Source organism: Paenibacillus sp. sgz302148 (genome assembly GCF_056120465.1).
On the sequence record NZ_JBVYOJ010000006.1, the window covers coordinates 115,344 to 329,085 of the forward strand.

Sequence of the window (213,742 nt, forward strand, 5' to 3'; positions counted from 1 at the left end):
TGGCTTGTTTGACCGATTCGCTCGCGAAATTCGCATAAATCAAATCTTCCGGAGGCAGCTCCGAGACGTAAACCCAATCCACCTGCCAGCCGGCTGCGGCTAATTGCTCCGCCGCCAGCTGAACATATCCGTTCAGCCTCGATTTTCGCGACGGCGTTCCAACAAGAATAACGATTTTCCCCATCATGCATCCACCTTTCCTCTTCCATAAAAATAGAGACGCTGCCAGCTCCGTCGACGAGCGTGCAGCGTCTTCGGTGATCCGATCGACACTTCAGGTACATGTTAAATCCGATTAAGTTAGTATGAATTAAATAAAGGTTACCATCGATTTCCACTGGTGTCAACCCATGCTCTCATCTATGGATTTCGGCATAGCTCGCTCCTCCTCTTTTCTGGAACATGTAGGGAATTGCATATTTCTTATCGCTTCGATCAACAAGCCAGTATATGATATAACTGGAGACAAGGTTAAACGGCCGGCGCCGCCCTCGGCGCATTGGACTCTAATTGCAAGAAATGCAATCTGGCTGGGCAAACTGATACGTATATTCGTAACGCTGGAAAGGGATGGTTGTATGCGTCAGACCGAAAATCGGCTCGTTGGCGGCAAAAATTTCATTCTACGTCTCGAGATGGAGACGGACAAAATTAAATTCGGAGAGGTCGTCAATGCGATCGTCGACGCGGGCGGCGATATGATTGCGATCGACGTCATTCAGACAAGCCGGGACAAGACGGTGCGCGACTTGACTGTAGCCGTTGCGGAAGTCAACCAGATGGACCTCATCATAAACAATGTGAAAGCGCTAAACGGCGTACGCTTGGTGAACGTTTCCGACCGTACCTTCCTGCTGCACCTTGGCGGAAAAATCGCCGTAACTCCGAAAACCCCGATCCAGAACCGGGACGACTTGTCGAGGGTGTATACGCCGGATGTCGCGCGCGTTTGTATGGCGATTCATGACGCACCGAACAAAGCGTTCACGCTGACGATCAAGCGGAACACGGTCGCCGTCATCTCGGACGGAACCGCCGTGCTCGGCCTTGGCGATATCGGCCCGCATGCGGCGATGCCCGTCATGGAAGGCAAAGCGATGCTGTTCAAGCAGTTCGCGGACGTGGACGCCTTCCCGATCTGCCTCGACACCCAAGACACGGAAGAAATCATTCGTACGATCAAAGCGATCGCTCCGGGATTCGGAGGCATCAACCTGGAGGATATTTCATCGCCTCGCTGCTTCGAAATCGAAGAGCGGCTGCGCCAGGAGCTCGACATCCCGGTATTCCATGACGACCAGCATGGTACTGCGGTCGTTCTCTATGCGGGGCTCATCAGCGCGTTGAAGGTGGTCGGTAAACGGATCCAAGACGCTAAAGTGGTCGTATGCGGCATCGGCGCCGCGGGCGTTGCCTGCAGCAAAATTTTGCTGGCTGCCGGCGTGAAGGAATTGATCGGGGTCGACCGCGAAGGTGCGCTCACGGCGGATAAGGAATATGCGAACCCGATGTGGCAATGGTATGCGCAGAACACGAATACGGGCCGCGTCAGCGGTGGGCTCAGTGACGTGATCAAAAGCGCGGATGTCTTTATCGGCCTGTCCGCCGGGGGCATTCTGAAGCGGGAAATGGTAGAATCGATGAGCCCGGATCCGATCGTGTTCGCGATGGCGAATCCGACGCCGGAAATTATGCCGGAGCAGATCGAGGACATTGTCGGCGTCGTTGCGACGGGTCGATCGGATTATCCGAACCAGATCAACAACGTCTTGTGCTTCCCGGGCATGTTCCGAGGCGCACTGGATTGCCGCGCTTCGACCATCAACGAGGAGATGAAGCTGGCGGCGGCCGAAGCGATCGCCTCCGTTATTTCCGACGAGGAGCGGAACAAGTTCTACATCATCCCGAGCGTCTTCAACCAGCAAGTCGTTGAAGAAATTCGCAAGCGCGTCGTCGAAGCGGCGATCCGCACCGGCGTAGCTCGCCGCATGCCGCGGGAATACCGCTAGGCGGCAGGCAAGCCGAAGTACAGAGCCCTCTATCCGCAATCCGTCGGAATGGAGGGCTTTGTGCGTTGCTTTTTTAGAAATGGAAAAGTCTTAAAAATAATAGATGAAATATGACACCTACAACTCCTAAGTTCCTTGCTTGAATACCTATTGCCCCAAGCATGTTCGCCTGCAGGCTCCGCGAACAAAACGTTGGCTATCTCGCCTAGACATGTTACGATCATAAAAAAAGAGCTAAGAGACCAAAGGATGATGGAGGTCGAAACGCCATGCAAACGATCCGAAACTTGTTCGCGCATATGGATTGGGCGAACCGCCGGCTGCTTGAGGCGCTGCAATCGGCACTGGTTGGTGAAACCAGCAAGGCAGCGACGCTGTTCCTGCACGTGCTCCAAGCGGAGCGAATCTGGCTGACCCGGCTTCGCGGCGAAAGCAGCGAGTCTCTCGCAATATGGGGGGATCATGCGGATCTAACCGCCTGCGCCGAGCTGATCGAGGCGAACGGAAGCGGCTTTCAGGCTTGGCTCGCCGCCCTGTCCGAAGATAGGCTAGACAGGCCGATCGCATATCGCAATCAGGCCGGAGCGCCATTCGAGACGTCCGCTCGGGACATCCTGACGCATGTCGCCCTGCACGGCCAATATCACCGCGGACAAATCAATGCCGAGCTCCGTGCAGGAGGCTTCGAGCCGGCCCCTCTGGACTACATCCTATACGCGCGACTCAGCGGAAACGCTTGATCCGTCGCTATTTGAAAAATCAGCCGCAGTTCGGGCAAAAAGGTAACCCGGAATGCGGTTGGCCATCTAAGGAACACTTTACTGTCTCGTGATACGTTCAAGATCCTGCCAAGTTACGCTTCTGTATTTCCTTTTCTTGAGTACCGACAGCGTTCCGTTCAGCTCAAGTACCGCCAACTCGACCTGCTCGAGTTCGAAAATTCCCTTCCCTCTCAATCCTTGCCTTAACGCTTCCATCGAGTATTTGTACTTCTTCATCTCCTCCTGCAACAGTTCGCCGTCCTTAATAATCACGATCGGCTCTCCAGAAATAACGGTGTCTGCATTCTTACTGTACAGCGATATTCTTATCAGCGCATACCCGATTACACTGATGACGAACAAGGACAAGATGAAATTCAACAAACTGATCTTGATATTGAATGCCATATTACCGCCGATCGTCCCGATCAACATCGTAAGCACGAACAAGTGGTACGAGCTCTGCGCTATCAGGCGCATACCGATCAATTTCGTGTACAACCATAGCCATAAATAGGCAAGGATCGTTCTTATAATAATCTCTAGAGATTCGTCCAAGTTGTGACCAGGCCCCATTCGTTCTTCGAGTTGAGAGTTGAAGATTCACGAAAAATCCACGTTTTACCACTATTATTGCTATGGAGATGTTGCTTTATCCATAAGCTGCTCCGCTCTGTTCCCGGTTAGCGCAGAAGAGTTTAGGTTTTATTCTTTTTTGATCGAGGAAGATGTCACCCAAGATGATTCATACCGCTCTTTGTAGCACAAAAGATTTCCAAAAACAAAAAGTCCGCCATCAAAGCGGACCGTGATCATTTATTTCGGAAGGCTTACATACTCGTTAGCCGTAACTTGCAGGTACCGCGTCCGTGAGGATGAGGAATGAGGAAAATGTTTTACAAAGCAGTGCTAGGTAGCCTATGATTTTAATATGCGCTAATTAGGGGAATTACATCGGATTCCAGTCTAGGTCTATTGGGGCCGAATACGTCGGCAATGAAATCAAGTGAAGGAGATGAATAAAAATGAAGAATAGATTCGAGTTTACTGCGATCGTCTTAATAGGCAATGGTGAGTTAACAGACGACTTTACCATCGATCTTGCCAAAATGGTTGACCGTTTGACCGTACAGATGGAGATCGCCAAGAAAGCGCTGCAAACCATTGCGGATAGTTCAGCGCAAGTTAACGGGCCTTCCAAGACCATTGCCGCAGAAGCTCTAGAAGCGATTAATCTTGATTAGCCAATAGCGCAGAAATCAGCCGTATTCTGGCCGACTGCCTTCGTGTCTTTTTTGAACTAACGTGCCAATTAGTTGAATCATGGAATCAAATGACCATCCAACTAATAAATTTGGAACCTCACCGTTTCGGAGATGGAAAAATGTTCCGCACTTTTTTTCTAGTGGCTACCCGTTCATGTTATGGGTTGGTTGAATTGTTGGCTTCGATTTCTGCAGCGGTGAATATAATAGGGGCAACTACTGATGCATCAGCTGAAGTAATTGATTGAGATATTGTGAGTCTGTACTCAACGAGTTGTGTGCCTTGTGTAAGAATGGGAGTTTCATCTACAAAATTGAAGCTAGTGGTTATAAAGTGTATTTCTTCATTCCCCATATCTAAAGTTCTAAAAATCACCTCTTCCATCCCCCTGGTCGTGTTCGAGTAATAACTAATTGAACAAGAGGTGTACCGTTTACTACCACCCAACCCACAGTGCCGGTCATCATACTCTATCGGATATATCGTCAACAATTATTCTTATTATTGAAATTTGAAGACCGTGTTCAGGGGGTGTACGATTTCCACTGGCAATTCGTCTGTTTTAAGTGAAATAAAGTAGATAGACTGGATCTGCTGATCCAGCACGGATCATTGTGGTTAGAAATCGTCTGGTTCAAAAAACAAGTGTTAGACTGGCTTGAATATAGAAACTACGGCAGCATTGGACCGAAAATATAGTCCTAGACTGCCGCTGTTTTATTGAACTAACGTCCCCGTTAGCGTAACGAATGGTTAGAGATCAGCTTTGTTGGAAGAAAAGCTATCTATAACTTCAGTCTTGATTACGTTCGAAGCTCCTTTACCACATCCGCTAAAATCTCAAAAGATTGAAGGCGAGCACGATGATCGTAAATATGATTGGTAACGATGAATTCATCCGCCTTCGTCGCGTTATAAATGGCGGGCAGCTTCTCTCGAATCGTGTTCTGATCGCCAATTATGCCGAAATCCAGTTGCTTGGAAATGAGCGCTTTCTCTTGCGGACTTCACTCATGCATTCATATTTTCGACCGGAGGTTGTAGTTTGTCGGGAAGCGTTTCCGGACTGAACGGTCAATAACTATTTTTAATCTTTTTTCCTGCTTCCTCTTCCGCGCTCCCCTTGACTTCGAGCAAGCTCTAGCTTTTATAATGAATTCGATAAGGAGAAGTGAGCCCATGAGCTTGTCGATCGGTCAATTGTCTTCCCTAACGAATTTATCGATTCACACTTTGCGATTTTATGAAAAAGAAGGCATCGTCCCCTTTGTCAAACGAACCGAGAGCGGGCTCCGTGTCTATGAAGAGGATCATGTGGATTGGTTTAAGTTCTTGTGCTGCATGCGTGAGACGGGAATGTCGCTTGCCCAGCTGAAAGAGTTCGCGGACCTGGCCATTCAAGGAGATGGCACCATCGATCTACGCTTGGCCATGCTGGCTGAGCAGAAGCACAGAATCGAGGAGCAAGTCGCAACCATGAACTCCTTCATCGACATGATCGGCTTCAAGATGGAGATGCTGAATCGCGAGAAAGAGGAAGGAGAGCCTCATGGAGACCCTCGCATCCCTTAAATGCCGCTTTATCTGCGTTTTCTTCTCTCCGCCGGATAACGGTCTCCAATGAACGTTGCGGGATCCCATACGGGGAATTCTCTTCTCAATGCGCTCACCTTGTCCAGAATGGACAACTCTTCATCCGTCAGGCTAATATCGGACGCGCCGAGATTCTCCTTCAGTTGCTCCGGTCTCTTCGCTCCGACAATGACGCTGGTGACCGCGGGCTGGTGCAGCAGCCAAGCGAGCGCGATGGTTGGAATCGTCGTTCCTCTGGTTTCGGCGATCTCTCTTAGAGCATCAACGATTTCGTATCCCTTTTCTTTGTCCACCGGCGGGAAGTCGAACTTGGTGCGGCGATCGTTCGGCTCGCCTTGGGAGTCGCGGGAATACTTACCCGACAAGAAGCCTCCGGCTAGCGGACTCCATACGATAAGCCCCATGTTCTGGTCCTGGACCGTAGGAATCACTTCCCTCTCAATATCCCGTCCGGCTAGCGAATAATACGATTGATCCGCGTGGAAGGCTTGCAAGCCAAGCTGGAGGGACACTCCGTTCGCCTTCATGATCTGCCATCCTTGCAGGTTGGAGCAGCCAATATACCGGACTTTGCCGCTGCGTATGAGATCGTCCAACGCCCGCATCGTCTCCTCCCAATCCGTCAGCGGGTCCGGCCCATGAATCTGGAACAGATCGATGTAATCGGTCCCCAATCGCCGGAGGCTCTCGTCGACTTGCTCCAGGATATGCCAACGGGATAGCCCGACCTGGTTGGCACCCGGCCCCATCCGGAATCGAACCTTCGTCGCGATAATCGCGTCGCGACGTTTCCCCTTCAGAGCCTCCCCAAGAAACTCCTCGGACTCTCCAAGTCCGTATTGGTTCGCTGAATCAAAGAAATTAATCCCCTGATTCAATGCTTCATCGACCAACCTTGCGGAATCTTGTTTATTCAGTGCTCCCATCGCCGCGCTCATCGGGAAGTTCTTACCCCCGAAGGTCATCGTTCCCAGCGCAAATTCCGACACGAGCAAACCCGTGCCTCCTAGTCTCTTGTATTTCATTATTCAACACTCCATTCCCAGTGGATTATTGTCTTTCTGGAAATGATAATAAGACCTAGAGTAAACTCTAGGTCAATAGAGATAATAAAATTTTTACTCGTTGGGGTAGAACTGCATTAATCTAAACTGCCCTTTAGTTTAACAAAAAGTGGAGCAGCTGCCGCGGCATACTGCTCCACTCTCGTACCCGTTTGTTCAATGCCTACTCCAATGGTTTTGATGCCGCGAGTAATTCATTTTCAGACTCTAAGTACCTAAGAGTCCGTTCAATATCTTCTTTACGAAAACTTCGGACAACTATCATGTGTGCGATGAATAAGCCAGGAGGATCAATGTTAACCCGCGAAAGATTATTTTTCAATCTGTCTGGCGTATACAAGGCACTCCAACGCTTGCTCCCGTCGTTAAATGACATAGTTATTTCAACCCAATTCCACTCTTCAGAGGATCTTCCTTGGGGATCATCATCGAACTGCCAGCTCAACAATTTCATTTGTAACCTCCAGCCTCAAAACTCTTGTTCTCCGATAGCTTAATCGATTGTCAACCAAGGTTTAGTCCTCCAGATAGACTTCCTGGCAACAAAAATTGTGTTTGCATTAATGTTATTCCACTATTCTGCCCGTTACTTCAATGAACTGGGGCAGGTGCCGCGGCGCCTGCCCCAATCATAATTATATTTCACTATCGAACGCACTAGCTTAACCATGAGTAACCATTTTCGGTTTATTTTAAACTTAATAGCTCATCACGGAGTTCGAAATAAGAATCATCCCATCCCATCTTTGCATAAAAGCGTAATCCATTCAGTCCGTTATAATATTTAGCCCCAATTAATCTTTCTTTAAAATTTGGAATGGTAATACCCATTTCTTGCTGATAATTTTGGTATCTTTGGACCACATCGAGCCTCAAGTGTGTCTTCATGTGCCAGTCTAAAACTGCAAGGTCGATCAGAAAATCTCCATATCCGCCATTACTATCAATGACTCCAGTTATTCGTTGTCCATCTGATAGAATGTTGTACTGGTGGAAATCACCGTGAATAAAATAACGATATGGTTCATTGTACGTAGAGTAAGCTAACAATCTGTTATAACATTCATCAAACACATCTTTCTCTAGACAAGATGTTTTGAATAAGCTGTGCCACCCCTCCCAGAAGCTATCCGCTTGTTCTTCAGTATAGGTAGCAATAATATGTTCCTTCCAAGAATTATAAGTACCATCACCACTCGAATTTATCATCTGAAATCAAATAGTTCAATGATTTAAAATTACCTAAGCTCCATACAGAGAGGAAACGGAATTCCCTGGGAAGATAAGAGGGTAGAAATGAACTTTTCAGTTTCAAAACTCCCTGCTAAATCGCAGAATTTAATTACGTATTCCTTGTCAAAAAAGCCGCGTTTTACGCGGACTCGAATTATCGGCGGGCAAGCTATACGCTACTACACGATGATACGCGTTATTTTTTTCGGCTCATTCCTCCACGATTGCGACCGGTCGGGCCCAACCGGCACTCGCCATTTCTACTTTGATCGGAAAGCAGCAGACCTTGAAGCCAAACGGCTTTGGAATTTTCTCCAAATTGGCCAGCTTTTCGATCTGGCAATATTCCCGGTCCTTGCCGACATAATGCGCTGCCCATAGAACGCCATCTCTCGGCTGCTTTTTATACGCTTCGGCCTGTAGGTTGAGCGGAATATCCCAGCCCCAGCCGTCAGTACCGACTACCTTAATGCCTTGGTCCAGAAGCCACCGCGTAGCATCGGCAGATACCCCCGCATGAAGGAACGCATAATGTTCGTGGTACAGCCGTTTGTCCGCATCGCTGCGGATGAGAACGATATCGAACGGTTTCAGCGTATAAGCGATCCGTTTCAGCTCGGCGACCAGGTCGTCCGTCGTAATCTCGTAACCCGGTGGCTTCGCGCTGAAATCGAGCACCACGCCGTCGGAATAAAACCATTCGAGCGGTAGTTCGTCAATTGTTCTCGCTTGCTTCTCTTCCGAAGTCGGCCAGTAATGCCACGGCGCGTCGATATGAGTACCCGAATGCGTATTCAGCGTCACCATTTCCGTTGCCCATGCCTTACCTTCTGGAAAATCCTCCTGCTTTAGGCCAAGTGCCGCCGCCGCTTGCAGCGCCCCGTCTTCATGGGTCGCATATTCGATCTTCGCCGGTAGCGGCTCGCGGATGCGCGGACTAATCGGAACGCTCAAATCAATAAGCTTCATCATGTATTCCCCTTCCCTCGTTTCACGATTCTTCCACATTATACTAAATTGTCCCAACTGCCGATAGACCAACGTCCTTAATCAAAACATATAAATAAAAAATCCCACCCCCAAGACATTAGTCTCAGGGACGAGATTTGATCTAAAGCACTATGATTTTTGGTGAATTTGGGTTTTCAAGATCAAGCCGAATTAGCTCCCCATTGTTGGTAATGCCCAGATTGGTGTTCACCTTGACGATCCCGCGGAATCCGTCGATTCGCTTCAATTCCTTGCCCGTATCGTAATCGTAGGCGATTACGGTTCCATCGTCCGCCACCGCCCATAATGCCGAGGAAGAGCCGCCGTCGATCGATATAATGGAATGACCCTCGCCAAGCTTCGGCCGTACGTTCACGACGGGATGACGATCCTCGTCCCAGATCGAAATCGTGCCGTCTTCGTGCAAAGCCGCTTGGTAGGATTGGCTGCTCGTAATCGCGACCGACTTGGGGAGGTTGTTGGGTACGATTTCCGGCATATATCCCCAAGCAACGATCGTACCGTCGGATTTTAATGCCAAGTTCGGTCCCCGATATCCTGCCGAAATGGCTACGACATCCTTCAACCCATCCGGAATTTGCGTTCTTCCGAACTTGCTCCTCCCCCAAGCGATGACGGTGCCATCCTTCTTGAGCGCAAGCGAATACTCAACGCCCGCTTCGACAGCCACGACGTCGCGCAAATCCGAAGGTACCGTCGCTTCGCCGTATTCGTTGCGTCCCCACGCGAGAACCGTGCCTGCTTTCGTCAAAGCTAATCCGTGAAAGGAGAGGGACACTGCGGCAATTCCGTCGTCCGTTTTCGGAATATCCTTTAATCCGGTAATGCCAAGATCCCCGCTAACGAACACCGATCCATCCGCTCTAACGGCGACGTAGTCCGAATAATAATCCGGAACGTCAACCGAAGCGATAGAAGTCAGCGCCGCGCCGTCTAGCGGCTTGGAAAACGATTGCGTCCACTTGATATAACGTCCGTCGTCCGTCAGGCCAATCAGCTCGTCATCGCCGGAAGAAGCGATCGCCTTCAACTTTGGCAAGGAGACGGGGGTCACGGCTTTGCCTTCCTGCCAGCTAACGAGAGAACCGTTGGACCGCAGCAGAAACACTTGGGAGAAGCCGGCGGCAATGCCGACAACATCCCGATACGGAATGTTCATCTTCGACGCGTCGCTTAACCCTTGGCCCCAAGCGACAGCCGTCCCATCGCTCCGGAGCGCGGCAGACACCGTCGATCCCGCCGCGATCGCGACGACGTTCGATAACCCCTTCGGTACGCGCGTGTTGCCCATGTAATCTTTGCCCCAAGCAACGACCGTTCCGTCCGATTTCAATGCAAGGGCGTGCACCGCGCCTGCGGATACGTCTTTTATTCCGGACAGCCCTTTCGGAATATTCATGATCGGGTGGCCACCGTCGTCAATGTAATGATAAAACGATACTTTGCCCGTACGATGTACGGTCAAAAGCGTTCCTCCGCTCGCCGAAATGGCGATCGCATCTTTTGTTCCGGAGGGATTAACGCCCTCGTATTTGGGAGGAAGTTTTTTTCCGGTGCCCCATTGCGCGATCGAGCCGTCTTTCTTCAAGGCAAACGACTTGGCGCGGGACGAAGCCACGGCGACGATATTTTTCAGCTTACCCGGCGTCTCAGGCTCGCCCGTCTGCCGCTTGCCCCAAACGGATACGCTCCCATTCCCAATAACCGCAGCATAATGCCCGTCCATTGATGATAGCTTTTTATGCGCCGCCAACGTTTGATTCAAAGTCAAAGATTTCGTTTCGACAGCGGCGCGAGCGGATTGTTCGAATGAAATCGTGCCTATTAACAATGTTAACGATAAAAGTACCGCCCACGCCATCTTCATCTTTTTTGCAGTCAGTGTCTTCAAGCGTTAAGCCCCCATTGAGTAGTCGGAATGATCCATCCTTCTATCATTGCATGCTTAACACAAAATGACAATATATAGATGATTAGAGTTTTTAAAAAATTGTAGGCACCATGCCCCCGTCCATACGGATGGGAGAACCTTTAAATGCGGATGCATATGGACTGCATACGAATACAGCCAGCCTGCCTATTTCGAAAGGCTTGATAAACCGCTGAATTTCGGATTGGGGCAGGTTTGCAGCCATAAATTTTTTCTCTTTTTCCGAAAATGCCATATCATCAGGAAACAAACTTTGAATGATTTGATATACATTTTCGGAAAGCGTTGGCCCTGGCATGATCGTATTGGATGTGACTTCCGTTCCTATCGTTAATTTAGATAAGCTTTTTGACAGCGATAATAACATGGATTTGGTCATACAATACTGAGGCATTTGCCCTGAAGGCATAATCGCTTCTTCGCTTGCAATAAAGATTACTCGTCCAAAATTATTATTCAACATTTTAGGTAAATAATATTTAGATAATCCATTAGCGGCGAGGACATTCGTTCGGAAATATTTTTCCCACACTTCATCATCAACGTCCTCATATGACATGATTTCGTAAATACCCATATTGTTAACTAGGATATCGACATGAGGATATTTCTCATACAAAGCTTCTCTTTGCTGTCTATCCACTATATCGGCTGTAGCATTCTGAGGAGAGATAGACGGGAATTCCGATTTCAATTCATTTACGATTTGTTCTACCTCTTCATTATTCCGTCCATTAACGAGGACATTGACGCCTTCTCTGGCAAGTTCAATGGCAATTGCTTTCCCTATACCTTTCGTCGATCCGGTTACTAAAGCTGTTTTGTTCCTTAATCCCATATCCATAAAATATGTCTCCCTTAGAAGTTATTTTTGGAACAACCTTGTGCTCCGGATAGAGATTATATTACTTTGTCTGGATCGTTCGGTAACTAGCGTACAACGCCAAATTTCTTGTTTAACACGCCAAATACTGAAACACGGTAAATACTAGTCCTGCGTAGAACGGGGGGAGGTCGGGGATTTTATGACGGGGGGTGTGTCCTTAAATATTCAGAACGCCAATTCGAAGGAGTTTCGCCTTCCCAAAGGCGGAAGGCGCGGTAAAACGAGTTCTGGTCTTCGTATCCAATTAAGAAAGCCACTTCTTTGATATCGAGCTTCGGGTCAGCCAAGTATTCTCGTGCCTGTTCATGCCGAGCTTGTGTCAACAGCTGCTTGAAAGTTATCCCTTCGTCAGTAAGACGGCGCTGCAGGGTACGATCGCTCATGCCCAACTCACTCGCCACAGCCCGAATGTCAAGGCGACCTCCGGTTAGGCTGCGCTTTAAGATCCACTTGACCATTTCGGTGATTGAACGGCTGCGCTGTTCGTCCAATGATCGATCCAATACGGGAGTCAAGATCTCCAGCAACTCTTTGTTATATGAAATAAAGGGGCGGTCTAAATCTTTTCGATGCAGCGTCAATCGGTTATCGGTTGCGCCAATCCGGATAGGGCACCCGAAGTAAGCTTCAAGAGCCTTTACATCGCCCATCGAGTGAGAAAATTCCACGGACCGTGCAGTTATAGGCTGGCCCGTCCCCCGTCGCCCAAGCTCTAGAAGAAAGGCCAGCGTGGTTCCAACCAACACTGGCGGCACGGGTTGCTCGCTACTCATCCATTCCAATTCAATTGTACAGCGCTCGCCCTCTTCGGTTATACGCAAGCTTTCCGGAGGGCACAGTTGTTTGTACCGGGCCATTCGGTTAAGGGCGTCGCGATAGTCACGAGCATGGTAGGTCGCTAAGACGGTCGGTGGGTATTGTGTCGTCTCGAAGATGGTTACAAGCTTGATGATTCCGATGCCAGTGTCACCAATAAGATCGGAGTATGCCTGCCAGATTCTGAAATATTGGGCGGCGGTGACTGCAGTTGGTTCTGTAATAATGGTAAGCGGCAGCCGAACTTTACGAGCTACGTCGTGTGGGGAAATCCCCAATTGTTGCAATCCAGCCCAAAATCCAGGCGGAATTTTTATGCGGTCAGATTTCATTACGTATGAATCTCCTTTAATTGCTTGCCTATTCGTTCCGGTTTCACAAAATTTAGGGTTGCCTTCAAGTGCACTTTTATCCTTCTTTTATTGTTTCATTCAACATTTGTCCCTTTCATCCCCGGGTCGTCCAACGTATTAATGATTACAAATGACAGTAAGGAGTGAGGACTTTTTATGGCATTGGTTCACAATCACACTGTTTCCAATCGGATATTACTGGCAACATTCAATAAAAATTGGAAAAGGAAAAGAGTGTCGGATGGGCATGTAGTTTACATTTCGACTGCGAACAAAGCGGTTATTGAGCTGCTTGTCAGCGGAATGAAAAATACAGTAAAAAGACAGTTCACGAAAGGTGAAAGGATATTTGTCGTAGGTGGGACATTCCACTTTCCACCCCATATACGACTGTAAAAAACGGCTTAAGGTGCAAGCACCGCATGTGGACGATGATCTGTATAATCTACTTTTCGTATAGAAACAATATATAAAAGACGCCTCCGATAGCTGGTTTTTGAGGCGTCTTTTGTATGTGGGCGGACATAGTTAAATCCAAGACCACCTGAACCTTTCGCGGCAGCATCGTGTTGTTCCTTTATTTAACTCTCGACCCAAGAGCAGCTGCCATACGCTGCTCCATTCCCGTTCCCGTTAACTCAATATCAATTCTCCATCGCCTTAACTCCCGTGATTCCTTAGATAATCTCCGCAAGCCTCTTTACGCCCTCTTCGATCAGTGAGCTTTCTACGTTTGCAAAACCGAGCAATATCCCTTTTCGGTGACATTTGAAACAGTACGGGCTCAATGGAAATACACCGACACCTTTCTCCAAAGCTTTATATACAACAGCAAATTCATCAAAAGATTGATCTGCCTCGAGCAACACATGCAAGCCTGTTTCTGTCCCGCTGAAAGTGAATAAACTTCCCAGGTTATACGCGGCTAACGACTTTATTAATTTCCGATGCCTTTTGTAATACAAGCTTCGTACTCTTCTAATATGCTTCATAAAATCTCCGCTTACAATAAACTGTTCGAGTGTATGTTGTTCCATGATCGAGAGATGGCGATTGAGGAGATCTTGCAATTTTGCTAGGCGTTCGATCGCACTTTCGGGACCCACGATGGCCGATATGCGAACGCCTGCCGCCAATGTTTTGGAAAAGCTAAGTAAATACAGCACGTTCGTATTATTCTGCGATAATAATGTCGGCAATGGGCCTCCTCGATAACGAAATTCTCCGTCATAATCATCTTCGATAATCCAGGCCCGGTTCCGCAAGGCGACATCCAGTAGCTCACTTCGCCTCTGGGCGCTTAGCAGAACTCCGGTCGCACATTGATGAGAAGGCGTAACGAAAATAAGCTTCGACAAGGAGGAAATCTGATTGACAACGATTCCCTGGTCGTCGACAGGAATACATTCGACATTCATTTTACGAAAAACCATCGACGCCCATGCAGCCGGAAAACCCGGGTCTTCTACAGAAACAAGCTCCCCTTCCTTTAATAGACCTTGAGTGATAAGGTCCATGCTCTGGCGAGCACCCGAAGTGAGCAAAATTTGCTCGGTTTTGACGTGGATTCCTCTTTCAAACGCCAAGTAATTCCTTATTTCGTCGCGTAAGGTGTAGAGGCCATACGGGGGGGCTGTTCCCCAATCGACAGGCTTCATCAGTTTTGAAGCTCGGTTGAACGCTCGGTGCCATGATTGTTGAAACGTGGAGTCGATAAATGTATCATGAAGCCGAAAATCGATTTCAATCTGTTGATTTGGGTGTGAGGGAAGCCAATTATTTACGCGCTCCGAAGCTTCTTGCAGCAGCGAATACTGCGGCATAACGGGTTGAGAATCCCTCTCCGGCCGAGAATCGAAGGCCTCATACATAGAACTGATCCGCGTTCCACCGCGGCGGAACGTTGTCACATAGCCGCGAGCTTGCAGTTCTTCATATGCGATCTGTACGCTCGAACGTGAAACGCCAATCTGATGAGCCAATTCCCTGCTAGGTGGGAGTCGCTCCCCAGGGTGCAATTTGCCGCTCGCGGAAAGTTCAATCACCTGGTCTACAATCTGTATCCAGATCGGTCGACGATCATTTTTATTCACAGTTATATACATCGTACTTCTCTCCAATTTAAATATGGATTGCTCAAATCGTGTCATTATGGATATAGTATACCATCAAAAATAAGATAGTATAAAAGCACGAAGACGACATGGAATGAGAGGAGGAAGGACGGAAAGGCGATATGCGAACACTATTTTCAAAGTCACCGACTGATGAATGATTTTTGGATTGCGTATTATTCTATTGGAAAGAGAAAGGAAGCGGAGCAATATGAGACCCATGATTCATGCACAAAGAAACTGCGAGGATCAGGAAAAGATAGACCTTTTCTTGACAGAAACCCGAACCGGCTTATTGGGCTTGGCAGATGGACTTCAACCATACGTCGTGCCGTTGAATTACGTCTGGTTGAATAAATGCATTTACTTTCACGGGTTAAGCAGTGGTAGAAAGATTTCCGCCATACAGCAAAATAATCTCGCATGCTTTACAGTATTCGAAGAGTACGGCACCGTGACCGATCCCGTCCCAGCCAAAACGGATACTGCTTATATGAGTGTAATGCTGTTCGGAAGCGTAGAGAAAGTTGATCAATTGGATGTTTCAGCAGAGGTTCTTCAACAATTCTTGAACAAATATGTACCGGGCTTTTACGACCGGCCGTTATCGAAAGTGCATGTCGAGAAATATCGTTCCTCCCTTGACCACCAGGCAGTATCTGTATATCGCCTGCAACCGCATAAGATAACAGCGAAAGAGAATCCTGTAGACAAACAAAACATGTTTTACTCCGGTCGATCGGTTTCCGATACCTAAAAAACTACAGATACCTTTTCTTATCTCCGGCAATTTTCTTTAGCGCAACAAAGTGCAGGGTTTCCTCTCAGAAAGAAGGGCCCTGCACTTTGTTATTCTGCTCTTTCATGCATGATAGCTGTCCGACCCTTCCCTTTTGCCTTAACCCCAGTTTCAGAAACAACATCTGCGTCGAGAATCATTTGTCATTCTGTTGTTAGTGGTTTGTTTGTAATTGAACGAACCCATGGTATTGCACGCAACATTACCCAATTTATTAGAGGATTCTTGATGTTGAATCGCTTCAACATCACCTTTGATGCTTCAACCTCACGAAATGCATACTTGCTCATCTCTTCTTGATAGGAGCTAACCGCCTTCTCAAGAGCTTCGCTTTGGATCACAGCTGCTTCAAGCTTCTCCGCAAGAAGTGCCGCATCACGCAAAGCTGTGTTACCTCCATGTGCTCCAGTAGGGGGCATGACGTGTACCGCATCTCCCATAAATGTTACTCTGGAGACCGGCCAACGAGATGGTTTTCTTGCTGCTCTTAATTTTACTGCCATAGTGTAATCAATGTCGGCTCGTTCCACAAAACGTTGTAGCACGGGGTGAAAGTCTCGGGTAATCTCCTGCGCAAATCGTTGTAACATTTCTTTACTAAGTTTTCCTTGGTGCTCTGGAGATTGCTCCTTTGGCAAGACAATTCCCCACATCACATAATCGTCAGTGCTTGGTGGTATTTGATCCATTCCGAAACGGGCAAAAGCTGTTTGTGGAGCCTCGCTGAACCTCATCGTAGTAAAGAAGAACCCTCGACTAGATGGACCCATAGCGAATACTCCACTTGTTTTCAGTGAACTAGGAACCAGCGAGCCTCCATTTTGAACGAGGGGCGTGCGACCAAAAATCCCCCAACTGTTCGTATCTTCCGGCTCACAGTCAGGTAAAAGTTGCTTACGTAGAGCGGAGTTCACGCCATCAGCACCTACTATGATCGAAGCATGGGTACAACTACCATCTGAAAAATGAAGGGTTGCTCCATCAGATGCTGACTCGGCACGTACCGCCTCTTTACCATAATGGACAATATCCTGAAGCCCTTCAAGCATAATGGTACGAAGTGTTTGGCGATCTACTTGCCGCGGTGTATGCAAGTCCATACCGCTCGGATCGCTTTTAAAAGTAAGTCTGAATACCTCGCCGAGCTTCTGGTTCGTTACCCGAAAGTAACCCGTCTCGTCAGTAGGCGAAGTGGTGGCAAGAAACAGCTTAAATAAATGAGGCGGCAGGCATCGCTGAAGCGCAGCAATGCCGTACTCGTCAACAGTGATCCGATATCCCTGGCGACGGACATGCGGCGCTGGATCACGTTCATAAACTTGCACAGCAAACCCGGTACGAATTAATGAATGGGCCAAGCATAGGCCGCTTAACCCAGCGCCGGCGATGGCCACTGAAATCTTAGGCATTTTTGATACATCTCCTTTTTAGAGCTTTAATTTTTTTTCAATTATTGATAAAATGTTATTTGATCTAAATTAATTTATCTCACGAGATAAGATAATCATAAACGGAGGTTATACAGATGTCAAGGGATCAAATCATAAACAATCTTTCGGAAGAATTACGAAATAACAGTACAGCAACGATCATGTTTCACCAAGCAATTGGTACGAAGTTAGGATTAAATCCTACGGATCACAAATGCCTTGATGTACTATTGAAGAATCAACCCATTACTGCTGGTCAACTTTCAGAATTAACTGGTTTAACAACGGGTGCTATTACAGGCGTATTAGACAGGCTGGAAAAAGTGGGATACGTCTTCCGGATGAAAGATCCGCAAGACCAAAGACGTGTCATTATTCACCTAGATCAAGAAAAGGCGGAAAAGGATATTATGCCTCTCTTTCGTCTATTTGGTAATGAAATAAATCAAATGTTATCGAGTTATGATGACGAGGAACTAAAAAAAATTGTTGATTTTATTAAACAATGTAATTTCTTATTAAAGGATTTTACAGAAAAAATGATTAAATGATACATGTGGTCAAGCCTAAACATGCACTGAAGGTCGTCGAAATACTCGGCGGCCTAGATGTATGTCATTCAATAACACACCACTTTGTATCGTTAGCTCGACGAATGGTCGAATAAAAGAGAATTTTCTATATAGTCTGCCCGACAAGGGATATACTCTTCTTGCCGAGAATAAGAATAGTAGATCTTAGTAAACGAGTAGGGTGGTGCAAATATGGCAATACGTAAAGAACAGACTATGCTTCATAGAATGAGCTGGATATTCCTTTTAATTACTGGAGTTGCGATCCTGGTCTTTGGAATATTAGTTGCTGTATATCCACGGACTGCAGGTCTTTATGATTTGGGATTGATACGAGCGCTTGGCATTGCAACGACAGGAATGGGGTTTTTCGGTACCGTAGTCACTCTCATACCGTACAGAAGAAAAGAAAGATGGGCATGGATTATTCTCTGGTACTACCCCGTTTTCTGGATATTACATTTGGCGGGCGGACTACCACCAGGAAATGATCATATCCATCAAGTTGTTTTTATTGTCATATCTCTCCTGGGATTGATGATTCCTTATAGACAATTCTTCCCGCGGAATTCCGTCGAATCTTGACAGAAGCGCCAAAAGATGACGTATCCCGGTGGGAAAGCGTCCGCCAATTATATTACGATCCAGTTTTTCCTCTTCCTCGTCTTCACCTTCAAATAAGATAAGCCAGATTGCAACTCCAATTAATAATACTCCTCCTATAAGCGATGCCCAATGTCCGATTAGCTGCCAAACCTGAACCTGATTTACTAGGAAAAAAACTTTATACTCCATTATTCAAAAGGGTGATCACTGTGGGAGAAACTAAAACAATTAATTCCATTGAGGACGAGATCATTAATGACCTCAGAGACAAGTTCGGATGGCATATTCAATCGGTAGAAGCAAATAATTTGGGGTACGGTAACATGAAATGGATCATGAAGACCGACAGCGAATCCTACTTCGTGAAGAAATATTGTAAAGTTAGGTACCGAAGAGGACTTGAGGATGTTCATGAAGCATTGCGATATCAAGATTTGATGTATCACGACGGTATACCTTGTCAGCCTGTATACTCGTACAACGATCGGTATATTCATCGTTTACAATCCGAAGAAGACTATATGATTACCGGTGTCAGTAAGGGAGAGCTTATCCAGGCAGGGACTGCTAATCTGCAACAAATGTATAGTCTTGGGGAAGCTACTGGAAGAATGCACGAATGGATGAGTACTCATATGCCTCGACGTACAGTTCTACATTGGGAGTTACCGAGCAAGCAGACTATGATTAGCAGACTAGAGAAAAATTTGCTTGAGACAAAGGAAGCTCATCACGAAAAATACGTGCAGGCCATTCAAAAACAAATGGAGATACTTAGTAGCCTAGACCTGGATATATTCAATACATGCCCTAAGGGTTGGGCCCATTGGGATATGCATGTTGATAATCTATTGTTTCACAATGATGGAGTAGCTGATATCGTCGACTTTGACCGAGTACAGTTTGTGTATCCTGATTTTGATATCTCTCGTGCGTTATTATCGTGTGCTCTTAAAGATTCCCAAATGCGAATGAATGCTATAGAGGCTTATGTAGAAGGATACAGGATACATAAGAGCTTATCCAACGAACAACTCGTTAAATCCATCAAGCTTACTTGGTATAAAGAATTTAAGTGGGTACATGCGATGTATAGCAGCGAAAAGACAATGGGACGCTTTATTGATGAGATGATTTGGATCGGGGACAACTGGAACGAACTGAATGAAATATTTATGTGAAAATTTTTTAATATCAACGTCAGGTTTAGTCGCCATCCGGCATCATTATTGAATGAAATAGAATCATGTCATAAACCTAGGAGGAAATCAAATGAATGAAATGACGGAACAAGTAGAAGAGAAAGTCTCAAAGACTAGAAGAGGGAGTTTTGATTTAACGTTCCCGGTACGTCTAGTATCTGATGTTAAAAAGTCTCAAGAATGGTTTCGCAATGTGTTGAAATGTAACGATATAAGCGGGTGGGGACATGCAACTAGGGAAGGAATGGGACTTATTTTATTGCAGGCAGCTTCACCGGAGGATATTCGTCCCAACGCTGTGCCGAAGAAGCGCTCCGATTATCCGACGGAATGGGAAGGCCCGGACTATGGTTGGGATTCTTTGATTTACGTCGAATGGGATAACCTTGATTACATCGTAGAGGAAGTACGCGGTAACGGCGGCAACATTGCGGTCGAGCCTTTTGAATACTCACACGGAGGCCATTCTTACAAGAAAGCTCATATTTCCGACCTGGACGGATACAACATGGTTTTAAGCGCAAGGCGCTCGCTAACAGACGAACCAAATAATCAAGATCAAGAAAATAAATTAAAAAAGACATTTCAAGTACGCCTTGTCTCCAACTTGAAGAAGTCGTTGGAATGGTACAGCAATGTATTAGGATGCGATGAGGTGAACAACTGGGGGTACGCACGGCGCGGAGAAATGGAAGTGATTTTACAGCAGGCGGCATCGCCACAAGATGTACGACCCAATGCTCAGTCCGGAAAAATTTTGGGCATCCCCTATACGTGGGAAGGTCCCAATGAACCCTGGGATACTTTCGTTCATACGCCATGGGAAGATGTGGCTCTTATCGTGGATGAGGTGCGAGGAAAAGGCGGTACGATTGGTATGGGACCAACTGAAAGTTCGGAAGATGGCTGGGACTTTGTGAATGCACAAATTTTGGATCCAGATGGGTATAGCATTATTCTCGGAGGAATGAGAAGAAGCAGTAACTCCTAAGTAAATATTCACATTATTCCGGAGCAGCTGCCGCGGCATACTGCTCCATTCATATTCCCGCTAATTTAGCGATTGTATTCAGACACTGCCTGACATTGAACAATCGTGCTTCCTATTGCTTTTCCTCAATTCGATACCATAACTCGCAATACTCATAACCGTCTTTGTTTGTACCATACATTTCGAAATTGCCGCCATCCAAAATATGAAAGTTCGAAGTTTGCAGCCATTCCGAAAATATCCGATGTTTTAATGAGCGCAAATCATAGTTGCCGCTGCCATTCCCGTCGTCTAATGTTGAGAATACCGCCCAAGTCGATGCCGGGACATCAACAACCGTATATCCATCGACCCTGCTGTTCTCCGATTTGTAACATCCGATCAGGTACGGGAAAGTGGTGTTGCTGGTAAACTTGTAGGAATCGTATGCAAAAACTGCTCCAAGTTCCTTGCTGAAATTGCCTTCGCTCCACCAATCCCCAATGACCGAGCGCTGTAATCTGTCGAACTCGCCATTCTTGCATATGTTTTGCCAAACCTCCGGGATCGAAACTCCTTGTTCGTTGGCAATATTGTCGATATTGTATACATCCTCTAACCCAAAAACTTGAAAAGCATCCCGTTTCTCAATTCGATAATTCATCCCGACAACTCCTTTTAAAATAATTTGAAAGGAGATGCGAGGATAAGCTTTTAACTGACTTCCTGCATTGCGCGCTGATGTGGGAGTCAATCCATGCAGATTTTGAAATGCTCGCGAAAATGATTCCGGTGTTTCATATCCATATTTCAAGGCTATATCAGTTACTTTATTGTTTCTGTTTTTTAATTCAAAGGCGGCGAGCGTAAGCCTTCTGCGCCTGATATATTCCGATAAAGGGATTTCGAGCACAAATGAAAACATGCGTTGAAATTGATAAACCGAACATAACGCAATTCTGGCGATCTCTTCATAATCAATATCATTTTCTAAGTTATCTTCAATATAGTCAATCGCATGGTTCATACGTTGAAGCCAATCCACGGCGATCCCTCCTTTCAATAGGAGCATATCATTGCGGCGGATCAAGCCGCCTGATTTTTCGTGCAGCAAAATATCAGATGATGAAAGTTTCTACAGTTTCTACTTTGAAATCATTCCTTACCGGTCAACTCCCCGATGCCATACATCCGGCTCACTCCGGCTTATCGAAGGAGACCAGCCCGAGCTCTTGTGCGAATCTGCGCTCCATGAGCGCGGTAAGTCTGCGAACTTCCGACGTATTGCCCTTCTCCCTTAGCAGGCGAAGCAGACGAGCATAATGCAGCTCGTTGTACGGGTCGAGTTCGATCAACTTGCGCAGCAGCTCTTCTTGATCGTATCCCTTATCATCCTCCAACAACTTCTCAAGCCAGCGTATATATTTCGTACGCAGCTCATGCCGCTTGTCCTCCGCCCATCCGTAATGCTCCGTCTCCAAATAATCCCCGCGGTACTTCGACATGAGCTCCCTTTCTTCACCCGGAACAAGCCGAACTTGTGCGATCAACGCTTCCAGCTGCTCTTTGTCGCTGACGACATGCTCCACTCGCATCCAATACCGCTCGTCGCCGAACATGATCATCTCGGGAAATCCAGCTTGCTTAAGCGTCGTTCGCAAATGATACATCGTCGTATGCAGCAAGGCTTGCGCACGGTCGGCCGTCGCCTCCGGCCACAAATCGTCCAAAATGCGGTTCCGATACACCGGCTCCCCGGCATGGTGCCACAAGTAAGAGAACATTTCCTTCGTTTTTTTCGTTCGCCAGGTAATTAACCCGCGATCCGGCCCGTACAGCTCCATGCTCCCGAGCACATGCAGAACCAGATGCGGCCGACGCCCGGTTTGCTCGCGGCCTTCGGCAGGAGCTGATCTGTCTATCGGATCGGCCGCGCCGGCCGCTTGCTCCAGCCGGGTCTTATCTCCGGCAAACCGCTCCAGCGTGCGCAGCAGCCGCTGCTTGGACACCGGCTTCAGCAAATAGCCGAACGCCCCCGTATCAAAAGCGTCGACGGCATACTGCTGATATGCCGTGACGAAAATAACGCGCGCCCCCGCACAAGCCGCATTAAGCTTCTCTGCCGCGGCTAGCCCGTTCATGCCCGGCATCTCGATGTCGAGGAATATCAAATCCGGCTGCAAGCCGGCGACAGCAGATAATGCTTCACCGGCATTAAGGTATTTGCCGACTACCTCAACCCCACCGGCTTCGTTCAGGACGATTTCCAATACATCAAGAGCGAGGGCTTCATCATCGATCAGAATCGCTTTTAACATACGTCCCCGCCCCTTCCGGTATGATGAATTTGATCGTCGTTCCCCGCCCCGGCTCGCTGCTCATATGCAGCTGCCGGCCATACAGCATGTACAGGCGACGGTTGACATTGCCGATGCCGATGCCACCGGCGCGATCGCTTCGCAGCTCGTCCAGCTTCCCGCCGTCCATGCCGGTGCCGTCGTCCGCGACCGAATATTCGATACCGCCGCTGCACCGGGCAACGGCTATTTCGATCTTGCCGCCCTCAGGCTTCGGACCGATGCCGTGGCGGACGGCATTTTCGACGAGCGGCTGGAGCGTAAGCGGAGGAAGCAGGCCGTACAGGTCCGGCTCGATCCGGAAGCTCACCCGGAGCCGATCCCCGAAGCGCAGCTGCTCGATTGCCAAATACGCCCGGACCAGCTCCAGCTCGAGCTCGATCGGCACAAGCCGCTCCTCGAACGTAAACGTAAACTTGGCACGCAAATAGGTCGTTAAATGATGAATCATTTCCCGAAGCTTATCGGTGTCCATATAGCTGAGACCAACAAGCGCGTTTAAGCTGTTGTACAGGAAGTGCGGCGTAATTTGCGCTTGCAGAAACTCGATCTCTCTGCGCACCGCTTGCTCCGATGACCGTTTCATCAAGTGCAAGGAATGCATGCGGGCTTTCAGTTCGGCCAGTTCGAACGGTTTATGCAATATATCGTTGGCTCCTGCCGCAAATGCGGCGATCATATCCCCGAGCTGACCCGATGCGGTCAGCATTAGAACCGGCAGCTCCGCATGGCTGTGCAGCTTGCGGATTTCCCGGCAGACGTCGAGGCCGGATATGCCCGGCATCATCAAGTCGACAAGCGCCAGATCCGGCTTCACGGAACCTTGGAGCCGCTCGATCGCCTCTTGGCCGCTCTGCACCGCGACGTATGCGACATTCATCGTAGCGGCGGCATCCATGATGATCTTCAGATTGGACGGCTCGTCGTCGACGATCAGAACGGTGAAATCCGGCGGTTCTTCCTCCCGCTTGATCTTGGACATCGGCGAAACGCCGGCGCTTTCGCCGACTGCTCCGGAATCTTCAGCGGCGGCCGCCGCTTCACCCCATGCATCCAGGATCGGCAGGGCGAAGCTGAATCGCGACCCGTTCCCGGCCTTCGACTCGACCGCAAGCGAGCTACCATGAAGCTGTACAAGCTGCTGCGTAATATTAAGGCCGAGGCCGAGGCCGCCGGGCGAGTGCGCGCCGCCTTCGCCGTGCTGGACGAAAGGCTGGAACATCGTGCTCCGGAATTCTTCCGGAATGCCGCGGCCTGTATCCGTCACGGAGACGACTAGCCGATCCTGCTCGATGACGGCGGAAATCGCCACCGTCCCTTGATCCGTAAATTTCAGTCCGTTCTCCAGCAGGTTATGCAATATTTGCCGCAGCCGGTTTTCATCGGCGAAAACAAGCGGAAGCTGGGCCGGCAGCTCATTTACCAGCTTCACTCGAGGATTCATCGGCGAAATCGACAGCGTCTCGATTACGAACCGCGCCGTTACGCCAAGGTCCACGGCCGTCTTGCGAATGCGCAGCTCGCCGTGCTTCATGAGCGACATGTCCATAATATCGTGTACGAGTCCGGCCAAGCGCCGGCCGACGAGGTGAATCAGCCGGATATTTTCCCGATGCCGCGGCTCAAGCGGAGCCGCGGCATCCTCGAGCAGCGATTGCGACAAATTGATGATGCCGTGCAGCGGCGTTCGCAGCTCATGAGACGTTTTGGCCAGAAATTCATCCTTTTGCCGGTCGTACGCAAGCAGCCGCTCCGTCAAGCTCTGGCTCGTCCGGAAAGCTTGCTGCAGCCTGTCCGACATGAGAAAAGCTTGCGAGAATACGAGCAGCAGCGGCGTAACGATCATCGCATACGGGTTGTCGAGCGCAAGCTCATACCGGAATTGTGCGATGATCCACGTCATCGTCAGGAAAAATACGCCTAGAGCAAGATAAGCCGTCCCATGTACATTCCGCTTTCGGCTGCGGAACAACGCGTAGAAGATGTTGCCCATCGTCGCCGTTTGCAGCACAATGTTGAACGGCATCGTATCGATGAAATATTCGTTCGGCAATACGACCAGAACGACAAAATAGACGTATACGACGCGGCGCAGCCAGCGGAAGAACATATGGTCCGGCTCGTTCAAATACCGGTAGACGTAGAAGCAGTAAGTCAAAAAGGTCAGAAACGAAGACAGAAACAATACTTTTTGCAAGAAAGGAAAAGGAATCGCAGGGTACAGAACAGTCGCCAATATTTCATTGTCGACGCAGAAGAATATCCCCGTCGACAAGCAGAACAAACAGAAATACATCAAATACGGCTCTTTGCGCCATTGCTTGAACATCCCGGCATAATACAGGCCGAACAGCAACATAGTCGTAATAAGCGCCATGTCGGCCAGACGGGAATTGTCGCGGCGCTCCATCAGCACGGGATTCGTGGCGAATTCCGGCGCCTGCACCAGACCGCCCACGAGCAGCTTATAGCTCGCCACCTGAATAACAATTTCGACCGTGCCGTCCTTCGCCTCCGCCGAACCGTAGAAGGGCAGATTGCTCGACGCGAATCCCGTCTCTCCGACGGACGGCTTCCCGTTGCCTCCTAGATCGTTGCCGTTCATATAGATATGGCTGGACATGCGAATTTTTTTAGCGCGCAGGCTATATATGTCCGGCTTCGGCAACCGGACCGTCAGTCGATACGTTCCCGCACCGTAACCGTCGCCGTGCGTCGCTACGATGCCCTGCCAGCCGCCCGGCACGTCTATGAGCTGACGCTTTGCTGGTGCGGAGTCACGGGCGAAATCCGAAGGCTGCAGAAGCTCGTCTTCGTAGAACTCCCACTCTCCTCGCAGCTGTACGGCGCCTTGCCCGGAGAAATCCCAATTTCGCAAATCCAGCACGCCGTCGTATGCCTGCGGGTAACCTTTCGCCGGGGACAACCAGCCGATCATCCATACGGCCAGGGCAGCGGCGAATACGACGAACATGCTTACAAAAACGGTAAATGATTTCGTCATAAGAACAGCCTCTTCGATCCTGATATATGTCCTATCATTAACAGCCTTAACAGTTCATATCATAGCATGATTCGCTGTAGATTTGCCCATCCTTGTTCTTAATTCCACGATATTTGGGAAACAAAAACAGCCTTGAACCCTTTATGCGGTATTCAAGGCATTGCTTCTTTAAGCTTCTTCTATTTCAAGCTGAAAATAAGGTCGTCGATCTTGCGCGCAGCCGCCGACGCGCCGTCCGTCGTATTGCTGATAACGTGCGCCCGCAGAGACGGCTTCGGATAAACCGAGGATTCCAAACCGACGCCTGGATCGCACCCCATCACGAAATATTTGAATATTTCACCCTCGATGACCGTGATCCAGACGCCATAACCGTATCTCGTATGCGAGCCCGCCTTTATATGAGGCGTCAGCATCCTCCGGGTAGCTACTTCGCCAAGTAACCGATAATTTAGCAGGGCGGACCAGAACTTGTCCATATCTTCCGTTGTCGTATATGCGCCGCCGTCCGGCTGACCGATGACAGGGATGGAGTAGATGTGAGTCCGCCAGCCTTGCCCGTCCGGATCGTCAATATACCCGAGTGCGGTCCGGCTCGGCAGCCGATCCAGCCGGAAGTATCCTGAATCCGACATGCCGCAAACGTCGAAGACGTGCTGCTGGATATAAGTGCGGAAGCTCACGCCCGTTACGCTTTCAATGATCAGTCCGAGGAGGATGAACCCCGCATTGTTGTAAGCAAACTGCGTGCCGGGACGGAACTTCATCGGCTGCTTCCGGAACATCGGCAGGAAATGCTCCGGCGATTCCATCGCATACATCGGATGCGCAGCCCACAGCGCGCCGTAATCGGTCATCGTCGCCTCGTCGAAGTAGTCCGGGATCCCGGCGCTGTGCGTCAGCAAATGATGGACCGTAACGTCGCGGCTGAACGAGGTGTCCGATAGATCGATGTAGTTTGCGATCGAAGCATCGTACGATAGCAACCCCTGCTCCGCCAAGCGGCAAATAGCGACCGCCGTAAATATTTTGCTGCCCGAAGCGGTCGCGAACCGCGTATCCGCCGCATTCGGCGTACGATCGCTGCGATTGGCAAGCCCGTACCCAACATGAAGGTGGGGGCGGTCATCCCCTCGCAGCATAACGGTGCCCGAAAATTCGGGCAGCGTCTCCATCAATTGTCGAACTTCATGGCTTAGTTCCACGATCGTCATTCTCCTTGTACTCTTCGCTTTCTTCTACGTTAACAAAAGATAGAAGAATCGAATAGACCATGGTTGAGTTAAATCGATTTTTCCTGCCGGCATAAACGAGGTTACTCAACTTTATCGCTGACGCTTCGTAAATACTTGAAAAGTAACGCCGAATTTGTCCGTCACCATCCCATAGGCGGGGCTAAAAAATGTTTCCCCCAGCGGGATATCCGCTTGACCGTCTTGACACAGCGCATCGTACAGCCGCCGGGATTGTTCCGCATCGCTGGATATGATACAGATGTTCAATCGGTTTCCGGCTTGAGGCGCCTGACCGATAAGCGTATCCGATACCATGAGCTCCGCTTCGCCGATTTTCAGAACGGAATGCGCAATCCGATCTTTCTCTTCCTCTGACGCGGGCTGCGGCCCTTCGCCAAACGTTTGCTTGAAGACTACTTTCGCGCCTAAAGACGATTCATAAAAATCGATCGCTTCCTTTGCGTTTCCGTCCAGCATAATAAAGGGAACCAACTGCTCAATCATGTTATAACAGCTCCTTGGATTCATTTATTTATTTAGAACAGCTGCACCGGATTGCCATGATCATTCGCTGTTCTTGGTTTTTATTGTAGTTTATAATAGTGACAGAGTTTGTCATAAACTAAAAAATAATCAAGGAGTATAGATATGTCGAAATCAAAACGGTTGTTGGAATTGATGATGACGGTCAACCGGAAGCGCAGGTTTAAAGTTCAGGAGCTAGCCGACGAGTTCGGCGTGTCGGCAAGGACGATACTGCGGGACCTGCAGGAGCTAAGCGAAATCGGCGTTCCGCTTTATTCGGAAGTCGGCCCGCACGGCGGCTATCAAGTGTTAAACGAGCGAATCCTGCCTCCGATCGCCTTTACCGAGGAAGAGGCCGTTGCGATCTTTTTTGCATGCCATGCCCTGCGCCACTATGCCTTCTTGCCCTTCGAAACGGAATCTTCTTCGGCTTTGAGCAAGTTCTATAACTACATGCCCGGAGACGTCAAGGATCGTATCGATCAAATGAAAAACCGGGTCGACTTTGTCACCCCGACGCGGCAATCGGCTTTTCCTTATTTATCGATTCTGCTGAACGCCGCGATCGAGCAAAAAGTCGTTCGCATCGAATACGAATCGCGGGAAGGGACATCCGGCAGGCTAATCCAGCCGGTCGGCATTTATGCGAGTAATGGCATATGGTATTGCCCGGCCTATTGTTTTCTTCGTTGCGAGTTCCGCTTGTTCCGCTGCGACCGAATGCATTCGGCGGATGATGACGACTCGGATACGAAGCCGCTGGATCTTCGGCAAGTTCACTTGGGCAACCGGAAGTCGCTTATCAAATCGGAGCAGGAGGATGTGTTGCTGGATGTGGAGCTGAGCCGGGAAGGAGTTCAGCGGTGCGAGGCGGAGTTATGGCTGGCGCCGAATCTGCATATCCGCGAAGACGGTACAGGGCAGCTGCAGGTCAACGTTCCGAAGAGCGACATTCCGTTCTTCGCGAAGTTTTTTATCGGCTTGGGCTATGAAGCGACGGTGCAGCAGCCACCCGAACTGCTTGATACGATCAGGCGGATCCTCTCCGATTTGATGGCTAAGTATAGCTAAGAACGGTTCCAACATCACAGGTTACATTTTGATACGTCTTAGCACGTATTGTTACATTTAATCCTATACAATTTATCCAATATGAAATATAATGTGATCAACATCGAAAATGGAGGTGCTTCTATTGGCTGATTTATACACCGTGGATCAGTTGGCCCAAATGCTCGAAATGCACCCCAGGACCATCCGGCGTTACATTCGGGAGCAGCAGCTGAGAGCGTCCAAGGTTGGCGGAGAATGGAGAATTCGGAAGGAGGATGCCGAAATGTTCATCGGTGGTCGGCTCAAGGAATTTAAGGCGGATGCAGCGGACGACGTGCAAGCTTTCATCCAAGGGACGGGAAGCGAAGCGGAAGGCAAACTTCAAGTATGCTCCGTTATGGATTGTTACGTCAGCACGACGGAAGCCGTGCGCATATCCGAGGTATTCATGAGACACATGAACGAACCCGATCCAAACCGGGGAAAAGCGAAATTTCAATACTTTTATGTCGATGAGGAGAAGAAAGGGCGCTTTATCGTTTGGGGTACTCCCGCATTCGTCGGAAAAGTGCTGGCCGCCGTCGGCGAAGCCGTACATTGATCTCAGTTTTACTCCTGCATGCATGAAAATAAACGAAGGCGCGAACCCCTCACCAAGAGGAGCTCTCGCCTGTTTTTTGGATGATGGCCGCCAACCTAACGTTTAATTGGCCTTCACCGTTTTTACCTCGTACATGTTCACCGTCGAGCTGATCACGTATTCCGGAGGCGTCTGCCCTTTGTTGTTGCGGTGGCCTGCAATGTGCTCGGGGCTTTTCTCCCAGTTTTTCCACGCTTCTTCGTATTCCCAGCGGATCATCACGACGACCTCTTCATGCTCCTTCGTCCGCTTGTTGACCATGACAGTAATATCAATCAATCCTTCTCTGCCATCAAGCGGCCCCTTGGTGCTGAAGCGTTCCACCACTTTGTCCGCATTGCCTGGCTGCACGGTGATCGTTCTTGTTTGAATCATCATCGTTTTTAACCTCCATTCGAATCGATAGATCCTTCTTTATTCGACTATTGGACGGCTTGTGCCGCTTCCTTGACCATCTCGCCGTTCGAGAGAAGCCCGCCGCCTGACAGGTACCAATAACCCGGATCCAGGTATACGATTTTGCCGTTTTTGAACGCATTCGTATTTTTCACAAGATCGTTTTCGATAACTTCCTTCGCCGGCTTGGCGCCTTCTCCGCCCGCTACGGCGTCGCGGTCGATGACGAACAGGACGTCCGGATTTTTCTCGGCGATGTATTCGTTCGAGATGCTTTGGCCGTGATTGGATGCTTCGATTTTGTCATCCGCCGGAGCAAAGCCGAATACGTCGTGGATAACGCCGAAGCGCGAGCCCGGACCGTATGCGCTAATTTTGCCGCCGGTTGTCAGAATGACCAGCGCTTTGCCCGCATTCGCCGCTTTGCTTTTCAGCTCCTGCGCCGCATTGTTGAACGCCGTGACCTCGTTTGCCGCTTCCGTTTCTTTGGAGAATAGCTGGGCGATTTTGTTCACGTTATCCGCAAAGGATTCGCTGAATTTCGAATAATCCAGCGTTATTTGGATTGTTGGAGCGATCTTCTTCAACTCCGCGTAAGCTTCTCCCGTTCTACCTCCAATGAAGATGACGTCCGGCTTCATTTTGTTTAGCTTCTCGAAGTCCGGCTCAAACAGCGTGCCTGCATCCTCGTACTTGTCGGCTTTGTACTTCGCGAGATATTCCGGCAAGCTCGATTTCGGAACAGCCGCAACCTCGACGCCAAGCTTATCCAGCGTATCCAGCGTGCCGTATTCGAATACGACGACCTTCGCCGGATTTTTCTTTAATGTTTCGGAACCAAGCGGGTGCTTGATCGTAATTTCGTCGGATGCGCTTGAAGAGGAGCTTTCGCCCGCGGATCCTTTCGATGTATCGCCTGCGCTTGCATTGCTGCTTTCGTTCGTCGAAGCGGGCTTGTCGGCCGATGCCCCGGAATCGCCGTCTTTTTTGGCGCCGCATGCGGACATGACGACCGCAAAAATCAAAGTCAGAATAAGCAGAGAACATGTTTTTTTCACAGAGAACCACTCCTTATTTTTTATAAGAAAAGCTTCTATCCGAAGCCCTTTCCACGACGAATGACCCTGCGTAAGAGGAAGCTTTTCTTGCCAAATAGAATTTAATACACTGCGTTATCTGTGGAAAACTTATAAATTCTATTCTGGTAAAAAATAAACGCAAATTTTGTTGCCATCCACCGTATGTACGGGAATATCCATATCGTAAATTTCTTTCAGAACGGCCGGTTCGATCATCTCGTCCGTCGTGCCTTCCTTCACGATAGTTCCGTCTTTCATCGCGACGATGCGGTCGGAATAACACGAGGCGAAATTGATGTCGTGCAGGACGAGCACCACCGTTTTACCCAGCTCATCCGTCAAGCGCCGCAGCACCTTCATAATTTGAACGGAATGCTTCATGTCCAAATTGTTGAGCGGTTCGTCAAGCAGCACGTATTCGGTGTCCTGTGCGAGTACCATCGCGATAAAAGCTCTTTGCCGCTGGCCTCCGCTAAGCTGATCGAGGAATTTGTCCTGAAGCGACGCAAGCTCCATATAGCGGATGGCCTCATCCACATGCCGTTTGTCTTCGTCGGTCAGTCTCCCTTTGGAATGAGGAAACCTGCCGAATTCGACCAGGTCGCGGATCGTGAGCCTGACGGTCAAATGGTTGGATTGCTTCAATATCGAAATTTTGCGGGCGAGCTTGTCGCTGTCCGTGCGCTTGATATCCATCCCGTCGATCAGCACCTCGCCTGCGTCCATCGGCAGCAGCCGGCTGATGGCGGAGAGCAGCGTGCTTTTGCCGGCGCCGTTCGGTCCGATGAAAGATGTGATCCGCCCTTTGGCAATGCGGACCGAGATGTCGTGAATGCCGTGTTTGTCCCCGTAACGCTTCGTTACATTTCTAGCTTCAATCACTTTTTGTTCTCCTTGAGCAGTAAATATAAGAAATAGATGCCTCCCGCAAAATTAATGATGACACTGAGCGACGTCGAAAATGTGAACACTCGCTCGACGATCAGCTGTCCGCCGACCAGCGCGATGAAGCTGACCAGCATCGTTCCCGGAATGACGACCGCATGGCGAAACGTTGCAAACAACCGGTACGTCACGTTGGCGACGAGCAGCCCGAGGAACGTAATCGGCCCGACAAGCGCCGTCGAGATCGAGATCAGAATCGCCACCGCAGCGAACAACCGCTTGACGGTTCGATCATAGGGAACCCCAAGGTTCACCGCATGCTCCTTGCCGAGCGCCAGCACATCCAAGTACTTGTACTCCCGGTAGAAGAACAGCATCGCCATTACGCTTAGCACCGCCGCAATAATCAGAATATCGGTGTTCACATTGTTGAAGCTGGCGAACATTTTATCCTGCACGACCGAGAACTCGTTCGGATCAAGCAGCATTTGCAGAAACGACGATATGCTGGAGAAAAACGTGCCGCAGATAATGCCGACGAGCAGCAAGAAATACAGATGGTTGCCTTCCCTGCGAAACAGCAGCTTGAACAGCAGGCCGGCAAACGCCGTCATGCCTGCAATGGCGAGCAGGAACTGGATGTTTTTGCCCATCAAGGTAAGCGTCGTTGAACCAAAAACAAAAACGACGGCGGTATGCAGCAGCAAGTATAACGAATCCAATCCGATCAAGCTCGGCGTCAGAATGCGGTTGTTCGTCATCGTCTGGAACACGACGGTCGAATACGATATGGCTGCCCCTGTCAGCAGTACTGCCGCTATTTTTTTGCCCCTGCGCGGGAGGACGTAGTCCCAGTTGCCGCTCGCATCGATCGTCATGAATGCAATCATGAGTCCGACCGCAAGGACTCCGAGCGCAAGAAGCTTCCAGTTGTCACGCATAAGATTGTCTCCTCAGAAGCAGATAAAGGAATATCCCGCTGCCAAGCACGCCAACGACGAGGCCGATCGAAACCTCATACGGGAAAATGATCACCCGGCCGAAAATATCGCATGCCAATACGAAAATCGCTCCGAGCAACGCGGTATGAGACAAGCTGCTCCTAATATTGTCGCCCCGATACATGGAGACGATATTCGGGATAATCAAGCCGAGAAACGGCAGCGAGCCGACCGTCAGCTGAATAACCGCCGATACGAGCGCGACGATGCCGAGCCCGATGTTGACGACCTGCTTGTATTTCAAACCGAGGTTCACCGCAAAATCCTCGCCCATCCCGGCGATCGTGAACCGATTGGCGAACGCATAGGCCAATACGATCAATGGCACGCTGACGTACAGCATTTCGTAACGGCCTTGCAGGATTACGGAGAAATCCCCGTGCAGCCAGCTGGACACGCTTTGCATCAAATCGTATTTCAGCGCCAGAAACGTAGTCGCCGCTCCGACGATACTGCCGAACATGAGCCCGACGAGGGCGATCAGAATCGGATCGCGAAACTTCACTTTATTCAAGATCCGCATAAAGACCATCGTACCGAGCAGCGCAAAGGCAAAGGCGATGATCACCTTCAGGTAAGGCGGCGCATTCGGCATGAGCAGCATCGCAACAAGCACGCCCAGGCTGGCGGAATCCGTCGTGCCGGCCGTCGTCGGCGATACGAACTTGTTCCTTGCCAGCTGCTGCATAATAAGTCCGATCACGCTCATCCCGACACCCGCGATCAATATGCTGACCAATCGCGGAATCCGGCTGATCTGCATCACCTGCATCTGCTGCTCGGTCATGCGGAACAGATCCAGCGGGCTTACATCCGAGACCCCGACGAATAAAGAAACAAACGATAGCAGGATTAACAACAGCCAAAGGTATAAAAGCTTCATCGCCCTTTCATGATGATGGTCATCGGCCCTCCACGTTAACATTTGACGTTGATAATGATTATCATTACCTCTTTCAAGATCACATCATACAGCAAAAAAAAAGAAACCGGAATGGATTTTCCGATTTCGTCATGGACTTTTCTTTTTGAGCCGATGATCCGGGTGAACGAGGCTTACAATTTGGTCGACCAGCCTCTCATGCATCGCGGCGTTGTACAGGAACGGTTCTTCCATCCGGATGAACAAGATGGCCTTCTTGTGGCGATTTTTCTTGAGCCGCTTCCATTCCTGCTCCACTTGCTCGCAATATCGATCCGATGCAGGCAGTTCAACCAGGAAAATCGCGTTGTCGCAATCGAGCGCGGCTGCTTCGCGAAGCGTGGGGCAATCCACGAAGCCGACCGCATCGGCGGCCGGAGGAGCCATGAACCTCAGCTCATCGTAGAACAAATCGGTCAGCTTCCGTTTTTGCGTGCCGTACAGCCGGATATTATGCTCGCGAATGCCGACTAGAAGGAACGGCGTATCCGGATAAGCGCTTCGCACATGCTGGCGGGCGTTGTCGGTTTTCCGCTCGAAATCCGCAAGCCACCGCTCCGCGACGCTCGTCAGATCCAGCAGCCGCGCGAAATCGAGCAGTCGTTTCTTCCAGGAATACCGGTGCCAGTAGAACATCGATACCGGGGCGATACGGGACATTTGCTTGCGTAGGTCGTCCGAGATCGGTCCCGTTAAGATCAGGTCCGGCCGAGCTTGCTCGACTTCCCGAATGTACCGCTCCCTGCTCCCGGCATCTAGGTCCCAATCCCTTGGCAGCGTAACGCACGGCGTTATGCCGAGCACGGCCAAGTCCCCTGCGAAGACGGGACATAACACGGCTACGGAAATTTGAGCCTTTGCGGCATATTCCGTCGGGGCAAGGCCCATATATTTTTTGAACAGCCGGCTGAAATAATATTCGTCCGAATACCCGACCGAATGAGCGGCTTCCGCTACGGATACCTCCGGGTCGGCCAGCAGACGGAGCGACGCCCCGAGCCGGGTCGAGATAAGAAACTTGAGCGGGCTTAATCCGGTACGCTCGCGAAAAGCCCGGTAAAATTGACTGGGCCCCGCCCCGGAGCTTCGGGCCATTTGCTCCATATCGAGCGCCAAGTCGTAATTTTCGAGCATCGTTTGCTTCGCTTGCTCGATGAATCCGCCGATTTCGCCTTTATTCAAATGCGGCTTTGGCAGCGATTTCAGATAAGCGCCGGCGATGGCGTACAGCCGGGATTGCAGCTGCCAATCGTCGGATAAACTCCCCGCCCGATCGTCCGCCGCGAAATCGGAGTACCAGTTTTTCATCTGCGGCATCTTGAATATCGCGGGCGCGTGATCGGCCTCAGCGAAGCTTGACGGCCGGCCGGATTCATCCAGGCATCGGAACGAGACGACGAGTACCCGGGCATTCGAAGAGGAGCGATTGCACAAGGTAAACGCCCTGCCGGCAGAGACATAAAACATCTCGCCGGATGTGATCTCGGCGCGCCGGTCTTTGGCGGGTTCATGCGCTGCGGCAAGGTCCGCATCAAGGCAAATTCCGAAGCGGTGCAGTTCATTGACCTCGAATCGATGAACTTCTCCGCCGCCCAGCTTCGTCTCACGCGCTTCGATATACTGTAGGAATAGCTTGACTCTCTCTGCAGCTCTGTTCATTCGAGCGACTCTCTCCTCTCCACTCCACTCCGTCCACATGTATATAGCTTTTACGATTTTAATTGATAATGATTATTGTCGTCAACGAAAAAAGAGGCTGTCCGCAGCCAGCATGTGGCGTTTAGGACAACCTCATTCGTTTGTGCGTCGGACTTTATCTTTTGCCGAAATCCCCTTCGCTCAGGTAAGTCTGTATCTCATTGCGTTTGCGGAGCAGCCCTCTTTCGCCGAAATCCCACTCGCTCAGGACGTACCTTGAGTAAAGTTTTATTTGCAAAAAGACCGGTTCGAGACATTAAGACGCCTTACAAACGGTTAATATCGCTGCGGATCGAAGGCGGCGTTTCCGGGGCCCCCGCTCCCCTTTCGACCACGCCGTACAGGAAGATTTCAAATACCTTGCCCGTGAATTCCCTCATGCTCATATGCTCCGGCGTATGCGGGTTTTGCGAGAATCCCCGGCGAATCATCTGTATAAAAATGAACAGCACTTCCGTATCGATATCCATGCGCACGATTCCGTCGATTTTGGCCATCCGAACGAGCTCCCGGAATATCGGCAGCACCTTGCTTAACCAATTATCCGTGAGCTTCTGCACCAGATCGGGATAATCCTGAAGCAGCTCACGCGTGAACTCGGACTGAAAGAAACGGTCGTATACGTTCACGTCGAATATTTGCAGAAACGCTTGCTGAGTCATCCGACTTTGCTTGCCTTGCTCCACAAGCTTGGCGAGATTACCGGATTCGACTTCGACGAGCCGCAGCAGCACCGGTTCCAGAATATCTTTTTTGTCGGCAAAATATTTATAAAACGTCCGTTTACTCACTTGAGAGTGGCTGACGATTTCTTCAACCGTAACGGCACGTATTCCTTTTTTCAAAAACAATTCCTCGGCGGCATGCACCATATCTTCCCGCTTCCGCGAATGCTTCTGCGTTTGTTCCTGCGGCATGATTGTACCCCCTGCTTCTCGGCAAGACGTTAACTGCTGTAATAGTTAGGTTCATTATAACAGGAATGGACATGAAATGCCGAAAGAAGCGCGGGAGCATAGCATAGCGAATTTCACACCGAACGCTGCTCGCAGCTCGGCATGGCACGGATCGACGGCGGTCACCCCGTATGGCCTCGGCCCTGCTGAGCTTTGCGGTTTTATCGCTCACGGCGTTTGCCGGATTGCCGTCCTCTACGCTGCTCGCCTCCCGTGACTGGGAAGGGTACCGCCATGCGGGCAGACAGATTCCCGATGTCAATGCCCCATCATCATTGCTTTGCCGGCTTCATCCGTAGTTTGCGCCGATGCGTCTTCCGGCTGCTGCTTCGGCCTGCGCAGGACGATGCCGAGAACCGCGCCCAATGCCGCGAGCCCCGCGGCCAGCAGGAACGTATCACCGAAGGCCGATACCGAAGCGGCTAACGGATTATCCGCGCCGGCGAGGCGGTCGGTCATGCGCGTGTTAAGGAAGCCGGTCAGCCCTGCGACGGCGAACGAAGCGACCACCTGCTGCACGGCCGTCGTCATCGGCGTCACGCGACTCACCAAATGGCGCGGCGCCGCCTGCAGCACGTGCGTGTTGATCGCCATCATCGCGAGCCCCATGCCTGCGCCGATCAGCGTAAGCGCCGTGATGACGTACGCCGTGCCGGTGTCCGGCGCAACCTGCGACAGCATGACCAGCGCCCCGGTAATGATCGTCATGCCGACGATCGCAAGCGGGCGCGCGCCGAGCTTGTCGAACAGCTTGCCGCCGATCGGCATCGTGAGTCCGGAGGCCAGCGCCTGCGGCAGCAGAATCAGTCCCGTGTCGAGCGCGCCGTAGCCTTTGAAGCTTTGCAAATAGACCGGGATCAGCACGATCGCGCCGATCAGCGAAATTTGCGCAATCCAGGAGATGACGATGCCGCGGGAAAAGTCGGAGGAGCCAAACGCCCGCAGCTCCAGCAGCGGCTGCTTGTGACGAAGCTCGACGATCATGAACAGCAGCAGCGTTACCCCGCCTACGATCAACGCGGTGATCGTCTCGGCCGACGCCCAGTCATGCCCGCCCTCGCTTACGCCATACGCGAGCGAAGCAAAGGCGATCGGCGCTAGGATCATGCCGAGAATGTCAAGTGAAGGCACCGCCTTGCGTTCCACCTTCGGCAAATGCCGCATGCCGATCAGAATGGCGATAACGCCGATCGGCAGGTTGATCAGGAAGATCCAATGCCACGAGGCATATTCGATCAGCCAGCCGGCGAGCACCGGACCAAGCGCGGGCGCAAGCAGCATCGGCACGCCAAGCATGCCCATGACGGAGCCTATTTTGCCCGGAGGCGCGATCCGGAAAATCATCGCCATCCCGATCGGCGCCACCATGCCGCCGCCAAGCCCTTGGAGGATGCGATACAGGATCAATTGCTCGGCGGTTTGCGCAACGGAGCATAGAACCGAGCCGAGCGTAAATAAAGTAATCGTGACGAGAAAAATTCGTTTGGCGCCGAATCGGTCCGTCATCCAACCGGCCAGAGGAATAACGGCCGATAAAGCCAGCGTATAGCCGGTAATCGTCCATTGCATCGTCAGAACGGTCGTTTTGAACTCATCGATAAAGCCCGGCAAAGCGACGTTCACGACCGTACTGTCGAGGATAACCATAATCATCCCGACAATGACGGCGAGCAGCGGGCCCAGCAGCGATTTGATGGATACCGTCTCCTCGGTGCTTCCTTGCTCCGTAACTGGTGTAGAAGCCATGTTTTCTCCACTCTCCTTTTTGGTATACAACATTATATTATTTCGTTTACCTTATAGAACAAATGAGGTTCTGTTGTTTGCTAGAGTTTCTCGATATAGGATTACCTCTTCCCTCCTTATCGGAGTTAGATTCACATATTCATTCAATATAATGTATACGATTATAAATTATTTCGTTTACTTTTTCTATAGATTTTGAAAAATAAAACACTCCAATCGAGTGTTGGTCGCTTAGTACACATTAAATAACTTTTCGTGCGTAACAATTTCCTTCATTTCGACGTCTCTAGAAAAGAAGGGGGGACTACGCATGCGCAAGCTGATAATCATGATCGTTTTTTGTCTTGTTCTATCCTCATGCGATACAAAATCCAGTTCCGATTCGGAAATCGCCACATCTGCTGTGGTAAGTGCCGATGTTGATAAATTATCAAACATTACAGGCAATCCGGACGTGGTAAAACCCTCCGCCATGCTCCCACAAGAGCGTGCCTTAAGTGCCGCTAACGATTATAGACCCAGGACAGGCAAATGGTTCGAGGACGTGAATGGATTTAGCCTTATTACTTCCATCACTTCTGGAGAAACGGCAGCCGGCGACGAGGCAAGCGTTTCATTAGGCAAAATTCCTGAAGGTCGCACCGTTCACTTTCAAGTCACGAGCCGGGATTCAGCAGGTAAACGAATCGAACTCTTGAAGGAACATGTGGCTGATATTAACAATATGGTGAACGGAAACGTTATTTTCACTTTTAAAATGCCCGAATCTCCTAGCACAAATTACTTACTCAGCATCGAGATTCTTTCCTCTAAGGACGTTGTTGAGGATACGTTGATCTCGCCTCTTTTTGTGCCATCTCACGAACTCAACGCTCGTCTTAAAGTCGATGCTCCCGAGAAGGATTCCGACCGGACGACATTAACCCTTTTTAATGCCGGTCCCACCGATCTATATTTGGGTTACGGGTACGAGGTTTATCGCAATGAGCCCAAGGGATGGAAGCTTGTACCTTTAAACGATGGGGAAATTGAATCGATAGCATTGCACGTAAAGCCTGGTCAATCGTTCCATGAAAATGTTCTGTTCTCGAAGAAGCTTGAACCGGGGCAGTACCGTCTCGTGAAGCAAATCGAAGGATACAAAACCGATCTTTCGGCTAGATTGGCTGCGGATTTTGAAATTCGTTAGCAGCAGTTTATTGTTGACTAGTCCAACGAAAACACTCCGCCCCACCGCTCGCCTGACATGGCAAACGGATGAAACGGAGTGTTTATTCTTACTGACGCGATTGTCTCGCTATACCTTGATCCCGCTGACCGCGGCACGCATCTCCTGCGTCGTGTCGCTAAGCGCTGCGGCCGATTCGGCAATGCTGCGAACCGCGGCCAATTGCTCCTGAATGAGGCCGCTAATGTCCGCGGTGCTCGCCGATACCGAGCGGGCGATGTCGGCGATGCCGCCTGCGGATGCGGCCACTTCCTCGGACCCCGCCGACATTTGCTCCGCCGCCGAAGAAACTTCGTGAATCTGCTCCGTAATGCTCCGGAACATCTCCACGATGTTCGCGAAGGACGCCTCCGCCTGCACGGAGAGTCGTTGCCCTGCACCCACCTCGCGAATGCCGCCGTCCATCGCGCTTGCGATTCCGCTCGTCTCGTTCTGGATGCCGAGCAGCAGGTCGGCAATCCGGCCCGTTGAGCCGGAGGCGTCTTCCGCCAGCTTGCGCACTTGCGCCGCGACGACGGCAAAGCCTGCGCCGTGCTCACCCGCCCGCGCCGCTTCGATCGACGCGTTCAAGGCGAGCAGCTTCGTCTGATCCGCGATCTCGCGGATCGCGCGCAATGCGTCTTCGATCTGCTCCGAGTAGCTCCGCAGCGCGGTGACACGCGCGGCCGCTTCCTGCGTCGACTCGGCGATCGCGCCGATCTGGCCGCTCATCTGCCGAACGACGGCTTTGCCGGATTCGGCGTTATGCAGCGCGTTATCCGATGCATCGTACAACGCCAGCGACGCCGAGGAGACGCGCTGAACGGCAGCGGACATCTCCTCCATGCCGGTCGCACACTCTTGCGTGCTTGTTTGCTGCACGCCCATGCCTGCGGCCACCTCACGGACCGAAGCGTCGATGCGCGTGTTCATGTTGAGCAGCTGGCGCGTTTCCACGGCGAAGCGTTCCGTCGTTGACGCCACCTGCTCGGTCGTCTTCGACACCGCGCGGACGAGCTCGCCGATGATTTCGTTCATCCGGCTCGACATGTTCACCATCGCCCGGTACACCGCGCCGACCTCATCCGCGGATCGTACCGGATGCTGGGCCAGCATGACGCCGGCTCCTTGCAAATCGCCCGAAGCGATACGCTCCGCCGCCGTCGCCATATGCCGCAGCGGACGGAGCGCCCGCGCCAGCAGGAACACGATAAGAGCCACGCCAAGCGCCATCAGCGCGAGCATCCATCCGTACAAAGGCGCGCTGCTCCGGATCACTTCGCCCGCCAGCGTGCTTACGACCTCGGCATCGGTATCGATGCCGAGAATAGCCAGAACGGTGCCGTCCGCCCGTTTTATCGGCGCATACGTGGAAATATATTTGCCGTACGTCGGATTGTCGATGAGCGGCGAGCTGGCCGTCTCCCCTTTCAGCAGCGACTCCACCGCGTCCGCGGGAACGTCGGTCACTTCCCCGATCGGCGAAGCGCTGTCCGACCCTTTCGGCTGCCCGTCGATCATGATGAGCGGCTGCCCTTTGTCGTCGATACGGACGAGATATACATACCGGGCGCCGATCCGGCTCCGGTATTGATCCATCTCGCCGCGAATCGACCAGTACAGGTCGCTCTCCGTTTCATTTTGCATAAATTGCTCGATACGGCTTGTGTCCATCTGCCCTGCATAACTGGACGCCATCCGCATCCCGTAGCGGGCGATCGTTTCCTCAACCGCCTTCTGCGCGTCCTGCACCTGAATAAAAATAGACTGGGCCGCCAGCAGAATGAATACGACGAGCACAGCCGCCACCATTTTGACCATAAACCGCTTACGCAACCATCCAACCCAACGCAGCATGATGTGTTAACCCCTCTGTCGAAAACGATAGTATATTTTTCACCTTTATTCGACAATTCGCTTCGACATATCCATTTTCCTCCTGGATGGCGCGAAAATTTGTTTCTATAGGACTAGAGCATGCAATCCAACAGAAACTTTCGAACCAAATAACCCGGATCTCTCACGACAACACTCGTAGTGGCCTGCATTTCGGCGATGCCGATATCGGAATTGGCTGTCAGAACGATCGTTGTCCGGTAACTCGGAATCACATACACGTATTGCCCCCCGTAGCCCGAAGCAAACGAGTACGAAATCCCTTCGCAGGAAGATACCCACCACAACAAGCCATACGCGGCATAATCCCCCCAACCTTCCGACTGAAGGGAAGCAGATTCACTGCACCATTTTTCCGGCAACAGCCGTTGACCCTGCCATATGCCATCGGCTAGGTAAAGTTGACCGAATCGGGCAAGCATTCGGGGCGTAAGAAACATGTTAGTCCCTCCCCAATTCACGCCTTGAGGGTCATGCTCCCAATATATCGGACTACGAATTCCTATCGGCCGAAAAAGCTCTCGACTCGCGTATTGCGCAGCCGATTCGCCTGAAATAACCGACAATACGGCAGACAGCAAATGTGTCGTACACGTACAATAATGGAACGATTATTCCCGGCTTTCTTGCGAGCGGCACATCCAGAATCGATTTTACCCAATTCGGGCTTCTCCAGATCTCCAGCATCTCCGGACTATTCTCGCCGATCCCGATTCCGTGCGTCATGACCAGCAGGTGGCGCAAAGTTACGCCCTCCAGGTTGCGAAGCATGTCCGGCGGAACGTCTTGAGCAAAATCCGTTACATACTGATCAATGGAGCGAATCCGTCCGCGTTGAATGGAGATCCCAACCAAGGCGTTCATGATGCTTTTTGTAATCGACTTGATGCTATAGGCGTGATTCGACTTAGCCCCGCCAAGATACTTCTCAAATACAAGCCGGTCATCTCTCACAAGAAGCAGACTATATAGTGTCGGAAAAGTTTCCGCTAGTTCATGATAAGCCTCATTCAACTTGACAAAGCTTAAACCCGCTTCCTCCGCTTGCGTCACCCGAAACGGAACATCTTCATCCATGATTCGCATGGGCCGTCCTCCTTAGGTCTGGCTCTCGCTTCAAGAACTTTTCGACACGAAATTTACAAATCCTTCAAGTGATTCAGTTGCCGCATGTTGATAAAAAAATACACAGTGACATTCCATGAAATGGTACACTCTTTGCAGGAGGTGGTTTTCTTGGGCCACAATTTACGGCATTTCAACAAACCTGATCGCCATGATCAAATACCGAATAATCCTGACGGCTATCGTCCCAACAACGTACCTGTCGCCTTGAAGCTTGTTCAGGGCCATTACAAGGAGGTTAACGATATGGACCAATCGCCGGCGCAGCAATCAAGTCTGCATTTCGACGGCAAAATCACCCTTTGGCAATATGTAAAAAACCTCGATGCTGCCGTAGCCTGGTATACGGAGAAACTGGGCTTGAAGTACGCACACGATATCGGACTTGCCTATTTTTTGACAATTAATGAGTATACGGAGCTTGCCATTAGCGATCTCTATATGGGGGAATCGACCGAGCACGCATGTCCAAGAAGCGTCATGCTGGACCTGCATAGCCAGAACATTCGAGAAACACACCGACTGTTGACGGAACGCGGCGTGAAGGTCGAAGCTCTGGAAAACCCCGCGCCGACATATTATGAATTCTATTTCTGGGATTTGGAAGAGAACAAGATTCGAGTTTCAGGGTTTTTCCGGTAAGCTCTCCCGACTGTACCGTATCCAAATTGCAATGAAAGGCCCGAATAGCGGTCCGGAAGTGGCTTCCCGTTCACCTTCCTTTCCGTTATGTTAGAACCATCATGGAAATGAGGTGGTCTTTTGGCTCTAACAGCCCTGAAATTCACGAATGATATCCTAGTTAACAAAAGAATATCCTTGCAATATCTCCTTCATATTCCTCGAGATTACAAGGAGGACGGAGCAAAATGGCCGGTTATAGTTTTTCTGCACGGTCGCGATCAGCGAGCGACTCCGTTGAGAGGAACTGCGATAAATTACTATTTACGCACAAAAAAACGCCACTCGTAGGCGATATTGGAGATTTACTCAGCGGTTTACCTTTTGTTCGAAATACCGAGATGGTGGCGAGAATCCCTAGTCTATAGAATGGACGCACCCGGACCTTCGCGCTTCAGGCTCGTCGGCTGTGCCGCCCCGGGCATTCACGTTTGGGCGCTGAGCGCGTATCCTATCTGGAAAGGATTTTGATTCGCGGAGGCATCAACGGTGGGATATTACGTAACAGTAGAGCCGGGGGTAAAGCTCTACGTGGAGGACATCAACCCGGCAGGAAGCAAGACGATTGTGTTTCTTCATGGCTGGCCGCTCAGCCATGACCAGTTCGAATATCAGTTCGACGTGCTGCCGGGCACGGGCTACCGTTGCATCGGCATAGACTGGCGTGGCTTCGGCAAGTCGGACCGGCCCTACGGCGGCTATAATTTAGAGCGGCTTGCGGACGATATACGCGCCGTCGTTGACGCGCTGCAGTTGAAAGATTTCGTGCTCGCCGGACATTCGACCGGAGGCGCGATCGCGATCAAATACGTCGTGCGGTACAATGGCGGCGGCGTATCCAAGCTCGTGCTGATCGACGCGGCTGCGCCGCGCGGCTTCACCAAGGAGACGGCCGCGCAGTTGCTGAAGCAGACGTTGAACGACCGGGCGAACATGATGAACGGCGTGACGGACATTTTCTTCTTCCGGTACATCACCAAGCCATTCTCGGACTGGTTCAATCGGATGGGTATGCAGGCTGCCGGCTGGTCGACGGCCGCGATCATCGTCATGCTACGGGACTTCGATTTGAATGCCGACCTGTCTCGCATCCAGGTGCCGACGCTGATCGTGCATGGCATTCACGACCAGGTCATTCCGTTCAGCCAGGCGGAGGAGATGCATCGGAAAATTCCCCATTCGCGGCTCGTGCCGTTCATGTACAGCGGCCACGGCTCGTTCTACGACGAACGCGACAAGTTCAATCAGCTGATGCAGGAGTTCGTCGGGACTGCGCAGCGATAAACGCCTGGCCGCCGCATAGCATGACCGCGCTACTTCCCGGGCCAATGGCTGCGCCTTCGCGGGATCCGTCGGTCACCTGCGCCAATGGAATCGATGTTAATTCCTCCTTTAAGTTCTCGTATCCGTTAGCTTAATGATCTGGTCGCCGTATACAAGTCAAAAAATCCAGGTTTGGTTACATTGTTCATTTCGAAATGTCCATAGAGCAGCTCAGGGGCACGTAATGACGTTTCAAAAAAACGATCCATGGCTTGATAACCTAGGCGTTCATCTGCAACGGGTATATCAGAGACAAATCCGTATTCGCTGGCTGGAATGATTATTTTGGTAAACCATTCAGGCACCAAATCATCATTCTCAATTTCTATCGATACGATAACGGAAAATGTGCCGGGTATTTGTTTTTCGCCTGCCGGAAGCACTGCATAAATCATGTCCCTGTTAATCCAACCTGGAAAATGCTCGGCTGCGGTTAAGAGGCTATGTTTAGTCACATTAAAAAGACTAACTCCCTTATCCGCATAGGGCTTTCCCCCAACAAACGGAATACCGACTAACTTAATTTCATTCCTTTTTACACGTTCTGCCTCAAATTTTCTCACATCATTCATGAGAAAAATCCCCCTTCTTACCCGTTTCTTTGGTACTTTTCTATAAAACATTCGACATTGCAGTTTCTAATCCTTCCATTTCGTTCCACTATCCTGCCCAATAGCTTAATAAGGCTACAGGCCGGTTCCGCGGTAGCCTCATGGTGCAATGATTTGAGCTCTTGTATCCGTTAGAGCTCAGTGTTCTTTTTTATTTGTTGGGATTTTGCCCAAAAGCAAGCAGATTGCCGTACTTATCTCTAACCGTATCTCTAATCTCAAGCATTCTGCTTTCATCAACTAGATTCCCGCATGCGATCTTTCTTTGCTTCGTACCGGAGTCGTCTACGGTGCTATTTAATAAAAAACAAGAACCCGCACTTAAATGCGGGTTTCAATCGGCTTATGCACTTGTCGTCCGACACGCTCAGGGAGGGCTTATCTTATTCTTCCTTCTCTATCACTTGTCCTTATTAAGACTCATCCACATTACACCATTGATAAGGGAAGTGGGTATGGATGTGCTTATCATCGTAATATTCCAATATGTAATAGCTGTTTGCTTTGGAAAGGCACAGATCCATCCATTTGCTTCTATGGGTGTGGTTTTCCCTGAACTGCTCATTGGAAGCGTCATAGTGAAAAATGCTATATTCTTGGCTCGGGATTGCTATGTACTCTATTCCATCAGGAAGTGGATCCGAAGGTGCTTCCGATACGGCAACACAAGCATAGATAGCATCAACCTGTTGCGAATAGCTGGATGCGGTGAACGCATCGCCTTCTATTGTCATACCAAACTGTCGACATTTGGCGTTCAGTTCGTCGGCTGCTGTCCGAAAGTCACTTTGTCCAGCAATCTTTTTAGCGATTACATGCATTTCTTCTTTCGACTCCAGACGGCACAGAATGTACGGCATATAATTGTCTGGCAGTGAATATTCAAGCATTTCCAATCCAAAAACACCCGGCATGACTACAATCTTGTTGCCATCAGGATCGTTAAGCTGAAAGTATGTACGGTTTTCATCCTCAGGAAACTCAAACGCGATTTGTGCTTGAACAAGCCGATCTTGAATATCTCCAATACGACCCGATTTCAACCCCAGATAACCGTTTGGATTTATACCCCGATCCATAAAAAGTATCCGTCCTGGTGCAATTTGCAAGGTTGCAAAATCGGAACCAATCGATAAGAGTTGAAACCCAAATGCCTGATAATACCATTTGACTGCTTTTTGCATGTCACTGACGTAGATCGTGCTGTAAGTCGAGTCTACATACGATTGAAGCAAAATAATCATCTCCTAAAATGTGAGTTGTAAAGCCTAACTCCACACCACCTTTCTTACATTTATTATCGATGCCACTTTGCGACGAAACCTGAAAATCACCTTATTTACATTTCAATATCTTTTTTCGAAGGTTATAGACTCCTGCTAATTATGATCGGCAAGTCGTCCGGCTCTCGGACAACGATACCACCTAATACATCTTCAGACTCGTCTGAAAACCGCCATGATCTTAGTTCCTACGTTTACCCTTTTACACGTTCCTCCCCGTTACTTCAACATATAAAAGGTTGCTGTTCTTGACAGTCGACACACTCACACCCAACACTGTGTTAATCTGCCCATTCGTATTATGAAGCTACCGGCCGGTTCCGCAGCAGCCTCATGGTGCAACTATTTGAGCTCTTGTTCTCCGTTAGTTCAATATTTTGTCATCCGACATTACTTTCTCATTTTTTCGGATCCTCGATCGCCCAGAAACGGTTACCGCTAGGGTCATGAAACATCATATCCCAGCCGCCTCCGCCGCCCCTCACTATTTCTCCTACCATAGCACCGTTTGCGATCAATTCCTCACGCAATCTCCGGATGTCAGATGTGACAAACTGAATGCAGAAATGGGGATGTACCTTATAGTCCCCAGCGAACCAAATGCTGTTTTCCTCTGCATCTGGCTCATATATGAGGAGCTTTTGCCCCGAGGGGAGTTTCACTTGCGCGATACCCATTTTAAATACGAGCTCACAGCCCAAAACGTTGACATACCAGTCAGCCGCCTGGTCGTAGTTCACAACAGGAATACCGATTACAGCTTCACTAGCACGCACAAAATCTATCAATGTCATTTCCCCTATCTAGAATTTGATTTGTGACTTACAGTTATTTTGATGCCCCATGATGTCGCAAACCTGACTTACTGAAGAAAATAAATCTCTATAATAATTTCATTCCCACAATCACACTATCCTGCCCGTTACTTCAACGCTGCCGCGTGAGTGTAACACTTTATTTTCACGGTCTACATCTTTGTTTTCCTAGTCTAAAACTTTATTTTCTTGGACATCTTTGACACCCAAGTCGCAAGCCCTCCGAACAACCGGACAAATTTCGCCATAAATCGAGCCTGGTTCTAGGCAAAAAGAATCGTTTTCCCGGGAAGACCGACGGAACCGCTGCCGGCCGAGCGTAGTTTATAGGACAACCATATAACCACTACGACAAACGGAGGGAAATGCGATGAAACTATCGAAGGCGATGATGACAGCGGTTCTATTGGGAGGCGTCTGCTTGATGGGCATCGGCTGTACGGATCAGAAACCGGGCACGGCGGCAGGAACCGATCCGAAAACGGAAGCGGGTACAGGGGTAACGTTCGGAAAATCCGAGCTGCCCGGCGGCGGAATCCGCATTCCGCACAATGAGCGGCTGCATCTGTCCACAGACCAGCAGTGGATCGAGAAGGAAGGGCATTTGTCCGACCTGATCCGGCTGCAATGGACGGCAGAGCGGGCCAAGCCGGCGATCGTTTGGGCCGACGAAAGCGGCAAGGACAAAACGGCGATCATTTCGCACGACAAAGCGAACAATCCGGAGCAGCACGACCATAAGCATATTTCATTCGAGACGACGATGTCGCCGACCGGGCAATACGCGAACCAGTTGTTCACCCGGTTTGAAATCCCCTACGACACCGACGTGAGCGAGATCCGCACCCATTCGTCCAATTTCAATGTGATGAGCGGCATTTTGCGAGTAGCGGGGGAAACCGGGACGAACCGGGACATCCAGTTCAGCGTAGCCGGCAAAGAGAACGAGACGACGCCGAGATGGACTATCCGGGCAGACAGCTCGAAGGAAGCAGGCAACAACTCGGGAGCCGACCTACAGTTCATCCGTTCCGGCGATGACGGAAAAGCGGCCGATTCCGCGCTCACCCTGCAGCGCAGCGGCGGCAACATCGGGATCGGTACAAACGAGCCCGACACCAAGCTCGACGTGAACGGGGACAAGCTGCGCATCCGCAACAAGTATACGCCGGCTTCGTCCAGTGCGGCCTGCAGTCAGGGACAGATGGCTTGGGACGACCACTATGTATATGTGTGCGTTTCCCAGAACAGCTGGAAAAGGACGGAGCTATCGTCCTGGTAACCTTTCCTTTCGATCTATTTTAAAAAATATTCCCGCACTTCCAGCCAGTTGTTCACTCTCACGTAACCGGTCTCGTTGCAGTTATGCGGCGACGAGAACAAAATGCCTTGTCCCGCGAAGTTTTTGAAATGCTTCACGTTGTCGTCGATCAAGTAATCGGCGCGGATAATGCTCTTGTCGCCGCAGAACACAAAATTCATCTCGTTGAGGAATCCGAAATGCTCCTTGAGCCACTCGTACTTTGCCGTAAACGAAGCAGGCACCTCCATCGCGGCCGTCGTAATAAAAATCTCGTAGCGCTCGCTTAGCTCTCGGATGACCTCCTGGCTGTCCTTCATGACGCCCAAGTCGCGGAAAAAACCGGGATCTGCCAAATATCGCCTCAAAGCGTCCATCCGATCCGGCCGCAAATCTCGAAGACGCGTCCCCATTAAATCATCAAACGTAAGATTTTCATTAAATTCGCGGTTAAACAACCGCAAATGCTTCGTATTAAAGTCAGCCATGACTTCGTCCATGTCGATCGCGATTCTTTGCATTGATGTCTGCACTCCTTCGGTCAAAAAAAATTTGAAAACAAGTTCGTAAAGTATGACAAACTGCTGTCATACTTTTTTGTTTACACTGTGTCCATAGAACAATTTTACCGTAGGAGGATTTACAATGGCAAAGCAAAAACAAAACTTGGGCATCATTCTCGCCGGACTGTTGCTCGGCATTATGATGGCTTCGATGGACAACACCATCGTGACGACGGCCATGGGGACAATCGTCGGCAAACTCGGCGGGCTGGACAAATTCGTCTGGGTCACATCCGCTTACATGATCGCCGAGATGGCGGGAATGCCGATTTTCGGCAAGCTGTCCGATATGTATGGACGGAAGAAATTTTTTATTTTCGGCATCGCCGTGTTCATGATCGGATCCATCCTATGCGGAACCGCAACGTCGATCGTCGAGCTCAGCATCTATCGCGCGATTCAAGGCATCGGAGGCGGAGCACTCGTGCCGGTAGCGTTCACCATTATGTTCGACGCCGTCCCGGCGGAAAGCCGCGGCAAGCTGGTCGGCCTGTTCGGCGCCGTATTCGGCATGTCCAGCATTTTCGGTCCGCTGCTCGGTTCTTACTTCACGGACTACGTCAACTGGCAATGGATTTTCTGGATCAACCTTCCGCTTGGCGTCGTCGCCTTGATCTTCATCGCGTTCTTCTATCAAGAATCGCACGTGCATTCGAAGCAACGAATCGATTGGTGGGGCGCGATCACGCTTGTCGGCGCCGTCGTTTGTCTTGCCTTTGCCTTGGAGCTTGGCGGCAAAGAGTTCGCTTGGGATTCCTCCGTCATTCTCGGCTTATTCGCGGGTTTTGTCGTTCTTACCGCACTCTTCGTGCTTGCCGAACGACGCGCCGCCGAACCGATCATTGCCTTCGGCATGTTCAAGAAACGGCTATATTCGACGAGCAACGCCATCGCCGTATTCAGCAGCGCCGCGTTCATCACCGCATCGGTTTACATCCCGATTTACATTCAAGGCGTCATGGGAGGTACGGCGACGAACTCCGGCCTTGTCCTGCTGCCGATGATGGTCGGCTCGGTCATTACCGCCACGGTCGGCGGCTTTGTGATGAGCAAGTTCAGCTACAGGTCGATCATGATTATCGCTTCGTTCATTTTCCTAGCGGGCGTCATCATGCTGAGCTTCTTGTCCGCCGAATCGTCGCGCTTCACGGTTACCCTCTGCATGATTATCGTAGGCCTTGGCATTGGCGCATCCTTCTCCGTGCTAAGCAATGCGGCGATGCATTCCTTCGACGAACGGCAGCGCGGCTCGGTCAGCTCGACGCTGAACTTCCTGCGCTCGCTCGGGATGACGATCGGCATTACCGTGTTCGGCATCATTCAGAAGCATTCCTTCACGAGCGAAATGCCGGTTTCAGCCGGTCAAGGCGCGATGCCTGAAGGCATGCAATCCGGCGATCCGCATGCCATGCTGGATGTCGCTCAGCGGGTGAACATCCCGAAACCGATCCTGGACACGATTACGGAGGCGTTGTCCTCCTCGATCGTCCAAACCTTCACATGGGCCGTATTGCCCGCGGTCATCGCGCTTCTATGCGCCTTTGCCATGAGCCGCGAGAAAATGAGCGCCATGCCCGATCTTCGCAATTCCGCCGTTTCGCATTAAACAATCAAGCCCGGCTATCCATCAGCTTCAACATCGCCTGATGATTATAAGCAACGATGTCGCCCGCCAGTTTCCGATCCGGATACCCGCGATGGAGCAGCTTTAGACCGCCGGCCGTGCACGAAACATGATGATACATTTTGTAAAATAACATCCGGGCCGGATCAAGCGAATCGCCCCGCAAGTAGCGGTAATGCTCGCCGAATCGAAACTCCAGGAAGCTGTGCTCATGTTCAATATCGAAGAAATGCGCTCCTTCGATATCGATCAAGCATGGTTCTAATTTATCATTGACGAATACATGATCCGGTCCCAGCTCGCCATGAATAAATCCGTAGCGCTGCCGTGGTGCGATAGCGGCTTCCAGCTTCTGAATCGTACCGGCGAGCTTGCTCCGATGTGTCGCAATGTCGGGAATATGCTGGGATGCATAAATCAAGTCTTCAAGCGCGCAGTGCAACAACGACCGATGACACGGATCGGTTCCCGCTTTCTCCGCTGCCAGCTTCCCATAAACGGGCCTAACTTCGCTGTGCATACGCGCCAGCATATCGCTTAATCGTTGAAATACGGTATGTTGAACTCGGGGAGGCTCGTCAAAATACTGATCCGACCGCTTTCCGTCCACGTATTCAACCAGCGCATAGTCGAAAGGGTACTCATCTTGATCCGAATTCAAATGATACAAAGCGGGCGTTCTTATCCCTAGCTGCTTTAGGAAAGCGTTGTTGCTTGCAAACAGTCGGCCGCCGAACGAGCGCTCTTCGGGTTGTTCAAGCTCGATCTCCTCTTGAAAATAATTATTCGTTACATCCCAAACGTAAAGCACGCAAATGAATCCGTTGCCGCATTCGATTTGATACACCGATTTTTGAGCGCCGCCTCGCATTTTTTGTACATTCCCGATCCGATACCCTCCGCCCATGACCTGCTTAACATACGCTTGAAGATCGTCCAATTCCAGGTGACAGCTATATTCCATAACCTAAGTCGCTCCGTTTCATCGATTATTGCCGGCATCGTTACTATAAGAAATTTTCCGATAAAAATATAGACTGTTTCTTCGCCTTTTGTTATGATGTTGAATAAGGTCTTGCTAAAAATCGCGAGCCAAGTATCGAGTGAAACACATACTTTCTTGTATATAAAAAGTCTTTGGAGCATGCTCCAAAGACTTTTTTGATCCTTATCTCGCGCCCCCCATAAGCAAGCCTTCCCTCCCGCAACGCTAACGAGCAGACTCCCGCCCTTTCTCCGAACGCATGCCGCCCTCCGTTAAGCTGAACAAAACCACGTAAACCATGAGCAAGAACACGCCGAACAGCAGCGAGAAATAGAACGGATATCGCTGAGTCGCAATCGCCCCCAGCTCCTTTACCAACCGATGCGGAGCAACGATCACGTCCCAGCTGTTCAGGCGCAGGAATCTTCCGATAAAGACGCCGAAGCTGCTCAGTGCAATGACCGCAAGCGCCAGCATATTCCCGGCCGCTTGCCCATAAGCTCCCACTACCCATTTCCGCATCGTATACAGCGACACGAAGCCAAGCAGCACACCTGTCCAAACGCAGCACAAAAGAAGAATAATATCAAACCAGCGTGAACTATCACCGTTGTAGATCCAATTGATATGGACGACATCGGTGGCGATGTAAGGAGCATTCGGGTAAAAAATCAGCCAAACAAACGCTGCGGCCCAGAATAGGACCGGCTTGTCGCGCCGACGATCGTGCATACGGTACAAGTAAGTTGACACCCACAGCGGAATCCAAGCCAGGAAGACATTCCATAATAGAAAAAAATTGCTGAAAGCGTCTGTATACCAACGGAACAAGGAAAGCAAGGCGCATAACGCGGTAAAAACGTACAGCATCATATGCGCATTCCATAGCGGCGTCGCTGGCAGTGTGCTTTCCCTGCTGCGGTTCAACGTACCCTGATTGAAATTTTGTTCCATAGATTCGCTCCTATACTTGTTGTTGACGACAAAAAACCGGGGCGCTTCGTCTGTCGAATGTCCCGGTTGCTTGTCTTGCGCTTGGCAGACGCTAGTGGCCGCGATGCTTGGCTTTCGCTTTGCGTACGGCTATTTCGCGCTTTCTAGCTTTATCGGCTTCGGCCTGCGCTTTGGAGACGACCTTTCGCTCCAGCTTGCGGTGCTCGAGCTCCTTCGCAAGCGCCTGCTGCGCTAACGTGCCGGCGCCGCGCTGCGCCATCTCGGCGGCGGCTTCGCGGGCGAGCCGCTTCGGATTCGCCTTGCGGACGAGCTGCGCTTTGCCCGCAACCGTCTGCGACGTCCTGTCGAGCAACGGCATCATCTCCTGCCAGACGAACTCGAGCACCTCCGCGTCATGCGGTTCGGAACCGAATATGTGCCGGCAAGCTTTGACGCGGCTCTCCTGCACGTCCTCCACGACGCCGACCCAAAAGCCGTTTTCGAAAAATACGGTAAGCTTCATAGCTTCCCCTCCTTATGAGACTTGCGAGCGACGGACATCCCGGAGGGGGAAGGTTACGACATGCCGGCCTGAAGCGAATCCGCATCGGCGCGCCATGCATCCGGACTACCAACCGGACCGTGTTTTTACGCTCAATCCATATTATAGAAGATGGCCGCACAGGTACGCAAATGAAAGCTTAATTATATATTCCGGCGCAAACCGCTCCCATCTTGACAATCCGATTCCACAGACGTAATGTGTGAATAGAGGATTCATGGATTCACCATCATCGTAAGCAGCGATATCGGAATAGGAGCGGCGCCATCCATGCCCAAGTTCACGAAACGGGAAAAAGAACTTATTCATCAGAAGCTGATCGAGACGGGAAAACGGCTTTTTGCTTCGTTCGGCCTCAAAAAAACGAACGTCGAAGATTTAACGAAAGGGACGGGCATCGCCCAAGGCTCCTTTTATTTGTTTTACGGCTCGAAGGAAGAGCTGTATTTCGAGATCATTCAGCAAGAAGAGGCGGCGATTCGCGAGCAGCTGAACGAACGATATTTTACCGGCAAGCAAGCGACGAAGGAGTCTTTCAAGCAGTTTCTGAGAGAATCGGTTAACATCATTAAGGACAATCCGTTCATCCGGCAAATGTACAACGAGGACTTGATGGAAACCGTGCTCCGCAAGCTGCCGCCGGAGAAGCTCGAGCGGCATTTCGCCGACGACGCCGACTATTTCATGCCGCTGCTGCTCCATGCACAGGAACAAGGCTGGCTCATCCGCGAAAACCCGAGTACGATCATCCAGATGCTTCGCTCTATTATTATGCTGTCCTTGCAGAGAGGACAAGCCGATAATCAGCAGCATGAAGCGGCGATGGATTTGCTGATCGGGCTCGTCGCCGAGGGGTTAGTGGCAAAGGGATGAGGGTGCTAGTATATTTCCTCAAAGTTATTAAATCGCCTTTTCGTTAGCAAAACAAAACCCTCACGCTAGTCTCAACGACTGCGGAGGGTTCTTCGCATTTCATAGCTCCATATTCAAACACTTGGCTCGACCAACTCCATCATCGGCTCCACATGTACGTGGACATGGACGACATTATGCTTGCGCAGCATGCGCTGCTCGATCTCGTCGCTGATTTCATGACCTTCGATTAACGTCAGGTTCGGGTCGACTTGCACGATGACATCAACAAGCACTTGGCTGCCATGGACGCGCGCCTTGATATCTTTGATCGCCTGAACGCCTTTTGTCTTCTGAATGGTAGTGCGCAAGGAGTTCAGCTTCGCTTCGTCGAAGCCGTCCGTCAGCGCATGGGTCGCCTGGCGGAAAATATCCCACGCCGTCTTGCAAATCAATATGCCGACAACCAACGCTGCAACAGGATCAAGCCACGGCAAGCCGAATTGCGCTCCCAAAATGCCGATCGCCGCGCCGATGCCGACAAGAGCATCGGACTTGTTGTCCTGCGCAGCCGCCATGAGCGCTTGGTTATTGATTTTGCGAGCCAGATTCCGGTTATACAGATACACGACAAACATACATCCCGCGCAAAATAAAGCGATCCACGCCGACCATAAATCCGGCGCCCGGCCGTGGTCCGCAAACAATGACTGCACCGCATTGACGAGCACCTGAATGCCAACCGCCGCCATAATGAACGAAGCGATCAGCGCGGCGATCGTTTCGGCACGGAAATGGCCGTACGGATGGTCCTCATCGGGCGGCTTCTGCGAAATGCGCAGTCCGATCAGTACCGCCGTCGACGCGACGATGTCGGTTAAGTTGTTGAAGCCGTCCGCGATCAATGCTTCCGATTGATTGAAATAGCCGCCTAGCAATTTAAAAGAGGAAAGGGCAAGATAAGCGATAATGCTGACCCATGCTCCCCGTTCGCCTTGTTTGATGTCACTGTAAATATCCAGCTTGCCGCACCTCCGCAAATCTCGTCAAAAAAGTACAGTACCTATCGTAACAGAGCAAATCGAGTGGGTCTAGAGAAACAGTGTTTCCCCCGCGGGACAAAGTGGTGCGGATGCAACTTAGTTTTGCCCGATAAACTTTCTGGAATACGCATCCATCTGTTCGGACTATGCCGAACATTCATTTTCATTCGTTTTCTCCCTTGAATCCCCGCAAGAAAATAAGTACAATGAAGGCAAGAACGGATAAGGAAGGTGTCCTCTCATGTCGGACGTCAATCAAGAACAAGAAGACAAGCAGCCGAAAAAAATCAGTCTGGCCGATGCCATCAAACAAAAGCTGGAGCAAAAAAAACAGCAGCAGAACAATAAAGCAAACCACTTTGGAGACACCGGCACCAAAACGATGAAAAGCCAAAACGTCAAAAAAGTGAACAACCAGCGCCGCCGTACCGGCGGATCCTAAGAAGCGGCCGCTCGACCGCATGAAACAAACAGTTAACGACCCGATTCATTCGGGAGGTTAACTGTTTTTTATTTGCGCATATACCTCGAAGTCACATACTGTCGTGCAGCTTGCGAAAATGCCCTCCCGCCTCCATCAGCCCTTGGTATGTGCCGGATTCGGCCACCGCCCCATCCTTCATCACGATAATTTGATCGGATTGCTTCGCAATCGAAAGCCGATGCGTGATGAACAGCAGCGTTGTACCATGCAGCTGCCGAAGCAAGCGATCGAGCAGCCTTCGCTCGGTAGCCTGGTCAAGCGCCGACGTCGCTTCGTCCAAAATCAACACGGACGGCTTGCGCAGCACGGCCCTGGCAATGCCGATGCGCTGCCGCTCGCCGCCGGACAGCCGCATCCCTTGCTCGCCGACCGGCGTATCCAGCCCTTCCGGCAGCGCCGACAGCCATGCGTCCAGCTCGGCTGTAGCCAGCGCGCGCCGAATCGCGGCGTCGTCGGCATCCGCGCAGCCGTATGCGAAGTTATCGCGGATCGTGCCGCCGCACAGCATGACGTCTTGCGTGACGCACAGCATGTGGCGGCGCAGCCACTCGTCGTCTATGTGCTCCTGCGGTATGCCGCAGACGCTCACGGCACCCGCCGACGGAGGCCGCAGCTTCAGCAGCACGTCGGCGAGCGTCGACTTGCCCGATCCGCGTTTGCCGACGATCGACACGACTTCGCCGGGACGGATGCGGAGGCTGACACCCGCCAGCACCGCCTTGTCACCGTACCGGTACGATAGTCCGTCAGCTTCGAGTGCGTAGGCCGCCTCCCCGAATTCGGGGCAGATGCCTTGCAGTTGCGCCTCCTCCGCCTCACGTTCTCTCTTACGAGGCTTCTGTATCTGGTCTGGAACTCGCTCCAGCTCACGAGGCTCAGCCTCCCGTTTCTGCACCCGTTCCAGTTCACGAGGCTCCGGCGCCTGTTCTGGCAACCGATCCGGCTCAGGCGAATCCGGCGCCTGTTCCGGCGCCTGTTCTGGCAACCGATCCGGCTGACGCGGCTCCGGCGTTGCAATCTCGGCGATCCGCTCCGCGGCGGCCATCGCCCGCTGCGAGGCGAAGAACATTTCGGCAAGCGTGATGCCGAAAGGACGCAGCCAGTTGTACACGGCTATAAATGCGACCAGCGTGCCGATCGTCATCCCGCCGCCCGCGACGAACCGGCCTCCCGCATAATACATGATGACGAGAAAGCCGGCCGACAACGCCGTATTCGCCAATTGCACGAGATGATCGGTCACCATTCCGCGTCGGCGCAAGCTCCATTCTTGCTCCAGGTTGGAGGTTATGCCGGCAAGTGCTTTCGTCTCCATGCCGGAAGCTTTGATCCACGATGCGCCGGTGACGAGCTCCCGCACCGATTCCGTAACGCGCGACATTTGGCCCGCGGCAGCGGATGCCCGGCGCTTCACGTATTTGCCCATCCGGACGACGAATACAGCATGCGCCAGCCATAACGGCACGATGACGGCCGCAAGTCCGGCATGCAAATAAACGAGCAAGCCGGATCCGGCCGTAATCGAAAAGGCAAGCATGAGCATCCACCATATACCCGAAGCGGCAAAATCCGTGACCGCATGCGTGTCGTCCAGCGTGCGGGCGATGAGATCGCCCGGCCTGTACGAGCGGAACCAATGCAATGGCCGGCGCTGCAGGCTGTCGTACAGATTAGCCCGTGCCCGACCCGCAATATTCAGCATGAACCGGTTCATGTACGATTGAAGTACGATCATCAAGCTGCCGACGACGGGAACAAGAACGATACAAACGCTGATGACGAGCAGCATGTTCCAATTTCTCTGCGGCAGCACTTGTTCCAGCACATATTTGATGATCACCGGCGGAACGAGGAACAGCAGGCTGCGCAGCAAAATATTAACGGCATTCACGACGATAACGCCGCGATAAGGCTTCAACTGCCGCAACGCGTATCGCAGCATCGCCGACTGTCTAAACGACGGCAAATTCACGGACAACCTCCTCCTCCTCCTCGCCGAACCAAAGCCGGGCATACAATCCGTCACGCTGACGAATTAGCTCTTCGTGCGTTCCTTGCTGAACGATTTCGCCTCCGTCCAGCACCAAGATCCGATCGGCGTGCCGGGCTCCTTTCAGCCGATGCGTCACGCTGATTCGCGTAATGCCGCCCGCATGCTTGTCCAGAGCCTCGTACACGAGCGCTTCGCTTGCCTGATCGAGCGACGACGTCGCTTCGTCCAGCAGCAGCACGTCCGGCTGCTTCGCCATTGTGCGGGCGAGGCCGACCAGTTGCCTCTGGCCGCCGGACAGCATCGACCCTTTGTCGCCGATCGGCGTATCGTATCCATCGGCCAGCGACGTTACGATGTCGTGCGCCCCAAGCGCAGCCATCCACTGATCGACCGCAGCGAACTCGGAATGCATGCCGGACACATAATCGAGATACCGACCCGCCGCTTCCTTCTGGCCGGGGCCTTCACTCGATCCCGCTTCCGTCAAGCCGCTCGCCGCTCTCCGCGCAACTGAACCCGCAATCGAAGCTCCGCCATTCCCCGCTCCATCCATTACCGTCTCCCGGTCCTCATTGCCCTCGATCAAATACGTCAAATTCCGGTACAAGCTATCGCCCGTCATAAACACTTCCTGCGTCATATACCCGATCCGCTTCCGTACATGCGTCGCATCGATCGCGCTCAAAGGCGTATCGCCGAAGCGGATCTCGCCTGCCGAAGGCTCCCGCAAGCGGGCGATGAGCTGCAGCAGCGTGCTTTTGCCGGCGCCGCTTGGCCCAACGATGGCGACATGCTCGCCGGGCGCCACGGTAAAAGCCACGTCCCGCAGCACGTTTCCCCGCTCGCCGCAGACGCTGACGCCATCGAAGACGATCGGCGCGGAGCGGAGGCTTTCCGGCCGCAGCAATCCCGGCGCTACGCCGGGTTCGGTAGGCAGCCGCAAATATTCGAGGATGCCGGCAATCCGGACGCGGATATCGGCCATCGCCGTATATAGCGTAAACATCGATTTAACCGGCGCGTTAATCGCCGGGACGAACGCGATGATCGTCATCAATTGGCCGACCGTCACGCGGCCCTGTATGGCCTGCCATCCGCCAAGCAGGAAGACAACCGCCGGAGCCAGCGCATCCGGGATACGCGGAAACCCTTTGTACAGATCATCGACGATGCCTTCCTGGAAGGACAGCTCGGCCCATCGTTCTTGTTCGGTGCGGACCCGTTCGTATTCCCGTTTTTCCGTGCCGAACAGCTTGATCTGCTTCAGTGATTCCAGCTTCTCCAGCAGGCTCTGCCTGAGCCTCGCATCATGCTGCGTCAGCAGTTGGCGGGCGGCGCCGAGCTTGCGCCCGAACCGGTGAATCGGCATATATAAGCCGATATAGGAGAGGACAATCACCAGCGCAATCGGCCAATAGATGCCGCAAATGACGACGATGCCGATCGCCGCAAGCAGCAGCTCCTGCACCGTGCCCGGCAGCTTGAGCATGGCGAACTGCTGGACCGCGCGCGTATCTTGCACGCAGCGCTGAAGCAGCTCGCCTCTTGGCGTTTCGGCGAAAAAACCGGCCCGCGTACGCAACACGGAAGCCAGCGTATCGCGCGTCAGGTCATGCGTCAGCCGCAGCATGGCCTTGCCCGAATAATAAGAGCGGGTGATATCGCAAGCTTCGATGACGAGCAGCGCTCCGAGCAATGCCGCGGCCATCCCGCCGAGGCCCTCGCCACCACCAAGGGAGACGCTGTCGACAATCCGCCCGATCGCGATCGGCACGACGGCGCCGCAAAGGGCGATGAGCGCGGTCAGCAGCGAGACGGCAAGCAGCGTTATTTTGGAACGAAACAATTGTTTGAAAAAAAATACGAGCCATTCCGGACATTTCAACACGCCACAACACCCCAAATCGATTCATTCGAAAACGGGTTCATTGTAACAATCCGGTCTCGCCTTGTTCAAACCGTAAAAACAAGCGTTCGCGTTTTTCTTCGAAATCCTCTTTGCATGTCCGGCTAGCGGCCGTCGTATTTTCAGAAAATGAGATCTTCCGTTCTCTCCCACATCCTTACGATTTGACGGATTGACGGCGATCATTCATCGCCAAAATCCGCTATACTCAAACTCAGCTTGGTCAAACGCCCCCCGGAACAAGTAAAATATGAAGATATAAAAAAATGAAATCGGAGGACTTAAACGATGCAGCAGTTCCTGACGATCGAATCCGAATCGATCACGCTTCGGCCTTTTACCCGGGATGACTTCCAGGCGATTTACGCGCTGACTCGGCAGCGGGAAATTACTGACATTTTGCCGGACTGGAATATGACAGAGGAGCAACTGACAGGCTTCCTGGGGTTCGTCATCGCAAGCTACGACAACTTCAGCCCCGAGGATGTCCGGATATTGCTGGCGATCGAGCACAAGCAGGACCGACAGCTGATCGGATGGTGCGGCGTGTTCCCGAACGATCTATTGCCGCCGGAGCAGCGGGAGGTCGCTTACGCGATCTCGAAGGACTACCGCAGCCGCGGTTATACGTCGGAGGCGGTCATTGCCATCGTCGATTATATGTTCCGGCATACCCGGCTAAACGAAATCGTCGCCATCGTCAAGCCGTTCAACGTCCCTTCGTGCAAAGTCGTCGAGAAGGCGGGTTTTCGGCACATGGAGCTGCGTACGCTTGCCGACGGGGTGGAATACGATTATTTTGCTAAACAAAAATAAGGGGCGTTCATCTTCATGCAATCCAAAGTGATCATCATCGAAGGCATACCCGGCTCCGGCAAAACCTCGACGGCGAAATACGTCAAGCAGCTGCTGGATCGGCATCATGTGCCTAACCGATTGTTTCTTGAAGGGGATTTGGATCATCCGGCCGACTACGAATCGGTTGCTTGGTTGGAAGCGGAGGCGTATTCGAAGCTCATCAAGGATGACGAGCATCGATTGAAACTGCTTGAACCGTATGTGCAACAAGCCGCTTCGGGCGTGCTTATTGCTTATGGCAAACTTGCGAATCTCTCCCATGAAGGGCACAATCGAGACCATCATGCGGTTCACGAGTTGGTGGAGCTCTTGCAAGAATCCGACGTATACAAGCTTCCGCTGGAGAAATATCAAACCCTGCTGATCGAGAAATGGCGGAGCTTCGCGGACCGGGTAAGGCAGAGTGAGGAAGTTTTCGTTCTTGAATGCTGTTTTATTCAAAATCCGATGACGTTGATGTTCGGCCGATTGAACGAACCGCTGCCGCGAATGACGACGTTTGTTCAGAAGCTTGAAGAGACGATCCGTGACCTGAATCCGAAGCTCGTTTATTTGTACCAGGACCGGATCGAGCCTTCATTCCGCCGCGTCATGGAGGAAAGGCCGGCCTCGTGGTTGAATTATATTACTTGGTACTATACCGAGCAAGGCTACGGCAAGGCGGAAGGGCTTTGCGGCACGGACGGCCTCATTCAAGTGCTCGAAACAAGAAAACGCTACGAGCTGGAGATTGTTCGGAAACTTCACTTAAGCAAATGTATCATCAATAACACCGAGGCAAAATGGGACGAGGTTTTGGTTGAAATCCGGCATTTTGTGCTGGAACCGTCCTGATTTTTGCAAAATCGTTAGAAAGGGTGTCTCCCCATTGACCATACAGATCAGAAAGCTGAAACCAAATGAAACGGCGCCAATGGATTTGCTGCTGCTGGCCGATCCCGAGGAATCGATCGTACAGTCGTATATCGGCCGTGGCCAAACCTGGGTGCTGGAAACCGAGGGAACGATTGCCGGCGTGTATGTTCTACTGTCGACCCGACCACTCACGGCGGAGCTCGTGAACGTAGCGGTGGCGGAGCCGATGCAAGGCCGAGGATTCGGGCAAAAGCTCGTGCGGCATGCGATCGCGACGGCGAAAGAGCAAGGCTACGCCACAATTGAGATTGGCACAGGCAACTCAGGCGTGGTACAGCTGATCTTGTATCAAAAATGCGGATTTCGGATCGTTGGCGTCGATTTGGACTTTTTTACCCGACATTACCAAGAACCGATTTATGAAAACGGCATCCTGTGTCGGGACATGATCCGCTTGCAGTTGGACTTTTGAATGGGGTGCGTTAGATGAGATATAAATTCACGTAACTCATGGCCCGCCCTCCGCCCCCGACCATGAAGCAGGATGCAAACTTGGAAAGAACGGTAAGAAAAAACGGAGGTGCGGTTCGTATGAACATTGTACAGCTGCGGCAGTACACGATTGAGGATCAACGAAAACTCGGGCATCATGGCTACACGTCGCCGATGAAATATCAGGTGACCAAAGAAAATACAGAGACGCGCACAACAATCTCGATTGAGCTTGTCCCGCTAGAGCAGCCCTACGTCAAATCTTGGGAGGAAGATCCCGAGGAGTTTAAGCTATTCGCTCCTATGATTGAATCGGGGCATTCGCTAGGCGCAATGATCGAGGGTGAGCTCGTTGCCGTCGCCATAGCCGAGCCCCGCCCCTGGAACAATACTTTATTTCTTTGGAATTTGCATGTGGCGGAGCGGCATCAACGAAAGGGGATCGGCTCCCGGTTATTGCAGGAGCTTATCGAGCTGGCAAGGCAGCATGGATTTCGGGCCATCGTATTGGAAACGCAAAATACGAATGCACCCGCCATCCAATTGTATAAACGATTTGGGTTCGACATCGAAGGCATCGATTTGGCGCTGTACAGCAACACGGCCCTAATAGACGGCGAAATCGCCATCTTCATGACTTTGAAACTATAGATTGTGCGTTACAAAAGCCGCAGCCCGATCCAATTGGCAACTGCGGCTTTCGCAATGCCTCCCTTCAGTCGGATTTCAGATGACCACGCCCAACTCTTCAAAAAAAGGAAAAATATGATCATTTGTCGAAAGGTATGGTAGTTTTTATTAACCTCCATTTCGAAAGGACGAACGGCGAAGTTCTTATTCATCATTTTCGCATAGGATACCGCGACCTCTAAGGTCGGGAGGAATAGGAGTCAAGCGATAGCTTGAAGGCTCTGCCTGTGCTTCTCTCCTTTCGCTTGAGAGTTAATCCACCTTTTGATATAATTGGAACATATGTTCTGTAAGGTGGTGAATCATATGCAAGTTACAGTCACTGCTAAAATCAAAATTATACCTTCTCCGGACCACATTCTTCTGCTTCAACAAACGCTTCAGACTTACCGCAAGGGATGCAATTGGGTATCGAGTGTGGTGGCGAGTATGAACCACGTGGCGCAAACGAGTCTGCATCAATTGACTTATCGAACCTTGCGTTCTGCCTTTGGCCTTCGCTCCCAGATGGCACAATCCGTCTTGAAGACGGTCATGGCACGGTACAAATCGATACGAACAAGTAGCCATAACGGGTCCAAAGTAGTGTTCAAACGACCGGAATATGATCTGGTGTGGAATCGCGACTACTCCCTTGTGCAGGGTAAATTTTCAGTCAATACATTACAAGGACGGATCAAGGTTCCGTTTGAATCCAAAGGCATGGAGAAGTTCTTCGATGGTTCCTGGGCATTTGGGACAGCCAAACTCGTAAGCAAGCACGGCAAATGGTTTCTGCACATTCCGATGACCCAAGAGATCGAACCTGTTTCCGAGTGTGACATCCGTCAAGTGGTAGGGGTTGATCTCGGCGTCAATTTTATTGCGGTCAGCTACGACTCAGGCGGCATCACGACCTTCTTCAAGGGACGTCCGCTGAAAGACAAACGCAGGCATTACCATCAGTTAAGAAAGCAGCTTCAACAAAGACGGACCAAGTCCGGACGTAAACGCTTGAAAGCAATCGGTTCACGAGAAAACCGTTGGATAACCGATGTCAATCATCAGGTTTCGAAGGCACTCGTGGATCGATATGGAGCAAACACACTTTTTGTGGTTGAAGATTTAACGGGCGTTCGTCAGGCAACGGAAAAAGTCCGCAAGAAGGATCGCTATTCTACGGTATCTTGGGCGTTCTATCAGCTTCGCCAAATGCTGGAATACAAGGCGGCCATAAAAGGATCGAAAGTGCTCGCAGTCGACCCGAAATACACATCTCAAACATGTCCCAAATGCAACTGTAGATCAATAAAGAATCGGGATAAGAAGAAGCATGTATTTCGTTGCATACGTTGCCGCTATACTTCGAATGACGATCGAATCGCAGCCATGAATCTAGAACGAAAGGGAACCGAGTACCTCGCAAAATGATAGCTGCGGTATCGCCGTTGCTGTCGGGTAGCCGTCAGACTGCCTGATGTTGGAACACGCCCGTTAGGGCGGTAAAAGGTAGGAGTGCGCGATGTGCGCACGGTTGCACTACCGGTTACCGACAAACCCCAACCTCTAAGCGTTAGCGTAGGTAGGGGTAGTTGACCCGATTTACGATCAAGCTTTTACTTGCTCGGAGCACCCGGAAGGATTTATGCATACATAGGTGACATGCTAGGCGTAGACTGCATGGTCGAAAAATTCGTTGACGGCTGGATGAGAACGTACAAAAATGACGGAAAGCGGAACGAGGATTGGTACGGATTTGGATGCGACGTACTGGCTCCTTTTGCCGGAACGGTCGAAAGCATTCATATCAATCCGTTCACGAACGAACCCGGCAGCATCCGGGAGGGAAGGGCAGGCTCCATTACCTTCGCAAGAGAAGACGGCTTGCGCGTCGTTTACGCTCATGTGATGGATGTCAACGTGGAGGTCGGAGATCAAGTTCAAGCAGGCGAGCGCGTAGCGAAAGTCGGCAACAACGGCTTCTCCCGCTGCCCGCACATTCACGTCGGCGCATGGATCGACAAGACGCCGCTGCAAATCCGTTTTGATTTATCCATTATGGGCAAGCACCTTCGGGAGAAGGGAGAGCGAAGGTACTTCATGACTGCCGATGCCGAGGTCCGGGCTTAATTCAGGAGCGCAAGAAGCGCGGCGCGTTGAATGTGCCAAGACCCCGCATGAGCATGATTCATACAAGAACGGATTCGTTTTACGGCTAACCGCCGCTTACCTCTACCCAGATAAATAAAGCAATCAAAAGGACGTTCAGCACCAGAAGGATCCAGAGCTTAGCCTTCCAAGATAAATTGGTCTCCCAAAACAGATCTCCGAAAAAAGCAAAAACATTAATGACCAACAGCAGCACCGCGTAAATACCTATTGTTTCCAGCATGACATTCTCCCCTTATCTATGAATCAAAACGCTATTCAGTGTAGCAGAAAAGGGATGGCATACCTATATATCTTTTGATATATATTTGAGATTTTAACGGCAAAAACCGCGGATTTCCGGCAAAATTAACCTTGGATCAGGACGAGCCTCTTGCATCCTTCTTACCCGTTCACTCGAAAAAACCTTTGCCCGAATCAGGCAAAGGTTTCGTTCAAGAAGCTCAGCGTCTTCACCCAAGCATCTCGCGCAATATGAGGGTCGTATCCGCCGCCGGTGTCGTTGAAAAAGGCATGTCTGCCATTGTCGTAAACGTGCGGCGTGAATGATTTGCCCTGTTCCTCCATTGCCCGGGCAAAGTCCGGGACAAGCGAAGTAATGCCTTGATCCAATCCGCCGAACAGCCCCAGCACCGGACATTGAATCGTCGGCGCCATCCCTTCGTGCAGCCTGCCGTAGAAGACGACCGCTCCCGCAAGCTCCGGTTCGGCGGAAGCTAGCTCTGCGGCGAGCGCCCCGCCCCGGCAAAAGCCGACGGCGGCGACTTGGCCGGAGCAAGCTTCCGACCGCCGCGCGTATCGGTAAGCGGCCTGTATAATGTCCAGCAGCTTCGGCGTATCGTTTGTCGTCCTCAGCAGCAATTCCAGCGAGGGCTGCACGATGCGCCGCCGATCCTCCGGCAGCTTGGCCAGCGCCTCCGCTTGCGCGACCGGATCGCGAAAAGCCTGCGGAGGAGAGCTGTGCAAAAAATCGCCGACATGCTTCAAGCGTTCGTCGCTAAGCAGCTCCGGACGCTGCCCGTTGTCGGCGAACAAATCCGGCACAATGGCGAAATATCCCGCTTTGGCGAAACGGTCCCCGATATCCCGGATATGCGCATTGGCACCCCATATTTCCTGGAGGACAAGAACTGCGGGCAGCGGCCCGCGGGCTCCAGCCAGCCGCGAAGTATAAAGAGCATACACCTTCCCGTTGTCTTCGATCATGACGTCTTCATTCCGTAAGTTCATAAGTTCTCCTCCTTTCGTAATAACCATCATTCTAGTACCAAGCGATAACGGAGTCAAAGCTCCAGTAATCGTAATAAGCCGAGGTCTCGCCCAAATGATGAATGTATGGCTTCGGATTGCCTCCGTCGGCATCCGCGATCCAGGCATCGGCTATTTTGCGGTCGGACCGAATCCAGGCCAATTGCTTCGTTCGGTGCTGAAACGACGGGCTGAAGTCTCCGAAGCCCGCAGGCGGAGAAAACAACTGCCGCTGGCTTTCGCCAGAAATATCGACGCTATACATAACCGGCAGCGGTCGTTTTGCCGGATCGTTCGTCCATTTGCTTTCCACGGCCCGCGACACGACGATCACCTCGTCATTAACCCAAGTAAAATCGCGGTCGACGTATCCTTTGGGCGTAAAGGACAACGATGTGACCGACGGCAGCTCCTTGACCTTAAGATGCTTGTCCTCAACGGCGAAACGTCCTTCTCCTTCAATATAGGCGAGCAGATCCCGGCTCGGCGCCCACTGGAACCAGTTCTCGTAATGCAGCATCTTGTCGAGCGTTTTGAATGTTCGTCCGTCGGCGGAAAGCACGCACAATGTATTGCTGTCGGCTGACCACGAAGCGGTAGGGACACCGATAAAAGCAATCCATTTGCCGTCCCGCGACCATTTGAACGTGCTTGTGCCAACCGCGAAGAAGTCTTTGGACATCTCTGGCAGGGTAAAAAAGAGCTTCGCTTTGTCCGTCTCCATATTGGCACCTACAGGAACGATAAACAGCTTAACCGGCGTCCAGCCTGTCGGAAGCAACTGAGAGCCGGACGATACAAGAAAGCTTTTGCCTCCGGGCTCCCAAGCGTAGTTGCCGACGCCAAGCGTCACATTGCGGAACGGCTTAACCTTCTCCGGCGTGACATCGGCAACGTTCAGCACGCCGCCGATTTGAAATGCAAGCGTATTGCGATCCGGCGCCCATTGGTAGTTATGGCCTCCGGCATATACGATCAAGTTGCACTTCGTCGACACCGCATACACCCATATTTCGTCGTTATCTTTCCCGCTCGAATACGCAACGAGATTCCCGTCATGGGACCATTTCGGCTTCGAAGCCTGATGATTCATCGTCGCTTGCGTCTCCCGGTCTCCTTGCTTGATCCACAAATCCCCTCCGCGGATAAAAGCCGCCTGGAGCGGCCGATCCGCCCCGCCTCCCGGGGCGACATAACCCGTGCCCGCGAACAGTGTAACGGAGCATAACAACACAATGGAAACGGCGGCAAGCATGGCTTGTATTCGCAATCTTGGAACCAAAAAAAACACCCCCTGCTGAATGTTCTCAGACAAGGGGTATTGTTCCCAATTAGCTATACATTTCCTCGCGCAGGCGCTTGATTTCTTCATTTTCCAAATATTCGTCGTACGTCATCGTTTTATCGATCAAGCCTTTCGGCGTAATCTCGATAATCCGGTTCGCGATTGTTTGGATAAACTGATGGTCATGCGAAACGAACAGCATCGTGCCGTCGAAGTCGATCAAGCCGTTGTTGAGCGCCGTGATCGATTCCAGATCCAAGTGGTTCGTCGGTTCGTCGAGCAGCAGTACGTTGGCGCCGTTCAGCATCATCTTTGACAGCATGCAGCGGACCTTCTCGCCCCCGGACAGCACGCTCGCCTTCTTCAGCGCTTCTTCGCCGGAGAACAGCATCCGTCCGAGGAAGCCGCGCAAGAATGTTTCGTCCTGATCTTTCGAATATTGGCGCAGCCAGTCGACCAACGTAGCGTCCACCCCGTCAAAATAAGCCGAGTTGTCTTTCGGGAAATAAGCTTGCGTCGTCGTTACGCCCCAAGTGTATTCCCCGGAATCCGCGGGAACTTCGCCCATCAGGATTTGGAACAACGTCGTTTTCGCCAGTCCGTTCGGTCCGACGAGCGCGATTTTGTCGCCTTTGTTCACGATGATGCTCAGATTCTTCAACACGTCTTCACCGTCAACTGTTTTGCTGATGTTCTCGACGGTCAGCAGCTGCTTGCCCGCTTCGCGCTCCGGCTTGAAGTTGATAAACGGATATTTCCGGTTGGACGGACGGATGTCCTCCAGCGTAATTTTTTCCAATTGCTTCTTCCGCGAAGTCGCCTGCTTCGATTTCGAAGCATTCGCGCTAAAGCGCTGGATAAACGCTTGGAGTTCCTTGATCTTCTCTTCCTTCTTCTTGTTGGCGTCGCGCGTCAGCTTGAGCGCCAGCTGGCTGGACTCGTACCAGAAATCGTAGTTGCCGACGTACATCTGAATTTTGCCGAAGTCGATGTCCGCGATTTGCGTACATACTTTGTTCAGGAAGTGCCGGTCATGGGATACGACGATAACGGTACCTTCATAGTCCATCAAGAAGTTTTCCAGCCAGGAAATCGATTCGATGTCCAAATGGTTGGTAGGCTCGTCGAGCAGCAGGATGTTCGGGTTGCCGAACAATGCTTGGGCTAACAGGACGCGTACCTTTTCGTTACCGGACAGCTCCGACATCTTCTTGTCGTGCATGTCGCGCGGAATGCCAAGGCCGATAAGCAGCTCGCCCGCTTCCGGTTCCGCATCCCAACCGTTCAGCTCCGCGAATTCGCCTTCAAGCTCGCCTGCAAGCAGACCGTCTTCTTCCGTGAAGTCGGTTTTTGCGTAAAGAGCGTCCTTGTCTTTCATAATTTTGTACAGACGGGCATGGCCCATAATAACCGTTTCCAGAACCGGATACTCGTCATACTCGTAATGGTTCTGCTTCAATACCGCTAACCGTTCGCCCGGCGTAATGTGCACTTCCCCGCTGGAAGGCTCGATTTCACCGGATAATATTTTGAGAAACGTCGACTTGCCCGCCCCGTTCGCACCGATGAGGCCGTAGCAGTTGCCCGGCGTAAACTTTATATTGACATCTTCGAATAAAGGGCGTTTTCCGTATCGCAGCGTAACACCGCTTGTACTGATCATTTTATTACCGTCCTTCGCTTAGAAAATCGGGTAGAAGACTCCCAAGTTTCCATTATAGCACAAGACGGTGCACAAACGAAGCCCTTTCATCGCCTGTTCCATTTATTGCAGCTGCCCCGAAGAGGCGCCGCCGCCCGCGGAGGCATTCGACATTACGAATTCGCTCGCCCAGTCCACCATGCCGTTAATGAGCGTCAGCACCAAATAGACGACATCTTTTTCGTTCAGCGAACCACCGGAGGAGCTGTTTACGAGCTGCGACGTTCTCATCTCCAATTGGGTCGTAAGATCTTTAATCTTCAGAAGCTCGTTAGCAAGACCGGCCACCTGATTGCACTGGCCGTTGTTCATGCCGCCGCCCTGGCCAAATTGCTGCATGTTTCCTTGGCCCTGGCCGCCGCTCTGCCAGCTGTTATTTTGTCCTCTTCCCTGGTTACCCTGACCACTGCACTGTCCTTGGCCCTGACCTTGACCTTGACCTTGGCCTTGGCCCTGACCCTGCCATTGCCCTTGACCGCCGCCTTGCCCTTGGCCTTGCCACTGTTGGCCTTGACCTTGACCTTGACCTTGACCTTGACCCTGGCCTTGACCGCCACCTTGCCCTTGGTCTTGATCATTATCATCCCCGCCACCGAAAAGACTGCTGAAAAAGCCGCCACCGCCTTGATCTCCGCCCTGCCCGCTTTGATCGTTCTGTCCGCCGCCTTGTCCGCCGCCCTGTCCGCCGCCCTGATTTCCGTCTTGGCCCATCTGTCCTTCCTCCAGCAGGCGTCGAACATTTTCCAGCTCGCACATGATCGACGAATTTTGCTGCGCCAGAGCTTCGATTTGCGTTTTCAAATCCTGCATTTTCAACATGGTAATCCTCCATCCAGGGCTTATTACTTCGTCATATATTGGTTATACTTCCCGCAATGCGAACGTTTATCCTGAATGATTCCAATAAAGTGGAAGGAATTGTCCCGGCGGCGCAATCAGGCTGACGATGTCTTGCGAAGCCTGCTGCACCGTTCCATAGTCGCACGCAAAAAGACGCTTCCGATCGCCGAAAGCGCCCTGCTGGGGAATTTATTCATGTACGGCCTGCGCCGCTTAATCTGAGCGTCTCGCCATGCTTCAACAGTTTCAGCGCCGCGGGATCCAGTTTCAGCCGTCGCCATTCGGCTTCAAGCCGGTCGAGCGCCTCTCGCGGCGTATCGTCAGCCAGTCGGAACGCGCCGTAATGCATCGGCACGAACTGCCGTCCGCCCACGTCGAGATAAGCGCGGATCGCTTCCTCCGGCGTGACGTGCTGCGCTCCCATGAACCACTCCGGCTCGTAAGCGCCGATCGGCATCAGCACGCAGTCGATGTCCGGGAACCGTTCGCCGATCTCGCGGAAGCCGCGAAAATAGCCGCTGTCGCCGGCAAAATAAACGGTCGGCGAGGCTGAAGCGGCGCATCTGGAAGCATGATGAGAATCGGAGGCGCCTACTGCCTGAACGTCCTCTCTTCCAGCCGCGACATGTCGTGCGGAATCCGAATCATCGCTCAACTTGCCGCCTTCGATACCGCCTTGCACGATCCAGCCACCCCAGTGCGATGAGTTCGTGTCCCATAACGTACGACGCGTCCAATGCTGTGCGGGCACAAACGTAAATCGCGCGGAGCCGATGATCGTTTCCTCCCACCAGGCGAGCTCCTGCACTCGCCTGAAGCCTTTGCGCTTCAGCATGCGCGACAGCCCTGCGGGCACGAGCAGCAGCGGCTCACCCGGCAAATGGCGCAGCGAGGCGATATGCAAATGATCATAATGGGCATGCGACAGCAGCACGATGTCGATGTCCGGCAGCCCCTCGATCGCGATGCCGGGTGCGGCCAGCCGCTTGGCGAACCCCATCGTTCCCGCCCAGACGGGATCGGTGACGATATTGAGGCCGGAATGCTGGATCAGGAACGTTGAATGCCCGATCCAGGTTACCGCGCTTTCCTCCCGGTTGCTGTTCAGCCATTTCAGCTCAGGCTCCGCATGCGGCACGACATAAGAAAGGTCCTTGCGCTTAAGACGCCGTTCCTTGCGCCAGCGATTCAATTGCTGGAACGATTTTAACGTCGGTACGGGGTCCATATTTTCATAGGTTCGCTTCGGCATTGTGACGTCCCCCTGCCTATTATCCTTGTTTCTATCTACTATACCAAAGACGGCGGAGACTTCTCAATCGCGAGCGATCCGATCGATAGAGACCTACAGCCTGAACCTGTACCCGACGCCCCAAATCGTCTCGATATACTGCGGGTTCGACGGCTCGCGCTCGATCTTTTCGCGCAGCTTGCGAATATGGACGGTCACGGTGGCGACATCGCCCGCCGAATCCAACCCCCAAATCCGCTCGAACAGCTCTTCCTTCCCGAACACGCGGTCGGGATGCGCAGCCATAAACGCGAGCAGGTCGAACTCCTTGGAGGTTAATGCCGCTTCCTCGCCGTGGATGAAAACTCTTCTTGACAGCTTGTCGATGTGCAAGCCGTGAATTCGGATTTCATCCTTATTGCCGCCATTCCTTCCCATCAGCCGCTCGTACCTCGACAAATGGGATTTAACCCGTGCCACGAGCTCCCCTGGGCTGAACGGCTTCGTAATATAATCGTCTGCGCCGAGGCCAAGGCCGCGGATTTTGTCGATGTCTTCCTTCTTGGCGGAAATCATCAGCACCGGGATGTCCTTGGCGCTGCGGATCCGCCTGCATATTTCGAAGCCGTCGACCTTCGGCAGCATCAGATCGAGCAGCACCAGATCGACGGGCTCCGCAAGCGCCTTGGCTAACCCCGCGTCGCCGCTTGTCTCGATATCGACGGCGAAACCGACCGATTCGAGATAATCTTTCTCCAGCTCGGCAATTGACAGCTCGTCTTCAATGATCAGTATTATTTTCATCGTGTGCCTTGGCCCCCTCTCCCTCGCTAACTTTGCGCAGTGTAAAATACACGGTCGTCCCGCGCCCGACGGCGCTTTCCGCCCATATTTGGCCACCGTGCCCTTCGACGATTTGCTTGACGATGGCAAGGCCGAGCCCGCTTCCGCCGGTACTCGAGTTGCGCGACCGGTCCACCCGGTAGAACCGGTCGAAAATCAGCGGCAGCTCCGCCGCGTCAATGCCCGGCCCGTTGTCTTCGATGCGGATGGTCGCCTCGCTCTCGCCGTCGAGCAGTTCGACCGTGACAAGTCCGGTCGGCGGGGTGGTTGCGATATGGGTGGCCGTCCCTTCTTGGACTATGTCGGGTTGGACAGGGTGGTCGGGTTGGTCGGTGTCCGGCTGGACGGCTGGGTCAGGCTCCTTGGCTGGGTCGGCTGGGTCGGTTAATTCGGACTGGTTGGCTTGAACGGCTTGGTCGGTTGATTCGGACTGGTTGGCTTGGATGGCTTGGTCGGTTGATTTGAACTGGTTGGCCTGGATGGCTTGGTCGGTTGATTCGAACTGGTTGGCTTGGACGGCTTGGTCGGTTGATTCGGACTGGTTGGCTTGGTTGGCTTGGTCGGTTGATTCGGACTGGTTGGCTTGGATGGCTTGGTCATTTGGTTCAGGCTGGTTGGCCTGGACGATGGCAGCCGCTCCGTTGCCCGCCCTCCCCTCTAAAGCCCAATTTCCGGCCCCCTCTCCTGCAGCAACATCTCCCGGTTCACTCCATTTTGTTACGGAGGCGTCGTTCTGTTCTCGAGCAAGCTTCATATATTTCATGCTGTTCTCGATAATGTTGCCGAGCACGCGCTTCAGCTTCTCCCGATCTGCTGCAACGAGCAGCGGCGAAACGGCGCTAGGCCGGTAGTCGATGGCGACGCCTGCTTTTTCCGCATCGAACTGTAACTCCTCCAGCACGTCCCCGACGCAGCGGTTCAGCTCGACCGTTTCCAGATGGAACGGCGCTTTATTCAAATCCAGCTTCGAGTATAGGAACAGTTCGTCGATCAGACGGTCCAAGTCATCGGCTTTCGTATAAATCGTCCGAATGTATTTGCCCATCTTCTCCGGCGAGTTCGCAATCCCGTCGCGCAGCCCTTCCACGTATCCTTTGATCGCCGTAATCGGCGTTTTCAGGTCGTGCGAGATGTTCGCGATGAGTTCTTTGCGATTCTCTTCGTACTGCATGCCGCGATCAAGCGACTCCTTCAGCCGGTACCGCATTTCCTCGAACGCGATGCTTAACTCGCCGATCTCGTCGCGGGTCGACGGCTTTACCGTAAAGTTCAAATCGCCTTCTTTAATTTTTTCGGCGGCTTTTTTAAGCGCGTATAACGGTTTGATGATGCTGCGGGAAATCCACATCGTCAGCCCCGCGTTGGTTGCGGCAATCGCGAGCAGAATGACGAGCAGCAGAATCGGACGCAATACGAAAGGTATGGAGCCGCTGCTGCGAAACAACGTAATGCGGCCTGCCACTCCGTCCGGGTAGGTTACATCGATTGAGCTTGGCGTATACCAAGTGCCGTCTACGCGGGCCGACCCCCACCAAGTATGGGATCGGTCTTGCTTTTCACGGCCGGTCTCGGCATATTGCCGCAAGAAATCCGACGCATACGTGCGCGAGCCGTTTTTGTCGCTGATAACGCCCGCATGGAGCTGCGACAACCGCGGTTCCAGCTCGCTCCAGTAGCCCGCGTCCAGCAGCCGCTGCGGTTCATGCTCGGCTAGGTAGGCCAGCTCCCCATATATTCGGGCTTCGTCTGCGCTCATGCTTCCGCCGGAGTTGAACCGTTCCCCGAAGCTAACTCCCCCGCTCGTCGCCGAAAGCAGCACATAAACCGCCGTCCCAAGCAAGGCGACCGGAATCAAGATCATGGCGATATAAGACCAAATTAATCGAACTCGTATGGTCATTGGCGTTCACGCCCCAATTCTGTAAGCAAAGTTAGTTTATGTTGCATATATTTCCATCCCCATACTACCATACGGTGACGGGGGGATCATAGCATGCATCCGGTGCTTGGTGCGCTTTCTAGCACAGGCAAGATACAAAGCGCAGCGCATGGCCGCGGGGTAAGGGCGTGACCTGCTTTGGGCAGGGCGTGGCCGCGTTGGGCGGGGCTTGGCCGCGTTGGGCGGGGCTTGGCCGCGTTAGGCGGGGCGGGGCATCGCCGCGTTGGGCCGGGCGATGCGCGTTACATGACTCGATGGCCAGCGAGGAGGCATTTTCATAATTAACTGTATTTCATGTAGTTAATTTTGTTGAAAATACCCGATTTCGGTCATTTAACTGGAAAACATGAACTTATTTTCGGAGATTTCCGAGGATTCGAAAGTTTCCACGAAGATTAGATACATGTTTTCCAGTTATTTCTCCCCACGCGGCTTCCCGCCACCAATTAACTGCATGTTTTCCAGTTGTTTCGGGAGGCCCCGTACCCGAGTTGCCCGGTGCCCCGCCCTACGGCGTGCTGGCACCTCCCGGCTCGGCCATCCGGCCGGGCTGGCCGGCTCCGCCTGTGCCGGAGGCCCCGTACCCGAGCCGCCCCGTCCCCGCCCTACGGCGTGCCGGCACCTCCCGGCTCGGCCATCCGGCCGGGCTGGCCGGCTCCGCCTGTGCCGGAAGGCCCGGGCCCTTGCCCTTGCCCTTGCCCTTGCCCTTGCCCTTGCCCTTGCCCCGCCTCCGCCTGATGCCCCGGCTGGCGCGGCGCCGCATGCGAACGCAGCGCCATGCGCACGTTCGGCATCAGCAGGATGCAGCAGGCGGCAAGCGCCGCGGGAATGAGCGCCCACAGGAACGTGCCGGCGATCGAGGACGACAGCGCGTCCGCGATCCGGTCGAGCGCTTCCTTCGGGATGCGCGCCCTGCCTTCCGGCGTCAGCAGGCTCCGGGCATCGCCCGCAAAACCGCCGGCTCCGACGCCATCTCCGCTTCCTCCTCCGCCCCCGGCTTGCCCGAATGCTTCCGCCAAAGCGGACGTAAAAGCATTCCGCTGCACGATGCCGAAAATCGTAACGCCAAGCGTGATGCCGAGCGACGTCATAAACCGGTTCGTCGAGGTCGCGGAGCCGCGCTGACGCATATCGACCTCGTGAATCGCGGACATGCTCAGCACCGAAAACGAAAATCCCGTGCCGAACCCGGTCACGACCATAAACAAAGTCACCATGGTACGAGTCGTTTCCGGCGTCAGCGTGCTTAACAAGAACAGCCCAAGCAGGAAGAACACGCTCGCGCCGAGCATGATGTTCCTATAGCTCGTTCGGGTCGTAAGAAACCCGCCAAGCTGGCTACCGGCGACGGAGCCGAGCATCATCGGCATTAAGATGAACCCGGCGTTCGTTGCGGAACCGCCAAGCACGCCCTGCACATACATCGGAATGTACACGGTAGCAACGATAAAGGCGGCCCCGATCAGCAAAGCCGCGCCGTTGCTTGCGGCGAACAGCCGCTTGCGGAACATGGCGAACGAAATGATCGGATCGGCCGCTTTTGTCTCCGCGTAGATGAACCCGGCGAACATGACGGCGAACGTCGCGAACAAACCAAGAATGACGGCGGAGTCCCAAGCATATTCGTTGCCGCCCAGCTCCAGCGCGAACATAAGGCTAACGACGGCTGCGACCAGGGTAAAGGCGCCGAGCCAGTCGATTTTTTGCTTCGTATGCGTCAGCGATTCCCGGTAGAAGATGCTGACGAAGAGCACCGACAATACGCCAAGCGGCAGGTTAATATAGAACACCCAGCGCCATTCGAGGTATTCCGTAATATACGCTCCCATCAGCGGTCCCAATATGCTGGACAACCCGAATACGGCGCCGAACAGACCGCCCATCTTGCCGCGTTTTTCCGGCGGAAATAGATCGAACATGATCGTAAAAGCAATCGGCATCAGCGCGCCGCCGCCAAGTCCCTGGATCGCCCGGTATATGGCGAGCTCCGTCATGCTGCTTGCGGTGCCGCACAGGATCGAGCCGAGCAAAAACGCCCCCAGCCCGAAGACGAAAAACCGTTTGCGCCCGTACATATCGGACAGCTTGCCGAAAATCGGCGTGCCCGCCATCATCGCGACCATATACGCGGACGTAACCCAGATGAACATATCGAAGCCGCCCAAGTCGGAAACGATCGTCGCCATCGCGGTCGCTACAATCGTATTGTCCATCGCCGCCATCAGAATGCCGAGCAGGAGCCCTGCGACGACAAAACCAATCTTGCTCTCTTTTGCCACCGTCATTGTTTAACCCCTTCCTTGATGGACAATCGCATCACATGAATCGAACACCAGAACAAAACAAGCGCAATCACAGGATGTAGCGCCGCCAGCAGCTTCAGTTCCGCGGCATAAACCGATGTCAAAAACTGCGACACGATCAGCAAAAATGACGCCACACTAAGCAGCCGAAGCTTCCATGACATCCGCCCGACAAACGATAATGCAATCAGAACGAACGGCAGCGGCGAAAAAAGCCTTACAAACGACCTGTGCATCGCCCAGTCGCCCATATCGACGAAGGTCGCCAAACCTGCGATAAACACCTGAACGACGATGCATGCCGCAAAAACCACCGCAACTGCGGCAAAAACGAAACGCGCGTAACGCACATAAGCGGGATACGCCGCCTTTAATCCTGTGCCCTTTTCACTTGTTATCATCTCTTCCACTCCTTCTCCCCCAAGGCTTAAATACGGATATCGCCACCAGCGCCGACATCGCAACGGACTGAAAAGCAAAACCGGTCAGCAGCAAACCGCCGTTCACCGCAAGCTCCGGATTATGAAGCACATCGCCGCTTTTCTCGGATACGATCGTAATGGCCTTCATTGTCCACCCTTTGACGCCGGCAATACCGATGACGATGCACGCAACCGTTACAACCTCTTTGACAATGAGCCAACGATGCTTGAACAATCCCCAATGCGTCCGAACGGACAGCCATACCCCGGTTACGACCATCCCCAGCGCGGAAATGGGCACAAACGGACGGTCGACCAGATGCATGGCCATGTAACAAACCTTCAACACTTCGGCGTTGCTCGTCGTCATGGCAATAAGACTGAACATGAGAAACAGGATCGAGTGACCGAGACAAGCAACGACAAACAGCAGATGAGCGGTCAAAACCCATTTTCTTTCAAAAGGCGTGATTCGGTTCATTCATGAGCCCTCCTTTCCTACAAAAAGCACCGACTGCTTCCGCTGTAATCCATCATATCCGCCGTTTCTAAAACGCCTCTAAACGAAAGATTAAAAAAGTATAAACAAAAACAGCCCGCCTCCGAAGAGACAAGCTGTCGCTGATATAGAAATGATGATCGTTATGCGATTCAAGATTCTTAATTCTTGATTCATAATTCAAAGACGGATCACCGCTATTCGAAGGAACGGCGTGCCGGCCAAGAGCCTTGCATTTTGCGGAGTTGAATGATTTGCCCCGTGTGGTAGGCATCATGCATGAACATGGCCATTAGCGTATCTCCGATCGGGCCGCTCGGGATCGATTTCGCCAAATCGTCGTCCGTAAAAGCGGACAGCACCGCCTTCAGCTCGCGGTGAACCTCTTCCGTATTACGAACGGCAGCCTGCCAAGCGGCTTCCGGATCGGTAGCTTCTTCTCCGGCGAATGTGGCGTCGTTACCGTCATATGGACCGGGCTCGCCGCCTTGCAGCCGGGTTACCAGCCGCCTCTTGTAATACAGCAGATGGTTCACGTTTTCCCAGATCGTGTTCACCGCTTCCCCTGCAGGCCTCCAGCTTGCTTGTTCCGCCGTAAGTCCCGCTAAGGCAGGCTGCAGCGGGGGATACCACCCCTCCTGATCGTATGTAGAATCCAACTGCGCGCGAAGCAAATCAATCCGATTCATCGTTTCTCCTCCTTCGATTGGATAGGTAGATGAGCTATGAGACGATCGGTACCGTACGGTATAATAGCAAATAGACACATGCGGCTGAAGCACAGTCCGAAAATCGTCAACGATGATTGTAACTACCTAAATATATTATGATGGTTACAACTGAAGCATAACATAGCCTAATCATACTGGCAATGCATTTCTGGAGGACACACGATGGACTTATTGTTCGCGGATTTCCTGAACAGCGATTGGCGCGACTGGCGCGGGTCCGGCCGCCGGGAGGATAGGCTCGACAATCGGGAATGGCTGGCCTGGTTCTTACAGCGCTGGGCTCTGGAAGCGGCAGTGCCGCCGGATGCCGGTACCCGGGCGCAGCTTGGCGAGCTGCGCGACCGAATGCGCGCGATAATCGAGGCGCTTGTCGACGGAGGCCCGTTCGGAGAAGACGATATCGCGGCGCTGAACCGAGCCATGGAGCCGCTCATTTCCCATCCCCGGCTCGTGCACGGCGATACCGGATTCCGGTTCGAGCAAGCCTTCTCCGTGCACGGCTGGCCGCTTGCGATCGGCCTCATCGCCCGCTCGTTCGCCGAGCTGCTCGCCTCGGAAGAGCGATCCCGCCGCTTGAAAATATGCGCGAACGACGACTGCCGCTGGATCTTCGTCGATGAAAGCCGCAGCCGGACGAAACGTTGGTGCGACGACAAATGCTGCGGCAATCTGATGAAGGTGCGCGCCTTCCGGGCGCGCAAGGGTAAACAGCAAGCGCCGCCGAACTAATCGGCGCAGAACAAAAAACAAGGGCCCGGCGGGTAGCTTCACCTCCCGCGAGGCCCTTGTTCGATTTGCGTTTAAAGCTTGAACTTGTCCACTTCCTCTTGCAGCTCCTGCGCCATCCGGCTAAGCCGCTCCGCCGAGGACGAAATTTGCTCCACCGAAGCCAGCTGTTCCTCGCTCGCCGCAGAGACGGTCTGCACGCCGACCGAAGCGGCTTCCGTAATGGACAGCATTTCGCTCATCGATGCGGTCACTTGCTGCGTTCCCGCCGACATTTGCTGCGATGCCGCGGAAATCTCCTGAATTTGCTCGGCTACGTTTTGCACGGATTGAACGATGCTGCGGAACACCTCTCCCGCTTCCCGTACGCGAAGGATGCCCTTGTCGACCTCGCCGACGCCGCGGTCCATGGAACCGACGACATGCTCGATCGACTCGCGGATATGTCCGATCAGCTCGTTGATCTGCGACGCCGAAATTCTGGATTGCTCCGCAAGCTTCTTGACCTCGCCGGCCACGACGGCAAAACCTTTGCCGTGCTCGCCCGCACGCGCCGCTTCAATGCCCGCGTTCAAGGCCAAGATGTTCGTCTGGCTGGCGATTTCGGTCATGACGGTAACGATATGCTCGATTTCCTCCGAGCGTTCGCCGAGCTGGCGAACCAATTCCGCCGAGTCGCCGACCGATTGGCTGATGCTGTTCATTTGGCCGACCGCCTTTTGCAGCGTTTCATCGCCTGCGAGCGCATCTTTGCCCGCTTCTACGGCGGCGTCGGAAACGACGGAGGACGATTCGGCAATCCGCTGGATGCCTGCCGCGAGCTCGTCCATTGCCTGCGAGCTTTGCTTCACGCCTTGCAGCTGCACCTCGCTGCCCGACGCCACCTGCTCCATAACGCCCACGATCTGATCGGAAGCCAGCTTCGTTTGCTCCGCGCTGGAATCCAGCATTTCCGCCGTTGCCGCCACTTGATGCGCATTGTCCCGCAGTTGGCCGATCATCGCCTTTAACGACGCCGCCATTGTATTGACGTCGTTCGCCAATCCGCCGATTTCATCCCGCTTGCGGATCCGCAGCGGCTCGGCGGTCAAATCGCCGCCGGCGATGCGTTTCACCTGCCTCGCGATGATGCCGATCGGCCTTGTGATCGACAGCACGATCAGCAGGGCGATTATAATCGTACTGCCGCCCGCGATAAGCAGGATCGTATAAAATGTATGCTCCGCCTGCGCCACGTTCGTCAAAATACTATTCATCGGCATATGGAAGTAGAGCTTGAAGCCCGTATCCGCTATTGGGGCATATGTGACGATAAACTGTTCCCGGCCCTGGATATAATCTTCAACGCCTTCTTTCAGCTCCGGCTTCGCCAGGATGGCTTTCAGCGCATCCGGCAAGGAGGCTTGCTGCAACGTTTGGCCGACGGTCTCCTGCTGCATCGCATACCGGATAACCCCCTGATTGTCCAGCACGATCGGATAACCAGCGCCTTTGGCGACCTCTATATTTTTGAAAAATTTATCCATCATGGAATTAAAATCAATCGTGTACGACAGGACGCCGATGACCTTGTTCCCCGCCTCGTCCATAATCGGAACGGCTAATGCAAGGGAAGGCTTGTCCGTGCTTTTCGAAATAATGATGTTCGACACGTTTGGTTGGCCTTTCATTGCCGTCTTGAAATAGTCGCGATCCGCTATCGAGAGGTCTTGTACTTGCTTGTTGGTATGTACTTGAACGTTGCCCGCCGTATCGGTCACGAGTATATCGCTGCTGATGCCGGACAAATTGTGGAGCACCTTGATATATTGCTCTTGCGCGGCGCGATCGTTCGTCCGCATCACTTCGTTTTGCGAGGCCAGCATCAGCTCGGTAACCCGCTGATCCACCCATTCGACCATGTCATTCGCTTTATTCTCCGTCAAATTCCGATATACGTTAACTTCGCTATCCAAATGTTCGCTGGCGGCCATATTATAGATCACGGTCGTTCCGACAAAGAGCGGAATCAATCCAACAACAAGAAACCAGAAAATCAGCCGGGTACGCAAGGAAGTAACCCATTTCGGAAGTCGCGAAGGCTTCCGGGCTGTTGCCGCGGTTGGATCGGGCTTTGATTGGGTTGGGGTCGGTTTGTCGTTCGGCATCGTATGAGTCCTCCTAGAAGTTTGGTCCTTGGTCCTATTGTATCGGGTAGTCGGTCATATGGCCTAGTGCTTGAAGTCATATGAATGGTAATGAAAGTAATTTTGTGTCGATTTCAAGAACGTCACTGCGTGATATGCGATTCAACTTATAAATTCTGTTATGGTAAGTAAAGCCCCATTCGAAGCCTTTTCCACGATGAATGACCCTGCGTAAGAGGAAGCTTTCCTTGCCAAACAGAATTTAGGTCCATTGCGTTATATGCGATTCAACTTATAAATTCTGTTATGGTAATATAGAGTGGAGGCGCTGTTTGCGCCGGTCAGGAGGCCGATAAAACCATGAAATTATTGTCGATTGAACCGACTCCGAGTCCGAATACGATGAAGCTGAACATCGACGAGACGCTGCCGCAAGGCGTACGGAGAACATATACGACCGATTCCGGTCACATCGAGGGGGCGCCGCAGCTCATCCGGACGCTGCTCGCCATACCGGGCGTGCGCAGCGTGTTCTGCACGGCGAACTTTATCGCCGTCGACCGCAAGGGCAACGCCGATTGGCAGGCCATTCTTGCGGCGGCGCGCGAAGCTTTCGGCGGCGACGCCGCGGAGGCCGGGCTGCCCGCGGAAGGCGCCGGCTTTGCCGAGGCGTTCGGCGAAGCGCACGTGCTGCTGCAAGTGTTCCGCGGCATCCCGATGCAGGTGCGCGTGCGCGCCGGCGGCGAAGAAGCCCGTGCCGGGCTGCCGCAGCGGTTCGCCGACGCCGTGGCGCAAGCCGCCGGCGCGACGATGATCCGCGAGCGCAAGCTGGAGGAGCTCGGCGTCCGCTACGGCGAGCCGCGCGACATCGCGGAGGAGGTCGCGCAGGAGACCGACGCGGCGTACACCGACGAGCGGCTTGCCGAGCTCGTCCGGGCCGCCGCCGCGATGGGCTCCGCAGGCGGCGAAGCACCGCCGGAGCGGCGTGTCGAGCGAACGGCGGAGGAGCTCGCCGTGCTGCTCGGCGATGCCGACTGGCGCGTCCGCTACGCCGCGCTGGAGCAGATGAAGCCGTCGGCGGAGCTGCTGCCGCTGCTCGCCAAGGCGATCCGCGACGAGAAGTCGTCGATCCGCCGGCTGGCGGTCGTTTACCTCGGCGACCTGAAGTCGCCGGAGACGTTCCCGCTGCTGTTCGAAGCGCTGCGGGACGACTCGGCTTCGGTACGCCGCACCGCCGGCGATACGCTGTCCGACATCGGCGACCCGGCCGCAATCGGCCCGATGTGCGAAGCGCTTCGGGACCCGAACAAGCTCGTCCGCTGGCGCGCCGCGCGCTTCCTGTACGAAGCCGGCGACGAGACGGCGCTTGAAGCGCTGCGCGCTGCAGCGGACGATCCCGAGTTCGAGGTCAGCCTGCAGGTCAAAATCGCGATCGAGCGGATCGAAAGCGGCGAAGAAGCCGCCGGCTCCGTCTGGCAGCAAATGACGAATCGGAAGCAGTAGAGATTGGGATAGGATGTTCGATAAATGGACACCCCCCCTTTCGCCGAAAACGCACAAGCCGGGGATCCTGGCTTGTGCGTTTTTATGCCATTGCATAGGCTTTGCATTTTTGCCGTCGCATCGGCTTGTGCAGTATAATGATGCTAGTTAGGTTTCCCGGTGAAAACCGGCGATGCGTTTTCAATAGTTACCGAACTTATCGATATAAAATAACTGGAGTACATGCAGTTAATATGATGAATATTTCGCCGCCATGAAAAATAACGGGAAAAACTACATCTAATTTAACGATTGTGCTCAAATATCCGTAGAATCTCGGAATTTACCTGCATGTTTTCCATCTATTTGGTCAAATCCAGACATAGGCGACAAAATTACATACATGTTTTCCAGTTAAAATGATAACTCAGCTACTTGTCGTCACCGATCGGCACCGTCTAAACGAGTTCCGACCGTTCATTCGTTAATCCTATTAACTTTGCGAGGTGTTCCCTTGAAAAGCTCACATTATTTGGTGATCAGCGTGTTATATTTTTTTGCGGCGCTCGCCTTTTCCTATGTTTCGTACAGTTTCTTTACGCAGGACAACACCCGGTCGGGCATCATGTGGCTGATCGTCGCCGCTTTGTTCTTGCTCAGCTCCTCGATAAATTATTTCCTCGTCCGAAAGAAGAATAAACAAGGCTAGCAAGAAGCCAAGGCCCATGGGCCCATTCATTCCGCAATCAGCACCCAGCACCTATTCAATAAGGCTTGCGACGGAGGAGGAAGTACGATGAAACGAATCGATGTCGTGTATTGCTTGATTACGAACGAGGACAAAACGAAATTATTAATGGTGCAAAACAAAGACAACGGCCGCTGGACGTTGCCCGGAGGCGCTGTTGAACCTGGGGAAACGCTTGAAATCGCGGCGATTCGCGAAGCCAAGGAAGAAACCGGATACGATGTTCGCGTGCACGGAATTGTTGCGATGAATGAGTTAAGAAGCTCGGGGAGTAACGAGCATTTATTATTCATAACGTTTCGGGCCGAAATTGCCGGAGGAGAAGCCGGTATCGACCGTCCGGATGAAATTATGGAGATCGATTGGAAGGACATTGAACTGGCGGACCAACTGATGCCTTATTACAAAGACGGACTAAGCTCCATCGTTCGCGCAGACACGGAGATCACTTATTTTGACGAGGGCATCCATTAGATGGCTACATGGCGAAAGGAATGTTTGATCATAACCGTTTATTCCCTTGTTCCGGAAGTCATCGTATCTTAGCATGAGAATGAGATTTTGATATTAAAATGAAAAGGAGTGAGGGCAATGACGAACACAGGCAAATCTCTGCATTCAACTCGAAATCTGAATATCGTTGTATGTCTCTTGCCCTCATTTCTTTGTTCGTAAATTCGTAATGGATAATACCTTGGAGGGGGACGACGTGTACCTCCAGGGCTTGATTTTGAGCTGAAGTCACTGGCGGTTTGCAGTGGCTTTTTTTTGATTACCCATCACCTGCAAAGGGGTTGTTGATTTTCAACAGAGTCAGAATATGGTTTGGCGACGAGATCGAGAAATTAAAGCCTTTAGTTCGCGATGCTTACAGGCATATTCATGCTTATCAGTTGAACCGAACGCCGGTCAATGAAAGTAAAGTACGGGAATCCATTGGAAGCGCAACGCCGAGCTTGCAATTATTCATTCAGCACATTCCCGCCTATAAGGCAAAATACATTCAAATCCTGCAACAACAACAAGAGCTGAAGTCTTCCGATCTCATCATTTGCTTCGATCGGGCGATCTACGAGCTGCACCTGTATGCAACCATCGGAAGAAGCGGGGCATGGTCGCAGGAGCCCTGGAGCAAAGAACTGCGGGCATTGTTGGATGAACGTCAGGCATACGAGCAGCGCCCCGTCGCTTGCGATGAAACATTTTTGACAAGCGGGAAGCCTGCCTGCTCCGGTGAAGCTCAAGGTCCTGCCGCGCTAGTTACAAGCATGGAGGATCTGCCCAGAGTAAAAAAAGGAAGCATTCTGGTTGCGCCGATGACAACGCCTGATTTTATCGAGATTGCCGGTCTCCTCTCCGGACTCGTTACCGATCGCGGCGGCGTCGTTTGCCATGCCGCCATTCTGGCGCGCGAGTTCGACATTCCGTGCATTGTCGGCTGCGGGGATGCCACCCGGAAGATTCGGGACGGTCAACTTATTCGAATGGATGCGGTGTCCGGCATCGTTATGGGATGTGAAGAAACATGAATATCGTTCCTCTAGCCGAGGCAGCGGATCCGCTCCTCTACGGCGGCAAAGCTTCGTCGCTCTGTTTGGCGGTACGTCAAGGCTTAACCGTTCCAACGGGGTACGTCCTGTCAAAATTCGTTGTAAGCGAGTTTGCGGAGGGGCATTTAGCGGATGAATTGCATGCCCTGATTCGGGAACACAAAGCCGTTGCCGTCAGATCGTCGGCGATTGGCGAGGACGGTGAAACTTCCAGTTATGCGGGACAATTGAGGTCGTATCTGAATGTAACTTCCGTGTCCGGCATGCAAAAAGCCATTTGCGACGTTCGCGCATCCGCCTCTTCGAAGTCCGTCAAAGCCTATCGGGTGCAATCAGGGCTCTCCTCGCATCCCCTGGAAGTCGCTATCTTGATTCAACAAATGATCCCTTCCGATGTTTCCGGAATTATGTTCACTTGCAATCCCGTTACCGGCGAAGATGAAAGGGTCATCGAGGCCGCGCGGGGGCTTGGCGAAGCCATCGCTTCCGGGTACGTTACGCCGGATTTTTATCGGGTTCGAAGAAACGGGGAAATCGTTGAGCAAGCGATCGGGGATCAAGAGGCCCTCGTGAACTACGATCATTCCGGCAGTATTGCGAATGTGAAGTCGTCCGGCGGTTGCGCCAACTCCTTATGTCTGAACGCGCTTCAACTGCAGAAGCTCCTTAACTTGGCCTCTGCGTGCGAACATGTTTACGGAAGCCATCGTCTCGATATCGAATGGGCTTTTTACAAAGGGAAGCTCTTTTTGCTTCAATGCCGCAGCATTACCGGTCTAAACGCATAAACCGTATAAAATTGCTGCAGCACCATAAAGCTCCACGCTAAGTCAACTCGATTGCAAAGAGTTTGGACAATACCGATTATGCACCGGCCCACTTTCATTCGTGCTTGAAACATATGGGCAAGCCTAAGCAAGGTCCATACGGCGAAAATAAATGCAAAAGTACATCTTTTTCCCGCCAGGAAGACGCAATCTAAAGAAATAGCTGCGAATGTGCAGGTATTTCGAGCTAAGACGACCTAAAGTACCGCTTGAATGAGAAATAGATGTATCTTCGCATCTATTTACCCGACACAGATTCCAGCCGCAAAAATAGATGTACTTTTGCAGGTACTCGGCGCGGCGAATGACTTCCCTCCTCAAAAAATAAAACCGGCCCCGCGAGTGATCCGTGACCCGCAAAGATTCGTAGTCACGCAATAACGCGGTAGCCGGTTTTATTTTCATTAGCCGTGCAGCTTGCGGTAAACCTCATAGCTGCGGCGAGCACACTCGGAAATGGCGATCGGATGGAAGCCGTTAATTTCCGAATACATCGTGTCGTTCAGCTTGGACGTCCAGCTTTCCGGCAGCGCCTTCGCTCCGTCGATCGCACCCATGATCGAACCGACGGTCGCGCCGTTGCAATCCGTATCCCAGCCGCCGAGAACGGCGGTCGTGATCGCCGTTTCGAAATCGCCGCGAGCGAAGACGAGAGCGGCTGCGCACAAGGCGGCGTTGTTGTTCGTGTGCACCGGATGGTAATGCTTGAACGCTTCCCAAATCCGGTCGACAAGCTCAAGCTGGCTCTTCGCTTCATTCGCGATGTTGACTGCCAAGCGGATATCGCTGGCTAACCGGCTATGACGAGGGATTTCGCTTAGCCCGATCTCGATGATCCGTTCCGGATCGCTCTCAACGAACGCCGCGGCGATCATAGCCGACACGAACATGGCGCCATAGATGCCGTTCTTCACATGCGAGAACGAAGCGTCCCGCCACGCAAGCTCGGCCGCCAGTTCCGGCCGCCCAGCCGCGCCGTAGGCGAACCCGTCGACGCGGATTTGCGCGCCGATCCATTCGCGGTACGGGTTCAAGTACGTCCGCACCCAATCCCGCTGCGCTTCGGCATCATCGCCGCGGTTCCAGCCCCGCTGGTTGAGCAGCACGCTGAAGTTCGCATACGATTGCGCTTCCGCGGTGAACACTTTGCCGAACGGCAAATGCTTGAACCACATGAAGCCGGTGTCCCAAGAATCCCAATCCAGCCCTTTCTCCTCCAGCATGAGAAGTCCGAGCACGGTGTACCGAATATCGTCGTCGGTCTCCATATATTGAATGCGCTCTAGCTCGCTCTGCCGCGCATAACCGGCAAGATCTAGCCCATACTGCTCCTGCGCCCGCGATTGCCCCGGCGTATAATCCTTGATCGGCCAAGCGTCGGCCCCTTCGAACCACAGCTGGATGTTCCTCCACCCCGGATTCGCTTCCGTTCCGTACAAGTACGGCAGATGCTCCAGCGGCTTGCCCAGTGCGCAGCCGACGCTTCGTCCGAGCCAAGCGCCATGGAACTTGTCCCGCCACTGCTCCTCCGTCAAGCCCGCGCGCATCGTTCGCGGCCCTTCCGGTCTTGCGGCCCGAATTTCCTCCAGCCCGTTCGGCTCCACGAACGGAAAATCGGCCGCAATCGGCAGCGCCATCAATTCTTCGTATACGGCCGTCAGCTTGCCCGCGTCTTGCCCGGCTGACTCCACTTTCTGCTGAAACCCTTCGACGTTGCAGCCCTCTTCCCCACGCTGCTTGATTTCCTCCCGTATGACGCCTTGCAGTTGCTGCCATCCCCAACCTGACATAGGTTTCTCCCCCGATCTCCATGATCATTGCCTTAAGCGTTAACGAAATAGTCAATGTATACAGTTTCATTCTACAGGGGAGACCCGGCTGACGTCGTCTTATTTTCACCCGATAATTTCTCAAAAAGGGCTAACCTTGCCGCCTGTTCCCGATAGTCGAGCGGAGCGACGCCGACGATTTGCTTAAACGCGCGGTAGAACGGCCCGTGGCTCTGAAAGCCCGATGCATACATGACGTCCGGAATCGGCAGATCGGAGCTTGCGAGCAGCTTCTTCGCTTCGTTAATCCGCAAATGGAGCACATATTGCTTGAACCCGATGCCGAGCTTCTCCTGGAACAAATGTCTCGCCCGGGATGGACTTAACGCCAAATGCTCCGCGATGTCTTCCAGTGTGAGCGGTTCCCGAAAACGCTCGTTAATGAAATCGAGCACCGGCTTGATCCGGTAATACGACGTTAGCGTCCGGTTCCAGTCGGCCGACGGCGTTACCGCGACGTAATGTCGGAGCAGCAGGGCGCATATTTGCAAAATGAGGCCGCGCATCATGCCCGAATAACCGCGCTGCTCATGCCGATGTTCCTCCCCGAGCCGGCGGAACAGGTCGCCGATTTGCCGGGCGGCCGCGAGCTCGCCGGGAATCCGGTTCTGGAATTTGGTCGGCAAATAAACGAAGGGCAGCAGCAGCTCGGGATCCGCTTGTTCGAGCACACTCGCGCTGAAGTAGAGAAACAAATACCGGCTGGGGTTGTCCGCCCGCGATGCGGCGGCATGCCGCTCCAAATGGTTGACGACGAATACGTCGCCCGGTTCTACCGGATACGTCTTGTCGCCGAAATAAAACGTGCCGCTTCCCGACAAGCAATAACCAATTTCCAAATGGTCATGCGTATGGAAAGGGTCTACGTGCACGCGCGGCGACCATTCGAACAGGTGAATAAAAGAATCTTTGGCCATACGTCGATACCGTCCTTGATCGAAATTCATGAAGAAGGCTCAAATTCCCATGCCTCCAGTATACCGTGAATACAGGATCGACGCAGCGTGTTGTTCCATCCGTCGCATCCACAGCCGCTCCACGGTTGTCAGCCCGGCATCGGGATGGCGCAGCGCGGCTGGGATCGGCCATACCGTGTACTTGCAACGGCCCGGCGTCTCTGCGGAACGGCGCGCGATCCAGGTCGGGATATGCCGTACGCTCGCGACCCCGATGCTGCCGTCATTTTCCTGTCGTACGTTAATCTGTACGATGACCCCGCAATTTGTATGGGGGTTGTGATGAAGTCGAGTCGAAGCAAAGTTGCCGAGCGAAAAAATACCGTATTGCCCTTCGCTTGTACAAACGGTTGGCTGCAACACATGCGGATGAGAGCCGAGAATAATGTGGACGCCGTTTTGCAGCAGCTGCCGGACAAGCTCTTGCTGCGGGATCGGCGGAACATGAATGTATTCGCGGCCAAAATGCAAGCACACGACAACCAGATCGACCTCCCGTTTCATCCTGCGCACCGTGCGGAGAATGGAAATCGGGTCGACGAGATTGACGAGCCATCGTTTGCCCTCGGGCAGCGGCAGCTTGTTCGTTGATTTGGAATAACTGGCGATCCCGACGCGTATCCCCTGAACGTCCCGGATCAGATACGGCATTTCCCCCGGATCCTCGGCAAAAGTACCGGTATGCGCCAGTTCGTTGTCGTCGAGCACTTGCAGTGTACGAAGCAAGCCTTCCTCGCCGCGATCGAAGCAATGGTTGTTGCCGGTCGTCAGCACGTCGAAGCCTGCTCGCTTGAGCGCCGGGGCAAGCGCATCGGGACAATCGAACATCGAAAAGCCGGTCCGCCGGTTTTTCCTCGTGAACGGCGCCGACGTACCGGCAAGCGGCGTTTCCAAATTGCCGATCGTCAAATCGGAATCGCGCAAATAAGGCGCTACCTTTTCGAAAATGGAATCGAAAGTATACTCGCCGGTTTCCGGATCCAGGGCCGAAGGGATCAATTCGCCGATCATCAGAATATCGCCGGTCGCGGTGAGCCTGATTTGTTTGGCCATAATCGGGACGCTCCTTATACACAGATTCTCTAATGCTCGAAGGGCATGTCTGAAGGGACGTATGGTGGGTTTGATGGTGGGTTTGATGGTGGGTTTGATGGTGGGTTTGATGGTGGGTTTGATGGTGGGTTTGATGGTGGGTTTGATGGTGGGTTTGATGGTGGATCGGATGGCGGACGGTTTGAGATGAGATCATGGATCGCGAGCGGGCCAAACGCAGCCCATGCCTGCCTGTCACGCAATCATTGTATGTTGAAAATACCGGAGATGCTATACTGGTGCTGAGGTGAATCCGAACAATGGAAATCGTATTGAAGCTGCTCGAGACGGCCGAAGAAGCCGAATTGCTAGCGAAGCTGTTCGAGGAAAAAGGCATGCGCCGCGAGGAGGGGTACTTCGTGCGTTGCCTGGAGGAAAACCGCAGCGGCGTTCGGGTGACGCTGCTCGGATACGGCGACGGCCGGATCGCCGGCTGCGCGCATCTGCTTATGGTGTCCGCCTACCCGCTGTTCGCGGATAACGGCATTCCGGAGATCAACGATTTGAACGTATTCCCGGAATTTCGCCGCCAAGGCATCGCCGGCGCGATGCTGGACGAGTTCGAAGTGATCGCGACCGCAAGGGGATGCGCCCGAATCGGCATCGGCGTCGGGCTGTACAAAGACTACGGCAGCGCCCAGCGGCTCTACTGCCGCAAAGGATACATCCCCGACGGCACCGGCGTGAAATACGCCAACCGGGATGTGCCGCCGGGCGATAGGGTATGCCTTGACGATGATCTTGTGCTTTACTCCATTAAGGAGCTGGGATGAGTTACATCCAAAACCATCTGCAAGTTAGCCGGCCTCAGGTGATTTGACTCGCTTAACCCCCCGTGTGCCGCCGCAGAAATTCGGCGACTTCCTCCCGGTTTGGCACGGAGGCTTGAGCCCCTTCCCGCGTCACCGCAATGGCTGCGGCAGCCGATGCGAAACGGAGCGCTTCTTCCACCGGCGTCCCGGCCGTGACGGAAGCGGCGTATGCGCCGATAAACGTATCGCCCGCGGCCGTCGTATCGACAGGCTTCACGGGGAATATCGGCGTCCGGATCGTCGCGGCTCCGTCGACATAGATGGAGCCGCGCTCGCCGAGCGTAATAATGACCGCCCGCACGCCGCAAGCGAGCAGCCCTTTGGCTACATGCTCCGCCTGCTCCATGCTGCCAACCGATTCGCCGCTGACCGCCTCGGCTTCGGTTTCATTAAGCACAAGCGTATGGATCAGGCCGAGAACTTCTTGCGGGATGCGAACCGCCGGCGCCGGGTTCACGATCGACACGATGCCTTTGGCATGCGTGTATTCGATCACATGCTGCGTGACGACCCACGGAATTTCGTTTTGCAGCAGTACCGCATCGGCGCGAGCCAGCTCCGCTTCCGCCGCATCGACGTCGTCCGCCGTCAATTTTCCATTGGCGCCCGACGACAAAATGATGCTGTTCTGCCCCTTCGCATCCACCATGATAAACGCAAGTCCCGAGGATCCTTCCTTGCGGCACACCGAGGAGGTGCGCACCCCATACTTCGCGAGCGACTCCAGCAGCTCCGGACCGAAGCCGTCCGTCCCGACGGCCGCGATCATCGCAACATCCGCCCCCGAAAGCGATGCGGCAACCGCTTGGTTCGCACCTTTGCCGCCCGGCGAATAAGAGGTTCCGTATCCATGTATCGTTTCGCCAGGCAGTACGTGCTTTTCCACAGCGTTCACGATGTCCATATTTACGCTTCCCACAACAACAATTGAACTCATTGACAAATCCTCCATTGTTCAAACAATGATTTCTTTCCAGCAGTATACAATGCCAGCACATCATCTGCAATTCACTGTACGGAAAAACAAAAAAAAGAAACAGGAACATTCCTGCTTCTTCGCGGTTACATAGCCGCTTAACGACTGGTCGTGAACTTCAGCTCCAGCATAATATCGTTTGTCGAGTTTCCGGTGCCGAACGGCGTATAGGAGGCTTTGTAAGAACGCAGGCTCGGAACGGCCTCGAACAGCTGCTCCAAATCTTCGGCTAACGAATCGCCGCGCAAATAACGCACCTTCACGCTTGTTTCTCCCCGCTTGATCGCTTGCTTCACCTTGGCGGCAAGCTGTTCGAACGTAGCGGCCTTATTCTCGTCCTGCAAATATGGATAGCCGAGGTCCTTTTCCAGCTTGGCGTAGAAGGCGGCTTTATCCTTGGATGTCTCCTTCTTTATTAATGCCGTTAACGTTTCAGAATATGAAGTCGTGGCAGACGGATACGTTTTGGTCCAGGCATGGTCCTTCCTTAACTGCTTATCGGTGACGAGGTAATAGTTGTACGTCGTCCGGCCTTTTTTGTCGGGTACCGGATCGTCCCAAGTCGTGTCCAGATGGTACCACTTGCCGTCCAATTGGACAAGATTCCACGCATGTGCTCCGGTGCGAACCGTGCCTTCGGCGATTCGGGTCGGGATACCGGCTTCGTTAAGCATCTTGTAAGCGAGCAGCGAATAGCCCTGGCAGACGGTTTTCCCGCTCGTGAGCGCTTCGTATGCGGAGTAGGCTTGAAGCGATTCGTCGTAAGCGACGTTTAGCACGATCCAGTCGTGGATCGCTTTCACCTTCTGATGCGCGTTCATGCCGGGAGTGATGATCGTTTTGAGCGTTGCGGTCACTTTTTTGTTGACGTAATCGGTTTGCGCTTTATTTTCTTGATATTGCACCGTATAACGGACCGTCGCCGTTTTGCTCGTATAATTCGAGGAGTATCGATAGCTTTTTAAAATATAGGCCAAATAATCATCGGTATCGAGCGTTTCTGTCGTTAGCTTGGACAAGTTCTTGACGAGTTCGCTCGTATTGCCTTTGTAGGTAATCGTGAACGACTCGCTGCGTTTCTTCAATTGCGTTAGCAGCTGCTGCTTAAAATCGCTTTGCGACTGGGCCGCCCCGTCCGAGGAAGCTGCCGCCACTTCCACCGCCGCCGCCCAAGGCTCATTGCGCAGAAACGCCACAGCGGCAATCGAGCCGGCAACCAGGCAGCCGGCAATGACCAGTTTCACCGTCGTTGATGCTTTTGCGGTCATGCAAGCCACTCCTTTACTTCGGTATAAAACCATTATTGGCAGGGGGTGAGACAAGTGTCAATCCGACTTAGGACCTTTGCAGCGCCCTGACGTCTTTCCAGGAAATGCGTCGAATCTGCTCCCTTCGAAGCACTTGCTGGATCTGCGCATCCTGCAGCAACCAAAACTCAAGCTCCCTTTGCCTGTAATGAGGCGTTAAAGCTCTCGTCTCCTCGGCAGCCATTGCCGGGTGGGCGACAAGCTGCGTAATGCCGGGCTCCAGGTTTGCAAGCTGCTCTATAAGACGCTCTCTCGCCTCTTCAAAAGTCACATCCGGCTCCATGTCGTACGGAAGCCCGCATATGGCGTCAATCAGCACAATCCCGCGTTTTCCCGCGCTATCGATTCGTTTTTGAAACAACGCCTTCTGGCTCGCTGTAAAAAAAGGCTGCCGAACGATTTGCTTCGGCAAGTTGAACGGGAGCGCATACTTCTCGCATAAATCGAATACGACCTCCAAGAAGTCGCGCCCGGCATGCAGACCTAAGATGCTGCCTCCGTGACTGTCGAGATGCGTAGGATCAACGCCATAGGCAATGGCCGTCTGAATTTGCGCATCCAGCTCCAGCTTTACTTGTTCTGGATCGGCATGGATTTCAACGTGCGCCCCGTCGTGCGGAAAATTCCCGTTCTCCGTCGTCAGACTGCGCAGCGCGGACTTCCTGTACACCGGAATATAAGCCATCCGTTCGGAGCTAGTCAATGTCAAATGAATGCCAACGCTAGCCTCGGGATGATCCTTGCCGAACATGGCCGCTTCCATCGCAGCGGGACAAGGCATCATTAGCGATGCCGACGTAATGCAGCCGTTCCCGAACAGCTGCATGATCGCTTGATTGCCGGCATGCGAAATGCCAAAGTCGTCCGCGTTGATGATCAAGTATCGTTCTTTGCCCAGGTGCTGCAGGTTAAGTGTCATAATGCTCCTCCTCATCGGATCGAGAAATTCGGACAAAACAAAGGGGACGCACCATCACCGAAGTGATCGTACGTCCCGTGTCGCCCAAGTTTATTTACTAAGATTATTTATTGGGATTATATCTCTGAAATTATAAATGTCAACCATTCGGATTCAAAATTATAATCAAAATAAAATAATTGTTGCATAACCTGTCCAATCCGTGCTATTATACTTCTTGTGTCCTTGGAGCTGTGGTGTAGAGGCCTAACATGCCTGCCTGTCACGCAGGAGACCGCGGGTTCGAATCCCGTCAGCTCCGCCATTACTTCCCTTGATTAGGGATGAGGACCATTTGGGTTCGTCGAAGCATAAGCTTCGATTGCACTACTTCGCAGTCGCGTAACGTAGTGAAGCGTATCCCGTCAGCTTGAACTTGAACTTATTTATTAATATCGATCAACGAGCAGAGACAACGTCTCTGCTCGTTTTGGCATATTGCTACAATTTCGCAAGAAAGCTGGTGAACGCCTATGAAACGCGGCCGTTTTGCCCCGACGCCGTCCGGACGCATGCATATCGGCAACGCCCTGTCCGCCGTGCTGGCTTGGCTCCAAATGCGCAGCCAAGGGGGCGTATTCGTGCTGCGCATCGAAGATATCGACAAGCCGCGCTCCCGCCCGGAATTCATTCGGCAGATCATCGACGATCTGCGCTGGCTCGGGCTCGACTGGGACGAGGGGCCGGATGTCGGCGGTCCGTACGGCCCGTACGAGCAAAGCGACCGCGGCGAGCTCTACGAAGCGGCGCTGTCGCGTCTGGCTGCCAGCGATCGGCTTTACCCGTGCTACTGCAGCCGAGCCGAGCTGATGGCGATCGCCAGCGCGCCGCACGGGCTCGCCGCGGAGGGGCCGGCTTACCCCGGCACGTGCCGGGGCCTGACGCCGGAGGAGCGCGCCGCCAAAGCAGCCGCCAAAACGCCGTCGCTCCGCTTCGCCATGCCGGACCGGCCGATCGGCTTCGACGATCTCGTGCACGGGCCGCAGCTCGCCCCGCCTGGAACTGGCGGAGACTTCGTCGTACAGCGCGCCGACGGCATCGTCGGTTACCAGCTCGCCGTCGTCGTCGACGACGACGCGATGAAAATCACCGACGTCCTGCGCGGCGCCGACCTGCTCGACTCCACGCCCCGCCAGCTCGCCCTGTACGAAGCGCTCGGCATGACGCCGCCGCGATTCGCCCACGTCCCGCTGCTGCATGCCCCCGACGGGCAGCGGCTGTCGAAGCGGCACAGCGCGCTCGCGCTTGCCGAAATGCGCGCCGCAGGCGTCAGCGCCGAGCAAGCAATCGGCAGGATCGCGCACTTCGCCGGGCTCATCGACCGTCCCGAGCCGGTCCGTGCAGCGGACTTGGTTGCCGATTTCGACCTAGCGAAGGTGCCGCATGAGCCGATCACAATCGGCGCTTCCGTATGGGAGCGTATGACTGGCGGGTAACCGTAGAACTTAGCAAGAAAAAATGTTCCCTGCCCGCCGCCACAGCCTCAAGCTCGGCTGCAGCATACCGGTGGGAAGGGCTACGAAGGAACTCGAAACACAAAAAGAGCCCATGCATAGTTACGCATAGGCTTCCCGACAAAATGCTGCATCATATCGCATCGATTTGTTCCAGCGAAATGACGGCTTGCTCCAGCATCATCGGGATTTCTTCGATGTCGGCTTCATCGATTTTGCCGCGGAATGACAAAATGATTTTCGCAAACTGGCGCTCCGACAAGCTGCCTTGAGCGATGCCAAACTTCCCGGCGGGCTCGTCCGTGCGGCGTTCGCCGCCTTCCCGCGCCTCCGGAATAATAATCGTAGCGAGCTCAAGCGCAATCTCCGCCGCTTCGTTCCAATCGTCCGCAATGACAGCATGCGCCGCGCTAACGACTTCCAGCTTGCTCTCCGGCAGCTCGAACATAAGCTGCAAATGCGCCCCCGGAGCCGATGCCGCATCCGCGATCCGCAGCGTGCGCAGCTCGCCCGCGAAGTCGTCCAGCTCGCTGCGCAGCGTCACTTCCCCGGCGCAAACGCCTTCCGGCCGTCGAAACCGCATCCGAAACGTTCGCCCCATGCTGGCGAGATCGACTAGATCCTCGCGGCCGATCACCGACAGCGCCCCTTCCCGGTCGAGATCGTATAACGCCCCTTCCAGAGAAACCTTCAAATTATCGAATATCGTCGGATCAAACAACGCCCTATCCTCCATTATGTTTCAAATATGACTTCTCCGGTTAAAGACAGGTCATACCCGCCGATCGAGCTCAGCTCCGACCGAAACGCATCCGACCGCAAAATATCGCGGACCGCCGCGATCCATTCCAGCCGGTGCGGCTCTTTCAGCATCACCAAATCATATCTTTCCTGAATGAGCGGTATAAAATCAACGCCTACGATAAACGCCGCCTTATCCGTCCCGACGCCGACATCCGCTTCCCCGCTCGCCACCTTGCCGGCTACGCCAAGATGGCTTGTCTCCTCGGCCTCGTATCCGTTCACCCGCTCCGCATCGATTCCGTGCAGCCGCAGCTGCTCGTCGAGCAGCACGCGCGCGCCGGAGCCTTTCTCGCGGCTCGCCAGCCGGATACCGTCCATCGCCAGATCACTCCAGCCCGCGATCCCCTTCGGGTTCCCTTTTTGCACATACAGCCCGGCGGGACGAGAGAGCATATTCATCACGACATACCGGTGTCCTGTTAATATTTTCCGAATATAAGGCACGTTATACGTCCCCGTATCTCCGTCAAGCAAGTGAGTGCTGACGACATCGGATTGCCCCTGCACCATCGCGATGAGGCTTTCCAAACTGCCCGCGTGCGAACGGAGCGGCCTGGCCTCCGGCAGCTTCTTTTCCATATATTTTGCCAAAATATCCAAGCTGACATCCTGCCCCGTGATGACGACCGGTCTCATCCCCGACGGCCTAGGAATCCCGGCGACGCCTGCAAAATGAACCCCCGCTACCGATGCCGATGCCGCGATAACTCCAGCTTCCGCACCCGTAGGATTACTCAAGCTTGCAGCTTCCTGCCCAAGAACCGCCGCATTCCTTAGGTCCGCCGCCGCTCCCCTTGCGGATGCCGCAGCCCCCTCGCGCTTCGCCTTCGCCTTGTACGCTTCCAGATCGTCCGCATCGATCCGCATCTGTTTGCCGACCCGATACGCCGTCAGCTCGCCCTTTTTAATGAGATCGTACACCGTCAGCTTCGAAACCCTTAACAATCCGGCAACTTCCTCCGTCGTATACGAGACGTGCTCCGCCATGCCAATCGCTCCCTACCCGTTGCATTCTTTCCTAATGCATTTTATCATATCAGGTTTTCCGATTTCATTAAACCAAACCGATCCATACCACACTAGTTATAACTATTTATATTTAATCATAACGAAACATAACGAAAACTATATATTCAACAAAGCTTCTATGTTAAAATATTTCACAAAAACGAGCTCGGACGGAGGGATTTTCGATGACTCAAAAAAAATGGCTGATCGCCGCCATTACTTTGCTTGCAGCACTTATCGTTACGATTGCCGTAGTGCAATTCATAGCCAAGCCCAGCAAAACAACGCTCACCGTTTCAGCCGCGGCCAGCTTGAAAGATAGCTTAGACCAAATCCAACCGTTGTTCGAAGCGAAGTACCCCGACATTCAACTGACATTCAACTACGGAGCGTCAGGCGCACTGCAGCAGCAGATCGAGCAAGGCGCGCCCGCAGATTTGTTTATCTCGGCGGGCCAAAAGCAGATGCAGGCATTAGTCGACCAATCGCTGATCGATCCGGCCAAGCAGCATCCGCTTCTTGCGAACGAGCTTGTCGTTGTTGTGCCCGGCGATTCCGGGACGTCTCTTTCGTCGGTTGCCGAGCTGACTGGCTCGGGCATAAAAAAGATCGCGGTCGGAGAGCCGGAGTCGGTTCCAGCCGGTACATACGCGCAGCAGTCGTTGACGGCCGGCGGCATATGGGATACATTGAAGGATAAGCTTGTGTTCGCCAAAGACGTCAGGCAGGTGCTGACTTACGTCGAAACCGGCAATGCCGATGCGGGCTTCGTGTACCGGACGGACGCGATGACCTCGGATAAAGTTCACATCGCATTCGGCATCCCTGACGATACGCATAAACCGATCGTGTATCCGGTCGGCATTCTGAAGCAATCGGAGCATGCCAAGGAGGCCGAAGATTTGTATACCTATTTATCCGCCCAGGAGGCGCAGCATATTTTCAGCCAAAACGGCTTCAAACTACCGGCCAAATAAATCGTATGAACATGATCGAATGGAACGAGTTTTTCCGCCCTATTGCGTTATCGCTTAAAATATCCCTTGTGGCGAGCGTCATCGTGTTTCTGCTCGGCACCTTTGCGGCGAAGCTGATGGCCCGGGCCCGATTCCGCGGCAAAACGGCCGTGGAGACGATCCTGTTATTGCCGCTCGTGCTGCCCCCTACCGTCGTCGGTTTTTTGCTGCTCGTCTGGCTCGGCCGGCGAAGCTGGATCGGTAAAGCCTTCGAGTGGCTGTCCGGCCAGCCGATCATCTTCTCGTGGGGAGCGGCGGTGATCGCGGCCGTTACGGTCGCGTTTCCGCTCGTCTACAAAACGGCCAAAGTGGGCTTTGCTTCCGTGGATGCACATCTGGAGGATTCGGCGCGTTCGATGGGAGCGAGCGAATGGCAGGTCATGCGCTACATTTCGATTCCGCTGTCTTACCGTTCGCTCTTGTCGGGTTATATTCTCGGCTTCGCGCGAGCGCTCGGCGAATTCGGCGCAACGCTCATGATCGCGGGCAACATCCCCGGCAGGACGCAGACGGTTCCGACCGCGATTTACGTCGCCGTCGATTCCGGGAATATGAGTCTCGCCTGGTGGTGGACCGGGTCGATTATCGTCATTTCTTTTGCGATGCTTCTGTTTGCGGGGAAGAAGCTGTAGCGGCTATGCCTCTCGGACCGCACGCGGTGCAATGCGCTCAACCCTCTCACCGTGGCACGGCACCCGGGCGAATAAATGTCGATATGCTTTCAGCATCGAAGTCCCGGCAGTTCAGCGCTCGACCATATCGCGATTACAACTAGACCCTACAGAACGGTGTCCGGCCGCATCGCTGCAACTTCAAAGCCCCGCGAAACGGACCTCTCGGCCGGTATCGCGGGGCTTCTTGTGTTGGTTTGGCGGCACAGCCACATAATGAATATTTAGCGCGGATGACGCAACCTTCGCCCATTTCCTTCCGCCTGCGCTATCCTTTCGCGCGCGAAGACGATCGCATCAGCCATAAGAAATACGGCGCGCCAAGCACGGCAACGACTAGCCCGGATGGAATATCCTTCGGAATGAGGATGATCCGGCCGACCACATCGGCCAGCACGAGCAGACAGGCGCCGAGCAGTGCCGACAGAATGACCAGGCGGCGATGGTTATGCCCCGCAAGCATGCGCGCAGCATGCGGTGCGAGCAAACCGACGAAGCCGACGGTCCCGACCGTCGCTACCGATGCGGCCGCCAAAGCGACGCCGATGACGCCGCCCACCAACCGCGTACGGTTCACCTGCAGCCCGAGATTCGTGGCGACTTCGTCGCCGAAGCCCGACACGTCCAGCTTGCGCGCGTAATACCAAGCAAGCGGGAGCAGCAGTGCCGGCCATAGAAGCAGCCGGGACAGCTCCTCCCAGCCTCGTGCATACGTCGTGCCTGACAGCCAGGCCAACGCCGCGGCGGCGAACATCTGAGCCTTAATGACAAGCAGCTGAATGCCGGCCGAACCGAACGCGGATACGGCGATCCCCACCAGTGCGAGTACGGCAGGCTGCAGCCCGGTCCGCCACGCGATCATGTAGACGATGGCGGCGGCAAGCACAGCTCCGACGAATGCGCCGATCGGCAGCATCACGACAGGCAGCTCCGGCCAAACCACGATCATCAAGAGCGCCCCGCAGCCGGCACCCGCCGTCACGCCGACGATCGACGGATCGGCCAGAGGATTGCGGACGACGCCTTGCAGCAGCAGCCCGCTCACAGCCAGCGAGGCTCCCGCGAACGCGGCAACGAGCAGGCGAGGCAGCCTCAGGTCCATTATGATGTTCCTCGCCATATCGGGCCCGCTTCCGAAGAACACGGCGAATAATTCCGAGACGCTGATCTTGATGCCGCCGAGAGCTAATCCGGCAATGACGGCAACGACAAGCAGAACGCCGCAGGCCGCGACCAAAACCGGGAACGGGACTTTGCGCGACAGGGCCCCCGTGGACGCACCGGACGACTTCGGCACGTCCTTGCCACTCCGTCCGGCGCGATAGGCAAGCCAGATCAGCCACGGTGCACCGATAGCGGCGGTCATGGCGCCTACGGGCATCTCGCCGACAAGGTTCGTAAACATCCGGGCCAGCGCATCGGCGCCCACGACGACGATGGCCCCCCAGATCGCCGCGGCAGGGATGAGCTTCAGATGGCGGCGATACCCCAGAAGCCGCATCAGATGCGGCGCGATCAAGCCGACGAAGCCGATCGGCCCGACAACGCTGACCGTAATGCCGGCGAGCAGCACGGCAAGCCCAAGGCCCGCGAACCGGGTTCGGCCGACACGCTGCCCAAGCGAGCTGGCCACCTCCTCGCCCAGTTCCATTAAATCAAGTGCCCGCGAGAGGAAGACGGACAGCAGGATGCCACCCGCGACCCAAGGCCATGCGAACGTGACGCCGCTCCAATCGTTCTGCACGAGAGAACCCGCACCAAACAGGAACAGCTTGCTCGTTTCGTTCGAGAACATCATTTGCAGCGCTCCCGTGAACGCGGATAATGCCATGCCGACAACGGTTCCGGCCAGCGCCATCCGGACAGGGGTCGCCCATTTGCCTCCGGCAAGCGCATACGACAGCAGCGCCGCGGCGATACCCCCGGCCAACGCGAGCAACACGGAATAACCGGAAGCCAGCTTCGGCGCAAAAATAACGGCGGCAACCACCATAAAATAAGCCCCCGCATTAATGCCAAGCGTTCCTGCCGACGACAGCGGATTGCGCGTCACCGTCTGGAGCAGCACCCCGGAAACGGCCAGCGCGGCGCCCGCGATAACGCCGATCACCGCACGAGGCATGCGGAGCGTCCGGACGATATGATGCTCCGCCAGGTCCGCGGGAGCAAACACGGCATCGACGACCGTGCTGAACTTCAAGCCAGCTTCCCCCTGCGTAATATGAATCATCATGAGCAGCAGAAGGAGAGCGATACCTCCGCCGTATATCAATAACCCCGATAACCAAAAGGGAAGCCAGGCCGACTTGGCGTCAACCTGGCTTTTTACGGAACTCATCATGTGAAAGGCCCTCCAAAACGTAATATCTATGCGTTCGCGGCGACCGGCGCGCGGTCGTCCTGTTTATTCGTTGTTGCAGTTGCCGCGGCAGCCACGCCGGATTTGCCGTCTTCCTTAGCCGCTTCTTGCTTCGCCCGATCGCTTGCCAATCCGTACGGAATGCACAGCGGCATTCCCGTCCGCGGGTCCGGCACGATATCGGCCTCGACATTGAATACCTCGCGAAGCAGCTCGTGCGTCAACACGTTCTGCGGAGCGCCTTCGCCGCACACGACACCTCGCTTGATCGCAACGATATGGTGGGCGTATTGGGAGGCATGGTTCAAATCGTGAACGACCATCACGATCGTGCGGCCTTCTTCTTCGTTCAGCTTGCGGAGCAGCTTCAAAACCTCGAATTGATGCGCCATATCAAGGAAAGTCGTCGGTTCGTCCAGGAACAAAATGTCCGTTTGCTGGGCGAGTGCCATTGCGATCCAGGCCCGTTGACGCTGGCCGCCGGACAGCTGGTCGGCCGGGCGATCGGCAAAATCGCTCATCCCGGTTACCTCAAGCGCCCATCTTACGATATCTTTATCTTCCGGCTTCAGCGTGCCGAAGCCGCGCTGATGCGGGAACCGCCCATACGATACAAGCTCGCTGACCGTGAGTCCGTCGGGTGCGACCGGATTTTGCGGCAGAATCGCCAAGCTTTTCGCCACATCGCGGGTCGATTGCTGATGAATCGATTTGCCGTCGAGGAAGACGCCGCCGCCCTTCGGCTTCATGATGCGGGCCATCGTCTTCAGGATCGTCGATTTACCGGACCCGTTCGCGCCGACTAGCGCGGTGATCCGATGATCTGGAATGGATACGTTCAGATCCTGGACGATCAAGCGTTCTTCATAAGCAATATCCAACTGTTTCGTATGTAAACGACTCATGTCGCTTCCCCCTCTGGACGCCGGACAGCATGTTCCGGCACGATAATGATAACGATTATCAATGATTAACTATAGTAATGATAATCGTTATCAGTGACAATGTCAATGGAGAAACAGCTATTTTTTCGTTATCGCAGCAGCAGCCTTCTCAGCCAAAACTTCCGCCGAAAGCGGACCGCCGAACGTCCAAGTATCGCCGCCCAGAGCGTAAGTCCGGTTTTCTTTGACAAAATCAAGGCCTTTCCATACCGGGTTATCCTTCAATTGATTTTCGAATACGTTGTCGTCGTCCTGCACGATGTACAGCAGGCTTGCTTTTTGCACGGCAGGCAAAGCTTCGACCGTCGTCGTGGTAAATCCGTATTGCTCGAACTTATCGGACGTGTACGCGTTCTTCAGACCGATTTTGTTCAGAACTTGCGCGGTAACCGCATTGTCCAGGAACAACCGCAAGCCTACGGCGTTATTGTACGTAAAAGCTTGGGTCAATACGTATTCCATGCCTTCTTTGCCGGCGGCCTTCAGTTCTTCTTTCGCCTTATCGAACGCCGCATTCATCCGGTCCAGCGCCTTCTGGGCGGCATCCGGCATGTTCAAAGCCTCGGCCGTCAGCTTCAGGTCGCGTTCCATCGTTTCGAACTGATTCGTTCCGGCTTGCTTCGGGAACATCTCCGTCATGACCGTCGGAGCAATGCCGCTTAATTTATCGTAAATCGCTTTGTTTGTATCGATATCCGTCAGGATGAGGTCCGGCTTGAGCGCCATAATCGCTTCGAGGTTAGGCTCCTGGCGCGTTCCGATGTCGGTTACGTCGGCCGCCAATTCCGTCTTCGTATTCACCCATTTTTTAAACCCGGCGATATCGGCCGCGCCGACCGGCTGAACGCCAAGCGCAAGCACATATTCAATATTGGACCATTCGATCGCTACGATACGTTTTGGCGTTCCTTTGATTTTCGCTTCGCCGCCGACATGTTTCACGACCCGAACCGTATCCTCGGATGCGGCATTCGTTTCGGTTGTTCCGTCCGTTTTTACGGTCGAATCGCCCGTTTCGGTTTTTGGATCCGTTCCCGAAGTGTCTTGACCGGATTCCGATTTGCCGCAGCCGGTAACGGCGACCAGCATGCAGACAATGATCAGCATGAACCATTTTGATGACAAACGTCTCATAATAACTTCCTCCAATGATGTACGGCTCCATCAACCGTTTTATTGATAATGATTATCATTAACTGTGAAAAATCATAACCAAGCGACGCGCGATTGTCAATGATAATCATTATCGTTCACATCATTGTCAATGTTTCATCTTCACCATTGTCATCGATTCGCCTTCCTCCCGCGGAATAGCAGGAATAAGAAAAACGGTGCCCCGATGCCTGCCGTAAATACGCCTGCCGGAATGTCGAGCGGTTCGAACAGCAACCGGCCCAGCAAGTCCGCGGTTACGAGGATGAGGCTTCCGATAATCGCGGATACCGGGAGCAGGATGCCGTGCGTCGGACCAACGAGCTTGCGCGCCATATGCGGCGCCATGAGTCCGATAAACGAAATCGTGCCGGCTATGCCGACGGAAGCGCCGGAGAGCGCTACGCAATATACGATAAGCAGCAGCCTGCTGCTCTGGATTGCGCTGCCGAGTCCAATCGCGGCGCTATCGCCCAAGGCTTGAACGTTCAGTTCTCTGGAACGCGACATCGCAAGCGGAATAAACAATGCGACCCACGGAGCTAGTGCCGCTACATGCTTCCACGAAGTGCCGTAAACGGTACCGGTCATCCAGCCGAGCAACTGGGATGCCAAATAAGACGGGCCGCTGATCAGTATAAACGTAGTTAGCGCGCCCATCGCGGTCGAGATGCCGATTCCGATCAATACGAGCCGGTACGGGGAAACGCCTCTCTTCCAAGCAAGCGAGTAGATCGTAAATGCCGCGACAAAGGCCCCTGCGATCGCAAGGAACGGTACGAAGTGAATGCTGAATCGTCCTGCGAACAGCGTCATGAATCCCAATGCGGCGACCGAAGCTCCTCCGGAAATGCCCAGCAGATCGGGCGAAGCGAGCGGGTTGCGGATAACGCCTTGCAGAACGGCGCCGGAAACGGCCAAAGCCGCCCCGACGAGTATCGCCGCAACGATTCGCGGCAGCCTTAGATCGATCACGATCAGCCGGTATGTATCCTCCCCCCCGCCAACAAGGATGCGAACAAGCTCGCCGGCGGGAATACGGATGCTGCCAAGCGACGCGCTTGTTGCCGCCAAGCCGATTAACAGCATGAACAATATGAAGGCGATGGCAATACGACGATTTTTCATATTAATCATGGCTTCTCCTTCTGGCGACATGAACGAGGAACGGCACGCCGAGCAATGCGGTCATCACGCCGACGGGAACTTCCTTCGGCATCAGGATAAAACGCGACGCGGTATCCGCCGCCACAAGCAATACGGCTCCCGCTACGGCACAATACGGAAGCAGCCACCGGTGGTCGCCGCCCACAATAAACCGGCAAAGATGCGGGATGATGACTCCGACAAAAGCGATCGGCCCGGCAACGGACACGGAAGCTCCCGCCAGCAGCACGACCGATACGGCCACCCCCGCCTTGACAAGCAAAGTCCGCTGGCCCAGTCCTCTTGAAATATCGTCGCCCATCGCGAGCAAATTCACGGATCTCGCCAGCAGCATGGCGATGAGCAAACCCGCGAGCATGTAGAGGACGACAGATTGCAAATGACCGGCCTCCCGGCCGGAGATCGACCCGACCAGCCAATACAATGCTTTTTCAAGAGAGCTGTTGTCCAGCAGCATGAGACAAGAAGTAACGGCTGAAGCAAACGCCGCTACGGCGGAACCGGCGAGCGTCAGCTTGATCGGCGTAAAGCCGTCTTTGCCGACGGCGCTTAACCCGAAAACGAGCAATGCCGTTAATCCCGCACCGGCAAAAGCAAGCCAAACCATCCCCGACATGCTTAGCCTTGCTCCCGCGATGGCAATGCCCAGGACGATGAACATCACCGCGCCGGCGTTGACCCCGAATACGGAAGGCGACGCCAGCGGATTTCGCGTCAACGCCTGCATCAATGCGCCTGCGACCGCAAGACATGCGCCGACGGCAGAAGCGATCATCGCCCGCGGAACGCGTGAAGTCGTCACGATAATATGTTCGTTGGACCCGTCAAATTGCGTATAGGCCTCCCATAACATCCTCAATTCAATTCGGCTATAACCGAACCAAGCACTCGCAAGCATACAACCGAGAAGCAGAACGAATCCTGCGGTCAGTACGACCGACTTGCTTCTGTTCGTATGCAATAATTGGACCACAACAGCTCCCCCTCCCTGAATTCAGTATCATTGTAGGGAGAATTGCAATCTTTTGTCAACGATATTGATATTCATTATCATAAAATGATTGACAAACGAAAAATACGTAAGGTAGAATATGGCTGCGGGTTTGTGATAATCATTATCATTATCATTTATCGGCATGAACGTTTTATGCTATTAATACATACCGATCGGGGAGGAAACAAGAAACCATGCTGCGCTTCAAACGATTCACGCTAATTATGGCATTGATTGCTCTGTCTGCCTTTATTGCCGCAGGCTGCGGAGCGAAGAACGCGGAGGATAATAAAGAGCCCGCCGGCACCGGGGAGAAGAAAACGGAGGCAGCCGCGGAAAATACGGGTAGTCAAGGCGAAACCGGGGAAATGCGTAAAATCAAGCACGCGATGGGCGAGCAGGACATTCAAGGAACGCCGCAACGCGTCGTCATCCTGACGAACGAAGGAACGGAAGCGCTTCTGGCGCTCGGCGTGAAGCCTGTCGGCGCGGTGAATTCCTGGGTGGGCGATCCTTGGTACGATCATATTAAGGACGATATGAAGGATGTCATTCCTCTCGGGGAAGAAACGCAGCCGAACATCGAATTGATCGCAAGCCTCAAGCCCGATCTGATTATCGGCAACAAAGTACGCCATGAAAAAATATACGAGCAGCTGAAAAATATCGCTCCTACCGTATTCTCGGAGGATTTGGCCGGCAAGTGGAGAGTCAATTTCGAGCTTTATGCCGATGCGCTGAACAAAAAATCCGAAGGCGAAAAACTGCTCCAACAATTCGATCAACGCGTCGAAGAAGCGAAAACGAAGCTCGGCGACAAAACAAAAGCCAAAGTGTCGGTTGTCCGTTTTTCGGCGAAGGACGTGCGGATTTACCAGAAGGATACGTTCAGCGGGCTTCTGCTGAACCAGCTTGGATTCGCCCGGCCTGCCTCGCAGGATAAAGACCAGTTCATGGAGGCGCTCGGCAAGGAACGTATTCCGGACATGGACGGCGATATGATGTTCTACTTCGTCTCTTCCACGCCGGGCAACTCCGATGCGGACAACATCGCCAAAGAATGGCTCGACGATCCGCTGTTCAAAAATTTGAACGTTGCCAAAACGAACAAAGTCGTTCAAGTGAACGAAGTCATTTGGAATATCGCGGGCGGCTACAAAGCGGCGAACATGCTGCTGGACGATATTTTGAAACAATTCAACGCTTAGCCTGTAGAAAAGGAGAGGCCGGATGATCCCATCCCCTCTCCTTTTTGGCGTTGTAATGATGCTCCGCAAACATCCGCTTGGCGATCATCATCAGCTCGCACGCCAAAAACGGATCTCAAGCGAGATCCGTTTTGCGCAAAGTTAGCTTTACTTTTATTTGATGCTCAGCACGATCAGCAGCACGATACCCGAAGAAGCCGCCGCAGTCAGCGAAGCCCATACTTGGGCTTGCCGAAGCTGCTTGAGCCGCGGACGCAGCCGTTTGTACACGAACCAGACGATAAGCAGCGGCGCGATAACGCACAACCCTTTCAGTATATACCCCAGGATGTAGCCCTCAAAGTGCTTGAACTCTGGGCCTATAAAATAACCGAGCGCCAGAAACGTGCCTACCCATATCGCCGCGCCGCTGTATGCATACAAAGCGAACTGACGGTACGACACGCCCATAATGCCGGATAAGTATCCCGTAAAATGCCGTACGCCGGGAATGAAATAAGCGATAAGCAACACCTTGTTGCCGTATTTTTCAAACCAGCGGGTCGTCTTCTTCATCTTCTCCGGACCAAGCAAAAACTTGGACCCGTGTTTTTCGATGAACGGACTCCCTAATTTTTTGCCTAGCACGAACGTAATCGTCATGCCGATCATCGTGCCGCTGCCCGCGAGCAGCGTGCACAAAATCCAATTCAGCTGGCCTTCATTGGACAAAAAACCGGCGTAACTCAAAACAAGCTCACCGGGAAAAGGCATAAATACGTACTCCAGTAAAAGTCCGACGAATAACACGATATAACCGTAGTTTTCGAATAATAGCGATACTTTCTCCACTTGCTTCACCCTCTCCAAGCCTTCTCTATATACCATCTTACCTTATTTCAGTCATACTGTAGTAGTGACTGTCGTCAGTAAATTCAGTCATATTCTTTTATGACTGTGCGCTTGTATATATAGACGACGAGAACCGGGGTTAAGCCTTCACCATTTTTCAAAAATTCCGCTTGCCGCGCAAAAAAAAGCTGCCTTTGATTTCAGGCAGCTTATTATCTGTTAATCTTATGACAAACGGATCATCGTTCTTGTTTCGCTGGATCGGATGATCGCATCCAGCACTTCCTGGTTCCGGTAGCCGTCCATAAAACCGGGCAGCCCATCCGGCGCGGCGCCGTCCAGCAGCGCCAGAAAGTCCGAATGCTGCGAAACTTTGCACCGTTCCGGCACTTGGAGTATCGTTCGCGAGCGCTGGCCCGGTTTTTCCTCGCGGATCCAAACAAGCTGGTCCGGCTCGCACGTCGAAGCGTGGATCGTGCCCGTGTCTCCGTAAATCGAAACTTCGTGCTGATTGTCCGACCCGACCGCGTTGCGCGTTGTTTGGAAAACGCCCATGACATCCCCCGTCATCCGCGCAAGGAAGCTTGCGAAGTCATCGACTTCCACTTTGACCGGCTCCCCCGTTATCGGATCCGGCCGCTCCGGTACGATCGTGCGCAGCTGAGCGGACAGCTCCTCGAATTCGCCGAACAGGAATCGAGCCATGTCGATCATATGCGAGCCGAGGTCACCGAGCGTACCCGTTCCGGAAATCTCCTTATCGAACCGCCACACATAAGGAGTTCCGCAATGCGCCGCTCCCCAACCTTGCAAGTACTGGATTGAGAAGCTTCTTACCGTACCCAGCCTACCCTCGCGCACCAGCTCCCTCGCGTAACGGAATGCCGGCGTATAACGGTAGCTAAAGCCGACCATGGCCGGTACCGGTTGCCGCTCGTACATGTCCAGCAGCGATACGGCCTCCTGGAACACGCGCGTGAACGGTTTTTCGGCCATAAACGGCTTGTTCGCCTGCAGGCACGCCCGGATAATACCGGCATGAATATGATTCGGGGTGACGGACACGACCGCATCGACGTCCGGATCATGAATCAACCTCGTAAAATCGGTATATCGTTTGCCCGCGGCGATCCCGAGCTGATCCCCGACTTTGGCCAGCGCGGCTTCGTTTACATCACTCGCTGCGATCACCTCGAAGCGGCCTTCGGCGGCCATCCCCCGGATATGCGCTTGCGCCATCCCGCCTAGCCCAATCAAACCGATGCGATACTTGTTCATGTTCCGTTTTCTCCTTTCGATGATGCCGATGGATCTCAGCGTAATTTTTCCAATGGCTGCGCATTTCCATATACCGGACGATTGCGCTTAACAGGCTGCGCCCATTTCACGGCATTTACGATGACACGCTGGATATCCTTATTATAATAAGTCGGATACGTCTCATGACCCGGCCGGAAATAAAAAACTTTCCCGTTCCCCCGCGTATAGGTGCAGCCGCTGCGGAACACTTCGCCTCCGGCGAACCAGCTTGTAAAGACGAGCTCCTCCGGAGCAGGGATATCAAAATGCTCGCCGTACATTTCTTCTTTCTCCAAATCGATACACTCCCCGATGCCTTCCGCGATCGGATGACCCGGAGCAACGACCCACAATCGTTCGTTTTCGTCGGCTTCGCGCCATTTGAGATCGCAGCTTGTGCCCATGAGCGTTTTGAAAATTTTCGAGAAGTGGCCGGAGTGAAGGACAATCAGCCCCATCCCGTCAAGCACCCGCTGCTGCACCTTTTGAACAACCTCATCCCGGACTTCCCCATGGGCGAGATGGCCCCACCAAATGAGTACATCCGTAGACTGCAGTACTTCATCCGTCAAACCATGCTCAGGCTCGTCCAAGGTCGCCGTCCGCACTTCGAATCCCGCTTCGCCCAAAAACCCGGCAATCGCGCCGTGAATGCCGGCCGGATAGATGTCCCGTACGACCGGGTTTTGCCGCTCATGGCGGTTTTCATTCCATACCGTTACTTTCAACATTTGAACAACACTCCTTATGATGTAGGCGCGGCGCTTTATTCGCCGGTAATGCCCGATTTATCGATGCTTTCCACAAACCATCTCTGAACGACAAAATACATGGCCGTCAGCGGGATAATGGATAACAACGTCCCCGCAAACGCCTTCGCTTCCGTATAGCTCAAATTCGGATTTTTGCTAACATCGCCCGCCTTGCTGGCCGTAACCGCCGAGCCGAACGAGTCCTGCAAATTGCCGAGCAGCATCGGAATCGTCTGGATTTTGCCGTCCAAGTAAAATGAGGTCAAAAACGTTTCATTCCAATAGATCGAAAACCCGTATACGCCAACGATAATAAAAGCGGGCCCGACCATCGGAATCGCAATTTTCCAAAAGGTCCTTATCGCCCCCGCTCCGTCCATGTAGGCCGCTTCCTCCAGCGACTTCGGAATCATTTTGAAAAATTGATAGAAGATCAGGATAAATAGCGATGCCTGCTCCGCCTGTCCGGTTAACGCCGGGACAAGCAGCGCCCCGATATTGCCCTTCAGCCCGAGCTCCATGAAGATTTGAAATCTCGGGATGAAAAATAACGTTTTCGGGACGATGTACGTAAATAGGAGCAAGATTAACACGATATTTTTGCCTTTGAACTGGAAGCGCGCCAAGCCGTACCCGACCAGCATGGAGGACAGGATAACGCACAGCAGCGTAGCCCCCGCCACCGCGATCGACGTCACGTAAGAGCCGGGCAGCTTCAGCGCTTTCCACGTCATTTCATAGTTAAACGTATACAGGCCGGACGGCAGCCATTCGACGGTCGTATCGGCCAAGTCCAGGTTGGACATGAAGCTGGTCGAGAGCATATACAGCAGCGGAAACAAGAACACGAATCCGAATACGGTCAAAATCGCATAAGCCGCCGCATGATACACCAGGCCATCGCTGATCTGCATCCCGAAAAATACTCTTTTCACTGACGGGGTATATTTAAAAACTTGCTGCCTGACGCGGCTATAGATCACGTTCATCGGAATCACCTCCCTTTTTCGTTTCTGCTGCGGGTTGCGTAATAGAGGACGGCGATCATTACGATCTGCACGGCCGAATACAGGATGGAAAGCGCGGAGGCATATCCTTCGCGCCGGGAGCCGTCATACTTGGACGCCATAATGATGCCGTTGATCGGATTGGCTTCGAAATTCGCCAGGAAAACGACCAAATAGATGACGCATAGGCTGATCATCGGGTAGATGGTCGGCAACGTGATTTTCCAGAACGAAGTCCAAGGCGAAGCCCCGTCGATCGATGCGGCCTCGTACATGTCTTTGCCGATCTTCTGCAGCGCCGCCAGGAAGATTAGAATCGGAACGGCGCTGTACCATAACAGCTCAACGATCAGCCCGAACAGATTGCCGATGAGCAGCACGACATTGTCCGACGGAATGACGGCCCGCATCGTTTCCATGATGAAATGGTTGGCCGTAATCGACATGCCCCCGTACGTGTTCATGTTTTCCATCAGCTCGCCGTTCAAAATGACGATAGGCAAAAAGAACAGCAAACGGAAAAATGCCTTTCCCCGTAATTTCTGGTTCAGCAGCACGGCGATAATCATCGACAACGCAATAATGACGGGAACATTCAGCAGCGTGCCGACGACAAAATTTTGCGCTTCGATGACGAAGTCGGTATCCTCGGACAGTATTCTTTTGTAGTTTTCCGCGCCGACCCACTCGTATCTCCAGCCGGACTTGAACCCGAAGGAAACGTTATAGAAGCTCATGAAGACGGTCCGATACAGCGGATAGGCGACAAAAGCCAAAAACCCGATAATCCAAGGGCTGATAAAAAGCACGCCGGTCCACGCTTGTTTGTTCTTCATAACATCTCAAACCCTTTTGGTTTAATTTTCACATTCCCGACGTCGTACGGTTCGTTATTGTAATTGATCACGATCGTTTTGCCGTTCGCATATTGAACCCGAACGACACCCTTCGCCAAGATCGTGTGGCCCACCATTTCGCTGTCCGACACTTCATGCAAAGCTTGGTTGACCGAGGCGTACAAAAAGTCGATGCGATCCTTCAAGTAAGGATATTCGGACGCATAGACGTCGTTTGATGCGGTCCGCTTAATGTCATAAGTCGATTCGCCCGTCAATACGAAGGACGGAAACACCCCGAACTCGATCATTCGCAGCATGGAGTCGGTGTCGTTGGACGAAAAGTTCATATAAGGCGAAAACATGTCCGCATAACCGCTCAATACTAGCGGAATGAGCGGAACGGTCGCGTCGATAAACACAAGATCCGAAGAAACGATCGGCGTATTGTAATACTCGCTGACGTATTTATAGAGGTAAGCATCCGGCGAATAAATGCCCGTTCTGATGCCGTTATCGTTCAAATACCGGATCGCGTGTGCCGCATAAGCCATTCCGTCGTTTGCGTAGCCGATCGTTCCGTGATCGTAATGCGTAAACAAAGTTTCCGTTAGCCCGTCCAAAGCGAGCGAATCGATGTTGATCTTTTTGAATGCGTCCAAGTCCCGCTCCGCCAAATATTGAACGTATTTCGGATTGTTCAGGTAGTTGTACAGCGATTTGTTCTCGTTCAGCACCTGGATATCCTGCCGGTTTAACTTGCTTGCCGTATACTTCGTTTTTTCATAATAGGACCTGGCATAATCGACATAATAGCTGAACTTCACGTTGCGGGAAGCGAAATCGGCGATCGCTTCTTGAAAAGCGTCTTCTCCCCCCAGGTCATCCATGACCTTGAACCGGTAGCCGTAATCTTCTTGGACAAACGTCTTGAAGGCAACGTCCAAATTCCGATAGCCTTTGTCGGTGAACGTCTTGACCAGCTCCTGTGCTTGCTTATACTTCGTCGCGGGCACATTTTCGGTGCCGAGCGTCCCCATCGTCACTTCATTGTTGATAAAATCGATTTTCATCGGAATTTGGTCGCGGGCGGCTTCCGATTTTTTCTTTAGGCCGTCTTTTTTGGCCAAATAATCGCGGAACCCTTTGGCCACGCCGACATAATCCGCTTTGGGGCCTCTTAGGAAAACATAGCGCTGGACGAGATCGAATTGATTCGGCCGCTCCTGAAAGCCGAGCACGTATTGACCCTTATTCACCCGACTTTGCGTCTGGGCGTAAGCCGTTCGGTAGTTATAGGTGAAATACGATTGATAATCGCTCGTCTGCAAATTTTTCGACACGTAATTGTAGGTCGCATACCCGGCTCCGTCTTCCGCGATGACGAGCAGGCCGGCATGGCCCGCATCATGAATCAAACCGTAAATCGGCAAGGATACTCTTTCCAAAGGTTTGATCGCCATCCGTTTCGGATTCAGCGCGGCGGTCGTTTCATAACCGTAATCTTGGCCATATACGGGAGCCGAATACCCTGTTGCATATTTCGGGGTTTCGTCCAGCCTTACGATTGCTCCGGAGCCGTCGGGAATGACGACGTAGCCGTTTTGCTTGTGCGTAACGCTGCCGAAAAACGGATAGACGATCATCTCGCTAAGCAAAATATCGTTGTTTCCCGGCTTCCATAAAGCCGGATTGTATTCTTGAATGCTTTCGCGAGGGACCTCGACGATTAAATCCCCTTGCTTAAGGGTAACCACGACGTCGAATTTAAGCTGCACTTTCGTAAAATCGATCGTCGCAGTAAAACCGTCGTCCCGAAATTGATATGTCTTCTTCGCTTGATCGCCGAGTATCGTACGCCGGCCCGGCTTGAACTTGTCATAGGTGACGATCGAAATCCCCGACTTGATGTATCCGATAATATCCGGGCTGTACCCGGCCTTCTCCATATCCAAATCGACATCGTAGGAAAACCAGGCGTAACCGTTGCACTTGTCTTTGACCGCAATGGCGACGCTATCTTCTTCGAGATACAGCTCCAGTTGGCCGTTCTCGGCCACCTTTCCGAACGTACTCGGAATTGCGGTGCCGGCGGCTTGTTCGGCGCATGGGCCCGGAGAATCGTTAACCACGATGATTTTGGAGTTGCTTTGTGCTGCGGCAATGCCGTATTCCACCTTCTCCGCCCGGCTGAACAACAGGTACACGCCTAATGCGGCGACAATTAGAACGGCAATTGCGAGTTTTATTCTTTTTACGACCATCTTTTCCCAGCCTCCGTCACGATATCATGCACGAAACCAAGCAGTTGGTAGCCGATCGAATACAGGACGAACAGGAACAAGCCGATGATCAGCATCGTAAACGCGCTTCGGACAATAACGCCAACCGTTTCGCCCACTTCGTAATTTTGGATGTCCTTGATTTTGAAAAATAGTAATACGACGATCCAGACCGTCATCGCTTGAACCGGCAAATGGTAGAACACCGCTTGCTCTAGCGTTAACGCGTTGCTGAATATGATCAGCAGCGGCATAATGACGATCATCGGGCTCAAGGAATAAGCCGTCGCGTTGTATACGTCTCTGAATTTTCCTTCGCCGTCCGCGATGGAGCAGACCAGGTAGTTGGACAGCACCCACAACACGGCAAACCCAACGATGATCGACAATTCGAACAGGAAGTACCCCTGCCCGGAAACGAACAGCCGGCTGGCGTATTCATATTGCAAAATCAGCATCACGACGGCCAAGACATAGATGACCGTAGACGATACTCTTGAAACCCGGTTCTCGTACTGAATTTGATAAAATCCCTCCAGCGGCCGCCTCAAGAAAGTAAACATATAAAGCAAATCGTCGATAAGTTTCACTTTTCTGACGACGGCAAGCTTCCGTCTGACGACGGCCCCGTATCCGTATTTTCCGTTGAGGAACCTATGCAAATAACCTAAAACGACAAGAGCAAGGAAAATCGGAAAAATAATATCCAGGTTATCGGTCAGCCAGTTTTGGCGAATTTCCCAATAAGCTTCCGACATGCCGGTTTTATATCGGGCATCCGTATATTCTTGATAAGCGCCCGCAGCATCCCCATCCCGAAGCAGGGCGTCGCCTAAGCCGATATGCGCTTTGTCGAAGATCGAATTAAATTTCAGCGTATATTCCCACAGCTTTTGGCTTTTATCGTAATCGCCGTCCTGATACGCATCCATCGCCTGATGAACCGTATTGGCGAATTCGGTCGAACGGTACGTCTGGATCAGCTTCATCCCTTGGTCGACGACAATCAACTCGTCGGCGGAATTTGAGGCGATGCTGACGGGACGGTTCAACAGACCGAGACGGCTGGAGTTGAAGTCTTTGCCCCCGAACAAAAACAATAAGTTCCCGTTTGCGTCGTACTCGAAGATCCAGCCGTCGGTATTGAGGGCGTAAACGTTGTTATGCCGTCCGCTCCATACGCTTTCCATGGCGAACGTCCCGACGATTTTGTCCGGGAAATAATTTCTTCCCGATACGTTAAATTTCTTGATCGGATTCGTTTCGACGGACGAAGTTACCGTATAAATAAATCCTTTGCGGTCGATCGCGATATTGCTCGGGACATCGGGCATTACTTTTTCAATCTTGGATTGCTGGGCTTCGGTCAAAAAAACGGACCGCAATTGGTCGATCAACGGGACCTTCATCGGGTTGGCGCCGAAGAACGTAATGAATTCCCCTTCCCGGTTGAGCATGATCAAGCCGTTGACGGACCCCGTGCCCCGAACATACAAATTGCCTCGAACATCGACCGCAATATGCGTCGGGCTGAATTCGTACCCTTCGGCAAAAATCGGCGAGTCCGGTTTGCCGATTTCCTGCACCGGCTCGAAGGTGATCTTGTCGAATACGAAGATTTCATTTTTGGACGTGTCCACGACATAAATGAATTGGTCCGTGACGAACGTGCTTTTGACGGCGGCAAACTTGTCGCTCGCCAGTTCTTTGACAAAGCGGTAGTTCCGGTCCAGCACAAAAACTTTGTTCAAGGCGCTGTCGGTAATGTACACGTCGTCCCGGTCATCGACAAAGACGTGCTCGGGCGTGTTCAGCTTCTGGCCGTTAATTTCGCTGATTTGCACGGCCGGTATATAAGAGGTTTGCGTTCGGATCGTATTCCCTTCGCTGTCGCTCGTGTAGGTGAAATAAGGCGTCTCCGCCTCCGCCACGGCGTGCGCCGCAAGGAAATACAGCAGCACCAAAGCCGCAAAACAGCGAAGCGGTTTCGGTATTCCCCGTTTTTTCATATCATTTGATCCCCGTATGAGCCATGGAGTCCATGACTTTATTTTGTAAAATAACGAACAAAACCAAATTCGGAACAAACATGATCAAACCGACCACGGCGGACAAACCCGCACCGGCTACGATGTTGCCCGATTGCCCGATGAGCGTGTTCATGTAAAAAGGCAATGTCCTGAGCGACTCGTCATCCATAAAGATGGATGAGCCCTCCGTGTTGCCCCAGCTTGCCTGAAACGTCAAGATCGCGACCGTCGCGAGCGCAGGTTTGACGAGCGGCAGCATCACGTTCCAATACACCCGCCAGTTGCCGCCCCCATCCATCTTCGACGCTTCGATCAGATCGTCCGGAATTTGGTCCATAAATTGCTTCAGCAGGAAGATGCCGATCGGCATCGCCAGCATGGGGATAATATGGGCGAGATACGTGTTGTATATGCCGAGCTGTTCGATGATCAAAAACCGCGGAATCGCTACGGCGATCGGAACGAACATCAAGGCGAGCGTATTGATTTTGTTGAACGCATGCTTGCCTTTGAAATGCAATTTCGATAAGGCGAACGCCGCCAGGGAGCTGATGAGCAGCGTCAGCACAATGACGATCGTTGTCGTGAACAAGCTGTTGAACAAATATCTCGACATCGGAATTCCCGACTCCGAAGAAAATTGAAGCAGCATTCGGAAATTTTCCAATGTCGGCGTCTTCACGATAAACGTCGGCGGATACGCAAACAGCTCCGTAAACGGCTTAAACGCATGGTTCGCGATAAACAAGATGGGCAAGGTCAAAAACAGCGACATCAAGAGCAATACGAGATGGAAGCCGAGTTGATCCTTATGAAATTTAATCGGGTTGATTTTAACCAATCATCTCACCACACGGCATATAGTGCGGAGACTACTTGTCTCCGAATAGTTTGTAGCTGATCTTGTTGAATAAAACGACGATATAGAGCAGGACGACGGTCACCGCGGACGCGTACCCCATTTCGTACCGGACGAACCCGAAGTCGTTGGCGTGGTCGACGATCAACCAGCCTGCGTATTGAGGCGGGGGCGAACCTCCGCTAAGCGCCGACGCCACACCCGACGCATTGAAGGTGCCGATGATCGCCATGACCGCGCCGAACAGCATTTGAGGTTTCATGGACGGAATCGTAATATAGAAAATTTCCTGCCAACGATTGCGAATGCCGTCGATATAAGCCGCCTCGTACATCGATTTGTCGATGTTCAGCAGCCCTGCCAGCATGGCCAAAAATCCTACGCCCATGCTCCCCCACAAAGCGATGAAGATCATGATCGGCACGAGCAGGTTCGGCGACTGCAGCCATTGCAGCGGCTCCTCGATGATGCCCATATTCATGAGCCAATAGTTCAAGTAGCCTTTGCGATCCCCGCTGAACAACACCTTCCATACGACCGCCATCATGATTCCGCCCGTCACGGACGGAGAATAAATGATGACCGTATAGACGGTTCTGATCTTATGGGGGACCTGCGACAGCATCCACGCCAGGAAAAACGCGAGCATGTAGCCGACAGGCCCTACGGCGACCGCATATAACAGCGTATTGGATACCGCGTACTGTAAAAACACGGTATCCCCCGTAAACAAATCGATATAATTTTGAAAGCCAACAAAACTCGGAAACTCGACCGTATTAAAGTAAGTAAACGACATCGCCATTGCGACCACGACCGGCAGCACAATCAATAGGGTAAACATCGCCGCATAAGGCAATATGAACAAATACGGGGAATCCGCCAGCCTTTTCAGTTTATAAATCAATCCGTTTTCACCCAATTCTCCATATTTTCGATCGTTGGCACGATATAAGGCTTGATCGACTTCCCGTCCTTCACGTAACCGAACTCCTTTAATTTCCGTTCCAGTTCCCTATTCGTTGTTTTTACGGCATTTTCAATGGCAACCCGCGGATTTTCTTTGCCGAACACGACCTTGTTCCAGGCATTGCTGATTTCGCGTTCCAGCACGTAATCTCCGGGCACTCTGCCGGTCGCCTGAATCCATTTCCACTGTTCCAGAATGGCGTCCTTGGAATCGGAAGGCCAGGCGCTTTTCTTGAATCCTTCGAGGTTTGCCGTCATGTACAAAAATTTGTCGCCTAAGGCGCCTTTAATATTGAACGAAAACGCGCTTTGCGTTTCGGCGCTTGCCCACCATTTGATAAAGGTCCACGCCTGCTGCTTTTTTGCGCTGCTCTTGAAGATGACGCTGGAGCTTCCGTACGTCGGGTCCCACCGCTCGATGACGCCGTCTTTATTCGCAACGCCGGGAATCGGAAGGATGCCCCACTGGCCGGCCAGCTCGGGCGCAGCATACTTTAATTGGATATAAGTATTCGCATCGCCGATTCCTACCGGTGTCATGCCGTTGCGGAAGCTCTGGAAAAATTCCGAGGTCGTGATCGGCATATTGTAGACGGTGAACAGATCGGTCATAAATTCAAACGCCTTATACGCCCCATCGGTATTGACGACGGCTTTGCTTCCCGTCTCGTCATATAACCGGCCGCCGAATTGGTAAATAAACGGCGTCGTGCTGTCGAAGCCTTTGTACGCATTGTTCGACCCGAGCGGCGTATAAAAATTCATGTCGTATCTTTGCAGCATCGGCACAAGGCCTACGACATCGTCCCACGTCTGAGGCGGCTCTTCCCCGAGAAACTTCAAAATGTCCTTGCGGTAAAACAACAATTTGACGTCCTGCGTTTCCGGAAAACCGTAGATGCCCTTGTCATAAATCGCAGAGATAAACGAACCGGGATTGTACTCTTTCGCAAGCTCATGGAACCCTTCGTACGGTTCAAGATTTTCGACGATTCCCCGGAGCGCGAGTTCAAACGGCTTTCCGTAGCCGATTCCCATGGCCGCATCCGGCGTACTGCCCGCTGCGTTCGATAGCACGATTTTGTTTTCGTCAGGCAAGACGGATAAATTGATTTTGATGCCTGTTGATGGCGTAAACTCCTCGTCGATCATCCGCTGCATGACGTCGACGTATAATCGGGATTGATTCACCCAAACCTCGACGGAATCCGGTTCCGCCCCTCCCGATCTGCTGTATCTTTTATTGAAAAAAGAGTACAGGAACGCCTTGGCGCTTTCCACGGTGCTCGAGACGAAGCCGGCTTTGGGCGCCGGTACGTTGCCGCCTTGGTGAACGTAGATTTTGTCGAGATGCATCGGGTTATAAATGAGCATCGGGAGCACCGATTTGATTTTCCCGTAGGCGGAGGAATCCCCTTCGCTGAATTTGCTCATATAATGCGGCAATTCCTCCGGATCGTCGATAAATTCGCGCACCAGCTGCTCGGCCGTTGCGAGCTCTCCGATCGCGGGTAAATCCTCGTTCCGGGTTTGCCCGACCAAGGCATCCTTCTGTTCCGCGAGCTTGCCTGCGATTCCGGACAAATAGGTCGTAATGTCCGGGATATATTTTGCGATTCTCCATTTCCGTTTTTTGTCGACGAGGCCCCCGGTCAGCCGATTAATATCTTGAGCGATGGAATCGATCGTTTGTGTCGTCGCCAGCAGCTCGTGGTAAATGTCTCGCATATTGGCATTGTCGATGGAAAGCGTGAGCGTATGGCTGCCTTTGTCCAAGTAGATTTCATAAGGTACGCCGCTTGGATCGTGAAGCGTTTCGTTCGCCCACCCGCCGGAGTAGTCGAAATTGTAGCTCGCCAGCTCCTGAAAAGGGACTTTGCCGTCGATTTCGATTCTTCGATGCGTCGGCATGCCGTTATTGGCATTCTGCGAATATTTAAACGTCAGATTGTACAATCCGCTTTCTTCGATATCGAATGAATAGGAGACGCTGTCTCCGCTTTCCCCGAAGGAATAACCGTCCAGAACGTTCAGCACCCGCTGTTTGTAATCGTACGGAGTCACCTGCGGATCTCTCATATATTTCGCGCGAATGCTTTGCTTGCTTTTCACGGAAACATGCTCGGCTTCGATCGTCTCGATCCGGTTGCCCGAATCGCCTTGCGACGATCCTTTGCTGCTCTTGCGATAATCTTCATAAGGTACAGCGGTGCTGTCGGTGTTGGTGAGCGCTATATTTCCGATCAGAACCGCCCCTTCGCGAAGCGCGATGCGGACCTGATTGTTTCCTTTCTTCAACTGAAATTTCAGCGGCTCGGCGAAAAAATAATTGGGATCGGCGAGGCCCGACTTTTTCCAGGAAGAAACAATGACCGATTTCGGAGCCAATTCGTCGCCAAAACGATCGACCTTGCGGTTCTCCTCGCTCTTCCAATCGATCGGGAGATTTAATTCGTTCATTTCGTTGTATTGCTTCGCGCCGTTGACTTCGACGGCAAGCTCCGGGTTGATCGCCGATTGCGGCAGCACGCAATATTCAAGCCAAATTTCATAAAGTCCCTCGTCTTCGACGTTCAAATCGAAAGTTAACGTATCCTTCGATTCCAGGTAAACGACATCGCTCCCATAACCGTTGCTTCGTGACTTATCGTAAACTTTGCCGCCGCCAAGCTGCGCCAAGGGGATGTCGATCCGCCGTTTCGGAACAGGCATTTTTGCCGCTTCCCACTTCTTCATGACACTGTAGTAACTGCCGTCCTCGTCGTAACTCTTCGTATAGGCCTCCATCTTCGCGATATTGCGTTCAAGCTCGGCTTTGGACAATACTTGTTCGGAAGCATGGTTCGAGTTAAGACTTGCTACAATCAAGCAGGCAGCAATCGCGATCGCGAAAATACCGGCAATGATATAGGCCCTGTTCTTTTTTGCCGTCACTTGACCACAACCTCATATCATCAAAATTTTGCCGAACAAATCAATAGTTCCTAATTATTTCTAACTAGAAACTATTGATTGCTCGTGTTATATGGTTTTATTTTTTGTTGTACTCGCGCATGTAATCATCCAGCGTTTTGTTCATAAGTGCATCCCATTCCGGAGCGATGTCGCTATATTTTTTGCCTTCGTCCCGAATTTGGTTGCGGATTTTCCATGGATCGAGCGTTCCGTAAGCTTTCGCTACGGCAGGAATATTTCTCGGGAACGGAACCGGGTTCGAGAGCATTTGCTGGAATTCGACGTTTTGGAAAGCCGGGAAGTTAAAGACGGCCAATTCGCTGCCTTCTTTAAACCCTTTGACAAGCGGATGGTTTTTGAGTACTTCGGGATCGGTCGTAACCGGCCAGCCTTGAATAAAGTCCATCAACTTGTCTTCCGCTCTAAGCGGTGCGTCCTCGGGGAGTCCGGTATACTCGTCGATTAACGCCCAACGGGATTTTAATCCTTCCACGCCGTAGGTCAGCCATTTGAGCAATTGGAAAGCTGCTTCCGCTTTCACTTGATCATTCGCGAGCGCGCTGGATAGGCTTAACGTATCGTAATAACCGTGCAAGCTGGTCGTGCCGCCTTCCGGCGCTTTTGGCATCGGGTAAATATCGATATTCATTTTCCGTTTTTTGACCAGTTCATTCACGTCCGAGCTTAACGCATACATCCAAACATTGCTGACCGCTTCCAAGCCGTCGCCCCACGGCCATCCCAGCTCTCCTACTTTCTTCTTCCGGTCCTCTTCCTTGAGGTCCCAGAAATGCAGGCCCTCTTTGCCTTCTTTGGAAACAAGGTCAAGCCATTCGCCGAATTTTTTGCTGTTCGTATAATCGAATTTGCGCGTATCGACGTTAAAGCCTTTCCAGCCGTTCGGAATGCTGTCGAAATAATGCGGACCAAACTCGATGAATTCGATCATGCCCGGGAAAATCGGATTGTTCGGCGTCAGCTTGGCAACTTCCTTGCGCAGATGCTCGTAATCTTCATAGGTCCAGTTATAGGGCGGGATCGCGATATTGTTTTCTTTTAACAAGCCCAGGTTCAATGCCGGGAATTGCGATACGGACATCCAAGGGACCCCGTAAATTTCTTTGCCGTCATACGTTTTCATAAAGCTTCTTGCATTTTCGGAAATCCATTTCGATTCCGGATCGGCTTCCAGGAAAGGCGTCAAGTCGAGCGTCAATTCCCTGTCGTAGGCTTCGGCCGATAACGGTGAATAGAAGATGTCGGGCAAATTTCCTTCCATCGCCTTTGCCGTCAAAATTTCAAGCTCATCCGTATCCGGTTGCTCAATGGCTAATTGGCGATCGCGAACGACCGTGATATTCGGATACTTCTCCGTGAATTTTTTAATATTCAGATAGATCGGATTGATTTCGTCATTTTCGCCATAAAAACGCAATGCAAAAGTTAGTTTGATCTGCTTCTCTTGCCAATCGGGCACTCCATTGCCGTCTTCATCGGTTCCGTTCGGCTCGGATGCCTGCTTCGGATCCTCTTGCTTCGAGTCCGTATCGTTTTTCGCCTCGGTCTCGTTCTTCGATTCGGCATCGTTCGATTCCTTGGAGCATGCGGAAAGCAGCAGCGAAATGACCAGCATAATTGAAATGAGTATTGCAAATTTCTTGTTCATTTGACCCTCCATCGAATATTTATCTTGTCGTACACAGGCATAGTATACTAGCAAACTGCATGTTGGCAGGATAGAAAACGGTCTTGTCTTAAGGGGGAGAAATGTTTTTTCTCCTAGTTTTTGTACAGCTGAACATCGTCGATCTGCATGGATGTCGAGCCTGGGGATTTCACATAAAAGCCGATATCCAGCTGGCCGTTGGTTACTTCGATCGTTGAGCTAATCTGCCTCCATACGCCGTCGACCGTCATATCGGTATACGTATCGGTACCGCCGAAGTTGGTCGCTTCCATTCGGACCACGTCGGGAGCGTCTCCGAAAGCCGTCGCCTTTACCCAAGCCTTGATCGTATACGTGCCTTCCGCAAGACCGGTTATCGTCTGGCGCACGCTTTGCTGATACGCGTTGCCATTCCAAAAATAAAGCTTATTGGCTCCGCTGTGATTATCGTTATAATCTACGCCGTAGGAAGCTCCCTCACCGGCTGGATGCCATTCCGTCCAACCGTTAATGTTTCCGGATTCGAATCCCGGGTTTTCCAGATCAATCGGCGCAGGCGAAGATGTTTTGCCGATGTAAACCATATCCCAATACGACAGACTCGGTATTGTGAACGATACGTAATTTCCGTTTGCATCCGAACCTGTTGTATAGCTGAGCGGGAAGCTGCTTCCGTTCTCATAGTCGGGGGAAGCCCACGTCACCGAATTGACCTCTCCCTGAACGTAGTATTTAACGGCGACATTGGTCTGTTCGGTCGGAGCCGGATAATCGGCGTTCGTATCCCGCCAATTGTTCGAGTTCTCTCCCAGCAGATTGATCAAGTGAATCACGTCGTATCCGTTACCTGTTTTCATGAACGTCCAGACCGTGTCGGGCTCCGCCGTTTCGCTAGACGCAATGCCGGCAAGTTCGATCTTGTTCCATATATTGCTGAGACCGCCACGCAATAAATTTTCATAAGCGACAAGGAAGTCATAATAATGGCGCAGCCGTTGTTTTAATGCGTCGGTCATGACCAAGTTACGATTCGGAAAATATTCTTGACTCAGCATTCGGACATCTTCGCCAAGCTCGATGTGTGAGCCACCGCTTGCAAATATCGCCGCATTCGCCAGCAGGACGCCGGGCAAGTTAAAGGTTCCGGGAGCCTGATCGGACTTTATTTTGGAATAATCGTAGTTCATGTAGCCCGCAAGGATAACCGGCTTTGTACCGTTCGTGTTGGCAGCCCCGCCGTCAATGACCCTTTTGATGTCGTAGTACGTTTGTTGTCCGTTGCCTTCCCACATTTCGGTGTACAAGCCGTCGGTTTCGGCCCCTGCCGTTTCGATTTGCCCGTAGTTTCCGACATTGTTGAACAGGATTGTTTTGTTCAGAGCCGCCTTGGCGCTGTTCAGAAAACTTGCAAACGTATCCTTCACTTGCACTGCATTCCCATCGTAATCGTACATCGTCCCCCAATTCCCAAGCTGGTCGATGTGCCATCCGTCAAAGGGATATTCCGCGAATACGTCGCTTTCCTTGGCGTTGATATAATTTTGCCAGCTTGGGTTGCCGGGGTTGAACATATACAGATTGGAAGCAGCCCATCCCCATGGCAAACCGACATTCCATTGATTGCTATGGTTGTTGTCGTAAAATAGCCCCCACTGAGGGTTTACGCCGCTGCCATCCTCTCCGTAACCGTTATAGGCGCCGTACAACAGGTTATAGTTCATGGCCGCCATATTTTTGGAATGCCCTGCCGCAATATAGTCAAGAATGGTTTGACGGTAGGTCGGCCTACTCGCGATATCGCCCCATGAGGCATCCGGGTTCCCCACTGTCCCTGCAAGCGGCACATGATGCTTCCATTGCCAGTCGTAATACTGGATCGCATTAAGGTGGTACTTGTTTAATTGGTTTATATTTTCGCTCGAGACTGCACTCGACTGGCTTGGGAAGTTCCCCAAGTATCCGTAACGCGGAAATTTGGTCCACGTCGAAGATACGTCCACTGCGGTATTCATGCTGTCCAATTCATCGCCCGACGCATTTTTGACCACCGCTTCGACCATATATCCTGTAAAGTCCGTTGCCGGCGGCGTCCATGTAAAGGTTAACGTTGCTTGGTCGCCTTTTTTGAGTTTGAAGGTTTGGGTTGAAGGCACCCCGACCGTTGTTGTCAAATGCTTGTAGGTCAACGTGATCGTTGCTTTGTTGATGTTGAATGTCGTAGGATTCTCAAGCTCGGCATAAATCGTGACGACTTGCCCCGGGCTGTACATCGCCTTATCCGTATAGATATCCTTAATGACGACGCTTCCCTTGTTGGCGGCGCTTACAAATGGAGTCGCAGGAGCGAGCGACGATAGCAGCAGCGTCACGAATACAATTAGAAGAATTGCTCCTCTTCGCATATTTCGCATAAACATCCTCCCTTCCATCATTCGGCCAGATTGACCATCATCATGTCCCAATATTTCAATTTCGGAAGCTTAATCGTAACTTGCCCGTCCTTCTGCTCCATCGGCAATGACACCGGGGAACCGTTGTAATAATCGGGAGAAGCAAACTGAATGTCCTTGACCTTCCGATCCATGCGGAACGACACGGTGACGTCCTGAAGCTCCTTCGGCTCGGCCTGATTCCCTTCATTATCGTTCCAATTCATCGTTGTCGCGTCGGTGAAATTAATGAAGTGGACGATATAGCTGTTGTTTTTCTTCTTCGCAAAAGACCAGATGCTCCCCTGCCTCGCCACGGATGAAATAGCCGGCCCGCCGGTCTCGGTCTCCATGTTTAAATACGTCTCTTCCAAGCCGTCTCGCAGCACGTTCTGGTAGGCGGTCAGGAAATCGTAATAACGAATCAGCTGCGCCTCCAATTTCGGCGAAACGAACAATTTTTTATACGGGAAGTACTCTTTGGAGAGCATATTTTCCCCTAGTTCCAGATGGGCGCCACCCGAGGCGAAGATGACCGCATTCGCCAGCAAAACTCCCGGGGCATTGAACTTGACTCCGGAATTGGAATAATCGTAATTAACGTAGGCGGCAAGTACCGTATTGAGCCGGTTTCCGCTTAAGTCTCTGTTCCGATCGATAATTTCCTTCAGACTGCGATACTCCGGATAGTCCGACCATACCTCGGTATACAGGAAGTCAAGCGGTGCCATCGACGCGAGCAATCCTTGCCCGAATTGACTGACCGCATTCATGACATAATGAACGTCCAATTGCTGCTTGGCCGCTTTAAGGAACGAAACATAGGCTTGCGGCAGCTCTACGGCCTCCCCCGCCGCATTCCATAGCGTCCCCCGTCCGCCGAGCTGGTCGACGTGCCACCCGTCAAAAGGCAGGTGCCGGAATACGCCTTTTTCTTTGTCGATCAAGTAATTTTGCCATTCGGGGTTTGCCGGATCGTACAGCATAATATCGCTCGCCCATCCGGGAAGAGGATGCTTATCCTGCTCCGCCAAATCGCGGTCCTTGAACAATCCCCACTCCTTCTTCACGCCGTCTTTGTCCGCATCCGCGTAAGCGCCGAACAGGAGATTGTAGTTCATCGCTTTTATATTTTTGCTGTGGGCCAAATCGATATAACCCTTCACCGTATCGAACGAAACCGGCCGATTCGCGATGTCCTTCCATGCCGCCGCCGGCTTGTCGCCGTCCATCTTAAGCGGATCATGATGCTTGTATTGCCAGTCGTAAAATTGAATGCCGTTAATATGATACCGGTTCAGACGTTCGATGACTTCCGTCATTTGCTCCCGGCCAAGCCTCGGGAAATCGGCCAAATACCCATAGCGCGGAAATTTGCTCCAATCCGAGGAAACGTCTACGGCGATATTCAGGTGGTCCACGACGTTTTCCTTGCTCGAAACGAATGCTTCGGCCATATAACCCGTAAAATCGCCGGACGGCGGGGTCCATTCCCAGACTGCTTTGTTCCCGTCCACCTTCACTTCCCGGTCTTCGATATTTTCGCCAAGATGCCGATACCGGACATAAACGTTCATGTCGTCTGCGGCTTCTTTGAACTGAAGCGAAAATTTCACGATCTCGCCCGGGCGATAGGCGGCTTTGTCGGTTGCAATCGATTCCGCAACGCCTTGGCTTGTCACCTCGTCTGCCCGAATCTCCTTCTTGTCTTTGCATCCGGTTGCAAAAACAGTCATCCAGCAGGCCAAAACAATGGCCATGCATTTCAATTTCGTCAGATGAATTTCCCCCTTTAATCCAATTGCCGCAATAATAAGCCTACAACGAATGTATGCCGTCCGGGGATAGGAATCGGTTGCGAGTTAAGGTAGGCATTTGTCCGCTGATTTGTAACCATGCGACATTTCTCCCCGCCATCTTCGTACATTTCTCTACCCGGGAGGGTGCGATTTCGGGTACACAAAAACCGACCCCGGAACGGGAATCGGTTGCGTTTCATGAAGACGGATCGAATCGATTCGTGGTGCCGGTCTTCTTATGGATTTGCTCCGTGACTTCAGCCGTAATTTGCTCGCCGCCTTGTTCTTTCCAGGCGATGACCCACCGGTCAAACGCTTCAAGCGGAGCGATTCCCATCATGATTTGCGTGAATACGTCGTTCTCCGCGTCCATAAGATGCTTCCATTCGGTTTCCATCGTTGGCGTAAAGGCATTATAGAGGCTGGGTACGCGATGAAGCTTCGGATCGAGCAAATTCCTTCCGCCAACCAAGAGCGAATAAGCCCTTTTGAAATTTTTATCTCGCGAGTTCCAGTAAGGAATGTCGGTATTATCGTAAGGAGGCAGCTTCGTATCGCGTATGGAAGCCAGATCGTTCGCGAGCAGCGTATATTCGTCCGTATCGGCAAAATCTTCGGTCTTCCGGGTTCCCGCCAGCACGTCAGATATCGCTTTCGACGAAAACGATATCTCGTGACGCGGAGCGAACGGATTGCGCAGCGGCTGAAATTCCGTCCCGTACTTGTACTCGTCCCTCAAGATCAAATTCGCCACTTGAATGGCAGCCTCCGGATGCTCGTAGCCTTTCCGGACGACAATATACGATTGCGTTCGCTTAAAAACTTTGGCGTTAAACTTGCCGTCCGCACCTAACGGGAGCGCGTAAGCCTGCCAGTTTGCCCTTGGGTTGTTCTTCAGCGCCTCCGGCACCGGCCAATACCCTCCGGTAGACGGAGCGAAAAATATGCCGGCTTTTCCGTTGATCACGACTTCTGCGGCAGACTCGCGAATGCCCATTTCCTGATCGATCCATCCATTCGCGTACAAATCGCGAAGCTTGGCCAGCGCAGCTTTGACTTCCGGCTGTATAGAGCCATACACCGCTTTTCCGTCGCCATCCTTTAGCCAAAAACCCGGGTAAGCGTCGTAAGCGGAAAAAATCGGATTCAAATTAAAGTTGCCGGGACCGTCTTGAAAATCGTCATAAAGCGAGGAGCCTGCCGCTATGCCGATCGTATCCGCCCGGCCGTTGCCGTCGGGATCTTGTTCGACGAACGCCTTCGCCGTCCGTTCCAATTCGTCCATCGTAGCCGGCGGCTGCAAACCGAGCCGGTCCAGCCAATCTTTGCGTATCCACATCATGCTGATGTCTTCCGCATCTACCGATGGCAGCGCAAGCAGTTTCCCGTCAACAACGGCTTCCCGAAACGCCTCTCCGCCCGCTCCTTCAATAATGCGTTTCATGACGGGCGATGCATAATCGCGATACACCTCGGTCAAATCGGCAAGCTCATCGGCCCGGATCATCTGTTTCAGCTGGAACGGCGAAACAACCATCGCGTCGGGCAGCGTATTGCTCGTAATCGCTAAATCCATTTTCTGATCCATATTCTGATTGGTCACAATCCAAGCAATCTTGATGTCGACATTCAATTCATCTTTAATCGCCCCGACCCAAGGATTGTTTGCGGGGGTTTCGCCCGTATACGTCTTGAAGCTGGGGTCAACCCCCATTCCGACTCTTAAAGCGACCGGCTGCTTGAATTTCCCGAATGAAAGCGGTTCGTTTCGCTCCTTGGCGGAATCGGAATCGAACAGGGCTGATCGTCCGCATATGGCGACCAGAAGCAACAATACGGCAATCGATATGATGATGCTTTTGTTCAACATGCCTACTCCTCGTTTTTTCGCCATCGTTATGGGTTCGCCCGTTTCAGAGACCTGTATTCGCTGGGCAGCATTCCGGTTTGGGCGCGAAACGTCCGGCTAAAATACTTTTCGTCCATATACCCGATATGTTCCGCAATCCATTGAATCGTTTTGTTCGTGCTGAGCAAATATTGCTTGGCCTTATCCATTCGAATGTTCCGGATATATTCGTTAAACGTCATGCCGATGAGATCCTTGAAGCATTGGCTGAAATAACTGCGGCTCATATTCATTCTTGCCGCTACTTCGGCTGCGGTCAGCTGTCGCTCCAACTCGGCGCGCATCAATTTTTCGGCTTGCAGGATGCAACGAATGATTTCTTCCGAATAATTGGCTTTTTCGGCGGATAGCCGTGCCATTCCGCGAAGATCCTCCTTCATCCACCGCTCGATTTGAAACCAGGAATGGATTGGCTGGATGAGCTTGATCTCTCCCAGCGTCGTTTGCGAGAAGATACTGTTCCACTCGCCCACAAAGGCATACAACAGCCCAATAAGCCTCGTTTGCGGCATGCGCAGCCATTTTAATTCCCGGACGAGCCTGGCGAACAACGCATCGCTATAAAGCCACTCCGCAGACATCCATAAATCTTTAATCGGATTCATATTTTCTTCGGCAGGCTCACGCTGCTCCCGATAATCCCGATGTATGCAAACCCAGATGAATTTGTTGTCCGGCTGATAATCATAAAATAATTCCCTTTCCGTAAAATCTCTCATCCAGCGCCGTATGTCATCTCGCGTCAATCCATTTATATCCGATATTTCGACCAGCACGCCATGCGATAAAGCGTCCACTTTGTCGGAAAGGGCTTGAACAAATGAACGGTCATGATCCGCCTCGGAAAAAAATAACCAGCTGCTTCGATCGACCTCCATGACCTCAACGTCCGCAGGCAGCTTCAAATCCGCGCCCCAATCGCCATAAGAAATGGGCTCCAAACAAATGACGGCGTATCCTTGGTTCCATGCTGCCGCGTTATGCGGATTGTGCCGAACCGGGCTATCCTTCGTTTTCTCCCGGATCCGTGCGGCGATTCTTCCGAGGACCTCTTCCATTTGGTCCTTCTCAAGCTCCACCTTGGCAATATAATCGATGGCCCCCAAGCGAAGCGCTTCTTGTATGTATGCGAAATCTTGGTGCAAGGTCAGCACGACGATATGGAGTTCCGGAAACCGCTCGCGGGCGATCCGCATCAGTTCAATGCCGGACATGACCGGCATCGCAAGATCGGTAAGCAATAGATCGACGGCATGCGCTTCCAGCAGCTCCAGCGCTTTTTCCCCGTTGTTCGCTTCGCCGACAACCTGCATGTCGAATTGCTGCCAAGGCAAAACCGAAATAATGCCTTTCCGCACCAGCTTATCGTCATCCACAACTAGCACATTGATCATCCTTCGTTCCCTCCTCTTCGATCGGCAAGGTTAAATAGATGCTTGTCCCCTGCCCGATCTTGCTTTTGATTTCCAGCTTAGCCTTGTCTCCGTATCGCGATTCCAGCGTACGTTTCACATAATTCATGCCGATGCCCATGCCAATCTTCTGCTGTTCGCCGCCTTGACCATTGAGCAATTGATGAATCGTTTCCTCCGGAATTCCGGAACCGTTGTCATAAATCGCGATCTCGATGCCCTGTTTCAACTTGACCTCCACCAAGATGTATCCTTCATCGCTTAATCCGTGATACAGCGAGTTTTCCACAAGCGGCTGAAGAATGAAACGAGGGACCTCGTTCTTCAATACAACCTCATCGACATGGATTCGAACGTCAAAATGATAATCGTAACGAATTTGCTGCAGCATCAAATATTGTCTTGTCGCTTCGATTTCCTCTTCGATCGTCGAAGGGCGGCCCAGTTTCCCCAAATTATAATACAGTAGTTTATTGAGCGACTGCACAAGGCGATCGATTTCGTGCTGCCCGTTCATGACGGCCAGCCAATGCGCGGTATCGAGCGTATTCATCAGGAAGTGGGGGTTAATTTGATAGAGCAGCTTTTCCACTTCAAGATCGACCCGCTGCTTCTCCTTTTCGCTGATTTCGTCAAACAAGTCCCAAATCTGTTTCTTCATTTGCTGAAAACGGTACAACAAATGATCGAATTCCGGAATGTTCGTCCGTTCCGGGTTCGCTTTCGTCTGCGTATTCGTGATCATTTTGATTTCGGTTTGGAACCGATTGAGAGGCTTGTACACCATCTTCCATAGAAGCCAGGCCAGCAGCAAGGTCAGGCCTACAAAAAACAAGGAGAAAAACGAGATTTGAAGGAACCAGCTGTTTTTTTCTTTGTTGAAATCCGCTTCCGCGATGACGGACACAATGCTCCAGCCTTGGCTGCTCGTCTGCTTGAACCAGTAATAACCGTGATTGTATCCGGATGTGGCTCCATTCAAAAATTCGGCAGAAGGAGCGCCGTTTCGAAAACGCGGAACTTCGCTATAAGCGATCCTGCCGTTATTATCCAATATGATATGAGCAAGGTTACTTTCAAGCTGATCGCTGTCCAGCATATTTTGAACCAATTGAAATTCGGATTCCATATAGACATACACATCGTCACGGCCCGGGAAGTTGACTTTTCTTAATGCCGATAACACAAGCTTGTTGTCCAGCCGGTTAAAGCTTTCATGAGGTCCGTAATAAGAAATTCCGTAAAATTGTGAAAAAAGTGGAAGTTTTTCTGGCGAGAAACTAAATTTTACCGGCAAATTTTCGAATCGGTACGTTTGATCCTTTTTAAAATAATACAGCATAAGTCCGATATCCGGGTTCGTAAAGGTGACCAAGTTTAACGTGCCTTTGAACTGATGCTGCAATTTCATCCGGCGAAAGGGCTCCTTGGCCTTCATAAGCTCATCGAGTTCCCTTACGACATTCCCTTCATACGCTGATTGCTGAGAAATATGGTTGAGGTTGTTGATGGAATTTTCCAAAGACAAATTGACTTGCTTGAGGTTGCTGCGGATTCCCGTTTCGATTTTATTGGACAAAATGGAGTTGATCGTATAGTACGATATAATGCCGATACAAGTAAACGGAACGAGCGAGCTAAATAAAAAGATCATAAAAATTCTTTTTTTCAAAGTCATTTCGATTACCTCATGATTATTCGACTCTTGGAATGAATCGAAAATGGATGACCTTTTTTGCGATATCTTTCCAGTTGTAACCGTTTTAATCTATTTTATATGGTCGCAAGATGAACCGCAATGGCAAAAAAGTCATGGAAAACTTCCCGTTGTGACGAACATGCGGGCGAAAGGAAGACCCGCGAATGAAGGCTTCGCGGGTCTTTCTTCCGGTTTAATCGAGCAATTGAAGCTCCTTGGCCTGGGCGATCGCTTTCGTGCGCCGGTTCACTTTCAGTTTGGTGAAAATGTTCTTGACGTGGACCTTCACCGTACCGACGGCGACGACCAGCCGTTCGGCGATTTCCTTGTTGGACAACCCGGCTGCCATGAGTGCGAGAACTTCCGTCTCTCGATCCGTAAGCGGCTCCTCCATCGGCTGAGGCGTTTTTTTCGCCTCTTTCTCTCCATCCGGCTCGCCGCCGGAATGTCCCAGAGAGCGCTGCAGCTCGCAAATATATACGCCCTGCGAAGCCATCGCGTGCAGGATTCGGAGCCGTTCCGGCGCGACGATGCCGGATGCCGCCGCGTTCTCCAAATAGAGCACTCCCGCCGCCGCACCGTGAACGATGACCGGCAAACATACGGCCGACTGCGGGCGAAATTTGGCGATATACGGATTATGGCTCAGCCAGCTGTCCTCCGTTCCGTCATATTGAACGGATTCGCTCGTTCTTGCGACATAACGTACGATGCCGGCCGGCAGCAGCTCGCTGTCACCCAGCTCCGCCGGCTCGGCCAAAATGCTCACCTCGGCTTCCGCACGTGCTCGAATGTACAGCTCGTCTGCACTTCCCGTTAGGATCGCGCCTTTGTCCGCCCCGGCGTAATGCATGATCGCGCTCATGATCTCCGCCAGCACGGCGTCCAAATCCACCTGGTTCGTCAGCGCCTGTACGGCTTTCAGAATCGCGGCAAGATCGACCCCGTTGATGCCGTCGGCCTCCTGACCGGTAACGGAAGGAAGCGATTCGGCCTCCGCCGCGGAAGGGGCTGTCTCCCGCTTCGTCTCCTCCGCGGCGGGAGCCGCCTCCGCCATGCCTCCCCAAGAAGCGATCCATGCTTCCATTTGCCGCGCTTTAATGTCGGCTCCCCACCGCTTGTAGCCGTCGCATGCGGATTCCAGATAGGAAAGGGCCGCCCTCTCTTTCCCTTGCTCGTAATAATACCGGGCCGCTAGTTCGCAAGCGATGCTCTCCACCTGGAGATTGTCCTGCTCGCGGGCTTCCCGAATGGCCTTGTCATATCCGGCCTCGACGGCAGAGTATCGGTTCGTTGCCCGAGCCAGCTCCGCCTCGATCAAATAAAGCTTGGCGCGGAATTTCTCCGCGTTCCACTGCGACCATTTGCGAAAGCGGCGAAGATTGCGTTCGATGCGCGCAAGCCGGACGCTCCGCTTATGCGGAGTCGCTGCGCAAATGGACGAAAGGGCCAGCGCTTCGTAGAACAGACATTCCGGCAAATGGGATATGGCGTGCGCCGTGAACGTTTCGGCTTGGTGCGCCCATAGCTCCGCTTCCTCGTTTTTACCCGCCAAGTAACTAAGCTGCGCTTTATAGCTGTTATATTGGAACAAGGTCGTCGCGTAGGTCTCTTTGCCGTAGATGCGCTCCAGAAACCGCTTGTCGTCGAAATCCTCGCTGTCGAACGAGCAGGCGTCGGCTGTTTTCCCCTGCAGCGCCATCACGAATTGGCGGAGCAGATGAAGATTCTGCAGTACGAATTCATCCTTCGTTTCCGCAAGCACGATCAAATATTCCCGGATCGTCCTCGACAGCTCGTGCAGCGACGCTCGCGTATACAGCGAGTTGGCATGCGCCCCCATCGCGTAGCTTGAAAAGCTGTAATCCTTGGACTCCAGGCCGAAGCGCAGCGCCTCTTTCAAATAATGATCGCCTTCGCGCGCATTCCCGACATACTGGCAGAGCACGCCCCCGAAGATCATGTACGTTTTGCTTTTGATCGAAGTGATGTTATAGCGTTCGGAAAGCTGGACCGCAACTTTGGCGATCTCGTAGCCCCGCACGTACCTCCGGAGCGCGACGCCCAGAAATACGCCGTACGCCGAATAAAAAGCGGCGGAAACCGGCGCGTTTCCGTGCCTCAACGATAGTTGAATCGCCTTGCAAATAAGAAGAATATAAACTTTTTTGTTCGCAAAAAAAGAAGACTCCAAAATCGCGAAGATCATGTGGATGGCGGCGAGCCGGTCCGGGTCCGCCATCGCCGGCAGCTGAACGAGCTTCTTGAAAGGCGGACGGAGCATGAGTTCGACACGCCCGACCTCGAATGCGATCGTCCCGTCTAGGGGCCTTGGCGAAATCGAGATTTGGAACTCCTTCAAGCTGTTCAGGCCGATCGCCGTCGCTTCAATATGTTTGCCCAGCTTGATGCATTGATCGATCCGGATTTTTTGCACCCTTGCCCGTTCGACCGGATTGCGTGCTCTCGGCAGCAGCTCGCCCGCCAATCGCTCCGCGATCTCGTGGTTGCCGCACAAGGACTCGCATACGGCTCGTTCCGCATGCAGTTCGAACAGCAGCGCAAAATGCCGGTCCCAATCTTCCTCGGCCATCAGCTCCACGCCTTTGCGATAATAGACGAGCGCAATATCGTAAGCCGTTGACGCTTTTGCCTCGTTCCCGGCAGTCAGGTTCATCTCGGCGAGCCGGCGCAATTCGTCCCGCCCGCTCATGCATGCCGAGCCGATATTGAGGTTGTTCACCGCTTCGAACAAGCTCTCGGGTTGTTCTAGGCCGGCCTCCATGAGCCGCCTGCCGATCGCCAGATGTGCCAGCCGTCTCGTTCCTTCGTCCATTCCGCTATAAACGATTTTTTGGATGCTGTCGTGCACAAACCGATGCTTGTCCGAAGCAAGCGGCGAGACGAAGCCTTCCTCGGCCACGGCGGACAAAATGGCCACGACTTCAGCCACGGCCCGACCGGATACGTTCGCGATCAGCTCGGGCGGGAACGCGCTGCCGACGCACGCCGCAATTTGCAGAAGCTCGCGTGCATCGCGGGAGAGGCGCTGCAGCTTGCGGGCCATCAGCTCGCCGACGGCGAAGTCCGATTCCTTCTCGAGCATGTGCCCGAGATTCCACTGCCATCGCCCGCTTTCGGCGTTATAGGTTAGGAGACGGTCATCGTACAGCCGCTGAAGCATTTGCTTGAAATGAAGCGGGTTGCCGCCTGACTTGTGAAACAAAAATTCCGTCAGCGGCATCGCTTCGGCGGCGTCGCAGCGGACGGTATCCGTCACGACGCGGTTCAGCTGTTCCATGGTCGGCACGCGAAGACGGATATGGCGGACAATCACCTCTTCGGTCACGCGTCCGTCTTCCGCATAGCCGGGGAGCCTGAGCGAGCCGATTTCGGCATCGCGGTAAGCGCCCGCGAACATGAGGTACTGGCTTTCCGGATCGCACAGCATCGCGTGGATCAGCTGCAGCGAGGACGTGTCCGCCCATTGCAAATCGTCAATGAACAGCACGAGCGGATGTTCTTTGGAGGCGATCGCTTGCGCCAATCGGCAAAAGGCGTGAATAAACCGTTTTTTCGACTCGTCCGGCGGCAGCTCCTCGGCAGCGGCCATCTCGCCGACGAGCAGCCCCAGCTCCGGAATCATCGAGGCCAGTACGGCCTCGTGCGGGCGCAAAGCGGCCCTCAGCTTGGCTCCCCAGGCATCGACCTTGTCCGGGCTCTCGCCGAGCAGATGCCGCATCAATCCGCGAAACGCCTGGACGATCGGATGATACGGGCTGTCCTTGGCGATTTGCTCGAACTTGCCCGTGATATAGAACGGGCTTCGCGCATGGCGCCGCTCTTTGCGGAACTTTTCCTCCAGCAGGCTCGTTTTCCCGATTCCAGCCGCACCCGAAACGTATACGACTTCCGTTGACCCGAAGCAGGTTTGTTGATATGCCTCGTCAAGGAGGTCCATGTCGTGCTCTCTGCCGTATAAGCCGTCGTTGATCACGAATGGATGCCGCAGCTCGCCCGCTTGATCCAGATCGGCGAGCAAAGCGTCGCAGCTGGGGCGGCGATTGTCGGCATCCTTCTCCAGCAGCTTTATGACGATGTCCGCCAGAGCCGAAGTGATCGTCCCTTCGCCGCGGCTTGGGAGCGGCAGCGGATCTTGCGCCAAATGGGCGTGAATCCACTCCAGCGGCTCTTCGGCTTGAAAGGGCAAATGTCCGGTCAACATCTCGTAGAATATGACGCCGATTGCGTACAGGTCACTTCGTTCATCTACGGATCGCCTGATTCGCCCGCTTTGCTCCGGCGAAATGTAAGGAAGCCGGTCTCGATGGATGAAGAGGGATACGCCATCTGCGTTGTCTTCCGGACCGGCAGTCGTCCATTGCGCGTGGCCCAGTCCGATCAGTCGTATCTCCCGTGTCTCCGGGTGTATGAGGATGTTGTCCGGCCTCAAATCGAGATGGAGGACACCGACTTCGTGAAGCTTCCCGACAATGTGGGCCAGTGCCTTGGCCAGCGGCATAAATTCACCCTGGTCCAGGGGCTTGTCCCTGTCCATGTACGCTCTCAAGGAGATGCTTCCGTCATCCTCATATACGAGGGCGGCCGACGGACCGAATGTTCTGCAAGCGATCGGCTTTGCGATCCCTTCGCCCGGAAGCCTCCGCGCAAGCTCGAGCTCGCGAATAAAATCGGCTTCATCCCGGGCCGAAGCGCCTTCCTCCTCCTTGGCGATCTGGATGAGCACAGAATTGCTTTCGCCGCCGTCCTCTAGCGCCGCGCGGCAAAGCTTCGTCCGGCTGTCTTCGCTGATGGTGCATAAGGTTTGATACGTAGGGCTGTGGCTCATATTGTGCACCTCTATGTCAATAAATCGTAAGCAGTCCAAAAACTTCTACGTTTAACAGTGTACCGGAACCCCGCGAGATTTGCATCAGTCAACTTGACGATCATTCCGCGGATATAGCAAAACAGGGGCGTCATGCGCATCGCTGATGCGCGGACGACCCCTGCTCCGGTTAGCCTGTCCCGGCGCATTAATCCAGCAATTGAAGCTCCTTCGCCTGGGCGATCGCTTTCGTGCGCCGATTGACCTTTAATTTCGTAAAAATATTTTTGACGTGCACCTTGACCGTGCCGACAGCAACGACAAGCCGTTCGGCGATTTCCTTGTTGGACAGACCCGCCGCCAGCAGCGCCAGCACCTCCATCTCGCGGTCCGTCAGCGGCTCTTCGATGGCGGCCGGCATTCTGCCGATCTCTTTCTCCATATCCGGATCGCTCTCATGCCGGCTTAGCGAACGCAACAGTTCGATAATATATACGCCTTGCGAAGCCATTGCATGGAGGATATGGACGCGATCCGCGGACAAAAAGCTCGCTGCCGCGTAATCCTCGAGATACAATACCCCAACCGCCGACCCGTGAACGGTCACCGGCATGCATAAGGCCGACTGCGGCCGATGCTTCGCCATATAAGGATTGTGGCGCAGCCAGCTGTCATCGTCCTCGGCATAACGGACCGCTTCTTGCGTTCTGGCGACATAACGGGCGATGCCGCCGGGCAGAAGCCTGTCGTCCTCGTGCGGCTCCGGCTCGGCAAGGACATGAACCTCGGCGTCCGCCCAGGCCTGCACGTACAGCTCGCCGCGGTTTTCCGTCAGCAGCACGCTTTTGCGCGCTCCCGCGTAGCTCTTCAGGGTGCTCATGATTTCTGCCAGCACGGCATCCAGATCCATATTGTTCGTGAGCGCCTGCGACGCTTTCAGGATCGCGGCAAGGTCCACCGCGTCGGCCGCGCCCGTTTCCCTACGGACTTCCGCCGAATGCGATTCGGCTGCCGCGGCGGTTTCGCTTGCCGCCTGCTGCTCTCCCCACTGCAACGCACCCGTTTCGCGAAGGCTTCCTAACGAAGCCAGCCGCTCCTCGATTTGCCGCACTTTCAGGTTTGCGCCCCATCGCGCATAGCCGTCGCATGCAGATTGCAGGTAACGGAGCGCAACCTTCTCCTTGCCCGTACCGGCATAATAAAGGCCCGCAAGCTCGCTTGCGACGCTCTCGACCTGAACGTTATCCTGCTCTCGCGCTTCCCGGATCGCCCGGTCATATCCCGCCTCGGCCGCGTCGAAGCGCCGGGTGACCCGCGCAAGCTCGGCTTCGATCAAAACCAGCTTCGCCTGGAAATTGCCCGGGCTGCCTTTTGCCCATTTCCGAAGCCGGCGCAGATTGCGTTGTAAACGTCGAAGCCGTTCTCGCGGGAGCGAAGCCCTCCCGTTCCCATTGACGGACAAAATCGCCAGTGATTCGTAATACAGACATTCCGGCAAATGGGGCAAATGCGTAGCATACGCCGTATACGCCTCCGCTTCCTCCGCCCAGCGGACCGCCTCCTCGTATTTTCCGTTCAAATAACAGAGCTGCGTCTTGTAGGCGTTGTATTGAAACAGTGTCGTCGCGGAGGTTTCTTCGCCGCCGATATGCTCGAGAAACCGTTTCTCCGCAAAATCCGGGCTGTCGAACGTGCAGGGCCCGTCCGTTTTTCCTTGCAGCGCCATCTCGAACCTGCGGTACAAGTGAAAGTTTTGCAGCACGAATTCATCCTTCGTCTCCGCCAGCACGGCCATATACGCCGCAATCGCCCGAGACATTACGCCTAGCGGTGCCCGTGCGTACAACGAATTCACATGGGCCCCCATCGCATAGCTCGCAAACACGTAATCTCCCGATTCCATGCCGTAGCGAACCGCCTTTTCCAGATAAACGTCGCCTTCGCCCGCGTTTCCTACGAATTGGCACATCACTCCGGCAAACATGACATGTGTTTTGCATTTGATGGAAGGCACGTCGTACCGCTCGGACAGCTCAAGGCCGACTTTCGCCAGCTCGTAGCCTCTCTTGTATTTTCCAAGAGCGATGCCGAGAAACATGCCATAGGCCGAATAAACGGCAGCGGACACCGGAGTGTTCCCGTATTTGAGCGATAGCTGTACGGATTTGCACACGAGCAGGAAAAAAACCTTTTTATTCGTAAAAAATGTCGAGGACACGATCGAAAATATCGTATGAATGGCGGCAATCCGGTTTTTATCCGTCATTTCCGGCAAGTCGGCAATCCGGCGAATCCGGTTGCGGAGCAATGCTTCCACCCGCAATACTTCAGATGTGATCGTTGCTTTCATCGGAGCCGGGGAAACGCGGATGCGAAATTCCTTTAGGCTGTTCAAGCCCAGCATCGTCGCTTCCGCATATTTTCCCAAGTTAATGCATTGCGTGATCCGAATCCTCTGGACCCTGGCCCGTTCGATCGCATTGCGGGCTCTGCACAGCAAATAGTCGACCAGCCGCTCCGTATCTTCATGATGCCCGCACAGGTACTCGCATTCGGCGCGTTCCGCATGCAGCTCGAAGCTTATATCGAAATGGCGGTCCCAAGCGTCCGCCGGCAGCAGCTCCACCCCTTTGCGGTAATAGAGCAGCGCAATATCGTAAGCTGCCGACGCTTTAGCCCGATGCCCGGCATGGAGGTTCATCCCGATCAACTCGTGCAGCTCCTGTTCGTCGTGGATGCCGGACGATCCGATATTGAGATGGTTCACCGCTTCGAACAGTTTCTCAGGCTGTTCGGGAACGGATTCCTTCCGACGTCTGCCGATCGCAAGATGCGTCCGTCGCCTCGTTTCGTCGTCCATCAAGCCATACATCGTCTTTTGGATGCTGTCATGCAAAAACCGGAATTTGTCCGAACCCAAAGGTATAATGAAGCCTTCATCGGCGGCGGCGGATAAATCGGCCCCTATCTCCGCGGCCGTCCTGCCCGTTACATTCGCGATCCCCCCGGGCTCGAACTCGCTTCCCAAGCAAGCGGCAACCCGGAGCGTGTCTTGCACGGCGCCGGAAAGGCGCATCAGCTTGCGCGCCACAAGATCGTTCACGGCAAAGTCCGATCCCCGTTCGAGCATATCCCCCAAGTTCCACTGCCACTTCCGGCTCCCGGCGTCATAGGCCAACAAACGATCGTCCAGCAAACGCCTTAGGATTTGCTTGAAATGAAACGGATTGCCCCCCGATTGGGGATACAGCACTTCCGCGAGCAGCACCGCTTCTTCGGCACCGCAGATTAGGGTATCCATCACGATCGGGCTCATCTGTTCGAGTGTCAGCTCCCGAAGGCGGATATGGCGCACGTTGACCTCCGCCTCGATGCTTCCGTCCTCCATGCAGCCGGGCAGCTTGCTCCGCTCGATCTCGCCGTCGCGATAAGCGCCGACGAACATGACATATTGGCTCTCCGGATCGCTCAGCAGCACGTGCAGCAGCTGCAGCGACGACCCATCCGCCCATTGCAGGTCGTCGATGAACAACACGAGCGGATGCTCCTTGGACGCCAGTGCCTGCACGAATTTGCGAAACGCGTAGACAAACCGTTTCTTCGCTTCGTCCGGCGGCAGCTCCCAGGCAGCGGGGATATCGCCGAGCAGCAGCCTTACTTCGGGAATGATGGCCGCTATGACCGCTTCGTTCGAGCGCAGAGCGGCCCGCAGCATGCGGCACCAGGCGTCCACCTTGTCCGAGCTTTCGCCGAGCAGATGTCGCATATATCCGCGAAATGCCTGAACAACCGGGTAATACGGGCTGTCCTTCGGGATTTGCTCGAACTTGCCTGCAAGGTAAATCGGGGTTCGCGAGTGGCGCTGCTCTTGGCGGAAAACTTGTTCGAGAAGGCTTGTTTTCCCGATTCCCATCGCACCTGAGACGTACACGATTTCGGCGGACCCGAAGCAGGTCGATTGGTACGCTTGGGAGAGCAGCGCTTTTTCATGCTCCCGGCCGTACAGCTGGCCCTGCTTGTCGAACGATGGATGCAGTCTATCGCTGCCTATCGCCGTTTCCGCGTTTTTGGCGATTTGTTCCGGCTCGATCGTCTCGGGGGTTGCTTCAGAGCTTGCGGGGTTGCCTTCGGGAAAGATCGCCAGGCTGCTTAACGTTTGTTGTGAAAATTTGCGATTCATATAAGGCACCTCGGTGGCGACGAATCAAAAGTTGTGTCAGTCGGCGTTACAAAAAACGACAAATATATAACTTTATTATAATGCACGAACGAACTCAAACAAGCCCCCGGGCCGCTTGATCCATGCGGTTACGGAGGCTCGTTCACGCAAAATTCGACTTTAGCCATGGTTTACATGATGATGAATACTCCCGCCACTTACCTCTGCTCTCGCTTCGGTTGAAGTGGGGGTTTCTGATGTCTCAACCTGTTTTTTCAGGATGCTTAACCTCAGTGGAGTTGACACGTTGATGGCCGGGTTGCCATCCAACCCCTCTATCCCATTCGCTTCTTGTGCGGAGACGTTTGGGAATACTTTGCGCATAATGTTCGCCGCTCCATTTACATCGGCATTTATTAGGCCTTTCGCGCTCTGGTACAGTCCGCGGCAGATTCGCTTTCCGAGGAAAGAACCTGGCCTCGCTTCGTCATAACGCGGTAAGGGATCTTGGTCCAAGAAGCTCGCTTTCGAGGTGTAAGCTTCTTCGGTCAGGATGACCGCTATCCCCTGTTCTTCCGCTTTATACCGGATCATGCTGATCAGCATCTGATGCGGGATATGACAGAACGACTGATTGTTTCGCCTTCCCATAACGGCTTCTTGCTTCCATCCGTCGTTATGACCGATGACGATGGTGCTCACCTGTTGTTCCACGGCCATTTTGACGATGTGATGACTGGCTTTGTGAAACAAGTCTTTGATCCGGCGATGGCGCCTCAGATGCAATCGTTCCAATCGTTTGGACGTATGCACGCCTTCTCGTGGTTTCTTGCCGTGACGGAGAATCCCGGTATAGTGCGCTTTCATCTTGTTATAATATTGATTGATCGCTTTGACGATCTTGCCCTTCACGACCATCGGTTTCGAACCGGTTGTCGTGACGATGGTTGCAAGATTGTCAACGCCCAAATCAATCGCCAGCACATGTTCTTGCGCTGCTTCCTTTTTCTCCCTCGGGCAAGCGAAAATCATTTCGACCACATAATGTCCATGGCTGGGCACTACACGCACCTGCATCAACTGGCCGACGATCCGGCCTAGCTTGCCGATGCCCAGCTGCAGTTTGGTCTTAGGAAGCTTTAAAAATCTTCCTCCTTTGATCACACAGTCCTGATTGGAGAACACGACTTCTTTCGCTCTGCCCCGTGCATAACCCGGAATATGAGGTTTTCCCGTGTACTTCTCTGGATGCTTTCGGTAATCCTTCATGCTGGAGAAGAACGCCTTCCAGTTTTGGAATACGACCTTCATGATGCCTTGACTGCTCTGCGTGGGGAGTGCGCGATAATCGGATTGCTCCATCACTTTGAACAATGCGTCCAGGAGGGGATAAGACACAAAAGGCTGCTCCTGCGAAGGCAGATCAAACGGACGGGAACGATTCTTCTCGCTCCGTCGTTCGTTCATCGCACCGATATGCGCTGCCAGCGTGTCCATGACTTGTTGCTGCAATGGCTGTAATCCCTCTTGCTTCTTCCATGCAGTAAAAACCTGCCGGATATAAAAGTTCGTCGTGTTATACAGGTTTTTGGCGTTCTGACACGCTTCATCCAGGTAAGTAAACAATCGATGACCCGGCTTGACACACACTTGATAGGTCCTGTACAGTGACTTGGCATCTGGCATGACTTTCACCTCCTCCCCCATTTGAAATGCGAATATACGTTCCCTTTTATTATATCGCTACTAAGGGAGGAAGGAAAGAACATCTTGCTGGTGTATTCAAGAAGTCGCCGATTCACCTCGCCACTTGCAGAAGTGGGAGTACTCCCGAGAAATTGATAGAAAAGGTTCGTTACTTTACGTTCGAGCGGCTCCAAATCTTGAACCCACGACGCCGCTTCCCTATCATCTGTTTCGCCTTTGGAAGAACAAGCAAGGTAGCCGATGCGCTCCAGAGAGCCGGCATGCGTACCTGTGTCCGTGCCTGTGTCCGTATCCTTGTCCATTTCACGGTTCAACACGCTTTCTGCCGGATTGCCCCATTCTTCTTCCGGTTCACTCATCCATTCTTCCTTGAACGATAGGTAGAGGTTATCGACGGTTCCCTCAGGTTCAGGTTCATTCCCGGTCAATAGCTTGGCGGCATATTCATGGAAACAAACGCCGACTCCCTCCATTTTGCGCAAAGCAGCCGCCACATGCATTCCACCCGCTAACTCGCCTGCCTGCCGATCCGCCAGCAATTCCTGCACTTGGCTTATCTTCATGTCCTTTCGATGGAACCACGACATGTACCCCTGCATCATCAGCAGCGGAGCCATTAGCGGAAGCACGGATACGGAATATTTGTCATGGCAGTGATCCAGTTCCTCGTGAATGCCCGCAATTGCCGTCCCGATTATGGAATATACGGGCATAACCTTTCGCATGTATCTCAAATCCCCGCCGGCCACATGAGCGAGCTCATGATGGATGACGGCACGCAATTCGCTTGTTGTCAGATATCGGAGCATCGGAAGGCTGATGATTAGGCATATGCCGGATACGGTGCCGTTCAAAAGGCGCAGCGGACTGTCCGTCACCATAAATTCGCTGGTCGCGTGAAGGGCCACCCTGTCCGGCATCGGGCAGCGCGCCTCCCGGCAGCATTCACGGATGAGCCCGAATAGTCCCGGCTGATATTCCTCATCGATCAGCAAAGCCGGTTCCGTCTCGGGAATCGGGCGGAACGTCAGATAGACTCCATGGCAGATCATGCAGGCCCCGACATACAATCCACGGCCAAGTCCCCATGACATGTAGATCACCAAGACTGGAATCAGGTCAATGGAACAATAAAACAATACAATCCATATACCCGCCGCCCCGATAAGCAGCAACAACAGCGAGGCCGGCATGATCACATAAACACCAAGTGCATAAATCGCTGCAGTCCGTCTTTGTGAATGAAGCGTCGATCGATCCGGATTCATACATCACCGTTTTTTAAATTTTACAATTTATTATATTAAAAATAATTATTGACATTTTTTCATTAATATACTATATTGAAATCGCGGCACATAACGATACACAACAAAGGAGGTTACTTCTTATGACAATGTCTGTACCTGCAGGGCCAACATCTGGCGGAGGAGTCAGAAGGTTTTTCACTGCCAAGAAAGCGGTTATCGCCAAGAAATAAGATTGGCCTCGAACACCCGAGCTCCTCGGGTGTTTTTTACTGAAGTTTTTTATTTTGCACGCACCCCGGTTCGGGCATTGATGTTTTCGAATCGTCTGCGGAAATCTTGAAACAACGCGACATAGGACCAATGCGCGCCGTATTCGTTCCGAAACTCGCTAGTTGTCTGCGCGAATCTGCCGTACATGCGATTCAAATACTCGTTATCCTTCAATGCGTGGAAATGCATGTGGGTTACCGGAACCTCTGCGGCATTTAATTCCTCGATCAACGCCTTCCAGCCCGAATAAAACAGCTTGCCGAATCGGAACTGATCGAGCAGGATCACGGAACCGACGAACGCGTCCGACGGATTGTCGAATTGGCGGTCCGGGGTACCGATGCAATAACCGAGTACACATACGATCTGTCCGCGCGCTTCCCCGTACAGGACCCCGCCGTTTTCTTTGTAGGTCAATATCTCCAGCAGGATCGACGAAGGATGGAGAAGCGGATTCATCATATTGCCGTGCCGGACGAAAAATTCGGAGATCCGGTACCACTGCTCGTCCGTTTCACACTTTTGGATTGGAATGGACATGCTCTTTTCTCCCCAGTCTACGAATCGTCTGCGCATAACGAATCAGGTCGCTTGCCGAAACGCGGTATACATCGAGCATCCCGCAAGCCCTCTCCACCGTCTCCTCGCGGCCGGCGAACTTGCCGAACAATTTGCGGTAAGTGGCCTTCGGCGAGGCGTAAAACGTAACTTGGCGCACTCCGGCATCTATGGCCCTGTCCGCCAAACGAACCAAACCGTCCGCGAACAACCGGCTGCCGCGATGCTCCTGGGTGCAAAAGGCGAGCAGCACTTCCATGTTCTCCACATCCGTATACTCGCCGGTGTCGGTGCCGAGCGTGCTCACAATAACGGCAATAGGCCGATTGTCAGCATCCCGGCAAAGCAGCGTATCTCCCTGCTCGATGGCGAGATACATTGAACCGATGACCGTCTCAAACGCATAAGGCAAGCCGAGTTCATGGCGGTGGCTCAAAATAAATAAAATCGCTTCCGTCCAATCCTCATCGGATTCGCCGCAAAGCTTCCAAGTAAACATCGAACGCTCTCCTTCCTTTCATGCACAGAATAAACCCGATATGCCGATCGAGCCATACCTAAAAAGAGGTATTTATTCGGTGATATGCTTATACACGCCGATCGAAAGCAACAACCAAGAAGCGCCTGCGAGCATGCCGCCGAGTACGTCACTCGGGTAATGAAGCCCCATATAGATACGGCTTACTCCGATGCATGCAACGAGCAACACGGCTGCCGCCACAACCGCGATTTTGCTTGCCCGGCTCCGCAGATATTTCCAAAGCGCGTATGCAACCGCACCGTACAAAGCAACCGCCGCGACGGAAGACGAGCTTGGGAAAGAAAATCCGGCCTCCTCGGCCAACCTGTGAATGTCCGGCCTTTCCCGGCCGAACGCCGATTTCGAAGTATAACCGATCACCGTGGAGCCCCCGACAACGGCGATGAATAGAAACAATTGTTTCCGATGGCCGAAAAAAACATAAAACAGGACGATCGCCGCTAGCGAAAGCACGACAACCGGTACTGTGGAGCCGATCCAGCCGAAGCCCTCCATCACGCGGGTCCATCCCGGCGATTCCCAACGCTGGACAAGCGAAATGACGTTTTCGTCGAACGCGGACAGCAAATTCCCTTGGATAGCAAGCGCGACAAGGCCAAACCCGGAGGCGGCCAGCAAGCTAAACACATAGATGCGCAACAGTTTCAATAGATGCACATTCATAACATTCATCCTTTCATCCTTAGTCATAAGAAACGGACTCTCTGTACCCCAGGAGTCCGTTCCGCTAAAAACTTATTCCAAACCTTGCGGGTCGATCAGTCAATCAGCTTGGCTTTTATTAGCAAACGCTGCACAATAGCGGCCGTTTCCGCTCTTGTGATGTCGCTCTTCGGCAGAAGCCCCGCTGCGGAACCTTGAACCAGCCCGGCCTTAACCGCCGCCGCGAAGGCTTCCTTTGCCCATGCGCTCACCGCCGCTCCATCCGGGAAGCCGGCCAATACAGCTGCTGCATCCACGCTTTCCAGGCTCGTCTGCATGCCCGCCGTCTTTGCCGCCCGCATGATCATCGCAGTCGCTTCTTCTCGCGTGATCGTCTGCACTGGACGGAACGTGCCGTCCTCGTAGCCGCCCACGATCCCGTACTCGCGGGCTTTCGCCACCGCGCCGGCATACCAGTCGGCAGCCTTCACGTCCGTAAAGTCCGCGTTCACTTCTGCTCCGTTATCGCCCAGTCCGAGCGCGCGGACGAGAATCGCCGCGAATTCCGCCCGCGAAATGGCGTTGTCCGGTTGATAGCGGCCGTCGTCGGTTCCGTTGACGACCATCCGCGAAGCCATGCCGTTCACGGCGTCCTTCGCCCAATGTCCTTCAACGTCCGCGAAGGCGGCTGAGCGACCGATCAGCGCAAACGTGCCGTTCGTCAAGCTGCTCACAATCGCAACCGGCTTCCCGTCGCGCATGACGATCCGCGTGGGCACATGGTGAACCTTCCCGTTCGCGTCCAATAAAACCGCGGTCGTCACCTTGCTGCGATCCGTGCCTTCCGGCAGCGGAATTTCCCGCTCCGTGTAAGAGGCGAATTTGTCCGCTATCGCCGTTTTGTCGCCGTGCGAAGGCGCCGAAGCGGTAATCCGCATATCGACGGTCGCCGCCGTCACAACGGAGAAGTTACCTTGCTTCGAAGCCGCGTCCAGGAGCGCGGTCTCCGCTGCATCGCCCTTCGCTACTTCGATGCGAATGACCACATCCGCAAGCGGCACGTTCGCCCCGAGCTGCCCGGCCAACCGCTCGATCCCGATCTCCGCCGCGGGCAGCATAACAGCCCCGTCAGGCGTCCGAATTTCGAGGACGGCCTGCTTGTTCGCCAGCGCCTTCACGGTGTCTCCGGCGAGCGCCGCCGTTACATTGTCCGCGCTGCGCGTAGCGATGACGGCGACGAGCGGCTTGTCCTTCTCCAGGGCAAGCTGCGTAGCTAATTTGGCTGCGTCCACGGTTACCGTGAACGTATGGCGCCCGTTCTCCTCGACAGCGGCCGAGACGCCCATTCGCTCCTGCTCCTTGCCGTTGATCAGGATGCGAAACTCCTGGGGTTTGACCGCGCTGCTCGGGGGATTGCTAGGCGGCGAGCTATTGGCCGCGGAAGGCGGTGTCGGCGAATACGTGCCGGAATCCCGCGTTACCGTCACCGTATACGTCTTGGTTGTTATGCCGTCGTGCGCCGTTACCGTCAACTGCACCGTGTTGCTGCCCACGGCGAGCGGCAGCGGCGGGGATGCCGCGCCGTTCGTCAGTACGTGCGGGCCGCCCGTCGTCGTCCCGTTCAAGTATACGCTGGCCGTCACCGTAGCGTTGGCGTCCGCCGGCATCGGCGCCGCCGTAATGGAGCTCACGCTGTTCGGCACATTCGCCGTGTACGCGGTCGTCTCCGGCGCAAACGCCGGGTGTAGCGTGACACCCGGCAGCGTCAGGCCGCCCAGGCTCGCATTCGTACCAATCCACTCGGCGTAAAGCGTCACGTCCTCGGCTTTCATCGTCACTTTGGCGCCCGGAGCATAGTGCGTTCCTTTGCCGTCCTTCCGCGTATTCCACCCGCCGAAATTATATCCCGTCCTGACCAGATTACGCGTGTTTTCCTGAATCACAACTTCGTTGTCGGGATCGTACGCTCCATTGTCCTCCGGTACGTTCCCCCCTGTGCCGCTGTTGCCGTCATACGTGACTGTGTATTTCAGGGGGGACTTCAAAATCGTGCCCCTATTCCCTACAATGACGAAACTTCCTTTGCCGAAGGCGATTCCCTGAAAACCTCTCGCCATCCCCGCCGATGACGCGGTCCAGTTTGTCCCGTCGGTTGAAATGAATATCTTATTAAAATCGATCGCCGCAAATGTCCCGTTGCCATAAGCTATGGCATAGGGCGAGTCATCGATATGCTGCGCTTCCCACTTTGCCCCGTCCTTGGAGAGCGCCATGATTCCTCCTACGTTATCCGGCAAAGACCCCAATGCCACATACATGCCGTTACCGTAGGCAACTCCAGATAGCTGGCCGCTATCGATTTTTACTGCATCCCATTCATTTGAGTTATTAGGAGTTACAACATAAGCAGAAAATTCATATTCCCCAACAGCCACATACCTGCCGTCAGCCCCATAAGCAACGCCGGAAAAACCGTAGCCTGCCAACGACTGCGATTCCCATACCGCACCGTCGCGGGATGACAAGACGACTCCCCTTCCCCCTACGGCCGTAAATGTTCCTCCGCCATAGGCGACGCCGGTTAAATAAACATTGTCATCCACCGTATGATCCTTCCAGATTTCCCCGTCCACAGAGGTCAAGATCGCACCCTCGTCTCCAACCGCCACGAACATCCCTCCGCTCGAAGGTCCGCCGTAAGCGACTGCTCTAAGATAACGATCGGTCCCCGAAAGTTGATCCTTCCAATCCGTCCCGTCATCGGACGTCATAATGATTCCGTCCGCGCCAACCGCAACGAACTTGCCGTTGCCATAAGCAACGCCGAACAGGTCGCCCCTTTCCTCAGCCCCTTCCTGGATGCTCCATTCCGTCAAATCGGCAAGAACGCCGGCTGAAGCATACGCAGGCAGAAGTCCCGCAAGAAATACAAGTATCGATACGATCGTCATCCAACGTCTAAATTTCATGTTTTCACCGCTCCTTATGATTGAATAAGCTCCGCCCGGACGCGCGCATCCGCGATCATTTCCCATTTGGGACAGCCGTAATAGGCGATTTGTTTTTGCGTCATCGGGTAACGCCCGCAATTGAAATAACGCCAAAACTTCGAATCGTAGCTCATGCATCTTCCCGTATCTCGGTCGAGCAACGGACAATGAATGGCCGTGCAGCAGCGCGAGCACGTATTGCAATCCTGGGCGCCGGTCTCCCACGCTTTTGTTAGGCGCACGATCCCGGTGTCCGGGCCCGACATCGGACGGGCCGTAAACGGCACCGTAAACATGCCCCTGTAATTCTTATCCGTGAGCCAGCGGAAGCAAAGGGAGTAGAAGTGGAACGTCCCCTGAAAAAACTGCTTTTGGTACTTCCAAAAACGCCAATCGCGGAAATAAAAATAACTGATCAAAGGTCCGACGATATAGCCGCTTAACCCCAAAGTAAGCGGGAGCGACAGCGAGACAGCAAGAATGACGAACCGCGCGAGCGCCCAGCGCAGACGAAGTATCATATGATTTCCTCCGAATCGATTTACGATAGATTCCAAAATCCGAGCAGCCCGGCCCAGTTTCCAATCAAAAAATGGGAGAGGCTGACGCCGAGTAAATTGCGGTGCCGCGTATACATCCAACCCCACAGCCAACTGGTTGCCAGCGCGGCGACGCCAAGAGCGACGGACGTGTGCAGGTGCATCGCGCCGAACAGCAGCGAGGTCACGATCACCGCCCAGAAGGAGCGGCGGCGTCCGGGAAGCAAACGGTCGATCGAGCTTTGCACGACTCCTCTCGCAATGAACTCTTGAAGCGGAGCGACCAATAGATAAGTGACATAAGTCCAATCGAACAGGCCGAAGTCTATCCATTCCGTTCCGCCGAACCCGCCGTAGCCGCTTCGGACCCAGAGCCATTTTCCGGCTGTCATGAGTCCGATGGCGGCAAGCGAAATCCATATGCCGCTTGCGAACGCCCGCCGGCTTCCGGCAAGCGTAAGGCCGAATTGGGCCAGCGACTGCTTGCTTCGATAGATCATGCCGAAAATAACGCCGATTGCGATGGCCTCAATGCCGCGAGTTACGAGGAAGTTAGTTTCCGCAAGCTGCGAACCTTGCAGAAAGTTGCCGTGAAACAACCGAATCGCGAACGCGTACAAGCTGATGACCACAACCGTGCTGATAAAAATAAAGCCGAGCCCGCTGCGAATCTTGTTGGTTGCCCGGAGCTCCTCGTTTGTGCGCTCCAAATCCCGGTAGGACATTTGCAGCCGATCATACAGCTTGGTCAGCAGCACACCGAACAGATCGGGAAACCGATGCGTCAGCTCGTCGAACTCCCGCTCACGCAATCGGAACAACACCGTATGTCCGCATGCTTTCGCCGCCGCCGAACGGGGCTTGCTCATCAAGAGCGCCAGCTCCCCGAAATAATCGCCTTCGCCCAGACGGGCGAGGAGCGCGCCGCCTTGGCTTTCCTTCACGATATCGACATGCCCTTGGTCGATCAGATAAAACGAATCGCCCATTTCCCCTTCGGAAAAAATCGTCTCGCCATCCGCATACTCCTTGCGCGCGACCCGTTCGAGAAAAACGTGCAAATCGCGGCGCTCGGAGATCGGAGTACCGCCATCCACCGACAAAAACAAACGTAAAGCGCGACTTTCCAGATAGGGATGGGATATCGCTTGAGCACCCATAAGAAATCACTCATCCTCGCAACGTGCATGATGAGTCAGCATAAACGATAAACGACCGCCGCATCCATACCCAAAAAGGGGTATTTTCCGAATCAATGCGGCTTCCAGGCTACCGACGACAGGGGCGGTCGTGACAGTCGTATAGTTGACCGCGCTCCCAGCATTGACCCCGCTCGACTCGCTTTCGGCTTCATGGAAAACGGACTCCCATCGTTTGAGAGTCCGTTTCCCGGAAGTAAAGCCTAATTCGGATCTTGTTCGTCCGTGAACTGCACATGTCGCAGAAGATTACTGATCATCATTACCGTTTCCGCGCGATTGGTTAATGCCTGCGGACGGAACGTCCGATCGCCGTAGCCCTTCATCAACCCAGCCTGGAGCACGGCGTCGAGCGCCTTCCGTGCATAACCGCTGATTTGGCCCTGATCCGCCAAACCTGCCGAAGACAAACCTTCGGCGCTGGCGCCGTTTTCCGATTGTACGTATGCCAAAGCTCTGGCCAGCATGACGGCCGCTTCTTCGCGGGTGATGTTCCGATTGCCCCGGAACGTCCCGTCCGTATATCCGGTGATGATCTTGGCTTGCATCATCGGAGCGATATACCCCAAGTACCAGGCGTTGTCGCTAACATCCGCATAGCCGGAGCCCTCCGCTCCTTGTGCAGCCATGCCGAGCGATCTCGCCAGAATCGCAACGAACTCCGCGCGCGTTACGTTATCCGACGGACGGAAGCTGCCGTCCGGGTAACCGGAAACGATCATCCGGGTACCTAACCGGCGAATCTCGGCATTCGCCCAGGAACGGGCGATGTCGTTAAAATCGGCGGCTTTCGCGGCGACGACCGTCAAGATCGCCTGATGATCTGTTTGCACAATTGCGGCTTTTTTGCCGTTCGCTGCGATAATTCGGGTAGGGACCGGGTACAGCTTGCCGTCTTTGCCGACGGCAACGCCAACCGCAAGGTTAGCGTCCACGGATCCCGGAATTTCGATCGCTTGCTTCAAGTAAGTGCCGTACAGCCGATCGAGGCTGTAGGTTTTGCCGGCAATCTCCGCTTTCATGGAAACTTCGATCGGCGATGTGACGGCATTCGGAATCCGAATATCTTTTCTCTCCGCAAGCTCCACCCATAGCTTCCCTGCCTCCACGTCCTGAACGAGAAGGCCAAGCGAGTCCGCAATCATGCCCGGCGTGAACCGCTTCAAGGGCAACTCCAGGTCCAATCCTTCCGCCGCCAAGCCAAAGCCGTTGCCCGGATGATCCGAACGAATCCGGCTCAGCAAGGCCATGCTTAGCTCCACGCGGGTTTTCCCGCCGTCGACCGCGACGGGAACGATGTAGACAAGGGCTGTTTGCGCCGAGTTTAACATCTTGGCGATGTCCTCCTCGTTCACGCGAACGATTCGCGCCCCGCCTGACTCCTCCGTTTGGACGGAAACGCCGGCGATGCCGGTTTGTCCGCCCGACAACGGAACCCGCCAGGAGACTTGCGGTTGTTGCGGCTCTTGCGGTTTCACTTCGCTTCCCGGTGCCGGCTTGGATGGAGCGGCCGGGCCGATGTTTGAATTTCCGCTGCCCGCTCCGGGATCTGGATTCGGGATGAATGCCCGCTTCGTCACGTTCAGCTTGTACGTCCGCTTGTGCTCTCCATCAGGCGCCGTTATTTGAATCAAGATTACATTGCCGCCCATTGTCAGCGCCAATTCGGCCGAGGCTGAGCCAGAAGCCGGCGCCGCTTGCCCGATCTGAACGATCGCATCGGCATCCGCCGCAGATGCTGAAACCAACAGCTTATCGACGCCCGAGCCTACCGTCATGTCGTAGTTCATCGTATCCGGCTCCACCCGGATATTGCCTTCGCTTGTCGTCAGAGCTCCTAACGAGGCGTCGGCGCTCAGCTTGACGGTTACCCGCGCTTGTACTGAATGATTTTCGTAGGTAACGGTAATATCGCTCACCCCGACGCCTATCGCCTCCACCTTGCCTTGCTCGTCCACAACCGCAACGGCAAGGTTCGAAGAAGCATAATGTGCGGCTGCCGTGACGTCCCGCCGGTCGTCGGCGCCATAAACCGCGGTTACGACTGTGGAGTGGGAACCCCCTGGCTTCAAGGTATACTCGTAAGCGTCAAGCTCCAAAGTCGACACGGGATCGTATACTTGCACAAGCGTGCTTGAGCTGCTGCCTTCGTATAACGAATTCCCCGCGTAGCTGGTCGTAATCGTGTAGCTGCCGATCGGCATAGGCCCGATCTCGACGGCGGCTTCGCCGGAAGCGTTCAGAGAAACCGTCTGCTGAAGCTCAAGGTTCTGATCGCCGCGGAATTCGAGGTCTCCCGCAGGCACGCCTTGTCCCGGCGCTTTCGCCTCAACCTTCGCCGTAACCGTAAACGGTTGGCCGTAGACCACCCTGGTCACGGACGGCAGAACGGTCGCTGTTTGTGCTTTATTTACCGTAACGTCAACTCGGTTGGACTGGCCGGGCTGGTTCATATCGTCACCTGAGTACACGGCGGTGAAGGTATATTCTCCGAGAGGCAGCAGTTCTACCGTATACTCGGCCTCGCTGTTCCCGTTTAACGGAACCGTTCCGATCGCTTCGTCGTCGCCATTCTTAAACGTCACTTCGCCTGTCGGCGCATCGTCGGAAACGATTGTGGCTTTCAATACAACCGGTTGCCCGTATACCGCTTCGGTCACCGAGCCAGTTAAAGTAAATGCAGCCGTATGCTGAATAATCGCCAAACGATGCTCCGGCGAAACGCTGCCGCGAAACGAATCGCCACCCCTGTATTCCGCCGTTATGTTGTGATCCCCAAGCGATAGCGACTTTGTTTTGAAGCTTGCTCTGCCGCCGGCATCCAGGCGCTCAATGCCTAACTCCGCGTCGTCAGCCTTGAAGACAACTTCCCCCGCGGGCACTCCGCTCCCCGGGGCCTGCACCGTTACGGTTGCCACAAGCGTTACTTCTTTCGTGTACACGGCGGACGGCGCGGTCCCCGACAAAGTAATTTCCGTGTCCGCCTGAACTACCGCCAATTCGGCCGCTTGCTCGGCTGCGCTCGCTTCATGGCTGGCGCTGCCGACGTATTCCGCCGTAACGCTATAGACATTGACGGCCAGATCGGACCGACGGATCGTCGCCGTGCCGCTTACCAGCTCGGCCGTCCCCAGCACATCGGCGCCGCTCTTGAAAGTGACCGTGCCCGCAGGCGTGCCGCCACCGGGCGCCGCCGCCGTTACCATGGCCGTTAGCGCAACGGTTTCGCCGTAAGCGTACGATGGGGCGGAGGCGACAATAATCGTGCGCGTCGCCGCTTGACGGACGTCGACCGATGCCGAGGCTGCCGAAACGCCGGCTCCATAACGACCGTCAGACGTATATTCCGTAATTACGTTATGGGACCCAACCGCCAAGTCCGAGATGGTCAACGAAGCCTCGCCTCCGCTCAACTCGCCGGTCCCCAGCACCGTCGAACCCTCCTTGAACGTGATCGCGCCGGTCGGCGTACCGGTGGCGGGCGCCACGGCCGTCACCTTCGCCGTGAACGTCACCGGCTCGCCATAAACAGCCGCGGATGCCGAAGCGGATATCTCCGTCTCGGTTGACGCTTGCCCGACGGTCACCGTTACGGACTCCGCCGTCTCGCTAGCGGCATAACCGTCGTTGCCGGCGTAGGCCGCGCTGACTTTGGCGGTGCCGACCGGCAAGCTCGTCAGCGTCAGCGTCGCATTGCCGCTGCCGTCGACGATCGCGGTGCCGAGCACGGTATCGCCGTCCTTGAACGCGACGGTCCCCACAGGCGGCGCGCTGTCCGGGTCGATTGCCGCGACGGCGGCCTTGAACGTCACCGGCTCGCCATAGACGCTAGCAGTCGCCGATCCGCTCAGCGAAACGGACGTCCGGACCTTGCTGACGTCATGCTGCCAGACGTTCGACACGCTGGAGGCATGGTCCTGACTACCGTTGTATACCGCGGTGAGGCTGTGCGTATCCGCCGTCAAGGCTGACGTCGTCAGCTCAGCCGTGCCGTTCGACAAGGTTGCCGAGCCAAGCGTTACCGCGCCGTCCTTGAACGTCACGGTACCCACCGGCGTCCCGAAGCCCGGGGCCACGACCGTCACGGCGGCCGTCAGCGTCACCGGCTGACCGAAGACGCTCGCATGCGCCGAACCGGTCAGCGCCGTAGTCGTCGCCGCGGCATGCACCTTCTGGATGAGCGCCTGCGATACGCTGGCCGCAAATTCGCCGCTGCCGCTGTACTCGGCGATGATGCTGCGATCACCTGCGGGCAGAGCGGCCGTTTCGAGCGTCGCCGTGCCGTCGTCGCCCAGACTGGCCGTACCCAACTCCGCGGCGCCGTCCTTGAATGTGACCATGCCGGTCGGCTTGCCGCTGCCCGGTGCCGGCACGGTCACCGTCGCGGTGAAGGTAACGGATTCGCCGTTGTCGCTCGGATTGTTCAAGCTGGTCACCTGGATTGCGGTCGCCGCGGCATTCACAGTCTGGCTGAGCGCGCTTGAAGCGTCGGCTTCAAAATCGTTGTCGCCTCCATACTCCGCGGTGATCCGGTGCATGCCGACCGCAAGGCCGGGCAGCTCGATTGCAGCCGTCCCATGCTCCAGCTCCGCTGTACCCAGCACGGCGCCACCTTCCGTGAACGTCACCGTCCCGCTTGGCGTCCCGCTGCCCGGCTCCTTCGCGGTCACATTCGCGGTCAGCGTCACCGGCTGGCCCGTTACGCTGGGATTCGCGGAACTGCCCAAACCAACGTTTACCGCCGATTTATTCACCGATTGCGCAAAGTCCGCCGTACTCCCTTTGTAATTCGTACTGCCGCCAAATTCGGCACTGAATTGATGCGGTCCAACCGGCAAGTCCGTCACGGTGAACTCGGCTTTCCCCCCGCTTAAATCCGTTTCGCCAAGCACGGCCGTACCTTCCTTGAACTTGACCGTGCCCGTTGGCGTGCCGCCCCCCGGCGCCACGGCCGTTACCGCTGCCGTCAGCTTAACCAGCTGGCCCGACACGCTTGGATTGGCGGAACTGGTTAGCGTCAATGCGGTCGATGCCGCGCTCACCGTCTGGGAGATCGCATTCGAAGCGCTGGCCCCGTAACCGCTGTTGCCTCCATATTCCGCCGTTATGCTATATGCGCCTACGGGGAGATCCGATACGACAAGCTTCGCTTTGCCGCTGCCGTCCAATACTGCCGTCCCTAGCGAGATCGCGCCGTTCTTGAACGTAATCGTCCCTGACGGCGTTCCGCCCGGCGCCGCGGCCGCGACTTGAGCCGTAATCGTAACGGCTTCCCCGAATACGGTATTGCTGGATGAACTGGAGACGGTAGAAACCGTCGCCGCCACCTCCACCGTTTGCTCCAAAACAGCCGAGGCGCTGGCCACATACGCCGTACTTCCTTCGTAAGTCGCCGTGATCTGATGATTCCCGGTGGCAAGGCCGGATGTGGCGAACGTTGCCGTTCCCCCGTTCAGCACACTCGTCCCCAGCACGTTGGCGCCGTCTATGAATGTCACCGTGCCCGCCGGCGTCCCGCTCCCGGGAGCAACAGGCGCGACCTTCGCGGTGAACGTGACGGACTGCCCGTATTTGCTCGGGTTGGACGAGCCTGTCAATGACGTTGTCGTACCCGAAGCTTGCACCTTATGCACGTAAAGCACCGATGTTCTTGCCGCAAAATTGTCGTCTCCCTTGTAAACCACCGTTAAGGATCGATTGCCCGGATCAAGCGAGCTGACCGCGAACGTTGCCGTACCGCCGCTAAGCATGCTTTCGCCAAACTCCCACATGCCTTCGTTAAGGGTCACTTTGCCCGTTGGCGTTCCGGTCCCCGGTGGTCCCGCGACCGCAACCGATACGTTGACGGACTGGCCGTAAACGGACGGATTCGGGCTCGTTCCGGTAATCGTCACGGTGACCGGTTCTTTATTCACATTCAGCTGGTAATAGCCGATCATCGTGCTTCCAAGATACCCGCCGCCACCGCTATATGTAGCGCTCAAAAACTTGGTGCCCGAACTATGGAAAGTTAAGCTGCAGCTGCCGGCTCCGCCTACCAGCGTCGCCTGGCAGCTTTCAGTCCCGTCGCCGACCGTCACGGTCCCGTTCGGTTTCCCGTTGCTGGGCCACTGCCCGCCGACTTTGACCGACACGTTGACCGATTGCCCCTTGTTCACGGGATTGGCGCTTGCGCCCGTTATGTCGACAAACGTCTCCGCCTTGTTCACGCGATGTGTGCCGAAGGCAGCCGTTGCCGTGTCGAATTCCCAGTTCCCGGAATAAGCCGCCGATACGGGAAAATCCCCGTCCGCAGGGAATGTTATAGTGCAAGTGCCCTTTCCATCGTAGTAAATATACGCTGTGCAGCTCTCCGAACCGGCGTTTATTTGCACGGTCCCCGTGGGATTATCCGATAACCACGACACTCTGGAGGCTACTGTAACATTAAACGTAACATCCTGTCCCGTTATCGACGTGCCGACGCTTTTTTGGATCGAGATGACGGCGTTGCTATCAGGGTATTCATAAGCGCCGATGTCCGGCTTTCCGTCGCGCAAGTATCCTCTCTGGTCGATGTTCGGCACGCCTGTCGTCTTGCCCGCGTCGATCGCCGGACTGCCGGCCGGCAACGCGTGGGTATAGCCTATGCCTTTATTTTCGGCTAGAGGCTTAAGTTGCGGATCCGCCGTCGAAACGATGACGCCGGCTGGAATTCCCTCCGATACCGAAATCATATTGTGGCTTCCGTTTACCGTCGCTCCGCTATTCTTGTTGGCGTCGCCATTGATATTGGAGGCGATTGCGTTATTCGTCAGGTTAGCCGTGCCTTGGTATACATAAAGCGCCCCGCCGCTTGACGAACCGTTCTCGTTGAACGCAACCGTATTGTTGACCAGGGTCGCCGTTCCTTGATACACAAAAATCGCGGCACCAAGACCTGAACCGCCTGCATTGCCCCCAATCGCTTTGTTCGCCGAAAGCGTGCTATTCGTCATCGACACGGTGCCGCTGTATTGGAAGATGGCGCCGCCCATTCCTCCGCCTCCGCCGCCGCGTCCTCCAATATGTAAGCCGGAGGCATCTTTTCCAGGGTTTTGCCCATTGCCGGCTCCGAAGCCGCCGCTGCCCGCAGTGATGGTTTTGGCGCAATATCCGCTCAATTGGGTCGCACCTCCGCCTCCGCCTCCGCCTCCAAAACCGCCGGCACCGCCGTCGCCGCCGCAGCTGTTGGGATTGTCGCCGCCTCCGCCGCCTCCGCCGCCGAACCCCCCGATTCCACCGGGGTATGCGGCAATAGACAGCCCCCACGTCCCGTATCCGCCGAAGCCACCGCCTCCGAAGTCCCCGGCGCGTCCGCTGGACAAGAAGCTGTAATTGTTGGGTAATCCCCCTTTTCCGTACATTCTCGCCGTATTATTGCTCGTGTCCGCCGGAGACATTTCGCCGTCCCCGCCAAGGCCGCCGCCACCGCCGCCTCCGTCATTGCCTGCGTATGTGCCGCCGTCTCCTCCTCTAGCGATGTTATTGGTCATCGTGACCCCGCTTAAGGTGAGATTCCCGGCATTATAGACTGCACCTCCAAGCCCGGCCGCGCCTCCGCCGCGGTTGCCGCCGTTCCCGCCTTTGGCGACGCCGCCGCGCAGCGTAATATTTTTCAAGGACAAGGATCCGCCGCTTTTGACATAAAAAAAACGCATGTTGGCAGCTCCGCTATTGCGCTCGATGACCACTTTCTTGAGCTGCTCTCCGGAAATGGTAATGTTCTTGGTGATGGCAAAAGCTGACGGTCCGACCGAAACGTCACCGACGGTTGCAAGCGAAATCACCTGCCCATCCAGGCTGGAATCGAACGTTATCGTCGTTTGTGCCCCGCCCGAGGCGCAATCGCCGCCCGTACTGTCGCCGCCCGCCTCGGCGTTGCCGATCGCTTCCCGCAAGGTGCATCTGCTATCTCCCGCAACCGCCGAATCGGCCGTACTGTTGACCACGATCGTGCTTGCCGCGAACGCGGGCTTCGCCCATCCTTGCACCGCCCCCAAGCACAATGCGACACAAACGAATACGTGCCCGATCTTACGAAGCAAATGTAATTTCATATCGATTGAAAATCCTCCTTCTGCCGGCGTCGGAAGACACCGATGATGGCTTGACAGGTTAACTTCAACAAGCAAAACATCGCTTCTGCAAGCGATGCTCCATTTGCCCCCGTCCTAAGCCCCCGATTTTGTTAATGCAGTTCATTCTTTATGCTATTAAAAGATAAAATCGATCGTTTCTCCATACCTAAAAAGGGATATTTTCTTTGGTTTTCTAGGTAAAAATACAAAAAAAGAACGTATCCCGCTCGCGGGGGATGCGTTCTTCGGATAAGTATGCAATCTAGCTTGCGGGCAGACATGAGCCGGGCATCGATCGATTGGAAAAATAAAATGATGACGGCGGCTCCGAAATACATGCTTGTCCAGCAGCTTGTATGCAAAATGGAACGGGAGATCGGGAAACAGCCGCTGCACCATCTTTTCGCCGAACAACAGTTGGCTGACCAGCAGCGAAAATAAATAGATGCCGCTGTACAAATACGTTTTTTCCCGTCCTCGCAGGAAGTAGAAGCTGAAATGGTATGTACCGAACATGCCCAAAACGAGTACGGCCGCAATGTCGGTACCGATCTGGATCCCTTCCAGTCTCGCAATATCGCCGTGCAAGCCGAATTGAACGGAGTTGGCGATTCCCCCGGTCACAAACTCGTAATTGGCGACCTGTACGACGATCTCAACCTCGCCGTTGCTTACTTGAAAAAAAGCGACATATGGCGTATTGCCAGGCATATGGGCTTCGTCGGTTGAGGCGGGAGCGCCGCTTCCCCCTTCAACCCGTCCGTTGACGTAAAGCGTATGGGCCATGCGGATGCTTCTTATTTTGATGCCGAAGATCTCTTCCCGTTCGCTGGCCTTCACTTTAAGCCGGTACGTCCCGAAGCCTGTCCTGCTCATTCCTCCACCCGCGTGTTTCCCTTTCCACGTGCCCGGCACGGTAATATAGGAAACCTCCGGATGCTTTCCTTGATGAATCTCGGAAGGAGTCAGCAGCTCGCCCTCGTAAAATTCCCATTCGCCATCCAGATTAACGACACCCTCGTTTCGAAAATCCCATGCGGATAAATCCAATTGGCCGTGCTTGGCCGACGGCATATCCCGGCTTGGTGTCGTTTGGCTATAAAAAAAGGCATAGATCCCGACGGAAAGCACGAAAATGAGGACAATGCCAACTAGCTTGCTGTAATTCACTTGACTCAAAACATAGTCCCCTTCCGCATTTTAAAGCTAACTATATCCTATCATCTTTGTATCACAAAAAACTCACAAGCGGAATGCCATCAACGGACAAGGGCTGTCCCAAAAAGCCATAAGTATGGCTAAGGACAGCCCCATTAACTTCTCCCCGTTAATAGATCGGCATGTTCACGTGCCCGCCTTCCGTTGCGGCCGGGTCCTCCGCCGTAGGAACTCGCACCAACAAGACCTGAGTATTCGGGATAAAATCATCGGCCAACGGGCCGTATAACGTACTGCGGAAGCGGCCTGCGCCCGTTACTTCGAAGAAATAGGTGCCTTCCGTATAATTGTCGCGGCTGCCGGGCAGCCATTCGTGAACGGGAGGGCCTTGAGGAAAGGTACGGCTGGTTAAAACGCCAAGCAGTTCGTCGTCTGTTCCGCTCCAATTCCGTATTTCGTATTCGGCGGAATAAACGTTCAAGCGGTGCTCGAAATCTCGGTAAACATGGGAGGTGGACGGGATGATGCGTACCGGCGGCTGCAGATTGATTTGCTCGTTCAAAGCTTCCACTTTGGCCGCCAATGCCTGTACTTGACCTGACAGTTCGGCAATTTGCGCTGCTTGGGACGCATTTTCCGCGAGAAGGGCGGACAGATCGGGAGAAGTTCCCGCTGGTCCGGCTGGACCTGCGGGACCGGCAGGACCCATCGGGCCTTCGGGGCCAACCAAGCCTATCGGACCTTGGGAGCCAACCGGTCCCATCGGACCTTCCGATCCATCCTTGCCGGCGGGACCTTGCGGTCCAGGGACACCCTGATCGCCTTTGTCTCCTTTCGGTCCGCTGACGTTCCAGCGAAGTACTTGCTCATTTTGCCCGCAGCCTTGTTCATTCATCGGCAGGATTCGGATATCTCCGTTCTTTTTTACGCATGCTAGAACGATGCCGCTCTGATCCTGAGACGACGCGTAGGCTCCCATGCCCGCTATTGCGAGTATAGACGTAACGATCAATGCCGCCGCGATTACTTTATTCCGCAAGCTCCAAATCATTCCAACCACCTCTTCCGTTATTTTCGAAAAAACACCGTAACGCGCTTCTATCGTGAACTATCCTATCGAAAACTACCTTCCACTCTCAATGCCGCTTGAATGCCAAAAGATGAAAGTGTGGATTTCGACAGCTTACGGATGAAATCGCGCATACGGAGTTGTTTTCAAATAGCGGCCGGCCGGAACAACAGCTCCGCAAGCCGGCGTATTCCTTTGCGCAAATAACGGTAATAGGTCGTCATCGGCAAGTTTAACCGGGCTGCAACCGTTTCGTGGGAGCCGATTTTTTGCATGTATGCTAACTGGAGCAACCGGGACTGCTGGCTCTCCGCCTTGCCGCCTTTCGCCATCCAGCCCAGATATTGTTCGACGGCGCGGCGAAAGTCGGCCGCGGAACGTACGGCAATCGGGTCCGCGGCATATAAAGCGATACGGCCCATCAGCTCCGAATGCCGTTCAAGCTCGCCGAACCGCAGCAACGCCTCCTTCAGAAGCGCATCCGTACGCTGCTGCTGGTAATCGCCGGTTCCTTCGATTGCGGCACGATGCTCCTTTGCCTCGCCGGGAACGTAGCGCAAAGCCCTAAAGACAAGCCCTCCGGGGGACGTCCAATCGTACTCGGGCAAGGATCGAAACCCGAACGATTCAAACGCGCCGGAAACTTCCTCGAAAGGCATCATCGTAAACATGCGCTTGGTACGAAGAAGGGGCAATAACGTTCGGCGGACGAAAAATCCGGTCAGCTTCGGATCCATCGGGGGCGAGGTCGCGCCGATCCAGAACGAAACGTCCGCAGGCTGTGCGACCCAGCCTTGCCCCGTCAAATATGGAGCGAACATCGGGTTGTTCAACAGGACCGGAACGGTTCGATGATCCAGCGGCACCAAACAAGTGAATGCGACCGGCCGTCCATACCGGGTGATGACGTTTACCGACTCGGGAGCGGCCTCCCATACGGCTTCCAAATAATCGTGCTGGCGGGAATCGTCGCAACGGTGAGGAGCGAGCATGAGTTGGGCTTCTTCGTACATGTGCCGAAGAAGCGGAAGCTCCTCCCGGGCAGCTCGCCGCAATTCCAGTCCGGTATCGTCGCCCCATAAGAAATAAATGCGCACGAACTCGTTATCCGTCAAATAAAGGCGCTGCGCGTACCATTCCGCCCAACGGCTATCGTCCGGGTTTGGCGGAGCGAGGCGTTCGATCGTTTCCGCAGCGCGGGAAACCCAGGTTCGTACCGGAAAAGAAGGCTTTTCCGCCGCGTTCGACCGCAGCCAGTCCCTTACTCCGTCCACGACGCGCCAGCCGCCGGAAGGCAAGGAACTGACCAGCGAACAGGAGCATAGTTCCCGGAAAACGCCGTCATCCACCTGGGTCCCCATGATTTCGTTCAAAAGCTCGTGATCGAAAGTCCATACGAAGGAAGCCGCGTGCAAAAGCCGCCTGCACGACGAGGACATATTCGCCGATTCCAGCAAACGGCGCTCTATGGACCTGGACAGCGCAGCCCGGCCTGGCTGGGACAACACCTTTTCGCCGTCACGTGCAATCGCGTCTAACACCATGGACAAAGCAAACGGTACGCCGCCGCATATTCGATCGAGCACATTCAAATACGCGGGGTCGCTTACGCCATGCAAGGCGGCCAATTGCAGCCACTCCGACTTGTGCAGCGGACCTAGCGGCTCGTTCAGGACGACCCGCGACCATTCCGGACTCGACAGCCACATTCCCTTGAGGGGCTCTCTACCCGCGCTGCATATTCGGACTTGTTCGGGCAGCTGAGGAAACCACGATTCCAGAAGCCAGCGATGGATCGTTTCCCAGGTTTCCAACCCGTCCAACAATAAAACGACGCGGCCGTTGCGCTGCGAAAGCTCAGAAAGCGCCTTCAAGGAATCCGCCGCCGAGCCGCAAGGCAGATCAAGTCCTGCATGCAGCAAAGCGGACTGAAGAAGGGCCAGGAAAGAAGCTGTGTCGCGGATTCCGGATTGTCCGTCAATATAAAGAGGGACGATTCGTTCGGCCGTTTCGGCGAACCAACGAAGCAAGGTCGTTTTCCCAATGCCGGGAAGACCGTAAACATGCAGCAGCCTCCATTCTGTGCCATCCGGTCCCAACATGTCCTGCATGATCTTGCGTTCCGCCATCCGGCCCGCCAGACCATGAAACCAAGCCGAGCGAAGCAAATGTCCAACTGTCCCCATTCCGATCTCCTCCGATCGAGATTGCTCTCTAAACCGATTTTATCAAAGGCACTTTGACGGCTACAAGAAAAAAGAAAAGGAGAGGCAACTGAGGCCCCTCCTTCGATCTATTTATACCTTCGTTACACAAACACATCCAATAGCAAATCAACCGCCCGATCCGCGAACACGTCGACGCATACTTGAACCGGAGCGCCAACGGCCGGCCTGCGGCGCAAATCTGCGACCGTCATGCCGACGCAAACCTTGCCTTCGCACTCGACCGACAGGTTCATCGTTTGGGTGCGCACGATGCCGGGCTCGACGGCGACGAGCATCGTGAGCGGATCGTGCATCGGCGCGCACGCGTGAAAGGCGTTGGACTCGCGGTAAAAACCGTAATAATATTGCATGGAGCGATTCATAAAGCTCACGATTTCACGGTTTTCCGGCCTGCATGACCGCTCCAGCCAATCAAGCTGGGATTGATGCAGCAGCGTCCGCATCGTGACATCGAGTCCGACCAGCGTGATCGATAGCCCCGATTGGATGACGAAGTCCGCGGCTTCGGGGTCTCCCCAAATGTTGGCTTCGGAAACGGGAGTGACGTTGCCCGGCACCGAAACCGCTCCGCCCATAATATACAGATGCTTGACCTTGGACGGCAGATCGGGGTCTTTCTTTAACGCGTGCGCGATATTGGTCAGCCTTCCCATCGCGACGATGACGAGCTCATTACCGAGCTCGCTTGCCGTGCGGACGATAAAATCTTCGGCCGATTCCGCGATTTTACGTTGCGAAGATGGCGGGAGCTCCACGTCTCCGATGCCGTTATGGCCATGCACGTTCGTCGCAAACCCTTCCAATTCTCGCACAAGCGGCCGCGCCGCTCCCTCGCTGACCGGAATTTCGTGCTCGCGGCCGGCCAGCTTCAAGATGCGGAGCGTATTGTCGGTAGCTTGCTCGACGGGAATGTTGCCGAATACGGTCGTAATTCCGACAATATCGGCTTTGCCGCATTTCAGGCCGAATAGTATCGCTAGCGCATCGTCGATGCCGGTATCGGCGTCGATGATAATTTTCGGATGTTTCATCTAGCAGCTCCTTCGTTCGCAAATGGTGTTACAAACCGTTCCACTTCTTCTTTCGTCGGCATGCCGTCCTGCGCGCCGAACTTCGTCACCGCCAGCGCCGAAACGGCGACGGCGAATCTGACGCCGTTTCCAATTTCCTCTCCCATGGATAGCGAGTAGGCCAATCCGGCGTTGAACGCATCGCCGGCGCCGGTCGTATCGACAACGTCCAGACGGTGGGCACCGATATGTTGCAGGCGTCCGTCCCTCTGCTTCCATGCGGCACCCTTGCTCCCGAGCGTCGCAACGACGAATTCGGGGCCGCGTTCGAGCAGCGCGTCCATCGCCCGCTCCAAACCTTCACCGCTCGGATCGCTCGGATCGATACCGGTAATCGCCAGCAGCTCGGATTGGTTCGGCGTAATATAGCGGACTTTGCGAAGAATGTCCGCGGGAATGTCGCGTGCCGGGGCCGGATTCAGAATGACCGGGATATCGTGCCGGTGCGCGATGTCAACGGCAGCCGCAACGGCTTCCATCGGAATTTCAAGCTGCACGAGCAGGATCGACGCTTCCGAGATAACGCTGCTCCAGGCGTTGATGTCTTCGGCAGTTAACGTTCCGTTCGCGCCCGGGACGACAAGAATCGTGTTATCGTCCGGGGTGAGCGTAATCGAGGCGATGCCGGTTGCCGCGGCGATCGTCTTCTTCATATGCTCGGTACGAACCACGTTTGCTTTCAACGATTCGAGCAGGCTTTGCCCGAAGCTGTCGTCGCCCACGGCGCCAAGCATGACGGTTTCGCGCCCGAGACGGGCGCACGCAACCGCTTGGTTGCCGCCTTTGCCGCCGGGAATAAAATGGACCTCTTGCCCGAACAGCGTTTCGCCGCTTGCCGGAAACCGTGATGACCGAACCACGATGTCCATGTTCAGGCTGCCGACGACAACCACTTTTCCTTGATCCGGCTTCACGACGCATCCTCCTTCAGCAGGCGGCTCATCAATAGCCGGACAAGCCGTTCCGAATCGACGTCGAGACATACATCCACGTTCGCGTCATCGGCGAACGACGCGATCGTTTGTCCCGTCCTTGGCCTATGGTCGTACTCGACCTGCACGCTCATTTTTTTCGTCTTCACGAGACTGCGGTCGATGAGCAGCGATACGGTCAGCGGGTCGTGCATGAACGTATGCTCTTCCTTGGCATAATCGAACCAGCGCTTCATCATGTCCGCAAGCTTCAGATTGAGTGGATCACTCGACCGGATCAGATCTTGTCTTTCCTTCTCGGTAATCCGAACCTTGAGCGTAACGTCCAGCCCGACCATCACGATCGGCGCCCCGCTGCCGAATACGACCGACGCGGCTTCCGGATCACAGGCGATGTTGTGCTCCACGACGCGCAGGTCCGCCCCGTTATCCCCTAGCCGGGTAACGCCGCCCATCAGCACGATTTCTTTGACGTTTTTCGCGACAAGCGGCTCGCGGATGAGGCTAGCGGCGATATTCGTCAGCGGCCCGATCGGGATGATCGTAATTTCGCCGGGATTGCTCATGACCGTATCGATGATAAAATCGACCGCGTGGCGGGAATCGTAGGCAAGCTCCTCGCCCGGCTCGAGCAAACCGTCACCTTCATGGCCCGCCATCCAGACGGGACGATTGCCGAGCAGCGACGGGTTCAGTCCGGCGAGCACCGGCACGTCCTTTCTGCCGGACAGTTGAAGCATCTTGCCAACCATCCTGGCGCGCAGGTCCGAATCGCCGTAAACGGTCGTGACGCCCTCCAATTTCAGCTCCGGAGACCGTAAAGCCAGCGCGATCGCCAAAGCGTCGTCGATATCACTTCCGATATCGGTGTCGATAATGACACGATTCATTATTTCCATGATGTCCATCCTCTCCCGGAATATCCTATATCCTGTATAAGCGGCTCTGCGCTGATTAAGTTTCTGCGAAGTATTCCCGCATCAATTTCGATTTGATCTTTGCCTCGGCGAACGACGCCTCCAACGCATCGCGGTTCATTCGCTTCAACTCGCCTGTCTTAAACCCGAAATGCAGCATCAACCGCTCGTACTCAAGATTCAACGTCGTATTCGAGACCGTCGTGTTGTCCGTGTTTACGGTAACGGCAATGCCTTCGTCGTAATACCTTCGGATCGGGTGCGTTTCCCATGCCGATGCGGCCTTCGTCTGAATATTGCTGCTCAGGCACATCTCCAGCGCGATCCGGTGCTCTCTGACATATCGCAATAAGCTGCGGTCCTGCTCCAGCCTTACGCCGTGCCCGATCCGGCGGGCGTGCAGGCCGAAGACGGCGCTCCGGATGCTGTCCGCCCCCGTGGCTTCGCCCGCATGAATCGTAATCGGAATGTCGAGCCGGAACGCCGCCTCGAAGACGGGCTGGTGCAGCAGCGGCGGATACCCAGCTTCGTCACCGGCCAGGTCGATGCCAACAACCCCTTTGCCCAAAAAGGCTTGCGCCAGCTCGAGCACCTGCCAGCTCATGGCAATCGGATGATTGCGCAGACATATCAAAATGAGGCGGGCTACCGTTCCGAAAGCCTGTTCTCCGGCTTTCATGCCGTCAAGCACCGCCGATACAGCCTCCTCCGGCGACAACCCTTGCCCGACATGCAGCAGCGGAGCGAAGCGGATTTCGATATATTTGACGTTCGTCTTTGCAGCGTCCTCTACCGCTTCATAGGCGGCGCGCTTCAGGTTCACAGCGGTCTGAAGCAGCTGCGCGGGCAATCGGAACTTTTCCAAATATTCGGCTAGACTGGTGCAATCGTCGGCGACGTTCAGAAGCGGCAGCAGCTCTTCCTCGCCGCCAGGAAGGTGCAAGCCGGCTACGGCCGCAAAAGCTCGAACCGTAGACGGCCGCAGTCCCCCATCAAGGTGATAGTGAAGCTCCACCTTGGGAAGCTGCTGAATCTCCGTAATTGTCGTTGTCGTTGTCGTGGTTGTGGTAGTTGTCGTTGTCGTTGTCGTTGTCGTTGTCGTTGTCCCGGCCGTCATCATACGTGGTTTGCTCTCTTCGATTCTGCTTTAGCAAGCTTCCGCTTTTTCACTTTCGCTTCGGTCACCGCATACACGACCAAGCCGATGACCGTTGTCACATAAGGCGTCGTCCCGACCAGCTCGGCCGGTATTTTCAACACCTGCAGCGCATTGGCCAGCGCGTCCGCCGCGCCGAACAGCATGGAAGACAAGAAGGTGCCGATCGTCGTGCTGCGCCCGACCGCTTCCGCCGCGAGGCCGATCCAACCCCTGCCGGCAGTCATGTCGCGCGTAAAGAGCGACAAATACCCCATTGACATATAAGCGCCGCCGAGTGACGCGAAAAATCCGCTGATCAGGAGGGATACGAACTGCACCCGGTTGACCCGAACGCCAACCGATTGGGCGGCATGCGGATTTTCGCCGACGGAGCGGATTTGCAGGCCAAGCGGCGTTTTCGCCAGCAAATAGTAAAGCCCGGCCACGCACGCCAACGATACATAGGTGAGCACGTTATGTCCCGACAGGATCGGGCCCAGAACCGGAATATCCTGCAAGAGCGGAATGTGAACGGAAGGCAGTACTGCGCTCTTGAGCGAGGTCGAAGCCCCTTTATCCCCGCTGACCAAATACAGAATAAACACGGTGCCGCCGGACGCGAACATATTGACCGCGATACCGCCGAGAATAATGTGAGTCTTGAACTTCAGCGTAAAAAAACCAAGCAAAGCCGCAATCCCGACGCCGGCAATCACGGCGACAAGCAATCCGACCCAAGCGCTTCCCGTATAAGCGCTCACAATAACGCCGGTTAACGCGGAGACGAGCATCGTCCCCTCGAGACCGATGTTGACGATGCCGGCTTTATTTGAAATCAAGGCGCCGAGCGCGGCGAACAAAATCGGCGTCATAACGCGAAGAACGGAAAAAGCGAAGTCCGTCGACAACAAAATATCGAAAAAGTTACTCACGGACGCCCGCCTCCTTCAGCAGCATCCGGGTTTTCCAGAACTTCAGGAACTGCTCCGCGGAAATAAGCAAAATAATAACCGCTTGAATAATCGAGATCATTTCCGAAGGCACATCGGACATGCGCGCCATCAAGTCGGCGCCGATCCGAATATAAGCCAGGAACAAGGATGCTCCAATTACGGAGAGCGGATTGTTTTTGGCAAGCAGCGCGACCAAAGCTCCGTCCAATCCGTAGCCGGGCAAGGAGGTCCACTGGAACCGGGTGTACATGCCGAGCACTTCGACCGATCCGCCCATGCCGGCCAGGAAACCCGCGATCAGGTGCACCGCGATGATGACCTTCGTCGTGTTGATGCCGGAATATTCGGCGAAGGAGCGGTTCGAGCCCGTCATCCGAAGCTCGTAGCCCCATTTGGTTTTATACATGTAATAATGAACGGCAAAAATGCACAGCAGCGCCAGGATCAGCCCCGTATGAATGCGCGTCCCGGGCACGATGTGATCCAGCAAGGCGGTCTTCTGCAGCTTGTACGAAGCGTTGGCGAACGCTTGCGGATCCCGCAGCTTGTAGTTGAGCAGGTATAATCCGACGCCGAACAGGATGCTGTTGAACATGAGTGAGGTGACGAGCTCGTTCACGTTCCATTTGGCCTTGAAGTAACCCGGAATTGCGGACAGCAAGGCACCGGTGATCCCTCCGGCGAGAATCGCCACGACCGGGTGCAGCCAATGGCTCAAGGTGAAATGAATCGCGATCGTCGATGCGACGATGCCGGCGAAATAAAACAGTCCTTCCGCGCCGAGATTGAACAAATTCGTCCGGAACAGCAGCACGACGGATAAACCGGTAAACATGAGCGGAATCGACATTTCGATCACATTGCCGATATGCGACACCGAAGAAACGGGCTCGAACAAGAAAACAGATATCGTTCGCACAGGATCTTTGCTGACGATCGCAATGATCAGAAACGTCAGCAGCAAAGCAATGAGAATGACCGCAACCGTCCGGATTTTCTCGAAATGTGCCGCTCTAAACATGAATAGCCCTCCTTACTTCCGCTTCGCTTTGTACGTTGAGGCCTAACATCGCGAAGCCGAGATCTTCTTCCGTCACTTGCCCCGCGTCCGGATAATACGCGACGAATTGTCCGTTATACATGACGAGCAGGCTGTCGCTCACTTCCAATATTTCATTCAAATCAGCCGACAACAGCAAAATGGCGCAGCCTTCCTCCCGCATTTGCAGCAGTCTCTGATGGATCAACTGAGCCGCGCCGATATCGACGCCCCTCGTCGGCTGCTCGGCGATGAGCAATTTCGGGCTAGCCTCGCATTCCCTCGCGACGACGACCTTCTGCATATTGCCGCCGGACAGCATGCCAATCGGCTGCGCCGGACCTTTGCAGCGAACTTTGTAGCGATCGATCTGGTCTTCGGCAAACTTGCCGATTTTTTTCTTGTTCAAAAACAATCCTTTATTCCATTCCTTCATCCTGTAAAACATGGAGATCAGATTGTCCGAGATGCTGGCCTCTTTGGCCACCCCTTGCCGCATCCGGTCTTCCGGGATATACGACACGCCCAAATCGCGGATTTGCTTGATCGAATGCCCGAGGATGACTTGATCGCCGACCGTGACCGTTCCTTGGGCGCCGGGCAGGCCGCCCGTCAGCGCTTTGACAAGCTCCGCTTGCCCGTTGCCTTCGACGCCCGCGATGCCGACGATTTCACCTTCGCGAATCGTAAATCCGATGCTCTGAAGAAGCGGCTTCCGATCTTCGTTCACGTACGAAAGATTGTCCACCCGAAGGACCGCCGAGCCGGGCATGCGGGTTCTTTTGTCATATTTCAGCACGACGTCCCTGCCGACCATCAGCCGCGATATTTCCTGCTCGGACACGTGCGCCGTCTCGTATACGCCTTCCGTCTTGCCGCTGCGCATGATCGTAATCCGGTCGCAAATTTCTTTGACTTCCTTCAGCTTGTGGGAAATAAACACGATCGTATGCCCTTCGCGCTTCAGCGTCTTCAGCTCCCGGAACAGCTCCTCGGTTTCTTGCGGCGTCAGCACCGCCGTCGGTTCGTCGAGAATTAAAATTTTGGCGCCGCGAATGAGCACCTTCAAAATTTCGACCTTCTGCTTCATGCCGACGGACAAATCCTCGACCTTCGCGAGCGGATCGATCGCGAGATTGTATTTGGCGGACAGCTCCTCCGTCATTCGGACGGCTTCCTTATAGTTGATGTTGAAGCCCCTTGTCGGCTCCATGCCGAGAATGATATTTTGCACTACAGTAAACGAAGGGACGAGCATGAAATGCTGATGCACCATGCCGATGCCACTGTCGATCGCATCCTGCGGCGACGCAAACCGCACCTTGCGGCCGGCCAGCAGCATTTCGCCTTCGCTCGGCTCTTCCATGCCGAAAATCATCTTCATGAGCGTCGATTTGCCGGCGCCGTTTTCGCCGACGATCGCGTGGATTTCGCCCTCGGCGAGCGCAAAGTTCACGCCCGAATTCGCGACGACGCCGTTCGGATACACCTTCGTAATGTTTCGCATTTCCAACAAAGGAGTGGACTCCATAACGCGATATCTCCTTTCTTCCGCATGGCGGAACATTGGGAAGGGGATTCCCGGCTTGCAGAATCCCCCTTGCAACTGAATTATGGTTTGACAGACTGGCGGATTTCCTCGATCTTGGCGGTATCCATGCCCATCGCGTTGCTGACCTTGATTTCGCCCGAGGCAAGCTTTTTCTTAAGCTCTTCGATTTTCGTCTTGATCTGTTCCGGAAGAACGCTGTTGTAAACGTCATTCTCGGCAAGGCCTACCCCGTCTTGCTGAAGGCCGGCAACTTGCAGGCTTCCGGTTGCCAGCTTGTCTTCTTTGGCTTGCTTAACCGCGTTAAAGATCACTTCGTCGATTTTTTTGATCGCTGACGTCACAATCAGGTTCGCCTTTTCATCGTCGGTTCCTTGCATCATGGCCGATTGATCGGAGTCTACGCCGATCGCGTATTTTTTCTGCTCCTTGGCGGCGTCGAAAACGCCGAGTCCCGTTCCGCCGGCCACGTTGAATACGACGTCCACACCGGACTTGTATTGAAGCAGCGAAAGCTCTTTGCCTTTACCCGGATTCGCGAAGTCCCCGGCGTAAGAAATCGCGACTTTGATGTCCGGCACGACGTATTTGGCGCCTTCGATGTAGCCGATTAGGAATGCGTTGATGCCCGGAATGTCCATGCCGCCGAGAAAACCGATTTTTTTGTCCGGATTCGCGTTCGGCAAATCGGAGGTCGACACCAGTGCCGCCGTCGCCCCGGCCAAGAAAGATACCTCGTTCGTCGCGTACGATACGGCATAAACGTTCGATGCGGCTTCTTGAATGTCCGTATCGTAGTTAATGAACTTCTTGTCGGGATATTTCTCGGCCGTTGCGTTCATCAGCTCCGTAATTTGCGAGCCGCCGGAAATGATCACGTCCCAATCCTGAGAAGCGACGTCGTTGAACGTCGGTTCCCATTTCGTCTGGTCCGCGCCCATCTCGATCACTTTCGTTTCCGCGCCCAGCGTTTGTTTTACTTTGTTCAATCCCGCGTTGGCCGCGTCGAAAAACGATTTGTCGCCCAGCGTGCCCGGTACAAGCAGCACGACCTTAAAGGCGTCACCGTTATTTGCCGAGCCGGCATTTGATCCGGCGTTGTTGTCGGCAGGCGCGTTTTTGGAGCAAGCGGTTACAAAAACGATAACCATTAAAAAGAGCATGCTTAACGCTTTTTTCATATTGACCCGATCCCTCGTTTCATCGATTTGGAATGATCGGCGACAGCCGTCCATTATTATGATTCGGCTGCCGCTGTGATATAATCGTAGCAAAACACCGTGCATTTTTTTATCCGGATTCGGTCAACATTATTATAGGATTCGGCTAGGATGGAGGTTCGCCTTGAACTCGCTGGACTTTCTGTTTTATTCCAAACGCAAAACGAACAAGTATATTCCGCTGCATGAGCATGATTGCTACGAATTGGTATATTATTTCGGCGGATCGGGCGAGTCGCGAATCGGCTCCAAAATGTTCGCCTTCGGCGACAACCGGTTTGCCGTCATTTCGCCCGGAACGATTCATGACGAGCGGCACAATGCCGAAGGCGACGTGTTGTTCATCGGCTTCCATAGCGATAGTGAGGGGCTGCAAAATATCGACGCCGTGCTGGATGATGACGAAGGCCGCATTCGACCGTTGATCCTGCGCATGAACGAAGAATTTGCGGCCAAAAGGCCCTCTTACACCGAGATGCTCAACTTTATGACCGGTGAACTGGTTATTCAAATCGAACGATTGACGGCGACGAAAAAATCCGAGGAACCGTCATTAAGCCAACTGCAATATGTACGAAATTATTTGGACGAGCATTATAGGCAAAAAATTTCGGTCGAATCGCTCGCCAAAATGTCGGGCTACAGCTATGACCGGTTCCGCCATCTGTTCAAAGAAAAATACGGCATTGCGCCGCTGCAGTATATTTTCAAGAAACGGCTGGAATACGCGAAGCTCATGCTGTATGAAACGAACGAACAAGTTTCGGAAATTGCGCTGACGTCCGGGTTTTCCAGCGAGGCCCAATTTTGCAGCATGTTCAAGCGCGAAACGGGCACGACGGCTAAGGCGTTCCGGCAGCGATCGAAACGTTAAGGGGATTTAACGGAACGGCCTCCTACGTAGAATTGTTTGCCGTATTTGATCAAAACATGCATTGGCAGCCAGCTCTAACTAATTGATCGCATAAAAAAACGTTTTCTTTTTTGTAATCAAATCGTAATGTTGTTTTCATCTTCCGTTAATGAAACGGGCCTATAATAAAAGTCGACCCCCCTTTTTTAATATATAAACTATTAAGACCTACAACCGTTACGGATTGTAGGTCTCTTTCTGTCTACAGCTATAAATGCCGCTGCAGGAAAGGAAGCACATGCTCCCAGAATCGCGGGTCGGTCTCGGAGCTGCTGTGGCCTTCGCTGTCGACGAATAGATGCTCGGGCGGATTCGTAACCCGCTTCAGGACGTAATCCAATTCGGCCCGCGGAATGTAGTCGTCGCCCCGCGAATGGATCATGAGCACAGGCGTATTTTTGCGGTTGTTCAGCGCGGCGACGACCGTATTGCGCCGGAATTCGCCGGCGGAAATGCGGGAGCGGACGAGCCAGATGCGCGGGATCGCGTATGCGAGCGGGAAATGCGGGAAGCGATGGCGGTTCAGCTCGGCCTTCACCATCGTCTCCATATGTACGGGCATCGAGTCGGTGACGATCGCTCGTACCGGGACACCTTGGAGCAACGAGAGCACCGAGCCGAAGGCGCCAAGCGAATGGCCCAGTAAGGCGATGCGGTTCGGATCGACGACAGGACGGCTTCTCGCATATTCGACTGCCGCGATCACGTCGTCACGGAACGAGAGGCCGGACGGCGCATCCATTGCTTCGCTGTCTCCGTGCGACCGCGCGTCGTACATGAGGACGTTATATCCCGCATCGATCAGCGGCGCTGTGTAGCGGAGTACGCGGTACCGGCTCGAGTTCCATCCATGCGCAACGATGACCGTCGGCCGGTTCGCGCCATGCTTGCTCGGAATAAACCAACCGGCCAAGCTATGGCCTTGGCTCGGGAACGCGATTTCTTCATAAGGGGCTTGCGGCTTGGCATCGCTAACCCTCCGTTTCGGCGTCTGCGCTTTGGCCGCGATTTTCCAGACAAGCGCACAAACGGCTAAGATGATTGCAACGGCAACGACGGCAACAATGATCCATGTAATGATGACGGTTCGCCTCCTGTGACGAGGATTTAGTACGTTGTACAGCTTCTATTATTGTAGTTTGTTTTCGGAGACGATACAACGAACCTAGGGGGGTGTAGGGTGCAGCCGGACATGAAAAGCATCGCTTTCATATTTCATTCCGGGTTGGTGGGTTGGCGGTCCTGTCTGTGGATGAAAGTAACCATAACGCTTCGTTTAGATCCGTGGGGACGGCGGATTGACTAGGCGTAATCCAGATAATTCGAAGTGGGTATACGGCTGCATCCGGGACTCGAATCGCGATGACGTATCAATCCAAGGCCTCGTCTCATTGTACTGCATACAATAGAATCACCCTGAATCATCGAAAACAAAACATTTCATTGTAAAACGTACAATGGGAATCACGTCATTTCACGTAAAACAGCGGGTAGAGAGGTTCCCAATTGTACAAAGTACAATAGAATGTATCAAACGAGCACAATACCCAATATCCATTGTACAAAATACAATGAATGAGCGTGGGCCGATTCTACAGCAAATCCATAGCAAGCAAAACCGGGCTCCTTATCCAGGAACCCGGTTTATTTAGCTTACTAGTATGATGAATCAGCTTAATTATTCATACCGCAAAACAACCCCGAACGCGGATGAAGCATCACGTTTCAGCATTTCATACGCCTCGACGGCATCGCCAAGCGCAATTTCGTGCGTGATCATCGGCTCGATCGCGAGGCGCCCGCTCTCCACATTGCGGACAAACTCCACCATGTTGCGGCCTTCCGTCCAGCGCACGTACGATTTCGGATAATCGATGCAATCCTCCTCGTATTGCCTGTCATAGCGGCCCGGACCGGCTCCCCGGGCGATGACGAAATCGGCTTCCTTCGCGAAGAACAAGTCACGCGAAAACTCGATCGGCACGTTGCCGATCAAGGCGAAAGTGCCGCGAAACGCCAGATGCGCCATGCACGTTTCGATCAGCTTAGAAGACGTCGCGTGTGCGACAAGCGCGATGCTGTCGAAGCCGTGGCCGTCCGTGTATGCGGCGATTCGGGCCGCCAGCTCCGGATCGTCGGCGCGGAAGACGTCCTTCACGCCGCAGGCGGACGCAAGCTGAAGCCGCTCGTCCTTCATGTCGGTGGCGAATACGCGGTAGTTGGCCCGGTCGCCCAGCTGCGCGATCAGCAGGCCCAGCACGCCGAGGCCGGCTACCCATACGGTTTCGCCGAACTGCCTGCCGAGTCTGCGCACGCTATGTATGGCCACCGACCCCAGCCCGACGAATGAAGCCGTCCGCAGCGATTCCGGCCCGCTCAGTTTCGCGCAGAGCACTTCAGGGACGGACAAATACTCCGCATGATAGACGTACGGCCCGCCATAAATGGCGACGTAATCTCCCGGCTTCAGTCCTTCCACCGCGGTGCCAACCTCCTCGACGACTCCGGCGGCGCTGTACCCAAGCGCGAAACCGTCCGGTATATTCGGATTGGCTAGCAGACCAAGCTCGGTCCCCGGGCTGATCGAAGAATATTTCACCTTCACGAGCACGCGTTTCGGATGTTCCCCTACGGAAGGAACCGGACGGTCCTCAAGGCGTACGCCGCCTTGGGAAGTGACGATCGTTTTCATGTTTGTTCTCCTCTTTTGGCTTCATGTTATAGTAATCTCGTAAAAAGAGTCTGCGGCTGTAGAGAATAACTGCAATTGTACATTCTTTTGTCAGTCGATTGTCTGCGGTGGGGCGATTGCTGCAAAAATACATCTATTTCACGCACCCGGCTCCAATTGGGTAGCATGAAGCGCCAACAGATGCACATTCGCACTTATTTGCTGCAATTGGACGTTTGTCGCGCTTAAAAACTGCACTTTTGCAGCTATCTTCATATCAACGAATAAGATCGAAAGACGATACGTCCTCTACAATCCATCGGCCACTTGTTCCCCGCCGGGCTGCTGTAAATATTATCTAGTCCATTGCCGGAGTGCCGGTCGGTACCTCTTTCTATTACTCGCACCCCGCATTCGGCTAGGAAACAGCTGCTTAAAATGGCTAAACTAAATCTGCCATATCCCAGCCGACTGCTAACGAAGTACACCCATCATCTTGGTCACACGCCATGCATCATTTTACTCGTTCGAATCTCCCTGATCATACGCACCATCCTGAACGTCCGCATCGTCTTGATCATAAACCTCGTTTTGATCGTATGCGTCATTCCGTTCACCCGCAACCGGCTCATCCGCATCCAGCCCATACGCGTCATCCTGACCGTACGCTCCCAGCGCTTGCGCGTTCGATCCTTTGTACTTGCCTTTGATGTACTCGTAAGTGCGATCGTACACCTCGCGCGCCTCCGGCACTTGCGATTGCGCCGCTTTCCATAACGTTTTGACCTGCTGATAGAAGGCACTGTACGATTTCTTCATATAATTGTGCGTTACGCCGGCATCCAAATACGCATAATAGCGGGCCCTAAGGTTCGCATCCGTCAACACCGCGTCGTTCATCTCGATTTCGACGCCCATGCCGTTATCGTAGGCAGCCTCTGCGATCGTGTCGACGCGTTCGGCGGTCGCGTTCGCATGGAACATGTAGTTCGGCTGCATCACGGCCGAGTCGAACCCATTGTCCTTCCAATCATTCCAGCCCCGGGCAAAATAATACGGGATCCACTGGAACGTAGCGCCCTTCGAGCGAACGTAATCGCCGGTTTGCTTCACAAGCTCGTGGTCGAGCGCGCTTAATTGATGCGCAATGTATTCATTATACCAGTAGAAGGAAACGAGACTCAGATCGCTGTAGTTTTCGGCATTCCAGCGGCGGTACACTTCATCGACGAACCACTTGGTCACCTTCAGCCGGTTTTGCAGCGCCGCCGCTTCGCCGACCTCTTTCGCGTTCAAGTTTTCGCTGACGCCGTCGCCGTCCACGTCGCCGAAATCGCTCTGGTCCGTGCGCGGATACGGAATGGCGATGACAACCTTCGCCTCGTAATTTTTTCTCGGCAGATCGGTTTTCGCTTCCTTCACCGCTTCGTTAAGCGCACCCAGCTCATAGTCGTCGCGGAACAGCCGGTCGAGAAACTTCTCGAAATGCGCTTTATTCGTCGGCTTGCCCGTCGTCGGCCCGTAATTGGCCCCGTCCATCAGAGGAGCATACGGCATGAACAAAAACCCGTCGAACATATAGTCTTTGCGGTTCATGCCGGAATCCATATACGACACATACGGCTTAAAGTCCTCTTTGGTGAACGAAATCCAGTCGCTCGGCTGGTACTGCCACTCTCCCGTGTAGATGAGCACTTCGTCGTGGATGCCCGCCGTTTGCGCGGAGCCCGGGCGCGGGTACCCTTTATCCGGCTTCGGGTCATTCGTCGCTTTCAGCTTCGCGCCCGACTTGTCGCGCGTGCCCAGCACTTCGATTTCATCCATGAACAGCCACGTTTCCACCGGGATTTGCAGCGTCACGTAACGGGCGACGGTGTTCACGCCGGTCTTGGCGATCGTTTGCTTCATCGGGCCTTTTTCCGTTGTCGGTACCGCGCTTGGCACCTTGCCGAGGTCCTTCCAATGCTTGCCGTCATCCGAAATCGAATACGAAATTTCTTCCGGGAAAAAGATGCCGCTCGGCAAATCCTGCAGCGTGCTGACCCGGATCTCCTGAATCGTCGCAAGCTCCCCAAGGTCCAGCTTGAACGTGCGATAGCCTTGCCACAGCCTGCCGACATACGCTTTGTCCGAAAAGGACAGGCTGCCGAATACGCCATCGGTCAGCTGCATCCCGGTATCGTCGGCATGCGTCTGCTCCGTCGGCTTGAAATGGGCGTCAACCGGATACGGCGTCTCTAGCGTATAGGCTTTGTTCAAAGCCAAATTTTCCAAAGATGCGGTCGCTTGCGCTTCCCCGGCCACCGTCGCTTGCGCGGATGCTGCAGGGATAAGCGCACCTCCCCCCAGAACGATCGCGAATAAGGCGGCGGTCATATTCCATCTTTTCTTCATAAGGACTTTCCCTCCGTTGGGTTCGAATAGGTTTGATTCGTTCACCTCATGGATTTCATGTCTCACTTGAAGCCGGTCAGCGTAATGCCTTGAATGAATTGCTTCTGCACGAAGAAATAAAGCGCGATAATCGGCACGGTGAACAGCGTCGCGGCAGCCATGAGCAGCCCCCACGAAACTTTGTATTCCCCGATGAACGACCGGAGGCCGATGGATAACGTCCACTTTTCCGGATCGTTCAAATAGATGAGCGGTCCCAAAAAGTCGCCCCAAGCGTGAAGGAACGTGAACAGGGCAACCGTAAATAACGCCGGACGGGACAAGGGCAATATGATTTGCCAGTAGATGCGAAATTCGGATGCGCCGTCGATTTTGGAAGACTCCGTCAGCTCGTAAGGAATGTTCATAAAAAACTGGCGAAGCAAAAAGATATAAAACGCCGCGCCAAAAAAGTTCGGCAAAATGAGCGGCCAATACGAATCGAGCATGCCCATTTGGTTGAAGAGGACGTACACCGGCACCATCGTTACCTGAAACGGCAGGATCATCGTCCCCATCATGACGAAGAATAGGAAATCCCGGCCGCGGAAAGCGATACGGGAAAAACCGTACGCCACGAGTGGGGAAGCGAGCAACTGTCCGACCACCGACAAAATACATACGAAAAGCGTGTTGAACGTATAGCGCAAAAAAGGAATCGTCTGTACCGCTTGCACATAGTTCGTCCACTGCACTTCGTCCGGCCACCATACCGTCGGCACGGCGGAAATTTCCTGCTCCGTCTTGATGGAGGTTAACACCAGCCAGACAAACGGCGCAAGGAACATCAGTCCGACCAAAGCCAATACGAGATGCGGCAATACCGTTTTGCGAAAATAGTGCTTGTCGCGCCGTTTCCGGGTTCCGGCTCCGGCCGGGGCCGTCAGCGTCTGTGCCATTACCGCTCACCTCCGTAATATACCCAGCGGGCCGACGAGCGGAAAATGACCAGCGTCAAGCCGAGTACGATAACGAATAAAATCCACGCCATGCTGGAGGCGTATCCCATGTTCAAAAACGAAAACGCGTTTTGGTACAAATAGATCGCATAAAACAGCAGCGAATTTTCCGGGCCGCCGACCGATTGGGACGCTTCCGCAAAAATAAGCCCTTGCGTGAAAAATTGAAACGAGCCGATCAAGCCGTTAATGAGCAAAAACAGCGTCACCGGGGAGATCGCCGGCAGTGTGATGTGCCGAAACCGGCTCCAAGCACCCGCCCCGTCGATTTCCGCCGCCTCGTAATACACCTTCGGCACGTCCTGCAATGCGGCGAGGTACATGACCGTCGTCGTGCCGGTGCCCCAGAACCCCATCAGTACGATCGCGGGCTTCGTCCACGCCGGGTCTACGAGCCAATTCGGCTCAATAAGCCCGAGACCCGCCAACAGTTTGTTGACGAGGCCGTATTGCGCATTCAGCAGCCACATCCATAGCAGCGAGCTGGCTACCGCCGGCACGAGCGTCGGCAGGAAATAAATCGTCCGGTATAACGACTGGCCCCGTACGCTCATGTTCAGCAGCATCGCCATCCCGAGTGCAAACGCAAGGTGCGGCAGCAAGCCGAACAACGTAATATAGACCGTGTTGTAGAGCGATAAATAAAATTTACTGTCACCGAACAGCTTCACATAATTATCCAAGCCAACCCATACGGGCGGCTGGAACAAATTATATTCCGATAAGCTGTAATAAAATGACATCACAATGGGATACAACTGAAATATCAGGAATCCCGCGATCCATGGGCTGATGAACAGAAGTCCCGTTACCAAGGCTTTGTTCCGCCGCTGCCGGATGCCGGCTGTGGTGGGGGTTGCGGTACGCGCCACTCCGCCTCACTCCTTCGAGCTGAATGTTGATGTGGTGGGGACGGCGGCGCGTCCCCAGACGATTACTTGCTGAAGGCTTTGTCCGCGAGCGGCTGGATTTTCTCCACGACGCGATCCATCGCCGCCTGCGGCGTTTCCTGTCCTTTCAACGCTTTCTCCGTTTCCTCCGTCAGCGCCTGCAAATATTCGTTGATGTAGACACTGTTCGGGAAACCTTGAAGCGTCTTGCTCTTTGCCCTGTCGTAGAAGTCAAGCATGGTGGTCAGCTTCTCATCCTTGCGCAGCTTCGGATCGTCCAGCGCGGACAGCAAGCTCGGAATCGTTTTGGAATCGATCGAGAAGTCCACTTGCGACTCTTGGCCGATCAAATATTGCATGAACTCCCACGCCTCCTCCGGATGCGGTGCCTTCTTCGGAATAAACACGGCGCGCGGTCCGACGATGCCGGAGCCTTTCAATTCCGGATGATCCGCCGGATACGGGAACGGTGCGATGCCGATCGGGCCGTCAGGCTTGCGTTCTTCGGAGAAGTTATATTCCCAGCCGATCATCATCGCAAGCTTGCCGGTGAGCAGCGGATCGTTCGGCGTTCCGCGCTGCCCCATGCCGGAGCGGAATTTGCCGATTTGGTCGATGCCGAATTCCTCGTAGAACTTGCGCTGGTAAGCAATCGATTTGACGTTCGCCTCTTGGTTCGCCGTCAGCTTCCCGGTGTCGTCGACCCAATTGCCGCCAAAAATAATCGGCCAGAACACGTTGTCGATCCACGGATAATCCGGGATGAACCCGATTTGCGTAATCGTATCGCCGTCGCGCTTCGTCAGCTTCTTCGCGTCTTCGAACAATTGCTCCAGCGTTTCCGGCGGGCTCGTTATGCCTGCGTCCTGGAACGCTTTTTTGTTGTACATCAGCGTGCTTGCCATACTGACCGTGAACGGCAGTGCGTAGTATTGGCCGCCTACCTTCATCCGTTCGAGCGCAGCGGGAATAAAGTTCCCCGTATCGAGCTTGCTTTTTGCGATATTGTCGTCGAGCGACAGTACCGCGCCGGCATGCGCCCACGGACCGATGTTATTCCAATACGTCAGCGCGACGTCAGGCGGATTGCCTCCGGAAATCGCCGTCAGCTGCTTCGTCGCGTCCTGATTGCCCAGCACCTTCACCGTAATGCGATCCTGGCTTTTGTTGAACGCATCCACCCGCGCCGTGATCGGGCCGGAGTCTTTATCCGACCAGACGTGCCAGAACGTGATTTCCACTTTTTCATTGGATTTCCCGGACCCCCCGGAACAACCGACAAGCCCAACCATGAAAGTCAACACAAATGAAGTCATGACGATACCCGCTTTTTTAAACGATCCCATACCTTGCACCTCCATCTTCTCAGTTGCTTCCTCTTCTCCAACCCAAGCTTTCGGTAGCTCATCTCTCTGCGATCGAATGAAAGGCAAATCACCTCCTTTCATGGCATGGCATTATCCTATCTGCCGAACGAAATTGCACGATACGGAACGATGTAGAAAATAGATAAATAATACTATTTTGTTTAAATTTCACAACAAAAATCGATAAAAATCCACCCCCGATACATTGGATTGTAAAATTTTTTCGGAAAATGCTTCGTATATTCAATTAGGTTTCACTTGAATCCTCCGATAACTTGTCGGCTTGCCGCTTCGTTTAATCTGCGGCGTATTGTTGTAGTTTGGCCTCGGACATCCGGCAGCCGATGCCGGCGCCTTCCGGCAGGTCGACCTCTCCTGCGCGAATCGGCCAGTCTCCCTCCACGGGATCGTCCGCCAGGAACATTGGGCCGTTCAAATCGACCGGTTCCTTCAGCTCCAAATATCGGAACAAATGCGCCGAAGCGACCAGCCCGAGCTTCGATTCCGTCAGCCCGCCGCCGAGCAAGCCGAGCCCGCTTTCCCGCGCGATTTCCCCGCACAGCTTCGCGCCGCGGAACCCGCCCATCTTCGTCAGCTTGATGACGATCGTATCGCACGCTTCGCTTCGCAGCGCTTCGAGCACGCCGCTCGGCGACCAGACGCTTTCGTCCAGCGCGATGGGGATGGACACTTTGCGGCGCAGCTCGGCATGGCCGATAAGCTGGCTTGCCGGCAGCGGCTGCTCGAGCACGTCGACGCCGATGCGCTCGAGCGCCTTGGCGAGCGGAATCGCCTGCGCAAGACGGTAAGCCTGGTTTGCGTCGACGCGGAAAAACAGGTTCGGCGCTTCTTGTTTTACCGCGGCCACAATATCCAGATCGGCGGCCGGATTCAGGCCGATCTTCACGTCGACGCCGGCATAACCTCCGGCGACGGCCTCGCGCGCTTTGCGGGCGGCTTCCTGCGGATTGTCCGTGCTGATCAGATACGACAGGCGGACCGGATGGGCGGAGCCCGATTGCCAAAGCGCGGCGATCGGCAGCCCATGGCTTGCGGCGATCAAATCGTGCAGCGCCACGTCGACGGCTGCTTTGGCGATCGGTTGCCCCGGGTGAGTACCCCCGGCAATTTCGCGGTTCATCAGCCGGTGAATGGCCGCCAGATCGTCGGCACGCTGGCCGAGCAGCGCAGGCTTCAAATAATTCGCAACCGTGGTGCATACCGATTCCGGCGTTTCGTAGCTCCAGCGTGGGCTCGGCCGCGCTTCCCCCCATCCGACGGCGCCGTTGTCGCCCGTAATGCGGACATATACGTGCGGAGCTCCGACGGATACTTCGCCCACCGTCCCTTGGGAGATGCGAAACGATTGCTTCATCGGCAGCCGGGTCGGGAATACGTCAATTGCGGTAATGCGGATCATGGTGGACCTCCTTGAGTAGCCATTGTTAATTTCGAAAAAAAAGGTTTACGTATATGAAAAATTTATATATAATGTCGTTAATTTACATATTGAATAATTTGCGAATGATCGAAAATGATGCGAAGAGAGGGATATTATTGAAACCGATTACAGGCACATGGTTTGATTTTTACCACTGCAATCCGTACGAAGGCGACACGTGGAATGCGGCGACGCAGCAGTTCACGGCTCACGATTGGGAGTTGAAAATGACGGAGATGGCGGAAGCCGGCATGGATACGTTCGTACTGCTAAGCGTGGCGCTGCACGGCAAAGCATTTTATCCGTCGGAAGTGATGCCTTTGCGATGGGACACCGTTTGCCCCGATCCGCTCGAAGCGGTTCTAGCCGCCGGAGATAAGCTGAACGTGTCGCTATACCTCGGACTCGGCTTCTTTACAACGCCGATTATGGGCCATCTCTCCACTGAAGGCGATTATTCCGGCCTGCGTCTCGACATTGCAAGGGAGCTGGCGGACAAATACGGCCACCACCCTTCCTTCGCCGGATGGTATTTCCCGGTCGAAGCGGCGATCCGCGATTATTATCCGGAGCCGTACATCGCTTACGCGAACGACCTGGCGAATCTGTGCCGCAAGATCGGACCGGACAAGGTGCTGATCGCCCCGTACGGGACGCGCTCGGTCAAGGCCGACGACAAGTTCGTGGGGCAACTTCGCTCCCTTGAGGTCGATTACATCGCCTACCAGGACGAGATCGGCGTCAACCGGACCTCCCTTGAAGAGGTGGAACGCACCTTTGCCGGCTTGCGCGAAGCGCACGATCGGGCGGGCAAGCCGCTGTGGGCCGATGTCGAGCTGTTCCGCTTTCAAGGCAAAGTGCTATATCCGCCCGCATTCGAGCGAATTGAGCAACAGCTGCGGACGGTATCGCCGCTCGTGGACAAAGTGCTCGGCTACCAGTATCTCGGGATGATGAACAAGCCGGGCAGCCCGGTTCACGCGGGACATCCGTCGTCCGTCAAGCTGTACGAGGATTACATGGCTTTCCTTGACCGTAACGGCCTGCGTTCGTCGCGGTAGATGCCGCAGCCAGTAGATAGCATCCTCGCACTGCGCGCTGTCCCAGCGCGCAGTGTGGCGTTGCATGCTGCTGTACCGGATATGCATACGGCAGACCGCATGGGATTAGTGTGTCAGCGTTCCTTATGGCAGGCCGCATACGATTAAAATGCCACGTTCCGTACGGCAAAAATAATGTTGCACCGGGTACAACTTCCTTCCATTGAGCCGGTCTGCCGAGCCTAATTGTTGTACACCGTGCAGGAATTTGGCGATAATCGTGACTTTTTGGCCTCTATTCCTGCATGAAATACAACAATAACGCATAATCGACGGGTTCCCTTTGCAAATTGTTGTACCGGATGCAACTTTCGCGCCGTTCATCGTTCATCGGTCAAGTTCAATCCGGCTACTTCCGATTGAAAAGGGGTACGAATTGGCTTCATTCCGTTCAGCCTTTTTAGTAGGTTATGTTAGCTAACAAATATAACCGCCATTCTAACAACCTCGTAAGATACGCCGCTTTGGAACCTTAGCCTTCCTTTCACGGTATTGTTTCGCCTATTTATATACTGTCTTGAGACTCGGCATCGCTTAGCGCCATGGACGCCAGCGTGCCGGCGAACGTCGCCGCTTTGCGGAAGGTCGTGCTGACCGGCGCTCTTTCCGGGTCGCGCTGCAGCCCTTGCGGCGTGAATACGGACCAACCCTCGCGCTGCAGTCTCTCGTTCAAAGCATTCAACCTTCCTGCCGCATAGTCTCGCGCTTCGGGAATGTGCGCATACCGGGTGAACGCAAGGTCGATCTCCCATACGTTGCTCCAATCCCTGCACCACCACGGCGCTTCATTGCCGTCATGCGGGCCTTCCTTCATCGAAGCGAGCATTCGCCGCACGGCTGCTTCCGCGACTTCGTTCCACTGCTGCCGAAGTCCCGGCGGAAGCAGCGGCAGCGCCGTGGCCGCAAAAGCGACAATGATGCCCTGATAGCTGACGCTGTTGCCCATGACAACATTGCCGTTCCAATCCTCGATATACGGCCACCAATCGGGTTCATGCCTTCCGAATCGGTCGATCAAATGCCGGAACGTAAGAGCCGTTTGCTCCAACAGCTTTTCATGGCCGTTAAGTTCGTACGCCCGTGCGAACGTATGGGCTGCGTACATATCTCCGTTAAGCACATCGTGTTGGCGTGCGTTCGGATTTTTATAGACGGCCCCTGGCTGCTCCGACGCGACTTCTGCAAGCAAATAATTGGCGGAACATATTAGGCTTTCCTTTGCCTCCGTAGAATCCGCATAGCGGGACAGCAAATATAGACTGTTCGCTACGGCCCCGATCTCGGCGATATCCACAGTCTCCTGATCGCCGTGCTTCACATAATAGGGCTGCCCGAACGCTCCGTCGGGCCGCTGGCGGAGAAGCACATTTTTCGCCAGTCCCGAAGCGACGGAGAGCCCGTCACCCCCATGCAGGCGATGATCCAATACGAAGAATGCGGCGACCTGACCCGTTGTGCAGCAGCTCGCCAAGGCGCCGAGCTCGTCGTCCCGGATGCCTAGACTTCCGTCGGCTTGTTGCTCCAGCAGCCGGGTAAAATGCGGCTTTAATTGTTGAACCAATGATGAAGCGATGGAATCCATAGCTTTTTCTCCCCTGATTGCTTATTGACATCAGATTGCTTTTTCTCCACTGATTGCTTTGCACCTCTGTATTATCGGCAATGCCCTATTGCCATGTCACAGCAACACCTTCAACCCTGTCGCCCGGCTTTCATTGGCCGCTTCGAGGAAACGGATGATTTCCAGCGTCTCCGATAGCGGGAGGTGCGACCGTCCTTCCCGGAACATCGCCATGACGTTCTCCAGCAGGCCGGCGTAGAACGGTTTGCGATCTTTGGTTACATCGACAAGCCGCGGCCCTCCTTCGGTATGCAGCGTTACGCCGAATCCTTGACCGGGTCGCTTGCTCGCCCGGATGGTACCGATTCGCCCATCGCCCCATACGCCGACGATGATGTCAAAATCACCGTTTGTCGCGACGCTTACTTCTTTGCATCCGCCCCCCATCGCGCGATACACCATTTCCGCCGAATGAATGCCGTACCAGTAGTATCCCGGCTGTGTCGGCTCGAACGCCAGCGGTCCGAAGGCGTCCGCCCCCGCCACCGCAGCGTCTTCGGCCAAAGCGCCCGTCAGCCCGTCGGCATAACGGAGCGCCGATGCGCTCATTACCGGGATGCGGTAACGCTCGGCGAGCTCGGCGATTTCATTCGCCTCCTTGGAGCTAAGCGCAAGCGGCTTGTCGATAAAAACCGGCTTCCCGTAAGGGGCGATCGCCCGGAACTGCTCCAAGTGCACCCGGCCGTCGGCCGACTCCAGCAGCACCGCGTCCACCGCTTCAGCTACGGCTTCCGGCGTTTCCAGTATCGCGACGCCGTAGCTGTCGCGCAGCTCTTGCGTAAAACCGCCGACCCGGTTAATGCTGAGCGGAAAGTCGGCAGAACCGCCCGGGTAAGCCGCGACAACCCGGCCTCCCGGCACGTGGTTTGCGTCGGACGAATCGTTCAGCAGTTTCGTGAACGCCGTCACGTGCGATGTATCAAGCCCGATCATGCCAATCCGCAAGGTCGGTTCCATTGGTTATCCCCGCTTTCAGTCATCGATTTATTTTCGAATGATTCCCTACCAGCTATTATCGGAGCAATGCATCTAGAAAAGAAAATCGGTACACCTGCTTCGGCCGGCCCTTCGCTTTGCCCCGCTCCTCCCCCGCCACGTCGGCGAGTCCCGCATCCATCCACTGCGTCAGCAGCCGATGCGTGCTGCGGGTCGTGACGCCGAGAACCGAGGAGAGCTCATGAACGTTGTAGTCCGTTTTGCCCGTACGGGTAAGCTGCGCGATGATGCGGCTTAAATACGGCTGCGTCAGTCCGGCTTGCTCCGCCCGCAGGATCAAATCGGCGTCGAGCAGCGAAAGCCCCGCGACGAGCGGTTCGGCCATTTCAAGCGGGCCGATGACACTCTCGTCTTCGCGGACGATAAAGCTCATACCGCCGCCGGCATCCTTGGCGCGATGCAGCGCCGTTCGGGCATGCGAACCCGCCTCGTGGGCCGAATGTCCGAAGCCGACGCCGATGGAGAGCGACATGGAGAACGTATCCTGCGCGATTTTGGCGAGCGGAATGTACTTGTATCCGCCCGTATGCCGCTCGAACGTGCCCCGCGTCGTCACGAATAAATATTCGCTGCCGCCGAGCGAAGTGAGATGCCCTTCCAGCGTTTCCGCATATTCGAGCATCATCCGGTAGATGTCCAGCTTCAGCCGCTGCACATCATGCTCCGATCTTCGAAGATCGGCCGCCTTGCGGAAACCGTCCACGTCGATGAGCCCCACCACGATTTGCGATTCCTTGTTGCGCCTCGACTCCGTCGACAAGAGCGCACGCTCGAGCGCCACGATAATATCTTGCTCGGTCGGCAAAATCCATTCGTTCGGCACGCCCATCTCGCTCAGCCTGACCGAGACGGAACGAAGCGCGGTTAAAGCAACCGCCGCTTTCCCTTGCGCATGATGCTCCGCGTGGAAGCGGACGAGCGCTTCCGTATCGGCCTTGCCGCCCGGAAAGAACGTCAGTTCAGGCAGCGGCTCGCCGAGCTCGCGGAACGTCTTGACGAACGGCTGGCGAGTTAGCGTATCGACCGTCATCGCGCCGAGCCGGCCCATCCGTTCCGCCCGGAACAAGGACCGATAAAGTCCGGACCCGCTCAGCGGAACAAAATGCGAAGGCACTCGCATCTGCAGGCGGTCGTGGCATGCCTGATAAGGAAGCGGCCCCGAATATAAGATCACTTCCACCTGATCCATCAGCTCTTGCGTCAGTTGAACCGCTTCCTCCAAGTTCGCGTAAACCCCGGAGACGGGGATAAAGGACGGAAACGACTTGATCGCTTGCAGCATGACGGGAATCATCGGCTCCGGACCGATCAGCGCGATCGGGATGCCTTTTTCTTCGGTTGACGGACGGTAAAGTCCGAGCATGGTTTACACCCCTTACGCACATGCTTATGTTTGGTCTGAGACGTTAGGCCATCCAGGAAGCCAAATGCTCGCGAACGAACGCATCGTCGTTTAGTTCCGGGTAATCCCGGTAAATGCGGTCGATTTCTTCCGCTTGCCCCGGCGACAACGTTTCGTGCGGATTCAAGCACCAAACGCCCTGCATCAAACCTTGTCTTCGCAGCACCTCGTGAATGCCCGGTATGCAGCCGGCAAAGCCGTTCGCCGGATCGAACAGCGCCGCATTGGAATCGGTTACACCAACGTTGCGGGTCAGCCACTCGCTTCCGATCGTTCCCGTCAGGCGCACTTGCTTGATCTCTTCCAGCAGCTCTACCGCTTTGCGCGTCCAAACCGCCCAATGGCCGAGCAGGCCGCCTACTATCCGCTTCTCTACGGGCTTCCCATCCACCATAAAGCGGTAGACCGTCAGCAGGTCGTTCACGATGTTATCGTCATTGCCGGTATACAGCGCGATTTCGTTGCATCGCGACGAATAACAGACGGCCCGCACGACATCGATCGTCTGATAACGGTTGAACGGGGCTATTTTAATGGCTGCGATACCGGGAATATTCGCGAATTCCTTCCAGAAGTCGAAGCTGAATACTTTGCCGCCGACGGATGGCTGTAAATAAAAACCGACGACAGGGAGTTTCTCCGCCACACGGGCCGTTCGCTCCAGGATTTGGGCTTCGCTGAAGCCCTGCAATCCGCCCATGCTGAGCAGACCGGCATCATAACCTAGACCCACTGCGATGTCGGCTTCTTGGAGCGCCTGACCGGTCGGCCCGCAAATGCCCGCGATTTTTAAAAACGGACGTGTTACGCCTGCCCGATCGACTTCCTCGGAAGCCAAACGCAATACGGTTTCGAACAAATTGTGCTGCGGGTCGCGGATTTCGAACTGTGTCGAATGAACGCCCACCGCTACGCCTCCCGCACCCGAGGCGATATAATAGCGAGTCAACGCACGCTGGCTGCGTTCATCGAGGGAGCGCCGTTCGTCCAGCGCCAGCGGGTGGGCGGGAATAACGAGCCCATCATGCAGCGCGCGGGTTTGCTCCGGTGACAAATCTTTTTTGCCCATCGCTAAAACTTCCCCTCCCGTTCCTGAAAATGCGTCGGTTTATTGATCGTCGCCCCATCGCTTCGCACCCATTCGGCAACCCAATCGATCATTTGCAGCAAGGATACGCGAGGATAACCGAATCGCTGCATGCACTTGGATGCGTTGCTAAGAAGCGCCGTATCCGCCTCCTGCCCCTTAAATACCGCCACCTTGCCGAATCGCTTCGCCAGCTCCTCGGCGGCATACCGGATTGATACCGTTTCCGGGCCGGTTATATTGTATACCTCCGCCCCTTGTTTGCAGGCGAGCAGCGAACGGATCGCGAATTCGTTGGCATCCCCTTGCCATATGCAGTTGAAATGGCCCATCGACACATCGATCGGACGGCCTTCATATACCGATTTGGCGATTTCCAACAATACGCCGTACCTGAGGTCGATGGCATAATTAAGTCGGTAAATCAAGATCGGTGTCCCATATTTATGCGAAAAATATTCGAAAACGCGCTCCCTGCCGAGACACGATTGTCCATACTCGCCGACAGGCGACGGCGAAGTCGATTCCGTCGCTCCTCCGTACAGTACGGGAGTGAGCGGATACACGTTGCCGGTGGAAAAGACGACGATCCGGGAGTTCCTGAACTTCTCGGCGACACGGCCCGGCAAATACGTGTTCATTGCCCACGTGAAATGCTCTTTGCCCGTCGTGCCGAATTTCGTACCGGCCATATAAATGACGTTTTTCACTTCCGGCAACCGCTGCAGCTCCGCATCGTTCAACAGATCGCAAACGATCGTTTCCACGCCGAAGCTGTCCAGTTCTTCCTTCAACCCTTGCTCCGAAAATCTCGACACGCCATAAACTTTGCGATTTACCCCCGATTCGCGGATGGCATTGATCGCGAGCTTTGCCAAGGTGGGACCCATTTTGCCGCCGACGCCCAGAAGCATAATATCTCCGTCCAGCGATTTCATATCGTGTACCAGTGCGGGCGACGGTTCCGTAAGTTTGTTCTCCAGTTCCTGCAGCGTTCTCATAATTAAGAGCACTTCCTCATATTTAATAACGATTACATTACCATCATAGCGCCATTGGTTATTTAGAGACAAATCTTTAAATTGTCTTTAAATGAACCGTTTGTCCGGACGCAATTGGCATCCCCCCTTTGTTGAAGCTCACCCGCGGAATTCAAGCAGATAATAAAAAAGCCCGGATGATAGGCTATCGTCCGAGCGTTGGTGTTTGTAGTTATAGCTATTTATTGTTAAGAATGTTCTACCAATTGACATTATAGCTGTTCTGCTGTTCGCTGTTAGCTATCCAGCTTTTCCTCTGTTCAGCTGTTTCGCTGTTCTGCTCGGCTGCCAGGAGTTTTGCTGTTTCGATGTTCGGCTGTTCTGCTGCTTCGATGTTCTGCTGTTCGCTGTCAGCTATCCAGCTTTTCCTCTGTTCAGCTGTTTCGCTGTTCTGCTGCTTCGGCTACCAGAAGTTTTGCTGTTTCGATGTTCGCAGTTCCGATGTTCCACCCGCTATTCTTCGGTTACCCCTGCGAAGCGCCGTTTGCCGCAGCCACGAACTGGCGAGCCGTTTCGGTCAAGTCCTCGAACCGCCCTGCAGCAATCGAAGCGGGCCGAATCAAATTGCCGCCAAGTCCTACCGCCGTCGCCCCTGCCTTGAAATATTCGCCGATATTCGCCAGGTCGACGCCGCCTGTGGCGAGCATCGGAATGTGGTCTAGCGGGCCTTGGAGCTCCTTCAAGTATCGCGTGCCGAGCGCTCCCATCGGGAATATTTTGACGGCGCGGGCTCCCGCGTTCCATGCTCTGACGATTTCCGTCGGCGTCATGACGCCGGGCCATACCTCAACGCCGTGCTCCAATCCGTAGGCGACGACCGACTCGTCCAAGTTCGGCGAAATAAGAAACCGCGCGCCTGCCGCAACAGCTTCCTTCGCCATCGAAAGGTTCAATACCGTTCCGGCGCCGANGTCCAAGTTCGGCGAAATAAGAAACCGCGCGCCTGCCGCAACAGCTTCCTTCGCCATCGAAAGGTTCAATACCGTTCCGGCGCCGACATGCGCCTGTCCTTCAAATCGCTCAAACCAACCCGACATAATGTCGAGCGCGCCGGCGGTGTTCATCGTTACTTCCATCAAACGGATTCCTCCGGCGATCAACGCAGCTGCCGCCGCGTCCGCGTCCTTTGGCGAAATTCCGCGAAAGATCGCGACGATTTTATGCTCTGCCAGCAAATCTACCAAGTTCATCTCCAGGTCCCCTTCAACGATCGATTGTTTTTTCCATTGTAGTTTGTTACGGCGGCGAACACAATAGAGAAGCCTCGGCAAGCCAATGTTTCAACTGAGCCGGCGAGCAGAGCAGGAATACTTACCGGCGAACACAAACTCAAGTCTGTCAGTTACTCTATTAATCGATGAAAAAGAGAAGAACCTTGTCAGTCCGTTTATGCTTTCGGTATCCGCCGGATCTCGCCTGCGAACTCTTATTTAGCGAGTATCCGACATGCTGCGAATTCGCCGGTGAAGCGACTTAATCGTCTCGAGCAGCTCTGCGTCAGCCTGCGGATCGCCGCTTGCTTCGCGGCTCATGCATTGAGCCAATTCGAGCTCCAACCTTTGCAGCTCATTGGCGTGCTGAAGCTTTTCCGGCGTGAAGTCGCCGCGTTCGATATGCGCCATATATTCCGCATATGTGCCGGGATATTGAATGACGCGATCGTCTTGCAACTCAACGATGCGATTGGCGATTTTACCGACCAGATACCGGTCGTGGGACACAAGCACGATCGCGCCGGGATAATCGGCGAACGCCTCCTCCATCCGTTCCCGCGAGTCGATATCGAGATAATTGGTCGGCTCGTCAAGGACAAGCAAGTTGGCGTCGCTGCAATAAAGCTGAAGAAACGCGATGCGGCATTTCTCCCCCATACTCAGGTCGCCAACTTTCTTGAACACGTCGTCCCGCGAGAACAAGAAGCTGCCCAGCAGCGTTCTGGCAAGCGTTTGGGTCATGTTCGGCAGCCGCAGCATTGTGTCCAGCAGCGTTTCGTCCCGCCACTTGGCAAGCAGCTCGAATTGCTGGGAGAAGTACCCCGGCTTCAACTGCGGGTTATGCCGCACCGTTCCATCCGTCGGTGGCAGAATACCCAGCATCAGCTTGAGCAGCGTTGTTTTGCCGGCACCGTTCGGACCGATAACGGCCAACCGGTCGCCGCGTTCCACGGTCAAGTTCAGCTTGCTGAACAACGGCTTGCTCCCGCAGCGCTCCCCACCGGACACGCTTTGCGGCATCGCCTCACGCGATTCAACCTCCGGCGAACCGCCGCCGAAGCCATATGCAAAAGACACGTCGCGCATCGTCAGCAGCGTTGTCGCCGAGATGTCCCCGGAGCCGAAGCGCGTATGCAGCTGCTGCTGGCTGCGCGGCTGCTCGACCCGGTTCTGCTCCAGTCGTTCCAGCTCCTTCTCTTTGGCGCGGAAGCGCGCCATATGCTTGTTGGAGCGCGCGGCCCAATATGCTTTGGTCTTCGGATCCTCCACTTTAAACGAGTCATTGTGCGCCGTCTGGAACCATTGCCGATAGCGGCGAATGCTTTCCAGCAGCTCCTCCCGCTGCTTTTCCTCTTTTTCGTATTGCGCCTGCTGCGTACGCAGCTCAAGCTCCTTCTGCCGGCGATAATCGGAGTACCCTCCGCTGTACATTCTGCTGCCGGTTGGCGTCATTTCGCAGATGCCTTCGGCAACGCGGTCTAGAAACGCACGATCGTGGGAAACGATCAGAACGGCTCCAGCATATGCACGAATCCACTCCTCGAGCCATTCCAGCGTCTCGCGGTCCAGATGATTCGTCGGCTCGTCAAGCAGCAGAAACTTCGGCTCCGCCACCATCAATCTGGCGATTTGCGCTTTTGTCTGCTGCCCGCCGCTGAGCTGCCGCACCGGGATTTGCCAGAGCGAAGGCTCCAGTTTCAACCGCTGCATGCTTTTTTCCACCTTCACTTCCCAGTCGTAGCCGTCCATTAACACATATTGCTCATAGGCGCGGTCGTACTGTTCGATCAGCTCCGTACCGACGGCGGATTCCGACGAGGAGCATGCCCCGAGCCGCTCCTGCAATTGCTCCAGCCTGCGCTTGGCATGCAATTGATCCGGCGTTCCTCCCTGGACGAACTCGAGCGTCGTTACATTGTCCGACTCCTCCATTCCTTGGCGCAAGCTCCCCCATTCCGACAGAGGCAGCAGCCGCTGGATCGTGCCGCCGTCCAAAGTCACCCGCCCGAGCAAAGCCTCCATCAGCGTTGTTTTGCCGACGCCGTTAACGCCGAATAACGCAAGATGCTCACCTTCCCGTATCTCCAAATCGATATTTTCGAACAATCTGACGCCGTTCCATTCTTTTACAAGTCCTTTGGCTTTCAAAATAAACATACACATTCCCCCTCGACCAGCTTCCGCTGAGTACTCATGACAAACAAAAAAACCACCGGTCAGCCGGTGGCGGTTGCGTGAGATAGGGTGTGCGCCGATTGAAGGCAAGGACGGTGCTAGTTAAGTATGCTTTATTGAACAGACCGCTTACCCGGTACGCATCTCCGCCGTACGGCAAATTGCCGCATATGGACGACCGACGGGTCGCACGCGAAAGCATGTCAATAAAACATAAAAAAAGCCCCTTATCCGTCCCTGGAAATCTACACACGTATCCCGTTCGCTCCGCCTTCGGCAGAATTCGCTTGAATGTTATCGATTCAAGTTGCTTGGGAAACACGTGTTAGTTATCCATTGGACTGATGGGTACCTCCGAGTTCAAGTAAGTTACTGCTATCGTAAAACTTTGGAATGCGAATCGCAAGGGCTTGCATCTTTATAATGATTTTTTCCGACCTGCGATTCTTGCACGCAACAACTGGAAAACATGCAGTAAATTTCGCCCTATCTAGCCATTTCAAACATAACAAATGGAATTCATGCTGTTATTTTCGTCAAAATGCCCTTCACAAAGAAGTTATGCCCGAAATAGATACATGAAATCCATTTGTTTACCGACCAGCATCAATTTAATCAAAAATACATGCATGTTTTCCATTTATTGAAGCAAACGGCCTCATTCTTAAACGAACGGACTAACAACACCTCGGACCGAGCCTTGTTCGCGCCTAACGCTTGCGGCTTATCGCTCAACATGGCCGCCATTCAGCAGCGCCCAAGTCGGCAGCGCCTCCCAGTCGCCTTCCGTCTGCACGACAAGCGAACCGACCGCTGCGGCCAGACGAATCGCTCCCGCATGGCCAAGCTGCTTCAGCAAGCCAACGATGAATCCGGCACAAAAACCGTCACCGGCTCCGACCGTATCCACGACACGTTCGGCTGGCGCAAACGGAATGACCGTCGCCTCGCCGCGTTCGACCAGCACATTGTCGAATCCTTTGCTTTTGACGACGGAAACCGCATCCAGCTGCCCGAGCCGGTCTAGCATCACGTTCCAATCCTCGGTTTCGAACAGCAGCTTCAGTTCATCGTAACCCGGCAGGAAGTAGTCCGCCCGCGCGGCAAGCTCCAGCAGCACCGGGCGCGCTTCGTCGATGCTCCACAGCTTGAGCCGCAGGTTCGGGTCGAAGCAGACCGGCACGCCATGCGCTTTCGCCATGTCGATTGCGGCGAACACCGTTTCCCGGCAGCTCGCGCTTAACGCCGCGGTAATCCCCGTAACATGCAGCAGCTTTGCACGCTTGATGTAATCCTCGTTCAGGTCGCCCGGCTCCATGATGCTGGCCGCCGAGGATCGGCGGTTGTAATAAACCGACGTCCGCCCTCCGACGGTTTCACGCATCATGATGCCCGTCGGCGCCAGGCCGGTCAGCTTTGCGGCGGACACATCAACGCCTTCGCCGCGGATCGCCTTTATGATCATCCGCCCGAACGGATCGTCGCCGAGCTGGCCGAACCAGCCCACGCGGTGGCCGAGGCGCGCCACTCCGATCGCGACGTTGCTTTCCGCGCCGCCGAACGACTTGTCCAGCAGGGCGCTCGTTTCCAGCCCCCGGCCGGACAAAGGCCGCAGCAGCGCCATCGTTTCGCCGAACGTCACGACTTCGGGATGGCCGTTATCGATTGCTTGTCCTTCAATTGCAGCATGATTCGCATGCGTCATGGCATAAACTCCATTCTTTGCTTATTTCAGGATGCCGCCCTGGAGAGGCACACCAATGTTATTTTGCAAATGAATATATTTGATTTGATGCTTTGCTCTTGAACTTTGCATATGCAGTTAGCATTTTATCTATGTTTGCACTGCATATCTATATGTTACCGTTTGCATTTGCTATTTTACTATCTTGCTGCTACCTAGCCTTGTTGCTACCTAGCCTTGCTGCTACCTAGCTCATGACGCTATCTTGCTTTTGCTATAATCGATTATATAGGCTACCCTCTCCACACTGCAATCCAATTTAAGCCGATGTCGCATCACGACGGCGAAAGGCAACTGCATTCACCCGCGAGAAATTACAAATAAGCTGTTGCTTACCGGCCGGCTTAAGGTTACAATAAGAAAAACTTCCGACGGAGTCTTCTCGAGGATGCATTTTTGGAGGAAGTTTTTTCGAAATCACAAATCATAGAGAGGAGCGGAAGTATGAGGAAAAGCCGGGGCTGCATTCATTCGAATCCATCTTCCTTTTCATTTTCATATTTCCGTTTAATGAACACCGAAGCGTAATGGCTTTGGTGTTTTTATTTTTTCAGGGAGGTGGCTTACTGTGAACAGGTATTCCAGAGTGTTGATCAAATTAAGCGGCGGGGCCGTCGCGGGGCAAAGCGAATTCGGCTTTGAGCCGGAGCGGCTCGACTATATCGCGGGCGAAATCATGTCCGTCGTCGACATGGGCGTCGAGGTGACGATCGTGATCGGCGGGGGCAATATTTTTCGCGGCAACATGGCGGAAAGCTGGGGCATCGAACGGGCGGAGGCGGACAATATCGGGACGCTGGCGACCGTCGTCAATAGCTTGATGCTGCGCGGCGTGCTGAAGGCGAAGACGGACAAGGAAGTACGCGTCATGACAGCCATCCCGCTCACCTCCGTTGCGGAACCTTACATTCGGCTGCGAGCGATTCACCATCTGGAAAAAGGCTACATCGTCATCTTCGCCGGAGGCAACGGCCAGCCGTATGTGACGACCGATTACCCTTCCGTGCAGCGGGCGATCGAAGTGAACTGCCAGGCTCTGCTTGTCGCCAAGCAAGGGGTGGACGGCGTGTTCAGCGCCGATCCGAAGGTGAACCGCGAAGCGCGCAAATACAGCTCGCTCCACTACAACGACGTCATCAGCCAGAACCTCAAGGTGATGGATCAATCGGCTTTTATACTGGCGCGGGACTACAGCTTGCCGATTCATGTGTTCAATTTCGACCGTCCGGGCACGATGCGCGCCATCTGCGAAGGTCGAATGAACGGGACGCTGATCAGCCAGGATTCGGAGCTTTCGTACGACGAATAACCTAAACATCCGCCGCATGGCAATGAAAAAGCCGCTCTCGATTACACCGGGGCGGCTCTCGTTATCTATGATTCGTTCGTCGAGAATCGTTGTACAAGCAGGTCATCGAGCAAATTGGCGATTTGCTTCGGCTCCATCTTCTTCGTAAGATAGCTATGGCTTCCGCCCTCGGAATCCACCCAGCGGTTCGCTCCATTATCGCTCACTTCCACATTTCCGCCCGTCTGCATATCCCAATAATCGGCCAGCCCCCGAACGCCATACAAGACGGCAGTTAAGTCCCAGCTGTGCCTTCCTCCCGGTTGTCCGAGATACAATTCATACGATTTGCGTACGGGATTGTCCTCCGGCGCATCCGCAAACAACCGCTCGCCTGTCACGATGTCGTGGCCGATTTCAAAACCGCTGAACATGATCGGAGTCGGCCAAGACTCGGCGACGTACCGTGCCGACTGCGGGCACATCTCGAAATTCCACTCGTTGCCTGACGGGAAAGCGCCGCCCATCACGACGAGCTCGGATACTTTCCGGCGGACCAATTCGATGCCGTCCAGGTCGCTGTAACGGTCCGGACCGGATTGGAGCAGGTTACGCAAGTTCGGCAAGGGACCAATCGCAATGACAACGACGCTGCCGTCCGCTTCCTTCGACAGAAGCTCGCGGAATATCACGACCGCATACGGCACTCCTGTGCCATCCGCAAAGCGATTCGGGTATGTATTCGCGATGTAACGGTTATATTTCTCGTACGATTTCTCTACTAGAAATCCGGGCTCCTTCAAGGTGCCGACCGGAATATCCGGACGCCCATGATACCGGTTGATCGCATCGATACAGCCCGCGCCCCATGGACTCGAAGTACAATGCGTCACCCCTAATAATTCCGCTTCCCCCCGATCAGCCAAAACATGAAGGATAGACAAGGCCGCCGCATCGTCGCAATCGGGTCCAATATCGGTGTCGAGGATCACTTTTACAGGTGAAGTCATCGGATAATCCCTCTTTTCGAATGAATGCACTCCTAAATTATTCCTAAATCATTTATTATCACAGATCGAGAAAGTTCACCATCATTTTTTTGGAATGCGATTTCGGCAACAATAGCAAAAAAGCGATTGTCTGCAAACAAGCTCCGCTTGTCCCGGACAATCGCTTTGGCCCATTTCTATCAAAAAAAAGATCAAACAATCAAATTTCTTTTCTGCGGAAATACGTCAATCCCGAAATAAAGAACAGCAGGAAGCCGCCCACAATCACATACAGCAGCGTATCTAGCGGCACGTTGAACGCGCCGAAGCCGTAGCCTTTTTCCCGAGGAATCATCGTCAGCATCGGCTGCGCCCAAGGGTAATACGGACCGTAATCCGCAGAGTTCGCCACAAGCATATTCGGCAGTGTAAAAATCACGTTGAGCGCCAGCGGCGCGGCAAAGCTCGCCCACGCAACCGAAACGGCCATTTGCAGCGCGGCCAGCGGCAGCGACGCGACCCAACCGCCGAGCAGGCTTCGTCCGATCTCCATCCAAGGGACGCTTTCCTGAATGCCCTTGACCGCCCCCAGCGCAAGCAACCCCGCTAGAAACAACAGCTGCATCGCCGCCATCAATGCGGCTACGACGGACAGCTTCGCCACGTACAGCGACGTCCGCGATACCGGCAGGGCCAGCACCTGCTTCCAACCGCCGCCGGCATGCTCGTATCTGCACACAAAGGCGGCGAACACGCCGGTCAGCAGCGGGATAAACAGCATCGCATGGAGGGCAGACATTTCGCTCAGCAAGTAGAGCCAGCCCTCGTCCCTCCGGGACACCATGCCAAGCATCGTGGTCAAGATTGGGCTGACCAGAATAAGCAGCCATATGTTCGATTTTCTAAGCTTCAGCCATTCGGATCGCAATATGAGTAGGAACGATTTCATTTTATTTCACATCCCGTCGCAAGAAGTCGATCAACGCCAGCGCGAGCACGACGATGCCGGCCGCAAGTCCCGCATAAACGGAATACTCCGGTTTGTGCGCCGCGTTGTTCAGCATCGGCCATTTCCAGACGACCCAATCCGGCAGGCCGAAGGAGAACATCGTCAGCATCGTTCCGAATATGCCGACCGTTAACGGAACCGCTTGATTGGCCATCGTCACCGAAAGCCACAGCTGCAAGGCCAGAATCGGCAGGGCGGCCAGAAACGGATAGAAGGCCAATTGAAGGATTTTGAATATAGGGAAATTCTCTCCGAAGCCAAGCAGCGTGCCGAGCAGAATCATGCCGGGAATGAGTACCGCGCAAGAAGTCAGCAGCAGCAAGGAGCATAGCAGGAATTTGGCCGTAAATACGCTCGTTCTCGAAATCGGCAGCGCCAGCAGCTGCTTCCACGAATTCATCCCATGCTCGATACCCGCCACCATCGACGTGATCAGCGTTGTCCCGAACATGAGGGCCGGAACGGACAAAAACCCGATACTGCTGATCAAACCGCCCCATAAGTCGGCGGCGTACAGCTTCGTCAAATAATCGTAGCGCAAGCCAAAGTTCACCGCAGTCAGAGCCACGACGCCGATCGGACCGAGAAAGACGAGAAACCAGATCATTTTGCGGCGGATTTTCAAAAAATCAGCCGACAGCGCCCGGAGTATCATAGGCTGATCCCCTCCCCGACCATGTCGAGGAAAATATCTTCAAGCGACGTCGTAAGCTCCTCGACCCGGTACACCATATGATTCGCTTCGACCAAGTACTGCACGGCCGCGGCGATTTTTGCGTCCGAAACCGGATCGAGCAGCAACGCTCCTTGTTCCAGCACCGCATGGCAGCCGGTTGCGGATACGACGCGCAGCGCCCGCTCGGGGTCCGATGCCGCGATCCGAATTTTGCTCTTGGCGCGTGCGCGCAGCGTATCGATCGAATCTTGGAATATCATCGTGCCTTGGCGAATAATGCCGACTCGGGTCGCCATTTGCTCCACCTCGCTGAGCAAGTGGCTCGATATGAGCACCGTAATGCCATGCTCCTTCGGCATGCTCTTGATCAGCTCGCGCATCTCCAATATGCCCGACGGATCCAGGCCGTTCGTTGGCTCGTCCAGAATGAGCAGCTCGGGGCTGCCGAGCAAAGCGGAAGCGATGCCGAGCCGCTGCTTCATGCCAAGCGAATACCCTTTGACCGGCCGCTTCGCTTCTTTCGTCAAGCGTACTGTCTCCAGTACTTCGTCAATGCGCGTTTTCGGCACGTCGAGAATGCAGCGGATCGCCTCCAGGTTATCATAACCGGTCAAGTGGCCGTAGTACGACGGATATTCCACCAAAGAGCCGATTTTGCGCAAAATCGCCAGCTTCTCCCGATTCAATTCGCGCCCGAATATGCGAATCGTGCCTTTCGTCGGACGGATCAAGCCGAGCAGCATCCGAATCGTCGTTGTTTTGCCCGCTCCGTTCGGGCCGAGGAAGCCGTAAATATCGCCTCGGCGAATATCGAGATTAACGCTGTCGACCGCTCTCCGCGAGCGGTAATGTTTGGACAACCCGCTTGTTTGAATAATCATTTCGTTCATTTCCTTCACCTCGGTCATTATCTTACCTGCCGAAGGTTAAGATGAAAGGAACGTCAAGTTTAAGATTCGTTTAATTTTTTCGTTTCGTTCAGGATCAGCTTGACCGTCGTGCCCTGGGGCATGCTTTCGATATCCCAGCCGAGCCCCATCTCCTTGACCATCATCGAAACGATCGTCAGTCCGATGCCGGCCCCTTGTTCCTCCGAGTGCGCCTTCATGCCCCGGCCCTTGTCCTTAATGGCAACCGTCAATTTCCCATGGACGGTTTCTTCCAGACTGATGGACACATAACGTCCTGTTTTTGCATGACGAACAACGTTCTGAAGCAAGTTATCGACGATGCGCGTCCACCACGCAGGATCAATGGTCGCATATACGGCGTGATCCGGCAGATGCACGTCGACTTCGAGCCCTTCTTTCTCGAACACGGGATACCAAGCCGCCGCCGCGGTACGCAGCGAGCGAACCATATCGATCGTTTGGAGCCGCAGCGGGTATTTGCCTGCGGACAGCAGCGTGTACGACAGCAAATTTTCCATCAAATTTCCCATATATTCGGTTTTGGACTCGATGAGGACAAGTGAAGCCGCCCCTTTGTCCGTTAATTGTTCATGGCGCAGCGAATGGGCATGGCCGCGAATCGCCGTCAGCGGTGTCCGCAAATCGTGCGACAGGTTGGCGATCAGCTGCTTGCGCAGTTGCTCTTCCTCCAGCTCCCGCTCTCGGCTTAATTTCAATGCACCGATCATCCGGTTGAACGCTTGCTCGAGCTGCCCGATCTCATCCTGCCTATGAACCTCGAGCGAAGACGGGATTCCGCTTTCGTCCGGCTTGTCCATCGCCTTCTGTAGACGAACGAGCCTGCGGCGGATCCGGTAAAAGAACAACCAGGAGAATACGATGAACAGCGTGAACATGATCAGGATAAGAGCCATTACGGCATTAGCACTGAGCTGCTCCGCTTGGTTATGCAACAGTATGCGCGGTACCTGGAACACCATGAACCCATGCTTGGGATCGCCGCCGATGTAGGCTACGACCGTAAACGGATCGCCGCCGATGCTGGATTTCATGAACTGGATCGATTCGCTCGCCCGCCATAATTTCGGCAAATCGTTCCTTTCCGGAAGCGCCAGCTTCAGCGTACCGCCGCTGTCCACCCAGAATACCGACGCTTCAGCATACCGGTTTTTCAACTCGCGCAGCCGCTCGTCGACAACATCCGGCGCATTTCCGGACAACGCCTTCGCCTCGCGATGCCACATGTTCTCCAGCTCTCGGCTGCTCGTATATAAACTGCGCACCTCTTCGCTCCCCGTTAGCCAAATCGGCACGTTATAAGCAATCGTCGCGACCGGAATCATGAGCGGCCACATGAGCAAGGCCAGTATAACGATGGTCAAATACCGGACAAGCAGGGAATGGCGCAGCTTCATAGCTTCACCCGATATCCGATGCCGCGGATCGTCTCGATAATTTCCGGGTTGCCGGGGTCGAGCTCGATCTTCTCGCGCAAATGCCGGATATGGACCATCAGCGCCTTGTCACCTTCCAAATAGGCTTCGCCCCATACGGCTTCGAACAGCTGCTCTTTGGTCAAGATCTGGTTCGGATGACGCAGCAGGTGCATGAAAATTTGAAACTGCTTGCCGGTCAGCGCAATTTCTTCGTTCGTCCGCGTGTCGACGATCCGGCTTTCCTCGACTGAAACGTTCAAATGCCTGAGCTGAAGCAATGCCGGCGTCCATTTGCTGGAGCGTCGAAGCAGCACGTCAATACGGGCGGCAAGCTCATCGGGGTGAAAAGGCTTCGTCACGTAATCGTCGGCGAACTGCAGCCCATGCAGCTTGTCGTCGATTGCCGTGCGGGCCGACAGCATCAGAATCGGCGTCTCGGGATAGTCCCGCTTCAGCCGCTGCCCGACGGTAAAACCGTCCAAGCCGGGAAGCATGACGTCGAGAACGACCAAATCGCAGTCGGCCATTTGCTCCGAGGCGCCTTCCCCGGAAGTAAGCCATACGACGCCGTATCCCCGCTCCTTTAAATCTTCGCTGACCCACCGCCCGATTTCCGGATCGTCTTCAATGTATAACAGATTTTTTCGCATTGTATTGTCACATCTCCTAACGGTACGATTCCGCTTCTTATTTGCGGGAACGGATCGGCGTCACGATATAATAGCAGTCCGCCCCGTCCTCGCCGGGTTCGATGAAGATCGGACGCTCGCTACCGGAGCATCGCAGCCGCAGCCTGCCGTTATCGACAGCCTTCAGCACGTCCAGCATGAATTTGCCGTTAACATAGACGACTAAAGGTTCGCCTTGGATTTGCACAAGCGGAATCTCTTCCTGCAAATCTCCGACTCCGTGCGATTCGGAGATCAGCTCCATCGTGCCGTGCGTGGTGGCGGCGAGCTTCACGATCTGATGCTCCCCCGCAATCAAGCATACGCGTTCCATCGCGTGCAGCAAAACTTGCGTTTCAAGCACAATTTCCGTGGCATGCGAGGTTCGGATGAGTCCGTGGACGGGAGGGAATGTCCCTTCAAGCCAAGCGGAGAAAACGAGCAGCTTCGCAGTCCGAAATGCAATCTGATTCGCTAAAATCAGCACCTCGACGCTTGGCTCGTCCTGAATCATTCGGGCGAGCTCCGTCAAGTTTTTGCCCGGGATGACGATATCGTGAAGACCGGCGGAGACAAACGTGCCAGCGGAGCCGCTGACAGAACCGCTGGCGGTGTCGCTGACTGTACCGCTGACAGTGCAGCTGGCGGTGTCGCTGACTGTACCGCTGACAGTGCAGCTGGCGGTGTCGCGTACTGCGCGCCCAGCAATAGCGGAGTCGGCAGTCAGAGCAGAGTTGGCCAGGTCAAAGCCGGCATTACTAGCCCGGTTAATCGGACCAACGAGCCCCTTGCTGCCTTCGTGATATAACCGAACCGTCCTTGAAGCCAAACGGATTCCGTCGGAAGCGATGAACCGGATCTCGCGATCATGGAACTGTGCCAACACCCCGGTTAATACAGGCCTCGTCTCCGAAGCGGAAACCGCAAACCCGACCTGCCGGACAAGAGACTGCAGCAGCTCGCCCTGCATCGATACGGAAGCAACCGGATCTTCGATGGAAGGGATTTGGGGGAACAGCTCCGGGTCCATGCCGCATAGCCGGCATACGACGGAACCGGAACGTATCGTCGTGATCCGGTCCTCATTCGTTTCAATGATAACGGGCCCGGGCGGCAGCTTTCGCACAATGTGGCAAACATGCTGTCCCGGTACGACGGCACGACCCGGCCTGACAACCGCCAATCCGTCACTCGGCGCCGAACAGGTGTATTGTACGGTCATACTTGAACGGGACGCTGTTAAAATCAGCTCATTCGCTTGTGCCGTAAACTGAATTCCGGTCAGAACGGGAATCGGGCTGATCTGCGAAACGGCTCTGGATACATGCTGCAGCGCCTCGGACAAGCGCTCTTGGGAGATTTCTATGAACATATATTTCACCGGCTTTGCTCAAAATCATCGTTTCTTGCAAAATATTGCTCGATCATTTCACGAATGACCTCGGAACGGGATGCATTGCCCGCGGCGCAGCATTGTTCGAGCTGATTCCAGACTTCGCGGGACAACGTCAACGAAATCTTCTTCGTTTCGCCGATTGCTTTTCGGCCGGCCCCTTCCCGCGACCCTCCTCTGCTGAACACAAAGCTGACTTGTCCTTCCTGCCCGGGGACGCCCAGCTTGATCTCTTTTTCGGTCAAATTCGATCACCTGCCATTTTTGAATTTGGTAACCCATTTCAAAATATTGTTATTTTCACTGTAGCACAGTTCCGTCTTCCGAACAAGTGAAACGTTGCTTCATGTGCCTTTTGCCGAAATCCCCTTCGCTCAGGATGGTCATAATGACAGCATGGCTGTCCCGCTTCAATCGGCCCGGAAATCCTTATCGGTATGCACGGCAAATATGGTATTTAAAACGAGCGCTTCCAAGAGGCGGATCTTGCTCCGCAGATATAAGCAGCATCCCCTCCTGAATGAAGGGGATATCGACATATGATTTTGCACGTTCATCCCCCTCCTGCGAAGGGGATATCGATAAATGACTTTGGCTGGTCATTCCCACCTGAACGAAAGGGATATCGACATTTGATTTTGCACGTTCTTCTCCCTCCTGAACGAAGGGGATATCGACATTTGATTTTCGCAGGTTAAGAATTGTTTCCGCACCTATGAGTCACTATTGTGTTGAACCGTTCGTCATTCTGTTAGACAACTAATTGATTCTTCTCATGGATATTGCGACTCAGAATTGGATTGGTGCAATCACTCCTCTCTTATTGCCAGCAACTCAGAAATTTTTGGCTGAAATTCAGAAGATCATTTCTGAAAATCCTATGATTTCACCTGTTCCACCAAAGATTCAGAAATTAATTTCTGAAATACAGAAAATTTTGGCTAATTTCAGAAAAAAATTTCTGAATTGCACTCCGAATTCTCTTTTTGCCCATCATTTCAGAAAAAAGCTTCTGAATTTCAGAAATTATTGGCTGAAAGGCATCTGAGTCGAGAGCAAGCTGAATAGCGAGCAATTTGCTGTTCAAATGAAAAAAGGAGCGGATATCCGCTCCCTTTTTCATTTCAAGCGACGCTTGCACGCACTAAACGCCGCTTACGTCGTCAAACGCGATTATTGCGGCGATACCGCGGCAAGCGCGATAGCGGCGCAGCCACCTCAAGCTCGCACGGCCCGGCAACCGTGCTGCCGTCGTCGCCCTGCCATGTGCCTTGCGGGAACTTCACGACGCGGCTGCGCACCCCTTGCTCCACGACCGGCGCCACGAGAATGTCGTCTCCTAGCATGAATTGGTCGCGCACGGCCTCGAAGCCGCCTTCCGGGAACACATACGCCATGTGGCGGAGGATCGGCTCGCCCGTCCGCGCGGCATGGCGCGCCAGCTCCATGATGACGTCGGCGTATTCCGCGTGCAGCTTCGCCGCGTCGACGCAATAGCCGAGATGCTCAGCATCCAGCACGCGCCACGGCGCGGTCGAAAACTGCATCATCGGGAACAGCGCCGAGCACTGCGCATAACGGACGAACAACTCCTGATCGACGCGGAAATTAGGGTTGTTCTCCACGTCGCCGATCTGGCCGCCCCCGATCATATCGGGACAAATGTAGGCGTACCCGGCAAGTCCTTGCGCGAGCCCGAACGGAATGAGCGACGCCAGTCCGTCGGCCTTCCAGCTGTGGTTTTTGTCGCCGAGACGTTGGACGAGCGGCAGCCCGGCGCTTTTCCAGCATGCCCGGTATTCGTTGAGCGGGTACTGCAAGCCCACCTTCGCCCATGCTTCGCAGTGACCGTTCGGATGAAGCGGGACGGCGCTGCGATCAGTCGCGCGGTAGAAGTACGCGTCGCCCGCATCGAACTTGAAGCCGTCGATACCGTACGTCTCCATCAGGTGGCGCAGCTCTCCATGGTACCAAGCGACCGCTTCTTCGTTCGTACAGTCGAGCACCGCGCTGTAACCGTTCCACCAGCGGCGGATGGCCGTTTCGCCGTTTTCGTCGCGCAGCAGATAGCCTTTACCCTCCAGAGCGCGGAAGTTCGCGGCATTGTCCGGGCTAACGAACGGGCACGTCCACAGCATTACTTTGAAGCCGAGCTCATGCAGCCGGTCCGTCATCGCTTTCGGATCGGGGAAACGATCTGCGCGGAACTTCCAGACGCCGTAATCCTCCATCCAGTTATCGTCGATCATGATGACGCCGGGCGGCATGCCGCCCGCGAGCACCGCCTCCGCATAGGCGAGCGTTTTCTCCTGAGTCGGCAAATATTGCAGCTCGATCCACAGGTTATATTGCGGCGCGGTGAAGAATAATGGCTCCGGCAGTTCTCCCGTGGACGGGAAAAACGACTTCGCCACCGCATGAAACGCCCCGCGTACATTGCCGTAGCCCTCGCCGAAGACGATGCTTCCGACGCCCGCGGCTCCCGGGTTGCGCTCGTTAGCGGTTGGACCGTCGTCCTGCAGCGTCCCGCCACCTCGAGTGAGCGTTGCATGTTGAGATGAAAAGCCTGCCGACTCCCGTTCAGCCGTTTCTTCGCCAGACCCCACCGGCGTCGCTTGGCGGAGGTCACCCTCCTGCGCCAAAGCGCCGCCGCTCTCGCTTTCCACCGTCAGCTTGCCGTCCTCGAAGCGGTAACGGAACGGCTCCTCCGACCAGACATACCGCCCCCGGTTCGATACGAGCAGCGGCACCGCCTGATTGCCGGTCGTCCCTTTGCCCAAGTCGCGTTCGAAAGCAGCACTTCCGAACGGCATCGACAGCCCGTCCTGAATGTCACCTCCCCACCAAGCTTCTCCCTCCAGCAAAACAATCTCCAATCGCTGCTTTCCCATCGTATGGCTCCCCTCTTCTGTCGGTGTCATGTGTCATACATTACCTGCCTGATCCCCACCGCGAATTGTCTTCACTTTGCTTTCATCATAAGGTACAATGGCATCACATTCTATCGCCGATATTGCGGAATTATTAAACGATCTTGCGGTGGAGGAGGGATTTCCGTGTCCGGTGAAGGCCAAGCCAACCTTGGTAACAATCAATATTTGATGATGTTGAGCGACGTATACCCGTTTAACCTGTTTCAGCCGCAAGGCGCGGGGACAACAATCTTCCCTCCGCATTGGCACGAGCAGTGTTTGGAAATCATTACGGTTTACGACGGAGAAGTGGAGCTGCATATTGGGGGCACTTCTTATATTGGAAAACCAGGGGATATTTTCGTCATCGGGGAAGGCGTCATTCATAGCGGCTATCTGATCGAAAAGTTGCCGAATTATTATACGATCTTGCTCGATCGCCATCGTCTTGCCAGCTCCGACCTGAACCATGTCGCCTTCGGTTCCCTGCTGACCGGTCGCATGGCGCTGCCTCAGCTCGTACAGCCCCATGACGAGCATTATGGCGTATGGTCCTCCATCATTGGTTCAATCGTAGAGGAGTTCACCGGCAAACAGCCGGGATACGAGCTCGCGATCAAATCGCACCTGCTCCTCCTGCTCACCCAACTTGCCCGGCGATACGGCGAAGCTGCTCCGGGGAGAGGGCGCAAAGACGAAGCCGCAGCACGCAATATGGAGCGGCTCAAGCAGGTCATTTCATTTATCGAGGCGCATTACGACGAGAAAATAACGATCGGCCAAGCCGCGGGCATTGCAGGCATGAGCCCGTATCACTTCTGCCGCGTGTTCAAGCATGCCGTCGGGCGCACGTTTATGGAGTACGTTCACTTATTCAGGGTAGGTAAGGCGGAGGAGCTTATTCGGGATACCGATTGGCCGATTACGCTGATCGCGGAGAAATCCGGATTCGGCACGATTCATTATCTGGATGAACTATTCAAGCGATATCGCGGGTGCACCCCGATGCAGTTCCGAAAACAAACGTCCCGCTAGTCGGCGAAATCTCGCCGCCCGGCAGGACGTTTTTTCATGGCCATCGGCCCTTTTTAGTACAATTCAGTATTACAGGTCGATCGTTCCCGCTTGCTCGGCGCCTTTTTCACCGGCGTGGTACACGATCAGTTCTTTCTTGTCGTTCTCCACGACGAGATACGGGCAGCAATCGTACAGGATCAGGCCGCGCAGCTTGCCGGTTACGCGGATCGATTCATGGTAGCCTTGTTTCAGATCGTCAAAATCGTTAGCCGTGTAAGCCACAACCTCTTTGCCCGTTTGCTCCGCGTAATGGTGGGACGTTTTGCTGACGATTTTCGTTTGCGCCGTGTAGAACAGCCGTCCAGCGTCGTAAGCTTCCACTTTGTCGCTAGCTTTGTCCTTGGCAAGCTTCGGCCACAGATCGCTGAATACCATCAGGCCGTTTTTCGCATTGTTAACGACGATAAACGGGATTTGCTCCGGACCGTACGGCAGCACGAACAAGTCCTGTAGCGATCCTGTTTGCTCGGCACCCATCGTTTGGAATAATTGCTCTTTGTCGTTGAACGTGTACACTTGCTTGCCAATTTGCAAGGAAGTAAATTCTCCCGCCGTTTCCAGCTTCACGTTGCTCGGCTTAGGCGGTACGGGCGCAGGCGCTTTTTCCTCAGCTGCAAAAGCCATCGATGGCAGTGTCAGCATCGCGGCGATGGCAACGCTGGAGAGTGTTCCGATCATTGTTTTTTTCATTTTGACGAACTCCTTTAATTTACAATTTGTTTGGCTTCCGTCATTATAGGGCAGCCCGCGTCACGCGGAATAGTTACATTTGTCATCGTGACAATCACGAAATTGCCAATGCGCTCCCGACCTCCATTACCATTTCAACCTCCCAGGCCAAAGGGGGGTTTTTTAGGCATGTATTTCAGCCGACCGGCCGATTGAATCGCTTCTACTCTCTCTTCATATAGGTCTTCCGTCCTCCACAGTCAATCATCCGCTATAGCAAAATGCCATTGATAGATAAGAGCAGAAATTGATAGAAGATAGGGAATCGCTTAGTACACGCTATGTTACTTATACATACTATACAAATGAATATCCAAGTCATCTATTAGAGGAGTGAGGTTATGGCTTTTCTAGATAGATTCGTTGTGATAGAGAAGCAGAGATCATAGGGCGGACGACTCTGCGAAATCCATTTAGAAGAGAGGTTAAGCAGCATGCACGATTTAATGATATTCATAACGATTGCCTCATTTATTTGCACCATCGGATTTATATTTTGGCGCCCTTATGTGAATGAAGCGATACCTGCAACAGTCGGAGCTATTCTTGTTTTATTAAGCGGAAGCGTCACCTTGGCGGATTTAGGCTTGATAACCGAAACGATCGGCGGTGCGGCCGTCACGATCATGGCTACGATCGTTATGGCGATCGTGCTCGAGAGCTTCGGGTTTTTCCACTGGGCTGCGGAGAAGCTGGCGGAGAAGGCGAAGGGGTCCGGAATACGGCTGTTCTGGCTGACCAACCTGTTCTGCTTCCTGATGACGCTGTTCGTCAACAACGACGGAAGCATCTTGATTACGACGCCGATCTTGCTTATGATTCTTCATCATCTAGGGTTGAAGAACGCCCAGAAGCTGCCTTATCTGATTTCCGGCGCTTTAATCGCGACCGCGTCCAGCGCGCCGATCGGCGTCAGCAATATCGTCAACCTGATTGCGTTGAAGATCGTCAACATGGACCTGTACATGCATACGGCGATGATGTTCGTGCCCGCTTCCCTTGGGCTTGTCCTGATGACGCTGCTTCTGTTCGGAACATTCTACAAAACGCTGCCGAAGCAGCTGCCGAAGATGAGTCTCGGATTTTGGCATTACGCCCCTGATAAAGGAACTCACCCCTTAAAGGAGCAGGTTCCGATCATTCCGAAGGAAAAACGGGGCAAGTACATGCGCAACATTCTGATTTTCGTGTTCTGCGTCCGAATCAGCTTGTTCATCGCATCGTATATCCATTTCCCGGTTTCTTACATGGCGATCATCGGTTCGGCCCTGCTGCTGGCATGGCGGTGGATCTACCTCAAAGTGCCGCCGACGGACATGATCCGCAAGACGCCTTGGTATATTCTCATCTTCGCGTTTAGTATGTATGTCATCATCTACGGTCTCAATAATATCGGATTAACCCAATGGCTGATTCGTGAGCTAGAGCCGATCGTTTCGGGCAGCCTGCTGCATGCCAGCGTTTTGATGGGCGGTTTGTTATCCCTGCTGTCGAACCTGTTCAACAACCACCCCGCTCTGATGGTAGGCACGCTCACGTTGACGAATATGGGGCTCGACCCGCTTACGTTGAAAATATCGTATCTGGCCAGCGTCATCGGCAGCGATATCGGTTCCTTGCTGTTGCCGATCGGGACACTCGCCACGCTAATGTGGATGCATATTTTGAAAAAGGGCAAAGTCCAAATCAGCTGGGGGCAATACTTGAAAGTCACGGCAACGGTTATCCCGATTACCGTCCTTTTTACCTTAGTCATATTGGCTTATTGGGTTTCTTGGTTATTCTAAATTCCCCGGAAAAAAAGCGGCCTTCTGCACGGAAGGTCGCTTCATCAAAGAGGCTATAGAGAATGCACTTCCTACAATATGCCGGTTTGTATAAAAAGGTTTGGGTGGAACGCCACCAAGCACCCCGGAAACTACACCATGAAGAGCCATGGAAACAGGAATCGCCCTCCCTCTGCCGCCATGGCAAGAAGGAGGGCGATTTGTTGTTGCCGTACTGACCTTACGGCAATTGCTTAACCGTAACGTTGAAAATCTTCGTTTCAAAAACCGCATCTTTCACGATAATCGCGCTCAATGTTATCGTCTTGTCGCCGGAACCTGCAGCCGGACGAACGACCGTACCATTATCGGCGATCACGGAAGTATTGCTGCTGTACCATACGATGGAAGAGCCGTTCGCACCGACGGTCGGCAAGGTTAAATTCGCCGTCACGCTGGCGGCAGTGTCCGTCCCGCTGAACCCGATCGACAGCGCCGCTTTGTCGGCCGCGACTTTTTGTGCGTCGGTAAGCTGCTGCTTCACGACAATGGCGAACGTCTTGACGTCGATTACGCCGTTGCTTGCGATCGTGGCGGTCAGCGTGACCGTTGCATCGCCTTGGCCGGCTGCGGGACGATTGACGGTTTTCCCGTCATTGGAAACGATGGCCGGCGCGTTCGACACCCAAGCGATCGCCGATCCGTTCATGCCGGTGGCGGGAAGCGTCAGCTTCGTCGTCACGCTGGCTGCGGAGTCGCCTTGCGCAAATCCGATCGACAGCGCCGCTTTATCGGCGGCTACCTTCTCCGCGTCAGTCAATTGCTGTTTCACGACGAGCGCAAACGGCTTCACGTCGGTTACTCCGTTGCTCGAGATCGTCGCAATAAGCGTTACCGCAGCGTCGCCTTGGCCAATCGCCGGGCGATTTACCGTTTTGCCGTCGTTCGAAATGATGGCAGGGTTACTGGAGACCCATGTGATGGATGAGCCGTTTTTGCCTTTGGACAGAAGCGTCAGCGGCGAAGTGACGAAGCTCGCATTGTCGCTGCCGCTGAATCCGATCGTAAGCGCCGCTTTATCGGCAGCGACGGTCTGCGCGTCCGTAAGCCGGGATTTTACCGTCAGTTCGAACGTTTTTGTTGCGATGACCTCATTTTTCTTGATTGTCGCGGTCAGCACGACTTTGATATCGGCGTTTGCCGGGCGAACGACCGTCTTGCCGTCATCCGAAATAACCGCCGTGTTGCTGGATTTCCAGCTGATTGCCGAACCGTTTTTGCCCGTGGACGGCAAGTTCAGCGCCTGAGTGACGCTAGCGGCCGTGTCGCCCGTAGCGAATCCGATCGTCAGCGCCGCTTTGTCCGCTGCCACGATCTGCTGGTCGGTTTTTGTCTCGTCCTCTTCCTTCTGATTCTGCCTTTCCATCGCGCGTTTGATCGCTTCTCTGGCTTTCGGGTTTTTCACGTGGTCAAGCGCGTTCTCCAGGCCGGTCTTATGTTGACCGTTTTTGCCGTTTGGCTTGGCCATCGCCGTACCCGTGACGGCAAGCGATAATGCAAGTGCTGATACAATTGCGAAAGAAACCTTCTTCATTCGTTTTCAACCTACCTTTTCAGAATGGTATGGTACACTTTACCATATGCTTCGGAACAGTAGGCTAGCTTTTAGGGGGTACCTGGAATATTTTCCGCTGACAGGTTAAAAGTTTTATCAGTAATTAAGCTTTGATAGTTTTTCGTTGAAACTCCTACTACCTCATCCGTTTGCCAAGCGCAACGGGCGACGCGGCGTCCTTGCTGAACGGCTGAAGCTTCACCGTGAAGGAAAATGCATGCGGCGTCAGCTCGTACGGCGGTAGCTGCCCCGGCCCGCAGCTGTTGCTGCCGAGGCCGTTTTGCCGGTAGTCAAGGTTCAGCGTAACGAAATCGCGCTTCACGAGATCGGTCACATGCTTCGCCTGCTCGAAGTCGCTCGCCGTATACCGGTGTGCGCTGAACTCCAGCTGCGGCAAGCCTGCCGCAAACAAGCCAAATCCACGCTTATCCGTTATGGAGACCCAGCGAACATCGGTTCGGTTGCCGTTTTCCTGCGGGTAGATGTAGGGCGTGTACAGCTCGTCGACCGTTGCTTCGTATACGCCAACCCGATTGGCGAGCTTGCTGTCGGCATATGACTCGCCCGGGCCGCGGCCGTACCAGGTTACCCGGTCGAATTGCTGCGGAACTTCCATCGTTAGGCCTAGCCTTGGCAGCGCTTTGGGCAGGTTTTTGCCCTGCGGCTCGCCGCGCAGCTCGATGTCGACTCGGCCATCCGCCGACACGGTGTACGTGAACGAGCAGTCGATGCTCCAATCGTATACCGGCGGGGCGAAGCGAATGTCGCATTCGAAGACGACCGTATCGCCGTCTTGGCGCCAGGCGAACGATTGGACGCGCTGCTGCATCAAATGCAGGCAGCCCTTGCGCCAGTCCTCGACAACGTACATGTCGTTGTCGATCGGCGCGCGCCAAATGTTCAGCTTCGGCCCGCGGCGCAGCAAATCTACGCCGGCATGCTGCCACGATTGCAGCACGCCGCGGATTTTATCGAAGCTGAGCCGGAAGTCGGCGCCTGCTACGGTGAGCAGGCTCGCCGTTTCCGTGCATCGATGCGAGGCGATGGCGCTTGGCGGCGGGGACATGGTGCCTGCAGCTGGGTCGGCGGCGGTGTTCGTCGCCGGCGACATGATGACTGTCGCGTCGACTGTGCTGCTTGGCGCTTGTGAGGCAGCACTGATCGGGCTGGCAGCTCCCGCTCCGGAGCTTGATGCCGCTTGCTCCATTGCGACTGAGTCGCTTAGAGCAGCAGCGCCGGTCGTGTTCCGGCCGGCCCCTACGGCGCTTGGTGCATCAACAGCCTCAACCGGCAGAAGGAACTGCGCCCACGCCACCTCGTGCCCTTGCTTCGCCCATACCGTATCGGCCGCCAGCGCAAGCTCGACGTGCAGCCAATAGTCGGTCTGCGGCAGCGGACGTTTCGGGAGCCGCGCCGGCACGCTCACCGTTCCGGTTGCGCGCGGGCCGATGTGCGGCAGCGGCAGCCGACCGCTCTGCAGCGTTTCGCCATCGGCAACGACACTCCACGTCAGCGCAAGGTGCTCCAGCGAAATGAAATCGTAACGTGAAGTGAGCTCGACGATCCCCTTCGACAAATCGACCGCTTTGATTTCGACCGGCTCTATGACCTTCTTATATTCGATCAACCCCGGCGAAGGCACGCGATCCGGCGATACAAGCCCGTCCACGACAAAGTTGCCGTTGTTCGGGTAATCCCCGAAATCACCGCCATAAGCGAAAAACTCCCGTCCGTCCTCCGTGAACCGGCGAATGCCGTGGTCGACCCATTCCCAGACGAAGCCGCCCTGCAGTCTTCGATAAGTACGGAACGTCTCGTCGTATTCCTTCAGCCCGCCCGGGCCGTTGCCCATCGCATGCGCGTATTCGCACACGATATGAGGTTTGTCCAGCTCCTTCTGGGCGTGGCCGGTCAGCTTCTCGACCGACGAATACATCGTGCTGACGACGTCGCATACTTTCGCCTCGCGGTCGCCTTCATAATGGATCAGCCGCGTCGGATCGGCAGATTTGCACCAGGCCGACATCGCCTCCTGGTTGCAGCCGAAGCCGGATTCGTTGCCGAGCGACCACATGATGATCGACGGATGGTTTTTGTCCCGCTCCACCATGCGCTCCATCCGGTCGACATAGGCTGCCTGCCATGCCGGGTCGTTGCTCAGCATGCTCGCGTCTCCGATCAGCTCGACGCCGTGGCATTCGAGATCGGTCTCGTCCATCACGTATAGCCCGTATTGATCGCACAACTCGTAGAACCGCGGATCGTTCGGATAATGCGCCGTCCGTACGGCGTTGATGTTATGCCGCTTCATCATCACGATGTCGCGGACCATCGACTCCAGCGAAACGGCGCGCCCGAGATCCGGATCGTGATCGTGGCGGTTGACGCCGTGCAGCATAATCGGCACGCCGTTCACGTGCATGAGCCCGTCCTTGACCTCGACGGAGCGGAAGCCGACGCGGCTTGGGATCGCTTCGAGCACCGCAGCGTCCGCATCCGTCAGCGTCAGCAGCAGCGTGTACAGCGAAGGCTGTTCCGCCGACCATTTGGCGGGATTGTCGATATTCAGCTTGAACTGGACGCTAATTTCTTTGGCACCGGCACCGGTACAGGCATCGGCGCCATCACCTTCGCCCGCTCCTGCTCCATTGACGCTACCGACCACCGTTTGCTCCGCTGCGCCATTCACGCTCCCGACGACAGCCTGCACCGCCTCGGCGACCGTCTCCCCGTCGCTGTCCATTAGCGTTAGCGTAAGGCTCGCGCCTGCTGCCGGAACCACGCCCGCCGGGCAAGCTACGAGCGCCTTGACGCTCAACACCGCGTCGCGGTACGCCGCGTCCAGCTCCGTGCGGACGACAAAGTCCCGCACATGCAGCTTCGGCTGCGCAATCAGGTACACGTCGCGGAAGATGCCGCTCAAGTACCACATATCCTGGTCCTCGATATACGTACCGTCCGACCATTGGTACACCTTCACGGCCAGCACATTGCGGCCCGGCCGCAAATACGGCGTCACGTCAAACTCCGAGGTCAACCGGCTGCCTTGGCTGTAGCCGACCTCTTGCCCGTTGACCCAAACGTGAAATGCGCTGTCGACGCCTTCGAACTTCAAAAATGCGCTCCGATCAGCCCAATCGGCAGGTACCGCAAACGTCCTGCGGTACACGCCGGTCGGATTTTCGACCGGCACATGCGGCGGGTCGCACGGGAACGGATAATACAAATCCGTATAATGCGGCCTACCGTAACCCTGAAGCTGCCAGTGGCTCGGCACCGGGATGCGATCCCAGCCGCTACTGTCGTATTCGGCGGCGCAGCACCCTTCCGGCACCTCGAACGGCGACGCCGCATAATAGAAGTGCCAGCTGCCGTTCAGCAGCATGAACCTGTCGGACAAGCCGCGCTCGAACGTAAGCGCCTCCGAGACGCTGCCGAACGGCACGAAATACGCCCGGCTCCGCTCCCGGTTCCGGTGCAGTACGGTCAAGTTATCCCAATCGTAAGGGGACGATGCGCCCCCGGTTTTCTTTTGAATCGATGCTTCCATATTGTCCTCCCTCCCGGAATAACGGCAAGCGCTATCAGCTCGGCGCATTCGTTCGCGGGTGAAAAATGTATGATGAATAAATCGCCGGTTATATAAATTGCAGGTATAAATGATGCAAGTATTTATGTTACAGGTTTGTGCTACCGGCATTTCAATTTCCGGAATACGAACTTTCAACAGTCCGGCGCAAATATGCAAAAGTGCAGTTATTCTCATCAGAAACGGTCAAGTCCAATATTGTGTGTAAAATCCTCGTTTAGGATTACACAGGTACTTTTGGATTTTGGGTCTTTCGCCAATCGTAGTACTCTTTCATATCGAGATACTTCTT

General features: G+C 53.9%; 171 protein-coding genes, 1 tRNA gene and 2 pseudogenes (1 of these 174 running past the window's edge). 44 read left to right on the top strand and 130 right to left on the bottom strand.

The genetic code is table 11. The annotated features are described in order from the left end of the window. On the bottom strand, positions 1 to 184 hold the start of the coding sequence (gene ssuE, locus AC0LWM_RS10785; RefSeq protein ID WP_474674938.1) for an NADPH-dependent FMN reductase. It extends 377 nt beyond the left edge of the window; only the first 184 of its 561 coding nucleotides appear in the window; the start codon lies at positions 182 to 184; its stop codon lies beyond the left edge, outside the window. A gap of 394 nt (positions 185 to 578) precedes the next feature. Here ssuE and AC0LWM_RS10790 point away from each other — a divergent pair, with 394 nt between their 5' ends. Together AC0LWM_RS10790 and AC0LWM_RS10795 are read left to right on the top strand one after the other, a co-directional pair. After that, the gene (locus AC0LWM_RS10790) at positions 579 to 2,009 is read left to right on the top strand and encodes an NAD-dependent malic enzyme (protein WP_474674939.1); all 1,431 of its coding nucleotides are present in this window, start codon (positions 579 to 581) and stop codon (positions 2,007 to 2,009) included. 269 nt (positions 2,010 to 2,278) lie between these two features. After that, on the top strand, positions 2,279 to 2,749 hold the full coding sequence (locus AC0LWM_RS10795) for a DinB family protein (RefSeq protein ID WP_474674940.1): 471 nt from the start codon (positions 2,279 to 2,281) through the stop codon (positions 2,747 to 2,749). A 78-nt stretch (positions 2,750 to 2,827) separates the two neighbouring features. Here the strand turns inward: AC0LWM_RS10795 and AC0LWM_RS10800 are convergent, their stop codons facing one another. Then, positions 2,828 to 3,328 carry a DUF421 domain-containing protein gene (locus tag AC0LWM_RS10800; RefSeq protein WP_474674941.1) on the bottom strand — a complete coding sequence of 167 codons (501 nt, stop codon included), beginning with the start codon at positions 3,326 to 3,328 and terminating at the stop codon, positions 2,828 to 2,830. A 467-nt stretch (positions 3,329 to 3,795) separates the two neighbouring features. Between AC0LWM_RS10800 and AC0LWM_RS10805 the strand changes: the two genes are divergently transcribed. Further along, positions 3,796 to 4,014 carry a hypothetical protein gene (locus AC0LWM_RS10805; RefSeq protein WP_474674942.1) on the top strand — a complete coding sequence of 73 codons (219 nt, stop codon included), beginning with the start codon at positions 3,796 to 3,798 and terminating at the stop codon, positions 4,012 to 4,014. Positions 4,015 to 4,192: 178 nt separating this feature from the next. Here the strand turns inward: AC0LWM_RS10805 and AC0LWM_RS10810 are convergent, their stop codons facing one another. Continuing rightward, entirely contained in the window at positions 4,193 to 4,411 is a 219-nt protein-coding gene (locus AC0LWM_RS10810; RefSeq protein ID WP_474674943.1) for a hypothetical protein, read from the bottom strand. Between the two features lie 804 nt (positions 4,412 to 5,215). Here AC0LWM_RS10810 and AC0LWM_RS10815 point away from each other — a divergent pair. Beyond that, the gene (locus AC0LWM_RS10815) at positions 5,216 to 5,608 is read left to right on the top strand and encodes a MerR family transcriptional regulator (RefSeq protein ID WP_474674944.1); all 393 of its coding nucleotides are present in this window, start codon (positions 5,216 to 5,218) and stop codon (positions 5,606 to 5,608) included. Positions 5,609 to 5,616: 8 nt separating this feature from the next. On the opposite strand, the gene AC0LWM_RS10820 is transcribed toward AC0LWM_RS10815, so the two are convergent. The 8 genes from AC0LWM_RS10820 to pdxR all read right to left on the bottom strand — a co-directional run bounded on the left by AC0LWM_RS10820 (position 5,617) and on the right by pdxR (position 15,027). Further along, positions 5,617 to 6,654: an aldo/keto reductase gene (locus AC0LWM_RS10820; protein WP_474674945.1), complete on the bottom strand. Its 1,038-nt coding sequence runs from the start codon at positions 6,652 to 6,654 to the stop codon at positions 5,617 to 5,619. 202 nt (positions 6,655 to 6,856) lie between these two features. Continuing rightward, on the bottom strand, positions 6,857 to 7,147 hold the full coding sequence (locus tag AC0LWM_RS10825) for a hypothetical protein (protein WP_474674946.1): 291 nt from the start codon (positions 7,145 to 7,147) through the stop codon (positions 6,857 to 6,859). Between the two features lie 233 nt (positions 7,148 to 7,380). Further along, the gene (locus tag AC0LWM_RS10830; protein ID WP_474674947.1) at positions 7,381 to 7,902 is read right to left on the bottom strand and encodes a phosphotransferase family protein; all 522 of its coding nucleotides are present in this window, start codon (positions 7,900 to 7,902) and stop codon (positions 7,381 to 7,383) included. Positions 7,903 to 8,136: 234 nt separating this feature from the next. Further along, on the bottom strand, positions 8,137 to 8,895 hold the full coding sequence (locus AC0LWM_RS10835) for a cyclase family protein (RefSeq protein ID WP_474675107.1): 759 nt from the start codon (positions 8,893 to 8,895) through the stop codon (positions 8,137 to 8,139). A 142-nt stretch (positions 8,896 to 9,037) separates the two neighbouring features. Beyond that, a complete protein-coding gene (locus tag AC0LWM_RS10840; protein ID WP_474674948.1) occupies positions 9,038 to 10,828 on the bottom strand; it encodes an RCC1 domain-containing protein in 1,791 nt (596 codons plus the stop codon). Between the two features lie 91 nt (positions 10,829 to 10,919). After that, positions 10,920 to 11,711: an SDR family NAD(P)-dependent oxidoreductase gene (locus AC0LWM_RS10845; RefSeq protein WP_474674949.1), complete on the bottom strand. Its 792-nt coding sequence runs from the start codon at positions 11,709 to 11,711 to the stop codon at positions 10,920 to 10,922. Positions 11,712 to 11,890: 179 nt separating this feature from the next. Beyond that, entirely contained in the window at positions 11,891 to 12,901 is a 1,011-nt protein-coding gene (locus tag AC0LWM_RS10850) for an AraC family transcriptional regulator ligand-binding domain-containing protein (RefSeq protein WP_474674950.1), read from the bottom strand. 698 nt (positions 12,902 to 13,599) lie between these two features. After that, positions 13,600 to 15,027: a MocR-like pyridoxine biosynthesis transcription factor PdxR gene (gene pdxR / locus AC0LWM_RS10855; RefSeq protein ID WP_474674951.1), complete on the bottom strand. Its 1,428-nt coding sequence runs from the start codon at positions 15,025 to 15,027 to the stop codon at positions 13,600 to 13,602. Between the two features lie 220 nt (positions 15,028 to 15,247). On the opposite strand from pdxR, the gene AC0LWM_RS10860 reads away from it, so the two are divergent. Further along, positions 15,248 to 15,793 (top strand): pyridoxamine 5'-phosphate oxidase family protein, encoded by a 546-nt coding sequence (locus AC0LWM_RS10860; RefSeq protein ID WP_474674952.1) that lies wholly within the window; start codon positions 15,248 to 15,250, stop codon positions 15,791 to 15,793. Between the two features lie 185 nt (positions 15,794 to 15,978). On the opposite strand, the gene AC0LWM_RS10865 is transcribed toward AC0LWM_RS10860, so the two are convergent. Further along, on the bottom strand, positions 15,979 to 17,244 hold the full coding sequence (locus AC0LWM_RS10865) for an FAD-dependent oxidoreductase (protein WP_474674953.1): 1,266 nt from the start codon (positions 17,242 to 17,244) through the stop codon (positions 15,979 to 15,981). Positions 17,245 to 17,360: 116 nt separating this feature from the next. Between AC0LWM_RS10865 and AC0LWM_RS10870 the strand changes: the two genes are divergently transcribed. The 4 genes from AC0LWM_RS10870 to AC0LWM_RS10885 all read left to right on the top strand — a co-directional run bounded on the left by AC0LWM_RS10870 (position 17,361) and on the right by AC0LWM_RS10885 (position 20,636). Further along, entirely contained in the window at positions 17,361 to 17,816 is a 456-nt protein-coding gene (locus tag AC0LWM_RS10870; protein ID WP_474674954.1) for a MarR family transcriptional regulator, read from the top strand. A 213-nt stretch (positions 17,817 to 18,029) separates the two neighbouring features. Beyond that, on the top strand, positions 18,030 to 18,422 hold the full coding sequence (locus AC0LWM_RS10875) for a hypothetical protein (protein WP_474674955.1): 393 nt from the start codon (positions 18,030 to 18,032) through the stop codon (positions 18,420 to 18,422). A gap of 143 nt (positions 18,423 to 18,565) precedes the next feature. Then, positions 18,566 to 19,624 (top strand): phosphotransferase, encoded by a 1,059-nt coding sequence (locus tag AC0LWM_RS10880; protein WP_474674956.1) that lies wholly within the window; start codon positions 18,566 to 18,568, stop codon positions 19,622 to 19,624. A 91-nt stretch (positions 19,625 to 19,715) separates the two neighbouring features. After that, positions 19,716 to 20,636, top strand: coding sequence for a VOC family protein (locus tag AC0LWM_RS10885; protein WP_474674957.1), 921 nt, complete (start codon positions 19,716 to 19,718; stop codon positions 20,634 to 20,636). 112 nt (positions 20,637 to 20,748) lie between these two features. Here the strand turns inward: AC0LWM_RS10885 and AC0LWM_RS10890 are convergent, their stop codons facing one another. From AC0LWM_RS10890 to AC0LWM_RS10910, 5 genes are all read right to left on the bottom strand, one after another. Beyond that, complete coding sequence (locus AC0LWM_RS10890; RefSeq protein ID WP_474674958.1) at positions 20,749 to 21,660, bottom strand: AraC family transcriptional regulator; 912 nt, start codon at positions 21,658 to 21,660, stop codon at positions 20,749 to 20,751. Between the two features lie 151 nt (positions 21,661 to 21,811). Next, a complete protein-coding gene (locus AC0LWM_RS10895; protein ID WP_474674959.1) occupies positions 21,812 to 22,933 on the bottom strand; it encodes a response regulator in 1,122 nt (373 codons plus the stop codon). Beyond that, positions 22,908 to 25,976 (bottom strand): ATP-binding protein, encoded by a 3,069-nt coding sequence (locus tag AC0LWM_RS10900; RefSeq protein ID WP_474674960.1) that lies wholly within the window; start codon positions 25,974 to 25,976, stop codon positions 22,908 to 22,910. The genes AC0LWM_RS10895 and AC0LWM_RS10900 overlap by 26 nt, the downstream gene beginning before the upstream one ends. Positions 25,977 to 26,155: 179 nt before the next feature. Further along, a complete protein-coding gene (locus AC0LWM_RS10905) occupies positions 26,156 to 27,181 on the bottom strand; it encodes a serine hydrolase domain-containing protein (RefSeq protein WP_474674961.1) in 1,026 nt (341 codons plus the stop codon). Between the two features lie 120 nt (positions 27,182 to 27,301). Continuing rightward, entirely contained in the window at positions 27,302 to 27,715 is a 414-nt protein-coding gene (locus AC0LWM_RS10910) for a VOC family protein (protein ID WP_474674962.1), read from the bottom strand. 144 nt (positions 27,716 to 27,859) lie between these two features. On the opposite strand from AC0LWM_RS10910, the gene AC0LWM_RS10915 reads away from it, so the two are divergent. Both AC0LWM_RS10915 and AC0LWM_RS10920 read left to right on the top strand, forming a co-directional pair. Then, complete coding sequence (locus AC0LWM_RS10915; RefSeq protein WP_474674963.1) at positions 27,860 to 28,807, top strand: helix-turn-helix transcriptional regulator; 948 nt, start codon at positions 27,860 to 27,862, stop codon at positions 28,805 to 28,807. Positions 28,808 to 28,931: 124 nt separating this feature from the next. After that, positions 28,932 to 29,390 carry a helix-turn-helix domain-containing protein gene (locus tag AC0LWM_RS10920; protein ID WP_474674964.1) on the top strand — a complete coding sequence of 153 codons (459 nt, stop codon included), beginning with the start codon at positions 28,932 to 28,934 and terminating at the stop codon, positions 29,388 to 29,390. A 102-nt stretch (positions 29,391 to 29,492) separates the two neighbouring features. Here the strand turns inward: AC0LWM_RS10920 and AC0LWM_RS10925 are convergent, their stop codons facing one another. The 7 genes from AC0LWM_RS10925 to AC0LWM_RS10955 all read right to left on the bottom strand — a co-directional run bounded on the left by AC0LWM_RS10925 (position 29,493) and on the right by AC0LWM_RS10955 (position 36,327). Beyond that, complete coding sequence (locus tag AC0LWM_RS10925; RefSeq protein WP_474674965.1) at positions 29,493 to 29,807, bottom strand: antibiotic biosynthesis monooxygenase; 315 nt, start codon at positions 29,805 to 29,807, stop codon at positions 29,493 to 29,495. A gap of 44 nt (positions 29,808 to 29,851) precedes the next feature. Continuing rightward, complete coding sequence (locus AC0LWM_RS10930) at positions 29,852 to 30,883, bottom strand: siderophore ABC transporter substrate-binding protein (protein ID WP_474674966.1); 1,032 nt, start codon at positions 30,881 to 30,883, stop codon at positions 29,852 to 29,854. Between the two features lie 138 nt (positions 30,884 to 31,021). After that, on the bottom strand, positions 31,022 to 31,786 hold the full coding sequence (locus AC0LWM_RS10935; protein ID WP_474674967.1) for an iron ABC transporter ATP-binding protein: 765 nt from the start codon (positions 31,784 to 31,786) through the stop codon (positions 31,022 to 31,024). Next, a complete protein-coding gene (locus tag AC0LWM_RS10940; RefSeq protein WP_474674968.1) occupies positions 31,783 to 32,730 on the bottom strand; it encodes an iron chelate uptake ABC transporter family permease subunit in 948 nt (315 codons plus the stop codon). The genes AC0LWM_RS10935 and AC0LWM_RS10940 overlap by 4 nt, the downstream gene beginning before the upstream one ends. Then, on the bottom strand, positions 32,723 to 33,673 hold the full coding sequence (locus tag AC0LWM_RS10945) for an ABC transporter permease (protein WP_474674969.1): 951 nt from the start codon (positions 33,671 to 33,673) through the stop codon (positions 32,723 to 32,725). Before AC0LWM_RS10945 ends, AC0LWM_RS10940 begins: the two co-directional genes overlap by 8 nt. Positions 33,674 to 33,802: 129 nt before the next feature. Continuing rightward, positions 33,803 to 35,371, bottom strand: coding sequence for a helix-turn-helix domain-containing protein (locus AC0LWM_RS10950; protein WP_474674970.1), 1,569 nt, complete (start codon positions 35,369 to 35,371; stop codon positions 33,803 to 33,805). 305 nt (positions 35,372 to 35,676) lie between these two features. Continuing rightward, entirely contained in the window at positions 35,677 to 36,327 is a 651-nt protein-coding gene (locus AC0LWM_RS10955; protein WP_474674971.1) for a TetR/AcrR family transcriptional regulator, read from the bottom strand. A 76-nt stretch (positions 36,328 to 36,403) separates the two neighbouring features. On the opposite strand from AC0LWM_RS10955, the gene AC0LWM_RS10960 reads away from it, so the two are divergent. Next, positions 36,404 to 36,583 carry a hypothetical protein gene (locus tag AC0LWM_RS10960; protein WP_474674972.1) on the top strand — a complete coding sequence of 60 codons (180 nt, stop codon included), beginning with the start codon at positions 36,404 to 36,406 and terminating at the stop codon, positions 36,581 to 36,583. A gap of 41 nt (positions 36,584 to 36,624) precedes the next feature. Here AC0LWM_RS10960 and AC0LWM_RS10965 read toward each other — a convergent pair whose 3' ends face one another. Continuing rightward, positions 36,625 to 38,112, bottom strand: a complete 1,488-nt coding sequence (locus tag AC0LWM_RS10965; RefSeq protein ID WP_474674973.1) for a DHA2 family efflux MFS transporter permease subunit — start codon at positions 38,110 to 38,112, stop codon at positions 36,625 to 36,627. Positions 38,113 to 38,422: 310 nt separating this feature from the next. On the opposite strand from AC0LWM_RS10965, the gene AC0LWM_RS10970 reads away from it, so the two are divergent. Then, positions 38,423 to 39,301, top strand: coding sequence for an immunoglobulin-like domain-containing protein (locus AC0LWM_RS10970; RefSeq protein WP_474674974.1), 879 nt, complete (start codon positions 38,423 to 38,425; stop codon positions 39,299 to 39,301). A 108-nt stretch (positions 39,302 to 39,409) separates the two neighbouring features. On the opposite strand, the gene AC0LWM_RS10975 is transcribed toward AC0LWM_RS10970, so the two are convergent. The 3 genes from AC0LWM_RS10975 to AC0LWM_RS10985 form a co-directional block, all read right to left on the bottom strand. Then, complete coding sequence (locus AC0LWM_RS10975) at positions 39,410 to 41,176, bottom strand: methyl-accepting chemotaxis protein (RefSeq protein ID WP_474674975.1); 1,767 nt, start codon at positions 41,174 to 41,176, stop codon at positions 39,410 to 39,412. A 113-nt stretch (positions 41,177 to 41,289) separates the two neighbouring features. Further along, positions 41,290 to 41,796, bottom strand: a complete 507-nt coding sequence (locus tag AC0LWM_RS10980) for a serine hydrolase domain-containing protein (RefSeq protein WP_474674977.1) — start codon at positions 41,794 to 41,796, stop codon at positions 41,290 to 41,292. Next, positions 41,708 to 42,301 (bottom strand): serine hydrolase, encoded by a 594-nt coding sequence (locus AC0LWM_RS10985; protein WP_474674978.1) that lies wholly within the window; start codon positions 42,299 to 42,301, stop codon positions 41,708 to 41,710. Before AC0LWM_RS10985 ends, AC0LWM_RS10980 begins: the two co-directional genes overlap by 89 nt. 150 nt (positions 42,302 to 42,451) lie before the next feature. On the opposite strand from AC0LWM_RS10985, the gene AC0LWM_RS10990 reads away from it, so the two are divergent. Together AC0LWM_RS10990 and AC0LWM_RS10995 are read left to right on the top strand one after the other, a co-directional pair. Continuing rightward, positions 42,452 to 42,982, top strand: coding sequence for a VOC family protein (locus AC0LWM_RS10990; RefSeq protein WP_474674979.1), 531 nt, complete (start codon positions 42,452 to 42,454; stop codon positions 42,980 to 42,982). 528 nt (positions 42,983 to 43,510) lie between these two features. Then, a complete protein-coding gene (locus AC0LWM_RS10995) occupies positions 43,511 to 44,305 on the top strand; it encodes an alpha/beta fold hydrolase (protein WP_474674980.1) in 795 nt (264 codons plus the stop codon). Positions 44,306 to 44,430: 125 nt separating this feature from the next. On the opposite strand, the gene AC0LWM_RS11000 is transcribed toward AC0LWM_RS10995, so the two are convergent. The 3 genes from AC0LWM_RS11000 to AC0LWM_RS11010 all read right to left on the bottom strand — a co-directional run bounded on the left by AC0LWM_RS11000 (position 44,431) and on the right by AC0LWM_RS11010 (position 47,026). Next, on the bottom strand, positions 44,431 to 44,916 hold the full coding sequence (locus AC0LWM_RS11000; protein WP_474674981.1) for a hypothetical protein: 486 nt from the start codon (positions 44,914 to 44,916) through the stop codon (positions 44,431 to 44,433). Between the two features lie 452 nt (positions 44,917 to 45,368). Then, positions 45,369 to 46,190, bottom strand: a complete 822-nt coding sequence (locus tag AC0LWM_RS11005) for a VOC family protein (protein ID WP_474674982.1) — start codon at positions 46,188 to 46,190, stop codon at positions 45,369 to 45,371. 446 nt (positions 46,191 to 46,636) lie between these two features. Then, on the bottom strand, positions 46,637 to 47,026 hold the full coding sequence (locus AC0LWM_RS11010; RefSeq protein ID WP_474674983.1) for a VOC family protein: 390 nt from the start codon (positions 47,024 to 47,026) through the stop codon (positions 46,637 to 46,639). A gap of 397 nt (positions 47,027 to 47,423) precedes the next feature. Between AC0LWM_RS11010 and AC0LWM_RS11015 the strand changes: the two genes are divergently transcribed. Beyond that, entirely contained in the window at positions 47,424 to 48,335 is a 912-nt protein-coding gene (locus tag AC0LWM_RS11015; protein WP_474674984.1) for a hypothetical protein, read from the top strand. Between the two features lie 14 nt (positions 48,336 to 48,349). Here the strand turns inward: AC0LWM_RS11015 and AC0LWM_RS11020 are convergent, their stop codons facing one another. Then, the gene (locus AC0LWM_RS11020) at positions 48,350 to 48,874 is read right to left on the bottom strand and encodes a 5' nucleotidase, NT5C type (protein WP_474674985.1); all 525 of its coding nucleotides are present in this window, start codon (positions 48,872 to 48,874) and stop codon (positions 48,350 to 48,352) included. A gap of 124 nt (positions 48,875 to 48,998) precedes the next feature. Here AC0LWM_RS11020 and AC0LWM_RS11025 point away from each other — a divergent pair, with 124 nt between their 5' ends. Continuing rightward, the gene (locus AC0LWM_RS11025) at positions 48,999 to 50,522 is read left to right on the top strand and encodes an MDR family MFS transporter (RefSeq protein WP_474674986.1); all 1,524 of its coding nucleotides are present in this window, start codon (positions 48,999 to 49,001) and stop codon (positions 50,520 to 50,522) included. A 4-nt stretch (positions 50,523 to 50,526) separates the two neighbouring features. Here the strand turns inward: AC0LWM_RS11025 and AC0LWM_RS11030 are convergent, their stop codons facing one another. The 3 genes from AC0LWM_RS11030 to AC0LWM_RS11040 all read right to left on the bottom strand — a co-directional run bounded on the left by AC0LWM_RS11030 (position 50,527) and on the right by AC0LWM_RS11040 (position 52,981). Beyond that, entirely contained in the window at positions 50,527 to 51,504 is a 978-nt protein-coding gene (locus AC0LWM_RS11030; protein WP_474674987.1) for a phosphotransferase family protein, read from the bottom strand. A gap of 246 nt (positions 51,505 to 51,750) precedes the next feature. Then, entirely contained in the window at positions 51,751 to 52,479 is a 729-nt protein-coding gene (locus tag AC0LWM_RS11035; RefSeq protein WP_474674988.1) for a DUF1361 domain-containing protein, read from the bottom strand. Between the two features lie 91 nt (positions 52,480 to 52,570). Beyond that, positions 52,571 to 52,981 carry a YjdF family protein gene (locus AC0LWM_RS11040; RefSeq protein ID WP_474674989.1) on the bottom strand — a complete coding sequence of 137 codons (411 nt, stop codon included), beginning with the start codon at positions 52,979 to 52,981 and terminating at the stop codon, positions 52,571 to 52,573. Between the two features lie 309 nt (positions 52,982 to 53,290). Here AC0LWM_RS11040 and AC0LWM_RS11045 point away from each other — a divergent pair, with 309 nt between their 5' ends. Further along, a complete protein-coding gene (locus tag AC0LWM_RS11045) occupies positions 53,291 to 53,893 on the top strand; it encodes a TetR/AcrR family transcriptional regulator (protein WP_474674990.1) in 603 nt (200 codons plus the stop codon). 113 nt (positions 53,894 to 54,006) lie between these two features. Here the strand turns inward: AC0LWM_RS11045 and AC0LWM_RS11050 are convergent, their stop codons facing one another. Next, on the bottom strand, positions 54,007 to 54,894 hold the full coding sequence (locus AC0LWM_RS11050) for a cation diffusion facilitator family transporter (protein ID WP_474675108.1): 888 nt from the start codon (positions 54,892 to 54,894) through the stop codon (positions 54,007 to 54,009). A 262-nt stretch (positions 54,895 to 55,156) separates the two neighbouring features. Between AC0LWM_RS11050 and AC0LWM_RS11055 the strand changes: the two genes are divergently transcribed. Beyond that, entirely contained in the window at positions 55,157 to 55,357 is a 201-nt protein-coding gene (locus AC0LWM_RS11055) for a hypothetical protein (protein ID WP_474674991.1), read from the top strand. Between the two features lie 91 nt (positions 55,358 to 55,448). On the opposite strand, the gene AC0LWM_RS11060 is transcribed toward AC0LWM_RS11055, so the two are convergent. Together AC0LWM_RS11060 and AC0LWM_RS11065 are read right to left on the bottom strand one after the other, a co-directional pair. Beyond that, entirely contained in the window at positions 55,449 to 57,371 is a 1,923-nt protein-coding gene (locus AC0LWM_RS11060) for an ABC transporter ATP-binding protein (RefSeq protein ID WP_474675109.1), read from the bottom strand. Further along, positions 57,352 to 59,280 (bottom strand): ABC transporter ATP-binding protein, encoded by a 1,929-nt coding sequence (locus tag AC0LWM_RS11065; RefSeq protein WP_474674992.1) that lies wholly within the window; start codon positions 59,278 to 59,280, stop codon positions 57,352 to 57,354. The genes AC0LWM_RS11060 and AC0LWM_RS11065 overlap by 20 nt, the downstream gene beginning before the upstream one ends. A 306-nt stretch (positions 59,281 to 59,586) precedes the next feature. Between AC0LWM_RS11065 and AC0LWM_RS11070 the strand changes: the two genes are divergently transcribed. The 6 genes from AC0LWM_RS11070 to AC0LWM_RS11095 all read left to right on the top strand — a co-directional run bounded on the left by AC0LWM_RS11070 (position 59,587) and on the right by AC0LWM_RS11095 (position 64,302). Then, positions 59,587 to 60,114: a GNAT family N-acetyltransferase gene (locus AC0LWM_RS11070; protein WP_474674993.1), complete on the top strand. Its 528-nt coding sequence runs from the start codon at positions 59,587 to 59,589 to the stop codon at positions 60,112 to 60,114. 15 nt (positions 60,115 to 60,129) lie between these two features. After that, positions 60,130 to 60,990, top strand: coding sequence for a P-loop NTPase family protein (locus AC0LWM_RS11075; RefSeq protein WP_474674994.1), 861 nt, complete (start codon positions 60,130 to 60,132; stop codon positions 60,988 to 60,990). A 40-nt stretch (positions 60,991 to 61,030) separates the two neighbouring features. Next, positions 61,031 to 61,483, top strand: coding sequence for a GNAT family N-acetyltransferase (locus AC0LWM_RS11080; protein ID WP_474675110.1), 453 nt, complete (start codon positions 61,031 to 61,033; stop codon positions 61,481 to 61,483). A 119-nt stretch (positions 61,484 to 61,602) separates the two neighbouring features. Beyond that, entirely contained in the window at positions 61,603 to 62,154 is a 552-nt protein-coding gene (locus AC0LWM_RS11085; protein WP_474674995.1) for a GNAT family N-acetyltransferase, read from the top strand. Positions 62,155 to 62,499: 345 nt separating this feature from the next. Beyond that, positions 62,500 to 63,603 (top strand): RNA-guided endonuclease InsQ/TnpB family protein, encoded by a 1,104-nt coding sequence (locus tag AC0LWM_RS11090; protein WP_474674996.1) that lies wholly within the window; start codon positions 62,500 to 62,502, stop codon positions 63,601 to 63,603. Between the two features lie 249 nt (positions 63,604 to 63,852). Beyond that, a complete protein-coding gene (locus AC0LWM_RS11095) occupies positions 63,853 to 64,302 on the top strand; it encodes a M23 family metallopeptidase (RefSeq protein ID WP_474674997.1) in 450 nt (149 codons plus the stop codon). A gap of 85 nt (positions 64,303 to 64,387) precedes the next feature. Here AC0LWM_RS11095 and AC0LWM_RS11100 read toward each other — a convergent pair whose 3' ends face one another. The 13 genes and pseudogenes from AC0LWM_RS11100 to AC0LWM_RS11160 all read right to left on the bottom strand — a co-directional run bounded on the left by AC0LWM_RS11100 (position 64,388) and on the right by AC0LWM_RS11160 (position 77,342). Continuing rightward, positions 64,388 to 64,564 (bottom strand): hypothetical protein, encoded by a 177-nt coding sequence (locus AC0LWM_RS11100; protein WP_474674998.1) that lies wholly within the window; start codon positions 64,562 to 64,564, stop codon positions 64,388 to 64,390. 194 nt (positions 64,565 to 64,758) lie between these two features. Continuing rightward, entirely contained in the window at positions 64,759 to 65,571 is an 813-nt protein-coding gene (locus tag AC0LWM_RS11105) for a dienelactone hydrolase family protein (protein ID WP_474674999.1), read from the bottom strand. Positions 65,572 to 65,602: 31 nt separating this feature from the next. Next, positions 65,603 to 66,871, bottom strand: a complete 1,269-nt coding sequence (locus AC0LWM_RS11110; RefSeq protein WP_474675000.1) for a TolB-like translocation protein — start codon at positions 66,869 to 66,871, stop codon at positions 65,603 to 65,605. 49 nt (positions 66,872 to 66,920) lie between these two features. Beyond that, positions 66,921 to 68,537, bottom strand: coding sequence for an ABC-F family ATP-binding cassette domain-containing protein (locus tag AC0LWM_RS11115; protein ID WP_474675001.1), 1,617 nt, complete (start codon positions 68,535 to 68,537; stop codon positions 66,921 to 66,923). 102 nt (positions 68,538 to 68,639) lie between these two features. Then, positions 68,640 to 69,395 (bottom strand): hypothetical protein, encoded by a 756-nt coding sequence (locus tag AC0LWM_RS11120; RefSeq protein ID WP_474675002.1) that lies wholly within the window; start codon positions 69,393 to 69,395, stop codon positions 68,640 to 68,642. Positions 69,396 to 69,609: 214 nt separating this feature from the next. Further along, positions 69,610 to 70,668, bottom strand: a complete 1,059-nt coding sequence (locus tag AC0LWM_RS11125) for an MBL fold metallo-hydrolase (RefSeq protein ID WP_474675003.1) — start codon at positions 70,666 to 70,668, stop codon at positions 69,610 to 69,612. 93 nt (positions 70,669 to 70,761) lie between these two features. After that, a complete protein-coding gene (locus tag AC0LWM_RS11130) occupies positions 70,762 to 71,451 on the bottom strand; it encodes a response regulator transcription factor (protein WP_474675004.1) in 690 nt (229 codons plus the stop codon). Continuing rightward, positions 71,429 to 71,698: pseudogene (locus tag AC0LWM_RS11135) on the bottom strand (sensor histidine kinase); the annotation flags it as partial. The gene AC0LWM_RS11130 and the pseudogene AC0LWM_RS11135, both read right to left, overlap by 23 nt. An 810-nt stretch (positions 71,699 to 72,508) precedes the next feature. Continuing rightward, positions 72,509 to 73,390: pseudogene (locus tag AC0LWM_RS11140) on the bottom strand (HAMP domain-containing protein); the annotation flags it as partial. Between the two features lie 644 nt (positions 73,391 to 74,034). Further along, positions 74,035 to 75,714, bottom strand: a complete 1,680-nt coding sequence (locus tag AC0LWM_RS11145) for an MFS transporter (protein ID WP_474675005.1) — start codon at positions 75,712 to 75,714, stop codon at positions 74,035 to 74,037. Then, positions 75,711 to 76,133 (bottom strand): DUF6220 domain-containing protein, encoded by a 423-nt coding sequence (locus tag AC0LWM_RS11150; protein ID WP_474675006.1) that lies wholly within the window; start codon positions 76,131 to 76,133, stop codon positions 75,711 to 75,713. Before AC0LWM_RS11150 ends, AC0LWM_RS11145 begins: the two co-directional genes overlap by 4 nt. Beyond that, complete coding sequence (locus tag AC0LWM_RS11155; protein WP_474675007.1) at positions 76,120 to 76,635, bottom strand: hypothetical protein; 516 nt, start codon at positions 76,633 to 76,635, stop codon at positions 76,120 to 76,122. Before AC0LWM_RS11155 ends, AC0LWM_RS11150 begins: the two co-directional genes overlap by 14 nt. A gap of 215 nt (positions 76,636 to 76,850) precedes the next feature. Then, positions 76,851 to 77,342, bottom strand: a complete 492-nt coding sequence (locus tag AC0LWM_RS11160; RefSeq protein WP_474675008.1) for a DinB family protein — start codon at positions 77,340 to 77,342, stop codon at positions 76,851 to 76,853. A gap of 204 nt (positions 77,343 to 77,546) precedes the next feature. Between AC0LWM_RS11160 and AC0LWM_RS11165 the strand changes: the two genes are divergently transcribed. Then, positions 77,547 to 78,113, top strand: a complete 567-nt coding sequence (locus AC0LWM_RS11165) for a CGNR zinc finger domain-containing protein (RefSeq protein WP_474675009.1) — start codon at positions 77,547 to 77,549, stop codon at positions 78,111 to 78,113. Between the two features lie 71 nt (positions 78,114 to 78,184). Here AC0LWM_RS11165 and AC0LWM_RS11170 read toward each other — a convergent pair whose 3' ends face one another. Then, positions 78,185 to 80,257, bottom strand: coding sequence for a methyl-accepting chemotaxis protein (locus tag AC0LWM_RS11170; protein ID WP_474675010.1), 2,073 nt, complete (start codon positions 80,255 to 80,257; stop codon positions 78,185 to 78,187). Between the two features lie 339 nt (positions 80,258 to 80,596). Between AC0LWM_RS11170 and AC0LWM_RS11175 the strand changes: the two genes are divergently transcribed. The 5 genes from AC0LWM_RS11175 (at position 80,597) to AC0LWM_RS11195 (ending at position 84,804) form a co-directional block, all read left to right on the top strand. Continuing rightward, complete coding sequence (locus AC0LWM_RS11175; protein WP_474675011.1) at positions 80,597 to 81,739, top strand: conserved virulence factor C family protein; 1,143 nt, start codon at positions 80,597 to 80,599, stop codon at positions 81,737 to 81,739. 493 nt (positions 81,740 to 82,232) lie between these two features. Continuing rightward, on the top strand, positions 82,233 to 82,427 hold the full coding sequence (locus tag AC0LWM_RS11180; RefSeq protein ID WP_474675012.1) for a hypothetical protein: 195 nt from the start codon (positions 82,233 to 82,235) through the stop codon (positions 82,425 to 82,427). An 87-nt stretch (positions 82,428 to 82,514) separates the two neighbouring features. Then, a complete protein-coding gene (locus AC0LWM_RS11185; protein ID WP_474675013.1) occupies positions 82,515 to 82,940 on the top strand; it encodes an NUDIX hydrolase in 426 nt (141 codons plus the stop codon). 323 nt (positions 82,941 to 83,263) lie between these two features. Next, positions 83,264 to 83,995 (top strand): PEP-utilizing enzyme, encoded by a 732-nt coding sequence (locus AC0LWM_RS11190; RefSeq protein ID WP_474675014.1) that lies wholly within the window; start codon positions 83,264 to 83,266, stop codon positions 83,993 to 83,995. Further along, positions 83,992 to 84,804 (top strand): PEP/pyruvate-binding domain-containing protein, encoded by an 813-nt coding sequence (locus AC0LWM_RS11195; RefSeq protein WP_474675015.1) that lies wholly within the window; start codon positions 83,992 to 83,994, stop codon positions 84,802 to 84,804. Before AC0LWM_RS11190 ends, AC0LWM_RS11195 begins: the two co-directional genes overlap by 4 nt. A gap of 443 nt (positions 84,805 to 85,247) precedes the next feature. On the opposite strand, the gene AC0LWM_RS11200 is transcribed toward AC0LWM_RS11195, so the two are convergent. The 3 genes from AC0LWM_RS11200 to AC0LWM_RS11210 form a co-directional block, all read right to left on the bottom strand. Beyond that, entirely contained in the window at positions 85,248 to 86,633 is a 1,386-nt protein-coding gene (locus tag AC0LWM_RS11200) for an ADP-ribosylglycohydrolase family protein (RefSeq protein ID WP_474675016.1), read from the bottom strand. Positions 86,634 to 86,704: 71 nt separating this feature from the next. Beyond that, on the bottom strand, positions 86,705 to 87,589 hold the full coding sequence (locus AC0LWM_RS11205) for a helix-turn-helix domain-containing protein (protein ID WP_474675017.1): 885 nt from the start codon (positions 87,587 to 87,589) through the stop codon (positions 86,705 to 86,707). Positions 87,590 to 87,628: 39 nt separating this feature from the next. Further along, the gene (locus AC0LWM_RS11210; protein WP_474675018.1) at positions 87,629 to 88,681 is read right to left on the bottom strand and encodes a CapA family protein; all 1,053 of its coding nucleotides are present in this window, start codon (positions 88,679 to 88,681) and stop codon (positions 87,629 to 87,631) included. Between the two features lie 61 nt (positions 88,682 to 88,742). On the opposite strand from AC0LWM_RS11210, the gene AC0LWM_RS11215 reads away from it, so the two are divergent. After that, complete coding sequence (locus tag AC0LWM_RS11215; RefSeq protein WP_474675019.1) at positions 88,743 to 88,871, top strand: hypothetical protein; 129 nt, start codon at positions 88,743 to 88,745, stop codon at positions 88,869 to 88,871. 109 nt (positions 88,872 to 88,980) lie between these two features. Next, positions 88,981 to 89,493: a GNAT family N-acetyltransferase gene (locus AC0LWM_RS11220; protein ID WP_474675020.1), complete on the top strand. Its 513-nt coding sequence runs from the start codon at positions 88,981 to 88,983 to the stop codon at positions 89,491 to 89,493. 52 nt (positions 89,494 to 89,545) lie between these two features. Here AC0LWM_RS11220 and rbsK (AC0LWM_RS11225) read toward each other — a convergent pair whose 3' ends face one another. The 3 genes from rbsK (AC0LWM_RS11225) to AC0LWM_RS11235 form a co-directional block, all read right to left on the bottom strand. Continuing rightward, positions 89,546 to 90,469 carry a ribokinase gene (gene rbsK / locus AC0LWM_RS11225; protein ID WP_474675021.1) on the bottom strand — a complete coding sequence of 308 codons (924 nt, stop codon included), beginning with the start codon at positions 90,467 to 90,469 and terminating at the stop codon, positions 89,546 to 89,548. Positions 90,470 to 90,606: 137 nt separating this feature from the next. Further along, positions 90,607 to 91,776 (bottom strand): transglutaminase domain-containing protein, encoded by a 1,170-nt coding sequence (locus AC0LWM_RS11230; RefSeq protein ID WP_474675022.1) that lies wholly within the window; start codon positions 91,774 to 91,776, stop codon positions 90,607 to 90,609. 67 nt (positions 91,777 to 91,843) lie between these two features. After that, positions 91,844 to 92,734 (bottom strand): polysaccharide deacetylase family protein, encoded by an 891-nt coding sequence (locus tag AC0LWM_RS11235; protein ID WP_474675023.1) that lies wholly within the window; start codon positions 92,732 to 92,734, stop codon positions 91,844 to 91,846. Positions 92,735 to 92,961: 227 nt separating this feature from the next. On the opposite strand from AC0LWM_RS11235, the gene AC0LWM_RS11240 reads away from it, so the two are divergent. Together AC0LWM_RS11240 and gluQRS are read left to right on the top strand one after the other, a co-directional pair. Further along, a tRNA-Asp gene (locus tag AC0LWM_RS11240) sits at positions 92,962 to 93,038 on the top strand. A gap of 208 nt (positions 93,039 to 93,246) precedes the next feature. Further along, positions 93,247 to 94,209 (top strand): tRNA glutamyl-Q(34) synthetase GluQRS, encoded by a 963-nt coding sequence (gene gluQRS / locus AC0LWM_RS11245; protein WP_474675024.1) that lies wholly within the window; start codon positions 93,247 to 93,249, stop codon positions 94,207 to 94,209. A 151-nt stretch (positions 94,210 to 94,360) separates the two neighbouring features. Here the strand turns inward: gluQRS and AC0LWM_RS11250 are convergent, their stop codons facing one another. Further along, complete coding sequence (locus AC0LWM_RS11250; protein WP_474675025.1) at positions 94,361 to 94,948, bottom strand: hypothetical protein; 588 nt, start codon at positions 94,946 to 94,948, stop codon at positions 94,361 to 94,363. A gap of 14 nt (positions 94,949 to 94,962) precedes the next feature. Then, a complete protein-coding gene (locus AC0LWM_RS11255) occupies positions 94,963 to 96,018 on the bottom strand; it encodes a helix-turn-helix transcriptional regulator (RefSeq protein WP_474675026.1) in 1,056 nt (351 codons plus the stop codon). A 206-nt stretch (positions 96,019 to 96,224) separates the two neighbouring features. Here AC0LWM_RS11255 and modA point away from each other — a divergent pair, with 206 nt between their 5' ends. Next, complete coding sequence (modA, locus tag AC0LWM_RS11260) at positions 96,225 to 97,016, top strand: molybdate ABC transporter substrate-binding protein (RefSeq protein ID WP_474675027.1); 792 nt, start codon at positions 96,225 to 96,227, stop codon at positions 97,014 to 97,016. A 5-nt stretch (positions 97,017 to 97,021) separates the two neighbouring features. Further along, positions 97,022 to 97,687 carry a molybdate ABC transporter permease subunit gene (gene modB / locus AC0LWM_RS11265; protein ID WP_474675028.1) on the top strand — a complete coding sequence of 222 codons (666 nt, stop codon included), beginning with the start codon at positions 97,022 to 97,024 and terminating at the stop codon, positions 97,685 to 97,687. A 307-nt stretch (positions 97,688 to 97,994) separates the two neighbouring features. Here modB and fhuB read toward each other — a convergent pair whose 3' ends face one another. The 5 genes from fhuB to AC0LWM_RS11290 form a co-directional block, all read right to left on the bottom strand. Next, positions 97,995 to 100,067, bottom strand: a complete 2,073-nt coding sequence (gene fhuB, locus AC0LWM_RS11270; protein WP_474675029.1) for a Fe(3+)-hydroxamate ABC transporter permease FhuB — start codon at positions 100,065 to 100,067, stop codon at positions 97,995 to 97,997. A gap of 26 nt (positions 100,068 to 100,093) precedes the next feature. Next, entirely contained in the window at positions 100,094 to 100,990 is an 897-nt protein-coding gene (locus tag AC0LWM_RS11275) for an ABC transporter ATP-binding protein (protein WP_474675030.1), read from the bottom strand. A 117-nt stretch (positions 100,991 to 101,107) separates the two neighbouring features. Next, positions 101,108 to 102,163, bottom strand: a complete 1,056-nt coding sequence (locus AC0LWM_RS11280; protein WP_474675031.1) for an ABC transporter substrate-binding protein — start codon at positions 102,161 to 102,163, stop codon at positions 101,108 to 101,110. 150 nt (positions 102,164 to 102,313) lie between these two features. Further along, positions 102,314 to 103,318 (bottom strand): FecCD family ABC transporter permease, encoded by a 1,005-nt coding sequence (locus AC0LWM_RS11285; protein ID WP_474675032.1) that lies wholly within the window; start codon positions 103,316 to 103,318, stop codon positions 102,314 to 102,316. Next, positions 103,311 to 104,321, bottom strand: a complete 1,011-nt coding sequence (locus tag AC0LWM_RS11290) for a FecCD family ABC transporter permease (RefSeq protein WP_474675033.1) — start codon at positions 104,319 to 104,321, stop codon at positions 103,311 to 103,313. Before AC0LWM_RS11290 ends, AC0LWM_RS11285 begins: the two co-directional genes overlap by 8 nt. 215 nt (positions 104,322 to 104,536) lie before the next feature. Between AC0LWM_RS11290 and AC0LWM_RS11295 the strand changes: the two genes are divergently transcribed. Beyond that, on the top strand, positions 104,537 to 105,550 hold the full coding sequence (locus AC0LWM_RS11295; protein ID WP_474675034.1) for an ABC transporter substrate-binding protein: 1,014 nt from the start codon (positions 104,537 to 104,539) through the stop codon (positions 105,548 to 105,550). Between the two features lie 153 nt (positions 105,551 to 105,703). Here the strand turns inward: AC0LWM_RS11295 and AC0LWM_RS11300 are convergent, their stop codons facing one another. From AC0LWM_RS11300 to AC0LWM_RS11485, 38 genes are all read right to left on the bottom strand, one after another. Continuing rightward, a complete protein-coding gene (locus AC0LWM_RS11300; protein WP_474675035.1) occupies positions 105,704 to 106,390 on the bottom strand; it encodes a DedA family protein in 687 nt (228 codons plus the stop codon). 216 nt (positions 106,391 to 106,606) lie between these two features. Next, positions 106,607 to 107,659, bottom strand: coding sequence for a Gfo/Idh/MocA family protein (locus AC0LWM_RS11305; RefSeq protein WP_474675036.1), 1,053 nt, complete (start codon positions 107,657 to 107,659; stop codon positions 106,607 to 106,609). Positions 107,660 to 107,694: 35 nt separating this feature from the next. Next, complete coding sequence (locus tag AC0LWM_RS11310; protein ID WP_474675037.1) at positions 107,695 to 108,411, bottom strand: ThuA domain-containing protein; 717 nt, start codon at positions 108,409 to 108,411, stop codon at positions 107,695 to 107,697. Between the two features lie 35 nt (positions 108,412 to 108,446). Then, positions 108,447 to 109,421, bottom strand: a complete 975-nt coding sequence (locus AC0LWM_RS11315) for a carbohydrate ABC transporter permease (protein ID WP_474675038.1) — start codon at positions 109,419 to 109,421, stop codon at positions 108,447 to 108,449. Positions 109,422 to 109,426: 5 nt separating this feature from the next. Then, positions 109,427 to 110,275 carry a carbohydrate ABC transporter permease gene (locus tag AC0LWM_RS11320; protein WP_474675039.1) on the bottom strand — a complete coding sequence of 283 codons (849 nt, stop codon included), beginning with the start codon at positions 110,273 to 110,275 and terminating at the stop codon, positions 109,427 to 109,429. Then, positions 110,272 to 112,539 (bottom strand): DUF5696 domain-containing protein, encoded by a 2,268-nt coding sequence (locus AC0LWM_RS11325; RefSeq protein WP_474675040.1) that lies wholly within the window; start codon positions 112,537 to 112,539, stop codon positions 110,272 to 110,274. Before AC0LWM_RS11325 ends, AC0LWM_RS11320 begins: the two co-directional genes overlap by 4 nt. Then, positions 112,530 to 114,566: a YIP1 family protein gene (locus AC0LWM_RS11330; RefSeq protein ID WP_474675041.1), complete on the bottom strand. Its 2,037-nt coding sequence runs from the start codon at positions 114,564 to 114,566 to the stop codon at positions 112,530 to 112,532. The genes AC0LWM_RS11325 and AC0LWM_RS11330 overlap by 10 nt, the downstream gene beginning before the upstream one ends. A 1-nt stretch (position 114,567) precedes the next feature. Further along, the gene (locus AC0LWM_RS11335; protein WP_474675042.1) at positions 114,568 to 115,428 is read right to left on the bottom strand and encodes a carbohydrate ABC transporter permease; all 861 of its coding nucleotides are present in this window, start codon (positions 115,426 to 115,428) and stop codon (positions 114,568 to 114,570) included. Positions 115,429 to 115,459: 31 nt separating this feature from the next. After that, positions 115,460 to 116,353, bottom strand: a complete 894-nt coding sequence (locus AC0LWM_RS11340) for a carbohydrate ABC transporter permease (protein ID WP_474675043.1) — start codon at positions 116,351 to 116,353, stop codon at positions 115,460 to 115,462. After that, the gene (locus tag AC0LWM_RS11345; protein ID WP_474675044.1) at positions 116,350 to 119,349 is read right to left on the bottom strand and encodes an extracellular solute-binding protein; all 3,000 of its coding nucleotides are present in this window, start codon (positions 119,347 to 119,349) and stop codon (positions 116,350 to 116,352) included. The genes AC0LWM_RS11340 and AC0LWM_RS11345 overlap by 4 nt, the downstream gene beginning before the upstream one ends. 97 nt (positions 119,350 to 119,446) lie before the next feature. Further along, entirely contained in the window at positions 119,447 to 121,036 is a 1,590-nt protein-coding gene (locus AC0LWM_RS11350; RefSeq protein ID WP_474675045.1) for an ABC transporter substrate-binding protein, read from the bottom strand. Between the two features lie 113 nt (positions 121,037 to 121,149). Then, the gene (locus AC0LWM_RS11355; protein WP_474675046.1) at positions 121,150 to 123,447 is read right to left on the bottom strand and encodes a glycoside hydrolase family 66 protein; all 2,298 of its coding nucleotides are present in this window, start codon (positions 123,445 to 123,447) and stop codon (positions 121,150 to 121,152) included. Between the two features lie 17 nt (positions 123,448 to 123,464). Next, positions 123,465 to 125,225 carry a glycoside hydrolase family 66 protein gene (locus AC0LWM_RS11360; RefSeq protein WP_474675047.1) on the bottom strand — a complete coding sequence of 587 codons (1,761 nt, stop codon included), beginning with the start codon at positions 125,223 to 125,225 and terminating at the stop codon, positions 123,465 to 123,467. A 235-nt stretch (positions 125,226 to 125,460) separates the two neighbouring features. Continuing rightward, positions 125,461 to 127,134 (bottom strand): extracellular solute-binding protein, encoded by a 1,674-nt coding sequence (locus AC0LWM_RS11365; protein WP_474675048.1) that lies wholly within the window; start codon positions 127,132 to 127,134, stop codon positions 125,461 to 125,463. A 26-nt stretch (positions 127,135 to 127,160) separates the two neighbouring features. Next, positions 127,161 to 128,567: a response regulator transcription factor gene (locus tag AC0LWM_RS11370; protein WP_474675049.1), complete on the bottom strand. Its 1,407-nt coding sequence runs from the start codon at positions 128,565 to 128,567 to the stop codon at positions 127,161 to 127,163. Further along, entirely contained in the window at positions 128,542 to 130,263 is a 1,722-nt protein-coding gene (locus AC0LWM_RS11375) for a sensor histidine kinase (RefSeq protein WP_474675050.1), read from the bottom strand. The genes AC0LWM_RS11370 and AC0LWM_RS11375 overlap by 26 nt, the downstream gene beginning before the upstream one ends. Before the next feature lie 214 nt (positions 130,264 to 130,477). Continuing rightward, complete coding sequence (locus AC0LWM_RS11380) at positions 130,478 to 135,133, bottom strand: AAA family ATPase (protein ID WP_474675051.1); 4,656 nt, start codon at positions 135,131 to 135,133, stop codon at positions 130,478 to 130,480. 187 nt (positions 135,134 to 135,320) lie between these two features. Continuing rightward, positions 135,321 to 139,292, bottom strand: a complete 3,972-nt coding sequence (locus AC0LWM_RS11385; RefSeq protein WP_474675052.1) for an AAA family ATPase — start codon at positions 139,290 to 139,292, stop codon at positions 135,321 to 135,323. A gap of 159 nt (positions 139,293 to 139,451) precedes the next feature. After that, the gene (locus AC0LWM_RS11390; protein ID WP_474675053.1) at positions 139,452 to 140,957 is read right to left on the bottom strand and encodes an RNA-guided endonuclease InsQ/TnpB family protein; all 1,506 of its coding nucleotides are present in this window, start codon (positions 140,955 to 140,957) and stop codon (positions 139,452 to 139,454) included. Between the two features lie 5 nt (positions 140,958 to 140,962). Beyond that, a complete protein-coding gene (locus AC0LWM_RS11395; protein ID WP_474675054.1) occupies positions 140,963 to 142,171 on the bottom strand; it encodes a M48 family metallopeptidase in 1,209 nt (402 codons plus the stop codon). 336 nt (positions 142,172 to 142,507) lie between these two features. Further along, positions 142,508 to 143,038: a hypothetical protein gene (locus AC0LWM_RS11400; protein ID WP_474675055.1), complete on the bottom strand. Its 531-nt coding sequence runs from the start codon at positions 143,036 to 143,038 to the stop codon at positions 142,508 to 142,510. Beyond that, entirely contained in the window at positions 143,013 to 143,555 is a 543-nt protein-coding gene (locus tag AC0LWM_RS11405; RefSeq protein ID WP_474675056.1) for a hypothetical protein, read from the bottom strand. Before AC0LWM_RS11405 ends, AC0LWM_RS11400 begins: the two co-directional genes overlap by 26 nt. Positions 143,556 to 143,627: 72 nt before the next feature. Then, positions 143,628 to 144,260, bottom strand: a complete 633-nt coding sequence (locus AC0LWM_RS11410) for a phosphatase PAP2 family protein (RefSeq protein ID WP_474675057.1) — start codon at positions 144,258 to 144,260, stop codon at positions 143,628 to 143,630. A gap of 95 nt (positions 144,261 to 144,355) precedes the next feature. Beyond that, positions 144,356 to 147,208, bottom strand: a complete 2,853-nt coding sequence (locus tag AC0LWM_RS11415) for an S-layer homology domain-containing protein (RefSeq protein WP_474675058.1) — start codon at positions 147,206 to 147,208, stop codon at positions 144,356 to 144,358. Between the two features lie 14 nt (positions 147,209 to 147,222). Continuing rightward, entirely contained in the window at positions 147,223 to 147,750 is a 528-nt protein-coding gene (locus AC0LWM_RS11420) for a CxxCxxCC domain-containing protein (RefSeq protein WP_474675059.1), read from the bottom strand. A 20-nt stretch (positions 147,751 to 147,770) separates the two neighbouring features. Further along, positions 147,771 to 148,928 carry a cyclic nucleotide-binding domain-containing protein gene (locus tag AC0LWM_RS11425; protein ID WP_474675060.1) on the bottom strand — a complete coding sequence of 386 codons (1,158 nt, stop codon included), beginning with the start codon at positions 148,926 to 148,928 and terminating at the stop codon, positions 147,771 to 147,773. Between the two features lie 242 nt (positions 148,929 to 149,170). Beyond that, positions 149,171 to 157,045 (bottom strand): Ig-like domain repeat protein, encoded by a 7,875-nt coding sequence (locus AC0LWM_RS11430; RefSeq protein WP_474675061.1) that lies wholly within the window; start codon positions 157,043 to 157,045, stop codon positions 149,171 to 149,173. Positions 157,046 to 157,201: 156 nt separating this feature from the next. Next, entirely contained in the window at positions 157,202 to 158,236 is a 1,035-nt protein-coding gene (locus tag AC0LWM_RS11435) for a 7TM diverse intracellular signaling domain-containing protein (protein WP_474675111.1), read from the bottom strand. Between the two features lie 157 nt (positions 158,237 to 158,393). Continuing rightward, complete coding sequence (locus AC0LWM_RS11440) at positions 158,394 to 159,275, bottom strand: hypothetical protein (RefSeq protein WP_474675062.1); 882 nt, start codon at positions 159,273 to 159,275, stop codon at positions 158,394 to 158,396. 164 nt (positions 159,276 to 159,439) lie between these two features. Then, positions 159,440 to 161,479 carry a hypothetical protein gene (locus AC0LWM_RS11445; protein WP_474675063.1) on the bottom strand — a complete coding sequence of 680 codons (2,040 nt, stop codon included), beginning with the start codon at positions 161,477 to 161,479 and terminating at the stop codon, positions 159,440 to 159,442. 122 nt (positions 161,480 to 161,601) lie between these two features. Continuing rightward, positions 161,602 to 162,552: a nucleoside hydrolase gene (locus AC0LWM_RS11450; RefSeq protein ID WP_474675064.1), complete on the bottom strand. Its 951-nt coding sequence runs from the start codon at positions 162,550 to 162,552 to the stop codon at positions 161,602 to 161,604. Continuing rightward, entirely contained in the window at positions 162,549 to 163,505 is a 957-nt protein-coding gene (gene rbsK, locus AC0LWM_RS11455; protein ID WP_474675065.1) for a ribokinase, read from the bottom strand. Before rbsK (AC0LWM_RS11455) ends, AC0LWM_RS11450 begins: the two co-directional genes overlap by 4 nt. After that, complete coding sequence (locus AC0LWM_RS11460; protein WP_474675066.1) at positions 163,502 to 164,422, bottom strand: nucleoside hydrolase; 921 nt, start codon at positions 164,420 to 164,422, stop codon at positions 163,502 to 163,504. The genes rbsK (AC0LWM_RS11455) and AC0LWM_RS11460 overlap by 4 nt, the downstream gene beginning before the upstream one ends. Positions 164,423 to 164,477: 55 nt before the next feature. Next, a complete protein-coding gene (gene add / locus AC0LWM_RS11465; RefSeq protein ID WP_474675067.1) occupies positions 164,478 to 165,560 on the bottom strand; it encodes an adenosine deaminase in 1,083 nt (360 codons plus the stop codon). After that, positions 165,557 to 166,510: an ABC transporter permease gene (locus AC0LWM_RS11470; protein WP_474675068.1), complete on the bottom strand. Its 954-nt coding sequence runs from the start codon at positions 166,508 to 166,510 to the stop codon at positions 165,557 to 165,559. Before AC0LWM_RS11470 ends, add begins: the two co-directional genes overlap by 4 nt. After that, positions 166,503 to 167,552: an ABC transporter permease gene (locus AC0LWM_RS11475; RefSeq protein ID WP_474675069.1), complete on the bottom strand. Its 1,050-nt coding sequence runs from the start codon at positions 167,550 to 167,552 to the stop codon at positions 166,503 to 166,505. Before AC0LWM_RS11475 ends, AC0LWM_RS11470 begins: the two co-directional genes overlap by 8 nt. Further along, positions 167,545 to 169,077 (bottom strand): ABC transporter ATP-binding protein, encoded by a 1,533-nt coding sequence (locus AC0LWM_RS11480; protein WP_474675112.1) that lies wholly within the window; start codon positions 169,075 to 169,077, stop codon positions 167,545 to 167,547. Before AC0LWM_RS11480 ends, AC0LWM_RS11475 begins: the two co-directional genes overlap by 8 nt. Positions 169,078 to 169,181: 104 nt before the next feature. Beyond that, positions 169,182 to 170,300: a BMP family ABC transporter substrate-binding protein gene (locus AC0LWM_RS11485; RefSeq protein ID WP_474675070.1), complete on the bottom strand. Its 1,119-nt coding sequence runs from the start codon at positions 170,298 to 170,300 to the stop codon at positions 169,182 to 169,184. 163 nt (positions 170,301 to 170,463) lie between these two features. Here AC0LWM_RS11485 and AC0LWM_RS11490 point away from each other — a divergent pair, with 163 nt between their 5' ends. Continuing rightward, the gene (locus AC0LWM_RS11490; RefSeq protein ID WP_474675071.1) at positions 170,464 to 171,213 is read left to right on the top strand and encodes a helix-turn-helix domain-containing protein; all 750 of its coding nucleotides are present in this window, start codon (positions 170,464 to 170,466) and stop codon (positions 171,211 to 171,213) included. A gap of 247 nt (positions 171,214 to 171,460) precedes the next feature. Here the strand turns inward: AC0LWM_RS11490 and AC0LWM_RS11495 are convergent, their stop codons facing one another. Further along, a complete protein-coding gene (locus AC0LWM_RS11495) occupies positions 171,461 to 172,165 on the bottom strand; it encodes an alpha/beta hydrolase (RefSeq protein WP_474675072.1) in 705 nt (234 codons plus the stop codon). A 49-nt stretch (positions 172,166 to 172,214) separates the two neighbouring features. Between AC0LWM_RS11495 and AC0LWM_RS11500 the strand changes: the two genes are divergently transcribed. Continuing rightward, positions 172,215 to 172,352: a hypothetical protein gene (locus tag AC0LWM_RS11500; protein WP_474675073.1), complete on the top strand. Its 138-nt coding sequence runs from the start codon at positions 172,215 to 172,217 to the stop codon at positions 172,350 to 172,352. 578 nt (positions 172,353 to 172,930) lie between these two features. Here AC0LWM_RS11500 and AC0LWM_RS11505 read toward each other — a convergent pair. From AC0LWM_RS11505 to AC0LWM_RS11530, 6 genes are all read right to left on the bottom strand, one after another. Beyond that, the gene (locus AC0LWM_RS11505; RefSeq protein WP_474675074.1) at positions 172,931 to 173,944 is read right to left on the bottom strand and encodes a zinc-dependent alcohol dehydrogenase; all 1,014 of its coding nucleotides are present in this window, start codon (positions 173,942 to 173,944) and stop codon (positions 172,931 to 172,933) included. Positions 173,945 to 174,442: 498 nt separating this feature from the next. Next, positions 174,443 to 176,317: a DUF4855 domain-containing protein gene (locus tag AC0LWM_RS11510; protein WP_474675075.1), complete on the bottom strand. Its 1,875-nt coding sequence runs from the start codon at positions 176,315 to 176,317 to the stop codon at positions 174,443 to 174,445. A gap of 62 nt (positions 176,318 to 176,379) precedes the next feature. Further along, positions 176,380 to 177,255: a carbohydrate ABC transporter permease gene (locus AC0LWM_RS11515; protein WP_474675076.1), complete on the bottom strand. Its 876-nt coding sequence runs from the start codon at positions 177,253 to 177,255 to the stop codon at positions 176,380 to 176,382. Continuing rightward, positions 177,255 to 178,187, bottom strand: coding sequence for a carbohydrate ABC transporter permease (locus AC0LWM_RS11520; protein WP_474675077.1), 933 nt, complete (start codon positions 178,185 to 178,187; stop codon positions 177,255 to 177,257). The genes AC0LWM_RS11515 and AC0LWM_RS11520 overlap by 1 nt, the downstream gene beginning before the upstream one ends. A 62-nt stretch (positions 178,188 to 178,249) precedes the next feature. Further along, positions 178,250 to 179,551, bottom strand: coding sequence for an ABC transporter substrate-binding protein (locus AC0LWM_RS11525; protein WP_474675078.1), 1,302 nt, complete (start codon positions 179,549 to 179,551; stop codon positions 178,250 to 178,252). A 316-nt stretch (positions 179,552 to 179,867) separates the two neighbouring features. Further along, positions 179,868 to 180,992 carry a mandelate racemase/muconate lactonizing enzyme family protein gene (locus tag AC0LWM_RS11530; RefSeq protein WP_474675079.1) on the bottom strand — a complete coding sequence of 375 codons (1,125 nt, stop codon included), beginning with the start codon at positions 180,990 to 180,992 and terminating at the stop codon, positions 179,868 to 179,870. A gap of 137 nt (positions 180,993 to 181,129) precedes the next feature. Here AC0LWM_RS11530 and AC0LWM_RS11535 point away from each other — a divergent pair, with 137 nt between their 5' ends. After that, positions 181,130 to 182,074 carry a DUF4434 domain-containing protein gene (locus tag AC0LWM_RS11535; protein ID WP_474675080.1) on the top strand — a complete coding sequence of 315 codons (945 nt, stop codon included), beginning with the start codon at positions 181,130 to 181,132 and terminating at the stop codon, positions 182,072 to 182,074. A 544-nt stretch (positions 182,075 to 182,618) separates the two neighbouring features. On the opposite strand, the gene AC0LWM_RS11540 is transcribed toward AC0LWM_RS11535, so the two are convergent. The 8 genes from AC0LWM_RS11540 to AC0LWM_RS11575 form a co-directional block, all read right to left on the bottom strand. Further along, a complete protein-coding gene (locus AC0LWM_RS11540; RefSeq protein WP_474675081.1) occupies positions 182,619 to 183,695 on the bottom strand; it encodes a hypothetical protein in 1,077 nt (358 codons plus the stop codon). Positions 183,696 to 183,791: 96 nt separating this feature from the next. Continuing rightward, on the bottom strand, positions 183,792 to 184,691 hold the full coding sequence (locus AC0LWM_RS11545) for a Gfo/Idh/MocA family protein (protein ID WP_474675082.1): 900 nt from the start codon (positions 184,689 to 184,691) through the stop codon (positions 183,792 to 183,794). A gap of 55 nt (positions 184,692 to 184,746) precedes the next feature. Then, positions 184,747 to 186,093 carry a hypothetical protein gene (locus AC0LWM_RS11550; RefSeq protein WP_474675083.1) on the bottom strand — a complete coding sequence of 449 codons (1,347 nt, stop codon included), beginning with the start codon at positions 186,091 to 186,093 and terminating at the stop codon, positions 184,747 to 184,749. 43 nt (positions 186,094 to 186,136) lie between these two features. Further along, a complete protein-coding gene (locus AC0LWM_RS11555; RefSeq protein ID WP_474675084.1) occupies positions 186,137 to 187,201 on the bottom strand; it encodes a dihydrodipicolinate synthase family protein in 1,065 nt (354 codons plus the stop codon). A 2-nt stretch (positions 187,202 to 187,203) separates the two neighbouring features. Further along, positions 187,204 to 188,220, bottom strand: coding sequence for an NAD-dependent epimerase/dehydratase family protein (locus AC0LWM_RS11560; protein WP_474675085.1), 1,017 nt, complete (start codon positions 188,218 to 188,220; stop codon positions 187,204 to 187,206). 503 nt (positions 188,221 to 188,723) lie between these two features. After that, positions 188,724 to 189,449 (bottom strand): bifunctional 4-hydroxy-2-oxoglutarate aldolase/2-dehydro-3-deoxy-phosphogluconate aldolase, encoded by a 726-nt coding sequence (locus AC0LWM_RS11565; RefSeq protein WP_474675086.1) that lies wholly within the window; start codon positions 189,447 to 189,449, stop codon positions 188,724 to 188,726. 240 nt (positions 189,450 to 189,689) lie between these two features. After that, complete coding sequence (locus AC0LWM_RS11570; RefSeq protein WP_474675087.1) at positions 189,690 to 191,630, bottom strand: ABC-F family ATP-binding cassette domain-containing protein; 1,941 nt, start codon at positions 191,628 to 191,630, stop codon at positions 189,690 to 189,692. A 742-nt stretch (positions 191,631 to 192,372) separates the two neighbouring features. Further along, positions 192,373 to 193,353, bottom strand: coding sequence for a sugar kinase (locus tag AC0LWM_RS11575; protein WP_474675088.1), 981 nt, complete (start codon positions 193,351 to 193,353; stop codon positions 192,373 to 192,375). Positions 193,354 to 193,960: 607 nt separating this feature from the next. Between AC0LWM_RS11575 and pyrH the strand changes: the two genes are divergently transcribed. Next, complete coding sequence (pyrH, locus tag AC0LWM_RS11580; RefSeq protein WP_474675089.1) at positions 193,961 to 194,701, top strand: UMP kinase; 741 nt, start codon at positions 193,961 to 193,963, stop codon at positions 194,699 to 194,701. A gap of 65 nt (positions 194,702 to 194,766) precedes the next feature. Here the strand turns inward: pyrH and AC0LWM_RS11585 are convergent, their stop codons facing one another. The 9 genes from AC0LWM_RS11585 to AC0LWM_RS11625 all read right to left on the bottom strand — a co-directional run bounded on the left by AC0LWM_RS11585 (position 194,767) and on the right by AC0LWM_RS11625 (position 204,653). Then, positions 194,767 to 195,690: a nucleoside hydrolase gene (locus tag AC0LWM_RS11585; protein WP_474675090.1), complete on the bottom strand. Its 924-nt coding sequence runs from the start codon at positions 195,688 to 195,690 to the stop codon at positions 194,767 to 194,769. Between the two features lie 199 nt (positions 195,691 to 195,889). Next, positions 195,890 to 196,618, bottom strand: a complete 729-nt coding sequence (locus tag AC0LWM_RS11590; RefSeq protein WP_474675091.1) for an ABC transporter permease — start codon at positions 196,616 to 196,618, stop codon at positions 195,890 to 195,892. A 1-nt stretch (position 196,619) separates the two neighbouring features. Further along, a complete protein-coding gene (locus AC0LWM_RS11595) occupies positions 196,620 to 197,333 on the bottom strand; it encodes an ABC transporter permease (RefSeq protein ID WP_474675092.1) in 714 nt (237 codons plus the stop codon). After that, complete coding sequence (locus tag AC0LWM_RS11600; RefSeq protein WP_474675113.1) at positions 197,330 to 198,244, bottom strand: ABC transporter ATP-binding protein; 915 nt, start codon at positions 198,242 to 198,244, stop codon at positions 197,330 to 197,332. The genes AC0LWM_RS11595 and AC0LWM_RS11600 overlap by 4 nt, the downstream gene beginning before the upstream one ends. 59 nt (positions 198,245 to 198,303) lie before the next feature. After that, a complete protein-coding gene (locus AC0LWM_RS11605) occupies positions 198,304 to 199,680 on the bottom strand; it encodes a sensor histidine kinase (protein ID WP_474675093.1) in 1,377 nt (458 codons plus the stop codon). Continuing rightward, complete coding sequence (locus tag AC0LWM_RS11610; protein ID WP_474675094.1) at positions 199,677 to 200,351, bottom strand: response regulator transcription factor; 675 nt, start codon at positions 200,349 to 200,351, stop codon at positions 199,677 to 199,679. Before AC0LWM_RS11610 ends, AC0LWM_RS11605 begins: the two co-directional genes overlap by 4 nt. 37 nt (positions 200,352 to 200,388) lie before the next feature. Next, positions 200,389 to 201,741: a DNA polymerase III subunit beta gene (locus AC0LWM_RS11615; RefSeq protein WP_474675095.1), complete on the bottom strand. Its 1,353-nt coding sequence runs from the start codon at positions 201,739 to 201,741 to the stop codon at positions 200,389 to 200,391. Positions 201,742 to 201,746: 5 nt separating this feature from the next. Then, positions 201,747 to 202,007, bottom strand: coding sequence for a ribbon-helix-helix domain-containing protein (locus tag AC0LWM_RS11620; protein WP_474675096.1), 261 nt, complete (start codon positions 202,005 to 202,007; stop codon positions 201,747 to 201,749). A 918-nt stretch (positions 202,008 to 202,925) separates the two neighbouring features. Further along, a complete protein-coding gene (locus AC0LWM_RS11625; protein ID WP_474675097.1) occupies positions 202,926 to 204,653 on the bottom strand; it encodes a glycoside hydrolase family 31 protein in 1,728 nt (575 codons plus the stop codon). 165 nt (positions 204,654 to 204,818) lie between these two features. Here AC0LWM_RS11625 and AC0LWM_RS11630 point away from each other — a divergent pair, with 165 nt between their 5' ends. After that, complete coding sequence (locus tag AC0LWM_RS11630; protein WP_474675098.1) at positions 204,819 to 205,709, top strand: AraC family transcriptional regulator; 891 nt, start codon at positions 204,819 to 204,821, stop codon at positions 205,707 to 205,709. A 69-nt stretch (positions 205,710 to 205,778) separates the two neighbouring features. On the opposite strand, the gene AC0LWM_RS11635 is transcribed toward AC0LWM_RS11630, so the two are convergent. Beyond that, complete coding sequence (locus AC0LWM_RS11635; protein WP_474675099.1) at positions 205,779 to 206,441, bottom strand: hypothetical protein; 663 nt, start codon at positions 206,439 to 206,441, stop codon at positions 205,779 to 205,781. 473 nt (positions 206,442 to 206,914) lie between these two features. Here AC0LWM_RS11635 and AC0LWM_RS11640 point away from each other — a divergent pair, with 473 nt between their 5' ends. Continuing rightward, positions 206,915 to 208,267: an ArsB/NhaD family transporter gene (locus tag AC0LWM_RS11640; RefSeq protein WP_474675100.1), complete on the top strand. Its 1,353-nt coding sequence runs from the start codon at positions 206,915 to 206,917 to the stop codon at positions 208,265 to 208,267. A gap of 220 nt (positions 208,268 to 208,487) precedes the next feature. Here AC0LWM_RS11640 and AC0LWM_RS11645 read toward each other — a convergent pair whose 3' ends face one another. Together AC0LWM_RS11645 and lacZ are read right to left on the bottom strand one after the other, a co-directional pair. Then, the gene (locus AC0LWM_RS11645; protein WP_474675101.1) at positions 208,488 to 209,840 is read right to left on the bottom strand and encodes an immunoglobulin-like domain-containing protein; all 1,353 of its coding nucleotides are present in this window, start codon (positions 209,838 to 209,840) and stop codon (positions 208,488 to 208,490) included. 157 nt (positions 209,841 to 209,997) lie between these two features. Next, positions 209,998 to 213,411, bottom strand: a complete 3,414-nt coding sequence (gene lacZ, locus AC0LWM_RS11650) for a beta-galactosidase, LacZ type (RefSeq protein WP_474675102.1) — start codon at positions 213,409 to 213,411, stop codon at positions 209,998 to 210,000. Positions 213,412 to 213,742: the final 331 nt, after the last annotated feature.

Excerpts from the sequence above, each read along its gene's own strand:
- AC0LWM_RS10790 (WP_474674939.1), top strand. The coding sequence starts at position 579 with ATGCGTCAGACCGAAAATCGGCTCGTTGGCGGCAAAAATTTCATTCTA.
- AC0LWM_RS10795 (WP_474674940.1), top strand. The coding sequence starts at position 2,279 with ATGCAAACGATCCGAAACTTGTTCGCGCATATGGATTGGGCGAACCGC.
- AC0LWM_RS10805 (WP_474674942.1), top strand. The coding sequence starts at position 3,796 with ATGAAGAATAGATTCGAGTTTACTGCGATCGTCTTAATAGGCAATGGT.
- AC0LWM_RS10815 (WP_474674944.1), top strand. The coding sequence starts at position 5,216 with ATGAGCTTGTCGATCGGTCAATTGTCTTCCCTAACGAATTTATCGATT.
- AC0LWM_RS10820 (WP_474674945.1), bottom strand. The coding sequence starts at position 6,654 with ATGAAATACAAGAGACTAGGAGGCACGGGTTTGCTCGTGTCGGAATTT.
- AC0LWM_RS10825 (WP_474674946.1), bottom strand. The coding sequence starts at position 7,147 with ATGAAATTGTTGAGCTGGCAGTTCGATGATGATCCCCAAGGAAGATCC.
- AC0LWM_RS10830 (WP_474674947.1), bottom strand. The coding sequence starts at position 7,902 with ATGATAAATTCGAGTGGTGATGGTACTTATAATTCTTGGAAGGAACAT.
- AC0LWM_RS10835 (WP_474675107.1), bottom strand. The coding sequence starts at position 8,895 with ATGAAGCTTATTGATTTGAGCGTTCCGATTAGTCCGCGCATCCGCGAG.
- AC0LWM_RS10845 (WP_474674949.1), bottom strand. The coding sequence starts at position 11,711 with ATGGATATGGGATTAAGGAACAAAACAGCTTTAGTAACCGGATCGACG.
- AC0LWM_RS10850 (WP_474674950.1), bottom strand. The coding sequence starts at position 12,901 with ATGAAATCTGACCGCATAAAAATTCCGCCTGGATTTTGGGCTGGATTG.
- pdxR (WP_474674951.1), bottom strand. The coding sequence starts at position 15,027 with ATGTATATAACTGTGAATAAAAATGATCGTCGACCGATCTGGATACAG.
- AC0LWM_RS10860 (WP_474674952.1), top strand. The coding sequence starts at position 15,248 with ATGAGACCCATGATTCATGCACAAAGAAACTGCGAGGATCAGGAAAAG.
- AC0LWM_RS10865 (WP_474674953.1), bottom strand. The coding sequence starts at position 17,244 with ATGCCTAAGATTTCAGTGGCCATCGCCGGCGCTGGGTTAAGCGGCCTA.
- AC0LWM_RS10870 (WP_474674954.1), top strand. The coding sequence starts at position 17,361 with ATGTCAAGGGATCAAATCATAAACAATCTTTCGGAAGAATTACGAAAT.
- AC0LWM_RS10875 (WP_474674955.1), top strand. The coding sequence starts at position 18,030 with ATGGCAATACGTAAAGAACAGACTATGCTTCATAGAATGAGCTGGATA.
- AC0LWM_RS10880 (WP_474674956.1), top strand. The coding sequence starts at position 18,566 with ATGCCCAATGTCCGATTAGCTGCCAAACCTGAACCTGATTTACTAGGA.
- AC0LWM_RS10885 (WP_474674957.1), top strand. The coding sequence starts at position 19,716 with ATGAATGAAATGACGGAACAAGTAGAAGAGAAAGTCTCAAAGACTAGA.
- AC0LWM_RS10895 (WP_474674959.1), bottom strand. The coding sequence starts at position 22,933 with ATGTTAAAAGCGATTCTGATCGATGATGAAGCCCTCGCTCTTGATGTA.
- AC0LWM_RS10900 (WP_474674960.1), bottom strand. The coding sequence starts at position 25,976 with ATGACGAAATCATTTACCGTTTTTGTAAGCATGTTCGTCGTATTCGCC.
- AC0LWM_RS10910 (WP_474674962.1), bottom strand. The coding sequence starts at position 27,715 with ATGATTGAGCAGTTGGTTCCCTTTATTATGCTGGACGGAAACGCAAAG.
- AC0LWM_RS10915 (WP_474674963.1), top strand. The coding sequence starts at position 27,860 with ATGTCGAAATCAAAACGGTTGTTGGAATTGATGATGACGGTCAACCGG.
- AC0LWM_RS10925 (WP_474674965.1), bottom strand. The coding sequence starts at position 29,807 with ATGATGATTCAAACAAGAACGATCACCGTGCAGCCAGGCAATGCGGAC.
- AC0LWM_RS10940 (WP_474674968.1), bottom strand. The coding sequence starts at position 32,730 with ATGCGTGACAACTGGAAGCTTCTTGCGCTCGGAGTCCTTGCGGTCGGA.
- AC0LWM_RS10945 (WP_474674969.1), bottom strand. The coding sequence starts at position 33,673 with ATGAAGCTTTTATACCTTTGGCTGTTGTTAATCCTGCTATCGTTTGTT.
- AC0LWM_RS10950 (WP_474674970.1), bottom strand. The coding sequence starts at position 35,371 with ATGAACAGAGCTGCAGAGAGAGTCAAGCTATTCCTACAGTATATCGAA.
- AC0LWM_RS10955 (WP_474674971.1), bottom strand. The coding sequence starts at position 36,327 with ATGCCGCAGGAACAAACGCAGAAGCATTCGCGGAAGCGGGAAGATATG.
- AC0LWM_RS10960 (WP_474674972.1), top strand. The coding sequence starts at position 36,404 with ATGCCGAAAGAAGCGCGGGAGCATAGCATAGCGAATTTCACACCGAAC.
- AC0LWM_RS10965 (WP_474674973.1), bottom strand. The coding sequence starts at position 38,112 with ATGGCTTCTACACCAGTTACGGAGCAAGGAAGCACCGAGGAGACGGTA.
- AC0LWM_RS10970 (WP_474674974.1), top strand. The coding sequence starts at position 38,423 with ATGCGCAAGCTGATAATCATGATCGTTTTTTGTCTTGTTCTATCCTCA.
- AC0LWM_RS10975 (WP_474674975.1), bottom strand. The coding sequence starts at position 41,176 with ATGCTGCGTTGGGTTGGATGGTTGCGTAAGCGGTTTATGGTCAAAATG.
- AC0LWM_RS10985 (WP_474674978.1), bottom strand. The coding sequence starts at position 42,301 with ATGCGAATCATGGATGAAGATGTTCCGTTTCGGGTGACGCAAGCGGAG.
- AC0LWM_RS11000 (WP_474674981.1), bottom strand. The coding sequence starts at position 44,916 with ATGAATGATGTGAGAAAATTTGAGGCAGAACGTGTAAAAAGGAATGAA.
- AC0LWM_RS11015 (WP_474674984.1), top strand. The coding sequence starts at position 47,424 with ATGAAACTATCGAAGGCGATGATGACAGCGGTTCTATTGGGAGGCGTC.
- AC0LWM_RS11020 (WP_474674985.1), bottom strand. The coding sequence starts at position 48,874 with ATGCAAAGAATCGCGATCGACATGGACGAAGTCATGGCTGACTTTAAT.
- AC0LWM_RS11025 (WP_474674986.1), top strand. The coding sequence starts at position 48,999 with ATGGCAAAGCAAAAACAAAACTTGGGCATCATTCTCGCCGGACTGTTG.
- AC0LWM_RS11030 (WP_474674987.1), bottom strand. The coding sequence starts at position 51,504 with ATGGAATATAGCTGTCACCTGGAATTGGACGATCTTCAAGCGTATGTT.
- AC0LWM_RS11035 (WP_474674988.1), bottom strand. The coding sequence starts at position 52,479 with ATGGAACAAAATTTCAATCAGGGTACGTTGAACCGCAGCAGGGAAAGC.
- AC0LWM_RS11040 (WP_474674989.1), bottom strand. The coding sequence starts at position 52,981 with ATGAAGCTTACCGTATTTTTCGAAAACGGCTTTTGGGTCGGCGTCGTG.
- AC0LWM_RS11045 (WP_474674990.1), top strand. The coding sequence starts at position 53,291 with ATGCCCAAGTTCACGAAACGGGAAAAAGAACTTATTCATCAGAAGCTG.
- AC0LWM_RS11055 (WP_474674991.1), top strand. The coding sequence starts at position 55,157 with ATGTCGGACGTCAATCAAGAACAAGAAGACAAGCAGCCGAAAAAAATC.
- AC0LWM_RS11070 (WP_474674993.1), top strand. The coding sequence starts at position 59,587 with ATGCAGCAGTTCCTGACGATCGAATCCGAATCGATCACGCTTCGGCCT.
- AC0LWM_RS11075 (WP_474674994.1), top strand. The coding sequence starts at position 60,130 with ATGCAATCCAAAGTGATCATCATCGAAGGCATACCCGGCTCCGGCAAA.
- AC0LWM_RS11085 (WP_474674995.1), top strand. The coding sequence starts at position 61,603 with ATGAACATTGTACAGCTGCGGCAGTACACGATTGAGGATCAACGAAAA.
- AC0LWM_RS11090 (WP_474674996.1), top strand. The coding sequence starts at position 62,500 with ATGCAAGTTACAGTCACTGCTAAAATCAAAATTATACCTTCTCCGGAC.
- AC0LWM_RS11095 (WP_474674997.1), top strand. The coding sequence starts at position 63,853 with ATGGTCGAAAAATTCGTTGACGGCTGGATGAGAACGTACAAAAATGAC.
- AC0LWM_RS11100 (WP_474674998.1), bottom strand. The coding sequence starts at position 64,564 with ATGCTGGAAACAATAGGTATTTACGCGGTGCTGCTGTTGGTCATTAAT.
- AC0LWM_RS11105 (WP_474674999.1), bottom strand. The coding sequence starts at position 65,571 with ATGAACTTACGGAATGAAGACGTCATGATCGAAGACAACGGGAAGGTG.
- AC0LWM_RS11115 (WP_474675001.1), bottom strand. The coding sequence starts at position 68,537 with ATGATCAGTACAAGCGGTGTTACGCTGCGATACGGAAAACGCCCTTTA.
- AC0LWM_RS11120 (WP_474675002.1), bottom strand. The coding sequence starts at position 69,395 with ATGTTGAAAATGCAGGATTTGAAAACGCAAATCGAAGCTCTGGCGCAG.
- AC0LWM_RS11125 (WP_474675003.1), bottom strand. The coding sequence starts at position 70,668 with ATGCCGAAGCGAACCTATGAAAATATGGACCCCGTACCGACGTTAAAA.
- AC0LWM_RS11130 (WP_474675004.1), bottom strand. The coding sequence starts at position 71,451 with ATGAAAATAATACTGATCATTGAAGACGAGCTGTCAATTGCCGAGCTG.
- AC0LWM_RS11145 (WP_474675005.1), bottom strand. The coding sequence starts at position 75,714 with ATGACGGTGGCAAAAGAGAGCAAGATTGGTTTTGTCGTCGCAGGGCTC.
- AC0LWM_RS11150 (WP_474675006.1), bottom strand. The coding sequence starts at position 76,133 with ATGATAACAAGTGAAAAGGGCACAGGATTAAAGGCGGCGTATCCCGCT.
- AC0LWM_RS11155 (WP_474675007.1), bottom strand. The coding sequence starts at position 76,635 with ATGAACCGAATCACGCCTTTTGAAAGAAAATGGGTTTTGACCGCTCAT.
- AC0LWM_RS11160 (WP_474675008.1), bottom strand. The coding sequence starts at position 77,342 with ATGAATCGGATTGATTTGCTTCGCGCGCAGTTGGATTCTACATACGAT.
- AC0LWM_RS11165 (WP_474675009.1), top strand. The coding sequence starts at position 77,547 with ATGGACTTATTGTTCGCGGATTTCCTGAACAGCGATTGGCGCGACTGG.
- AC0LWM_RS11170 (WP_474675010.1), bottom strand. The coding sequence starts at position 80,257 with ATGCCGAACGACAAACCGACCCCAACCCAATCAAAGCCCGATCCAACC.
- AC0LWM_RS11175 (WP_474675011.1), top strand. The coding sequence starts at position 80,597 with ATGAAATTATTGTCGATTGAACCGACTCCGAGTCCGAATACGATGAAG.
- AC0LWM_RS11185 (WP_474675013.1), top strand. The coding sequence starts at position 82,515 with ATGAAACGAATCGATGTCGTGTATTGCTTGATTACGAACGAGGACAAA.
- AC0LWM_RS11195 (WP_474675015.1), top strand. The coding sequence starts at position 83,992 with ATGAATATCGTTCCTCTAGCCGAGGCAGCGGATCCGCTCCTCTACGGC.
- AC0LWM_RS11200 (WP_474675016.1), bottom strand. The coding sequence starts at position 86,633 with ATGTCAGGTTGGGGATGGCAGCAACTGCAAGGCGTCATACGGGAGGAA.
- AC0LWM_RS11205 (WP_474675017.1), bottom strand. The coding sequence starts at position 87,589 with ATGGCCAAAGATTCTTTTATTCACCTGTTCGAATGGTCGCCGCGCGTG.
- AC0LWM_RS11210 (WP_474675018.1), bottom strand. The coding sequence starts at position 88,681 with ATGGCCAAACAAATCAGGCTCACCGCGACCGGCGATATTCTGATGATC.
- AC0LWM_RS11215 (WP_474675019.1), top strand. The coding sequence starts at position 88,743 with ATGGTGGGTTTGATGGTGGGTTTGATGGTGGGTTTGATGGTGGGTTTG.
- AC0LWM_RS11220 (WP_474675020.1), top strand. The coding sequence starts at position 88,981 with ATGGAAATCGTATTGAAGCTGCTCGAGACGGCCGAAGAAGCCGAATTG.
- rbsK (WP_474675021.1), bottom strand. The coding sequence starts at position 90,469 with ATGAGTTCAATTGTTGTTGTGGGAAGCGTAAATATGGACATCGTGAAC.
- AC0LWM_RS11230 (WP_474675022.1), bottom strand. The coding sequence starts at position 91,776 with ATGACCGCAAAAGCATCAACGACGGTGAAACTGGTCATTGCCGGCTGC.
- AC0LWM_RS11235 (WP_474675023.1), bottom strand. The coding sequence starts at position 92,734 with ATGACACTTAACCTGCAGCACCTGGGCAAAGAACGATACTTGATCATC.
- gluQRS (WP_474675024.1), top strand. The coding sequence starts at position 93,247 with ATGAAACGCGGCCGTTTTGCCCCGACGCCGTCCGGACGCATGCATATC.
- AC0LWM_RS11255 (WP_474675026.1), bottom strand. The coding sequence starts at position 96,018 with ATGGCGGAGCACGTCTCGTATACGACGGAGGAAGTTGCCGGATTGTTA.
- modA (WP_474675027.1), top strand. The coding sequence starts at position 96,225 with ATGACTCAAAAAAAATGGCTGATCGCCGCCATTACTTTGCTTGCAGCA.
- modB (WP_474675028.1), top strand. The coding sequence starts at position 97,022 with ATGAACATGATCGAATGGAACGAGTTTTTCCGCCCTATTGCGTTATCG.
- fhuB (WP_474675029.1), bottom strand. The coding sequence starts at position 100,067 with ATGATGAGTTCCGTAAAAAGCCAGGTTGACGCCAAGTCGGCCTGGCTT.
- AC0LWM_RS11275 (WP_474675030.1), bottom strand. The coding sequence starts at position 100,990 with ATGAGTCGTTTACATACGAAACAGTTGGATATTGCTTATGAAGAACGC.
- AC0LWM_RS11280 (WP_474675031.1), bottom strand. The coding sequence starts at position 102,163 with ATGAGACGTTTGTCATCAAAATGGTTCATGCTGATCATTGTCTGCATG.
- AC0LWM_RS11285 (WP_474675032.1), bottom strand. The coding sequence starts at position 103,318 with ATGATTAATATGAAAAATCGTCGTATTGCCATCGCCTTCATATTGTTC.
- AC0LWM_RS11295 (WP_474675034.1), top strand. The coding sequence starts at position 104,537 with ATGCTGCGCTTCAAACGATTCACGCTAATTATGGCATTGATTGCTCTG.
- AC0LWM_RS11305 (WP_474675036.1), bottom strand. The coding sequence starts at position 107,659 with ATGAACAAGTATCGCATCGGTTTGATTGGGCTAGGCGGGATGGCGCAA.
- AC0LWM_RS11310 (WP_474675037.1), bottom strand. The coding sequence starts at position 108,411 with ATGTTGAAAGTAACGGTATGGAATGAAAACCGCCATGAGCGGCAAAAC.
- AC0LWM_RS11315 (WP_474675038.1), bottom strand. The coding sequence starts at position 109,421 with ATGAACGTGATCTATAGCCGCGTCAGGCAGCAAGTTTTTAAATATACC.
- AC0LWM_RS11320 (WP_474675039.1), bottom strand. The coding sequence starts at position 110,275 with ATGAAGAACAAACAAGCGTGGACCGGCGTGCTTTTTATCAGCCCTTGG.
- AC0LWM_RS11325 (WP_474675040.1), bottom strand. The coding sequence starts at position 112,539 with ATGGTCGTAAAAAGAATAAAACTCGCAATTGCCGTTCTAATTGTCGCC.
- AC0LWM_RS11330 (WP_474675041.1), bottom strand. The coding sequence starts at position 114,566 with ATGAAAAAACGGGGAATACCGAAACCGCTTCGCTGTTTTGCGGCTTTG.
- AC0LWM_RS11350 (WP_474675045.1), bottom strand. The coding sequence starts at position 121,036 with ATGAACAAGAAATTTGCAATACTCATTTCAATTATGCTGGTCATTTCG.
- AC0LWM_RS11355 (WP_474675046.1), bottom strand. The coding sequence starts at position 123,447 with ATGCGAAATATGCGAAGAGGAGCAATTCTTCTAATTGTATTCGTGACG.
- AC0LWM_RS11360 (WP_474675047.1), bottom strand. The coding sequence starts at position 125,225 with ATGGCCATTGTTTTGGCCTGCTGGATGACTGTTTTTGCAACCGGATGC.
- AC0LWM_RS11365 (WP_474675048.1), bottom strand. The coding sequence starts at position 127,134 with ATGTTGAACAAAAGCATCATCATATCGATTGCCGTATTGTTGCTTCTG.
- AC0LWM_RS11370 (WP_474675049.1), bottom strand. The coding sequence starts at position 128,567 with ATGATCAATGTGCTAGTTGTGGATGACGATAAGCTGGTGCGGAAAGGC.
- AC0LWM_RS11375 (WP_474675050.1), bottom strand. The coding sequence starts at position 130,263 with ATGACTTTGAAAAAAAGAATTTTTATGATCTTTTTATTTAGCTCGCTC.
- AC0LWM_RS11380 (WP_474675051.1), bottom strand. The coding sequence starts at position 135,133 with ATGAGCCACAGCCCTACGTATCAAACCTTATGCACCATCAGCGAAGAC.
- AC0LWM_RS11385 (WP_474675052.1), bottom strand. The coding sequence starts at position 139,292 with ATGAATCGCAAATTTTCACAACAAACGTTAAGCAGCCTGGCGATCTTT.
- AC0LWM_RS11390 (WP_474675053.1), bottom strand. The coding sequence starts at position 140,957 with ATGCCAGATGCCAAGTCACTGTACAGGACCTATCAAGTGTGTGTCAAG.
- AC0LWM_RS11395 (WP_474675054.1), bottom strand. The coding sequence starts at position 142,171 with ATGCCGGCCTCGCTGTTGTTGCTGCTTATCGGGGCGGCGGGTATATGG.
- AC0LWM_RS11400 (WP_474675055.1), bottom strand. The coding sequence starts at position 143,038 with ATGTCCATTCCAATCCAAAAGTGTGAAACGGACGAGCAGTGGTACCGG.
- AC0LWM_RS11405 (WP_474675056.1), bottom strand. The coding sequence starts at position 143,555 with ATGTTTACTTGGAAGCTTTGCGGCGAATCCGATGAGGATTGGACGGAA.
- AC0LWM_RS11410 (WP_474675057.1), bottom strand. The coding sequence starts at position 144,260 with ATGAATGTGCATCTATTGAAACTGTTGCGCATCTATGTGTTTAGCTTG.
- AC0LWM_RS11415 (WP_474675058.1), bottom strand. The coding sequence starts at position 147,208 with ATGAAATTTAGACGTTGGATGACGATCGTATCGATACTTGTATTTCTT.
- AC0LWM_RS11420 (WP_474675059.1), bottom strand. The coding sequence starts at position 147,750 with ATGATACTTCGTCTGCGCTGGGCGCTCGCGCGGTTCGTCATTCTTGCT.
- AC0LWM_RS11425 (WP_474675060.1), bottom strand. The coding sequence starts at position 148,928 with ATGGGTGCTCAAGCGATATCCCATCCCTATCTGGAAAGTCGCGCTTTA.
- AC0LWM_RS11430 (WP_474675061.1), bottom strand. The coding sequence starts at position 157,045 with ATGAAATTACATTTGCTTCGTAAGATCGGGCACGTATTCGTTTGTGTC.
- AC0LWM_RS11440 (WP_474675062.1), bottom strand. The coding sequence starts at position 159,275 with ATGATTTGGAGCTTGCGGAATAAAGTAATCGCGGCGGCATTGATCGTT.
- AC0LWM_RS11445 (WP_474675063.1), bottom strand. The coding sequence starts at position 161,479 with ATGGGGACAGTTGGACATTTGCTTCGCTCGGCTTGGTTTCATGGTCTG.
- AC0LWM_RS11450 (WP_474675064.1), bottom strand. The coding sequence starts at position 162,552 with ATGAAACATCCGAAAATTATCATCGACGCCGATACCGGCATCGACGAT.
- AC0LWM_RS11460 (WP_474675066.1), bottom strand. The coding sequence starts at position 164,422 with ATGGAAATAATGAATCGTGTCATTATCGACACCGATATCGGAAGTGAT.
- add (WP_474675067.1), bottom strand. The coding sequence starts at position 165,560 with ATGATGACGGCCGGGACAACGACAACGACAACGACAACGACAACGACA.
- AC0LWM_RS11475 (WP_474675069.1), bottom strand. The coding sequence starts at position 167,552 with ATGTTTAGAGCGGCACATTTCGAGAAAATCCGGACGGTTGCGGTCATT.
- AC0LWM_RS11480 (WP_474675112.1), bottom strand. The coding sequence starts at position 169,077 with ATGCGAAACATTACGAAGGTGTATCCGAACGGCGTCGTCGCGAATTCG.
- AC0LWM_RS11485 (WP_474675070.1), bottom strand. The coding sequence starts at position 170,300 with ATGAAAAAAGCGTTAAGCATGCTCTTTTTAATGGTTATCGTTTTTGTA.
- AC0LWM_RS11505 (WP_474675074.1), bottom strand. The coding sequence starts at position 173,944 with ATGAAAACGATCGTCACTTCCCAAGGCGGCGTACGCCTTGAGGACCGT.
- AC0LWM_RS11510 (WP_474675075.1), bottom strand. The coding sequence starts at position 176,317 with ATGAAGAAAAGATGGAATATGACCGCCGCCTTATTCGCGATCGTTCTG.
- AC0LWM_RS11515 (WP_474675076.1), bottom strand. The coding sequence starts at position 177,255 with ATGGCACAGACGCTGACGGCCCCGGCCGGAGCCGGAACCCGGAAACGG.
- AC0LWM_RS11525 (WP_474675078.1), bottom strand. The coding sequence starts at position 179,551 with ATGGGATCGTTTAAAAAAGCGGGTATCGTCATGACTTCATTTGTGTTG.
- AC0LWM_RS11530 (WP_474675079.1), bottom strand. The coding sequence starts at position 180,992 with ATGATCCGCATTACCGCAATTGACGTATTCCCGACCCGGCTGCCGATG.
- AC0LWM_RS11540 (WP_474675081.1), bottom strand. The coding sequence starts at position 183,695 with ATGGATTCCATCGCTTCATCATTGGTTCAACAATTAAAGCCGCATTTT.
- AC0LWM_RS11545 (WP_474675082.1), bottom strand. The coding sequence starts at position 184,691 with ATGGAACCGACCTTGCGGATTGGCATGATCGGGCTTGATACATCGCAC.
- AC0LWM_RS11550 (WP_474675083.1), bottom strand. The coding sequence starts at position 186,093 with ATGCTCGGACTTTACCGTCCGTCAACCGAAGAAAAAGGCATCCCGATC.
- AC0LWM_RS11555 (WP_474675084.1), bottom strand. The coding sequence starts at position 187,201 with ATGGGCAAAAAAGATTTGTCACCGGAGCAAACCCGCGCGCTGCATGAT.
- AC0LWM_RS11560 (WP_474675085.1), bottom strand. The coding sequence starts at position 188,220 with ATGAGAACGCTGCAGGAACTGGAGAACAAACTTACGGAACCGTCGCCC.
- AC0LWM_RS11570 (WP_474675087.1), bottom strand. The coding sequence starts at position 191,630 with ATGTTTATTTTGAAAGCCAAAGGACTTGTAAAAGAATGGAACGGCGTC.
- AC0LWM_RS11575 (WP_474675088.1), bottom strand. The coding sequence starts at position 193,353 with ATGACGCATGCGAATCATGCTGCAATTGAAGGACAAGCAATCGATAAC.
- AC0LWM_RS11585 (WP_474675090.1), bottom strand. The coding sequence starts at position 195,690 with ATGACTTCACCTGTAAAAGTGATCCTCGACACCGATATTGGACCCGAT.
- AC0LWM_RS11590 (WP_474675091.1), bottom strand. The coding sequence starts at position 196,618 with ATGAAATCGTTCCTACTCATATTGCGATCCGAATGGCTGAAGCTTAGA.
- AC0LWM_RS11595 (WP_474675092.1), bottom strand. The coding sequence starts at position 197,333 with ATGATACTCCGGGCGCTGTCGGCTGATTTTTTGAAAATCCGCCGCAAA.
- AC0LWM_RS11600 (WP_474675113.1), bottom strand. The coding sequence starts at position 198,244 with ATGAACGAAATGATTATTCAAACAAGCGGGTTGTCCAAACATTACCGC.
- AC0LWM_RS11605 (WP_474675093.1), bottom strand. The coding sequence starts at position 199,680 with ATGAAGCTGCGCCATTCCCTGCTTGTCCGGTATTTGACCATCGTTATA.
- AC0LWM_RS11610 (WP_474675094.1), bottom strand. The coding sequence starts at position 200,351 with ATGCGAAAAAATCTGTTATACATTGAAGACGATCCGGAAATCGGGCGG.
- AC0LWM_RS11615 (WP_474675095.1), bottom strand. The coding sequence starts at position 201,741 with ATGTTCATAGAAATCTCCCAAGAGCGCTTGTCCGAGGCGCTGCAGCAT.
- AC0LWM_RS11625 (WP_474675097.1), bottom strand. The coding sequence starts at position 204,653 with ATGGGAAAGCAGCGATTGGAGATTGTTTTGCTGGAGGGAGAAGCTTGG.
- AC0LWM_RS11635 (WP_474675099.1), bottom strand. The coding sequence starts at position 206,441 with ATGAAAAAAACAATGATCGGAACACTCTCCAGCGTTGCCATCGCCGCG.
- AC0LWM_RS11640 (WP_474675100.1), top strand. The coding sequence starts at position 206,915 with ATGCACGATTTAATGATATTCATAACGATTGCCTCATTTATTTGCACC.
- AC0LWM_RS11645 (WP_474675101.1), bottom strand. The coding sequence starts at position 209,840 with ATGAAGAAGGTTTCTTTCGCAATTGTATCAGCACTTGCATTATCGCTT.
- lacZ (WP_474675102.1), bottom strand. The coding sequence starts at position 213,411 with ATGGAAGCATCGATTCAAAAGAAAACCGGGGGCGCATCGTCCCCTTAC.